The organism is Pseudomonas sp. UBT, assembly GCF_050915955.1.
GTDB lineage: Bacteria > Pseudomonadota > Gammaproteobacteria > Pseudomonadales > Pseudomonadaceae > Aquipseudomonas > Aquipseudomonas antarctica_A.
The window spans coordinates 1,115,018-1,345,703 of the sequence record NZ_CP168079.1; the positions used below are offsets into that span (position 1 = coordinate 1,115,018).

Here is a 230,686-nt window from a genome sequence, read left to right on the forward strand (position 1 = left end):
CCTCTCACCCAAAAGTGCCTATATCTCCGGCCAGGTGATTCGCCTGCAAGCCTGCGCCACGCCGGTCGAGGATTGGACTCGCCCGCTGGCCGGGCGCAAGGCGCTGGTCACTGGCGCCGCGCGTGGCATTGGCGCCGCCATTGCCGAAACCCTGGCCCGCGACGGTGCCGAAGTGATCGTGCTGGACGTGCCCCAGGCCAAGGCTGATCTCGACGCCCTTGCCGCGCGCCTGGGTGCGCGCACTATCGTGCTGGATATCTGCGCCGATGACGCCGCTGCGCAATTAGTCGAACACCTGCCGGACGGCATCGACATCGTGGTGCACAACGCCGGCATCACCCGCGATAAAACCCTGGCCAATATGACCCCGGAATACTGGGACGCCGTGCTGGCGGTGAATCTCAACGCGCCGCAAGTGCTGACCAAAGCCCTGCTGGACAGCGGCACGCTGCACGATAATGGTCGTGTGGTGCTGCTGGCTTCCATCAGCGGCATTGCCGGCAACCGTGGGCAAACCAATTATGCCGCCAGCAAGGCCGGCTTGATCGGCCTGGCACAGGCGTGGGCACCCTTGCTCAAAGAACGCGGCATCAGCATCAACGCGGTCGCCCCTGGTTTTATCGAAACCCAGATGACCGCGCACATTCCCTTCGCCCTGCGCGAGGCCGGGCGCCGCATGAGCTCACTGGGCCAGGGTGGCTTGCCGCAAGACGTGGCCGAAGCCGTGGCCTGGCTCGGCCAGCCGGGTTCTGGAGCCGTCAGCGGCCAAGCGTTGCGGGTGTGCGGGCAAAGCCTGCTGGGAGCGTAAGCATGGAGTGGCAGACATTAGACAGCACCCCGTTTCTGCCGCCGCTGTACTGGCGGGCCGCGCTCAAGCGCAAGATCACCGGCAGTACGTTGCCTGATGCAGGGCTGCGCTGCCACCTGCGCGTGAACCCCGAGGACGTGGCCGCTTATCGCAAGGTCTGCGGGTTTGCGGACAGCCCGGTTCTGCCGGGCACGTACCCACATGTCCTGGCGTTCGGTTTGCAAATGCAATTACTCACCGACAATCAGTTTCCGTTCCCGCTGCTGGGGCTGATTCACCTGAGCAACCGCATCCGCATCCATCGCCCGTTGGGGGGAGTGAGCAACCTGATGGTGGGGGTGTACGCGAACAACCTCCAACCCCATGCCAAGGGAGCGACCTTTGATATCGTGACCACGGTGGAGGATTCGCTGGGTCTGTTGTGGGAAGCCGAGAGCCGAATGCTCTGTCGCGGGGTGAAACTGGAAGGCACAACGCACGATGATCACATGTCGGCCTCCGCTGACGTCAGCGAGTTGGCCCGCTGGAAAGCACCCGCCGATATCGGTCGCCGATATGCCCGGGTATCCGGCGACTACAATCCGATCCACCTGAGTGCGTTGACGGCCAAGCTCTTCGGCTTCCCGCAAGCAATTGCCCACGGGCTGTGGAGCCTGGCACGAACGCTGGCCGCGCTGAATGAGTATTTGCCTGCTGCCAATGTTGAAATAGAGGTCGAATTCAACAAGCCCGTCCGCCTGCCCAGTGAAGTCATCTTACTGACCCGTGCCGCAGGTGCCAGCGGCGAGTTGCTGTTAAAGGGAACGGGTGACCTTCAGCATATGGCGGGCAAGTGGCGCCCGATTGCGTGAAACGCGCCATTTAATTGTATATATACACCCTAAGTTATAGCGGACGCCCTGGCGTCCGCTTTTTTATTCAACCCACTGATATGTAAAGCATCGCTAACTTTAGACGCCCCTCTATTACACCCTTCGTATTAGCTATTAAGCCGATTAAGACCTTGTGTATATAAATCGTTAATACCAAGTTGAGCGTTGCGAGAAAGAGTCCCCGGGTCTGTGATAACCACACGGACAAACGTATCGCTATCCCAAGAAATAACGAGCGTTTGAAACAACCAAGGTTGTACAGGTGCAAGGGAACTCAATCATGAAAACTCAAACTCAAGTAGTGTTATGGAAAACAAGTACCGCGCTGGCCCTGATCATGGCGATGAGCCTCGGTGGCTGCAGCAGCGGCGGTGGCGGGCATCACAGCAGCGTGGCGGCATCCTCTCCTGACGCAGGTGCGGGAACAGGCGCGGGCACAGGTGGCGGCTCGGGCGGAACGGGTGGCGGAACCGGCGGTGGTACTGACGGCGGCACGGGCAGCGGTACTGGTGGCGGTACGGGCGGTGGAACCGGTGGCGGTACTGACGGAGGCACGGGCGGCGGAACCGGTGGTGGCACTGGCGGCGGCACGGGCGGCGGAACCGGTGGCACTGGCGGCGGTACTGGCGGTGGCACGGGCGGTGGCACGGGCGGTGGCACGGGCGGCGGAACCGGTGGCACTGGTGGCGGAACCGGTGGTGGCACTGGCGGTGGCACAGGCGGCGGAACTGGTGGTGGCACAGGCGGCGGAACTGGTGGTGGCACAGGCGGCGGAACCGGTGGCGGCACGGGCGGCGGAACCGGTGGCGGCACGGGCGGCGGAACCGGTGGCGGAACTGGCGGTGGCACAGGCGGCGGCACTGGCTCGATAACTACACCTCTGGTAACAGGCCAGATTGTCGGCGCTCTGGGCACCACTGTCGGTAACGTAGGTACAGCGGTGGGCAACATTGGTTCGAGCTTGAATGGAGTTCCAATTGTCGGCGTTACCGCTGGCGGCCTGGTCACGTCCACTGGCAATGCCGTCACCAGTATCGGCACCGGTGTGACGACAGGCCTGGGCTCCCTGGGTACCGACAGCAATTCCCTGGGCAAAACGGTTGCTGGCGTAGGCAACGGCGTCGCCAACCTGGGCACCGGTGTTTCCACTGCGGGCCAATCCTTGGGCACCACGCTGAGTGGCGTGCCGGTGGTGGGCGGCTTGACTGGTGGCGTAGGCACAGCAGCGGGCGGCCTGGTTAGCACTGCCGGTCAGGCAGTCACCATGCTCGGCGATACCCTCAGCACCGCCAGTACCACTGGCCCATTGGGCTCGTTGACGAATACGGTTGGCAGCAAAGTGCTGGTGCCTGTGGTTTCCCTGGTGGAAAACACCACCGGCAACCTCGGCACTGCCACCGGCCTGGGCACTCCGGTCAATGGCCTGCTGAATAAAGTCGGCAGTACCGTCACAGGCGTGGGTGGTCAAGTGGCCAGTGCCGGCGGTGCGGGCAACCCTGTCACGACTGTCGTGGGCGGTGCGTTGACCGGCGTTGGCAGCGTGCTCGACAAGTCCGGCGGTTATGTCGCTCCCGCCAGCACTGCGCCAGCCTCAGGCTTGCCAGAATTGGTGGGTGGCCTGGTGGCCAACGTGGGTAACGGTCTGAATGCCGGTAACACCAATGGCACTGTCAGCGCAGCAGGTGTAACCGGCGGCGCACTGGGCGGCACCGTCGCCTCGCTCGGCACCGTGATCGGTGGTAATGGCGTCGCCAATACGGCCGCCACGGCGCCGGTTGCAAGCGTGGCCACTACCGTCGGCGCAGCCCTGAACCCTGTGACAACAGGTGTTTCCAGCCTGACGCAAAATGTCGGCACTACCACAGGCGTCGGCGCGCCGGTCAACGGTCTGGTAACGCAAGTCGGCGGTGCAGTCAGCGGTGTCGGCACAACGTTGACCGCAGCCAACGCCAACCCGGTGACTAACGCCGTAGGCACCACCGTCACCGCAGTCGGCAACACCGTGGGCGCGGTAGGTGGGTTGGTCACCGGCGGTACCGGCAGCGGTGGTGGCCTGCTCGGCGGTCTGACCGTCGGCGCCGGCACCAGCGCCCCGGCCAGTGGCAGCGCAAGCACCGGCACAAGTGGTGGTCTGGGAGGTTTGTTAAACGGTCTGACCGGTAAAAAATAGAATTGCACCTGGCCGATTAGACGGCCTCCCCTACAGCGCCTACGCTTGGTTGAGACGAGAGACCCTATAAGTCTCTCGTCTTTTTTATGGGCTTGATGCCATGCCCTCCCGAACCGCGTCCCAGAACCCGGCGGGCCCGAGACGCTGCTGCAGTCTGACCATGGAGTGTCCTATGCGCGTGTTGACTCCGTTGTTATTACTTACCCTCAGTGCTTACGTTCAGGCCGAGACCCTTCCCAGCTTCCTCAACAGCAACGACACCATTCGCAATCTGCCGGTGCCTAACCTACCTGCCGACGCCTATCGACCCGTCACGCCACAAACCCAGGTGCCGCAAGCGCCCGCCACCCAGAACCAGCCGTTGCAGATGGACACCAAAGTCACCATCCGCAAGCTGCAGATCGAGGGCGGCACGATCTACCCACTGACCGAAACGGCCAAGGCTTACGCTGCGTTGCTCGGCCATGAAACCAACCTCGCGCAATTGATCGAAGCCACCCGCAGCATCACGCGTCGCTATCAACAGGACGGCTACCTGTTGTCCTACGCGTTCTTGCCGCAACAGACCTTCGAAAATGGCCTGGTGCGCGTGGTATTGGTGGAGGGGTACATCAAGGATTACCAGCAAAGCGGTGACATCGGCGCGGTGTCGGCCTACATCGACAAACTGGCCAACAAGCTCATGGCCGAACGCCCTCTCACGCGCAAGACGTTCGAGCGCTATACCACCCTGATGGGGCGTATCCCCGGTGTAACCCTGCAAGCGCAAGTGCCGCCGCCGGGCACCACCGATGGGGCCGCGCACATGAAGATCGAAGCCACGCGCAAACCCTTCACCACCAGCATGAGCCTGGTCGACGACAACCGTAACGGCACGCAAGCGTTGCTCACCGCCACCAGCAACTCCCAGACGTCGATGGGCGAGCAACTCTACGTCAGTGGTTTGTTCCCACCGGGTGACGACAAAGAGCATTACTACCGCGTGGGCTACAGCCAGTTCATCAATGCCGAGGGCAGCCAAGTGGTGGTGGGCGCCGAGCGCTATCGCGCCGACCCCAAAAGCAACATCCAGCTGGACGGTGGCTTCGAACTCAAACCGCATCAATCGATTGATCGCTACACCATCGGCCTCAGCCATCCGCTGATTGCCTCACCGAATGAATCACTGACCGTGGCTACACGCCTGTACGCGGTGGACCAAACCACGCGCTATCAACTGGTGGGCTACCCGCAGCGTTTCGACATCGAAACCAACCTGCGCGCCCTGGCTTTCGAGGGCGACTGGCGCAAGTCCGACACGCGGCAACTGCGTATCCTCAGCGCCGGGCTTTACCAAGGCATCAACGGCCTGGGCGCCACCACGCGCAGTGACCTGGCGGTGACCAAACCGGACCTGGACTTCTTCCGCCTGCGCCTCTCCGGCGTGCAGAGCGACAAGTTCTTCGATAACTGGCAAGGCGTGCTGTCGGGGGCGTTCTACTGGAGCGACAGCACCTTGCCCGACAGCGAGCGCGCCACATTCGGCGGGCAGAACTTCGGCCGTGGATACCCCGATGATCAAGCGTCGGGCGACAAGGGCTGGGGCGCGGCGTATGAGGTCAACTACAGTTTCAACCGCGCCGGCGATTGGCTGAAGGTCGTGCAACCCTATGTGGTGCTCGACCGTGCCAAGACCTGGTTCAACGAGCTGCCGGCCAAAAGCAATGACCTGTCATCGGCTGCCGTGGGCGTGCGCTTTGGCGATAACAAGTACTACAACATTGCGCTGGAAGCGGCCAAACCGATGTCGGACATCGCGCTGGACAGCTTCAATCGGCGGCCGCGTTATACGCTGAGCTTCAGCTATCAACTCTGAATGAGGAGACTGTGCAGAGGGCTTTAAAGCCCTCTCACAGGGAGGACTTTCTCAGGGGGAAAAGGCTGTCGAGGGTATCGAACAAGCGCTTCAGGTAAATAGGCTTGCGAAACAGATCCAGCACTTGCAGGCGCAGCATATCGCTGACGTCATCCATTTCGGCATGGCCCGACATCACAATCACCGGCAGGTGTTGACGAGCCGTGTGTTCGCGCAAACGCTTGATCAGCGAGATACCACTTTCCTCGGGCATCCGCAGGTCGGTAATGACCAGCGCGATATCGGGGTGCAGGGTCAATTCCTGCAAGGCAAAGGTGACGGAGGTTGCCGTAAAACAAACGAAGCCCTCGTTCTCCAGCGACTCCGCCAGTTCAACGAGGGCATCTTCTTCGTCGTCCACCAACAGGATCTGTTGGCGGCAAGGTATAGCTGCAGCATTCATAGGCACTACCTGATGTTTCCATTCAACAACGCGTGTACTCAACAGGAGGCCGTCTAAAACTCATGTAGTAGTAATGGCGGTCTGAATTTTACCAAAGAAGGTCGTAATCTGAGGTCCCAGCGTAGTCCCGGCCGCCAGTACCACCAGCGCTACAATTGCAACGAGAATAAGGTATTCAATCGCCGTTGCGCCGTCCTTGCGCTGAAAAAACACCTGGAGTTGAACATACAGTCTCATCAACAGATTAAAGACCATCTTACTTCTCCTCTGGCGACATGACGCCATATCAAGGTTTTGCTCACGCTACTCGCAGTTATGATTACGTTGTCGTAATGGCCGTCTGGATTTTCCCGAAGAATGTAGTGATCTTCGGCCCCAGCGTCGTCCCAGCTGCCAGTATTACCAATGCTACAATCGCCACGAGAATGAGGTATTCAATCGCCGTCGCGCCATCCTTGCGATGAAAAAGTAACTGAAGTTGAACATGAAGTTTAATCAACAGATCAAGAATCATCGGAATGCTCCTTGGGCGACCAGACGCCCTGCCTCGGTGCTGCACAGTAATTGCTATGTGCCATCTGAGCATTGTCAACAAACCTCACCCTCACAACTGTAAGAAGGGATTAATCACAAAGTAGTGGTTGCTTTGCTGCCCCCTTAAACCCTCGATTTCAAAGGCCGCTTCCTGCGCCGCAAAGAAATGTTTCTGTCAGTAATGGCATTTTGTCCTAGCTGAACTACCTTCAAATAGCTAAATAGTTAGTTACCGTTCACAGCAGCCAGGTGGCGGATTTAGCCTGTTTGGATAGGCGGTTTTTGGTGCAACAGGAAAGGGAGAGCCGTCATGAACACGCGTTTCAGCATGATACTGGCCGGTGTGCTTTTGGTCGGTGCGCTGTTTGCCGGTTATTGGGGGCTGGTGCTCAGTCGTCAACCTGCCCCTGCCCCACCCCCGCCGCCACAGGCCGCACCTGTCGAAAAAGCGGTTGCCGTGGTGGAAGATCAAACCCGCCAACCGGTGGTGGTACTGGCCCACGATGTGCCGCCGTTTGTTGCGCTGAATGCCACCGATTTAACCGTGGAGAAACTGCGCACCGTACCGGCCGGCAGCTTGACCAGTGTTGACCAGGCCATCGGCCGCACACCCTGGCGAGCCCTGCGCGCCGGCACCTGGCTGAACGACGACAGTTTCACCCCCGGCGGCCCGCTGGCCCGCATGATCCGCCCGGACGAACGCGCCCTGGCCGTCGCCGTCGATGAAGTGATTGGTGCCGCTGGCCAACTGAGTCCCGGCGACTACGTGGATGTGCTGCTGTACCTGCGCCAGGACGCTGCCAACCTCGAACAATCGGCACAAGTGGTGGTCCCGGCCATGCGCCTGCTCAGCGTCGGCGATCAAATGGGCCTGACCAACGACGGTGCCCCTGCCACACCACCGGCGCTCACCGCAGAAGAAAAAGCCCAACGCCACGCGCCCTCTCGCACCGTGGTGCTGGCGGTGCCCGAGCAACTGCTGAGCCGACTGATGCTGGCGACCCAGGCTGGCACCTTGCGCCTGGCCGTGCGCAGCGCCGATGAACGCTTGCTGAGCCACTACTGGGCCGGCGAAAGCAATGCGCCGGGCAACCTGCAAAGCGCCAACCGCGACCTCTACCAATTCACTCAACTGGCCTTCGCCCAAGCCCCGAAAAAACTCGCCCAGGGCAGCCCACGCCGCACCGGTGTCGAAGTGATACGCGGCAATCAAGCAACCCAACAAACACCCGACTGAACAAGGATGCTGTGCATGAGCCGACGTTTCGCACCGGTGTTCACGCTGAAAATCGCCTGTGCCCTGATGCTGTCGAACTTGTCTGTAGGAGTGGCCGTGGCCGCCCCAGGCAACTGTGGCAGTTTGGGCCAACTGCCCGCAGCACTCTCGGTTGGCGAGGGCCTGCAACAGGAGCTGCAATCACCGGTCGCGATCACGCGCCTGGCGATAGGCGACCCGAAAATTGCCGATGTCCACCTCAACGGGGATCGCGGTTTCCTGCTCACCGGTGTGGCCTCCGGCACCACGAGCCTGATGGTCTGGACAGCCTGCTCGAACACGCCGCGCCAGAGCATGGTGTTCGTCAAGGGCAAGGCCACATCAGCCCTCACCAGCCTCGCACTGTCGCCTTCCGATGACCCACTGCTGCCCAGCCAGGTGCAGACCGACATTCGTTTTGTCGAGGTCAGCCGCACCAAGCTCAAGGAAGCCAGTACGTCGATCTTCGGGCGCGGCGGCAACTTCCTGTTCGGCAGCCCCAGCAACGTGGCCAACCCGGTGAGTACGGCGTTTCGCGGCAACCTCCCGGTCAACGGCGATACCTTTAATATCGGCTTCGGTGGCGGGCGTGTGTCGGCCATGATCAACGCCCTGGAAAGCAGCGGTTTTGCCTACACCCTGGCGCGTCCGAGCTTGGTGGCCATGAGTGGCCAGAGCGCAACGTTCCTCGCGGGCGGCGAAGTGCCGATTCCGGTGCCCAGCAGCGGCAGCAACAGCATCTCGATCGAGTACAAGGAGTTCGGGATTCGCCTGACCCTGACCCCGACAGTGATCGACCACAACCGGATCTCCCTCAAAGTGGCACCGGAAGTCAGCGAACTGGACTACACCAACGCGGTGGTCATCCAGAACATCTCGGTACCGGCCCTGACCATCCGCCGCACCGACACCAGCGTGTCGCTGGCAGACGGCGAAAGCTTCGTGATCAGCGGCCTGATCAGCAGCAACAACACCACCAATATCAGCAAATTTCCTGGCCTCGGTGACATCCCGATCCTGGGTGCGTTCTTTCGCGACTCCTCGGTTAACCGCCAGGACAAAGAGCTGCTGATGATTGTCACGCCACACCTGGTGCAGCCATTGGCAGCCAATGCCCAGTTGCCATCCTTGCCGGGCGAGAAGCTGCGCAACTACGACCCGAACTGGTACCGCCTGTACTTTCTGGAAAACGGTAATTTCGACCGACTCAATGGTTTGTCCCAATGAGCGATAGCCTGAGCCAGACGTTTCTGGCAATCACGCGCAATACCACCGACCTGGAATGGCTGCAGGGCGCGCTGGCGCCGCTTGGCCAAGTGGTCAGTGCCGGTAGCGGCACCCTGGACGAGTTGCTGGCGCTGGTGGATGTAACCTTCGCCAACCTGGTGTTTATCGGTCTCGACCGTGAACACGTGGTCGCCCAAAGCGCGCTGATCGAAGGTGCACTGGAAGCCAAGCCGATGCTGGCCATCGTCGCCCTCGGTGACGGCATGGACAACCAGTTGGTGCTCAATGCAATGCGCGCCGGCGCCCGGGATTTTGTCGCCTACGGTTCACGCTCCAGCGAAGTCGCCGGGCTGGTGCGCCGCCTGAGCAAGCGCCTGCCACCGGTCACCACCAATACCCAACTGGGCGGCCTTACCGTGATGTACGGCACCCAAAGCAATGCCGACGGCGCCCTGCTGGCCAGCCATTTGGCGTTGGTCGTGCAAAAGAGCGGCCAGCAAACCCTGCTGCTGGACCTGGGCCTGCCCCGCGGCGACAGCCTGGCGCTGCTGGGGCTGGAAAGCTCATTCAATTTCGGCGATGCCCTGCGCCACCTCAGGCGGTTGGACACCACCCTGATCAACAGCGCGTTTACCTCAGCCGAAGACGGTCTGCGCATCCTTGCCTATGCCCCCAACGACGAGCCCCTGGAGCTGACCAGCGCCGCCGAGCTCTACATGCTGCTCAGTGCCTTGCGCCAGCACTTCCAGCACATTGTGGTGAACCTCGCCGGCCAGCCGGACAGCGAAGCGCTGCGCACGTTTGTCAGCCACTGCGACAAGCTGTTGTGGTGCACCGACCAGAGCGTACTGGACTGCCGTCGCAACCTCGGCGTGCTAAAGCAGTGGCGCGAAAAGGGCATGAAACTGGAGCACGCCAAGCTCTTGGTCGACCGCTATATCAAAGGCTGCGCGCCCGACTCCGAGGCCTTGGGCAAAAGCTTCGGGCTGGAAGTGATCGCCGTGTTGCCGTTGAGCCCGGAGGTGCGCCTTAACGCCAAGAACCAGGGGCAGACCCTGTTCACACTGGCCCCTCGAGAAAGCCTGACCCTCGCGCTGAAAACCCTTGGGGAGCGGCTGGCAAAGCGTTCGGAAGGCATGAAGAAACCGTCCAACACCTGGCTTGAACGCTTACTGAGAACAGGCAAATGAACGGCGAAAAACTCTTTGGCACACCGGCTCGCGGGCTCGCTGGCAACACCGACCACGACGGGCTGAAGCTGGTGCTGCATCGTTACATCATCGATGCCATCGAAGAGTCGGGAAAAAACCTGCTGGAGGGCTCACGCCAGCTGTTGGCGCAGTTTGTCATCGACAAAGTCGCTGAATACATCAACCGCATGCACCTGGCGATTTCCCGTTATGAGATGGAGCGCCTGGCCGAAGAAATCGTCGACGAGTTGACCGGTTTCGGCCCGCTGGAAGTGCTGCTGCGCGACCCGTCCGTGACAGAAATCCTGGTCAATGGCCCACACCGCGTGTTTATCGAACGTGACGGTTTGCTGCACCTGAGCGACCTGCGCTTTATCGATTCGCACCACGTTGAGCGGGTGATGCAACGCATCCTCGCACCGCTGGGCCGGCGCCTGGATGAGTCATCGCCGATGGTCGACGCCCGCCTGCCCGATGGCAGCCGGGTCAACGCGATCATCCCGCCGATCGCCCTCGATGGGCCCTGCCTGTCGATTCGTAAATTTCGCAAGGACATGCTCAAGAGCAGCGACCTGGTCGCGATGCAGACCATCGACCAGAACATCTTCGACTTCCTCCAGGAAGCAGTCGGCAAGCGCTGCAACATCCTGATCAGCGGCGGCACCGGCACCGGTAAAACCACACTGCTGAATATCCTCAGCCAATTGATCAACCCCCATGAACGCCTGGTGACCATCGAGGACGTGGCCGAGTTGCAACTGGGCCACCCGCACGTCGTGCGCCTGGAAACCCGCCCGCCGAACGCGGAGGGCCACGGCGAGGTCAAGGCCAGCGACCTGATCCGCAACGCCCTGCGGATGCGCCCCGACCGCATTATTCTCGGCGAGATCCGAGGGGTGGAAGTGCTCGATGTACTGACCGCCATGAACACCGGCCACGACGGTTCCATGAGCACCGTGCATGCCAACAACGCCGGCGATGCGCTGCTGCGCCTGGAAACCCTGGTGGGGTTGACCGGCCGCGTGGTGGCGGAGAAAACCCTGCGGCAAATGATCTGCGCGGCCCTGGACGTGGTGATCCAACTGACCCGCCTGCCGGACGGGCGTCGTTGCGTCAGTGAAGTGGTCGAGGTGGTGGGCATCCGCGAAGACGTCTACGTGACCAACACCCTGTTCCGGCATGACCGGCGTACCGGCTTCGGTTTTCTGCGCGAGGCGGTCAACCCTGCCGGCGAAAAACTGCGCCGCGAACCGACACTGCCTTGAAGGAGGCACAACCATGACCGGGGCCATCCTGCTGCTCATCTGCCTGATCCTGATCGGCCTGTCGATTCGATCCTTTCAAAACGGCCTGCGCCGCGCCCAGACCGAGCGCGTGCTGGGACGGCTCGCCGAAGGCCAACCGCAGCTGACCGAAGAAGCCGGCCAGTGGAGTGGCGTGGAAAAAATGTTCCTGCGTGCGGGCCTGGGCAAACCCACCGACAGTTTGGGCCTGTGGCTGACGATGTGGGGCCTGGGCGTAGTGCTGGGGGGGTTGGTCGCCGGCTGGGTCGGCCTGCTGGTGATGCTGGTATTGCCGCTGTTGTTGTTGCGCCTGTACATCGCCTGGCGCTACCAACGACGCATCAAGCGCATGATCGAACAGCTGCCGCAATTGCTCGACCATACGGTACGCAGCCTCAAGGCCGGGCGAACCTTGGCCGATGCGGTGCTGGGCGGTATCGAGATCACTGAGGACCCGCTGCAAGAGGCCATGGGCCGTATCCGGCGCAATGTGCAGCTGGGTGTCAGCCTGCCGGAGTCCGCCCACGACTTTGCCGAGTTCTACGAGCGTGATGAGTTTCGGCTGTTCGCGTTGGGCTTGAAGGTCAACCACCGCTATGGCGGCAACGCCAGTGAATTGTTGGAAAACCTGATCAAGATGATCCGCGAGCGCGAGCAGGCCGCTCGCCAGCTACGCGCCCTGACCGGCGAAACCCGGGTGACCGCCTATGTGCTCACCGCCCTGCCGATCTCGATGATCGGCTACTTCCTGGCGGTGAACCCCGCCTACCTGATGACCATGTGGAACGACGGCACCGGGCGCATGCTGTTGTTCGTGGCGCTGATCATGCAGCTGTTGGGCTGCTTCACCTTGTGGCGCATGTTGCGGAGCGTATGAGATGGCTATTTCGCTGCTGATCAGCGCCGTACTGTTCCTGGCCGCCCTGGCGCTGGTGCTGGCCAACTTGATAAAACATCGGCGCAGCCAACACCTGGTCGCCCAGCGTTTACAGGGCCAGATGGGCCGTGAGCACCGGTTTGGCACGCTGATGCGTCAATTGGGCAACAGCCCCATCGCGCAACGCTCGGTCAGCCTGGACAACGAAACCCAAACCCTGCTCAACCGGGTCGGCTGGCGCCAGGCCACCCAGCGCTCCATGTTTGCGGCCATACAAGTGGGCACCCCGTTACTGCTGTTGGGCGTCGTACTGGTGGGCCAGCAACTGCTGTTTCCCCACACTGCTTCGCCGTGGCTGGCGCCCTTGATTGGCCTGGGCATCGGCTATCTGCTGCCCAAGCGCATTCTGGCCAGGGCCGCCAAGGCGCGGCAGCAACGCATTGCGCGCGAGGTATCCACTTTCATTCCGCTGCTGCGCATTCTGTTCGAGTCCGGCATGGCGGTCGAACAAGCGCTACGCGTGCTGAGCATTGAAGCGCAGCGCCTGCTGCCGGCGCTGACCTCTGAACTGCGCCTGATCCTGACCCGCGTCGATTCCGGCCTGGAACTCAGCGAAGAGTTGGGTAAAACCGCCAGGATGCTGGCCGTGGATGAATTCACCGACACCTGCACCATCCTCCAGCAACTGGTTCAGCAGGGCGGCGGCGCGATGAAATCGTTGCTGGCGCTCAAGCAATTGCTCGACGACCGACGTCTGACGCGCATCCAGGAATTCGTGTCGAAGATGTCCGCGAAAATGTCGGTCGTGATGATGGTGTTTTTGTTTCCCGCCCTGCTGATCGTGCTCGGGGGGCCGGCGTTCATCGGCATCTCTCGGGCCTTGAGTAACTTATGAGGAGCGCCCGATGAAAGCCTTGATAGCCGGAATGAGCCTGTTATTGCTCGGCGGTTGCGCCACCAATGGCCAGACCCCGTGGGCTGCCCTGACGGCAACCGGCACCTGCCCCAAACCCGGCGCCGACCAGGAACTGTCGCTGAACCTGGCCGATGAAATGGCCAACGACGGCAAGCTGCACGCCAGCCTGGCCAACCTGCAGAGCTTGCCGGCCAATCTGCCCCAGGTGCGCCTGCGCCAGGCCAAGGCCTATCGGTTGCTGGGACGCAGCGAGGCAGAGCCACTTTATCGCAGCCTGCTCGGCACCTGCATGGCCGCAGAAGGCGAACACGGTTTGGGGCAACTGGCCTCGGCCAAGGGTGACAACGGGCAAGCCATGTCGCACTTGCAACGCGCGGCGCGACTGGCCCCGACTGACGAAAAGATCCGCAATGACCTGGGCGTGGTGTACCTCAACCAACTGCGTCTTGAGGATGCGCGATTCGAATTCATGACCGCCATGGAGCTCAAGCAGAGCGACACGCTGGCGGCGATCAACCTGGTGACCCTGCTGATCTATCAGGACAACTGGACGCAGGCCGCACAACTGGTCACGCAAATGGGCCTGAGCCCCGAACAAGTCACCGACGCCCAGGCCAGGGCCGAAAAACTCAAGGGCTCAAGCGCCCCCATCGCCAAGGCCAAGGACCAGATCGCCACGGTCGTCGATGCAGCCAGCAACCCGAGGAATTAATGATGAAAGTGCCTTATCTCACCAGCCTGGCAGTGCTGGTAATGCCCCTGAGCGTCATGGCCATAGAACCCGGCCCCTCCTCGCCGCAGCAGGCGGCCACCGAGAACTGGCTGACGTTGCAGTCCAGTGGACGTGTCGCATCAACGACGCCACAAAAAGCCACGGCCGTGGAACGCGAACAAGCCGCCCAACGTTTACTGGAGAGCTACAAACATCCGATTCCGGAGTATTTCGAACAGAAAGTCGGTGGGCAGACCCAAGGCAGTAATTGAGCCAATCCGGCACCCGCGTCGTGCCAAATGGAGGAGCGGGCTTGCTCGCGAATGCGTGGTAGCAGCCGAGACATCCTCAGCCGATTCACCGCTTTCGCGAGCAAGCCCGCTCCCACATTTTGGCCGAGTGTGAAAGGACAGGTCAGTGGGCAGTGACACGCTGGCGCATTGCCGAATTGTTCGGCGATAGCGCCAACGCCAACTGCGTGCGGTTATGCATGTGGGTCAGGCGCAAAACCTGAGACACATACAGCTTCACCGTGTTCTCGGTGATGCCCAGCTCGCAGGCGATTTGATAGTTGGTCTGCCCCTTGCCCACCAGCCGCGCGACGTCCAACTGACGCGGCGACAACTGGTTGAAGATCGCCGGAGTTTCCACCGAGCCGACCTCCTCGGCCGACACGTCTTCGCCCTCGAGCGCTTGCGGGCTGCGGCGCACTTTATCGAGGTCCTGGTACAGATCGTTGATGGACTCGGAAAGAAATTGCAGCTTCTGGTTCAGGTGCCCCAGTTGCAGCTCCTTTTTGCGTTCTTCCAGCGCGGCTTCCTGGCGCTGCAAGCCCTCGAGCAGCTCGTGCAGATCGATCGGTTTCTGGTAGTAGTCCGCGATCCCGGCGCGTAGGGCCTTGATCACATCTTGCTTGTCGGCGCGGCCGGTCAACATGATCGCCTCAAAGGCACGTTGCTTGCCGGCAACCTTTTGCAGGGCCTGGACCAACTCAATGCCGTCCATGTCCGGCATATGCAGGTCGCACAGCACCAGGCCGATCTCGTCATCTTCGCTGAAGCGTTTCAGGGCCTGTTGGCTGGACCCACATGGGACGCAACGGAAACCGCTGCTTTCAAGAAACTCACAGAGCTCTTCCACGATCAGCGGCTGATCATCGACCACGAGCACTTTTACTGCAGAGGTAAGCTTGTTCACGCGCTACTCCATGCCTAGCAAGCCAATAGTTTGACTAATCCTTCACCACGAAATATTCCTTACACCTACGTATTAAACGTAGACGTACTTTCTGACTATGTACATAGCGTTAATACCCTCTGACGACTAATGGATCCAAAACCAGGCTGCAGCAAAACCCACCAGTAAAAACGGCGCGAACGGCAGCTTTTTTGACGAGTCCGGTGCCAGGTGAACCAAATGAGTTTTAAGCCCTTGACGCATAAGCGGCCAAAGCTTTGGCGCCAGTAACAGCCAGAGCAAATTGACGGCCGCAGCCCCTACAAATGCCACCAGCAAATACTCGGCATTCGATGCCAGCGCCAGGGCCGCAAGCAGCTTGACGTCCCCCGCCCCCAGACGGCCAAGGGCGTAACCGGGCAAGGTCAACAGCAGTGCCAGGATAAAGGCCCACAGCCCCTGCCCGACGGATGCTCCGAGCCAGGTGTTGCCCGTCCACACCAGATAAATCAACGCCAACAGGGCAGCGCCCAGCGTCAGGCGATTGGCAAGCAATCGTTGCCGGACGTCCTGCACCGCACACAGCGCCAACCACAACAGCACCACCGCACCCTGGATCACTAAAAAACATCCCTTTTTGCTGATTGATTCTATGCTGATATCAAGTAGTAGCCGTCAGGGTAGACGCGGTGATGAAAACAAGCCTCCCAAGAAAGCAAAAAGGCACGGCAGCGATTGAATTCGTGGCCGTGTTCGTGATTTTTTTCGCCGTGTTCTACGGCATGGTCAGCTATAGCCTGCCGCTGCTGTTATTGCAGTCGTTCAACCAGGCAACCGCCGAAGCCGTGCGGCTGAGCGTGGCCCTGGACCCGACGATGCCGGGCTACCAGGCCGCAGTGCAGAGCACCGCCAAAAACGCTATCACCACGCGTTTGTATTGGATTCCGCCAGCGTTCAACTTCAACATCAACCAAATCAACACCACCTTCAACAACGGCCTGCTGTCGGTGCAGATCAACTACCCCTCGGCCAATCTCCAGGCGGTAATGCCCTTTATTGTCCTGCCCGGCATTGGCACCGTGCCGCAATTGCCGGTGACATTGCAGGCCCAGTCGAGCCTGCAGTTTTGAGTTCGGGCGACAAACTCTTCGGGCGCCTGCTCGGCCGCGGTGGCGCGCTGGCTATCGACACGCCGGCGCCTCCTGCTGCCGGGCTGCACATGCAGTTGGATGCTCAAGGCCACGTGCTGGAGATCAGCGGCACGCTGCGCCCACAGTTAGGGCAGCACGTGAACTCGCCACGCTTGCACGACCTGCTGTGCGCCCACAGTGCCCTGGCGGTGGAAGGTGTTCCGGCCGATTGGCAACGCCACAGCCTGGACCTGGATTTCCAGAGCCCGGCCGGGCACATCCTGCACACCCGGGCGATGATAGAAGCCCATGAGCACGGCTGGCTGTTGCATGCCGTGGATATCGGCGATTTGCTCGGCGGCCGAGACCGGGCCGAGCAGCGCGAACAGAACCAGCAACTGATCAGCCTGGTGAGTGAGCAATTGCGCGTGTGCAGCCTCAGCCGCTTGCCCGAGGTGTTCAACGAACAGCTATGCAATATCGCGCAACGCTGGCGCATCCCCTGTGTCGCCTTCGCGTTGCTCGATCAGGAAGATCAGGGCTGGATGATCTACAGCCAGTACGCCAACCATGATGCACCGCTGTTCTGGCACACCGGCCAGCGCCTCGGCACCTGCCTGGACAGTCTCAACGGCACGACGCCGCTGAGCCTGCAAGCACCTTATGGGCGTGGTGAGCACCCGCGCTTGCACAGCGTGTTTGGCAATGCCGATGGTTTTCTTGTGCCCTATCGCGATGGCCAAGGCATCGCCGCATGGCTGCTGTGCGGCGCCTACAGCGGCCAACCGCACACCAACGACCGAGACTGGCTGAACCTCGCCGCCGCCCTGGCCGCGCCGTTGCTCAGCCGCCTGCGCGAACACCGTCACCATCAACAACTGGAACGCCTGGAAGCCCTGCAGGGCTTGCTGGGCACTGGCTGGTTTGAGTTGTTGCCCGTGAGCGGCGAAATCCAGCTTGCCCCCCAATTGATGCGCAACCTCGACCCGGAAGAAGGTCCGACCCGGCAACCCCTGGACGCGTGGCTGACCCTCATCCACCCCGCCGACCGCCAGGAGCTGCACAGTCGCCTGCGGGACCTGCAAACCCTCGGTAAGCCCTTGCTCGCCAGCGTACGCCTCAACCGCAGCGACACCGACCGGCCGCCGACCTGGTATCGCGTGCAGGGCCAAGTGTTGGGCGCCGGCGAGCGGCGTCGTTGGGTCGGCTTCATGCTCGATATCAGCGACATCAAGAACCAGCAATTGCAGGCCGACGCCGCCCACGCCCGACTGGACAACCTGATCGCCAGCTCACCGGCAGTGATCTATGTGCAGCGCTATGTGAACGGGGCCCTGCAACCGGTGTTTTTCAGTGACAGCCTGCTCCCCTTGCTCGGCCGCACGCTCGCCGAATGCAACCACGACAGCCTGGTGCAATGGGTGCACCCCGACGACCGCGACCTGTACTTCCAGCGCACCCGCCAACTGCTGCGTGAAGGCAGCGTGCGCAGTCGTTATCGTGTGCAGAATAAGCAGGGCGACTACCACTGGCTGCTCGATGAAGCCAAGTTGCTGCGCGACGACCTTGGCGTGCCGGTGGAAGCGGTCGGCCTGTGGCTTGATGTCACCGAGGCGACCCTGGCGGCGCAACAGGTCAAGGACAGCGAGGAGCGCTACCGAATTCTCGTGGAAGACTCCCCGGCGATGATTTGCCGCTACCGCCCGGACCTGACCCTGACCTTTGGCAACACGCCACTGGCCAACTATCTGGAATGCCTGCCCGCGCAGTTGCACGGGGTGAACCTGGGGGACTGGCTGTCGGCCGAACAGCGCGGGGCATTTGTGCACCGCATCGGGCAACTGACGCCGGAATTTCCTGTCAGCACCGCAGAAATCAGCCTGCAATTACCGGGGCGCGAACATGCCTGGTGGGTGTGGTCGGACCGCGGGGTATTTGATGAGCACGGCGCTTTGGTGGAAGTGCAGGCCGTGGGCCGCGATAACACCGAAGTGCGCCGCTCCCAACAACAACTGACGCAAAGCGCGAAAATGGCCACCCTCGGCGAAATGGCCACAGGTCTGGCCCATGAGATCAACCAGCCGCTGAACGTGATGCGCATGGCCATCGTCAACGTGCTCAAGCGCCTGAGCAATGGCGACGCGCAGGTCGATTACCTGACCGAAAAACTGCAGCGCATTGACGCACAGGTGCAGCGTGCGGCCCGTGTGGTGGACCATATGCGCGTGTTCGGCCGCCGCTCGGAGGTCGAGCAGCAACCCTTCGACCCGGCGCAGGCGCTGGAGGGCACGCTGTCGTTGCTCAGCGAAGGCTTGCGCGGCAAAGGCGTGGACGTGCGCCTGACCCAGGCGGAGGTTCCGGTGCAGGTCAAAGGCTACATCGACCAACTTGAGCAAGTATTGATCAACTTGATGGTCAACGCCCGCGACGCGCTATTGAGCCAACGCGAGAAAAACCCCGACCTGCGTCCCTGGATCGCCGTGCACACCGAACACGACAGCCGCCACGTGCGCATCTGGGTCGAAGACAACGGCGGCGGCATCGACCCACGGTTACTGGAGCGAATCTTCGAGCCGTTTTTCACCACCAAACCGATTGGCGTGGGCACCGGGTTGGGGTTGTCGGTGAGCTACGGCATCGTGGAAAACATGGGCGGGCGGCTGAGCGTCAGCAACGGTGAACACGGCGCGCGCTTTTGTATTGAACTGCCCAGAGCCACCGACGCTTAAATCACCAGGTAGGCTTCGCCGGTCTGGCCGCAGGTCAGGTTGGCGCCGACGTTTACATTCGCCAGGCTGATCCCCAGGCTGTTCAGCAAGTTGTTCAGAATCGGGTTGAGCAGCGGGCCCAACAGGTTATCCACGACCGGCGTGACGATGGCGCTGACACCGCTTAACAGCGAGACCGTATTCGCTATCAGGCTGCCCAGCGGGTTATTGCCCACCGGCTGATAGGCCGTGATGCCCACGCCACTGAGGGTGGTTGAAAGGCTGCTCACCACATTGGTGGCTGGCGTGGCGGCCAAATAGGTAGGCGTGAGGCCTACGTTGGGTGGCGTGGCAAAGGGCGTGGTGCTGGAAAACACCTGGGTTTGGTTGCTCCCAACGATCGGGCTTTGCACCTTGATCCCGATCCCACCGCCGGCAAACGGCACCCGGGTGCCGCAACTGCCGATAAAGGCAATCATATGGCAGGTCTTGGTGCCAATATCGATCAGCGCCATGGGCGCCACCGTCATCGGCTGCGTGGTGGAAAACGCATTCGTGATACTGCCCACATTCAGCGACGCCACAGAGGTCGTGGTCGTGGCCGTCAGACTCTTGGTACCCGCGTTGCCGGTCGGGCAGCTGTACGCGGTGACGTAACTGCTGGCGCCCCCGGCATCCAGGACGATATTGAGCGGCAGGTTGCCCGGCAACGGCAGCAAATCCAACTGTTGGCACCCGGCCCCCAGCAAACACAACGCCGAGTTGATGGTGGTCACCAGGTTCAAGCTCAGCAGGCCATTGACCACCGGCGTCAGCGGACCCACCAGGTTATTCACCGCCGTGGTCAGCCCCGACAAACTGCTCAACACCGGCAAGCTGACCGTCACCTCCGTACGCACCTGAGCGGTACGCACATAAATCGCGTTCGGCCCCAGCGGGTTGGCGGCGGCAAGTGCCGGGTTGCCAATGGCCGACAACTGCGGCGGCTCTATCACTTTGACTTGGGTGGTGATATTGGCCAGCCCCAGCAGGCTCACGGGCAAGGTCGCCGCCACCGCGCTCTGGCTGTTGGACAGTTGCACCACGCCCTGGATCAGTTGAAACACTTGCAGGTTGGCATTCAGCGCCGCAGCGGTGGTGCCGGTTTGCAATTGCAGGATTTGCCCAAGGGTTAATGGCGCCTGATTGATCGCGGCGACTTGTAGGTTGCCCAGCGCGGTCAACACGTCTGCCGTCGCACCGTTGGCGGTCAGCACAGTGATTGCGGCCTGGATCAACTGCGACGCGGTGACCGTGGTATTGAGCAATTGGGTGTAGTTACCGGCGGCCACGTTCAGGTTGACCGCCAACTGGTTGAGGTAACTGAGCAGATTGATGTTGGTGTTGAGCAAGCCATTCCAGCCAGCGAGGGTCAGGTTGACGTTGCCGCCGAGCAAGCCGCTGAACAGCGGGTTCAACAGGCTCGCGCTGGCCGTGTTGACGCTGGCCAGGGTGCTGTTGATGGTGAGCTGGGCCAACGATGGCGCAGGCATCGCCGCGACTGCCGTCGCCGTCAATACAGTGTTGACGCTGACCGGGCCGCCGGAAAAGAGTGTCCAGATTCCGCCGGCCACGCTGGTGGTGACGGTTTTGCTGACCACCACTTGAATCGCCGATGACACCGCAGGGTTTGCACTGAAGGTGCGCAGCCCCGACGCGGCGGTCGTTACCGTGCCGCAAAGGGTCGCCAGGGTATTGCCGTTACCCACCACAAAATTGTTCCGAGCCACACTCTGCGCCGCGTAAGCCGCTGCGCTCAGGCCCGCCACACAGGTCCCGCCGCGACTCACGGCCTCCAGCGCCGCCGTATCCGCCACGCCCTGCAGCTTGCGCTTTTCCAGGTACAAACGGCCGCTGTCGACCACCAGCAAGGTACAGACCAATACCAACGCCAACACGCCGACCGCCATCAAGCCAATGGCACCGCGCTGCTTGTAAGCCAATCGGGGAGACATCGAGCACTCCTGTGCCGGCGAGTTGCCGAGCGCTTACTCTCCTGGGGTGTCAATGAGTGTAGACAAGGGCTGGGGAGGATGACGGGCAAATGTGGGAGGTGCCTTGCTCCCACACAGCTCAGATGGCGGGGTTCAGTGCGGTGGGTAATTGGAAAGGATCTTGGTCACCGTGGTGCGGATGGCATTGCTGCGGTCCTGCGGGTTCGGCGTGCTGCTCATCATCTGCTCGTCGCTGCCACGCCACACCAGCTTGCCATCCTTGCCGTCCAACAGGTCGACCTGCAGGGTTGCGACCTTGTAGGTGATGTTGCGCGTTTCGTTGTACATCGGCGCGCCCCAGTAACCGTTCCACGGGCCGCCCCATGCTCCACCGTAATTGGTGGTGACTTGTTGCTGGCGGTCTTCGACGATCAGGTAAACCTGCACCTTCAGGTCGGCCTTGGTGCCTGCCGCAGCGGGACGCAGGCCGCGTTGGTCGAGTTGTTCGCCCACAGCCTGGCGGATGCGTTGCTCAGTGAGGTCACTCTTGATGCGCGGGTCATCCGGTCGATATTGCAGGGCCGGGTCTTTCCAGGCCCAGTTGCGATAGGCGCCGAAGTCGCGGCTGGCGTCATAGTCGTTGTTGACCTGACTGGTCTGGCAGCCCCCCAGCAGTACAACAACAGCAAGTGCAGCGAAGCGACGAAGCATGGTTGTTCTCCAAAAAACGGCATAGGCCTGAGATGAGAATAGCTGCTAACTGGGTGGGTAGGCAGTCATTGCCTTCTGCATTGCCTCGCGCAGTGCATCCGCGCGTTCGCTCAAGCTGCCCTGGCTGGTCGTTTCGGCGCTGGTGCTCCAGACCGGCTGGCGGGTGCGGGCATCGAACAGGCTGATACGCGCCACCGCCACCGTCACTTCATAGGTGCGCACCACCGGCACCGAGTTGTACATGCCGTAACCGTTGCCATAGCGGTTATAGCCACCGTAACCATAGCCATAGTCGTCCTGGACCTGGCGCAGGCGCTTTTCCAGGCGCACATCGGCGCTTACCAGCAGGTCGGGCGCACGGTTGTCATGCAAGGGGCGCAAGCCGCGCTGGTCAAGGGCGCCGCTGACCGCCTCGGCAATTTGCGCCGAGTCGGCCCACGCCGAACCCGCCGGCAGTTGGCCGTTAAGCCAGGCCCAACTGCGATAGGCGCCATAGTCGCGCACCGGCGCCGGGTAGGCGCTGGCATCAAAGGTGTTGGCCGCCTGTGCCGGAGCCGGCGGCATCGGGGCCGAGGCGGCCACGTAAGGATTCGGGCTGGAACATGCTCCCAAACCCAGGGACAACAGGATCAAACAGAGACGACGCATTTCGACCTCCGCAGACTGGGCCGCTTAAACCGGACGGCATATCCAGTGTAAATAACGCCCAAGCCCGGCAAAGCTTGGGTGACGACGGTGAGCGAGTTCCATCTCCAACAAATCCTGTAAATCGGCGCGGGCCTGGAATTCCACCGGCATATAGTCGTGGAACACCCGCACGCCACTTTGGCTTTCGACCTGCCATAGCCCTTCGAGTTGCGCCGCCAATTCCCGTGGGTCGAGGGGTTGTTGCGGCGTAAGGCTCTGCTTTTCGCCGGCCATGTCGTTCTTGCGCATTTTGCGGAAGTGGCCTTTGAGCAGGTTGCGGTAAATCAGCGCATCACGGTTGTAGAACGCCAGCGACAACCAGCCGCCGGGCACCGTGAGTTGGTGCAGCACCGGCAGTATCGCATGGGGTTCGGCCAACCATTCCAGCACCGCATGGCACAGCACCAGGTCGTAAGGTTCGGTGAGTTGGCCGAGCAGGTCCTGCCAGGGCGCGTGAATAAACGTCGCCGTCTGCCCCGCATCCGCAAAACGCTGGCGCGCGCCTTCGAGCATCGGCTCGGCGGGCTCGGCCAGTGTGACCTGATGGCCGCGTTCGGCCAGCCACAACGACATATGCCCCAGGCCGGCGCCGATATCCAGCACGCGTAACGGGCGGTCCGGCAACGCTTCGGTCAGGTCGGCCTGGAGCACCGCCAGGCGAATCGCCCCTTTGGCGCCCCCGTAGATTTTCTCGGCGAAGCGCGTGGCCAACTGGTCGAAATGACGATCACTCATGGGCAAACCGCCGTTCGCTGTCGGCCAGTTTGGCGCGTACCACTTCATTCATATCCAGGCCCAGCTCACTGCACAGCAACAGCAGGTACAGCACGATATCGCCGACTTCCTGCCCGGCATGGGCGAGCTTGTCTGCGGGCAATTGGCGCGATTGGTCTTCGGTCAGCCACTGGAAGATTTCCACCAGCTCGGACATTTCCACGCTGGCGGCCATGGCCAGGTTTTTCGGGCTGTGGAACGGCTTCCACTGATTGTCATCGCGGATACGGTGCAGGCGTTCGGTGAGGTGTTCGAGGTTCATGCGGGGGCTCCTGAAGGTGTATAGCTTCGGGCGGATGATTGGCGAAGGCAAGTGAATCCCTGCACGCCGTAAACCTCTATGCTAGAAGGGAACTCGCGTGCGCCGATAACGACCAAAGGCTCAGGTCCGGCAGCTACGCCCACCTATTCATCAGGACACACACATGCAAACAGACTTTTTCGGCTGGCTGGGTCTCAAAATCGGCCAGATCATCCACTTTATCGTCGAGCTGTTCAGCGGGCTGTTCAACACGCTGTCCCATGCCGGCGGCGATTTTGTCGACGGGCTATCCAAATCCCTGGGCATGGACACGTCGATCATCAGCATCATCACCCTGATCATCGGGCTGTTACTGCTGTACTCGGCAGTGCGCGCGTTTATGCGGGCATCGATCATTGCGGGCATTATCTGGTTGATGCTGGGCCTTTGGCTGCTCAGTTGGGTTGTGCACTGATACTTGAAAACACTCACGTTACTCACCGACTGGCGCGACCGCCCCACCCATCGCCGTGTCTGGGCCCTGGCCGCGCCGATGATTTTGTCGAACATCTCGGTGCCACTGGTAGCGCTGGTCGACAGCATGGTCATCGGCCACTTGCCACACGCCCACCAACTGGGGGCCGTGGCCGTTGGGGCCAGCCTCTATACCTTCCTCGCCTGGGCCATGGGTTTTCTGCGCATGGGCTCCACCGGGTTTGCCGCGCAAGCCGCCGGGCGTGGCGATGGTGCAGCGTTGCGGCAGGTCCTGCTGCAAGGTCTGTTGCTGGCGCTGGGCCTGGCGATGCTCTTGGGCACGGTGGGCATCCCGCTGAGCCAGTTGGCGCTGGAATGGATGCAGCCCTCCCCCGAGCTGAATCAACTGACCCGCGATTTTTTCCACACTCGCTTGTTCGGCCTGCCTGCCGCGCTGGCCAGCTATGCCTTGGTCGGCTGGTTCCTCGGCACCCAGAACGCCCGTGCACCGCTGGCGATTCTGCTGACCACCAACCTGGTCAATATCGCCCTGAACCTGTGGTTCGTTCTTGGCCTGGATTGGGGTGTGGTCGGTTCCGCGCGCGCCTCCGTCATTGCCGAATGGACCGGCGCCCTGCTTGGCCTGGCGCTCACGCAAAAAGCCCTGCGCGCCTACCCCGGGCATATCGCCTGGGCCGCACTCAAGCGGTGGCAAAGCTGGCGCCCGCTGCTGGCGGTGAACCGCGACATCTTCATCCGCAGCCTGGCCCTGCAATCGGTATTCTTCATGATCACGGTGCAAGGCGCCCGCCTGGGCGATGCCACCGTGGCGGCCAATGCGCTGCTGCTCAATGGCCTGTTGCTGACCGCCCATGCCCTGGACGGTTTGGCCCACGCAGTCGAGGCCCTGTGCGGGCACGCCATCGGCGCCCACGACCGGCAGGCGTTACGCCGTTCATTGGTGGTCGCCTGCGGTTGGTCATTGATCGCCAGTGTGGGCTTCGCGCTGCTGTTCACCTTTGGCGGCCACCTGTTTATCGCCATGCAAACCAACATCCCCAGCGTGCGCGAAACCGCCGATATCTACTTGCCTTATCTGGCGGTGCTGCCGCTGATTGCCGTGTGGAGTTACTTGCTGGACGGCCTGTTTATCGGCGCCACCCGCGCACGGGAAATGCGCAACGGTATGCTGCTGACAGTGGTGATTTTGCTACCGTTCGCGTGGGTATTGCAGGGCTACGGCAACCACGGCTTGTGGATAAGCTTTCTGCTGTTCATGGCCTTGCGCAGCCTCACGCTGTGGGCGATCGCTTGGCGATTGAACAAAAGAAACGCGTGGCTCGGCGAGCCGACCTGTTAGTTCTCACAGGTTACAAAACCCCGCTACCGACGTTGAATGAAGGTTGGGCCTGCAAAGCGATACGTTTCTGGCCTCAACCTTCTTTCAACTCAGGGACGGACAAACATGGGCAGCAATATCGTATTTATCCTCGGCGCGTTGCTAGTGGTCGGTTTAATCGTGGCCGCCACAATGCGTGCGGCCAAGGCGAAAAAATCGCCGCCACCCAGCGACGTCGTCGCTGAACCTGCCATTCAAACCCCACCGATCACCCCGGGCACCGGCGAGTGGGCAATCAAACCGGGAAGCGACACACCTGCAACTCTGCCGGAGCTGCCTGTCTCAACCGCAGTGGAGGTCTGGAACCAGACGGGTTTCCAGGTATTCGTGACGCAGCAGGGCATTAGAGCGACCCTGTCGCCCCAGGGTCGCACGCTAATGAATAATGGCGTTGCGCTGACAATCACGCCCGCATCACCGGATGACACGCTGCGCTCCGTCGCGCTGGAGGAAGCCAGTACCGAGACCTCAACCGTGTACAGCCTCATCGTCCGGTAGCGCCAGCCTCACTGGCCCGGAGTGGACTGGATAAACGCCGTGACCCGATCAAGCACCGGCGCCAGCCAGCGCAAGGGCTTGGCAATGGACGCCACCAGCGTCGCATGGTTGGTCTTGGTGAAGTAAAACTCCTCGACCGGCACCCCCGCGTCGCGCAACTTTTTCGCCAGCCCGCCCGTGTTGCGCGTGGGGTTGACCAGCGTGTCGCTCGCAGAGGCAATCAACAGGCTCGGCGGCGCGCCATGGCTGACGTGGTTGATCGGCTGGGAATCAGGTGGGGAATTCGGGAAGAAGAACACCGGGCGCACATCGCGGTTATCAATCGGCAGGAAGTCATAGGGCCCGGCCAGGCCGATCCAACCCTTGAGCATCGAGGGCGACAATCCCACGGCTTTCAACCAGCGCCCATCCAGTGCCAGCATCGAGGCGTTGTAGGCACCGGAGCTGTGGCCCATCAGGTAGAACTGCGTGGGGTCGGCGCCGTATTCGGCGATGTGTTGACGTGTCCAGGCCACCGCTTGGGCGCCGTCTTGAAGAAAGGTGGGGTAACGCACTTGGGGGTAGAGCCGATAGTCGGCGATCACGACAACGATGCCGCGTGAGGCCAGTGCCTCGCCGACGAAACCGTAATCGTCCTTGGAGCCGCTGTTCCAGCTGCCGCCGTAAAAAAACACCACGACGGGCGCATTGGGTGCGGCCGCGACAGGACGGTAGATATCGAGTTTTTGGCGCGGATCAGTGCCGTAGGCGATGGATGCGGTTTTGGTGAAGGTGTTGGAGGGCGTCAGTGCGTTGAGCACTTTGATCGGGGAGCATGCCGCGAGGAATGCGGCGACTGCCAGGGTGAACGCTTGCAAGAGTTTGCTCGACATCGTTCAGACCTCACAAAGAAGGTACAACCAAACGAAGATACAAATGTGGGAGTGGGTTTGCTCGCGAAAGCGGTGAATCAGTTAACACATGTGTGACTGATGTACCGCTTTCGCGAGCAAGCCCGCTCCCACATTTTAGATCTCTGCCAGCCGATATTACGAGGACAGGTACGAAGAGCGGGTCAAACCGAGACGCAACGCATCCAGGAACTGCGTGCGCTCACTGGCACTGATCTTCGCGCTCGCGCACTTGTCGCGGTAATGCGTCATCAACTCCTCCGGCGACAAGTGCACATAGCGCAGCATGTCTTCGATGGTGTCGTGGGTCTCGATACCGGCGCTGTACACCGAACCGTCTTCGCGCTGGTAGATGTTCACCGAATCGGTATCACCGAACAGGTTGTGCATGTCACCGAGGATTTCCTGGTAAGCGCCCACCAGGAAGATGCCCAGCAAGTAGTCTTCACCTTCATTCAAGGCGTGCACCGGCAGGCTGGTCTCGATGCTCTGCTCGTCGACGTATTGCTTGATCTTGCCGTCGGAGTCGCAGGTCAGGTCTTGCAGCACGGCGCGGCGCAGCGGCTCCTCGTCGAGGCGGTGCAGCGGCAGAATCGGCAGGACCTGGCCGATGGCCCAGGTGTCCGGCAAGCTCTGGAATACCGAGAAGTTGCAGATGTACTTGTCGGCCAGCTTGTCATTGAGTTCGTCCAGCACTTGGCGGTGCGAGCGCTGACGGGCTTTCAACGAGTTGTGCAGGCGACGGCACACGGCAAAGTAGCACTGCTCGGCGAGGGCTTTTTCCGCGAGGGTCAGTTTGCCGTCGGCGTACTGGGTGGCCACGTCGCTCATGTAGTGAGTGGCGCGCCAGTAGGTTTCGGTGACCATCTCGATGTCGGTCGGGCCCAGCAGGTCCACCAGCCATTGCACGGTTTCCGGCAGGCTTTCCTTGTTTTCGATTTCCGGCACGTCGTCGTTGTGTTTTTCGACGTCAGTGACTTGCACCACCAGCATGGCGTGGTGGGCGGTCAGGGAGCGACCGCTTTCGGAGAAAATGTTCGGGTGCGGCAGGCTCTGCGCGTCGCAGAATTCCTTGAGCATGCCCACGACCACACCGGCGTAGTCGTCCATGTCGTAGTTGATCGAGCTGGCGTTACGCGAGTGGGTACCGTCGTAGTCCACGCCCAGGCCGCCGCCGACGTCGATGTGGTCCACCGGCAGGCCGAGGTTACGCAGTTCGCCGTAATAACGAATGGCTTCCTTGAACCCGTGCTGGTAGTCGGCCAGGTTGGCAATCTGCGAGCCCATGTGGAAGTGCAGCAGGCGAATGCCTTGATCGAGGCCAGCCGCGCGGAAGCGCTCGACCACCGACAGCAACTGCGCCGCCGACAAACCAAACTTGGACTTCTCGCCACCCGTGTCCGCCCATTTGCTCGACGCCAGCGACGACAAACGCACGCGCAAGCCAACCTGCGGCTTGACCTTGAGGTTGGCGGCTTCTTCGATCACCAGGCCAACTTCGGATTCTTTCTCGATCACGATGAAGACGTTATGGCCCAGCTTCTGGCCCATCAGCGCCAGGCGGATGAACTCACGGTCTTTGTAACCGTTGCAGACGATGGTGCCGCCCTTGGGTGCCAGGGCCAGCACGGCCAGCAGCTCAGGCTTGGAACCAGCTTCCAGGCCGATGGAAACGTCCTGGGTGGCGATGATGTTCTCGATCACCGCTTCCTGCTGGTTCACTTTGATCGGGTACAGCGCGGTGTACTTGCTCTGGTATTCCAGGCGTTCGATGTTGGAATCGAAAGCGCCGGTCAGTTGGCGTACACGGTCTTGCAGGATATCGGGAAAACGCACCAGCAGCGGCAAGGACAAACCGCTTTTGCGCAGCTCGTCGACTTGCTCGTACAGATCGACGGGCGTGCTGTTCGGGCCGTTCGGACGGACTTCAACGCGACCGGCATCATTGATCGCGAAATACCCGGCCCCCCAATGGCGAATCCCGTAAACACTGCGGCTGTCCGCAACTGTCCATTGGCTGCCATCGTCTTTGCGTGTGCGTCGTACGGACATCGAAGTCCCCTATATAAAGTCGAAGATCACCGCGCCCTTCTGTAAGGCTGGCGAAGTCTAAAGAATGAAAATGACGATTTGCCTGTAAGCAAGGTAGACCCCACTCGCAGGGCAGAGTTTAGACACCGGTCAGGAACAGGCTCTGTGAAAACCATGGAGACGACAGTTCGCGTTCAGCAAACCGGCGATCGGGGTGGGTTTCACAGAGGCTGCTAGCCGCCGGATTTCTTCGCCTTGTAACCGAGCTTGATCAGCTCGGCCAACAGCAACTCGACGTGATCGCCCTGAATCTCGATGACGCCGTCTTTCAGGGCGCCACCCGTGCCACAGCGCTTTTTCAGCGTGGTGGCAAGTTCCTTCAGGGCCTCTTCGGCCAGGGGCACACCGGTGATGGTGGTCACCGTCTTGCCGCCACGGCCTTTGTTCTCGCGTCTAACGCGGGCAATGCCGTCGCCTTCAGGGATCAGGGTCTGTTTGCAGGTACACGAATCCACGGGCTGGCGACAGTCCGGGCAGTGTCGACCTGCGTCGGTGGAAAATACCAAGCCACCAAGGGCGGCGAAGGATGCGGCTTTTTTGGCCACCGGCAATCCTCTTGGGAGGACAAAGACAGATCGCTGCTCGATTCTCGTAAAAAGAACAGGGCATCGACCGCGAAGCCCCACTCAGGCAGGGGCAGCGCTACCGAACCGCAAAGGCGGTTTGGGTGAAAAGTCGCGCAGTGTAACGGCAAAAAGCCGACTTGCTAAGAGCCAAATAGCGCCAATTTATGCAACTTTAGCGACGCGAGGCCAGATAGCGCCGCAAGCCCTCTTGAGCGTCCGGGCAGTAAGGCTTTTGTTCAGCTTCCTGCAGAACCATTTCAAGGGGTAAAAACCGTGCTTCCATGACTTCTTCGGGCTGCAGGCGTAAAGGGCCATCCCAGACCGCCGAATAGGATTTGCACCAGAGCCGGCTGGCGCCATCCTCGAAGTAGAAATGGTCATGTTCGACCAATTCCACGCCGCCAACCCCGAGCTCTTCTTCCAACTCACGGGCCGCCGAATCGGCGTAACACTCGCCTGCCGCGACCATTCCGCCCGCGGCCGTGTCCCAAAAACCGGGGTACAGGGCTTTGCTCAAGGTACGGCGATGCACACACAGTTCGCCGGCCGAATTGAACAGGAAGATAAAAGTGCAACGGCCGATCAGGCCGCGCTCACGAAGGTCAGACCTGACGAGATGGCCGAGCAGGTTGTCCTGTTCGTCGACCCAACAAATCAGTTCAGCATCAGAGGCCGCGCGGTGCGCGGCCTCATTTTGAGTAGCGTCCATCATCACCCTTGGTTGAGGAGCTGACGCAAGTCGATCACTGCAGCGTTTGCCCGGGAAATATAGTTGGCCATGACCAGCGAGTGGTTGGCGAGAATGCCAAAGCCACTGCCGTTGAGAATCATAGGGCTCCAAACCGGCTCCTGCGAGGCCTCCAGCTCACGAATGATCTGACGCACGCTGACGGTGGCATTTTTCTTGGCCAGCACGTCGGCAAAATCGACTTCAATGGCGCGCAGCAAGTGAGACAAAGCCCACGCCTGGCCACGGGCCTCGTAGAACACGTTGTCGATTTGCATCCATGGGGTTTCCACCACTTCTTCATCGACCTGTGGCACTTCACCCGGCGCCAGGGCTTCGGTTTTCAGTGCCGTGTTCAGCTTGACCCGACCGACACTGGCCGACAGGCGTTGCGACAACGAACCCAAACGAGTGGCGACATCGCCCAGCCAGTTGTTCAGGTTGTCGGCACGCGCATAGAACAGCGCGCCCCTCTGGTTAGGGTCGGACAGACGCGCTTCGTAGCGGCTCAGGGAATTGATGCCTTCCTGGTACTCCGACTCGCTCGATGGCAACACCCAGCTCTTATTGTCAAAGTTAAAGCGTGGCTCGGCCTTGGCCAAATCGGCGTCTTCAGCCGATTGCGACTGGGAACGGGCGAAGTCTTTACGCAGGGCACGGGTCAAGTCACGCACCTGTACCAGCACGCCGTATTCCCAGCTGGGCATGTTGTCCATCCACAGGCCGGGCGGGAAACGGTCGTTGGAAATATAGCCACCGGGCTTGTTCAGCAACGTGCCGACCACAGTCTTGAGGGTTTCGACGGTGGTGTAGCCAATTACCATCTGCTTGCCTTCCTTCTCGGCGGCAAGCTGGGCGTTTTGCTGGACCGGAAACAGCGCCGGCTCTTCGCTCCAGTACCAACCCAGGCCACCGGTGACCAACAGGTACAAGGCCAGCACGCTGAGCAACGCTTTGCTCATCAGCAGGTTGCGAAAGTAGCCGCGGTGGGTCGGCTTTGGCTCAGGGGCGGGGCCTTTGGCACTGCCTGCACGGTTTTTCCAGTCCAGCATGGCGATATCCTTTCAATCACTTGAGTTCATGCACGTCAATTGTCCGGGTGCGGTCAAACACTCCGACCACAACCCTACCCCATCGTGCCCATCGGTGCGGGCCTTTTAACCAAAGTGGCGCACGGGGCAGGTTCGACTATAAAGATCTTCAACCATAACGCATGCAGGCTTTTTACGCAGCGCGACCATAAGGTCAAAAACTGAATCGCACAGACTTGTACTTAATTGACGTATGACACTCAAATAGAAGAAAAGAGGTGATAGCATAGAGCCATCAGTCGACCTCAGCATGCACCCTAACTAGTAGTCAGGATATGACCGAGTCAGAAGACCCCAGCCGTGAGCGTCTCAAGCAGCACTTTGCCCAGCGGGTAATTCATCAGGCACGTCAAATTCTTGAGATCTGGCAACGCCTGCAGCGAAGTGAATGGTCAAACGCAGATTTGTCCGAACTCAGCGAAGCGAACCTGCGCCTGCTGCGTTTTGCCGAACGCTTCGAACAGCCGGAACACGGCCAGCTCGCGCGGCACATTGGCGAGTCCCTCAAGGTCGTGGACGAGAATCGCGGCCGCCTCAGCAGCCAGGTGATCACCGAACTCAACCGCCTGATGCAGCGCCTGTCCCGCACCGGCCTGCGTCAGGGCGACCAGCTGGAGCAAACGTTCCTGCCGCCGATGCGCAAGCCGATCTACGTCATGCTGGCTGATCACGACCGCGCCGAGCGCCTGGCCAAGCAACTGGAATTCTTCGGCATGAGCGCCCAGTCCCTGGACAGCGTGGCGGCATTCCGTGCGTCCCTGGCCGAGCGCCTGCCTTCGGCGATTGTGATGGATGTGGATTTCTGCGGTGCCGGCCTGGGCCTCAAGCTCGCGGCCGAAGCCCAGGAAGGTCTGGAGCAAAAGCTGCCGCTGTTGTTCTTCAGCCTGCACGAAACCGACACCCCGACGCGCCTGGCCGCCGTGCGCGCGGGCGGCCAGGAATTCCTCACCGGCACGCTGGAAGCCTCCAGCCTGCTGGAAAAGATCGAAGTGCTGACCTGCGTCGCGCAGTACGAGCCTTATAAAGTGCTGATCATCGACGACTCACGCGCCCAGGCGTTGCACACCGAGCGCCTGCTCAACAGCGCCGGCATCGTTACGCGCACCCTGATCGAGCCGATCCAGGCCATGGCCGAGCTGGCGGACTTCCAACCGGACCTGATCATCCTCGACATGTACATGCCCGCTTGTACCGGTACCGAACTGGCCAAGGTGATTCGCCACAACGACCGTTATGTCAGCGTGCCAATCATCTACCTGTCGGCCGAAGACGACCTGGACAAGCAGTTGGACGCCATGAGCGAAGGCGGCGATGACTTCCTCACCAAGCCGATCAAGCCGCGCCACCTGATCACCACCGTACGCAACCGCGCCGCCCGCGCGCGCAACCTCAAGGCGCGGATGGTGCGTGACAGCCTGACCGGGCTGTACAACCATACCCACATCCTGCAATTGCTCGAAGACTGCAGCTTTCGCGCACGCCGCGAGAACAAGCCGCTGAGCTTTGCCATGCTCGATATTGACCATTTCAAACGGGTCAATGACAGCCACGGCCACCCCATGGGCGACCGCGTCATCAAAAGCCTGGCGCTGTTTCTCAAGCAACGCCTGCGCAAGACCGACTACATCGGCCGCTACGGCGGTGAAGAATTCGCCATCGTGATGCCCGACACCGACCTGGAATCGGCCTGCAAGGTGCTGGATGAAATCCGTGGGCGCTTTGCCGAAATTCACTACCCCGCCCAACCCCAGGACTTGTGGTGTACCTTCAGCGCCGGGCTGGTGGAGCTGTGCGACGACTCCGACAGCCTGATGATGGCCGCTCAGGCAGACGAGGCGCTGTACCGCGCCAAGGGCGCGGGACGTAACCGTGTACAAGCCGCACGCACGTCAAAGCAAAGTGCCACCTTTTCACCGGAATTCACTGAATCCGTCATAACCCTGTAATGAAAACGCAATAACTTCAGGCACTTATCTTTTGCTGTCGGTTGAAACCACGCATGCGCCTGAAGCTGCTGACCAATCTGAATACCCTTCTTCTAGTGGCCGTGTGCCTGGCACTTGGGGCGACGCTGTGGTGGTCGCAACGCGCACTGGAACGACCTTACTGGCTGATGGAGCGCTACCTGGGCTTGTCGCAAACCTTCCAGAACCAGGCAGCACGCAATATCGACGACTACCTGGCCAGTGGCGACGCCTTGCGTTTGAGTGGCGCCAGCCAGAGCCTGGAAAACCTCTTGCAGCACCTGGATGAATTGCCCGCCGAGCTGGCGCAAACCCTGCGTCCCAGCCTCGCGGATCTGGATGCCTTCAGCAAAACTGACCTGCTCGCCGCCGGCAAACTGGCCGGCGACCCGCAAGCATTGCTGCTGCAAGCCGAGCGAGAATTGAGCGCGAACCTGGAGCAACTCAGCCAGTACGCCATGGGCGTCAACTCGCCCGAGGCAGCCCGTTACTTGCCGCCACTGCTGGCCGCTTCCCAGCACTTGGGCAAGCTGTCCCTGGCACGCGACAAGCTGGTGAGCAGCGGGCGCGCGGAATTGGCCGATGACGTAGAACGCGAAGTCGCCAGTATCCGCACCCAGGCCGACCTGTTGGCGCAGCTACCGTTGCTAGGCGTAAAGGCCAGCGCGGAATCCAGTTCCGATGACTTTTCAGCCATGATGGGCCTTGAAAACAGCGAAAAAGCCGACGTTCAGGACACGGGGGTCGACCTCAAGCGCGAGCTCAACAGCCTGCTGACCCGCTACCCCGCCGAACTCAAGCGCACCCGTGACCAAATCCAGCAGCGCACCGCACTGGCTGCCGGCACCCACCTGAAAATCGCCGCGGTACAACAATCCATCGCCGGCCTGGAACCCGTGGTGCGCGCGCAACACGCCAGGATCCAGGGTGAGGTACGCCTGATGCAAGGGGTGATGATCGGCCTGATCCTGCTGATCGCGCTGCTGATCGACACCCTGCAACGGCGCCTGGCGCGGGTGCTGACCAACCTGGCACCGGCCCTGTCCACCTGGGCCGAAGGCGACTTCAGCCAGCCGATTGCCCTGGGCAAGACCAACCGCGAATTGCACGACATCGAAGCCTCCCTTAACCGCCTGCGCGCCTACCTGGTGGACCTGGTGGGCACTATTCGCGGCAATGCCGAGGAAGTGGCCGGCAGCAGCCGCGCCCTCGCCGAGCTGAGCAGTGGCCTGCATGACGGTGCCGAGCGCCAGGCCGGTGATACCGCGCAGATCCGTGATTCCCTGGGCGAACTGGAAGCCACCATCCAGCAAGTGGCCGGGGATGCCAGCCAGGCAGCCGGCGCCAGTCGCAGCGCGGGTCAAGCCGTGGAACAGGGCCAGCGCGTGATCGGCCTGAGCCTGACCGGTTTGCATGCGCTGGTCGGTGAAGTGCAGCAAAACGCGCAGATGATCGAAAAACTCGCCGAAGAATCCGCCACCATCGGCGGCGTACTGACCGTGATTCGCTCGATTGCCGACCAGACCAACCTGCTCGCGCTCAACGCGGCCATCGAGGCAGCGCGGGCCGGTGAAGCCGGGCGCGGGTTTGCCGTGGTCGCTGATGAAGTGCGCTCACTGGCCCAACGCACCGCCGGCGCCACCGCCGAGATCCAGGTCCTGATTGCTGGCCTGCAATCTGCAGCCCACCAATCGGTGCAAGGTATGCGCGCCCAGGTCGAACACGCCGAAGCCACTGCGCAGCAAGCCCAGGCAGCCGACGGCGCCTTGGATGAAATCGTCGGGGCAATCCAGACGATTTCCGACACGGCAGTGCGCATCGCCGATGTGACCGCTCAGCAGAGTGGTGCCGTCAGTGAAATTCGCGATAACAGCGAACGAATCCATCAGTTGGGTGAGGATAATCTGCTGCGTATTGGCCAGGGCCGTCGCCAGGGCGACCACCTGCTGGTGCTGGGTGGGCAGCTCAATACGGCTGTGCAGGCTTTCCGCGTTTAATCCGATCTATTGCCATGCAGAGATCACAATGTGGGAGCGGGCTTGCTCGCGAATGCGGTGGGTCAGTCAATTCATTTCTTACTGATCCACCGCTTTCGCGAGCAAGCCCGCTCCCACATTGGATCTCCTGAGACTTCAGGACCGTGCTACCAATGACCGGAATCCGGGCCACAGTCACAAATTTCGCGCAATCCTCGCTAATCGTGCTGCCTACTGCATAGAACTGGACAGTCACAAACGCTTTGCGGCATAGTCGCCGAGTTCTGCCGTACCCACATCAATAACAAGGAACAGCCGATGGCGACCTTACTGGTTCTTCACGGACCCAATCTGAACCTGCTCGGCACCCGCGAACCGGGCGTCTACGGGGCAGTCACCCTCGATCAGATCAACCTTGATCTGGAGCGACGGGCACGTGAAGCCGGCCACCATTTGCTGTACCTGCAAAGCAATGCCGAGTACGAATTGATTGATCGCATCCATGCCGCGCGCGGCGAAGGCGTGGACTTTATCCTGATCAATCCCGCCGCTTTTACGCATACAAGCGTTGCATTACGTGACGCGCTGCTGGCGGTGAGCATCCCATTTATCGAAGTGCACTTGTCGAACGTGCACAAACGCGAAGCTTTCCGCCATCACTCTTACTTCTCCGACGTAGCGGTAGGAGTGATCTGCGGCCTTGGCGCCAGCGGTTATCGACTGGCCCTGGAGGCCGCCCTGGAACACATTGAACAACCGGCCAAGCGCCCCTGACCGACCCTTGGGAGTTGATGATTCATGGATATCCGTAAAGTTAAGAAACTGATCGAACTGCTGGAAGAGTCCGGTATCGACGAGCTGGAAATCAAGGAAGGCGAAGAATCCGTACGGATCAGCCGTCACAGCAAGACCCCGGCCCAACAGTTCTACGCGCCACAGATGCAAGCTCCAGCGCCTGCTGCCGCTCCGGCCGCCGCACCTGCTGCCGCTGCTCCAGCCGCACCTGCTGCGCCTGTGTTGAACGGCTTCGTGGTCAAGTCGCCAATGGTCGGTACGTTCTACCGCACCCCGGCACCGACCTCGCCAGCCTTCGTTGAAGTCGGCGCAACGGTGAAAGTGGGCGACACCATCTGCATCGTTGAAGCGATGAAGATGATGAACCACATCACCGCTGAGAAAGCCGGCGTCATCGAATCCATTCTGGTAGAAAACGGTCAGCCGGTTGAGTACGACCAGCCGCTGTTCACCATCGTTTGAACCGCGGAGCGCCTTCGATGTTGAAACCTGCGAAGAAACTGCAAAAAGTCCTGATCGCCAACCGCGGCGAGATCGCGCTGCGTATCCTGCGCGCCTGTAAGGAAGAGGGCATCAAGACCGTCGCTGTTTACTCGACGGCCGATACTGAATTGATGCACGTGAAACTGGCGGACGAAAGCATTTGCATCGGCCCGCCACTGGCCACGAACTCGTACCTGAAAGTCTCGAACATCATCGCGGCCGCTGAAGTGACCGGCGCTGATGGCATCCACCCAGGCTACGGCTTCCTCGCGGAAAACGCCGACTTCGCCGAGCAGGTGGAGAAATCCGGGTTTGCCTTCATCGGTCCGAAAGCCGAAACCATTCGCCTGATGGGCGACAAGGTATCGGCCAAAGACGCCATGATCGCTGCCGGCGTGCCAACCGTTCCAGGTTCCGACGGCCCGCTGCCTGAAGACGAGGCAACCGCCCTGCGCATTGGTCGCGAAGTCGGTTACCCGGTGATCATCAAGGCCGCCGGTGGCGGTGGTGGTCGCGGCATGCGCGTCGTGCACAAGGAAGAAGACCTGATCGAAGCCGCCAAGCAGACCCGCTCCGAAGCGGCTGCGTGGTTCGGCAACCCGATGGTCTACCTGGAAAAGTACCTGACCAACCCACGTCACGTGGAAGTGCAGGTGCTGTCCGACGGCCAGGGCCACGCCATCCACCTGGGCGACCGCGATTGCTCGCTGCAACGCCGTCACCAGAAGGTACTGGAAGAAGCGCCGGCACCGGGCCTGGACGAAACGGCTCGCCAGGAAGTCCTGGCTCGCTGCGTCAAGGCGTGCATCGACATCAACTACCGTGGCGCCGGTACCTTTGAGTTCCTCTACGAAAACGGTCGTTTCTACTTCATCGAGATGAACACTCGTGTGCAGGTAGAGCACCCGGTTTCGGAGATGGTCACCGGTATCGACATCGTCAAGGAGATGCTGAGCATCGCCGCCGGTAACGTGCTGTCCTTCACCCAGGACGACGTGAAGATCCACGGCCACTCCCTGGAGTGCCGGATCAACGCCGAAGACCCGAAAACCTTTATCCCAAGCCCTGGCCTGGTCAAGCATTTCCATGCGCCCGGCGGCAACGGCGTACGTGTGGATTCGCACCTGTACAGTGGCTACAAGGTTCCGTCCAACTACGACTCGCTGATCGGCAAGCTGATCACCTGGGGCGCGACTCGCGACGAGGCCATGGCCCGTATGCGTAATGCCCTGGACGAAATCGTGGTTGACGGCATCAAAACCAACATCCCGCTGCATCGGGATCTGGTTCGTGATGAAGGCTTCTGCGAAGGTGGTGTGAACATTCACTACCTGGAACACAAGCTGGCTAACCAGTAAGTGCTCCACCCAACAAAGCCGCCTTCGGGCGGCTTTGTTGTTTGTGGAACACCGTTTTTTTCTGGATAGACACATTACCCCTGTGGGAGCGGGCTTGCTCGCGAAGGCGGTGGGTCAGCGGGAACATAAGGCGACTGACCCGACGCCTTCGCGAGCAAGCCCGCTCCCACATTTGGACCGAGTGCGGTCAGTGGTGTCGTCTTCTGCCCGCCGCTCGCGTAAACTTGCGCGCTTTCGCGACCCAGCCGTCGCACACTCATTTTTTTCAAAGGTGCCCGCCATGCCTTGGCTGCAAGTCCGTCTCGCCATCAGCCCAGAACAAGCCGAAACCTACGAAGACGCTTTCCTCGAAGTGGGCGCTGTCTCGGTCACCTTTATGGACGCCGAAGACCAACCGATCTTCGAACCCGAACTCAACACCACGCCACTCTGGTCCCACACCCATTTGCTGGCCCTGTTCGAAGACGGCACCGATGCCGCCGCCGTGCTGGCCCATATGGAACTGCTCACCGGCGGCCCGCTGCCAGAGCATCACAGTGAAGTCATTGAAGACCAGGACTGGGAACGCAGTTGGATGGACAACTTCCAGCCCATGCGTTTCGGCCAGCGCCTGTGGATCGTACCCAGCTGGCACGCTGCCCCTGAACCGGAGGCAGTCAACCTGCTGTTGGACCCGGGCCTGGCGTTCGGCACCGGCACTCACCCCACCACCGCGCTGTGCCTGGAATGGCTCGACGGCCAGGACCTGACTGACTGCAACGTGCTGGATTTCGGCTGTGGCTCGGGGATCCTGGCGATTGCCGCGCTGCTGCTGGGCGCCAAGGAAGCTGTCGGCACCGACATCGACGTGCAAGCCCTGGAAGCCTCCCGCGACAACGCCGGGCGCAACCATATTCCTGAAGGCAAATTCCCACTGTACCTGCCGGAGCAATTGCCCCAGGTACAGGCCGATGTGCTGGTGGCGAATATCCTCGCCGGGCCGCTGGTGTCCCTGGCGCCGCAGTTGTCGAGCCTGGTCAAGCCAGGTGGGCGTTTGGCGCTGTCGGGCATTCTCGCCGAGCAAGGCGAAGACGTGGCGGCAGCCTATGCTCAGGACTTTGAGCTGGACCCGATCGCTAACCGTGACGGCTGGGTACGCATCAGTGGTCGTCGGCGCTAGAATGGGCGCCTGCCTGAATCGGATGGCCGCATGACTGACAGTTTCGTCACCCAGTGCCCGCATTGCCAAGCCCGCTTTCGCGTCAGCCACGCTCAATTAAGCGTGGCCCGTGGCGTGGTTCGCTGCGGCTCGTGCCTGCAAGTGTTCAACGCCGCTCGCCAGTTGCTGGAGCAGCGTGCCGGTGCACCTGCGCCGCAAGTTACACAGCCAGCTCCCGCCGAGCCAGTCGCAGGACAGGCTCCCGAGGCAGCCCCCCAGACACCGCGAGCCATCAGCCAGAAGCAGTGGACCGCCGAAGAGCTGGACCTGGACAACCTTGACCTGGACGAAGAACTGGCCAAGCTGGAGCGCCGCGAGATTCAGCACACCCTGCCGCCAGGCGCGGAGCGTCGCCAAGCAGGTGCCGACCGTCGGCAAAAGGAAGATGCCCTCAGCGCCAGCCGTGACACCGTCAAGGCCGAGGAAGAAAAGTGGGCCGCCAGCCTATTCAGCGAACCGCCCGAGGAACGCGTCCAAGCCCCCGAAGACGAACCCGAACCGGTCAAGGCACCTGCGACCAAGCAGCGCACCGAGCCATCCATGTCGTTTCATAGTGACGACATTGACGATGAACCCTCGCGGCACTCAACGATTGACGATGACGATATCGACCCGCCGTTCACGCCGCTGACCGCTGCCGCGGACGAGCCTGAACCCGAAGAACGCCCACAACCGCGTCGCCAACGCCCACGCCCGGAAGCCAGCGTTCACGACGATGTACTCCAGGACCTGGAAGACGACCCGCTGCATCTTTATGCGCAGAAACGTCCGTCAGGCTGGGGCCGTCGTCTCATCTGGACACTCCTGGTATTGCTGGCTGCCGCTGGCCTGGCGGGCCAGTACGTCGCCTACCAATTCGGCGACCTTGCCCGCCAGGACGCTTACCGCCCCTGGTTCCAGCAACTTTGCCCAACACTGGGCTGCACCGTGCCATCACGGGTCGATATCGCGCACATCAAGAGCAGTAACCTGGTGGTGCGCAGCAACCCGGAGTTTGCCGGGGCGCTGGTGGTGGACGCCATCATCTATAACCGTGCGACGTTCTCCCAGCCTTTCCCGCTGCTGGAGCTGCGTTTTGCCGACTTGAACGGCAGCCTGATTGCCAGTCGTCGCTTCAAACCCGGCGAATACCTGAGTGGTGAACTGGCCGGTGTGAGCGAGATGCCTTCACAGACCCCGATCCATATCTCCCTGGACATCCTCGACCCGGGCAATAAAGCCGTGAATTACAGCCTGAGTTTCCACTCGCCCGAGTGAGCCGGTTCACGCTCCGAGGTTTGACGGCAAATTATTGACTGCCCCGCCACCTACCAAACCGGTGGCGATAAAGAAATAACTGTTCAGATTTTATCCAATTCAGCCTTTATCCAGTCATCGAGAGCGGGTATCATGCCAACCCTTTTTCGAACTCTAATGATCCGGCCCCACAACAGGGAAGTCCTATGTCGGCGGTACGCATCGGCCCATACACATTGCCAAACGGTTTGATTCTCGCCCCGATGGCGGGCGTCACCGACCAGCCCTTTCGTCAGCTGTGCAAGCGTTTGGGCGCGGGTCTAGTAGTCTCTGAAATGGTCACCAGCGACATGAGCCTGTGGAACACCCGCAAATCGCGGATGCGCATGATCCACGAAGGTGATCCCGAGCCCCGCTCGGTACAGATCGCCGGTGGTGATGCACAAATGCTGGCGGATGCAGCACGGGCCAACGTTGAGTTGGGCGCACAGATCATCGATATCAACATGGGCTGCCCGGCCAAGAAGGTCTGCAACAAGGCCGCCGGTTCCGCGCTGTTGAAAGATGAGCAATTGGTCGCCGAGATCCTGCAGGCCGTTGTCGCCGCAGTGGATGTGCCGGTCACCCTGAAGATTCGTACCGGTTGGGACCGGGACAACAAGAACGGCCTGACGGTGGCGAAGATTGCCGAACAGGCAGGCATTACAGCGTTGGCGGTGCACGGCCGCACCCGCGCCGACCTTTACACCGGTGAAGCCGAGTACGACACCATTGCCGCGATCAAGCAGGCGGTGTCGATGCCGGTGTTTGCCAATGGCGATATCGACTCAGCCGAGAAAGCCCGGCGCGTGCTGCACGCAACCGGTGCCGATGGCTTGTTGATTGGCCGGGCCGCCCAGGGGCGGCCATGGATTTTTCGTGAGATCGAGCATTTTCTGCGTACCGGCGAAGTGTTGCCGGCACCGGAGCTGATCGAGGTGGAACGTATTCTGCTAGAGCATCTGGCCGCCCTGCACGCCTTCTATGGAGACGTGATGGGAGTACGCATTGCTCGCAAGCATGTCGGCTGGTATCTCGCAACCTTGCCGGGCGCCAGGGAGTTTCGCGCCCACTTCAATCGTTTGGATGATACGGAAGCACAGTGCGCCAACGTTCGTGAGTTTTTCAGCGAACGTTACAAGAGCCTGGGGACAGGGGACGGAGAGGGGGTGGCCGCATGACGATGATGACCGAGACTTTAGTGAGTGGAACAACACCCGTGAGCGACAACGTCAATTTGAAACAGCACCTGAACACGCCGAGCGAAGAAGGCCAGACCCTTCGCGGGAGTGTCGAGAAGGCGTTGCACAATTATTTCGCCCACCTTGAGGGCGCTTCCGTCACGGACGTGTACAACCTGGTGCTCTCCGAAGTCGAAGCGCCCTTGCTTGAAAGCGTGATGAACTACGTCAAGGGCAACCAGACCAAAGCCAGTGAGCTGCTGGGCCTCAATCGTGGCACCTTGCGCAAAAAGCTCAAGCAGTACGATTTGCTGTAAGCATTCAATCAAACCAGAAAGGCGCCCGCGTAAAAACGGACGCCTTTTTTGCTGACTCCTTTGCTTTTGATGGAAATTGAAATGACCGACCAGACTACCCGCCTGCCGATCCGCCGTGCCTTGATCAGCGTCTCCGACAAGACCGGGATCCTCGAATTTGCCCGGGAGCTGGAAGCCCTGGGCGTGGAAATCCTCTCCACGGGCGGGACCTTCAAACTGCTGCAGGACAACGGCGTGGCCGCAGTAGAAGTCGCGGACTACACCGGTTTCGCAGAAATGATGGACGGTCGAGTCAAGACCCTGCACCCGAAAATCCACGGCGGGATCCTCGGTCGTCGCGGTATCGACGACGCCATCATGACCGAACACGGCATCAAGCCGATCGACCTGGTGGCCGTTAACCTTTACCCGTTCGAAGCCACCATCAACAAGCCAGGCTGCGACCTGCCGACCGCCATCGAAAACATCGATATCGGCGGCCCGACCATGGTTCGCTCCGCGGCCAAGAACCACAAAGACGTGGCCATCGTGGTTAACGCCAGCGACTACGCCAACGTGCTCGAAAGCCTGAAAGCCGGCGGCCTGACCTACGCCCAGCGTTTCGACCTGATGCTCAAGGCGTTCGAACACACTGCCGCCTACGATGGCATGATCGCCAACTACATGGGCACCGTGAACCAGGCCGCCGAGACCCTCAGCACAGAAGGCCGCAGCCAGTTCCCGCGCACCTTCAACAGCCAGTTCATCAAGGCCCAGGAAATGCGCTACGGCGAGAACCCGCACCAGAGCGCGGCGTTCTACGTGGAAGCCAAACCGGCCGAAGTCGGCATCGCCACCGCGACCCAACTGCAAGGCAAAGAGCTGTCCTACAACAACGTGGCCGACACCGACGCCGCGCTGGAATGTGTGAAGAGCTTCGTCAAGCCGGCCTGCGTGATCGTCAAGCACGCCAACCCGTGTGGCGTGGCCGTGAGCCCGGACGCTGAAGGCGGTATCCGCCAGGCGTACGAACTGGCCTACGCCACCGACACCGAATCCGCCTTCGGCGGCATCATCGCCTTCAACCGCGAGCTGGATGCAGAAACCGCCAAAGCCATCGTCGAGCGTCAGTTCGTCGAAGTGATCATCGCCCCTTCCGTAAGTGAAGAAGCCCGCGCCATTGTGGCCGCCAAAGCCAACGTGCGCCTGCTGGCCTGTGGCGAGTGGTCGGCTGACCGCGCTGCTGCCTGGGACTACAAGCGCGTCAACGGCGGCTTGCTGGTACAGAGCCGCGACATCGGCATGATCGGCAGCGAAGACCTCAAAGTCGTCACCCAACGCGCCCCGACCGAGCAAGAGATCCACGACCTGATCTTCGCCTGGAAAGTCGCCAAGTACGTTAAGTCCAACGCCATCGTCTACGCCAAGAACCGCCAGACCATCGGTGTCGGCGCCGGCCAGATGAGCCGTGTGAACTCGGCACGTATCGCCGCGATCAAGGCTGAGCACGCGGGTTTGCAAGTCGCCGGTTCGGTGATGGCTTCCGACGCGTTCTTCCCGTTCCGCGACGGCCTGGACAATGCTGCGAAAGCCGGTGTTACCGCCGTGATCCAACCGGGCGGTTCGATGCGTGATGCAGAAGTGATTGCCGCAGCCGACGAAGCCGGTATCGCCATGGTGTTCACCGGTATGCGCCACTTCCGTCACTGATCCACTGGCGTGGAGCGGCAAAATTCAAGCTGCAAGCAACAAGTAAAAGCAGGTCTTTGCAACTTTTGATATTGCTTGCAGTTTCTAAAATTCATAGCCGCATGCTGCACTTTAGAGCAACACAGAATGCTCTAACTTGCAGCTTACAGCTCGTAACTTCCTCCGAAGGAGTCTGACTTGAACGTCCTCATCATTGGCAGCGGTGGCCGTGAACACGCCCTGGCCTGGAAAGTTGCCCAGGACCCGCGGGTCCAGAAAGTTTTCGTCGCACCCGGCAACGCCGGCACCGCCATTGAAGCCAAGTGTGAAAACGTCGCCATCGACGTGCTGGCCCTTGAGCAGCTTGCTGATTTTGCCGAGAAAAACGTTTCCCTGACCATCGTCGGTCCGGAAGTGCCGTTGGTTGCCGGCGTCGTGGACCTGTTCCGCAGCCGTGGCCTGGATTGCTTCGGCCCTACCGCCGGCGCTGCACAGCTGGAAGGTTCCAAGGCGTTCACCAAGGATTTCCTGGCACGCCACAAGATCCCGACTGCCGACTACCAGAACTTCACCGAGGTCGAGCCGGCCCTGGCTTACCTGCGTGAAAAAGGCGCACCGATCGTGATCAAGGCCGACGGCCTGGCCGCCGGTAAAGGCGTGATCGTTGCGATGACCCTGCAGGAAGCCGAAGACGCCGTGCGCGACATGCTCGCCGGTAACGCTTTCGGTGAAGCCGGTTCCCGCGTCGTCATCGAAGAGTTCCTCGACGGCGAAGAGGCCAGCTTTATCGTAATGGTCGACGGCAAAAACGTTCTGCCGATGGCCACCAGCCAGGACCACAAACGCGTCGGCGACGGCGACACTGGCCCGAACACCGGCGGCATGGGTGCTTACTCCCCTGCCCCAGTGGTCACCGCCGAAGTACACAAGCGTGTGATGGACCTGGTGATCTGGCCGACCGTGCGCGGCATGGCCGACGAAGGCAACGTGTACACCGGCTTCCTGTACGCCGGCCTGATGATCGACAAAGCCGGTAACCCGAAAGTCATCGAGTTCAACTGCCGCTTCGGCGACCCGGAAACCCAACCGGTGATGCTGCGCTTGCAGTCGAGCCTGGTGCTGCTGGTGGAAGCGGCCCTGGCCCAGGCGCTGGACAAGGTTGAAGCACAGTGGGACCCACGTCCGAGCGTCGGCATTGTGCTGGCGGCCGGTGGTTACCCTGCCGACTACGCCAAAGGCGATGTGATTGAAGGCCTGGACGCAGCTGCTACGCTGGAAGGCAAGGTGTTCCATGCCGGCACCGCGCTCAAGGATGGCAACGTTGTAACCGCAGGTGGCCGTGTGTTGTGCGCCACCGCAATGGGTGCCAGTGTCGACGCCGCGCAACAACAGGCGTACAAACTGGCCGCGAAAATCGACTGGAAAGGTTGCTTCTACCGCACAGACATCGGCTATCGCGCCATTGCCCGTGAACGTGGCGAGAACAGCTGAACAGCTACACTTGAGTAGCTATCCGTTCGGTTAGGCAAGGGCCTCTGGCCCTTGCCCTACACATGTCGCCCCGCGCATAGTTAACCCGTGCATCAACCTACGAAGGGATTTCGCCGTGCGCTGGCTCAGGATCGCCATAGGTTTCACAGTCAGTTTGCTGACCCTGCTCTGCTTGTTCCCGGCCCAGGCCGCCGCGCAAGGCAGTGGTTGGGCAGTATTGCTTGATGAACAGGCCGACCTGCAGTTGAGCGACATTCGCTCCGCCCGCTACACCAATCAATTCAGCCCCATCGAACTGGACCGGATTACCGCCGCGGAGCCGGACGGTGCGTTGTGGGTACGCTTCAAGCTGCAACCCGGCAAACACGAGCAAGTGCTGCGGGTATTCGCCCCGGACCTGTCCCACCTGAGCCTCTATGTACTGGACGGCGACACCCTGGTGGAACAGCAAAGCACCGGCACTCGCCAACCCCAGGCGGAACGCCCGCTGCCCAGCAGCGATTTCATGCTGCCGATGCCCCAGAGCCAGAAGCCTCTGGAGGTGTATCTGCGCCTGGTCTCGGAACACGAGCTGCGCCCCTATATCACCCTGGAACCGGCCGTACTCGCAGCCGCCGATCAGACCCAGACACTGATCTACGGCCTGCTGTTCGGCTGCCTGCTGATGCTGATCCTGCACAACCTCACACGCTTCGCTTACCACCGCTCACGCAGCAGCCTATGGCTGGCGGCCTGCGAGCTGCTGTTGATGCTGAGCCTGGCATTGTTGCTCAACCTGGTGGGGCCGTGGCTGCCGAACTGGCACGCGATCCAGACCCCGGGCGCCTACCTGGCCCTGCTGCTGACCGCCCCCTGCGGGTTGATGTTTGCCTACCGATTCTTCATGCCTTTGGGCCCGCACCCGCTGAACAAGCTGTTGATGGCCGACATCCTGCTGATCGTGCTGTGCGGCCTGCTGCTGTTGTTCGTCAACACCTTGCCGCTGAACATCATCACCTACGCCCTGGTGGCCCTGGCCGGGCTGAGCATGTTGTTTGTCTCGGCCTGTCACTGGCAGAAAGGCTACCGGCCGGCACGCTTGTTCGTGGTAGCGATGGTGGTGTTCAACATCGGTACGCTGATCATCCTCCCTGCCCTGCTCGGCCTGACGCTGGTGGCGCCGCAAGGTTTAATCGTCACGTTGCTCGGGTTTATCTGCCTCAGCGGCCTGCTGATGAGCCTGGCCCTGGGCGAACGCCAGCGCGCGATTGTCGAGGCCCGCTTCAGCCTCAGCCGTGATCTGGCGGCCAGCAATGCCGAAATCGCCGCCAAGGCCGAGTTCCTGGCGAAGATCAGCCACGAAATCCGCACGCCCATGAACGGTGTGCTGGGCATGACCGAGTTGCTGCTGGGCACGCCGCTGTCGGTGAAACAGCGTGACTACGTGCAAACCATCCACAGCGCCGGTAATGAACTGCTGACGCTGATCAACGAGATCCTCGACATCTCCAAGCTGGAGTCCGGGCAGATCGAGCTGGACGACGTGCAATTCGACCTCAACGCCCTGATCGATGACTGCTTGAGTATCTTCCGCGCCAAGGCCGAGCAGCAGAACGTCGAACTGATCAGCTTCATCCAGCCCCAAGTGCCACGAGTGATCAGCGGCGACCCGACGCGCCTGCGCCAGGCACTGTTAAGCCTGCTGGAAAACGCTCTGCAAAAAACCGATGAAGGTGAAGTGCTGATCGTCGTCGCCCTCGACGAACGCAGCACCAAGCCGCGCCTGCGCATTGCCGTGCAGGACAGCGGCCTGCCGATGGAGGCCGCCGAGCGCGACGCGTTGCTGCACAGCGAACTGCACAGCAAGAACTTCCTCTCGGCCACGCGCTTGAGCGGCCACCTGGGCCTGGTGATCGCGCGTCAACTGATCCTGTTGATGAACGGCGAGTTCGGCATCAAGAGTGGCAGCCACCAAGGCAGCACCCTGTGGCTGACCCTGCCATTGGACCCGGAACGCCTGGAGCATCCGACGTCCGACCTCGACGGCCCGCTCAAAGGCGCGCGGGTGTTGGTGGTGGACGACAACGACACCTGCCGCAAGGTGCTGGTGCAGCAATGCACGGCCTGGGGCCTGAACGTCAGCGCCGTGCCGTCCGGCAAAGAGGCCCTGGCGCTGCTGCGCACCAAAGCTCACCTGCGCGATTACTTCGACGTGGTGCTGCTGGACCAGAACATGCCCGGCATGACCGGCATGCAACTGGCGGCAAAGATCAAGGAAGACCCGAGCCTTAACCACGACATCCTGCTGATCATGCTCACCGGCATCAGCAACGCACCGAGCAAGATCATCGCGCGCAACTGCGGCATCAAGCGCATCCTCGCCAAACCGGTGGCCGGCTACACGCTCAAGACCACCCTGGCCGACGAACTGACCCAGCGCAGTAAAGGCGCCGTGCAGCCGCGCCCCGCCCTCAGCGCACCGACAGCCGTGACCGTGCCCAGCGACTTTCGCATCCTGGTGGCTGAAGACAACAGCATCTCCACCAAAGTGATTCGCGGCATGCTGGGCAAGCTCAACCTCAACCCGGACACCGCCAGCAACGGCGAAGAAGCGCTGGAGGCGATGAAAGCCCAGCGTTACGACCTGGTGTTGATGGACTGCGAAATGCCGATCCTCGATGGCTTCTCCGCCACTCAGCAACTGCGGGCGTGGGAAGTCAGCCACCAACGCATTCGCACACCGGTGGTGGCACTCACCGCACACATCCTCTCGGAACATAAAGAGCGCGCGCGCCAGGCCGGGATGGATGGGCATATGGCCAAGCCAGTGGAGTTGTCGCAGTTGCGCGAGCTGGTTGAGTTCTGGGTGGCGCAGCGTCAACAGCGCCCTGAGCACGCACCTTCCTGACCTGAAACACAAACCAAATGTGGGAGCGGGCTTGCTCGCGAATGCAGTGTGTCAGTCAATGCATCTTTAACTGATCCAGCGCATTCGCGAGCAAGCCCGCTCCCACCTATGATCTGCGCCGCCTGATAGACTCTCCCCACTTCCCCCGCCTGCGAGCCGCCCCCCATGCTCCATGTGTTATTCAGCGTTTACCTGAAGATGCTGGTGCTCTACAGCCCGTTCTTTGTGCTGTCCTGCTTTATCAGCCTGACCCGTGGTTATTCCAGCAAGGAACGCAGGCGCCTGGCCTGGAAAGTGGCGTTGGCGACGCTGGTGTCGAGCGTATTGCTCTACCTGTTTGGCCGGGTGATTTTCAGTGTGTTCGGCATCACCGTGGACGCCTTTCGCATCGGTGCCGGCAGCGTGCTGTTTATCTCGGCTCTGGGCATGGCCCAGGGCAAATCAGCGGTGCAGACCGACAATGTGCAGCAGGACGTGACCATCGTGCCGCTGACCATCCCCCTCACCGTTGGCCCCGGCACCATCGGTGCGCTGCTGGTGATGGGCGTCAGCCAGCCGCATTGGGATGACAAGATCACCGCCATCCTCAGCATCGCCCTGGCCAGCCTCACGGTGGGCGTGGTGCTGTATTTGTCCAACCGTATCGAACGCATTCTCGGCGACCAGGGCTTGCAGATTGTCAGCCGGTTGATGGGGTTGTTCGTGTGCGCGCTTGCCGCGCAGATCATCTTTACCGGGGTACGCGGCTACCTGGTGCCTTAAATCCGATACTGGGCGATTGCCGACTGCACCTTGTCTCCCGCGCTTTCGCGCATCAACTGGAGGGTCTTTTCGTTGACCACCGAGGTATTCAGCACCAGGCAGGTCTGCCCGCTGAAGGCCTCGAACGAGGCGCTGTCCCACTCCAGAAACGGCAAGCCGACCTGCTTGCTCACCCCGTGACTGCTGTAAGTCACTAACACCATCATCACTTCGCCATCGGTCTCGGCACAGGAGGCCAAGCCGAAATCACCGCCCTGATGCACCGTGCTGTTGCGCTTGAACAGCTCGAATGAAGCGGGCTGCTGCTTCATGGCCTCCAGTGCGTCGGCCGCCAGCTTCGGCAACGCCGCGAGCAGCGGCCCGGCCAGTGATGTCGACGCCAGCATGGCCGCGATGATATTAAGCGCCGCCAGTTGCACCGTCAGGCCCTTTCCCGAGCTTTTGACCCGCTCGAAGCGGCTGCGCACCGGCAGCCAGCCCAAGCTGATCATCACCTTGATAAATTCGTCGTACCACGCCTCCGTGCCGCGGTTTACTTTCAACACATCGCTGACATAACCACTGGCCAGCAAGTAGCTTTTGCGGATGTACTCGCGGTTCAGCGCAGACATACCCTCGATAAACGAGATCACACCATTGTTCACCACTGCCGCATTGCAATCATCCTCAGTGTCCAACGCCAAGGAGGGCGTGATTGCCGGTGCCCCTGGCAGCTTGTAGGCGGCAATCAACTTGCGCCTCTTCGCACTGATGATCCTTTTGTGATATCGCTCCATTTCCCGTTCTCCACAAGCACCCCACATGGGGCTTGCTCCCACACTAGTCGAGTGGCAGGTGGGCTTGCCAGACGACAAACATCGCTTGGCACACCCTCCGAAAAAGCGCCCCCCAGCAATAACGAGGCGCCCGCGCGGGCCTTCCGTATTTCAGCGACAAAAAAAGAAAAAGCCCCGAATAACGGTAGGTTTTCACCCAGCGTTACTCGGAGCTTTCTTGCGTACGACAGACCGCTTTCAGCAGGCAGGTTTCTCGCCATACCAACGCGGCGTGTACACCCACTCCCCGCCACCGGCCCGCGCAAACACGCAGGTGGTGGACGAGCCAATCAGCACCATGGTGCGCATGTCGACCTGCTCAGGCGTCAGTTGCCCAAGCGTGGTGACACGCAGGGTCTGGCCTGGGCGGCCGATGTCACGCCCCAGCACTACCGGCGTCTGCGGCGTGCGATGCAAGGCGACGATTTCCAGGGCGCGCCCCAGTTGCCACGGTCGCGAGCGCGAGATGGGGTTATAGAACGCCAGGGCCAGGTCGGCCTGGGATGCAAGGTCCAAGCGCTTTTCGATGATCGACCAAGGCTTGAGGTTGTCCGACAGCGACATCACGCAGAAGTCATGCCCCAGCGGCGCACCCGCTTGAGCGGCGGTGGCCAGCGAGGCCGAGACGCCCGGCAGAATCTCCAGGTCGACTTGATGCCAGGCCGGGTCGCTCGACTCGTGCAAGGCCTCGATGACAGCAGCTGCCATGGCAAACACGCCGGGGTCGCCGGACGACACCACCACCACTGAGCGCCCTTGCGCGGCCAGCTCAAAGGCATGACGCGCGCGCTGCATTTCTTCGCGGTTATCGGTGCAATGCTGCACCTGGTCATTGCGGAACGGCCCGGCCATGCGCACGTAGGTTTCGTAGCCCAGCACATCGGTGCAGCGTGCCAGTTCAGCCTTGACGGCCGGGACCATCAACTCGGCCGCGCCCGGGCCCAGGCCAATCACCGCGAGACGGCCACGCGGACGGCCGACGAGCGACAGGTCCAGAGGTTGCTCTGCAACGCTGATAACGATGTCCGCGTCTTGCTCCACGTCAGCGAAACGCAACGGCACCCCTAATTCCAATGCAGCGTCGGGCAAGGAAGCGTCGGCCATTTGCGTAGCGCTGGCCAGCAGGCAGGCCAGGGATTGCACAGCAATGCCGGCATGGTGCAACGCGGCACGCACACGCTCGGCCAACTGCGCACCAGGCTTACAAGTTACGCACACCGTCTTCGGGTAAATCAGTAATTCGTTGTCCGCCGCCACACGCGCGGCGCTGCCCACGTGAATCGCCAAGCGTGCGTGCTGATCCTGCGGCAGATTGGCCTGATCCAGCCAGGGCGCCGCGCCTTCAATGCGCACGCTTTCTCCGGCGAGCAGGTCGGAGACGAAGCGTTTGCCCAGCTCCAGGTCGGCCAGTTGGTAACCCGCGGGCGGGTTGAGCAGGCAAGTGCCGAAACGCAGCTCGCCGCTGGTAGTGATTGCAGCGGCTACGCCCAACGCTGCCGCGATGTCTCGCGCCATGACGTTCACACCGCCCAGGCCACCGAGCAACGGCACCACGGCACTGCCATCTTCAGCGACGGCCAGCACTGCAGGTTCTTCACCCTTTTCGAGCAATAGCGGCGCCAGGGTGCGGATGACGATGCCGGCCGCGCACAGGGCGATCAACGGCGTGCCTTGTTGATAAAGCTGGCGCAAGGTTGCGCCGAACTCGCTGTACGTGTGGTCCGCACCTTCAACCCGTCCGGCCAGGCCATGGATCAGCGCGCCCGGGTAAACCTGTTGAATCTTGCGCGCAGTCGCCAGGCTGCCCTGGCCCAGAATGACAATCGCCGGGCACATCAACCTTGCCACCTTTCACCCGGCACGATGATCAGCGAGAAGTACGGCGAAGACGCCGGGTCGACCTGATCCAGCGCCACGATTTTCTGGTTAGCCATGGTCGCGCGCTCCACGTAGAGCGCGCGCTCGGCCAAACCGAGTTCTTCCAGCACCTGGCGCACCTTGGGGAAGTTGCGGCCCAGCTTCATGATCACCGCCGCATCGGCATCCGCCAGGCGCCGCTTGAGGTCGTCAGCGGGCAACACACCGGAAAGCACCGACAGACTCTGATTGCGATACACCAACGGTGCGCCGAGCACCGAGGCGCCGCCGAGCATGGAGCACACGCCAGGGATAACTTGCGCGTCATAACGCTCGGCCAGACGGTCGTGCAGGTACATGTAGGAACCGTAGAAGAACGGGTCGCCTTCGCAAATCACCGCCACATCACGGCCGGCGTCCAAGTGCGCGGCCACGTCCATGCTGGCAGTGTCGTAGAAGTCGCTGATGATTTGTTCATAAGACATCGGTGCCGGCAGCACTTCCGTGGTCACCGGGTACACCAGCGGCATCAGGGTCTGCTGCGCCACCAGGTGGTCTTCGATGATGCCGAAGGCATTGCCCTTCTTGCCCTTGGCCACGAAGTACGCCACCACCGGCGATTCGCGTAGCAGGCGCAGGGCCTTGAGGGTAATCAGCTCCGGGTCGCCGGGGCCCACGCCCAGGCCAATCAACCGTCCACGTGCCTGCATTATTCGACCTCCGTGGCCAAGGCGTTGACCGCAGCGGCGGCCATGGCACTGCCGCCGAGGCGGCCTTGCATGATCACGAACGGTACGCCACGGCTGTCGGCCGCCAGCATCGCCTTGGATTCGGCGGCGCCGACAAACCCCACCGGAAAACCCAGGATCAATGCCGGTTTCGGCGCGCCGGCATCGAGCATTTCCAGCAGGTAGAACAAGGCGGTCGGCGCGTTGCCGATCACCACCACGCTGCCTTCCAGGTGCGGGCGCCACAGTTCCAGCGCGGCGGCGGAACGGGTGTTGCCCAATTCCCGCGCCAAGTCCGGCACGCTGTCGTCGCGCAAGGTGCAGATCACTTCATTGTTGGCTGGCAGGCGCGCGCGGGTCACGCCTTCGGAGACCATTCGCGCATCACACAGAATCGGCGCGCCGGCGGCCAGCGCCTCGCGCCCGGCCTTGCCGGCACCGATGGAGAACTGCAGGCCGTCGATGGCCTCGACCATGCCGCACGCATGAATCACCCGCACCGCGAGTTTTTCCAGGTCGGCCGGGATGCGGTCCAACTTGGCTTCCGCGCGAATAATGGCGAAGGAGTTGCGATAGATCTCCTGACCGTCGCGGATGTAATCAATCATCGGTGTTGCTCCGTGAGCGTGCGCGTAACAGGGCGCCCGCCGCTTCAATGGAAAGAGTGCGCGCGTGCAGCCGGCCGAAACCTTGCTCGGCTGCATCGCGAAAATAGAGGTCGTAGTGGCCGGGACTCACCGCCAGCAAGGTGACCGGCGCGACATGCGCCGCGGCGCAGGAACGCAGGCAGCCGGACAGGTGCACGTCATGACCGGGTTGCAGGGCGGCCAGTTGCACGGCGTCGGCCTTGGTGTCGGCCAGGCCTTTGCCGCAGCCGCTTGAGCCGGTGCAGGCGATCATGCGTGCCAGCGGTTGCTCGACTGAGCAGAGAAAGCCCAGCTGCTGCAGGTGATCGGTGACAGTGGCGGCCTTATCGGCGTGTACGTTGGGCAGCAGCAGACCTTGCCAGGGCGTGAAACGCAGCGTGCCGTCGCCGTAGTCACTGGCCAGTTTGGCGGCGCCCTTGAGCATGCTTGAGTCCAGCCGTCCCAGCGGTGCAACGGCGGCGACGTACACGTAATCTTTTTGCCGCTGTGGATAAGTACCCAGATGCAGCAGAGCCCCGCTGGCCGGGCGCTTGAAACCATCAACCGGCAGCAACGGCAGGTTCAGACGGCTCAAGAAGTTATCCACAGGCAAATGCCGCATCCGGGTTTGCGCAGGCGTCGCCAGGTCGAGAAACCGCTCCAACACCGCCACCACCAACCCATGGCCCTGCGCCAACGGCACGGCGGCCAGCGGCGCATCCAGCCCAGGGCAGCCGGCCAGACCGAACGCAAGCAGTGTCTCGCCCTCGCGCTCAAAGGCCGACAGCCACAGGTCATGGTGGTGTTCAAGCATGGCCAGGGCTTCGCCGCCATCCAATTGCACGGCGAACTTGGCCGACAGCTCATGGAAGCGTGGATGGTTTTGCAGGGTGGCGAGGATCTGATCAGCCAGCGGGCGGGTGTCGAACAGCATGTGCGGGTCGACACCGGCGCTGGGGCTGAGCATCAGGTTGCGCACGTCGTCACCGGCGGCGTTGTTCGGGCCCAGGTCTGCGGCAAGGAGCATTGCAATCAAGGCGTCCTGCTCGGCACCGATCCCGCGAATCTGCACGTTGGCGCGGTTGGTCGCCTCAATCACCCCGCCCGCATAGGCCTGGGCGGCGTCCGCCACCGCATGGGCCTGGGAGGCGCTGATCGAACCGCCGGCCAATTTGATCCGGCAAATGCCGCCATCCAACGCCTGGACGATACGCAGCAACCCCGGACAGGCCGAGGGGCGCAAGGTGTTCAGAGCAGGCGTTGGGTTCACGGGGCTACCGGTTGACGGGTAAAGGCGCGGTATTATGCCTGCTTTGTCCGGCGGCATGAAAAGCCTGCCCGTCGGATGTCGTTCAAGGAATTCATATGTCGCCCTGGCTGACGGTAGTAGGCATCGGTGAAGACGGCTTTAAGGGGCTGGGCAGAAATGCCCGGCATGCCTTGTTGCGCGCCTCCCGAATTATAGGCGGCCAACGTCAGTTGGACCTCTTGCCGGTGTGTATTCGTGGTGAACGCCAGCTGTGGCCGAGCCCGTTTTCCCTGGAGCCGGTGCTGGCGCGGCGCGGCGAACCGGTGTGTGTACTGGCCAGCGGCGACCCGATGTTCTACGGCGTGGGAGCCAGCCTGGCGCGGCAGCTGACGGCTGAGGAGTTGCTGATTTTGCCAGCGCCATCGTCCGTGTCCCTGGCGGCGGCGCGGTTGGGTTGGCCGTTGCAGGAGGTGGTGACCGTGTCTGTGGTCGCCCGGCCGCTGGCGGCGCTGAATGCGCACCTGGCCAGCGGTGTGCGCCTGCTGGTGTTGAGCAATGACGGGCGCAGCCCTGCGGCGATTGCCGCGCTGCTGGTTGAATTCGGGTTCGGGCCAAGCCGTATCAGCGTCTTCGAACACCTCGGCGGTGCGGATGAGCAGCGTATCAATAGCGTGGCTCAGGACTGGCAGCAGGCCTCGGTGGCCGATTTGAATGTGGTCGCCATCGATTGCCTCGCCGACGCCAATACCCCACGCCTGTCGCGCCTCGCCGGTCTGCCGGATGCGGCGTTCAAGCACGACGGCCAACTGACCAAGCGCGATGTGCGGGCCATGACGCTCGCGCGCCTCGCGCCCATGCCCGGCGAACTGCTCTGGGATGTAGGCGCGGGGAGTGGCTCCATCGGTATTGAATGGATGCGCGCGCACCCCAGTTGCCGTGCGCTGGCCATCGAAGCCGACGAAGGCCGCCAAGGCCTGATCGAACACAACCGCGACGCCCTCGGCGTACCCGGTTTGCAATTGATTCGTGGCAAGGCGCCGGACGTTCTGCACGGTTTGGAAGCACCGGACGCGATCTTCATCGGCGGCGGCGTCACCCGCGACGGCGTGCTCGACACCTGCTGGCAACACCTGCGCCCCGGCGGGCGTCTGGTCGCCAATGCCGTGACCCTGCAAAGCGAAATGACCCTGATGGCCTGGCGCGCCCAACATGGCGGCGAGCTGACCCGCATTCATGTGGCGCAGGCCCAGCCGCTGGGTGAGTTCGACACCTGGCGCCAGGCGTTGCCAATCACCCTGCTGGAAGTGATCAAGCCACTATGAAACGCATCCTGCTGCTGGGCGGCGTCACTGAAGCACTGGCCATTGCCCGTACGCTGGGGCCGGAGCATATCTATAGTTTGGCGGGCGTGGGCCGCGTGCCGACGGACCTCACGTGCCAAGTGCGTGTCGGCGGTTACGGTGGTGTTGAGGGCCTCGCGCAGTTTGTTCGTGATGAACACATCAGCCTGACTCTCGACGCAACCCATCCGTATGCCGCTCAGATCAGCCGCAATGCCGCCGAGGCTGCAAGGCTGTGTGGCATTCCTTGCTGGGCGTTGCGCCGACCGGCGTGGCAACCTCAGGCAGGCGATGACTGGCGTGAGGTCAGTGATTGGGCCGAGCTGGTTGACGCGTTGAAGCCCTTCAAACGCCCGTTGTTTACGCTGGGGCGCGAGCCGTTGCAGCATCTTGATGAAATCCCCGCCGCTCAATTCTGGACGCTGCGCGCATTGGATGTATATCCGGGAAATGCGCGCTGTGAAGTCATCGGCGCGCGTGGGCCGTTTCTCATCGAGGACGAGCGCGCATTGTTTGAGCGGCGTGGGATTGATGTGCTGATCAGCAAGAACAGTGGCAGTGCGGCCACTGAGCCGAAGCTGGAAGTGGCGCGGGAGCGTGGGGTGCCGGTACTGGTGTTGAAGCGGCCGGTGCTGGCTGTGGTGGATCGAGAATTCACATCCGTGGCTGCGGTGCTACAGGCCGTCAACCCTCTCTAAACACCACCTGTCCGGTGTGGGACTGCGTTATCAGGCTGCTGTTTTCGTCTGCCCGACGCCCGCATGCACTCGATCAGCCAGCAACTGCGCCAACTCAATCAACTGCGCAACGCCGAGCAATTCCCCATTGCTCGCGCAACCAGCAGGCTTAGTGCCAAGCAATAGCCGAGCACAATCCAAACTGTGGGAGCTGGCTTGCCTGCGATGCAGACGCCTCGGTCTTCCCGTTAGGCCAAGGTGATGCGATCGCAGGCAAGCCAGCTCCCACAGGGTTCAGCGTCAGGCTGGATGTCGCGACCCTCCGGCAAAATTGGCAATCTGTGGTTCCCGACTATCATGAAGGCAACCACTGCGACACCAAACCACACCGCGCTTTTTTACTTATCCTTACCGATCAGGCTAAATACCCACCTGATCGCTTAACCCTACGGATTGTCCGCCATGGCCCGTCAACGCTTTGCAATTGCCTGGATCGCCTGCTTTGCAGTGCTGTTCAACGCCTTTGCCATGCCGATGGCCAGCGCGATGCAGCAGTCCAAAGACCCTATCCAGCAATTGCTGTGGGGCAGCTTTTGTTCGTCCAATGGCGCCAGCCTGAAAACCATTGCCCTGGGCAAACTGGAAATTCCGGCGCCGCAGCAGGACGATCATTCCACCATGCAGCATTGCTGGTGCTGCTCGGGCTCACCGCCATTAGTGGCGCTGCCGGGGCATGTGCCGCAGTTGTATGTCACACGGTTCGACGCGGTGCAGAGCTTGCCGCCGCCGTCACTGCAAGCCCCAACCCCGCGCCAGCAATGGCCGAGCCTCAACCCGCGCGCCTCTCCAACGGTCTGATTTCTTCGCAAGTGAACTGCGTTTAGAACCGTTCTGGAGAACTGCCATGCTCAAATCTTCCCTGCTTCTGGCTGCGTTGTTGCTGCCGGTGTGTGTTGCTGCCAATGCCGATGACTACAAGGCCGGCGACCTGCTCGTCAGCGACCCCTGGTCCCAGGAGTTGCCGCCCAATGCGCCCACGGTTGCGGCGTATTTCGTGATTCATAACACCGGTGTTACCCCGGACCGCCTGCTCAGTGTCGAAACGCCAGTAGCGGATAAGGCCGAGCTGCATGAGCATGTGATGCAGGGCGACTTGATGAAGATGCAACAAGTGCCCAGCGTTGCCGTACCGGCCAAGGGTGACTTGACCTTCGCACCGATGGCCTATCACGTGATGTTACTGGGCCTTAAGGACCGCAGCCTGTTGGCCGATGGCAAGCAATTCCCACTGACCCTGACCTTCGAAAAAGCCGGCAAGGTACGCGTGGAAGTCTCGGTACAGAAAGCGCCGCCGATGGCTGGCCACGAGCATATGCACGCTCAATAGGCCAACATCGATGGGCGCCCCACGCGCCAGGTTATCCCCGCAGCGCCGCAGGCCCATGAGCCTGATGCGCGGCAGTTGGATCAGCCTGTTCGCCATGCTGATGATCTTTATCGGTCCGCTGATTTCCCAAGCGATGCCGATGGATCATCACGCCGGTATGTCGATGAGCATGTCCATGTCCATGGAGATGCCCGGCTGCCATGGCGAACCCAAGCCAAGCAAAGCGCCGGACGAACACCACGTCCTCTGGGAAAAGTGCGGCTATTGCAGCCTGCTGTTCAGTTGCCCGGCCCTGCCCGGCAGTGTGTCCTATGTCATCCTCGGCACCCCGCCGTCGGCTACCGCCCTCACTCCCGCCCCGCGCCTGGGCCATGCCCGGCAGAGCATCTTCCCCGGCGCCCGCAGCCGCGCCCCGCCCATCGCCTCGTAAACACCTCATCGCGTTACTTCACCCCGGCCGACTTTAGACAGACAGCCGCAGGCTGCTGGCCGTGTTGTTTACGAATGATTGATGGAATTTTTCATGTCCAGGTTTTCTGCTGACACCCGTTTGGGATGCACCCCTGTTTTCGCTGTTCTGCTTGGCACACTGTTGGTGCCACATGCACAGGCTGAAGATCACGAACTAAGCCCCACCGTCATCACGGCGATCGCTCCCAGCTCGCCGCTGACCGTTATTACTAACCCGAAAGACCCACGCCAACCGGTGCCGGCCAGTGATGGCGGCGACTACCTCAAGACCATCCCGGGCTTCGCCCTGGTGCGCAACGGCGGTACCAACGGCGACCCTGTGCTGCGCGGCATGTTCGGCTCGCGCCTGAATATCCTCACCAACGGCGGCGTGATGCTCGGCGCCTGCCCGGGCCGAATGGATGCGCCCACCTCATATATCTCGCCGGAAACCTACGACAAGCTCACCGTGATCAAAGGCCCGCAAACCGTGCTCTGGGGCCCGGGCGCGTCGGCCGGCACCATCCTGTTCGAGCGCGAGCCGGAGCAGTTCGGCGAGTTGGGCACGCGGGTCAACGCCAGTGTGCTGGCCGGTTCCAACGGGCGCTTCGATAAAGTCATCGATGCCGCCGCCGGTGGCCCATTGGGTTACGTGCGAGTGATCGGTAACCAGGCGCACGCCGACGATTACAAAGACGGCAATAACCACACCGTCGCCTCGCGCTACGACAAGTGGAACGGCGACGTCGCCGTCGGTTTCACCCCTGACGCCGACACCCTGCTGGAACTCACCGCCGGGCGTGGCGATGGCGAAGCACGCTACGCCGCGCGCGGCATGGACGGTTCGCAGTTCCTGCGGGAAAGCCTGGGGCTGCGCTTCGAGAAGTCCAACATCGGTGAGGTGCTGGATAAGGTCGAAGCCCAGGTTTACTACAACTACGCCGACCACGTGATGGACAACTACAGCCTGCGCACACCGTCGGGCACCGGGATGATGGCTGGCCCCATGGCCTCCAACGTCGACCGGCGCACCTTGGGTGCGCGGATCAAGGCAACCTGGCGCTGGGCCGATGTGCAACTGATCGGCGGCCTGGATGCGCAGACAGACGAACACCGCAAACGCATGGGCATGGGCGTCGATACCTATAAGGATGTGCCGCGTAACAAGGACGCCAATTTCCATAACTACGGTGTGTTTGGCGAACTGACCTGGTACGCCGCGGACCGCGACCGCCTGATCACCGGCGCGCGCCTGGACCGCGCCTCGGCCAAGGACTTCCGGCAAACCACCGGCTCGGGAACGATGGCCCGGCCCAACCCGACCGCCGACGACACACGCGCCGACACCTTGCCATCGGGCTTCGTGCGTTATGAACACGACTTGGCCGACACGCCCACCACCGTCTACGCCGGCCTGGGCCACTCGGAACGTTTCCCGGATTACTGGGAGCTGTTTTCCCCCAACACCGGCGCGGTGGGTTCGGTGAATGCCTTCGACGGCGTGAAGCCAGAGAAGACCACCCAGCTCGACTTTGGCGCCCAATACAAAACCGCCGACCTCGAAGCCTGGGCCTCGGGTTATGTCGGCCAGGTGCGCGATTTCATCCTGTTCGACTACAAGCCCGGAATGATGGGCACCACCTCCCAGGCTCGCAATGTCGACGCGCGGATCATGGGCGGCGAACTCGGTACGGCCTACAAGTTGACCCGTCACTGGAAGGCCGACGCCACGCTCGCCTATGCCTGGGGCAAAAACAGCAGTGACGGCAAGGCACTGCCACAGATGCCGCCGTTGGATGCACGTTTCGGCCTGACTTACAGCCAGGATGACTGGAGCGCCGGCGCCTTGTGGCGAGTGGTCGCGGCGCAAAACCGCATCGACCAGAACAAAGGCAACGTGGTCGGCAAGGACTTCGATAAAAGCGCCGGCTTTGGCGTGTTCTCGCTGAACGCCGCGTACCGCATCAATAAAAACTTCAAGGTCAGCACCGGCGTCGACAACCTGTTCGGCAAAGCTTACGCCGAGCACCTTAACCTGGCCGGCAATGCCGGGTTCGGCTACCCGGCCAACGACCCGCAAGCCATCAAGGAGCCGGGACGCACGCTCTGGACCAAAGTCGATATGAGTTTCTAACAGCAACGGGAGCAAGCCCCCTCCCACATTTGAATGTATTCACAAATCAAAATGTGGGAGGGGGCTTGCTCCCGATGGCGGCATAACTGACCCAAAAAAAATAATGCCTTGCGGAGCACCCTGATGACCACTCAAAAGATTTCCTTCTACAACCTCGCCTGGCGCTGGCACTTCTACGCCGGGCTCTTCGTCGCCCCTTTCATGGTGCTGCTGGCCCTGACCGGCATCATCTACCTGTTCAAACCCCAGCTCGACCCATTGATGTATGGCGACCTGCTCAAGGTGCAAAGCGCCGAGCACGCCTTGAGTGCCGACGAACAATTGCAACGGGCACAGGCAGCCTTCCCCCAAGGCAAAATCAGCAAGTACCTGCCGCCGGCCGACGCCACCAGCAGCGCGCAATTTGTGATGCATGAGGGCGGGCGCGAAGTGACGGTGTTTGTTGACCCGTATCGCGGCACCGTACTCGGCGAACAGGACGCAAAAAACAACCTGCAAGCCATCGCCCGGGCACTGCACGGTGAGCTGATGATCGGCACCGTGGGTGATCGCCTGGTGGAGCTCGCCGCCGGTTGGGGCGTGATGCTGGTGGTGTCCGGCGTGTACCTGTGGTGGCCTCGCGGCACGTCGTCGGCCGGTGTGTTGTGGCCACGGTTCAGCCGTCGCGGCCGTGTGTTCTGGCGCGACATGCATGCGGTTGCAGGCTTCTGGGGCGCGGCGTTTTTGCTGGTGATGCTGCTCAGCGGCATGACTTGGACCGGCTTCTGGGGCAAGCAATACGCCGACCTGTGGAACACCTTCCCGGCGGCGATGTGGAACAACGTGCCGCAGTCCGACCAGCAGGCACGCATCCTCAATACCGCCAGCCAACAAACCGTGCCCTGGGCCATGGAAAATACGCCGATGCCGATGTCCGGCGACCACGCCGAACACATGAAGCACGGCGCTATGAGTAACGCGCCGGCCGCCCCTACTTTGCGCCTGCAACAAGTGGTCGACCTGGCCACCGCACGCAAGGTCGAGCCCGGCTACAGCATCACGTTCCCGACCACTGCCGACGGCGTATTCACGGTCGCGGTATTTGCCAACGACCCGCGCAACGACGCCACCCTGCACGTGGACCAGTACACCGGCAAGGTGCTGGCCGATGTGCGTTGGGAACATTACAACACGGTTGCCCGCGCCACCGAGACGGGCGTGATGCTGCACGAAGGCAAGATGTTCGGCTGGGTGAACCAGCTGATCGTGCTGCTGATTTGCCTGATGATTTTGCTCAGTGCGGTCAGTGGCGTAGTGATCTGGTGGAAGCGCCGGCCACAGGGCGGGCTGGGTGTTCCGCCGTTGCGCCATGACCTGCCGAGGTGGAAAACCGCGATGGTGATCATGCTCGCGCTGGCGATTATTTTCCCCTTGGTGGGCGCCTCGTTGATCGTGGTATGGGCTTTGGATCGCCTGGTATTGGCGCGCTTTTTCAACCCACATGAATCCGCCTCAGGTTCGGCATGAAGCAGGCGAGATGCCCAGGACAGAGCCCTTCTGTAGCCTTGCGCGACTTTTGTCCCGCAGCCGATAAGTGTTAACTTATAACACTTTCTGCGTTATCGTTGCTCGCCACGCCCTGCGGCGAGCACCTCTTCAAGAAGCGATTGATCGACCGATGAACAAGTACTTTGCGTGCGGCCTGTGCCTGCTTGCCTTGCATAACAGCGCCCAGGCCCTGACCCTGCCCGCCAGCCCCGTGACTGCGCCGGCCGTGGATGATGAACGCGTCGACTTGAATACCCCGACCACCGCCGGCTCGCGCCTGAACCTCACGGCCTTGCAAACGCCGGGCAGTGTCGAGAGCCAGACCGGCGAAAAAATCCGCGAACGCGGCGACGCCAGCGTGCAGGACGCCATCTCCCGCGCCACCGGTATCAGCCGCACCGGCACGCCGGGCGACGGCGGTACCTCGTTGCAGGCGCGCGGTTTTACCGGGCAAAGTTCGGTACTGCAGTTGTACGACGGCCAGCGCATGTTCGAGGGTGCGGGCACTTCAACCTTCCCGGTGGACACCTGGTCGGTTGAGCGCGTGGACGTTCTGCGCGGCCCGGCTTCGGTAATGTATGGCCAGGGCGCCACGGGCGCGGTGATCAACACCGTTTCGAAGAAGCCGTTTGAAGGCGAAATCGAAAACCACATCCGCCTCGGCTACGGTTCCTATGACCGCCAACAGGAAGCCCTGGACAGCGGTGGCTCGCTGACCGACACGCTGAGCTATCGCCTCAACATCAACCGCCTGCGCAGCCACGGTTTCATCGACCGTGGCGACTCGGCCAGCGACTTCGTCAGCGGCGCCCTGCGCTGGCAGCCGGCCGACAACCTCAGCTTCACCCTGGCCCACGACTATGGCGACCAGAGCCCACAGAACGACTACGGCACCCCGCTGATCAACGGCCAGTTACACAAAAGCCTGCGCGACAAGAACTACAACGTCAGCAACAACACACTGCACTACAACGACCAATGGACGCGCCTGACCAGCGAGTGGCAGATCAACGACAACGTCACCGCCACCAACGAACTGTCGTACCTGAAAAACCAGCGCCGCTGGCAGAACGCCGAAAGCTATAACTTTGTGGCGGGCGGCTTGGTGCGCCAGAACTACCTGGGCATCAAGCACAACCAGGAACAGGTCGGCGACCGCCAGACCTTTACCTTCGCGCACAGCCTGTTCGGCCTCGACAGCCGGACAGTGACAGGTGTCGAGTACAACCGTATTCGCTTCCGCCTGGCCAGCAACGCACCATTCACCGATGCAACGGACCAAGGCCAACCGGTGGATATCAACCACCCGGTGCCGCAGCCGTTTGAAAGCGCCAGCGCGTTTGTCCCGCAGTCCGTCAGCACGACTAAACAGCTCGCCGCCTTCGCTGAAAACCGCCTGCAACTGACCGATAAACTGTCACTGATCACCGGCGTGCGCCGTGATTACCTGCACATCGACAGCGATGATCTGACAGTAGAGAACAACGACGCCAACAAGACCCTGACCGGCAATAACTGGAAAGCCGGCCTGGTCTACGCAATCACCCCGGACACTTCGGTTTACGGCCAGTACGCCACCAGCACCGATGGCGTCGGCAGCCTGATCAGCCTGAGCCCGAGCCAACAGCAGTTCGGCTTGTCTACCGCCAAGCAGGCCGAAATCGGCTTCAAGCAAGCGTTCTGGGATTCGCGTGGCGAGTGGACCCTGGCGGCCTATCACATCGTGAAAAAGAAACTGTTGGTGAGCATTCCCGGCACCGACCTCAAGGAACAAGTCGGCCAACAATCTTCCAACGGCCTGGAAGCCAGCCTGGACCTGCAACTGCCCAACGCCTGGCAGCTGCAAGCCAATGCCGCCCTCGTGCGGGCGCAGTACGACGATTTCTCTGAAGTCGTCAACCAACAGCCGGTGTCCCGCGATGGCAACCGACCGGTAGACGTGCCAAACCGTACCGCCAACCTTTGGTTGAGCAAGGCCGTGAGCGACGACATCCGCGCCGGTGCCGGTGTGCGTTACGTCAGCGCACGGTATGCCAACACCGCTAACACCCGCGAAGTACCGAGCTACACCGTGGTCGACGCCACGGTATCGTGGAAAGCCATGCGCAACACCACGTTGGGCCTGCAACTGAATAACCTGTTCGACCGCACCTACGCCGTCAGCCAATACAACGATGGCCAGCAGTGGATCCTGGGGGAACCGCGTTCGTTCTTCGTCACGGCGGATTACACCTTTTAACAGAACAACACGCGCTCCAGTGTGGGAGCTGGCTTGCCTGCGATAGCGGTGGGTCAGCCACTCAATCAGTGCCCGGCAGACAGCTATCGCAGGCAAGCCAGCTCCCACATTTGAATTGTGCTGAACAAGAGAACACTGATGACTTCACTCACCCTCGCTGGCCTGACCTGGACCCCACCCGGTCACGACCACTGCAATCACCGCTTCCAACTGCATGACGCCAGTTTGCAAGTCGGTGCGGGCGAGTTTGTCGGGCTGATCGGCCCCAATGGCAGCGGCAAGACCAGCCTGTTGCGCTGTGCTTATCGCTTCAGCAAGCCGGAACACGGCGACGTGCTGCTCGAACACCAACAGGTGTGGAAGCAACGTGCAAAGTGGTGCGCGCAACGTATTGCTGTCGTGTTGCAGGAATTCCCCGACGCCTTCGGTCTGCGTGTGGATGAAGTCGTCGCCATGGGTCGCACGCCTCACAAAGGCTTGTTCGACAGCAATACGCTGCACGACCTGGAATTGATCCGGCAGGCGCTGGCCTCGGTCGGCATGCTGAACTTTGAAGAGCATGCTTTCGCCACTCTCTCCGGCGGTGAAAAACAGCGGGTGATCCTGGCCCGTGCATTGGCGCAGCAACCTCAGTTGTTGATCCTCGACGAGCCGACCAACCACCTCGACCCGCGCTATCAACTGGAGCTGCTGAGGCTGGTCAAGCGGCTGAACATCGGCACACTGGCCAGCATCCATGACCTTAACCTGGCCGCCGCCTTCTGTGATCGCCTGTACGTGATCAACCATGGGCGCATCGTCGCCAGTGGTACGCCCCACGAAGTCCTCACCGCCGAGTTGCTGCGCGACGTGTTTGGCGTCGAAGCACTGATCGATACTCACCCCTTGTCCGGCTACCCTCGAATCACCTGGATAACCCAACCATGATCCTGCGCTCCCTGCTGTCTCTCGCTCTATTACTCGGCACTGCTCAAGCGTACGCCGACGCCACCCGCTACCCGGTGACGGTCAAAAGCTGCAACCGCGATGTGACCTTCCAGGAAGCGCCGAAACACGCGGTCAGCCACGACATCAACATGACCCAGATGATGCTCGCCCTGGGCCTCAAATCGCACATGGCCGGCTACAGTGGTGTGACCGGCTGGAAGTCAGTGACACCAGAAATGGCCGAGACCCTCGACGGCCTGCCGGAGCTGGCGAGCAAGTACCCATCGGTGGAAACCCTGCTCAACGCCAACGTGGATTTCTTCTTCGCCGGCTGGGACTACGGCATGCGCGTGGGTGGCGACCTCACGCCGCAAACCCTGCAACCGTTGGGCATCAACGTCTACGAGCTGACCGAATCGTGCGCCTTCGTGATGAAGCGCCCGGCCGCGACCCTGGAAGACACCTATAACGACCTGCGCAACCTGGGCAGGATTTTCGACGTGCAAGATCGCGCCAATGCCCTGATCGCACAGATGCAAGCGCAAATCGCTGAGGTGCAAAAGCACCTGCCCGAAGGCAAACCACGGGTGTTTCTCTATGACAGCGGCGAAGACCGCGCCATGACCTCCGGCCGCCTGGGCATGCCCCAGGCGCTGATCGCCGCTGCGGGTGGGCGCAATATCCTCGATGACATTGACGCCAGCTGGACCCGCGTCAACTGGGAGACCGTAGTAGAGCGCAACCCGCAGGTGATCGTGATTGTCGACTACAGCGAAATCACCGCCGAGCAGAAGGAACAGTTCCTGCTCAACAACCCGGCGCTGCAATCGGTGGACGCTATCAAGAACCAACGTTTCATCGTGATTCCTTACGCGCAGGCCACGCCGGGTATCGACAACGTGCTGGCCGTTGAAACACTGGCCAAGGGGTTTCACGGCGAATGATCAACCGTCGCTACGTCCTGTTGCTAAGTGCCCTTGGCGCTTTGTTGCTGCTCTCTTGCGTGATCTCGCTGGGGTTCGGCTCAGCGCCGGTGCCGGTGGACGTGGTGTGGCGGATTCTGCTGAACAAGGCGTTCGGTGTCGGTGAGGTGAACTGGAGCGCAGGCCAGGAACATATCGTCTGGCTGATTCGCGTACCGCGCATGTTGCTGGGTGCGCTGGTGGGCGCCGGGCTTGCGCTGATCGGCGCAGTATTGCAGGCGGTGACGCGTAACCCGCTGGCCGACCCCCACCTGCTCGGCGTGACTTCCGGCGCCACCCTCGGCGCAGTGATCGTGGTGCTGCATGTGGGCGAAGTCATTGGCCTGTTGACCCTGCCCATCGCCGCATTTATCGGCGCCTTGCTGAGCATGCTGGTGGTGTTGGCGGTAGCCAGCCGCAATGGGCGCCTGGAGAGCGATCGCCTGTTGCTGTGCGGCGTGGCGGTATCGTTCGTGATGATGGCGGTGGCCAACTTGCTGCTGTTCATGGGCGACCACCGCGCAGCCTCGGCGGTGATGTTCTGGATGCTCGGCGGCCTGGGTCTGGCGCGTTGGGAACTGCTGGCGATTCCGGCCGCCACCGTGCTGTTCGGGCTGCTGCTCTTGCTCGGCATGGCGCGCCCTTTGAATGCGCTGATGGCCGGCGAGCAGACTGCCGTGACCCTGGGCCTGAACGCGCGCAACGTGCGGCTCAAAGTGTTCCTGGTCGCCTCGTTGATGACGGGCGTGCTGGTGTCCATCAGCGGTTCCATCGGCTTTGTCGGCCTGATGGTGCCGCACATCGCCCGGCGTCTGGTCGGGGCCGAGCACCGGCGATTGCTGCCGGTGTGCGTGCTGCTGGGCAGTGTGTTCCTGGTGTGGGTAGACGTCGCGGCACGCACCCTGATCGCCCCCGAAGACCTGCCCATTGGCGTGGCGACGGCGGCGATTGGCGGGCTGTTTTTTATCGGCTTGATGCGCAAGCGCTGAGGTCAGAGTTCATCACGGTCATACCAGAACTTGCTGACATCAGGCTCCTCCTGCATATCGCGGACTTTCCACTCGTCACCCAGCACTCCTGGCCGTGACCAGAAGGCATCGATGACCAGCACTGACAACGTGCCCAGAACCTGCAATTGACTAACCAGTACACTGGGGGTTGGCGCCGCCCCTGGGCCCAACAGCCTGGCTTCAGCCGGATCCAACCCCGGCTTGTACTTGAGCAGAGCACCACCCCGGCAAGACAAGTAACAGCTCTCGGCATCGGGAAGATTGCTCCTGACCACCGACACGTAGTCGCTCAAGTCATCCTTGGAGACGAAGTTTTTCAACAGGTTTTTGTCCAGCGGCCCCTGGCTGGAAGTCGTAGGAATAGCCTTATAAAACGCCTGCACAGCGGCGATTTTGTAGGTCTTCAGCACATTGCCGTCAGGCACGTCGAACCCGGCATGATCGATCCAGAACAACAGTTCCAGGGTACTTGCACCTCCCGCGCCCTGATCCTCCACCGGGTCAATCGCGACATACCCCTGCGTTTGCCCTGGCGTCAGTACCGCGCCCAAGTATTGCTTGCCCTTGTAAGGTGCCACCAAGCCTTGGGCATAGCGCGCAGCATCATCGGGATAAGAAAACAGCGGCCCGCAGAACGAATGAAAATAGGGGTCGTCTGCAAACGCGTGGGGTGCTTTTTTGGGCACCCATTGCGCCGTGACCCGCTCTTTCCTGCCCCACACCTCGCTGGTGACCCTGATGTGCAGTTCACCCGCAGCGGCCAGGCGGCGCACATAGTCTTGCACCGCTAGCGAACCTTCGAGCAATTGGGTTCGATCACTGTGTGCCTTGCTCGTCCATTCGTACAGTGGCGCCGTCTTGGGAAACACATACGTAAGTAACGCACCGTCGCTGCACAACAAATACAGCGGCAGCGTCGTGCCATTGCGTGCGCTGGTGATGAAGTTCAGGGCTTTGGCGATGTATTGAGGGGGAAAGAAACTCTGCGCCATTTCATCAGTGGCGGCAGCGATTGAGGCGTTGGAAGCACAGAGGTACAAGCCATCGAGCACATACCCTTGGGGCAATTGGCCGTTGCTGAAGACTTGCTTGAAATCGGCAAAGTTCTCTCTGACCAGCGCCAGGGTCGTCATGTACAGCGGCTTGTTCACCGACTTAAGTACGTAACCGAAGGCCACCTCGGCTTGAGGCTTCCACAGGCGCTGGGCATAGCGCACGGCATCGAGCGCCCGGGTAAAGATCGGGCCGCAGGGCGAGTCGAAAGGTACCTGGCGAATTTCCCGGGCTTGGAGTTCACCTACTCCGGCCAAAAACTCCGTCTTTATCTGCCTGGGCATGCCCCATACAGGGTCGCCCTTCACCACATACAAATGCCCCGCCTTCGCGACTTCAGTCACAAAGGCTTGCGGCGAAAGCGCGCCGCTGCGCAGTTGCTGTTCAATGAGGTTGTCGCCGTAATCACCCTTGATCAGGTTCAGGGGCGCCAGGCGGTCTTTGAGCAACGCCTCCACAGCAGAGTCCGACAGTTGGTAACTGAGGATCGAGCCATTGGCACCGAACGCATATTCACGCTTGATGTGGGCTTCACGGTGCAACAGGTTCGACAATACCGCACTGGGTATCATGGTTTTGTAGATGGCTTTCTGAGTGGCGGACAGCAGCAACGGCACCTCTTGGTTCACCACGGACCGGTATCGCGCAACAATGGTACTGCCCCCCGGATAAAGCCCCATATCGGCAGCCACTTCAGGGTAGATCCAGTGCAATGCAAGCCCCCGAGGCGGCAGCGCCAGCGGCTCAGTCGAGGCAAACAGCCCATTGACCAATCTGAGGATCACCCCACCATAAGCACGACGGTAGCCGTTGCCGACTAAGGCCGCGGCATGGCGGGCCGCGTCATCGGGGTTGGCAAACGCTGGGCTTAAACGCCGCGGCATTAAGGTTGCGTAGCTGGCCCAGTCATCGCCGACCCACCCGGCTTTATCCCAGAACAAGCTGGTACGGAGCACATGGAGATTTCCTCTCATCGCCCACTCTTTAACGAAGTCCCTGGGACTCTTCTGGCCGGAGTCCAGCTCGGCACGTGCTTGAGTCAGCAGCCTGTCGACCAGGCCGCCACTTTTTACGTCCATCAAGCCAGGCACATACTGCAACAGCGCGCCATCAAGGGTTGAGAAATAAATCGGCAGGCCATTCACGCCACTGCGGTTCGCTTCATAGAGGGCGATGTACAACACCTCAGGCATCACAAAATACAAGGTCAGCCAAGCACTCGACGTATTCAGCCCCGCGGGCGACCATTGCTGCGACCGAAACAACCCATGCAACACAAAGCCGTCGGGCAGTTGGTAGCCGCCTCCGGCTTCTCGCTCGAAAAGGCTGCCGAGATTGAAGAGCTTTTGCAGAGCGGTGGCCCCCACTACTTCGCTCGCAACAAACTGCTCCCGATCCCGGTGCCGGAGGATGAATGCAAAGCAGTCCTTATTCTTGAAGTTGCGACCATGCACTCGCCCATGCAGGTTACGGGCAGCCTCATCGGCGCTGGCGAATACCGCGCCGTAGGTGGCGTAGTCGGGAGGACCGGACTTGGGGGCGTAGCTATAGTTGGGCGACCAGTCGTTGTAGACCACCGAGCGCGGGCCCCATAACGGGTTGCCCTGGATGATCTTGAAGTCCCCCGCCTCGGCCACGCGCCGAACCCAATCGGCCGGCCGAATCTGCCCGCTGTCGAGGCGCTTGCCAAGGCTGTTGTCACCGGCCTGTGGGCCAATATTGGCCAGCAGCAGTTTTTCCTCGGGCGAATTGTTTGGGGTGTACTCCAACAAGCAGTCCTGCGCGCCCGACAGGTACGCCACCCGTCCGGCCGGGATGATCGAATACATTTCATCGTCGGAAAACACTTGCAGGTTGATCTGCGCCTCATCCCGCGTCCAGCCACGCCGTGCGACCCAGGCCGGGTCGACCATCGACAGCGCGGTGTGGGAGCCGTAACGCCCGTGCAGCACAAAAGGTTCCGGCGGGATCAACGGCCCTTGGTTATTATTTGGAAAGAACAGCGTGAAGGCAAAAGGATTGGCCGCACTGACAATAGGCTCAGTGATGACAAAACGACCGTCTTCGCCCTTGAGGATATAACCGCCGTAGTAGCGGTCCCGAGTGTTGCCAATTTGCTCATGGGCATACACCGCCGCATCGCGTGCCGAGAGAAACGAACGGCTCAACGTTGCCTTGAAAAACGACATCAGCAGGTTGGAACGGTTTTCCACCCTGCCGACCGTACGCCACAAGCCACCGCCCTGAACCACCGACAGCTCGGTCGCTGCAATCACCCTGCGCACATAATCGCGCGGGCTCAATGTCCCGGCGACCATTGCCGCTTGTGCGCCGTTGTCGTCAAGTTCACCCGCGCTGTTTTGCCTGACCAGTTCGGTCGTGGCGGTGGCCTCGGGCACCTTGAGCGTCAACAAGGCGCCATCCGAGGCGTGCATGTACAGGGACAACCCACGGGCCGGATCCTGGATGCCCAGGGTCACCCGCGCCTGGCGGGTTGCGGCGACCACTTGCGCAGGCGTAAAGAAGGTACTCGCCAGCCATTTTTCCCGCGCCGCAACTTCGTCCTGCTCGTACCAGCTATTGAAATAAATCGCCTCCAGCCGGTATTGGGAAGGCAATCGAAGGTTGCCGTCGGCGCGTTTTGGAAACACGTCGTTGGGCGTAAACAGCGGATCACGCTTGGGCTGGGCCAACGTTGCCACATAGGCATCCTGACGGGTGTGCTTGAGGACAAACCCCATCGCGCCCTCTCCTGCTGCGCCAGCGAGCAACAGCGCACGCAGCACGGCGGTTTCCGGGCTTGGAAACACTGAGGTGAAAAAGGGTTGTTGCAGTATGGCGCTGCTGCTGGTCACGGGTGTGTTGATTCGCCAGCCGGTGTTCACCCGACCGCGTACGCCCCCCCAAACCGTATGTGCAATCAGTACAGATAGCTCCCCCGCCTCGGCCAGCTTCCAGACAAGGTTCTCGAAATCATTGCTGGCTTCAACTGTCCCAGCGCGAAGGTGTTGCTCCCAGGTTTTTTCCACCGCCGAGCCACTGCTGACGTACTTGAGCAGCACATTGTCCGGCCCGGAAAAATAGTGAGCCTTGGCGAACGCTCGGTGCTTGAAGCTGAAGAGCTGATCCGCCACGGAGTAGAAGTTGTTGAACAGCAGTACCTGGTCAGCCGTGAAACTGGGGAACATGCCCTGAATTTGTGCGGCATCCGCCGGATGGGAGTGATAAAACGCCTCGGCGCTGTAATCATCAGGGGCGATGAAGTTGCCTTCGCTGTCCTTGGCCAGCACCAACCCATGATCAAAACTATTGCGTTGGTCCGCCACCGGGTGAGTGGCGTAGTAGCGGCTGCCGCGTTTGAGAATCACACCACCGTACTCGACATCGCGACGCTGTCCGATAAGCAGGTGCGCCCAGCGGGCTGCGTCGTCGGCTGTTATAAAGGCCGGGCTGAACTGGGGTTCGGGAATCTTCGAGTATGGGCGCCAGTCATCGCCGACCGGGCCGATCTTGTCCCACAAGGTGCTCGTCCTGAGCACCTCCAATCGACCTGCTGCCGCCAGACGCAGAACAAAATCACGAGGGCGAAGGCTGCCTGCGATCAAGGCCGTATCGATGCCGTTATCCACAACGGCCCCATCGGGCTCAACCCGATAAAGCGCCGCCTCGGCAACCGAGAAGGTGCAGGTGTATTTCAACAACGCGCCATCCGGGGTGGCATGGAAGATAGCCGGGGCTTCTTGCTTGAGTAACTCAGGCGCCAACCGTGCCTGGGAAAGATGCCAGGCCAGTTCTGGCGGCGAAAAAAAGCTGCGGTATAACCAAGGCTGCTTGGTTTGCGCAAGTGCCACATAGGCACCCTGACCCGAGTAGATGCCGATCAAATGAAAATGGGCAGGCAGGCGATGCTTGCCATCTTTATCGACAGGAAATACGTGTTGCGCGTAGATCTGTTGGCCGCTTATGCCTGACGGCTCGGTCACTGCGTACAGGTTCTTGTCGTCATGCTTGAGCACAAAGGCTTGCTGAATCGCCCGGGCCGTAGCCGTCAACCGCGCCTGGGCATAACTGAGCGCGTCGCCAAGGCTTGCCTGCACCGGACCGCAGGCAGGCAGGTCCTGGTTTGGAGAGGTAAAGGCTTGATAGGGCTTCCAGTTATCGGGCACCTCTCCGGTAGACCCACCCCACACAGCATTGGACACCACAATCGACAGTTGGCTGACACTGGCCACTTTCTTGAATAAATTCTCCACCACACCGTCATAGCCGTCAGGCCGGCCGAACGGCTCCTTTTGCTCCAGCCAAACACCAAAACGGCGCTCAGCCTCCGACCGGGTAGGGACATGTTTTAACAGCGAACCATCAGGACCGGATAAATAGGACGCGGTAAAAAAAGGCGGCTCCAGAATATTGGCCGCCAGGTCTGCTTCTGAGTAAAAGCTGTTCAACGCCTTGATCCGGCGATCTGAAAAGTCGGGGTGGTTTTCCTTGTACTCAGTGAAAAAATCCGGGTGCGAGTGAAAATCCGCTACACACCGATAACCGTCGGGGTGCAGGTACTGCTTATTGCTGTCCCGATTCAACACCGAGGTCACGTCAAAAAAATTGCCGCCCCCTTCGATAGGGTCTGTCGCATAAAAAAGCTCATCGGCCAAGCTCTGCAAAATCACCCCGCCATATTCCTGATCCCGCTTGTCGCCCACCTGCTCATGGGCGTAGCGAGCCGCATCGTCCATGCTGATAAACCCCGGCCCTACCGGTGGCAGCTGCACCGGTTTCACCGGGTCTGCCCCAAACCAACCACGCTTGACTCGCTTCATATCATCTGTTCCCGCTCAAGTCCCCAGGCGCCAGAGATTGGCGACCGCAGCGCCCATGTTCGGTAGCAATGGATGACGCGGGGGGCTAAATAGGCACCCCATGCGCCGAGCGCTCTTTTTAAGGGCCGGCCGTGCACTCGACAGCCTTTGCGGCGCCAATTTGGTGCGCAACTCCACCTGTGTTGCCGGCCAACGCCCTTGGATGCGCACGTTGTGTGCAGCAGGCACAGCCTTTGCAAAGTCCTGTGTATCTGCCCCATAAAAACTATCGGTTTACGGAGATCGCACCATGCAGCGTCGTAGCTTGATCAAGGCTTTAACTTTGTCGGCATCCATTGTCGCCATGGGGTTGACCTGGACCGTACAGGCCGCCGAGACCATCAAGGTCGGCATCCTGCACTCGCTGTCGGGGACCATGGCCATCTCCGAAACCTCGCTTAAAGACATGGCGCTGATGACCATTGACGAGATCAACGCCAAAGGCGGTGTGAACGGTAAAATGCTCGAGCCGGTGGTGGTGGACCCTGCCTCGAACTGGCCGCTGTTTGCCGAGAAAGGCCGCCAGTTGCTGACCCAGGACAAGGTTGCCGTGGTGTTCGGCTGCTGGACGTCGGTGTCGCGTAAATCGGTGTTGCCGGTGTTCGAAGAACTCAACGGCTTGCTGTTCTACCCGGTGCAGTACGAAGGCGAAGAAATGTCGCCAAACGTGTTCTATACCGGTGCGGCGCCGAACCAGCAGGCGATCCCGGCGGTGGAATACTTGATGAGCGAAGAAGGCGGCGGCGCCAAGCGTTTCTTCCTGCTCGGCACCGACTACGTGTACCCGCGCACCACCAACAAAATCCTGCGTTCATTCCTGCACTCAAAAGGCGTCGCGGATAAAGACATCGAAGAGGTCTACACCCCGTTCGGCCACGCCGATTACCAGACCATTGTTGCCAACATCAAAAAATTCTCCGCCGGCGGCAAGACCGCCGTGATCTCAACCGTGAACGGCGACTCCAACGTGCCGTTCTACAAAGAGCTGGCCAACCAGGGCTTGAAGGCCACCGACGTGCCGGTGGTAGCGTTCTCGGTGGGTGAAGAAGAGCTGCGCGGCATCGACACCAAGCCGCTGGTGGGCAACCTTGCGGCCTGGAACTACTTCCAGTCGGTGGAGAACCCGGTAAACAAGAAATTCGTCGCCGACTGGAAGGCTTACGCCAAGGCGCACAACCTGCCAGGCGCGGATAAAGCCGTGACCAACGACCCGATGGAAGCCACCTATGTAGGCATCCACATGTGGGCGCAAGCGGTTGAGAAAGCCAAGTCCACCGACGTCGACAAGGTGCGCGAAGCCATGGCCGGCCAGACCTTCGCCGCGCCGTCGGGCTTCACCCTGACCATGGATAAAACCAACCACCACCTGCACAAGCCGGTGATGATCGGTGAGATCCAGGCTGACGGGCAGTTCTCGGTGGTGTGGCAGACCGAAAAACCGATCCGCGCTCAGCCGTGGAGCCCGTACATTCCAGGCAATGACAAGAAGCCGGATTACGCCGTGAAGAGCAACTGATCCGAGGGGTGTCGACACCTGAGTGTCGACACAAACCCTGTGGGAGCTGGCTTGCCTGCGATGCAGACGACTCGGTGTATCTGAAACACCGCTATCGCAGGCAAGCCAGGTCCCACATTTGTCCGCGTAAGGCCGACCAATATGCCCACTGCCCTTTACCGTTTCATCTTCGCTGCCTTGCTGTTGCTGCCTTTCGCAGCAAAGGCAGGCGATGCCGAAGACTTCCTCGCTGCCAACCCGACGCAACAAGCCAAGCTGCTCCAGGATTGGGCCGCCCAGCCCGACCCCGCGCGCATCGAACTGGTGGACGCCCTGCAACAAGGCCAGCTCACGCTCAACGGTGAAACCAAAACCGTACGCCTGAACAACCGCCTGCGCGGGCTGATCGACAACGTCCAAGCCAGCCAGCAACTGCTCGCCGCCGACCCCAAGGTGCGCCTGGCAGCGGCAAAAACCCTGCAAAAAAGCGCGCAACCTGCGCAACTCAAATTCCTCGACCAGCAAGTTGCCGCCGAAACCAACGAGGACGTGCACACCGCCCTCAGCCTGGCCCTGGCCAACCTGCAACTGGTCGACACCGACCCCGTCGTGCGCCTCGCCGCCGTGCGTTTGCTGGGCGGCACCGGCGACCCGCTGGCCCGCACGCGTCTTGAGGCGTTGCTCGCGCCGGGTGTCGAAACCGACGCTGCCGTGCACACCGCCGCCGAGACCAGCCTGGCTCAGGTCAAACGCAAACTGATGTTCGGCGAAATCCTCGGCCAGGCCTTCAGCGGCATGTCCCTGGGCTCGATCCTGTTGCTTGCCGCCTTGGGCCTGGCGATTACGTTCGGCCTGCTTGGCGTGATCAACATGGCCCACGGAGAGATGCTGATGCTCGGCGCGTATTCGACTTACGTGGTGCAACTGATGATGCAGCGCTACGTGCCTGCGGCCATCGAGTTCTACCCGTTGATCGCGCTGCCAGTGGCGTTTTTTGTCACCGCCGCCATCGGCATGGCCCTGGAGCGTACGGTGATTCGCCACCTCTATGGCCGGCCATTGGAAACCCTGCTCGCCACCTGGGGCATCAGCCTGATGCTGATCCAATTGGTGCGTCTGGTGTTCGGTGCGCAGAACGTCGAAGTGTCCAATCCCGAATGGCTGTCCGGTGGCATTCAAGTGCTGCCCAACCTGGTGCTGCCATACAACCGCATTGTGATCATCGCCTTCGCGCTGTGCGTGGTGGTGCTGACCTGGCTGCTGCTGAACAAGACCCGCCTGGGTCTCAACGTGCGCGCCGTCACCCAGAACCGCAACATGGCCGCCTGCTGCGGCGTACCCACCGGGCGCGTGGACATGCTCGCGTTTGGCCTGGGCTCCGGTATCGCAGGTTTGGGCGGCGTTGCGTTGAGCCAGATCGGCAACGTCGGTCCGGACCTGGGCCAGAGCTACATCATCGACTCATTCCTGGTGGTGGTGCTCGGCGGTGTCGGCCAGTTGGCCGGCAGCGTCATGGCCGCCTTTGGCCTGGGCATCGCCAACAAGATTCTGGAGCCACAGATCGGCGCCGTACTCGGCAAGATCCTGATCCTCGCGCTGATCATTCTGTTTATCCAGAAACGCCCGCAAGGACTCTTCGCACTGAAAGGACGGGTGATCGACTGATGAACCAGCCATTGATGCTTACGGCCACGCAAAAGGCCGGCCCCAAAGTGACGATAGCGGTGGGCGCGGTGATCCTGATCCTGCTGCTGGCCCTGCCCGTATGCTCGCTGCTGTCGCCTGAACATCCGCTGCATGTGTCGGCCTACACCCTGACACTGATGGGCAAGATCCTCTGCTACGCCATCGTCGCCCTGGCCCTGGACCTGGTGTGGGGTTACGCAGGGATGTTGTCCCTCGGCCACGGCTTGTTCTTTGCCCTGGGCGGTTACGCGATGGGCATGTACCTGATGCGTCAGGCGTCCGGGGACGAGCTACCGGCGTTCATGACCTTCTTGTCGTGGACTGAGTTGCCTTGGTATTGGATGGGCACCGAACACTTCCTCTGGGCCATGTGCCTGGTGGTGCTGGCGCCGGGTTTACTGGCGCTGGTGTTCGGGTTCTTCGCCTTTCGCTCGCGAATCAAGGGCGTGTATTTCTCGATCATGACCCAGGCCCTGACCTTTGCCGGGATGCTGCTTTTTTTCCGCAACGAGACCGGGTTTGGCGGCAACAACGGCTTCACCAATTTTCGCAGCATCCTGGGCTTTGGCATTACCGAGCCAGGCACGCGAGCGGTGTTGTTTTTTGCCACGGTGGTGTTGCTGGTCGCCAGCTTGTACACCGGCTGGCGCCTGGCGCAGAGCAAGTTCGGCCGGGTACTGACGGCATTGCGCGACGCCGAAAATCGCCTGATGTTTTGCGGTTACGACCCGCGCGGTTTCAAGTTGTTTGTGTGGGTGTTGAGCGCCGTCTTGTGTGGCCTGGCCGGGGCGCTGTATGTGCCGCAGGTGGGGATCATCAACCCCAGCGAAATGTCGCCGACCAACTCCATCGAAGCCGCTGTGTGGGTGGCCTTGGGTGGGCGCGGCACACTGATCGGCCCGCTGCTGGGCGCCGGCGTGGTGAACGGCATGAAGAGCTGGTTCACCGTGGCGTTTCCGGAATACTGGCTGTTCTTTCTCGGGGCGCTGTTCATCATCGTCACCCTGTATTTGCCCAAGGGTGTCATCGGCCTGTTGAAGAAACGGGGTGAGCAATGAGAGTCACTGCGACGGCGGAATTTATGCTCGAACCCATTCTCGAACCGAACAAAGACGCGGGCAGCAGCCGCGATGCGATCGGCATCGGCCAGGCCGCAGGCAAGGGTCTCAACACCCGCCACGGCACCATCCTGACCCTGGAAGACATCAGTGTCAGCTTCGACGGTTTCAAGGCGCTCAATGACCTGAACCTGTACATCGGCGTCGGCGAACTGCGCTGCATCATCGGCCCCAACGGCGCGGGCAAAACCACGCTGATGGACGTGATCACCGGCAAGACCCGCCCCAGCCACGGCAAGGCCTGGTTTGGCGAAACCCTCGACCTGACCAGCATGAGCGAAGTGCAGATCGCCCAGGCCGGCATCGGCCGCAAGTTCCAGAAACCCACGGTATTCGAAGCCCTGAGCGTGTTCGAAAACCTGGAACTGGCGCAGAAAACCGACAAGTCCGTGTGGGCCAGCCTGCGCGCACGCTTGAGCGGCGAGCAGAAAGACCGTATCGATGAAGTGCTCGAGACTATCCGCCTGACCGCTTCGGTACAGCGCCCGGCCGGGCTGCTGTCCCACGGCCAGAAGCAGTTCCTGGAAATCGGCATGTTGTTGATGCAAGACCCGCAGCTGTTGCTGCTGGACGAACCGGTAGCGGGCATGACCGACGCCGAAACCGAATTCACCGCCGAACTGTTCAAGCGCCTCGCGGGCAAGCACTCGCTGATGGTGGTGGAGCACGACATGGGCTTCGTCGGCTCGATTGCCGACCACGTGACGGTGTTGCACCAGGGCAGCGTGCTGGCCGAAGGGTCGCTGGAACAGGTGCAGGAAAATGAGCGGGTGATCGAGGTTTATCTCGGTCGCTGATGCTGACGTGAACTGCTTTATGTGGGCGCTGGCTTGCCTGCGATACAGGCGATTCGGTCTACCCGTGGGACCACGGTGATGCCATCGCAGGCAAGCCAGCTCCCACATTGATCCGGTTCCCACAAGGGAATTGAGGAGAACTCCAGAATGCTGCAAGTCGACAAGCTGCATCAGTACTACGGCGGTAGCCACATCCTGCGCGGGCTGTCATTTGACGTAAAAATCGGCGAAGTCACCTGCCTGCTCGGCCGTAACGGCGTGGGCAAGACCACCCTGCTCAAATGCCTGATGGGTTTGCTGCCGGCCAAAGAAGGCGCGGTGAACTGGGAAGGCAAGGCCATTACCGGGTTCAAGCCGCACCAGCGCGTGCACGCCGGCATTGCCTACGTGCCTCAGGGCCGGGAGATTTTTGGGCGCCTGACCGTGGAAGAAAACCTGTTGATGGGCCTCTCACGTTTTCCCGGTTCCGAGGCCAAAGAGGTCCCGGCGTTTATCTACGAACTGTTCCCGGTATTGCTGCAGATGAAGCACCGGCGTGGCGGTGATTTGTCCGGCGGCCAGCAGCAACAGTTGGCAATCGGCCGTGCGCTGGCCAGCCGCCCGCGCCTGTTGATTCTCGACGAGCCCACCGAAGGCATCCAGCCGTCGGTGATCAAGGAAATTGGCATGGTGATCAAGAAGCTCGCGGCACGCGGCGACATGGCAATCCTGTTGGTGGAGCAGTTCTACGACTTCGCCGCCGAGCTGGCCGACCAGTACCTGGTGATGTCACGCGGTGAAATCGTCCAGCAAGGCCGAGGTGAAAATATGGAAAGTGAGGGTGTACGCGGGCTGGTTTCTATATAAGTAAGAATCTAATCTTTAGCGTCCGAAGATAAGCAAACAGCCATGAACCTGCCCGTTACTCCCGCCCTGTTCACCCCCAGCTGGCACGCCGAGCTGGAGCTCGGCTACGCGCGTTTCGGCGACACCACGCGCCCGGTGATGCGCCGCCACCTCGGCCCGCTGCGCGTGCAAAAGCACCTGTACGCCGAAGGCCCCGAGGTGTGCCAGCACATCATCGTGCATCCGCCCGGCGGGATTGCCGGCGGTGATCGCCTGGACATCAGCGCCCATGTCGGCGCCAATGCCTGGGCGCAATTGACCAGCCCCGGCGCGGCCAAGTGGTACCGCGCCAGCGGCCCGGCCTTTCAAAAGCTCGAACTGACGGTAGAAGCTGGCGCCACGCTGGAATGGCTGCCTCAGGAAACCATCGTGTTCAGCGCCGCCCAGGCCGAACTCACCACGCGTATTGATCTGCAAGGCGATGCCCGGCTGTTCTACTGGGACGTGGTCGCCCTCGGCCGCCCGGCCAGTGGCGAGCGTTTCGACCTCGGCCACTTCCAATCGCACCTGGACATTCGCCGCGACGGCCAGTTGCTCTGGCATGAGCGCCAGCGCATTGTAGGCGCCGACGGTTTGCTCGACTCACCCATCGGGCTGGACGGCCAGCCGGTGTTTGCCACGCTGTTGCTCACTGGCGATATCGACCCCGAATTACTGGAACACTGCCGCGCCATGCCGCATGCGGTGCGCGGCGACCTGACCCAATTGCCAGGCCTGCTGGTGGCCCGCTGTTTGGCCAGTGAAGCCTTGCTGGCACGGGGCTGGTTGATTGATTTATGGCGGTTGTTACGCCCTGCGGTGCTGGGGCGGGAAGCAGTCGCCCCGAGAATCTGGAGCACATGAAGATCAAAATGTGGAAATCAGTTTGTGTGGGAGCTGGCTTGCCTGCGATGGCATCACCTCGGTACATCAGATACACCGAGTTGCCTGCATCGCAGGCAAGCCAGCTCCCACACAAGCCCGCTCCCACTCTTGGGTCTCTGTTGTATTTAAGAATGCTATCTGTGAAGGACCTTGAACCATGGATTTGACCCCACGGGAAAAAGACAAACTGCTGATCTTCACCGCCGGCCTGGTGGCCGAACGCCGCCTGTCACGGGGTGTGAAGCTCAACTACCCGGAAACCATCGCCTACATATCCGCAGCGCTGATGGAAGGCGCGCGCGATGGCCGCACCGTCGCCGACCTGATGCACTACGGCACCACCCTGCTCAGCCGCGAGCAAGTGATGGAAGGCATCCCGGAAATGATCCCGGATATCCAGGTGGAGGCCACCTTCCCCGACGGCACCAAGCTGGTCACCGTCCACCAGCCCATCGCGTGAGGCCCGGCCATGATTCGTGATGCAACCGCGCAAGACCTGCCGGCCATTCGAGAGATCTACAACGACGCCGTATTGAACACCACGGCGATCTGGAACGAACAACCGGTCGACCTGGCTAACCGTCAGGCCTGGTTCAGTGCGCGCCAGGCGCAGGCCTATCCGATTCTGGTGGCGGTCGAAAACGATGAGGTTACCGGCTACGCCTCGTTCGGCGACTGGCGGCCTTTCGAAGGCTTTCGCTACAGCGTCGAGCACTCGGTGTACGTGCGCAACGACCAGCGCGGCAAAGGCCTCGGCCCACGCCTGATGCAAGCCCTGATAGAACGTGCCTGCGCCTGTGGCAAACACGTGATGGTCGCAGCCATCGAAAGCGGCAACCAAGCGTCTATCCGCTTGCATGAACGCCTGGGATTCGTCACGACCGGGCAAATGCCACAAGTGGGCATCAAGTTCGGTCGCTGGCTGGACCTGACCTTTATGCAATTGACATTGAATCCGGGCGCCGAACCGCCCAAGGAGTGAGATCGATGAACACCGCTCAACTGCGTCGAGTGAATGCTGAAAGTTTTGCCCATTACCGCCTGGGCTTGATCGAGCTGTTGCTGGACGCGGTGAAGCACGGTGCTTCGGTCGGTTTTATGGCCGACTTCGATGAAGCCCAGGCCCGTGCCTATTTGAGTGGCGTGCAGGCGAGTATCGAAGACGCCAGCCTGCTGTTGTGGGTAGTGGTGCGAGACGAGCAGGTGATCGCCAGCGTACAACTGGCGCTGTGCCAGAAAGCCAATGGCCTGAACCGTGCTGAAGTGCAAAAGCTGCTGGTACACAGCAGCGCCCGGCGCCATGGCCTGGGCCAGCAATTGATGAGCGCCCTGGAACTCGCCGCGCGCCAGCACAAGCGCGGCCTGTTGTACCTGGACACCGAAGCTGGCTCCGGCGCCGAAGCGTTTTACCAGTCGCTGCGCTACACCAAAATCGGTGAATTACCCGATTACTGCCAAAGCCCGGACGGGCGCTACAGCCCGACCGCCATCTACTTCAAGACCCTGGGGCAACCTGCATGATTCCTGGTGAATATCAGATCCAGCCTGGCGACATCGAACTCAATGTAGGCCGGCGCACCATCACCCTCAGCGTGGCCAACAGCGGCGACCGGCCGATCCAGGTGGGCTCGCATTATCATTTTTTCGAAACCAATGACGCGCTGACCTTTGATCGCGCCGCGAGCCGTGGCATGCGCCTGAATATTCCGGCGGGCACGGCGGTGCGGTTTGAGCCGGGGCAGGCGAGGACTGTCGAGCTCGTCGACCTGAGCGGGGAACGCCGAGTGTTTGGGTTTACAGGAAAGGTCATGGGCGACTTGTAGGTCGACTTCAAGCTCCAAGCCTCAAGCTGCAAGAAAGAGCAGTTTGCGGCGCACATATTGGCTTTTACTTGAGGCTTGCAGCTTGAAGCTTGCAACTCATATGCGAGGAATTAGGCTATGAAAATCAGTCGTCAGGCATATGCCGACATGTACGGCCCCACCGTCGGTGACAAGGTCCGCCTGGCCGACACCGAGCTGTTCGTCGAAGTGGAGCAGGACTTCACCGTCTACGGCGAAGAAGTGAAATTCGGCGGCGGCAAGGTGATTCGCGACGGTCAGGGCCAAAGCCAGTTGCTCGCCCATGAAGTGGTGGACACGCTGATCACCAACGCGCTGATCATCGACCACTGGGGCATCGTCAAAGCCGACGTCGGCCTGAAGAACGGCCGCATTCACGCGATCGGCAAGGCCGGCAACCCGGATATACAGCCGGGCGTGACCATGGCCATCGGCGCCAGCACCGAAGTGATTGCCGGTGAAGGCATGATCCTCACCGCCGGCGGCATCGACTCCCACGTGCATTTCATCTGCCCGCAGCAGATCGAAGAGGCGCTGACCAGCGGCGTCACCACCATGATCGGCGGCGGCACCGGCCCGGCTACCGGCACCACTGCCACTACCTGCACCTCGGGCCCGTGGCACTTGGCGCGCATGCTCCAGGCCAGCGATTCGTTCCCGATGAACATCGGTTTCACCGGCAAGGGCAACGCCAGTTTGCCGGAGCCGTTGGTCGAGCAGGTCAAGGCCGGCGCCATCGGCTTGAAGCTGCATGAAGACTGGGGCACCACACCGGCCAGCATCGATAACTGCCTGAGCGTTGCCGATGAGTACGACGTGCAAGTGGCGATTCACAGCGACACGCTCAACGAGTCCGGCTTCGTCGAAACCACCCTCGCCGCCCTCAAGGGCCGCACCATTCACACCTACCACACGGAAGGTGCCGGTGGCGGCCACGCGCCGGACATTATCAAGGCCTGCGGTTTCCCTAACGTACTGCCCAGCTCCACCAACCCGACCCGGCCGTTCACCCGCAATACCATCGACGAGCACCTGGACATGTTGATGGTCTGCCATCACCTGGACCCGAGCATTGCCGAAGACGTGGCCTTCGCCGAAAGCCGCATCCGCCGCGAAACCATCGCCGCCGAAGACATCCTGCACGACCTGGGCGCGTTTTCGATGATCAGCTCCGACAGCCAGGCCATGGGCCGCGTCGGCGAAGTGATCACGCGCACCTGGCAGACTGCCGACAAGATGAAAAAACAGCGCGGCGCCCTGCCCGGCGACGGCCCAGGCAATGATAATTTCCGCGCCAAACGCTACATCGCCAAGTACACCATCAACCCGGCGATCACCCACGGCATCAGCCATATCGTCGGCTCGATTGAAGTGGGCAAGTGGGCCGACCTGGTGCTGTGGCGCCCGGCGTTCTTCGGCATCAAGCCGACCCTGATTCTCAAGGGCGGCGCAATTGCCTCAAGCCTCATGGGCGACGCCAACGCGTCGATTCCCACGCCGCAGCCGGTGCATTACCGCCCCATGTTTGCCAGCTTCGGCAGCGCGTTGCATGCCACCAGCCTGACCTTTATCAGCCAGGCGGCGCAGGCAGCCGGCTTGCCCGAAGCCCTGGGTTTGAAAAAGCAGATTGAGGTGGTCAAGGGCTGTCGCAACGTGCAGAAAACCGACCTGATCCACAACGATTACCTGCCGGATATCGAAGTGGACCCACAGACCTATCAGGTCAAGGCCGATGGGGTGTTGCTGTGGTGTGAGCCCGCAGAGGTGTTGCCAATGGCCCAGCGCTACTTTTTGTTCTAGCGAAAACAATTCAGCCCCGAAGGCGAACCTGACGGTTCGTCTGCGGGGCTGAGTCGCGGTGACTGATCAAATTGCCGCAGGCCTCGGGTTCAAGCGGCCAGCAGTCACGACAGCCTTACGAGAACATATTTTTTATTATCGAGTCGCTGTACCCATAATCCATTCGCAGCTCGGCGCCCGCCGGAATATCTTCGGTCGCAAATACCGCACTCAGCATAAAGCTCTTTGTTTTTGTTGTTGCCGCAGGCCCCATTCCCAGCCACATATCCGCCTCAACGGGGAAGGCCACGGACTCTACGTTGTATCCCCCTGCAGCCTGACGGATTGGTTTGTCATTCGCGTCATACTCAAAGTGGGTGTTTATTCTGGAGATGATGTTGTCCCCCGACAGGTGAACCGGCTCCGTGACGAGTCGACCGCCCTCCAAGGTCGATTGAGTGCCGACGAGCATGGTGTAGGTTTGACCTCCAGAGCCGAAAAATCCATAGGGTAGGACGGTGCCGCCGTAAACGCCGACGATCTCCCCTTTGGCGATACGCTTGTTGGCGACCACCATCGACTGTCCTATCAGCGATTGTTCCTGGGGCACCTTCATATCCTGCGCAGTGAACGTACGCCGCTGCAGTTTCTCTTCATAACGAGCGCCCACCTCCTCATACCCTTCAAACTTGATGTAAGGTTTGACTTGATCGGAGGTGTATTGAGTACCGGACTCCACCAATTCAACGCGTCTTTGCAGCTTTCGAATACGTATCGGTCTGCCCTGATAATCCCTGAGTGGGTACTTACCGTTATTCGCTCGGTTATAACTCCCGACTGGATTAGGGGCGGCCGTGAAATGAACTTCACGCCTCATGGTACTGAGCTCGTCCGCCGTGTAGGGAACCACAGGCATAGACTCTGGAGCCTCTTCAAACTCATCCTCAGAACCACCCGGCGTAGACTCTGATGCGTCTTCAAACTTGTCCTCGGAACCACCCGGCCTCATCCCTCCTGGCGTACGTGGACGTTTCCACACCCCGGCGATATCCGGTTTGGCGATGATCCCGCTACTGACCAGGGCAAACGGGTTATCCGGCGCCTGCACCCACAATAGGTAGTGCTCGCCCTCCGCATCGGGCAGGCTCGCGACAAAATACTGTTTCCCATTGAAGTCGATGGCGCGTGCCTGTGAAAGCTGTAACTCACGCGATGTGCTTTTGCTGGGCTCAACCAGTACTTCAAGGGTTTCCTGTGGCAACAGAATATCCGCAATTTCCTGTCGGCTCAGTGTCTCGATCAATGCGCTTTCCTTAATCGCCAGCTGTGCCTGCAAGTCATCGGCTTTGGCCTTATAGACCGTCTCGGACAACGCCTCGGCAACGCGGCTCTCATGCAGCGCGGCCAACTGCTGCTGATAGGGCTCGCTCTGCGCATCGAATTGCGCGCGGTACTTTTGAGTCACATAGTCCTGCCAGAAATCGCGGGACAACAGGGCCTGAAACGCTGTTGGGGAGTTATTCAGCGCCACGACTTTTGCGTAGGCCGCATCAAGCATTTGTGAAGTGACATTCCCCATTTGGGCGAACCGGACTTGCTGAGGCTGCCCAGGTAAGTCGAGTCGGTCCTTAAGGCCGTAGCGATAGGCGAGTCTTACCTCGACCTCTTCCAGCCGCGCCAACTGCTGGGCTTTCTGGTCAGCCGTTAAGTTATCGTTGCTGTTAATGGTCCTCCGGCGTTGATCAATATCCCTCAAGGCGATGACCTCAAGTTCGTCCAGGCAATACAAGCCTCTGGCGAACTTCAGCAACGCAGCCCCTGGTTTCAGGTCCATGGCCTGCGTGCGGGCCCGGTAGACCATCGCCATGATTTCCACATTGCTGAAAGACAACCCCGCACGGTCGCAACACGTCGGTCTGCCCGCCCACTCAAACATTTGTTCGCGCAACTGTTCGGACTCGGGCGTGTGTTCGCTGATGCTGTCGATCACCTCCCACACCCGCCGCTGAAGGTCTTCATGGCCGGCGCCGGCATCATCCAGCCCCTCCAGCATTGCGAAAAAACCATCCCCGTTCGGCTGCTCACGCAGCGTATGCCATTGGCGCCCCTTCACGGCAACCTGCTCTTCGGACAGCCCCGTAGCCCATCGCTGAAACCGCGTTTGGGCCCTGGCGCCGATCACCGCACGACCGCGGATATTCAGGGCAGAGGCGACGAAAATATTGGGGTTGGCAGCGGACGACAGCCCCGCTTGCTCAAGCCGTACACCGTAATCGCGAATCTGGTCCTGAGTGGTCGCAGTTAAAGGGTTGAAGGATATATCCGTCACGCCATTGACCCGCGCGGAGTTGGCCAATTGCGCATCCGAGGGTGCGATGACGAACTCTGGAAGGCTGGTGAAATCGTTGTAGCTCAACAGTATCTGGTCCAACGCCGGCTGGTTGATCAAGCCGGTGGGAAACGTAGTGATGCCGCAGTTCGCCATGCCCAGGGACCGCATATCCGTTATCTGACTGAAGTCCGGCGTGATGCCCAGCTGATTGTGATTCAACCTCAAGCCTCTGAGAGAGGTTCGCCCGGACAGGATCGCGGCCGTTTGCTGCGTCAGGCGGATCTGGTTGTTGTTCAAAAACAAACGGGTCAGGTTGTGCATTTCACCCAGGGCCGGTGGCAGCACCCTGAGTTGGTTATTTGACAGGTCCAGCCAGCGCAGATGCCGGTAGCGTGTCAGGAATCCTTCCGGCGAAGCACTGAGGCCCATGTTGCTCAATTTCAGTGAGCCGACATGGCTGAAATCAATGTCCAGGTCCGGCAGGCTTGGCAGCGTCAGGCCACTCAAGTCCAGCTCCAAACCTATCTGCGTTCCGTCATTGGCAAGCATTTGCGGGGTTTCCCGACGCCAGCACGCAAGAATACGTTTCTGAGCCTGATGACGATCCTCAAGGCCCGCCGCGTTGGCTTGTCGTTGGCCCGCGCGAACGTAGCGTTGCTGTTCGCCGCCGCCCGAAAACGCCCAGGCGTTCAACTGCTGTTGCAGGGTGTTGAACTCTTGTTCGAGTCTGGCCAGTTCAGCGTCGGCACCGCCGCCCAAACGCCAGACCCACTCCCTGGCGTCTTGCATGCGTTTGTTCGGGTACAGGCGTCGTAGCTTTTCGAGCCTGGGGTTGCCACTGTCAAACGCGCCATCACGGGCGCTTTTCACCAGGTCCGGTCGGACCTGATTCAAGCGTTGCCAGTAACCATCAAATTTTTGCCAGTAATCAGGCTGAAATCGGTTGCCCTCAAGCAGGGTGACGCCATTGAGCCGGGCGCTCGCGGCGAGCTGTTCAGTTGCCGGATTGAGGTGTTCCTCGGGCACTTCTCGTAAAAGATTATGGCTCAGGTCAACAAAATCCATCCCCGCACGGGCCTGCAATCCCGTTGGCCACCGATCCAGCTGCGTATTCCTCAGGTTCAGGCTTCTCAACCGGGGCATAGCGCTGAAGTCAGGCGCAATCCTCAACGGGTTATTGGTGAGGTAGAGCGCTTCAAGGTTGCCGAGGCCACTCAGCACTCTGGCGCTGTGTGGGGTCAACCGAATGTTGTTGGACGTTAGGTTCAACGAGGTCAGGTTGTTCATTTCACCAATGGCGCCAGGTAACTCGGTCAGCCTGCAACGGCTGACGACCAACTCTTTGAGGCGAACGAACTTCCCAAGGAAAACATCCGCGTTACCCGACCACTTGACTCCGACGAGCTCAAGTTTCTCGATATGGCTGAAGTCGGCGCTCAGTGCCGGTAACTCCATCACACCATCCATCAGCAACCGCAGAGGGCCTTTACCCGTACGCTGCCAGTGGCTCAAGATCTGCCTGGCGATGCCAGACGCTCGGGCGTCCACCGGTCCCGCAGCGGACTGCGGGGAATTCGCCTGAACCCAAACCTGCAATTCCCTCTCCAGCGTTTTGAACTCAGCTTCCCGAAGCGTCAGCCCACCCCGCACATTCGTACCCAATGATTGGATAAAGGCAGTGACCTCACCCTCCTCCATTGAAGGGTACAGCTTGAGGACTCGGGCTTTTACCGAAGCCTCTGAAGGACCAAAAACACTGGCCACCATCCGTCGAAACCCACGGCCACCGCCCAGCAAGCGCAGTGCAGGATCAATGGTCGGCTTGCGCAGCGGGTGCTCCAGCAACACCGTGCGCAGTCGCGCACGTGGCAGAGGCGCTTGCGCAATCGCGGCTTTCATTTGCAGCGCGTCGGTGAACCCCAGGGCCTGGCGCTCAGTGGCGGACAACAGGTCCCAGGTTGCGGCAAAAAAATCCCTGGGCATGGTCGCCTGGAACAACCCGTTATCCATCTGTACCAGAACCCTGGCCGTTGCGTCTGGAGAACCAATGGCATCCAGTATCGCGCCCTGCGCCGAATACTGACGCAGCTCCACCCGAGTACCCCGGCGCCATCCGGGCAAGGTTTCCAGGGTGCGCAAAGCCAGGCGCTGGCTGTCGAGGTTCGCCAGGGTGTCCAACTGCAGCCCCTCGTAAGCGCGGGCTACCCGTGTTTCCTGTTCACACCATTTCGCGTGTTCGGTCTGTGCTTCGGGCAGCAGCCCGGTGCTGCGCCAGGTTTGCAGTTGCTCGGAACTCAGGCTCTTGAGCAGGTGCGCCGCCATCGAGGTCGGTAACTCGGGATAGTCCGCCAGCAGCCGCTGCACATCGGGGTCAACCGATGCGGTCAACGCTCGGTAGCGTTCCTCCACCAGCGGGCCTTTGTACATATCCACCATGTCGCCCAGGTGCTGACGCAGCTTGCCGGCCCGCACATCCAGTGAGTCTTCGGTATTTCCGGGGATGTCGGTGAGCGCCGGGTCAACGCCTTGCAACGTGTTCAACACCTCTTTGAGCAACTCGCCACGCGCCAGTTGGCCTTCGTTGAGGACCACCACCCGCGTGGCGGACGACGAAGGCTCCGTTTCCCAGATGACTCTGGCACCACTGCCCAGCACCCGAAGACCGAGGTTTTGCGGCAACATCCCACGACGACGCATCATGTTCAGTTGCAGCGCCGGATCAGCCTTGGCGTAGACCGCCGGGTCGCTGCTATGCATTTGCTCGACAAAGGTCGTCAGCGCCTGATGGGCCTTGAAGTGCTGGATCGAATCCTCCAGCAGCAAAGGCACCGGCTCATGCTCGACAAAGGTCTGGCGCAAGGTGTCCTCCTCGACACCGCTGGCGGCGCGGGCCTGCTCCAGCTTTTCGCTGTCGAGCCCCCGCTGTTCCAGCCCCAGACGCCTCATCAACGTCGGCTTGTCCCAGGTCAGTGGTTCCTCGACTTCATGGCTCCAGGCGCCGGCATGGTTATGCGCCAATTGCGGTTCATACGCGCCGGGACGGCTGGGGTGCTGGATGCGGTACTGGCCAGTGTCGGGCTCCTGCCTGACCTGATAGTGGTCACCTTCATGGGGCAACACTTTTTGCCCGTTGTGCAAGTAGAGACCCAAGGCGTCTGGCTCGGCGTCTAGAGGCAATTTAACCGGCACCTTATAGGGCGTCATATCCGGGCTCCATAACACCTGTTTGCCGGTGGGCAGCGTGACCGGTTTGAGGTTGTCGACCATGCTCGCCAGCTTGATGGCGGGCAACACCTTGGCCCCGGTGCCCAACATCGCCGCATTGAGGGCCACGCTGGAAAAGTGCGCCCACATCGTCTTCAGATCGCTTTGCTCGTAGGCTTCAATGCCTTCATACACTTCAGTGCACATCTGCGCCGCACCCACCGCCAGCATGATCGGCCCCAGCCCCGGCACCACGAAAGCACCGAGATTGAACACGCTGATCACCGCGTCCAGGTAGCTCGACAGCCGCTCCATGCGCGCCTTACGGTCTTCGTCACCGGTGGGCACGGCCACGGCGCGGGCATCCGACAAAATCTTGCGCACCTGTGCCTTGCGCAGTTGCGCCCATAAGTTGGCTCCGATTGCCAACTCATCCAGAGGCAGCCTCGGCGGCCTGGATACCAGCGGGTAATCGCCGGCCGCGCCATTGCCGTTGGCGGGTTTGTACAACCCATTAAATTGCTGAAAAAAGAGGCCCTGCTCGCGCTGGGGCACAAATCGGCTGAAAAAGCGCCGGTACGAGGCGCTGTGCAAGCGGGTCCTGAGGTCGGCCATGAACTCGGCGCTGGAGGCATACTCCCTGAGCGGCTGCTGGGGGTCATTGGGGATGAACACCACCAGGCGCTCGACACTGTCACTGTCTTTACGGGCAGGACCGATTAGCAACGGCCCCACCAACACACTGCCAAACACCTTCAGCGCGGCGAACGTCACCGGCTTGCCGTCGAGGGTGGCACTGCCCGGGTCAGTGATGACCTGTTTGACCATCCGGTAGGCATCGGCCCCAATGCCCCACTCGGTCTGGTGAGCCGCCACCTCGGCGCTCAGCGCCAGCAATTGGCGCTGGTGCTCTTGCAGCTGCGTTTCCAGTGCGGCGCGTTGGGTCGCCTCGTCCGGTTGGACGATGGACTTGATGTGCTGCTGATACAAATTGCCCACGTCCAGGCTGCGGCACACTTGGGCAAATTCATGGGGCGCGATGGGCAGGGCCTGGGAATTGACCGCGCTGAAGGTCGGGATAACGTCGCCGTCATACGAACTCCAGGCGGTTATGATCTGGCAATCGTTGCAGGTACTGGCTCGTTCTTCATCGCGCTCGAAATTGGCCAGGGCGGCCTCAAGTAGGGAAACACCGCGGTATACATAGTTCAGCTCCGAGTCGCGTTGTTGGTCGAAGACAAACGCACCGAACAGGTCGTCGCGACTTTTGAACCCATACTTGCGCGCGAAATAGACGTTCTTGACGTCCACATCCAGGTTGAAGCGTTGCTTGAGTGCGTCTTTAAGCGGCTGCTCGGCAAAGGCGAGCACATCCTTGATATCACCGAGGGTGTTCTCTACCTGGTTCAAGGTTTCGCGATAACGGGTATGGCTGTCGGCCAGGTCAGCCTTTTGCTGAACCGTGACGGTCAGGTACCAGCTGGGCAGTTCCATGTCGTGATTGGCGAGTTCTTCCTGGCGTTGAGGGGAGCCCTGGTTGAACCAGGCAGGCACGCGGTCTTTGAGGAAATCGTAATGCACGCCCCGAAGGTCCACGTTGAAGGTGCCTTCGGGGGTAAGGGTAACGGGTTGTTCTGACATATCGGGCCATCCATGACGGGTTTAAAAAACCAGCCTATCGAATGGCCCTCGCTGTGGAGCCTTAGGTATTTATCGCGTTCAAGAAAGTTTCACGCGGGTGGACACTGTGGACAGGTTGCCAATGCTCCTGTTCTAGCTCGCGGGTAAAAGGCTGTTGATTGTCTGATCGGTTAAGGTACTGAGCAGGCGTTGGTACTCCGCTTCGATACTGGCAAACGACATGTTGTACTCCTGTTGGATCATCACATACCCCGGTTGGCTCGCGAGGCCAGTACGCCCCAGTAGCGCCGATGTATCGCTGATGGTTGCGCGCAGCCCCTCGCGCTCCTGCATGGACAACGAAGCGCTATCGAGCCACTTCGCCAATGCCGTTTCCAGGTCAATCAACGCATCGTATTTGTTGCGCACCGACGAAAATGCCTGCTGGTGAGCGCGATGCAGATAGTCGACCCACATGGGTTGTTCCAGCAGATTACCCCGCAGCACTTCACCCTGATCCAAGGCCGTCACGTGCGTGAAAGCATCTTCGACCATCTGGGCTGTTACATAATCCTCGCGATACAACATGCTCTCGGCTTGCCATGGCAAGTTCAGTCGACTGGCCAAAGGCGCGGTGTAGGACAGATAAATTTCAACCTCATCAATCGGCAGAATTTCGACACCATCGGCGTCGTAATGAACAATCGGAGCACCTTCGGCATCGTACTGCGGGTACTGCACGCCTTGCGCCTGGAGCTGCCCGACCCGGCGATGGGCAATCCTGCCCAGCTCATCCAATCGCCATTTGCCTCTGGCGAGGTTGAACACACTCCTTTGCACGACGCTGGCATCTTCACTGGCGTACGCAGCGCGCAGCAGCACTTCAACGCCCATGGCATTAAACAGCTGGGCTCCGGCATCCTCACAGACCGAGGAATTTCTTGCCATAAGGAACAACTCGTCACGCAAGCCGGCGTCTTCGCCCATGGCCTCCAGCATTCGCCAGACCTTCGCGGTCAACTTCGGCAGTAACCGGCCGCTGTCGACCTGTGCATCCCCCGAACGCCTGAGGAGGCGCAGCTCATTGAAGAAACCCTCGGAGCCGAATGACTGTTCAAGGTGGTCCCATAGCCGTTGTTTGGAGCTCCACTCGTCCTGCGGCACTCCGGTGTTCCACAACCGGCGGTCATATTCACCCCGGGCAGGAAACTGGCGCTCCGGGTCGTAACCCGCCGCTTCGATGTACTGTTTGAATTGCGTCAGCAATTCGGGGGTAGCCAACTTCTCGCGACTGAGCAAGGTACGCGCGACAATCAGGGCATTGTCTGAACCAGGAGCAAAAACGGGAACACGGTTGATGGGGTTATCCATCAGATCCAGGCGAAAATCACGCGGGCGCGGCACTCGAAAGACCCCGGCTGGCCATTCCTGAAGGTTGGTGTTGCTCAACCACAGCGTGCGCAAGCGCTTCATACCGCTGACATCCGGCGCCCGCTCCAGCCGGTTGTTTCTCAAGGACAGTGCCTCCAGCCGAGTGGCCCTACTCAACAACGTTACCTCCACGGGCGTCAGGGCGATCCGATTGCTTCCCAGGTTCAGGCTGCGCAAATGCGGCATATCGCCAATGGCCTGGGGCAACTCAGTCAACTCACCGTTCTCCAGGCTAAGATCACGCAGCCCACGAAAGTTGACGAGCAAACGGCGGACATCAGCATCGGTCGCGTTGCTGGAGTCCAGTGTCAGTTGAGTAACCCGGTCGAAATTGGCCCCCAGGGCCGGCAGCGTACGCAGTTGCTCTTGCAAGTCGGCTCCGACCCACTCTATTTTCTGCCCCACGTATTGACCGTGAGTGTCGTAATGACGCGGGCCGATTTCTTTCAATGCGCCGTGCAGGGTGCCATAAATGGCGCGCTTGGCTTTCAAGGCGTTGCGATCCGCCTCGCTGAACCGCTCGACCCCTTCCGTGTGCGTGGACAGCCACCGGTTCATCGTCGACTCAAAGACCTTGCGTTCTTGCTCCAGGCGCTTGAGCCACTGATCATCGGACCAACCTCTCTTCTCCCGCAGGGCAATCACTTCGGCCGTAGTCAAATCGGGGTAAAGCGACAGAATGCGCTCTCGAACGACCTGGTCCCAGACGCTCCCCCCACGCCCAGATAATGAATAGCCTCGCCGACCATCGGCCAACACGGTCGGAGGTCGAAAGAACTGCTTTGGCGGTTGCATGCCTAACACACTGCGCAATTGCGCACGCGACAGGGCTTTTTCGGCTATCAACGCTTTGAGTTGCTCGCCCTGCCCCACGTCAGGCAAACCGATTGCGTTGCGATGAGCGTCGGGCAGCGCATGCTGCAGGGAACCATACAGCCCGTTGATGCCATGCAGATCCTGCCCCCGTGCATCCATGGCTTGATACCGCCCATCGTCCACCCGCACCAGCACCTTGCGCTCGGCGGCATCGACCGGACCGAAACTGGCGCGCAACTCACCTTCCAGTCGGCCTTCGCGCACTTCCAAACGCAGGCCGTCACTCCAACCAGGCACGTTGGCCAGGCTATTGAGCACCAGGGCCTCGGTGTCCTTGTTGGCCAAGTCGTCGAGGTAGAGCCCTTCATAAGCGTGGGTCAGGCGCATCTGCTGTTGCGCCAGCCGGGCCTTCTCCAAAAGGCGAAACGGTATGGTTCCGGTGCCGGTCATGATCTCCCGTTCGGACGGTGTAACGTCTGCCAGCAGTTCTCGCACCAGGTGCGCAGGTAGAGTGCTGAACTTGCGCTGCACCAGCGTGATCGCGGTGTCCGACGGCGGCTGCTGCGCAAGATAGATACTGTTCATCAGCCGCGACCTGACACGGATGGCGTGCTGTTCAAGCTGTGTTTGCAAGGCCGCAGTGCGTGCCTCGGGTGTGCCGCTGGAGCGCCCCACCAAGTCTATGAGCTGGGCCTCACTCAACGACTCGATGACTCGCTTGGGCAACTGGCCGTTCATCAACTCGCCACGGTGAATGCGCAGGGTGTCCGACGCTGCGGCCAGGCTATTGCCATACTTGATCGACGCTCCACCCACCTCTTCACTCGAAAAAGCCTCTATTGCCACGCTCGCCGGCCACCTCGGCAACTCCACCATCAAGGACGCGGCATAGCTGCACAGGTCATTGCTGAGCGACCCCTGGCGTATGCCCTCGGCCACCTTCACCGCATCGCGATAGGCCCGGAACTGGCGCAGGGTATCGAGCAAAATCGCCGGCGCCGGCTCGCCCTCTACATGCACCCGGCGCAGCACATCTTCACTCACATCCGCGACGCGTCGCACCTGTTCCAATTCGGCATCGCTGAAACCGTCTGCTACCGGGCCCAACCGCCGCATCAGCGGCGCGCCTTCCCAGCTCTGCGGGCGTTCCAGTTCATGGTTCCAGAGACCACTGCCATTTCCCGTGAGTGTCGGTTGATAGGCGTCGGGCCGCGTGGGATGGACGATGCGGTAATCTTCTGTCACCGGGTCCTGCCGCACAACGTACCGCCTACCCTCCAGCGGCAAGAGGGTTGTGCCGTTGACCCGGTGCAGGCCTCGCTCGTCGACCGCAGCGCCGGAAGGTATCGGCTGAAGGTGTTCATAGGACGACAGGTCGGGCTTCCACAATCGCTGCTTGCCACTTGGCAGGGTAACGCGCTTGAGGTTGTCAACCACACTGGCCAGCTTGATGGCGGGCAGCACCTTGGCCCCAGTGCCCAGCATCGCTGCATTGAGGGCCACGCTGGAAAAGTGCGCCCACATCGTCTTCAGATCGCTTTGCTCGTAGGCTTCGATGCCGTCATACACCTCAGTGCACATCTGCGCCGCGCCCACCGCCAGCATGATCGGCCCCAGCCCCGGCACCACAAAAGCGCCCAGGTTGAACACGCTGATAACCGCGTCCGCGTAACTGGCCAGCCGGGCCATGCGTGCCTCGCGGTCTTCATCGCCAGTGGGCACGGCCACGGCGCGCGCATCCGACAAAATCTTGCGCACCTGTGCTTCGCGCAGTTGCGTCCACAGGTTGCCTTTGATACTCATCTCCTCCAGGGGCAATCTCACCGGCTTTGATGCCATTGGGTAATCGCCTTCCGCGCCATTGCCATTGGCGGGTTTATAGAGCCCATTGAAACGCTGGAAAAAAATCCCCTGCTCGCGCTGGGGCACAAATCGGCTGAAAAAGCGCCGGTACGAGGCGCTGTGCAAGCGGGTCCTGAGGTCGGCCATGAACTCGGCGCTGGAGGCATACTCCTTCAGCGGCTGCTGGGGGTCATTGGGGATGAACACCACCAGGCGCTCGACACTGTCACTGTCTTTACGGGCTGGACCGATCAGCAACGGCCCCACCAACACACTGCCAAACACCTTCAGCGCGGCGAACGTCACCGGCTTGCCATCGAGTGTGGCGCTGCCCGGGTCGGTGATGACCTGTTTGATCATGCGGTAGGCATCAGCACCAATGCCCCACTCGGTCTGGTGAGCCGCCATCTCGGCGCTCAGCGCCAGCAATTGGCGCTGGTGCTCTTGCAGCTGCGTTTCCAGTGCGGTGCGCTGGGTCGCCTCGTCCGGCTGGACGATGGCCTTGATGTGCTGCTGATACAAATTGCCCACGTCCAGGCTGCGGCACACTTGGGCAAATTCATGCGGCGCGATGGCCAAGGCCTGGGAATTGACCGCGCTAAAGGTCGGGATAACGTCGCCGTCATACGAACTCCAGGCGGTTATGATCTGGCAATCGTTGCAGGCACTGGCTCGTTCTTCATCGGGCTCGAAATTGGCCAGGGCGGCCTCAAGTAGGGAAACAGCGCGGTATACATAGTTCAGCTCCGAGTCGCGTTGTTGGTCGAAGACCAAAAAGCCGAACAGGTCGTCGCGACTTTTAAACCCATACTTGCGCGCGAAATAGACGTTCTTGACGTCCACATCCAGGTTGAAGCGTTGCTTGAGTGCGTCTTTAAGCGGCTGCTCGGCAAAGGCGAGTACATCCTTGATATCACCGAGGGTGTTCTCCACCTGGTTCAAGGTCTCGCGATAACGGGTATGGCTGTCGGCCAGGTCAGCCTTTTGCTGAGCCGTGGCGGTCAGGTACCAGCGAGGCAGTTGCAGTTCGTGGTGGGCGAGTTCTTCCTGGCGCGCAGTAGAGCCTTGGTTGAACCAGCCGGGCACACGGTCTTTGAGGAAGTCAAAGTGAACGCCCCGAAGATCAGCGTTGAAGGTGCCTTCGGCGGTAGGGGCAGGTTGTTCTGACATAGTAGGGCTATCCATGACGGGCGGGAAAAAACCAACCTATCGAATAGCCCTACCTGAAAAGCCCTAGATAGTTATGCGGCTCAAAAATGCTCGCGCGGATTGAACGCCGCTTTCTGCGCCAGTTCCTGCCACAACGCCTTGACCTCCTCGTCGCTGCTTTTGGGCATCACGGCCTTGAGCTGCACAAACAGATAGCCGCGCTGCCCGGCTTTGTTGAGTAAGCCATGGCCCTTGGCGCGCATACGCTGGCCGTTCTGGCTGCCGGCCGGCACCTTGAGGTTGATCTTGCCGGTGAGGGTTGGCACCGCCACTTCCGCGCCCAATGCCAATTCCCACGGCGCCAGGGGCAAGTCGATGATCAGGTTTTCACCGTCCACCTCGAACTTGGGGTGCGACGCAAACTTGATGATCAGGTACAGATCGCCATTGGCGCCACCGCCAATACCCGGCGCGCCCTGGCCCTTGAGGCGGATGCGCTCACCGTCGGCCACACCGGCGGGGATCTTCACGTTCAGGCTCTTGGTGGTGTTGCTGACGTGGCGACCCGAAGCGTCGTATTGCGGCACCTGGAAGCTGATCTGCTTGGACTCGGTGGACAGTGTCTCTTCGAGGAGCACCGTCAGTTGCATCTCCACATCCTGGCCCTTGCGACCGGTTGGACGGCGCTGGCCGCCACCGAAAGCATCGCTGCGGTTACCGAAGATCGAGCTGAAAAAGTCCGAAAAGTCCTCGGTGTTCTGGCCACCGCCAAAACCGCCACGGCTCTGCCAGCCCGGCGGGCCCTGGAACGGCTGGCCATGCTGGCCGTATTTGCGCAGTTCGTCGTATTCGGCGCGCTTATCCGCGCTTTTAAGCGCTTCATAGGCTTCGGACGCGTCCTTGAATTTTTCTTCGGCGTCTTTTTCCTTGCTCACGTCCGGGTGATATTTGCGTGCGAGCTTGCGATAGGCGGCCTTGATTTCCTTGTCATCGGCCGTCGGCTCGACACCCAGTATCTTGTAGTAGTCTTTGAAATCCATCGGCGGTTCACCATCCTTAATCGAGATCGCACAACCTGAGGCACAACGTGCGCTGCTTTGCACCTGTTGAGTCTTGTGGCCCGGGGGTGCGTCAAAGTGTTATCGGCACTAGCCGTATGCATCAGATGTGGGGGCGAATCCCTTACTTTCAAGCACGATTTAACGGATGGTTGGCCTACGCATCCGCCTTCGACTGGCATACACTGCGCGGCCGTTTTGCAACCGGAACCCGATAGACATGAAAAACCCATCCCCAGCCCGTGCCTGCGGCATCGACTTTGGCACGTCCAACTCCACCGTCGGCTGGATCCGCCCCGGCGAGGAGACGCTTATCGCGCTGGAGGACGACAAGATCACGTTGCCGTCGGTGGTGTTCTTCAACTTCGAGGAGCGCCGCCCGGTGTACGGTCGACTGGCGCTGCACGAATACCTGGAAAACTACGAAGGCCGGCTGATGCGCTCGCTCAAGAGCCTGCTCGGTTCCAAGTTGATCAAGCACGACACCAGCGTGCTCGGCACGGCCATGCCCTTCACCGACCTGCTGGCGCTGTTTATCGGCCAGCTCAAAAGCCGCGCTGAAACCACCGCCGGCCGCGAGTTCGAAGAAGTGGTGCTGGGCCGCCCGGTGTTCTTCGTCGATGACGACCCGATGGCCGACCAGGAAGCTGAAAATACCCTGGTGGATGTAGCGCGCAAGATCGGCTTCAAGGACATCTCGTTCCAGTATGAGCCAATCGCTGCGGCCTTCGACTACGAGTCCACCATCGAAAAAGAAGAGCTGGTACTGATCGTCGACATCGGCGGTGGTACGTCCGACTTCTCGCTGGTGCGCCTGTCCCCGGACCGCCGCCACAACGACAACCGCCACGACGACATCCTCGCCACCGGCGGCGTGCACATCGGCGGTACCGACTTCGACAAACAACTCTCGCTGGCCGGCATGATGCCGCTGTTCGGCTACGGCAGCCGCATGAAAAGCGGTGCCTATATGCCGACCAGCCACCACATGAACCTGGCCACCTGGCACACCATCAACTCGGTGTACTCGCAAAAATCCCAGCTGGCCCTGGGCAGCATGCGCTACGACATCGAAGACACCGGCGGCATCGACCGCCTGTTCAAGCTGATCGAACAGCGCGCCGGGCACTGGCTGGCAATGGAAGTGGAAGAAACCAAGATCCAGCTGACCCACGAAGACAGCCGCCACGTGCTGCTGGACCGGGTTGAACCCGGGTTGAGCGTGGACCTGAGCCGCACACTCTTCGAGTCCGCGATTGATGGCTTGCTGGAGCGCGTGCGCAACAGCGTCACCAAGTTGCTGACCGATGCGTCGGTAGAAGTGGCGCAGGTGGACACGGTGTTCTTCACCGGGGGCTCCAGCGGTATTCCGGCACTGCGCCACAGTATTTCGGCGATGTTGCCAAATGCGCGGCACGTGGAAGGGAATATCTTCGGCAGCATCGGCAGTGGTTTGGCGATTGAAGCGAGCAAGCGCTACGGCTCCTGACCTGCCCCAATCTCACCAACACTGAAAATCAAATGTGGGAGCGGGCTTGCTCGCGATAGCGGAGTGTCAGTCGAAGTAAGTATCGACTGAACCACCGCCTTCGCGAGCAAGCCCGCTCCCACTTTTTTGAACGGTGAATACCTGAACACAGCCTAGCGGTGATAGATCGCCCACAAGCCAAGCAACGTCAGGCACCACATGACCGCGCCCAGCACGATCACCAGGTAGTTCCACAAGTTGAAGCGAGCGTTGCTCTGCCCCTCTGGGTCACCTGCCGCAAAATTGATCAGGCCTTGGCCTTGTTGAAGGATGTAGGCACACAGAGGCACCGCCAGGATCGCCAGGGGTTTATAGGCTAACCAGGTATCGATCCGGCCAGCCGCCATTTCGAAAAGCCGGGCACCTACTGTTACCACGACGAACACCGTCGCCCATTGCTCGAAGTCAAAATCGAATTTTCGACCGCTGCGGGCAATGCGATCATCGGCCCGGCGATACAACTGATGAATAAAGAAGATAAAGAAAATGGCCCGCGCCAACGGCCAGATATCCAGCTGATTGGCCTTCTTGTACAAGCTCCAGTTTTTATACGACCAAATGTAGGTGTACAGCCCGAAACTGAGCAGGCTCAGCACCAGCAGCTTGGTTTTGGAAATGACATAAAACTCGGCAGACGCCTTAACCGTCTCGGTCAACTCCGCCGTTGGCGGAGCATAGATATTTTCGCTCAATGCGGACCTCCCCTAATTCCCTTTAAGTTATTGCGTCAAACCATCCCGCCGAGCTTCAGCTCACTCTTCAAATACGCATAATAAATCGGCCCTGCCACCACGCCCGGCAGACCGAATGCGGCTTCAAACACCAGCATCGCCAGCAACAATTCCCACGATTTGGCACTGATCTGCCCGCCCACGATGCGCGCGTTGAGGAAGTACTCGACCTTGTGAATCACGATCAAATACCCCAACGCCGCCACTGCCACCCAGATCGACAGCGACAACGCGACGATGGTGATCAGTGTATTGGACATCAGGTTGCCGATTACCGGCAGCAGGCCGAGCAGGAAGGTCAGCACGATCAAGGTTTTGGTCAGCGGCAGGTGAATCCCGCACAACGGCAGCACCACCGCGAGGAAAATCGCCGTGAACATGGTGTTGAGCGCGGCAATCTTGATCTGGGCGAAGACGATGTTGCGAAACGCCTGGACCAGCAGGTGCAGGCGGTCGAACAAGGCGGCGGCCAGGGGCTTGCGCTTGGTCAGGTCGGGCACGCGCTGCAGCGCGATGATGGCGCCGAGCACCATGCCGATCAGCAGTGTGACGAACATGTGGGCGGCGTCTTTGCCGACCAGTTGCAGCTCGCTCAGGTGCTTGCTCAGCCAGTCGCCGATGGCCACGCGAAACTCGGCGGCGCTGGCAGGCAGGTAGGCGTCGAGGAACGGCGGCAACTGGCCGCGCGCGCGGTCGACCACGCCCATGAATTTATCGAGGGAAGCCCCAGGGTTTTCCGCTTCGTGGAGCAAGAAGCTGATGGCGCCGGCAAAGATCAGGGCCAGCACGCTGACGATCAAGGTGCCGAGCAATGCCACCGCCAGCCAACGCGCGCGCCGGCCTTCGATCAGCCGTTGCAACTGCGGGGTGAGCATATTGACCAGCTCATACACCAGCAAGCCGGCCAGCAGGCTGGGCAGCAGCTTGAGCGGCAGAACCAGCAACAACCCACCGAAAATGATGACGCAACTGACCAGCAATAACACGTGACGCTGAGAAAACGTTGGCATACAGCCTCAAAACGAACGGCGTTAAAGGATGGGCAGTCTGCCAGCCTTGAGGGAATCAAGCGAGAGGCCAGGTTGTGAATGCGATCAAGTGTGGGAGCCGGGCTTGCCCGCGATGCAGGCGCCTGGGTTTACCTGGCCTACCGAGGTGATGCTATCGCAGGCAAGCCAGCTCCCACATTTGAGCTCCAGTGTTGGCGAAATCGTGGTCAGCCTTTGAGGCAAGTGCTCATAAAGGTCTTACGCGCATCGCCGGTCAACGCCTTGGTTTTCGCCGTGGCATTGCAGTCTTTCATTTTCTGCTGCTGTGGGGTCAGGGTCTTGGCGTCGTTGGCGGCAGGCGCCGACAGGCAGGTCTTCATGAACGCCTTGCGGTCATCGCCTTTGAGCGTCTTGGTGGTGGCTTCAGCATTGCAGGTGGTCATTTTATTTTGCTGGGCGGTAGCGGCGAAGCCTTGGGAACACAGCAGCAGGCCCATCATCAACAACGGAATACGCAGCATCTTCATGGAGTTTTCTCCCTGTTACCGTGCCGAAAGGGCACGGCCTACGCAGCAGTGTAGTCAAAACCTGTTACATGTCAGCGGACGCGAATGTTCGACCGGCGGTACTGCTCCGGGGTACAGCCCGCGTGGCGTTGGAACATGGCGATGAAGGCCGAGGCGGTGCTGTAACCCAAGTCAAAGGCCACATGCTGCACACTGTGCTCGCTGTCGAGGGCCTCGATGGCGGCGAGGTAACGCAGGCGCTGGCGCCATTCGCCGAAGCTTATGCCCAGCTCCCGCACAAATTGCCGGGCCAGGGTGCGTTCGCTCACATGCACTTGCTCCGCCCATTGCGCCAGTGGGCGATTGTCGCCGGGCTCGGCCTGCATGCCTTCGAGCACACTGAGCAGCCCGGGGTGGCGCGCGTAAGGCAGAAAACAATCGTGGATCGGCGCTTGCTTGAGTTGGTCCACCAGCACTTGGGCCAGGCGGATATCCGCCTCGGTTTGCGGGATGTTGACATCGCGCAGGGCAAAGTCGCCGAGGATCGCCTTGAGAATCTCGCTGATTGCCAAGGTGCACGGCGCCTGTGGCAGTTGCTCGCAGAGTTGCGGGGCAAGGCCCACCGAGCGATAGACAATGGCCTGGGCGTTGTAGGAGCTGTGCTCGGTGTTCGGCGGGATCCACACTGCGTACTGCGGCGGCGACATAAAGCGGCTGCCGGCCACTTCCATGCGCATCACGCCGTTGGCCGAGTAGTCCAGCGAACCCCAGAAGTGCCGGTGCGGCGTGCACTCGGTATCAGGCGCGAAATCGGAGTAACGGAAGTAGACCGGGCTCGGCAGGCGCGGGAAATCCGCGAGGCGTACGGTGTGTCTGGGCATATTGTCTGGATACAAAGGTCGTTTGTCTGGATCGCAGTATAGGCTTCGATCCAGACAGGGGATAATCCTGCCTCATCAACACACTTGGTTTCTTTCGATGCAATTTGCGTATCCCCTGCTGGCCATCTTCATCTGGGCCGGCAATACCGTGGTCAACAAATTGGCCGTGGGCACGATCTTCCCCGCTGAAATCGGCTTTTACCGCTGGTTGCTGGCAGCGCTGCTGTTTACCCCGTTCATGCTCAAGCCGGTGATTGCCCATTGGCCGCTGATTCGCCCGAACCTGGGCAAGATCTTCATCCTCGGCGTGCTCGGCATGGCCGTGTATCAAAGCCTGGCCTACTACGCCGCGACCCTGACCTCGGCCACCAACATGGGCATCATCCTCTCGCTGATGCCATTGATGGCACTGACCGCCGCCATCATCAGCCTCGGCCAGCGCCTGACCTTTGGCGCACTGACCGGCGCGGTGCTGTCGTTCGCCGGCGTGGTGGTGGTGGTGTCGGCCGGCAGCCTGGGCGCGTTGCTGCAACACGGGGTCAACCTGGGCGACGGCATGATGCTGATCGCCACCCTGGCCTACGCGGTCTACAGCACTTTGTTGAAGAAATGGCAGCTGCGCCTGCCGCCGCTGGTATTGCTGTATTTGCAGGTGCTGGTGGCCGTGGTGGTGCTGTTTCCGCTGTTTCTGTTCTCGACCAAAGCAGGCCTGGGCTGGGCGAATATTCCGCTGGTGTTGTACGCCTGCTTGCTGGCGTCGATGCTCGCGCCGCTGGCGTGGATGCACTCGGTGAAGACCCTGGGGCCAAGCCGCACCACGCTGTTTTTCAACCTGCTGCCGCTGATTACCGCGTTGATTGCGGCGGTGGTGTTGAAGGAAGAGCTGGCGATGTATCACTTGGTGGGTGGCTTGCTGACGTTAGGCGGGGTGATTTTGTCGGAGCGCTGGACTACGCCGGTTCGCCGTCAGGTCAGTGTTGCCTGACAAATCGCTATCGCAGGCAAGCCAGCTCCCACAGTTGACCGAGTTCCAGCGTTGGAATGGGGCCCACTGTGGGAGCGGGCTTGCTCGCGAAGAACGATAACGCGGTGAACCTGCTAAACCCCCGCAGCCTTCAGCCTTTTCGCATGCTCTACAAACAACCGAATCGGCTCCGCGCCCTTGCCCACCAGCCCGAAGGACTGGTTGACGATATCGAAGTGGTCCAAGGGGTAGTCATCACCAATCACCCATCCCAGATGCGAGCTATAGCGCCCGACCATACCGTCGCATTGGCCCTTTTCGCGCACAAAACTGCGGGCGAACAGCCGGCAACTGCGGTTCGTGCCGTCCAGCAGGTTGCGCCCGCGATCAGTCTTGCCCGGCTGCAAGGTGCCGGACCATGAGTAATAGCGCACACCGTTGGCCACTTCGGCGCCCTGCCCGCCCCACGTATCGGGCAGGCCCTGAGGGTATTGGCGGTTGAACAGGGCCACGCCTTCGCTGGTCAGGGAATGATGGGATGCCTTTAGATCGGCCTTGAAGCGCGGCCCGCGATAGCCGGTTTCCAGCAGGCTCATCATCCCTGCGACTAAATGAAACACCGCGCTCACGACTCGGCCTTTCCAACTGTCTGCGGGGTAATGGAGCTGGAAGTAATCCGCCAATTCCGAGCCATGATTGGGCCCTGCCACTGACGTCACCGAAGCCACCCACTCAGGGCGCTTGGCCGCCGCGTAACGCGCCGTCAGCGAGCCCTGGCTATGGCCGAGCAAGTTGACCTTGTCGGCGCCTGTTTCCCGGCGAATCCGCTCAATCTGTGCCAGCAACTGCTCACCGCGCACCTCGCTGGAATCCAGCGGCGCCACCTGCACGGGAAACACCTGCGCCCCACCCGCCCGCAACGCCGGGACAATCCCGTACCAATACGGGAACAACCCCAAGCGTACGAAGCCCAGCATGCCGGGCACCAGCACCAGAGGGTAACGCGTGGCTAACAACTGCGACATGAGGCGAACGTCCTTGATCAAGTCAGGATGAAGGCAGGCTAACTCAATCCGGCGACGAGCAGATGACACGTTCGGGCAAATCCAATAAAACTTTTTGCCCCGCCCAAGACTCACAACTTGGAGCGATCACGCCGGCAGAGCGTGGCGCAAAACCGGATTAGCACCAGGAGATTGAGATGACTGAAGCACATTTGACTGACGTTGCGACCCTGCGCTCACGCGCCCGCCAGAACGTCGAAAACGGCGCCGTGACGGAAGGCTATGACGCCGACCGCGAGGAAATCATCCGCCTGCTCAACGCATCGCTGGCCACTGAGCTGGTCTGCGTGTTGCGTTACAAGCGCCACTACTTCATGGCCAACGGCCTAAAAGCCAGCGTCGCCGCCGATGAATTCCTCGAGCACGCGACCCAGGAAGCCGAGCATGCCGACAAACTGGCCGAGCGCATCGTGCAACTGGGCGGCGAGCCGGAGTTCAACCCCGACCTGCTGTCGAAGAACTCCCACGCGCAATACGTGGCGGGCAAGAACTTGAAGGAAATGGTCTACGAAGACCTGGTGGCCGAGCGGATCGCGGTGGACAGCTATCGCGAAATCATCCAATACATCGGCGACAAAGACCCGACCACGCGTCGCATCTTCGAAGAAATCCTGGCCCAGGAAGAAGAACACGCCGACGACATGGCGGATATTCTGCAGGATCTGTAAGCCGTAACACCGCAAGCCCCATGTGGGAGCGGGCTTGCCCGCGATAGCTATCGAACAGTCAGTGTATTTGTCGACTGTTACTCCGCTATCGCAGGCAAGCCCGCTCCCACATTTTTTGTTTGCGGTTTCGTCAGTTACTTTTCACGGTCTTCGGCGCCTTGCCTTCCCTCATCTGCTGCAACAGCGGTGCACACTGGTTCGGCTCATCGCCACTCGGTGCCACCAGCGCCAGCAACCCGGCTGCCGGGCCGGCGATCACACCCAGTGCGACCATGCCTGCCCCACGCAGCATCAGCGGCACCGCTTTCACACCCGCATTGGGCTTGATAAACGGGCCGTTGACGTACAGCGGCGAACGCAGGGAAAACAGGCGAAAGCCCTTGGACTCGGGCGTGATGGTCAGGTCGAGCTGTTCGGTCGCCATGTTTGCGGTGCCATCGATGTAGATGATCGCGTTCTCGGTATCGAACACAAACAGGCGAGTGGTCGCAAGGCCGGTCTTGATGCCGAAGTCCGCGGCCGCGCAGTTGATCTTCACTTCTTTGTCGCCGAACAGGCGGCCCACCACATAGTTGCCCACGTTGAGCCCGGCGATTTCCATCAGGCCACGGCTGATCGCGCCGTCGTTGATGAGCATTTTCAGGTCACCGTTGGAGGAGCCCAATAAGGCCGCCACGGAGTTGCCGCGCCCGGAAACATCGGCATCGCCGTTGAGTTCACCAAAGCTGGTTTTCATCGGTTCAAACGTTGGGAACAGCTGCTTGAGCTTGAAGTTACGCGCGGTGAGTTTTGCGCGCCCTTCCATCGGTGTGATGCGGCCGTTCAGGCGAATCTGTGCATCCAGCTTGCCCCCAGCCACCCCAAAGCGCAGGGGTTCCAGGCTCAGCTCGCCGTCAGTGAGGACCAAGTGGGTATAGAGGTCTGTGAACGGCAATTCGGCACTGTGCACGATGCGTTTGCCGGTGAATTCCACATCGGCATCCATGTCGCGCCAGCGCTCGGTGCGGAACTCTTCCACCGGCAGCACCTTGGTCGCCGGTTGTTTGCTTTCGCCGCCACGGGCTTTCTGCTTGGCATTGGAGTCGGCACCGATCAACGGGGCAAGGTCGGTCATCAGCAATTGGTTGGACACCAGTTTGCCGCTGAGCTTGGGCCGGGGCTGACTGGCGACATAGCTCAGGTCGCCGTGGATATCACTGTTGCCGATCTTGCCGTTGAAGTTTTCATAGGTGAATGACGCGCCACTGGCTTCATGCAGCTTGGCGATCAGGTGACCGTCGGTGGAATAGGCCGGCGAGTCGGGCAGCGTCACGCCGGTCAGCGGGTAGAGGTTACCCAGGCTGGAGCCGGCGAGTTTCAGCCGCAGATCCAGGGCGCCAAGGTTCAGCGGGTCGGTCAGAGTGCCGGCGAGGGCAACGCTGGTGTCGGCGATTTTCACCTGGGCTTGCAGCGGGAACGGCTTGGCCGCGTCCTGCAAGGCGAGCAGGCCGCCGATTTTGCCGGTGCCGTCGAGCTTCTGACCGTGATATTGGCCTTTGACCTTGAGGCCGAACGCATAGTCCTGAGGCGCCGAACCTTTCTCGAGGGCCTTCTTGGCGTCGGCGTCGCCGACGATCTCGCCGAACGGAATAGGCTTGCCCAGCAGGTCAATGATCACATCCAGTTGGGTGTTGAGCGTTTGGTCGTCGAGCGTCACATGGCCTTTGTCGAAACCAATAGCGCCGATGTCCACCACCCAACTGGACGGTTCAGCGTTGGGGTCTTTGGGGTCGAACTTGAAAGTCCAGTTGGCGCGACCATCGGCCAGGCGCTGCAAGTCGGCACTCGGCTCAGTGAGGTCAATACGCGGGATGACCACACGCTGCGCCAGCAGCGCCAACGGAGAAATGCGCAGTTCTACGCGCTTGAGCGTGACCATCTGTGGTTTTTTCGACCAATCCGGGTTGCCCAGGGTCAGGTCCTCGGCAATCACGTGCGGCCAGGGCACCCAGGCCCGCCAGCCACCTTCATCCGCCTCACGTGCCCACACCACCGCCAGGTTGCCATTGATGGCAAAGGGGCGATGCAACTCTTCGGAGACCTTGGCATTGAGCGGCGGCTTGATGCGGTTCCAGTCGAAAAACACCAACACCAACACCACGACGGCGATTAACAGAACGAAGCTGGCGCAGCTCCAAGCGACAATTTTACGAGTGCGCGTCATTGCACAGGACTCCTGATTACGACTGAGGGTGCGCGCTGCCGCGCACCTTTTGACTACAGCTTATATGGCTACGACTGACAAATGATCTGGGGGTTTAGCCCGAGTACGAATTCATCGCAAAAAAAGCGACTCGTCCTACAGCCTGAAGCGACTGAACCATCAACAATGCACCGGTGTTACCCATGAACGGGTCGAAAATACCCACCATGGTGCAAAACCGCAGGCTTGAGAGGTGCGTTCTAGAGCCTCCGCAGGGAACAATCAATTCTGTTGATTATTACCATTGTGTTTATGAACTTTTATATCGACTTATCGAGAGTAGCATTAACCCTGTACCCACTTTATCGCCCTCCTAAGGAGCAACCCTCATGAAACGCCAATTACTCGCTACTGTTCTGCTGTCTGTCCTGGCTTCCAGCGCTTTTGCCCTGCCAGCCGCTGAACAAGCCACCCCACAGAACAAAGCCCAAGCCGTGCAGTCCAGCCAAACCCTCGCGCGCAGCGGTTCGCAAGAAGACGAAAACCGTGACTACGCCAAAGGCGCTGTTGCAGAAAATGGCTCGGATCACGCCAACAAACGTGCTTACGCCGAAGGCGTTGTCGAAGGTGGCCGTGATCGCCTGGAACAGAAAGGCCTGGTAGAAGGCGGTGCTGAACAAGCCAACGACCGCGCTTACACCCAAGGTGTTGCCGAAGGCGGTGCTGACCGTCTGCAAGAACTGCATCAAGCACAGAGCTAAGCCCGTGCTGGCCCAGAAAAAAGCCCGATCGGCCGATCGGGCTTTTGCTTTTATATAGACCCCGTCACGCTCAGCCCCCGCCAAGTTCGACGCCGATGAAGCTGTTTTGCTAGAGTGCGTCGCTGTACTTGCCGACAAAGCCCGCCCGCCGATGCTGCCCCGCGCCGAACAGAAGCAACAGACCCGCCTCGCCTTGATGGACGCAGCCCGCCATCTGATGGAGTGTGGCCGTGGGTTTGGCAGCCTGAGCCTGCGCGAAGTGGCCAAGACCGCCGGGATCGTGCCGACCGGGTTCTATCGTCATTTTGACGACATGGACCAGCTTGGGCTCGTCTTGGTGAGCGAAGTCGGCCAGACCTTCCGCGCCACCATCCGCCTGGTGCGCCACAATGAGTTCGTCATGGGCGGCATCATCGATGCGTCCGTGCGGATCTTCCTCGATGTGGTCTCGGCCAATCGCTCACAATTCCTGTTCCTGGCCCGCGAGCAATACGGCGGTTGCCTGGCCGTGCGGCAAGCCATCGGCGCGCTGCGCGAAGACATCACCAGCGACTTGGCGGCGGACCTCACGCGGATGCCCAAGCTCCAGCACCTGGATGCCGAAGGGCTGCACGTGATGGCCGACCTGATCGTCAAGAGCGTGTTCGCCACCCTGCCCGATATCATCGACCCTCCCGCCCATGCGCTGCCTGCTCACCTCACGCCGCAGGCGAAAATCACCCAACAATTGCGCTTTATCTTTATCGGCCTCAAACATTGGCAAGGGCTGGGCAGTACCGAGTAAGCCCATCAGCCTGGCGTGCGGAAGTCCGAATTCTGCCTCCCATAGGCCAAGCCCCTGAAAACGCCAGCACGAAAGAGATGAAAGAAATTTCATACAGAAGGTGGCGGATCTCGACGCAAAACGCCCACATCCAGTGCTATAAATCCCATTACGCACCAAATTGAAACACGACCGGAATGAGCGAATGCCCTATTCGGTGGCATGACGGTGCCTGCTTACAGGGTTTTCCTACTCACAGGTGTGATTGGCAAGCCCCTTGCTCTACCTCTCTCATCGCTCATAGCTGGAAGCCTTCTGATGCTGGTGATCCACCGCCGAATCGCCCCCCAAGCCCTCTGGGCTGCCGAACTGCTGCTGAACTTCGAAGCGCGCAGTAAAAGTCGCCTGCGCTGTTTCAGTGCCGATGGCGAAGATGTCGGCCTGTTTTTGGAGCGCGGCCAGCCGCCGCTGCACGATGGGGAATTCCTACACGCTGAAGACGGACGTGTCGTACGCGTCTGTGCTCGCCCTGAACAACTGCTGCACGTCACCTGCAGCAACGCGTTTGAACTGACCCGCGCGGCTTATCACCTCGGTAACCGCCATGTGGCCCTGCAAGTTGGCGACGGCTGGCTTCGCCTGCTCGATGACTACGTGCTCAAGGCCATGCTCGAACAATTGGGCGCCCACACCGAAACCATTGAAGCACCGTTCCAACCGGAACACGGCGCCTATGGCGGTGGCCATCATCATTCACGTCACGGTGATGAAGACTTCAATTACCCGCCCAAGCTGCACCAGTTCGGCGTACGTCTATGAACCCAGCCTGGGCGCTGTTGCGTCTGGCCAGTCCGCAACTGCCGATTGGCGGCTATAGCTATTCACAGGGCCTGGAAATGGCCGTGGAAAATGCGCGCGTCAATGACGCCGCCAGTGCGCGACGCTGGATCAGCGACCAACTGCTGCTCAACCTTGCGCGCTTCGAAGCACCGCTGTTGCTCGCCCATTGCCGCGCCGCCGCCGAACAGGATTGGCCGCGCCTGGCGCAATTGTGCCAAGAGCATCGCGCCAGCCGCGAGACCCGCGAGCTGTATCAGGAGAGCCGCCAGATGGGTTACTCCCTGCAACAACTGCTCAATGGCTTGCCTGAGCTGGACGACGCCGCGCGTGCATTTCTGGAGCCATGCGCCGAACCGCACCTGGCTCTGGGCTGGGCCCTGGCAGCACGCGCCTGGCACATCAGCCCCGACGACGCCCTCGCCGCCTGGCTATGGAGCTGGCTGGAAAACCAACTCGCCGTATTGATGAAGACGCTGCCCCTGGGCCAGCAAGCCGCCCAGCGCCTGACCAGCGAACTGCTGCCGCTGCTGCAACAAGCCCAGCAGGACGCCGGCCGACTCGACCCCAACCATTTCGGCAGCGCCGCGTTCGGCCTGTCCCTGGCGTGCATGGCCCACGAGCGCCAGTACAGCCGACTGTTCCGTTCCTAAGCCCTTTATCTGGAGAAGCACATGAATACACAACCCTTGCGTGTCGGCATCGGCGGCCCGGTGGGTTCCGGCAAGACCGCCCTGACGCTGGCGCTGTGCCTGGCCCTGCGCGATCGCTATAACCTGGCCGTGGTGACCAACGACATCTACACCCGTGAAGACGCCGACTTCCTGGTGCGCAACCAGGCCCTGGCGCCGGAACGCATCATTGGTGTGGAAACCGGGGGCTGCCCGCACACGGCAATTCGTGAAGACGCCTCGATCAACCTGGAAGCAGTGGATCAACTCAACCGCCGGTTTCCGGGCCTTGACCTGATTTTGGTGGAGTCCGGCGGTGACAACCTGTCGGCGACGTTCAGCCCGGAGCTGTCGGACCTGACGATCTATGTGATCGATGTGTCTGCCGGCGACAAGCTGCCGCGCAAGGGTGGGCCCGGTATTTGCAAATCCGACCTGCTGGTCATCAACAAGATCGACCTGGCGCCGCTGGTGGGCGCCTCGCTGGAATTGATGAACAGCGACACCCAACGCATGCGCAACGGTAAGCCCTTTGTGTTCAGTAACCAGAAAACCGGCGTCGGCCTGGATGAAATCGTCGCCTTTATTGAACGTCAGGGCCTGCTGACCGCCGCCTGATCTCACCCTAAAAAAGGAGCCTGTCCATGGGCCTCAACAAACTTCTCGCAACCGCCGCCCTGCTGCTCGCCCCCGCCCTCGCCTTCGCTCACCCCGGGCACGGGGACAATGGGCTGGTGGCAGGCATCAGCCACCCATTGGGCGGCATCGATCACTTACTGGCCATGGTCGCGGTCGGCCTCTGGGCGGCGCAGCAAAAAGGTAACGCGCGCTGGGCACTGCCTTGCACCTTTGTCGGCGTCATGTTGATAGGCGGCCTTTTGGGCTTTGAAGGCCTGCAATTGCCGGCGCTTGAGAGCGGGATTGCCGCGTCGGTGCTGGCGCTGGGCCTGGCAGTGGCACTGGCGGTGCGGCCGCCGTTGTTCGTGGCAGTCGGTGCCACGGCATTGTTCGCGCTGTTTCACGGCGTGGCGCATGGATTGGAGCTGCCGGACATGTCCAGCCCGTGGGCGTATGCGGCCGGTTTCGTGGGCGCAACGGCAATATTGCATGCGGCCGGGTATGCGGTGGTGCGTTTCCTGCCGGCGGCGGCTGCACCGTTGGTGCGGGTAGCAGGTGCGGCTTCGGCGGCGACTGGGGTTTGGTTGCTGGCGGGCTGATTTTCAGCGCCTGCAAGGGCTTCATCGCAGGCAAGCCAGCTCCCACATTTGATTGGGTTCACACATCAAAATGTGGGAGCGGGCTTGCCCGCGATAGCGGTAGCACAGACACCGCCTATCCCAAGCCTGCTACCATGCGCGCCTACACCCCTGCCGTGACGACGCCAGCCGATGCCCATCGCTCCAAACTCCGCTTCCCAGCCTTCATTGAATGCCGTGCTCACGCACTTCCATGACCTGATCGTGCCGCTGTGGCAGGGCCCGGGCTGGAATGCCGAGTTGGCGTTGCCGTATGAGGCTCTGGACGCCAATCACACGCCATTGCCCCCGCAGCGCTACCGCGCCATGGCCTGTGCCCGGCAGCTGTACCTGTTTGCCAGCCTGATCGGCAAGCCCGGTTCGGCCTTCGCCGAAGAGCGCGCGGCGGCGCTGTTTCGTTCCCTGCAACGGCACTTCCATGACGCCGAGCACGGTGGCTGGTTCTACAGCATCGACGCCCACGGCAAGCCGCTGGACAAGCGCAAAGACCTCTACACCCACGCCTTCATCATCTTCGCCTGCGCCCACTACTGGGCCAAAGTGCGTGAGCCGCTGGTGGAGTCGGTGCTCGATGCTGCCCTGGAAGTGGTCGCCGAACGCTTCGCCACCGGCGACGGCCTGTACGAAGCGGTATTGGAACGCAACTGGTCGTCCCTCAAGTCCGGCCCCCTGCAAAACCCGCTGATGCACCTCGCCGAAGGCTTCCTCGCCACGCTGGCCGTGCGTGAGGACGCCATTACGCAAGATGCGCTGCTGGACCTCGCTAGCGCGATGCAGAAGCGCTTCATCGACCGCCAGCACGGCGTGATGATGGAGAAACCGCTGGGCGCTGTGGATAACTGGTTTGAGCCAGGCCACCAGTTCGAATGGTTCTTTTTGCTGGAATCGTCAGACGTACTGCGCAGCACACCGTTGCATGCGTCGCTGACCCGGGCGTTTGCCTACGCCGAGCTCAAGGGTGTGGATAAACTCAGCGGTGCGGTCAGCGGCATGCTCGCCCTGGATGGCAGCGTGCGCGACGGCACTCAGCGAATCTGGGCCCAGGCTGAATACCTGCGCGCACTGACCTTGCGACCGGACAGTGAAGCGGTGCTGCAACGCCAATTGCTGGCGCTGCAACAGCACTTCCTGCATGACAAAGGCTGGCACGAATGCCTGGACGCCAAGGGCGCCGTGAGCCGACGGGATATGCCGTCGACCACGCCGTATCATTTGGCGACCTGCTATCAAGGCCTGATCCAGCATCTCGGCTGATTTTCAGGGCCTCATCGCAGGCAAGCCAGCTCCCACATTCGACCGCATTCCAACGGTAGGACGCGGTTAAATGTGGGAGCGGGCTTGCTCGCGAAAGCCTCCCCTCGGTCTAACTGACTGTCACGCAATCCACTTGCGATCCCCGGTAAAACTGATCGTCAGCCAGCGCGCCGCATCCGGCGTGCCGAGCCCTGTGGATATTTCTTCACGCAGCCCATCGAGGGTCGCGACGTTATCCACCGGGTAGTTGGCCGGCAATACCACATGAATCTCGATAAACCGCGCCCGCCCGTGTTTTTGCACGTAGGACACATAGTCGTCGAAACCATGCTTGGCCTGGGCCGCGTCCATGACCTCGCGCACCTTGTCGTCCAAGTGGTCCGGCGCAATCCCCAGCACTTCGCGCAACGCCGGGCGCAGGATCTTGAACGCCGGCGCCAGCATGCTCAGGGCCAGCAGGATCAGAATCAGCGGGTCGACATACACCGCCCACTCGCCATAGCCCTGAGACTTGAGCAACAGCGCGGCGAGAAAGCTGATCAGCAAGCCCACCGAGAGCATCGCGTCCACCATCCAACTGATGTTGTCGAACTGGATCAGCGAGGATTTGAGTGTGCGATTTCGATAGCGCACGTAAAAGAAGTAGGCAAATTCGACGACGGTAAACACCGCCGCATAAATGATCACCAGTCCCAACTCGATTTCGCGCCCGCCATTGATAATCCCGAACACACCGTTGAGAAACGCGTAGATGGCGATCAACAACAGAAAGCTGCCTTCGATCAGCAACACCATGGGTTCCAGGTGCCAATAGCCGAACTGGAAGCGCTCGTTGCTTTTCTTGGCGATCAGCTTGGCCGTGATCAGCATCAACACCTTGATGGCGGTGGCGATCAGCGAGAAAAAGCCGTCGAATAGAATGGATTGGGCGCCAGAAATAACACCCGTGACAATCCCGGCGATCGCTACGGCGAACATCAGGATGGTCGATTGTTTGAGCAGTGCCTGCTCACCTCGGTTACTCACATTTCCTCCTGTCAAAACCTTTAAACCGCACAGTGCGGAGGGGTTTTCAGGGGTGGAGTGTACCTTATGTCGTGTTTTGGCCGATTTGACGCCATCGCAGGCAAGCCAGCGCCCACATTTTGACCGTGTGAACCCGATCAAATGTGGGAGCTGGCTTGCCTGCGATGGACGCGACGCGGTCTTAAGCCTTACTTGGCCCCACGCTCAATCGCAAACCCAGCCCAGGTCTGGCTCACCGGCATCAACTCAAGACGGTTGATGTTGACGTGCGCCGGGGTGTTGAGCACCCAGAAGATGGTGTCGGCGATGTCCTGCGGCTGGATCGGCTCTGCACCGGCATAGGTGGCGTCGTAGCGCGCCTGGTCACCGCCGAAGCGCACCAGCGAGAACTCGCTCTCGCACAGGCCTGGCTCGATGTTGGTCACACGCACGCCAGTGCCTTGCAGGTCGCAACGCAGGTTCAGCGAAAACTGCTTCACGAACGCTTTGGAGCCGCCATACACGTGGCTGCCCGGGTACGGATAGCTGCCGGCGATGGAGCCCAGGTTGATGATCCCGGCGCCACGGCCGTGGGCGATCAGGCGCGGCAACAGCAGGCTGGTGGTGGTCAGCAGGCCTTTGATGTTGGTGTCGACCATGGTTTCCCAATCGTCGAGGCTGCATTTGGGCGCAGGGTCGGTGCCCACCGCCAGGCCGGCGTTGTTGATCAGGCCGCGCAGTTTGGCGAATGAGGGCGGCAAGTTGGCGATGGCGTCTTCCATGCCCTTGCGGTCACGCACGTCCACGACCAGGCCGTGCACTTCGGTCTGCTTGGAAAGCTCTTCAACCAATGCATTCAAACGGTCGGCACGACGGCCGGTGAGCACCAGTTTCCAGCCGGCGTCGGCAAAACGACGGGCGCAGGCTTCGCCGAAGCCTGAGGTTGCGCCAGTAATAAACAGCGTGTCGGACATGGTGTTCTCCTTGCGAGCATCGGAAAAAAGTTGCCAGCAGAATGCCCTTACGCCGTCGTCGCGGCAACCGCTAAGCGCACAACTTCATCTACAGCTGATCAATTTTTAACCACTCACAGCTAACCCATATAAACCGGGCCCTGCAGCCACATGCGCGCAGGTTATCCACAACTGCGCCCACAGTCTTTGGGGGCAAGTGCAAAACGGCTCAAGCCGCTGTGTGCAAGGCTTACAGGCAGTTTTAGAAAGTTTTTTGCTTGACCTTGGACGGGGCGTATGTAGGCCCATGCACAGAGGGAAAATTCGAACGATGGCTCCAGGCCAGTCATTCCGGCCTCTGCGGCCGTCTTTCCAGAGTTTAGTCACAGACTTATCCACAGGCTGGAGGGACATTTTTCGGTCATATACCTGTGTCTTTAAACAGGTTGACAAAACCCTTGGCCGGTCACGAAAAACCTGTTGATCAGAAAACAACCACCACGCTGCAGGCCACGCAGTTAAAGGCTTTCAGCCAGCTACTCCCACGTTACCCACAGCCGGTTCCACAGCGAATGGGGACAAGTCAAAACTGTGACAAAACAGGGATTTGCGGCGGCTATATGTCGCGCTTTAGAGGGTGGCTGGATTTGTTTTCCACAATTTGGCGGACGGCCTGGGAACACTACAAAAACAAATGTGGGAACCGGGCTTTATGTGGGAGCTGGCTTGCCTGCGATGCAGACACCTCGTCCGTTCGGGCAAACGCAAAACAACTGTGGGAGCGGGCTTGCTCGCGAATGCGGAGGGTCAGTCAAACCATCTGAAACTGACACACCGCATTCGCGAGCAAGCCCGCTCCCACAGGGGGACTTGCGCCAAAATTTAAATCAGTGCCCGCCCAGGTAGGCGTTACGCACTTCCTCATTCACCAGCAACTCCTTGCCGGTGCCGGTCAGGCGAATCTCGCCGTTAACCATCACATACGCACGGTCCGACAAGCGCAATGCATGGTTGGCGTTCTGTTCCACCAGGAAGATGGTCATCCCGGTGGCCGCCAGCTCGCGCAGGGTGGCGAAGATCTGCTTCACCACAATCGGTGCCAGGCCCAGGCTTGGCTCATCCAGCAGCAACAGCTTGGGCCGGCTCATCAGCGCACGGGCAATGGCGAGCATTTGCTGCTCACCACCAGACATGGTCATCGCCCGCTGGGTACGCCGCTCCTTGAGCCGGGGGAACAGCTCAAACATGCGCTGCATGTCTTCCTGGGCGAATTTATCGCCAATCGGGATGGTGCCCATCAGCAGGTTTTCCTCGACGGTCATGTCGGGGAACACCCGCCGCCCTTCCGGCGACTGCGCAATGCCGTTGGAGGCGATGTAATGGGACGACTTGTGGGTAATGTCGACACCGTTGTAGATGATCTGCCCCGACTCGGCCCGTGGCTGGCCGAAGATCGACATCAGCAGCGTGGATTTACCCGCGCCGTTGGAGCCGATCAGGCTGACGGTTTCGCCTTCGTTAATGTGCAGCGAGACTTTTTTCAGGGCCTGGATCGGGCCGTAAAACACGTCCAGGTCCTTCATTTCGAGGATAGGCCCGTTCATACAAGCTCCTCTTCGTCTGCGCCCAGGTAGGCGGCAATCACTTTTGGATCATTACGGATCGCTTCCGGGCCGCCCTCGGCGATGACGTTGCCGTGGTCGAGCACCACGATGTGGTCGGAAATACTCATTACCATGCCCATGTCGTGTTCGATCAGCACCACCGTGAGGTCGTGTTCGTCGCGCAGCAGGCGAATCATCGCGCTGAGCGCTTCGGTTTCCTGCGGGTTGAGGCCCGCTGCCGGTTCGTCCAGGCAAATGATCTGCGGCCGGGTGCACATGGCCCGGGCGATTTCCAGGCGGCGCTGCTGGCCGTAGGAAAGCTCACCGGCCAGGCGGTTGGCGCAGTCCACCAGGTCGACCACTTCCAGCCAGTAGAACGCGTGGTCGAGGGCGTCGCTTTCGGCCTTGCGATAGCCTTTGGTGTTGAGGATGCCCGCGAGCATGTTGCGGTTGACCCACATGTGCTGGGCCACCAGCAGGTTTTCCAGCACCGACATTTCCTTGAACAGGCGAATGTTCTGGAAGGTCCGCGCCAAGCCGGCGCGGTTCACCAGGTGGGTGCCGCCGAACATCTTGTAGTACACGCGGCTGAGGAAGCTTTTCGGCGACACGAAGTCCACCGCTTTAAACCGCTCACCGAGCAGCTGGATCACGTTGGTCTGCTTGCCCCGCACGTTGAGTTCGATCTTGCCGCCACTGGCTTTGTAGAAGCCGGTGAGGCAGTTGAACACGGTGGTCTTGCCGGCGCCGTTGGGGCCGATCAGGGCGAAGATCGAGTTGCGTTCGACCTTGAGGCTCACATCGCTCAAGGCCTTGATGCCACCGAAGTGCATCATCAGATGTTCCACGGACAGAACGACTTCCTTGCTCATGGCGCCACTCCTTTACGTGGGGTCACACCGGTTCGGCTGATTCGAATCAGGCCGCGCGGTCGCCAGATCATCATCACCACCATCAACACGCCAAACAGCAGCACGCGGTACTCCGAGAAGCTGCGCAGCAGTTCCGGCGCCACCGTCAACACGAACGCCGCGATCACCACGCCGACGGTCGAACCCATGCCGCCCAACACCACGATGGCCAGGATCAGCGCCGACTCGAAGAAGGTAAACGACGATGGGTTGACGAAGCCCTGGTAGCTGGCGAAGAACACCCCGGCCAGACCGGCCGTGGACGCACCGATGGTGAACGCCGACAGCTTGACCAGTACGTGGTTCAGGCCCATGGAGCGGCAGGCGATTTCATCTTCGCGCAAGGCTTCCCAGGCGCGGCCGACCGGCATGCGGGTCAGGCGATGCTTGATATACAGCACGGCCAGCACCACCAGGAACAGCACAATGTAGATGAACATGAACTTGATGTTGGGGTTGTAATCGATGCCGAAGAACTCATGGAACGGAATCCCGCCATCCTTCGCTTTACGCCCGAATTCCAGGCCGAGGAAGGTCGGCGAAGGCACCGGCATGCCGTTCGGCCCACCGGTAAACGACAGCCAGTTGTTGAGCACCAGTCGAATGATTTCACCGAAGCCCAAGGTCACGATGGCCAGGTAGTCACCGTGCATTCGCAGCACCGGGAACCCGAGTATGCACCCCGCCAGCGCCGCACAGATTGCGGCCAAGGGCAGCACCGTCCAAAAGCCCAGGCCGAGGTATTGATAACCCAATGCCAGGCCGTAGGCACCGATGGCGTAGAACGCCACATAACCCAGGTCCAGAAGACCGGCCAGGCCCACCACGATGTTCAGGCCCAGGCCGAGCAACACGTAGATCAGCCCGAGGATAACCACGGTCAGCAGGTACTTGTTGGCGAAGATCGGGAACACGATGGCGATCACGATCAGTGCCGGGATGATCCAGCGCAGCCGCGACTTGTAGTCCGGCGGCAGCACATGCACGCCGGAGCCACTGCTCTCGAAGCCCTGCAAAATCTTCAGGCCCTTGGGGGTTTGCAGGAACAGGCTCATGGCAAAGCGGCCGACCATCACGATGGCGACCAGGACCGCCACACGGGCCGGTTGCAGGTTGAAGCTGTAGCCGTCGAGGACCACGCCGACGATCGGACCGAACACGATCAACGAAATCAGCCCGGCAAGGACCGTATCGACGACACTTTTCTTGATATCGATAGATTTGGCAGCAGACATGTTTACACCTTCGCCACGAGCGGACGACCAAGCAGGCCCTGAGGACGGAAAATCAGAATCACCACCAGCAGGGAGAAACTGAACACGTCTTTGTAGTCAGAGTTGATCAACCCCGAGAACAGCGACTCGGAGATACCCAGGATGATCCCGCCGAGCATGGCCCCAGGCAGGGAACCGATGCCGCCGAGGACCGCTGCGGTAAACGCCTTGATGCCGATGATGAAGCCGGCGTAGAAGTCGAACGTGCCGTAATTCAGGGTAATCAACACGCCGGCCAGGGCCGCCATGGCTGCACCGATCACGAATACGTAGGAGATCACCCGGTCGGTGTTGATACCGAGGATCGACGCCATCTTGCGGTCTTGCTGGGTGGCACGGCACATGCGGCCGAGCTTGGTGTATTTGATGATGTAGGTCAGCAGCCCCATGCCGAGAAACGCGGCCACCAGGATGAACACCTTGGTGTAGGTCAACTGCACGAACCCGCTGCCGATATCGACACGCCAGGCGCCGGCCAGCAGGGTGGGAATACCTTGTTGTTTCGCGCCCTGAGCAATCTGGGCGTAGTTCTGCAGGATCAGCGAGATACCGATGGCGCTGATCAGCGGTGCCAGTCGGGTGGAGTTGCGCAGCGGTTTGTAGGCGACACGCTCGATGACCCACCCGTAAACGCCGGTGACGACGACGGTGAAGACCAGGGTGCCAAGAATGAGCAGCGGGAAGGATTCGATGCCGAAGTAAGCCAGCAGTGCCAGACTGATCGCCGCGAGGTAAGCGGAAATCATATAAACCTCGCCGTGGGCGAAGTTGATCATGCCAATGATGCCATAGACCATTGTGTAGCCGATGGCGATCAGGCCATAGACCGACCCGAGGGTCAGGCCGTTGACCAGTTGCTGCAGGAAGATACCATCCATAACGCAATCTCACGCGGTGAGAACCTGCACACCGGTGGGTGTGCGGCCCTTCTGGAGGAAAAGACAGACTTGATGCCTGACACGATGGGACGGGCAACCACGCCCCCTGCGGGAACCTGGCTTGCCGGCGATGACGGACTGACAACCAACACCTGTGTTGAATGTGCAACCGCTATCGCAGGCAAACCAGCTCCCACAGGGGATCGAGGCGCTTAAACGATCGTGTTTATTCTTACTTCTGCTTTTCCAGCTGGTGGTATTTGCCGTCTTTGTCCCACTGGTAAACCACGTAGTCGGAGATTTTCAGGTCGCCCTTGGCGTCCCAGGTCTTCTCGCCCATAACGGTTTTAACCGGGTGAGCTTTCAGCCACTTGGCTGCATCTTCGCCCTTGTCGGACTTGGCACCGTTGAAGCCGGCTGCCAGGGCCTGGATCGAAGCGTAGGCGTACAGGGTGTAGCCTTCAGGCTCGGTGCCGTTTTTGCGGAACTCTTCCACCACGGTCTTGCTGTCCGGCAGCAGGCGCGGGTCAGCGCCGAAGGTCATGTACACGCCATCGACGTACTGCTTGCCGCCAGCGGTCGCGACCAGTTCGTCGGTCACGATGCCGTCATCGGACATGAACTTGACGTCTTTGAGGCCGGCTTCACGAATCTGGCGAACCAGTGGACCGGCTTCCGGGTGCAGGCCGCCGAAATAAACCACGTCAGCACCGGTGGAGCGGATTTTGGTGACCAGGGCGCTGAAGTCTTTCTCGCCACGGGTCAGGCCTTCTTCCAGCACCGGCTTCACGCCGCGCTTGGTCAACTGGGCAGCGGTAGCGTCAGCCAGGCCTTTGCCGTAGGTGTCTTTGTCGTTGATAACAGCGACCTTCTTGCCCTTGAGCACGTCGACGATGTAGTCGCCGGCGACGATGCCTTGCTGGTCATCACGGCCGCACATGCGGAACACTGCCGACAGGCCGCGCTCGGTGACGGTCGGGTTGGTCGAGCCTGGGGTGATCATGATGATGCCAGCATCGGCATACACCTCGGAGGCAGGAATGGTGTTGGAGGAGCAGAAGTGCCCGACCACGCCGATCACTTTGTCCTGGTCTGCCAGGCGGTTAGCCACCGCTACAGCCTGCTTTGGCTCACAGGCGTCGTCGCCGGCCACCAGTTTGATCTGCTCGCCGTTGATCCCGCCGGCCTTGTTGATCACATCGGCTGCCGCTTGGGCACCCTTCATGTACTGCTCACCGAAAGCTGCGTTGGCGCCCGTCATCGGGCCCGCCACGCCAATCTTCACATCAGCTTGAACAAACGTAGAAACACCCAGCGCCGTTGCAATGGCGAGGGCCAGAAAGCCTTTCTTGTAAAACGTCTGGGACATGAGTGGTGCTCCGAGGTTTTTGTTTATTGGCACTACGAATTCAATGCAAACCTTCAACTGAAACTTTCAGAGAAAGCCAAGAGCAAGGCGCGTGCCATTACGTTTTTATTCTTCAAAAAGACACGGTGTCATTGTTATTACAGGCGTTTCGACTCCTTTTGCCAGGACGTGCAACCGTCTAGCATCGGAAGGTGCAACCAATGGACCCAAAAAGTACAACCCTGGCAGGTCGCACCTGCAACCAGGCGGATAAACGGTCGTTCCTGCACCTGTAACAATGTGCGTAACGGAACTGCACATTTACAGTGCGTGATTGCTACGACTTGCACCAATACAGATTAGTAGGCTGCTAAGAAAATGCAGGCTTCTGAGCGGTATTTCGCTGATCAGATCACGATCCGCAGGCATTGCCCGGCGTGATACAGCGAAAATCCTGCTTCATAGAGGCAACTGCGCAGGCCCACCCCGGCCAACGGCTGCATCGGCGCGAAGGGGATCGGTAACGCCTGGGGGTTCTGGTGACATAAGTAGTCGGCAAATGCTTTGCCCACGACGCTGCCGGTGGTCACACCACGCCCGTTATAACCCGTTACGGCAACCAGGCCCGGCGCCGGCTCGAACAGGCGCATCAAGTGGTCCGGGGTGAAGGCGATACAACCGGTCCAGGTGTATTCCCACTGCACCGATTTGAGGTACGGGAAGTAGTGCTGCTGCACCCGATCGGCCCATGCCTTGAGGAACCACGCCGGTTTCTGGTTACCGTTGCCCAGGCTGCCGAGCAACAGGCGGCCATCGGCATCGCGGCGGATGCTGCTGAGTACCTGACGCGTGTCCCACGAGCCCTGCCCGCCGGGAAGGATCTGCTGGGCGGCGTCATCGGTCAGGGGGGCTGACGCAACCTGGTAGTAGTAGCCGGGGAAGAAATTGCGACGAAGCTCGGTCCACTCACCTTCGGTGTAGGCATTCGAGGCGATCACCACTTGTGCCGCCTGCACTGAGCCCTCGGCGGTCTGCACTGACCAGTGCGCGCCTTGGCGTTCAAGCTGGGTGACCGGGGAATGATCAAACAGTTGGCCGCCAAGGCCGGCGGCGGCATTGGCCAAGCCAGTGGTATACGCCATCGGGTTCAACGTGCCGGCGCGTCGGTCGAGCAACGCAGCGGCAATTTTTTTAGTGCCCGTGGCCTCTTCGCAGGCCTGGCCGGTGAGCAACTCCACCGGCGCGCCACGGCGTTTCCATTGTGCTTCACGGCTGCGCAAATCCGCCTCGCCACGGGCATTGTGCGCCATGTGCAAGGTGCCCTCGCGGCGCAATTGGCAATCGATGTTGTATTTGTCGATGAGGCTGAACACCAGCGATGGCGCCGCGCCCAACATGCGGTTGAGCTGGCTGCCCACCGCTTCGCCGAATCCGGCTTCGATCTCATCAGGGGGAATCCACAGGCCGGCGTTGACCAGCCCGACGTTACGCCCCGAACCGCCATGGCCGGTGCGATGGGCCTCCAGCACGGCGACGCTTTTGCCCTGTTCCAGCAAGTGAATGGCCGCCGACAAACCGGTAATCCCGGCGCCGATCACGCACACATCCACCTTGACCTCGCCCTTGAGCGCGGCGCGATCCGGCCGGCCAGGGGTAAGGTGTTCCCACAAACATGCTTCGCGTAATGGCATTGCCAGACTCCGGAGAGGACCTAACAAACAACAATTATTTTGAATTGCAAACACCATCAAATGTGGGAGCTGGCTTGCCTGCGATAGCATCACCTCGGTGTTCCCGGCACACCGAGGTGTCTGCATCGCAGGCAAGCCAGCTCCCACATTGACTGCACTGCGACGTGAGGGGTCAGTCGAACGTAATACCCTGCGCCAGCGGCAGTTCCAGCGAGTAGTTCACGGTGTTGGTCTGGCGACGCATATACCCGCGCCACGCATCCGAACCCGACTCACGCCCGCCACCGGTCTCTTTCTCACCGCCAAACGCGCCGCCGATTTCCGCGCCGCTCGGGCCGATATTGACGTTGGCGATGCCGCAGTCACTGCCCACCGCCGACATGAACTGCTCGGCTTCACGCACATCGGTGGTAAAGATGCACGAAGACAGGCCTTGCGGCACAGCATTGTTCAGGCGCAGTGCCTCGGCGAAGTCGTTGTAGCCAATGACATACAGAATCGGCGCGAAGGTTTCGGTGCACACCACGTCGCTTTGCTCAGGCATTTCCACAATCGCCGGCGATACGTAGTAGGCATTCGGGAATTTATCTTCCAACTGACGCTTGCCGCCGAACACCCTGCCGCCTTCGCTCAAGGCTTGTTCCAGGGCGTCCTGCATGTTTTCGAAGCCGTGCTTGTCGATCAGCGGACCGATCAGGTTGCCTTCCAGCGGGTGGCCGATGCGCACCTTGGAATAAGCGGCCTTGAGGCGAGTGACGATTTCTTCCTTGACCGACTCATGGGCGATCAGCCGGCGCAGGGTGGTGCAGCGTTGACCGGCAGTGCCGACGGCACTGAACAGGATCGCGCGTACGGCCATGTCCAGGTCGGCGCTTGGGCCGAGGATCATCGCGTTGTTGCCGCCCAGCTCGAGAATGCTGCGGGCGAAACGCGCGGCGATTTTCGGCGCCACTTCGCGGCCCATGCGGGTGCTGCCGGTGGCGCTGATCAGGGCGACACGCGGGTCGTCAACCAGTGCAGCGCCGGCGTCGCGGCCGCCGATGATCACTTGGCTGAGGTACTCGGGGGCATCGGTGAATTTCTTCAGCACGCGCTCGAACAACGCCTGGCACGCCAATGCGGTGAGTGGTGTCTTTTCCGACGGTTTCCAGATCACCGCGTTGCCGCACACCAGCGCCAGCGTGGTGTTCCACGCCCATACGGCGACCGGGAAGTTGAAGGCGCTGATCACGCCGACCACGCCCAGCGGGTGCCAGGTTTCACGCATGTGGTGGCCCGGGCGCTCGGAAGCGATGGTCAAGCCGTACAACTGGCGGGACAGACCGACGGCAAAGTCGCAGATGTCGATCATTTCCTGCACTTCACCCAACCCTTCCTGGGTGATTTTGCCGGCTTCCCAGGACACCAGCTCGCCCAGGTCGGCCTTATATTCGCGCAGCACATCACCAAACTGACGCACCAGCTCGCCGCGACGCGGCGCCGGTACTTTGCGCCAGGCGTCGAATGCATGCTCGGCGCGACTGACCTGCTGCTCCACCTCGGCGGCACCTTCCCAGTGCACACTGCCAATACGGCTGCCATCAATCGGCGAATGCACGGGTTGTTTACCCGACTGGTACAGCGCCGGGTTTACCCCGAGACGGTCAAGCAATGCGGCAACCATGGGTCACTCCTTCAATCTACAAACAAAAAAATTGCGCCGCGGCCCACACGGCGATCCAGACCTTATTTGTAGCTGGCCCAAGACTTGCCAACAAACGACGATTAGGCGAGATATCATTCCGTTTATTCATGCAAAGAATAAAAAGAGGCGTGCCGTGCTGAACAAAAGACATTTGCCCTCGATCACCGCCCTGCAGTGTTTCGAAGCCGCCACCCGCCACCTGAGCTTCACCCGCGCCGCCGAGGAACTGAACCTCACGCAAAGCGCGGTGAGCAAACAGGTCGCCCAGTTGGAAGAATTGCTGCAGCACCTGCTGTTTCGCCGGGTGCGCCGCCGCTTGCAGATGACCCCGGCGGGCGATTTGTACCTCGTGGAAGTGCGAAAAATCCTCACACAGGTGGAGATGTCCACCCATTACCTGCGCTCCTACGGCGGCGAGACCGAAGTACTTCGCGTGTCCACGCCCTACACCTTCGGCGCGCGCTGGCTGGTGCCGCGCCTGAAGGGCTGGCGTTTGCGCCACCCGCAAATCCACCTGGACCTGTGCAATGAACAGGAACCGGACGAGTTGCTGCAAGGCAAGGCGGACATGGCGTTCTATTTCGGCCAGGGCTCACGTCCCGGCACGGAAAGCCTGAAACTGTTCAGCGAAGAATTGGTGCCTGTGTGCGCGCCGGAAAGCCTGCCCGCACAGGCATTCACCGACCCCACGCAATTGAGTGACCTGGTGCTGCTGCAAAACGCCTCGCGGCCGCAAGGCTGGCATGACTGGTTCGCCAGCCAGGGCTTTCACACCGAACACAGCTATCACGGGCCGCGTTTCGACACCTTCTATATGTGCATCCGCGCGGCGCAGGTCGGCTGTGGCGTGGCCCTGCTGCCACGTTTCCTGGTGGAAGAAGAACTGGCCGACGGCAAGTTGGTGATTCCTTGGCAGCATGCGTTGCCGAGCCAGGATGCGTATTACCTGGCGTACCCGGAGCATTCGGCGGAAGTGCCCAAGGTGCGCGACTTTGTGAAGTGGATGATGGAGCAGGTTGAACCTGTTTGAGCCGCGTCGCCTGACATGCCGCCTTCGCGAGCAAGCCCGCTCCCACATTGGAATGCATTTCAAGTGTGGGAGCGGGCTTGCTCGCGAAGGCGCCAGTGGCCACAACAAAGGTCCCAATATGAAAAAACGCTGGCAAAACAACACAGGTCTATGCGCCACTAGCGCCATTCCTTAATTGTGCGTAAAGGTCGGCGCCCATCGCCGATCCGTCTGGAGATTCCCGTTATGAGCGAGAGTGTGTTTGCCGATCGCATCGTGCAGAACCTGCTCGACACCGACTTCTACAAGCTGACCATGATGCAGGCGGTGCTGCACAACTACCCGAATGTGGACGTTGAATGGGAGTTTCGTTGCCGCAACAGTGAAGACCTGCGCCCGTACCTGGCGGAAATCCGCTACCAGATCGAGCGCCTGGCCGAGCTGAGCCTGAGCCCAGACCAGTTGGGTTTCCTGGAGCGCATCAGCTTCATGAAGCCGGACTTCCTGCGCTTCCTCGGGCTGTTCCGCTTCAACCTTCGTTATGTGCAAACCGGCATCGAGAATGGCGAACTGTTTATCCGCCTGCGCGGGCCGTGGCTGCATGTGATCCTGTTTGAAGTGCCGATGCTGGCCATCGTCAGCGAAGTGCGTAACCGCTACCGCTACCAGACCGTGATCCTTGAACAGGCCCGCGAGCAGCTGTACCGCAAGTTCGATTGGCTGACGGCGAACGCCAGCAGCGACGAGCTATCGGAGCTGCAAGTGGCCGACTTCGGCACGCGCCGGCGCTTCTCGTACCGGGTGCAGGAAGAAGTGGTGAGCGTGCTCAAGCATGACTTCCCCGGGCGATTTGTCGGCACCAGCAACGTGCACCTGGCCCGTGAGTTCGATATGAAGCCGCTCGGCACCATGGCCCACGAGTGGATCATGGCCCACCAGCAACTCGGCCCGCGCCTGATCGACAGCCAGATCGCCGCACTCGACTGCTGGGTCCGCGAATACCGTGGCCTGCTGGGGATCGCCCTGACCGACTGCATCACCACCGACGCCTTCCTCAGCGACTTCGACTTGTACTTCGCCAAGCTGTTCGATGGCCTGCGCCATGACTCCGGTGACCCGGTGCAATGGGCCGAAAAAGCCATCGCCCACTACCACAAGCTCGGTATCGAGCCGATGAGCAAGACCTTGGTGTTCTCCGACAGCCTGTCGCTGCCCAAGGCGCTGGAGATATTCCGCGCGTTGCGGGGTCGCATTAATGTGAGCTTTGGTATCGGCACCAACCTCACCTGCGACATTCCAGGTGTTGAGCCAATGAGCATCGTGCTTAAAATGACCGCCTGCAATGGCCAGCCCGTCGCGAAAATCTCTGATGAAGCGGGCAAGACCCACTGCACCGACCCGAATTTCGTCGCCTATTTGCGTCACGTTTTTAAAGTACCTGCCCTTTCCAGCAAGGAGTGAATCATGCAAGCCGTACAGCGTGAGATTGCGCAGCAGCTCAAGGTCCAAGCACCGTTCAAGGACCAGGCCGCCCTGGAGGCTGAAGTTGCCCGCCGCGTAACCTTTATCCAGGACTGCCTGCGCAATTCCGGGCTCAAGACATTGGTGCTGGGCATCAGCGGCGGCGTCGATTCCCTGACTGCCGGCCTTTTGGCTCAACGCGCGATGCAGGAACTGCGCGCCAGCACCGGAGATGACGCCTACCGTTTCATCGCCGTGCGCCTGCCCTACGAAACCCAGTTCGATGAAATCGACGCCCAGGCCTCGGTGGACTTCATCGAGCCGGACGAGCGCCACACTGTGAACATCGGCCCGGCGGTAAAATCCCTGGCCAGTGAAGTGGCGGCGTTTGAAGGCAAGGCCGCGGTGTCCCGCGATTTCGTGCTGGGCAACACCAAGGCGCGCATGCGCATGGTGGCGCAGTACACCATCGCCGGTGCGGCCAGTGGCCTGGTGATCGGCACCGACCACGCGGCGGAAGCGGTGATGGGCTTTTTCACCAAGTTCGGTGATGGCGCCTGCGATCTGGCACCGTTGAGCGGGCTGGTGAAAAACCAGGTACGGGCGATTGCTCGGCACTTTGGTGCGCCGGAATCATTGGTAGAGAAAATCCCGACGGCGGACCTTGAAGATTTGTCGCCAGGTAAGCCGGACGAAGCCTCCCACGGCGTGACTTACGCCGAGATAGACGCCTTCCTGCACGGAGAGCCGGTGCGTGAGGAAGCGTTCCGGATCATTTGCGACACCTACCGCAAGACCGAGCACAAGCGGGTCATGCCATTCGCGCCGTGAGGTAGATCGCCATCGCAGGCAAGCCAGCTCCCACCGCTGACCGCATCCTCATGCTGGAACTCGGTCAACGGTGGGAGCGGGCTTGCTCGCGAAGAACGATAACGCGGTACTACAGACCGCCCACAAAAAAGCGCCCCGCAAGGCGCTTTTTTTTCGACCGCAATCGGCTTACTTGACGGTCACAGTGCCTTTCATCATCGAGATGTGGCCCGGGAACGAGCAGAAGAACGCGTAGTCGGTACCGGCAGCCAGCTTCGACACATCGAAGGTCACCGAATCTTTCTCACCGGCACCAATGATTTTGGTGTGGGCGATGATGCGGGTGTCGCCTTCTTTCAGGTAGTTCTTGTCGATACCGGCAGCCATGCCGTCGCTGGCAATGCCAGGCATGTCGGCGGCGGAGCTCAGCACCCAGTTATGGCCCATCACGTTCTTCGGCAAGCTGCCGGAGTGAGTCAGCTCAACGGTGAACGTCTTGCAGCTCTTGTCGATTTCAATGGCCTTTTTGTCGAAGGACATTTGGTCGGTGGAGTCGACGGTGACCTTGCACTCTGCAGCAAGCAACTGGCCGCTCGCCAGAGTCAGCAGGGAAACAGCAACGAGTTTGGCAAACATGTGAATCTCCAAGGCAGGGTTTAAATAACGCGGATTGGGACAAGGGTGCCTCAAGCAGGCTTGAATTCTTATGATCTGCATCAACAGATTGTATACAACTTTAGGCTATCAGACTGATCAACACAATCTACCAGCCAAAGATCTGCCACCCGCTTATGATCGGCCCATACCCCATTGGAGCCCGCGCCATGCACCTCAACCAACTGTTCAACGGCCTGCTGGCCGCGTACGCCTGCGGTAAGTGAAGGCCAAGCGAGGTGCTAAGCTGCTACCATAGCGACCCAAGGCAGCTGCGCGCCGCCCCACCCTCACCTTCGACCCTAGAGGATCGCCCATGGCCAAACCTAATTACTCCTTCGCCAAACGTCAGAGAGACTTGGCCAAGGAGCAGAAGAAAGAGGAAAAGCTGCAACGCAAGAAAGCCACTGCAGATGAAGAAGCAGGTGCACTGAACCCGGATGCTGAAGGTGAAGTGGCGACAGACGAAACCGAAACACCGAAAGACCCGGCTGAATAAATTCTGTTGGGGTGAGCAGGCCCTCCCTGCTCACCCCAACCCACCCTCACTCCAGCGGCATCACCGTCACCCGCACCTCCGGGTCATGGCTCCCTCCCCCCAGAATCACCCCCCGCAACGGCGACACATCTGAGAAATCACGGCCCCAGGCCAAGGTGATGTGCTCCAGTGCCGGCTGCACATTGTTGGTCGGATCGAAATCTACCCAGCCTGACACCGGGCAATACACCGAGACCCACGCGTGGGACGCATCGGCGCCGATCAGCCGTGGCTGGCCGGGCGGTGGCTGAGTGAGCAGGTAACCGCTGATGTATCGCGCCGCCAGGCCCCGCGAGCGCAGGCAGGCGAGCATCAGATGGGCGAAGTCCTGGCACACGCCGCGACGGCGCTCCAGCACTTCCACCAGCGGCGTGGCGACTTGGGTGGCTTCGGCATCGAACGTGAACTCGCTGAAAATCTTCTCCATCAGCGCCTGCACACCCAGCAGCAATGGCTCGCCGGGCGGAAAACAGCTTTCGGAAAACTCGACGAAGGTTTTTTTCAGGTGCACGTAGGGTGATTCGAAGCGATAGCGGCAGGCTTCGACCAGTTCCACAGACACCGGCCGGCTGCTATAGGTCAGGCTGTCGCGGGTCTGGTCCCAGGCGGGCGACTGCTGGAAATCCAACACCGGCCGCGCCAGCACTTCCACGGTCAGCCCGGCATTCACCAGCAACTCATCGTGGGGCCGCTCAAAGGCCAGCCGGGTAATGGGGTTACCAAACACGTCCAGCTCATCGCGGCGCGAAGACGGCTCCGGGCTGATATCCAGTTGCTGCGAGGTGCAACGCTGCCAGGCACAAGGCCGTGGCCACAGATGCGCCAGTTGCTGGGCCAGGGAGACCGGGCTGTCGTAGTGGTAGTGGGTATCGTGGAAAATCTGGTAGCGCGCACTCATCACACCGACACCGTTTGCTGGCTGACATCATCCACATGGGCAAAATGGCGCAAGGCCAGGCGATCCGACACTTGCCCGCTCTCATCGGCGACTGCTTGCAGCAAGTCAGCCAGGCCATCCAGCGCGGCACGCACGCTGGACTCGCCAAACAACGGATTCTCCAGGCAACCCAGGTCGAAACACGCCAGGCGCTCCACCAACGGCGCCAGCCCGGTTTCACGAGGCACAGCAAAGTCATCGTTGAGGCGACGCAAGGTACGGCTGACCAGTTTCAGCTGGAACAGCACCGCGTGCGGGTTCTGCTCGTCCAGCAGCAGCAGGTCGAGCACCGGAATCAGCTGCGGCACCGCCAGGTAGCGCGAACGATAGGTGATGCTGCTGTTGCCCAACTCCAGCAGCCACTCAAGCCCCGCCTGATCGAACACCGCCACGCCACGCAGGAACGCCGCAAGGCTGCTGCTCAGAAATTGCAGGCGCTCAATGCGCCGGCCCATCATCAAAAAGCGCCAGCCTTCGTCGCGGGTCATGTCGTCGAGGGCAAAGCCGGACAGCGCCGCCAGGGACATCACCAGGCGGTTGAGGAAATCCAGCAACTCGCCAAAATCCGGGGTTTCGCTTTCCAGCTCCAGGGCTTCGCGTTGCAGTTCGACCAGGGCCTGCCAGTTTTCCCGGGACAGCTTGCCGCGCACCTGGGACGCCGCCCACTGCAGGCGCTGCAGGTTGGCGCGCAGGCTCGACGGCCAGTCATCACCCAGCAAGGCGGCGAGCAGGCGCTCAGGCAACTCGCCCTCCTCCGGCAACAAGCGCAAGCTCTCGCCCAGCTCGACCGCCGCCTGCAAGGCCAGCGGATCGTCGCCGTCGACATAACGCGCGAGCACGATACGCAGCCAACGCGCGCTGTCGTCACAGCGCTCGCAATAGCGGCCAAACCAGAACAGGTTTTCCACCACGCGAGAGGGCAGATAAGGGTCGCGGCGCACCAGGTCATGGGCACCAATCGCCCGTTGTGCACGCCAATGCTCGCCACCGGCAACGCGTTCGCTTAGCACCCAGGTGTCTTTGCTCGCGCCACCGCGTTGCATCGACACCACTTCGGCATCCGCCTCGGCCGCCACGCGGGTCAGGCCGCCGGGCAGTACACGGTAGCCGTCATCACTGGCCACGGCGTACACGCGCATGCCGATGGCACGGTGTTGCAAATGGTCGTCGACGGTGTGCCACACCGGTGCCTGGGACAGTTGCGCCAGCTCCTGGGCGACGTAGGCGTAAGGCCTTGCGCGCATGCGTTCGGCCAGGGCCTGGCGTTGTTCCTCATTCAAATCGCGGCCAAATACCGGGCTGAAGCTTTGCGACGGAAACGCGGGTTTGATCAGCAAATCCGGCAGCTTCTCCAAAGCCTCGGCCAACACCGGCGCTTCACCGCACCACCAAGTGGCGATCGACGGCAGGATCAATTCTTCGCCGAACAGGAACTGGTTGATCTTCGGCAAAAAGCCGAGCAACCCCGGCGACTCCAGTACGCCACTGCCGAGGGCATTGGCCACCAGCACATTGCCCTGGCGCACGGCATCGAGCAGGCCGGGCACGCCGAGGGCCGAATCGGTGCGCAGCTCCAGCGGGTCGCAGAAGTCGTCGTCCAGGCGGCGCATGATCGCGTGCACCCGGCGCAGGCCGCTGAGGGTTTTCAGGAACACAGTGCTGTCGCGCACGGTGAGGTCGCCACCCTCCACCAACGGGTAGCCGAGCTGGCGCGCGAGGTAGAGGTGTTCGAAATAGCTTTCGTTGAATCGCCCCGGGGTCAGCAGCACGATCAGCGGCGACTGGTCGTCACTGGGCGCCTGGCGGGCTAGGGTTTCCTGGAGCGTGCGGAAGAAACCGGTGAGGTGCTGCACCTGCAGATCGCGGTACAAGTCCGGGAACGCACGGGACACGATGGTACGGTTTTCCAACGCATAACCGGCACCCGACGGTGCCTGGGTGCGGTCGGCGGTGACCCACCAGCGGCCATCCGGCGTGCGCGCCAAGTCCACGGCGTACAGGTGCAAAAACGCGCCGTCCGGCGGCTGAATGCCCTGGCAGGGCCACAGGAAATTGTTATGCCCAAACACCAGCTCAGCCGGCAGCAGGCCCTCTTTGATCAATCGCTGCGGGCCATACAGATCGGCCAGCACGGCATTGAGCAGGCGCGCCCGCTGGGCGATACCGGCCGACAGGTGCTGCCACTCATCGGCGGCCAGCACATGGGGCAGTAAATCCAGCTCCCACGGGCGATCCGCGCCCTTGGGGTCGGCGTAGACGTTATAGGTCACGCCGTTTTCCTGGATCTGCCGGGTCAGCAGTGCCTGGCGTTGGGCCAGTTGCGCAGGCGTGCTGCGTTGCAGGTGATCAAGCAAGCGCTGCCAATGGGCACGCACCGCGCCACTGTCGTCCAGCAGTTCGTGATAAGTGCCCGCGGTCAGCGGGTAACGGTCGAGCAAGTCGGGCATGGAACGCTCGGCAGAAGGCAAGGGAAGTCAGATTAACTCAAATTCACTGCAATCTATTGTGGGAGCTGGCTTGCCTGCGATTGCGATTTTCCAGTCACCTTATTGGCTGGCTGATATATCGCTATCGCCGGCAAGCCAGCTCCCACATTTAAATCGCATTCAGTCATTTTTATTGGGAAAACGCCGCAGATCCAGGGTCATCGGTAGTTCATCATTAACCATTAAGGAAGGCACGGGGAGCTTGCCAGGGGTATGCCCCAAGCGGAAAAACCGCGCCATCCGCCGGCTTTCGGCTTCATTGGCATTCACCGGCAAGCTGTCGTAATTGCGCCCTCCCGGGTGGGCGACGTGGTACTGGCAGCCGCCCAGCGAGCGCTGCATCCAGGTGTCGAGCACGTCGAACACCAACGGCGCGTGCACCGGGATAGTCGGTTGCAGGCAGTTGGCCGGTTGCCAGGCGCGATAACGCACGCCGGCCACGAACTCACCGACACGCCCGGTCGGTTGCAGCGGCACCGGTATGCCGTTGCAGGTCAGCAGATAACGCTGCGGCGCCAGCCCGCTCAACTTCACCTGCAAGCGCTCCAGGGACGAATCCACATAGCGCACCGTGCCGCCCACCGCGCCCTCCTCGCCCAGTACGTGCCAGGGTTCCAGCGCCTGGCGCAGTTCCAGCTCGATGCCGCTGACGGCATAGTCGCCAACCTTGGGGAAACGGAACTCCAGGTGCGCGGCAAACCATTCGGCCCGCAGCGGGTAACCCGCAGCATTCAGCTCGACTATCACGTCGGCAAAATCCTGCTCGATAAAATGCGGCAGCAAGAAGCGATCGTGCAGTTCCGTACCCCAGCGCGCCAGTTTCGGCGGCGCATACGGCTCACGCCAGAAGCGTGCGACCAAGGCCCGCAGCAGCAATTGCTGGGTCAGGCTCATGCGCGCATGGGGCGGCATTTCAAAGGCGCGCAGTTCCAGCAGGCCCAGGCGCCCCGTGGCGCCGTCGGGCGAGTAGAGTTTGTCGATGCAGAACTCGGCGCGGTGGGTGTTGCCCGTCACGTCGATCAGCAGGTTGCGCAGCAGGCGGTCCACCAACCATGGCGGGCATTCTTCGCCAGGGGCGGGCATTTGGGCGAACGCGATTTCCAGCTCGTACAATGCGTCGTTACGCGCTTCATCCACCCGTGGCGCCTGGGATGTCGGGCCGATAAACAACCCGGAAAACAGGTACGACAGCGATGGATGGTTATGCCAGTAGCTGATCAAACTGCGCAGCAAATCGGGGCGACGCAAGAACGGTGAGTCCTTGGGCGTCGCGCCGCCCAGCACAAAATGGTTGCCGCCGCCGGTGCCCGTGTGACGACCGTCGATCATGAATTTTTCAGTGGTCAGGCGGGTTTGCCGTGCCTCTTCGTAGAGGAATTCCGTGCGCTCCACCAACTCGTCCCAGGTGGCGGACGGCTGCACGTTGACCTCAATCACACCCGGGTCCGGCGTGACCCGGAAGTTGCTCAAACGCGTGTCGAACGGCGGCTCGTAGCCTTCCAGCAATACCGGGCAGTGCAGCTCCTCGGCGGTGGCTTCGATAACGGCCACCAATTCCAGATAGTCCTCGACGCGCTCCAGCGGCGGCATAAACAGGTACAGGCGCCCTTCCCGCGCTTCGGCGCACAAGGCGGTGCGGGTCAGCCAGTCGGCGGACTCGTCGACTTCAGGCACGCGTTCATCGGCTGGCGCGGGTTCGCCATGGCTTTGCAGTTGCGCGGTGGTCGGCAACTCCGGCTGATCCTGGTTAGGGTCAGTCGGATGCACGAACGGGTACTCCGCCGCCGTCACCCAAGGTTGCGAGGCCAGCGGCAGGCGATAGCCCAGCGCTGAGTCGCCCGGCACCAGTCGGCAGTGATTGTCGCGCAGGTACCAGCGCCCACTCTGCCAGCGGTCATTGGCCGCCGTGCGCGCCAGCGGCAGCACTTGGCCGATAACTTTGTCCAGGCCCTGGCTGAATACTTTGCGCAGGCGCTCGCGCTCCAGGTCGTCGCTCAAGCGCGGGTCTTGGGCGGTGACGTTTTGCGGCAGTGCACCTTCGCGCCACAGGTAGTAGAAATTGTCTTCGAAGGCCGGGAATACAAAGTGCGCCGGCAGTTTGAGGCGTTCGGCGACACTGGCCAGGAAACGCCCGGCCATGAGCCCATCGGCAGCATAATCTTCTTGCTCATCGGCTATCAGCGCGCTGTTGTGCCAGATCGGCACGCCGTCGCGCCGCCAATAGCAGTTGAGCGACCAGCGCGGCAACTGCTCGCCGGGGTACCACTTGCCCTGACCGAAGTGCACCAGGCCCTTGGGCGCGTAGTGCTTACGCATGCGTTGGAACAGCTCGGCGGACAGCCGACGTTTGTCCGGCCCGAGGGCGGCGGTGTTCCACTCGGCGCCGTCAGGGTCGTCGATGGAGACGAAGGTCGGTTCGCCGCCCATGGTCAGGCGTACGTCGTCCTTGAGCAGGTCGCCATCGATCTGCCGGCCCAGTGCCTGGATCGCCAGCCATTGTTCTTCGGTGTAGGGCTTGGTAACCCGAGGTGCTTCCCAAATGCGCTCCACCGACATCTCGTGGGTAAATTCGCACTCGCACGGTTCCACCAGCCCACTGATCGGTGCAGCGGACGATGGATCAGGACTACAGGCCAACGGGATATGACCCTCACCGGCGAATAACCCTGAGGTAGCGTCCAGGCCGATCCAGCCGGCGCCGGGCAAATACACTTCGCACCAGGCGTGCAGGTCGGTGAAGTCCACTTCGGTGCCGGACGGGCCGTCGAGGGCTTTGACGTCGGCGGTGAGCTGAATCAGATAGCCGGAGACAAACCGCGCCGCCAACCCCAGGTTGCGCAGCAATTGCACCAGCAGCCAGGCCGAATCGCGGCAGGAGCCGGAGGCATTTTCCAGGGTGAATTCCGGGGTTTGCACGCCTGGTTCCATGCGGATCAAGTAGCCAATATCGGCCGCCAGACGCTGGTTCAGCCCCACCAGGAAATCCACGGCCGGCAGGGGCGTGCGGTCGATGCCCGCCAGGTAAGCGGCAAACTTCGGCGTCAGCGGCAGGGTTTCCAGGTACGGCGCCAGCTCTCGCTGCTCGTCAGCGGCGTAGCTGAAGGGGATTTTTTCGGCGTAGGGTTCAAGGAAAAAGTCGAACGGGTTGAACACCGCCATCTCGGCGACCAAGTCGACTTCGATACGCAGTTCGTCCGTCTTTTCCGGGAACACCAGACGCGCCAGGTAGTTACCCTGGGGGTCTTGTTGCCAATTGATGAAATGCTGCTCGGGCAGCACTTTCAGTGCGTAGGACAAAATCCGCGTGCGACTGTGGGCCGCCGGGCGTAAACGCACGATCTGTGGGCCGAGTTCGACAGCGCGGTCATAGCGGTAATGCGTAACGTGGTGCAACGCGACATGAATCGACACGGCGGCCTCCTGCGAGCCAGGGCATGGACACAACGTGCGCAAGACTTATGCCAGAGCAGCCGTCATTGCGCTTTCTCGTTAGACCCGGTGCAGTAGAGCACCAAAACGGCGCCATCACCGGTGCCCTGGTGCAAGTGCTGCACATATTTGTGGCGCAGGGTGGTGAATCTACCCAGCTAGCGTGCTTTGTGCGTTGCGATGATGGCTTGGCGCAGCCGCCTCACTTCAACGAGTTTCTGGCGCATCTCGCGGTGACGCTTGCTGTTGAGCAGCAGCAATCCCAGCAGCGGGAACAGCAGGCTCAAACTATAGGACAGCGGATGCGGAGCGAAGGCGATGGTGGGCAGCACTGCCAGAACACAGAGCGCAAGCAGCATCACCAGCGGCCATACCCACTGCGGCCGCCCGCGCGCGATCATGAAGTTGCACTGCACGATGCCCCACGTCAGCGCGAGGCCACCCAGGAAGGAATACTTGAGGTTGTCGTCCATCGACAAGCGTGGGAAATAACTGTCGAAAATCAGCGGCACCGCAAACACCAGGCTGAACACCGCCGCGAAAATTGCGCCCATAAAGACCGGAAAGTATTGCGCCAGAAAACTGCGAATGCCGGGTAGCTCATTCATCGCTCATTTCCTCATACAGCCCCACGGCAATGGTGCGTACGTTCCCCGAGATTGCACTGCCGGTAAAACCGATCGCCGCGCCCAGGGCATCCTGTATCTGAGTCACCGTCGCATGCTTGACCTGGGCGGGGGCGAAACGCTTGGTCGCCTCGCCAGACAGTTGTTTCAACTTGAGCATCTTGGCGCTCATTCGCGGGTCCTGAATGCTGAGCAGCTCCTTCGTCAGCTTGGCGCGCTCTTGCCGGGTTAATCCTCGTAGCACCTCCCGCACGCTTTTGCCGGTGGCGGCCTGATTCAGCCGCACCAGCTTTATCGTGGTCAGCGTCGATGCACCGACCCCGATCAACGACGCAGCATCCAGCGCGATCATCGTGTACTGATACCACTCCGAGCTGTCGAGCTTGTCATTTTTGGAGGGGTCACTGATCTCATTGCTGACGCGATAGCCACTGGCAAAACACTGGAGCGTGCTGGCCGTGGCAGCGGTATAACCGATGGCCGTAATCACGCTGCTGGCACCCGCCGTGAACGGTACAGCGACGGTGCCGCTGAGCACCACGATCCAACCGATGATCGCGCCCGCGCAGGACAGAGACGTATTGACCGCCTCTCCCACCAGGCGCGATTCGCGGGGATTGTCCTGGACCTGTTGCGCAAACTGCGCCGGGGCGATGTACTTCTGCGCTTCACGCAAGATCAAACGTTTAGGAGCGATGCTGCAGATGGGCTGAAATTCGCGCAGCGTGAGGACGTTGAAGTCGGCGTCAATGTACACAACGCCCGCGCCGACAATGCCGGGGTCAGCGTCGATGGCGGCAAACAGGCGTGGCAGGTTGATCTGGCTTTCGATGCGCTGGCGCGCCATGAACTGCGAGCGGTTGGAGTCCATGCCGATGCTGAGCAGGGGGTTGCCCATGAGAGTTCTTCCTTGAAGGTGATGGTGGCCTGGCAGGCCTCATCGCGGGCAAGCCCGGCTCCCACAAGGGAACGCGTTCCAACTGTGGGAGCTGGCTTGCCTGCGATGGCGATCTAATGAACACCACCTTAACAAACGGTCTACCCACCCGCCAGAAAGCAAAACGCCAGCACAAGGCTGGCGTTTTGCATATTCAGGCTACGATCAACGCGGCACTACCGGCTTGCGCGCAGGCTTACCGCCTTTGCCCTTCGCCGCATCGGCGCGTTCCTTGGCAGCCTGCTTGTTGCGCACCATGGCCGCAGCCTTGGCTTGTTCCCGCTTGTCCCACGGGTTGCTGCCATCACTGCCACGCGGTGGCAAACCGGTGTGCTGGGTGAGGATCCTGGTGGTGGTTTCCTTGGCAACCTTATGGCTGCCGGCCGGCGTCGAGTTCTTGCGACGGGCGCTCTGGTAGCTGTCGGTGGCCGGCTGGTGCAGCGGGATCAATTGGTCCTTGCCCGGCCCGATCAGGTCGGCACGGCCCATGCGGGTCAATGCTTCACGCAGCATCGGCCAGCCTTTCGGGTCGTGGTAGCGCAGGAACGCTTTGTGCAGACGGCGCTGCTCTTCGCTCTTGACGATGGTCACCGCGTCGCTCTTGTAGGTGACCTTGCGCAGCGGGTTCTTGCCCGAGTGGTACATCGCGGTGGCGGTGGCCATCGGCGACGGGTAGAACGCCTGCACCTGGTCGGCGCGGAAGCCGTTGCCCTTGAGCCACAGGGCCAGGTTCATCATGTCTTCATCGGTGGTGCCCGGGTGGGCGGCGATGAAGTAAGGAATCAGGTACTGCTCCTTGCCCGCTTCCTTGGTGTACTTCTCGAACATGCGCTTGAACTTGTCATAGCTGCCAATGCCCGGCTTCATCATCTGGTTGAGCGGACCTTCCTCGGTGTGTTCCGGGGCGATCTTGAGGTAACCACCGACGTGGTGGGTCACCAACTCTTTAACGTATTCCGGCGACTCGACCGCGAGGTCATAGCGCAGGCCGGAAGCAATCAGAATCTTCTTCACACCCGGCAACGCACGGGCGCTGCGGTACAGCTGAATCAGTGACGAGTGGTCGGTGTTCAGGTTCGGGCAGATGCCAGGGAATACGCACGACGGCTTACGGCATGCAGATTCGATTTCCGGGCTCTTGCAAGCGATGCGGTACATGTTCGCGGTCGGGCCGCCGAGGTCGGAGATCACACCGGTGAAGCCTGGAACCTTGTCGCGGATCTCTTCGATTTCGCGAATGATCGACTCTTCGGAACGGTTCTGGATGATCCGGCCTTCGTGCTCGGTGATCGAGCAGAAAGTACAGCCGCCGAAGCAGCCTCGCATGATGTTCACCGAGAAACGGATCATGTCGTAGGCCGGGATCTTTTCCTTGCCGTACGCCGGGTGCGGGACACGGGCGTAAGGCATGCCAAACACGTAGTCCATTTCTTCGGTGGTCATCGGGATGGGCGGCGGGTTGAACCACACATCCACTTCACCGTGCTTCTGCACCAGAGCACGGGCGTTGCCTGGGTTGGTTTCCAGGTGCAGCACGCGGTTGGCGTGAGCGTAGAGCACCGAGTCACCACGGACTTTTTCTACCGATGGCAGGCGAATCACGGTCTTGTCGCGGGTCATGCGCGGGCTGGCCAGGATCTGCACGACCTTGGCTTCTTCCGGGTCTTCAACCGGGCCTTTTTCCTGCTCAATGGCGCAAGCCTGGGTGTCCTGGGTATTCACGTACGGGTTGATGATCTTGTCGATCTTGCCCGGGCGGTCGATACGCGTGGAGTCCACTTCGTACCAGCCTTCAGGCGTGTCACGGCGAATGAACGCGGTGCCGCGCACGTCAGTGATGTCTTCGATCTTGTGGCCCCAGGACAAACGCTGGGCGACTTCGACGATAGCCCGCTCGGCGTTGCCGTACAGCAGGATGTCGGCGCAGGCGTCGATCAGGATCGAATTGCGCACGCGGTCTTGCCAGTAGTCGTAGTGGGCGATGCGGCGCAGGGACGCTTCGATGCCACCGAGTACGATCGGCACGTTCTTGTAGGCTTCTTTACAGCGCTGGCTGTACACCAGGCTCGCGCGGTCCGGGCGTTTGCCGGCCATCCCGCCAGGGGTGTAGGCGTCGTCGGAACGAATCTTCTTGTCGGCGGTGTAGCGGTTGATCATCGAGTCCATGTTGCCGGCCGCGACGCCGAAGAACAGGTTCGGCTCGCCGAGCTTCATGAAGTCGTCTTTGGACTGCCAGTTCGGCTGGGCAATGATCCCGACGCGAAAGCCCTGGGACTCCAGCAGCCGGCCGATGATGGCCATACCGAACGAGGGGTGATCCACGTACGCATCACCGGTGACGATGATGATGTCGCAGGAATCCCAGCCAAGCTGATCCATCTCCTCCCTGCTCATCGGCAGGAATGGCGCAGGACCGAAACATTCGGCCCAGTACTTGGGATAGTCAAATAACGGCTTGGCTGTTTGCATGACGGTGACCGGTGTTGAGATGAAAAATCGCGGGCGCGGAATATAGCACAAATTTTGACCAATTCCGACGGTAATGGTCGGAATTGTGGTGACGCCATCGCAGGCAGGCCAGTTCCCCCATTTGAATGCATTTACACATCAATGTGGGAGCTGGCTTGCCTGCGATGAGGCCCTTACAGGCGCTGGAGAGTTACTCGTCGTCGAAGTTGTAGCTGCCCGGCGCCAGGTTTTCGAAACGGGTGTATTTGCCGATAAAGGCCAGGCGCGTGGTGCCGATTGGCCCGTTACGCTGCTTGCCGATAATGATTTCAGCGATGCCTTTATGCTCGGTCTCCGGGTGATACACCTCGTCCCGGTAAACGAACATGATTACGTCAGCATCCTGCTCGATCGCTCCGGATTCCCGCAAGTCGGAGTTGATCGGGCGTTTGTTCGGCCGTTGCTCCAAGGAACGGTTGAGCTGCGACAGGGCAACCACTGGGCAGTTGAATTCCTTGGCCAGGGCTTTCAACGAGCGGGAAATCTCGGAAATCTCGTTGGTACGGCTGTCGCCACTGGAGCCCGGGATCTGCATCAGTTGCAGGTAGTCGATCATGATCAGGGCGATATCGCCGTGCTCACGCACCAGGCGTCGGGTACGCGCGCGCATTTCCGAGGGGCTGATGCCCGCGGTGTCATCGATAAACAGCTTGCGGTCGTTAAGCAGGTTAACGGCCGAGGTCAAGCGCGGCCAATCGTCATCTTCCAGACGACCGGCACGCACCTTGGTCTGGTCGATACGGCCCAGGGACGACAACATCCGCATAATCAGCGATTCGCCTGGCATCTCCAGCGAGTAGACCAGTACGGCCTTATCGCTGCGCAACACGGCGTTCTCCACCAGGTTCATCGCAAACGTGGTTTTACCCATGGACGGACGGCCGGCGACGATGATCAGGTCAGACGGCTGCAGGCCGCTGGTCATGCCATCGAGGTCGGTGTAGCCGGTGGACAGGCCGGTGATGGCGTTGTCGGTGTTGAACAAGGTATCGATCCGGTCGATGGCCTTGGTCAACAGGTCGTTGACGCTGACCGGGCCGCCGGTTTTCGGACGGGCCTCGGCGATCTGGAAGATCTGCCGTTCGGCCTCGTCGAGAATCTCTTCAGCGGTACGGCCTTCGGGGTTGAAGGCACTGTCGGCAATCTCGGTGGCGATGCCGATCAACTGGCGCAACGTGGCCCGCGCACGGACGATCTGCGCATAGGCCTTGATGTTGGCGACCGATGGCGTGTTTTTCGCCAGCTCGCCCAGGTAACCCAGGCCGCCCACTTGGGACGTCTGGCCTTCCTTGTCCAATTGCTCGGCCAGGGTCACCACGTCGATCGGCGAGTTCTGGTCGGCCAGCTTGGCAATGGCACGGAAGATCAAGCGGTGGTCATGACGGTAGAAATCGCCGTCCGAGACTTGATCCAGCACGCGTTCCCAGGCGTTGTTGTCCAGCATCAAGCCACCGAGCACGGCCTGTTCGGCCTCGATGGAATGCGGTGGCACCTTCAGGGCAGCGGTTTGCAGATCGTATTGCTCAGGAGCTGAAATATCGTTCATGGCCACTTGGAATTAGGGGATTGTAGAAAAACAAAAGGCACGACCTGTAAACAGGATCGTGCCCGATGTTAACTGGCTGACACGCGAGGTGCCAGTCAGTTAGGTGCTGCTTAAGCTGCTACCACGACAACGCGTACGGTGGCTTCAACTTCGGCGTGCAGGTGCACGGCTACGTCGAATTCGCCTACGTTGCGGATGGTGCCGTTCGGCAGACGAACTTCGCTCTTCTGCACTTCAACGCCGGAAGCGGTCAGTGCATCAGCGATGTCGTGGGTGCCGATCGAACCGAACAGCTTGCCTTCGTCACCGGCGGTGGCAGTGATAGTCACTTCCAGCTCAGCCAGTTGGGCAGCGCGAGTTTCGGCCGAAGCTTTTTTGTCTGCTGCTGCTTTTTCCAGCTCAGCACGACGCTCTTCAAACGCAGCCAGGTTGGCAGCGGTTGCAGCGGTGGCTTTGCCGTAAGGCAGCAGGTAGTTACGACCGTAGCCGGCCTTAACGTTCACTTTGTCGCCCAGGTTGCCCAGGTTGGCGACTTTTTCCAGAAGGATCAGTTGCATGTGAAAATCCTCTAACTTTTAACCTTCACCGTTCGCGTTATCGGCGTCTTTCGACGCCAGACGACCGCGAAAATCAATCAGGCCGTCGACAATGGCCAAAACCACGAGTAACGGATAGATCAGCTGCATGAACAGCAACAGCGTTACGTACAACCCCACCAGCCAAAACCTGGCCAGACGCTTTCGCGCAACCAGCCCATGAATCAGGGCCAACCCGGCAAACACCAGCGGTACGCTGCAAATCGGCGCCAGCAAGGCCATCTGTGGACCGAAGTTCGGCCCGACAACCATGCACGCCAGCAGCAACATCGCCGGCCCCGCGGGGATTCTGATACTGCGAAACTCGCGACCAAAACCACCCGGGTTGTACAACAACGCCTGCCAATAACGCCCAAGAATCAGGCTCAGCACGCTGACGACCTGCAACAATGCCGCAATCAGGCCGGTCAGGACCGGGGCAATCAGTGACGCAAACCGCGCTCGCTCATCTACCGACAACTGCTGGTAGAGATCCCCGAGAGCCATCGGCAGGATCTTGACGATTTCCTGCGACAGCGCCTCGATTTGCGGGCGGAAAGCCGCGCCAAGCATCACTGAGTACACCAACCCCAATGCCACGCTGACCAGCAGCGTACGGACCCAGGACTCACTTGCGCGTAAAACCAACGCAAGGCTCGATGACCCCAGCAGTACCAAAAGTACGCGTGGATCACCAAATTGCAGCCACCAGATCAAGGCCGGCAACAATCCCAGGGCAAGGACGCCAAGGGCGTCCTTCAAACCGCGCCGCAGCAGCACTAGGCAACCTGCGGCAGCACCCAACCAATAAAGCAACGGCAATGCCGCACATCCAGCCACTACGAGAGTGGCCTGCACGCGACCGCGCATGATGAACTCAGCTAAGGCGCGCATGCATTCAATCCCTTACTACTTGTCGACTGCCCGGTCTCAGCGGCCGTGGCTGTCGGTGTAGGCCAGCAGGGCCAGGAAGCGGGCGCGCTTGATAGCGGTGGCCAGCTGACGCTGATAACGTGCTTTGGTACCGGTGATACGGCTTGGAACGATTTTGCCGGTCTCGGATACGTAAGCTTTCAGAGTGTTGAGATCTTTGTAATCGATCTCCTTCACGTCTTCAGCGGTGAAGCGGCAGAATTTACGACGACGGAAGAAACGTGCCATTTGATAGGCTCCTTAAAAGGTCCGTGGATTACTCGTCAGCGTTATCGCTGTTGTCGCTGTCATCACTATCAGCGCTTTCGGCGCCTTCGTGCTCAGGACGGTCGCGACGCTCACGGCGCTCACTGCGGTTTTCTTCAGCCTTGAGCATCTCGGATTGGCCGGTAACGGCTTCTTCGCGACGGATGACCAGGTTACGGATCACTGCATCGTTGTAGCGGAAGTTGTCTTCCAGCTCGGCCAGGGCCTTGCCAGTGCACTCAACGTTCAGCATCACGTAGTGAGCCTTGTGAACATTGTTGATTGCGTAGGCCAGTTGACGACGGCCCCAATCTTCCAGACGGTGGATTTTGCCGCCGTCTTCTTCGATCAGCTTGGTGTAACGCTCAACCATGCCGCCGACTTGCTCGCTTTGATCCGGGTGGACCAAAAAGATGATTTCGTAATGACGCATGAATGCTCCTTACGGGTTGTAGCCTGCCGCTCAAAAACGGTCAGACAAGGAGTGAATGACACTTATGGATCTTGCCAAAGGGAGGCACATGCGTGCCTGCCATGAAGGCAAGGGGCGCAATAGTAGAGGAGCAGGGGGGAAGCTGCAAGCTGCAAGCTACAAGTGGTCAACCACCCTGCCTTCAACTTGCAGCTTGGCGCTTACGACTTGCGCGAAGCGGCTGACTTTTTGACGCCACGCTGGCGCCGGGCTTCGAACAGGCACACGCCGGTAGCAACCGACACGTTGAGACTGCTCACACTACCGGCCATCGGCAGGTGCACCAGGTAATCGCAATGCTCACGGGTCAGGCGACGCATGCCTTTGCCTTCGGCGCCCATGATCAGAATGGTCGGGCCGGTGAGGTCCTGGTCATAAATGCTGACCTCAGCCTCGCCTGCCGTGCCCACGACCCACAGGCCGCGCTGCTGGAGTTTTTCCAGGGTGCGCGCCAGGTTGGTCACGGCCACCAGCGGAATCACTTCCGCCGCGCCGCAGGCAACTTTACGCACGACCGGCGTCAGGGTCGCCGACTTGTCTTTCGGCACAATTACCGCCAGCGCGCCGGCAGCGTCCGCCGAACGCAGGCAGGCGCCGAGGTTGTGCGGGTCGGTCACGCCGTCCAGTACCAGCAGCAGCGGCGCGCCTTCGGTACGGTCGAGCAACTCGTCGAGCATCGCCTCGCCCCAGACCTGGCTCGGGCTTACGTCCGCAACCACGCCCTGGTGAACGCCCTCTACCCACACGTCCATTTCACGACGCTCGGCCTGACCGATGGCAACCTTATTTTGGGTAGCCAGCTCGACCAGCGCTTGTACACGCGGTTCGCTGCGGCCTTCTGCCAACCACACTTGCTTGACGCGTTTGGGGTGGTGACGCAGCAGTGCTTCTACGGCGTGTACGCCGTAGATTTTTTCCAGACTCATGACTTGGCCTTAGGTTTGCGCGACCCGCCGCTTTTCGCGGGGGCCGAACCCGCTTTAGGCGGGCCTTTACGGTGTTTACTCGGCTTGCTCGACGGCTTTTCCGCCTCGCGGGACTTTCCCCCAGACGCCGCTTTACCACCGCTTTTGGCTTCGCTGAGCAACTGCTGCTTCAACTCGCGGCTCTTGCGCAGTTCCGCGTTTTTTGCCGCGGCATCGCTTGGGCGGTAGGCTTCGGGGGCCTTGTCCTTGGCAGACGAACGACGAGCAGGTTTGGCTGGCGCAGGCTCGGCGACCGCTGCTTTCGCAGGAGCACCTTTGCCTTTGCTGGCCGGCGCAGTCGTCTCGCCGCCACGCTTCTTACGGCCAGTCGGCTCGGCTGGCTTGTCAGGCATACCGAAGTCGATCTTGCGCTCGTCGAGGTCGACGCGCATGACCTGCACCTCAACGGTATCGCCCAAGCGGAAGCTGCGACCGGTGCGCTCGCCCGCCAGGCGGTGATGCACAGGGTCAAAGTGGTAGTAGTCACCCGGCAAAGCGGTGACGTGCACCAGGCCCTCGACATAGATGTCAGTCAGCTCAACGAACAGACCAAACCCGGTTACGGCCGTGATGACGCCAGGGAACGACTCGCCCACGCGGTCTTTCATGAACTCGCACTTAAGCCAGTTCACTACGTCGCGGGTGGCTTCGTCGGCACGGCGCTCGCTCATGGAGCACTGCTCGCCCAGCTGTTCCAGGGCCGCTTCGTCGTACGGATAAATCCGCGCTTTCGGAATGGTCATGGCACCGGCGCGCTTGACGTGCGGGGTGTTCTGCTTGGAATGGATCACGCTGCGGATCGCGCGGTGCGTGAGCAGGTCCGGGTAACGACGAATCGGCGACGTGAAGTGGGTGTACGCTTCGTAATTCAGGCCGAAGTGGCCCTGGTTATCAGCGCTGTACACCGCCTGGCTCAGGGAGCGCAGCATCACGGTCTGGATCACGTGGTAATCCGGACGGTCCTTGATGCTCGCGAGCAGTGCCTGGTAGTCCTTCGGCGTCGGGCCGTCCTTGCCTTTGTGCAGGGACAGGCCGAGCTCACCGAGGAACGCGCGCAGCTTCTCCAGGCGCTCCGGCGGCGGGCCGTCATGCACCCGGTACAACGCAGGAATCTCGTGCTTTTTCAGGAATTCCGCAGTGGCCACGTTGGCCGCCAGCATGCATTCCTCGATCAGCTTGTGCGCATCGTTACGCGTGGTCGGGGTGATTGCCGCGATCTTGCGCTCGGAACCGAAGACAATTCGGGTTTCCTGCGTTTCAAAATCGATCGCGCCACGCACGTGACGAGCGCCCAACAGCACTTTGTACAACGCGTACAGCTGCTTGAGGTGCGGCACAACATGACCATACTCACCGCGCAGTGCTTTGGCTTCGCTGGTCTTCGGCTGTTCCAGGATGGTACTGACCTTGTTGTAGGTCAGGCGCGCCTGGGAATGAATCACCGCTTCGTAGAACTGGTAGTCCGTCATTTCGCCGGTTTTCGAGATTGTCATCTCGCACACCATGGCCAAACGGTCGACTTTCGGGTTCAGGGAGCACAAGCCGTTGGACAACTGCTCAGGCAGCATCGGAATCACGCGCTCAGGGAAGTACACGGAGTTGCCGCGCACCTGAGCTTCGTTGTCCAGGGCCGAACCAATCTTCACGTAGCTGGACACGTCGGCAATCGCGACGAACAACTTCCAGCCGCCGGAGAACAGGCGCAGCTTGCCAGGCTTGGCTTCGCAGTAGACCGCATCGTCGAAGTCACGCGCATCTTCGCCGTCAATGGTGACGAACGGCAGATGGCGCAGGTCGATGCGTTTTTCTTTGTCTTTGTCTTCAACTTCCGGCTTGAGCTTGGCGGCTTCTTTGAGCACAGCCTCAGGCCAGACGTGAGGAATATCGTAGGTGCGCAGCGCAACGTCGATTTCCATGCCCGGCGCCATGTAGTTGCCGACCACTTCAACGATATCGCCTTGCGGCTGGAAGCGCGCAGTCGGCCAATGGGTGATTTTCACCTCGACGAACTGGCCTACCTTGGCGGCGCCATTGCGACCCGGGGTAATCAGCACTTCCTGCTGAACCTTGGGGTTATCTGGCACAACAAAGCCAATACCGCCCTCTTCGAAGTAACGGCCGACGATAGACTCGTGGGCACGCGACACCACTTCGACGATCACGCCTTCACGACGACCGCGACGGTCCAGGCCGGAAACGCGCGCCAGGGCACGGTCGCCATCGAACACCAGGCGCATTTGCGCCGGGCTCATGAACAAGTCGTCGCTGCCGTCGTCCGGGATCAAAAAGCCGAAGCCATCACGGTGACCGGCAATGCGGCCGAGGATCAGGTCGAGCTTATCCACAGGCGCGTAGGTGCCACGGCGGGTGTAGATCAGTTGAGCGTCGCGCTCCATGGCACGCAAACGGCGGCGCAGGGCTTCGAGCTGGTCTTCGGTGGTCAGACCGAACTCTTCAACCAGCTGCTCGCGGCTAGCAGGCGAACCACGATCGGCGAGATGCGCCAGGATCAGTTCGCGGCTAGGAATAGGGTTTTCATATTTTTCCGCTTCACGAGCGGCCTCGGGATCGAGGGACTGCCAATCGGCCATTAGAGAGTTTTCACCTTGTCTATATGCGGGTTAGTTTGGCATACGCGTATTGAAACGGGAAATTTCAGACGTCAACAAGCCTTTAAAAGCTCTTTGTAGCCCCCGACAGACACCTTGCACGACCATTGGCGAAATTTTCCAGGCTTTTTTCATAGCAGGGCTTTACAGCTTAAAATCCGCTCCGTATAGTGCGCGCCATCGACGACGGCAACGTTGTTGATGCTGCCCAGGTGGTGAAATTGGTAGACACGCCAGCTTCAGGTGCTGGTGATCGCAAGGTCGTGGAAGTTCGAGTCTTCTCCTGGGCACCAATTTCAAACTCAAGGTTACGCTTTGAGTATCCAAAAACCCGCGAAAGCGGGTTTTTGCGTTTCAGGCCTTTGATTTTTAACGAGAATATAGATTTATATTTTTGATATCAGGGGTTTACAGATCAAAAAGCCCTCCGTATAGTTCGCTCCATCAACAGCGCAAGCGTTGTTGATAATGCCCAGGTGGTGAAATTGGTAGACACGCCAGCTTCAGGTGCTGGTGATCGCAAGGTCGTGGAAGTTCGAGTCTTCTCCTGGGCACCAAATTCAGATCAAACCCGCGAAAGCGGGTTTTTTCGTTTCCGGGGTTTAAAAACTTCCCCAGTGATTTCCCCCTCATCCGCACTTGAGAAGTTTTATCGTTTATCCTGCTCATACAAATCGGCAATGATTTGTTGCACTTATACGAGGAAAGCTTCGGATGACCATAAGCAATACCCGTCTCAAAACATCCCTTCTGCGTGGCCTGACCCTCACCCTGCTCAGCCTGACCCTGCTCTCGCCCGCCGCCTATTCCGCCGACAAGGTGTCACTGACCTTGTACAACGGCCAACACAAAGAAGTCGGCGATCAACTCGCCAAGGCCTTCGAAGCCAAGACCGGCATTCACGTCAATGTGCGCAAAGGCAGCAGCAACCAGCTGGCCAGCCAGGTTGTCGAAGAAGGCGACCGCTCCCCCGCTGACGTGATCTACACCGAAGAATCGCCGCCGCTGAACAAACTCGGCGAGCAAGGCCTGCTGGCCAAGATCGACGCCAGCACCCTCGACGTATTACCCAAAGACTATGTAGGCAAAAACGCTGACTGGATGGGCGTGACCGCACGCACCCGCGTCGTCGCGTTCAACCCGAAACTGATTGCCGAAAAAGACCTGCCTAAATCGGTACTGGATTTCGCCGGGCCCGAGTGGCAAGGCAAAGTCGGCTTTGTACCTACCAGCGGCGCCTTCCAGGAACAAGCTGTGGCGATTATCAAGCTGCACGGTCGTGAAGCCGCTGAAGAATGGCTGACCGGCCTGCGCGCTTTCGGCAAGGTGTACAGCAACAACATGGTCGCCCTCAAAGCGGTGGAAAACGGCGAAGTGGCCACCGTGCTGGTGAACAACTACTACTGGTTTGCCCTGAAGAAAGAAAAAACCAATCTGGACTCGCAACTGCATTACTTCACCGATGGTGATGCCGGCGGCCTGATCACCGTGTCTTCCGCTGCCGCACTGAAATCCAGCAAACACCCGAAAGAAGCCCAGCAATTGCTGGCATTCATGACCAGCGAAGAAGGCCAACGCGTAATCACCGATACCTCGGCTGAATACCCGCTGCGCAAGGGCATGGAATCCAACCGTGGCCTCAAGCCTTTCAGCGAGCTGCAACCGCCGAAAGTCACCCCTGCCGACCTGGGCAACGCCGAAGAAGCCCTGGACCTGGAACGTGACGTTGGCTTGAACTGATGAACCCACCGCCACCCGCCCCCACTTTGCGTGGGGGTTTTAGCCCGCGACGCAAACGTCCCTCGATCTGGCTGTTACTCCCCGTTCTGTTTCTGGTGGGGTTGAGCCTGTTGCCGCTGCTGTATGTCGGGACCAAGGCTTGGCAGGCGGGCTGGACGGAGGCGGTGCATCTGCTGTGGCGGCCCTATGTATTTGGGCTGCTGCGTAACACCCTGGCCTTGATGGTCGGGGTGACCCTGGCCTGCGGCGTGATCGGCCTGTCACTGGCTTGGCTGCTCGAACGCAGCAACCTGCCGGGCCGACGCATCTGGGGCGTGATCCTGTGCCTGCCGTTTGCGGTACCGGCGTTTGTCAGCAGCTTTACCTGGGTATCGCTGAGCGCCAACTTCGAAGGGCTGGGCGGTGCGATCCTGGTGATGACCCTGTCCAAATACCCGCTGGTGTTTCTGCCGGTAGCGGCAACCTTGCGCAATCTGGACCCGTCCCTTGAAGAGTCGGCCCGCACCCTTGGGCAGAATCGTTGGGGCGTGTTTTTCCTTATTACGCTGCCCTTGCTCTGGCCTTCGCTGCTCGCGGGTGCGCTGCTGATCGCCCTGCACATGCTGGTGGAGTTCGGCGCGCTGTCGATCATCGGCCTGCAGACGTTCACCACTGCCATCTACCAACAATTCGAACTGGAATTCAGCAATGCCAATGCCGCGATGCTCTCGGCGGTGTTGCTGGTGATGTGCCTGACGCTGCTGTGGCTGGAGCTGCGCGTACGCGGCAAGGGCCGACATGTACGCATCGGGCAGGGCGCGGCGCGGCATGCTGAGCAGGTTCAATTGGGTCAATGGGCGCCACTCGGTCAACTCTATTGCCTGGCGCTGGCGATCATTGGCAGCGGCATTCCTTTGGGGATGCTCGGCTACTGGCTGGCGGTGGGTTCGTCGGCGGCATTTCCCGTGGCCGAAATCGGCGAGGCACTGCTGTCTTCCCTGGCGCTGTCACTGGGTGGCGCCGCGCTTTGCCTGATCCTGGCCGTGCCGGTGGGCCTGCTGGTGGTGCGCTACAAAGGCTCACTGGCGATCTGGGCTGAACGCCTGCCTTATCTGCTGCACGCCCTGCCTGGCTTGGTGATCGCGCTGACGCTGGTGTATTTCGCGCTGCATTATGTGCCGGCGCTGTATCAGACGTCGGCGTTGCTGCTGATCGCTTACGCGCTGCTTTTTTTGCCGCTGGCCCAGGCGCCGATTCGCACAGCACTCAACAAGGCAGCACCGCAGCTGGAGGAAGCCGCACGCACACTGGGCGCGTCCTCTTTCAGCGCGTTTTGCCGAGTGACCCTGCCGATTATTTTCCCGGCACTGGGTGCGGCGTTCGCACTGGTGTTTCTGGATGCCATGAAGGAATTGACGGCGACGTTACTGCTCAGCCCGACCGGGCTGAACACCCTGGCCACCGCCGTGTGGGCGCACACCTCGAATGTGGAGTTTGCAGCGGCGGCGCCTTATGCGGCGTTGTTGATTCTGGTGTCGGGGTTGCCGGTGTATCTGCTGACGACGCGGATGTATCTGAGCCGCTGAAATAGCTTTCGCGAGCAAGCCCGCTCCCACATTTGAAACGCATTCCAATGTGGGAGCGGGCTTGCTCGCGAAAGGGCCCTACCAAGCGACATCAAGCCCTGAACTGCCCCAGGCTCGCCTTCAACTGCGCCGCCAACCCATCCAGCACCTTGCCGCTGGCCGTGGTCTCCACCACCGCCTGCGCGGCACGCTCGGCCTGGGCGTGAATCACTTCGACCCGCCCACGCACCGCATGCGCGCCTTGAGCCTGATGCTCAGCCGCACGCGTCGCCAAGCCAATCGCCGCATGCACCTGCTCCACCGAAGCCTGCACCGTCTGCTGCAGGCGCACGCTGTCGCGCAGCACCAGCAAGCCTTCGCTCGCCTGACGCCCCGCCTTGCCGATGGTGTCCACCGCCTCACGTGCGCCCTGCTGCAACGCCACGATATGCGCCTGGATATCACCCGTGGAACTCTGGGTTTTGCTGGCCAGGGCACGCACCTCGTCGGCCACTACCGCGAAGCCACGCCCGGTCTCACCGGCACGCGCGGCTTCGATCGCGGCGTTAAGCGCCAGCAAGTTGGTCTGCTCGGCAATGTCGTGAATCACTGTCAGCACCACTTCAATTTGTTCGCTTTGCTGCGCCAGGCGCTCAATAACCTGAGACCCCGCCTGCACCTGCCCCGCCAGCGCTTCGATCAAGCTGCCGACCTCCGCTGAAGTGCGCGAGTTTTCATCCGTTGCCTGGCGGATTTCCACCACCTGTTGCAACGCCGCTTGCATCGCATGGCTTTCGGCCTGGGCCTCGTCTGCCATTTGCGACAGCGCGCGCAAGCTCTCGGCCACTTCATCACGCTGCAAACCGGCCGCCTTGTCGGCACCGGCATTGCGCAAGGTCATGGCGCCGATTTCCACGCCGGTACGCTGGGCCACATCCCCCGCCTCACGCACGATCGGCTGCAACTTATCCACAAAGCGATTGACCGCCGAGGCCATGTCGCCGATTTCATCCTTGCTGCTGATCTGCACGCGCTTGGTGAGGTCGCCCTCGCCCGCCGCCAAGTCATCCATGGCCGCAATCAACAGCTTCAGGCGGTTGACCACACGACGCCCCAACACGATAGCGATCAGCAGCAACACGCCGAACCCCACCACGGCGAGCCCCATGCCGATACGCCAGCGCAAGGTGCCGGCGGCGTCCTGTACGGCGCTGGTGGTGTTGGCGGTCATCTGGGTGGCGGTGGCTTGCGCCGATTGCAGGCGCGCGCCCATGGCTGACGCACTGTCCGCGGCAGCCCCTTTGAGGCTGTCACCGACCAACTGATCACTGCTGGCGATGAGTGCGGCAAAACGTTTATCGAGCGCTTGCAGATCAGTCTCCACGGACGCCGTCGAAACCCCCATGCGGACTTTGCCGATCTCGACGCCGTTGGGGCTGATGGATGCCTCAACGTAGTAAACAGCAGGATCAGCCTTCGCAGCGTCCAGCACTTTATCCAGGGCGCGGTCGCCCTGCCCTTTCGCCAGCAATGCCTGGTTGATCGGGTTGTCACGGTTGAGATAACGGGTCAGATGCTCACCGGCAGCGTCGTCGTAGACCACGAACAACACGTTGGGATTGCGCTGGGCGCGCCGAGCAAACTCCGACAAGGTCGGCACGTCGCTGTCCCACATGGCACGCGGCGCCACCGAGGCCAGCAGTTGCGCCATATCATTGGCGGAGTCTTGCAGATCTTTTTCCAGGGTCGCACGCAATTGCTTCTGCTCTTCCTGCAGTCGCGTGGAAAGTCCTGCGGTCAGGCGCTGACGGGTGCTGGAAGACAGGCTGTCCAGACTCGATGTGACTTCCTTGCCGGCTTGCGCCAGTTCACCGGAGAGTTTCTGGCTGTCGATACCCAGGCGATTGCCCAAATCAGCTTCCAATGCAGTGACCGTGCTCCTCGTCAGAGCGACAGCCACCAGCACTTGCACCAAAAGAGCGATACCTAGGGTAACGAACACCGGCCGCAACAGCCGGCTTTGTAACAGTGAGAGAACAGCAGACACTGGGAATCCCTCCACCACGGGTGCCATTAATTTGATAGCACCGCGAAAGAGAGAACCAAAGCAAGGGTCGTGCCGTTTGTCTGGCGCCAATAAAAAAGGGCTCCCGAAGGAGCCCTTTACTTTTTACATCAACAGCTTATTACGCGAACGGGTGACGCAGAACGATGGTCTCGTTGCGGTCCGGACCCGTCGAAATAATGTCAATAGGCGCGCCGATCAGCTCTTCAACGCGTTTGATGTAAGCACGGGCGTTGGCTGGCAGCTCTTCCAGGGTTTTGGCACCCACGGTCGATTCGGTCCAACCCGGCACTTCTTCGTACACAGGCTGCAGGCCTAGGTAGCTGTCAGCGTCAGTCGGAGCAACGTCCTTGCCTTCTGCATCTTTGTAGCCGACGCAGATGTTGATGGCTTCCAGACCGTCGAGTACGTCCAGCTTGGTCAGGCAAATGCCCGAAATGCTGTTCACATCGATTGCGCGACGCAGGATAACGGCGTCAAACCAACCACAACGACGAGCACGGCCAGTGGTCGCGCCAAACTCGTGACCTTGCTTGGCCAGGTGCGCACCGACTTCGTCGAACAGCTCAGTCGGGAACGGACCCGAACCCACGCGCGTGGTGTAAGCCTTGGTGATGCCCAGGATGTAGTCCAGGAACATAGGACCAACGCCCGAACCGGTAGCAACGCCACCGGCGGTGGTGTTGGAGCTGGTCACGTACGGATAGGTGCCGTGGTCGATGTCGAGCAACGAACCTTGGGCGCCTTCGAACATGATGTCTTTGCCAGCACGACGCAAGTCGTGCAGCTCGGCAGTCACGTCCAGCATCAGCGGCTTGAGCAGCTCAGCGTATTCCTTGCACTCGGCCAGGGTGGTTTCGAAGTCGATGGCGGGTTCTTTGTAATAACCGACCAACATGAAGTTGTGGTATTCCACCAGTTCACGCAGCTTGTCTTCAAAACGCGGCATGTTGAGCAGGTCGCCCACACGCAGGCCACGACGAGCCACTTTGTCTTCGTACGCAGGGCCGATGCCGCGACCGGTGGTGCCGATCTTCAGCTCGCCACGGGCCTTTTCACGGGCCTGGTCCAGCGCTACGTGGAAGGACAGGATCAGCGGGCAGGACGGGCTGATACGCAGGCGCTCGCGCACCGGTACGCCTTTCTCTTCCAGCTTGATGATCTCGCGCAGCAGGGCGTCAGGTGCAACCACCACGCCGTTACCGATCAGGCACTGCACGCCTTCGCGCAGTACGCCCGACGGAATCAGGTGCAAGACGGTTTTTTCGCCATCGATGACCAGGGTGTGGCCAGCGTTGTGGCCACCTTGATAGCGCACTACGGCGGCAGCATGTTCGGTCAGCAGATCAACGATCTTGCCTTTGCCCTCATCACCCCATTGGGTGCCCAGGACTACGACATTCTTACCCATAACACTTGTCCTCATTCGCGCAAACTTGGTGCCGGCGATGGCCGGCAGGAATACTCAAGAAGCCAGTGGCGATACTTGCCAAAGCCCGTTCTGCAGAATCAATTGCTGGTCGCAGTCCGCTTCACGGGCGGCGGCCAATGGCTGCCCAGGCAGGGCCTGGACGACACGCTGACCCTCACTGCGCAACTGGCAAACCTGCTGCCAGAGTGCTGCGTCCGTACTGTCGGGCATCCAGATGCCACCAGACGGCAGCTCGACCTCAGCACGCCCCAGGGTCACCAGGGTTTTCAAATCGGTAGAAAAGCCAGTCGCCGGACGTGCGCGACCGAAGTCGGCGCCGATATCGTCATAACGACCGCCTTGGGCGATGGCCTGGCCAACACCCGGCACAAACACTGCGAACACCACACCGGTGTGGTAGTGGTAGCCGCGCAACTCGCCCAGGTCAAAATACAGCGGCAACTGCGGGAACCGCGCCGACAACCGTTCGGCAATCGCCAGCACGTCATCCAGCGCCGCCAGCACTGGCGCCGGCGCATTGGCCAGGCGCTCGCGTGCAGCCACCAACACTTCACGGCCGCCGCACAGGTCAACCAGCGCGCGCAGCATGCCGGCGAGGTCAGCAGGCACACCCTCGGTAAGGGCGATCACTTCATCGATAGCCTTGCGTTGCAGGGCATCGAACAACTGCTGCTCAACTTCCCCCGACAAGCCGGCCGCACGGGCCAGGCCACGGTAGATACCGACGTGCCCCAGGTCCATGTGCACATCCGGCACGTCAGCCAGTTGCAGCATGGCCAACATCAAGCTGATCACTTCAACGTCGCTGCTCGGGCTGGCATCACCGTACAACTCGGCGCCCAGTTGAATCGGGCTACGGGACGACGACAAGGCGCGCGGCTGCGCGTGCAGCACGCTGCCGGCGTAGCACAGACGGCTTGGACCTTCGCGGCGCAGGGTATGCGCATCGATACGCGCCACTTGCGGCGTGATATCAGCGCGGAAGCCCATTTGTCGGCCCGATTGCGGGTCGATGACCTTGAAGGTGCGCAGATCCAGGTCCTGGCCCGCGCCGGTCAGCAGGGATTCCAGGTACTCGATATGGGGAGTTACGACAAACTCGTAACCCCAGCTCTGGAACAGATCCAACACCTGGCGACGCGCTACTTCAATGCGCGCAGCTTCTGGTGGCAGTACTTCTTCGATGCCATCTGGCAGCAGCCAGCGGTCTACCGTTGCCATTACGCCATTCCCCTATGATCCGGGCGGCCAGCCCTCGGCCGAGCCTTGAGTGAAGCAGAAAATACCCGGCTCCTGCATAAACAACGCGCAAGAACGACGTGACGAACGGCCTGCAAACGGCCTCGTCGGGCACTTTCCTCGAAAAACCTGTGGCGCCTGCGCAACCAGCAACAATCAAACATGCAGACGCAAAAAAGCCGGGAATTTCCCGGCTGCCGCATCATACACCCGTTTTCTGAAAGGATCACCCCGCCAGGCGTTTTAGCCGCCCGACGGAGTGCTTCCTACAGAGTCACAGGCTGATTACTTGGACTTTTCCAGGTAGCGGAAGAAGTCGCTGCTTGGGTCCAGCACCATGACGTCGGTTTTGTTCGCGAAACTTTCGCGGTAAGCGCGCAGGCTACGGTAGAACGCGTAGAACTCCTGGTCCTGGCCGTAAGCCTTGGCGTAGATCGACGCCGCTTGAGCATCACCATCACCACGGGCCTCTTCAGACTCGCGATAAGCTTCTGCCAGCAGTACACGGCGCTGACGGTCGGCATCCGCACGGATACCTTCAGCCAGCTCGTTACCCTTGGCGCGGTGCTCACGGGCTTCACGCTCACGCTCGGTGCTCATACGCTCGAACACGCTGCGGTTCACTTCCTTCGGCAGGTCGATCGCCTTGACCCGAACATCGATCACTTCGATGCCCAGCTCTTTCTCAGCCATTGCGTTCAACGAGCGCGTGATGTCAGCCATCAGCGCATCACGCTCACCGGATACCACCTCGTGCAGGGTGCGCTTACCAAACTGGTCACGCAGGCCCGACTCCAGACGGCGCGACAAACGCTCGTCGGCAATCTGCTTGAGGCCGGAAGTCGCGGTGTAGAAACGCTCGGCATCCTTGACGCGCCACTTGGCGTAGGCGTCAACCATCACGGCTTTCTTTTCCAGGGTCAGGAAGCGCTGTGTCGGTGCATCCAGGGTCATCAGGCGGCCGTCGAACTTGCGCACCTGGTTCACGTAGGGGACTTTCACATGCAGGCCCGGCTGGACATCCGCCTGGACCACACGACCGAATTGCAGCAACACCGCGCGCTCGGTCTGAGACACGATGTAGAAGCAGTTCCAGGCAGCGATGACCACGACGACGCCCACAATCAGGGCGGTCAGCGATTTATTGCTCATCAACGACTCTCCCTGGTACGTGTTTGCTGTTGCAGCAAGTCAGCGGCCGCACGGGCGCTCGCTTCGTTAGCAGCAGCGTTCGAACCGGTGGACGGCGCGCTGGTGCTGCTACGACCACCTTCGATCATCTTGTCCAGCGGCAGGTACAGCAGGTTGTTCTGCCCACCTTTGCTGCCGGTCACGAGAACCTTGCTGGTGTTGCTGAAGACTTCCTGCATGGTGTCCAGATACAGACGCTCACGCGTGACTTCCGGCGCCTTGCGGTACTCGGCGACCAGCTTGGTAAAGCGATCCGCTTCACCCTTGGCACGCGAAACCACTTCATCGCGGTAACCGTTTGCATCCTCAAGGATACGCTGGGCCTGACCACGCGCTTCCGGCACGACGCCGTTGGCATAGGTTTCGGCCTGGTTACGCGAACGCTGCTCGTCTTCACGGGCGCGGATCACGTCGTCAAAGGCTTCCTGTACTTCGCGCGGTGCAGCTGCGCTCTGTACGTTCACCTGGGTGACGGTGATACCGGTGCGATAGGTATCGAGGAACCGTTGCAGGCGCTCCTTGATTTCGCTGGCCATCAACTCACGACCTTCGGTCAGCACCTGGTCCATGGCGGTGGAACCCACCACGTGGCGCAGGGCGCTTTCGGTTGCGTGTTGCAGGCTGATTTCAGGCTGATCAACGTTCAGCACGAAGTCCTGCAGGTTGCTGATCTTGTACTGCACGGTCAGCGGCACTTCGACGATGTTCTCGTCTTCGGTCAGCATCTGGCCCTGCTTGGTGTAGGCACGCTCACGCGTGACGTTCTCCATGTACTTCTTGTCGATCGGCGGGAAATAGATGTTCAGGCCTGGCCCGACAGTCTCGTAGTACTTGCCGAAGCGCAGCACCACGGCTTGCTCCTGCTCGTCCACCACGTACACGGCGCTGTACAGCCAGACGGCAGCCAGCACGACAAGACCCAGGCCCAGCAGGCCATAGCCGCCGCCCTTGCTTGTGCGACCGCCTTCGTCACCACCGCGTTTTTTTCCACCACCGAACAACCCATTCAGGCTTTCCTGCAGCTTTCGGAAGGCCTCGTCGAGATCTGGTGGCCCCTTGCGGTCGCCATTATTGCGGCGCTTACCACCCCAAGGATCCTGATTATTCGAGTTGCCACCCGGCTCATTCCAAGCCATAGCGCTCTCCATCTGATAAAGCAAAGACGCACCCACGGCGCGCCGACCAATGCTACAGAATGCCTGCTACTGCGGCACAACCGCTTTAGGAGGCTTTTATTGCAAAGTGTGTTGTTCGATGAACTCGGCCGGTACCACACCTTCACGACTGACCAGCCGATTCAGCTCCGAACGCGGCAATCGAACGGCCAGCAAGCTGACACCTTCTTCGTCGTATTCTTCTTTCTGTACCGCGCCCAACTCAAAAAACTGTGCACGCAGTCGAGCAAAACGCTGAGGCAAGCGCAAGGTGCCGACAAACAAATCGCTGCCCAGCAACTCGGCAATGGCCTGTTCAAGCAAATCCAAGCCAGTACCATCGCGCGCCGACAGCCATACCCGCTGGGGCTTGCCGTTCTCATCGCGCTGGATTTGTGGCTCAACGCCTTCAAGCAAATCGAGTTTGTTATAGACCTCGAGGATCGGCAAGTCTTGTGCACCAATCTCGCCCAGCACCAGCATCACCTGCTCGATCTGCAACATGCGATCCGGTTCGGCCGCATCGATCACGTGCAGCAGCAGGTCGGAGTTGCTCGACTCTTCGAGCGTAGACCGAAACGCCTCGACCAGCTTGTGGGGCAAGTGACGAATGAAACCCACGGTGTCGGCCAGGACAATCGGCCCCAGGTCGTCCAGTTCCAGACGGCGCAAGGTCGGATCAAGCGTGGCGAAGAGTTGGTCGGCCGCGTACACGTCCGATTTCGTCACTTTATTGAACAGTGTGGATTTGCCGGCGTTGGTATAGCCCACCAGGGACACGGTAGGGATATCCGCACGCATCCGGCCGCGTCGCGACTGCTCGCGCTGGCTGCGTACCTTTTCCAGGCGACCCTTGATCTGGCGCAGGCGAACCCGCAGCAGACGGCGGTCGGTTTCCAGTTGGGTTTCACCCGGGCCACGCATGCCGATACCGCCACCTTGACGCTCAAGGTGAGTCCAGCCACGAACCAGGCGGGTGCTCATGTGGTCAAGCTGGGCCAGTTCGACCTGGAGCTTGCCTTCATGAGTACGGGCGCGTTGGGCGAAAATATCGAGAATCAGACCGGTGCGGTCGATCACGCGACACTCGAAAACACGTTCGAGGTTACGTTCCTGACTGGGCGTGAGGGTGTGATTGAAGATCACCAGATCGGCTTCTTCAGCATGCACCAGATCGCGTAATTCCTCGACCTTGCCGCTGCCGATCAGGTATTTGGCGGTTGGCCGATGACGCGGTACGTTAAAAAACGCAACGGTCTCGGCGCCGGCCGAATTTGCCAACTCCTGAAACTCCTGCGGATCTTCGCGCGCCTCAGGGTCCTGTCCATCCAAGTGAACGAGGATTACTCGCTCACCACCACCGTGGCGCTCAAAGAACAAAGGAGACTCCTATCAGGCGTTACCTGGCTCAGCGTCACCCTGTTCGTCACCCGCTGCGCTAGGCAGACGGATAGGACGCACTGGAACGACTGTCGAGATAGCGTGTTTGTAAACCATCTGGCTGACGGTGTTTTTCAGCAGGATCACGAACTGGTCGAACGACTCGATCGTGCCTTGCAACTTGATACCGTTGACCAGGTAGATGGAAACCCCAACTTTCTCTTTACGTAAAGTATTCAAGTAAGGGTCTTGTAGCGAATGCCCTTTTGACATGTGCCGCACTCCTTTAAGGATCAATAATAAAATTCGGAAAATAGATAGCTTATGGCCGTCACACCCCCAAGGATAGACGGCAATTGCAAGGACTCAGCTCAATATGGAGACCGTTCCCAAGTATTTCAAGGCGCGTGACAGATTGTCGCTGTCCAGGCTGTCCAACCAGTGCAAATCGCTCCAGCTGCGCAGCCAGGTGAACTGGCGCTTCGCCAATTGGCGCGTGGCAATGATGCCGCGCTCCTGCATTTCGGCTGACGTCAGCTTGCCATCCAGATGATCCCAGACTTGGCGATAGCCAACAGCACGTATCGAAGGCAACCCAGCATGCAGATCACCTCTTGAACGCAGTGCTACGACCTCGTCCACAAACCCCTGTTCCAACATAATTGTGAATCTTTGTGCAATTCGCTCATGCAGCACCTGGCGATTTGCCGGAGCAATGGCCAGATTCGCCACAGTATAGGGCAATTGTGACTGTCCAGATGCGCCTGCTTGAGCACTTTGCGCAGTTTGTTTCAGCCTATGTTCAGTCATGGTCTGGCCGCTCACGCGCCAGACTTCCAGGGCCCGGGTGAGGCGCTGGGGGTCGTTGGGATGAATGCGCGCGGCGGACACCGGATCAATAGCCGCCAACTGGTCATGCAGGGCTTGCCAGCCAAGGCGTGCAGCTTCTTCCTCAAGCTCGGCACGCACCTGGGCGTCGGCCGGCGGCATATCCGCCAGGCCTTCCTGCAAAGCCTTGTAATAGAGCATCGTACCGCCCACCAGCAGCGGAATATTGCCCCGCGCGGTGATTTCGGCCATGGCGGCCAGGGCATCGGTACGGAAATCCGCTGCGGAATAGCTCTCGGACGGGTCGATGATATCGATCAGCCTATGCGGATGCTCGGCCAACAGCGCTTTGGATGGTTTGGCAGTGCCAATGTCCATGTCCCGGTAAACCAGTGCAGAGTCGACACTGATCAGCTCGCACGGCAACACCTTGGTCAGCTCGATAGCCAGGTCGGTCTTGCCGGCGGCCGTGGGGCCCATCAGGAAGATGGCGGGGGGCAAGGCACTCATCACCGGCCGCGCAAGAACAGTTTGTCCAAATCGTCCAGGCCCATCTGGGTCCAGGTCGGTCGGCCATGGTTGCATTGCCCGCTGCGCTCGGTGTTTTCCATGTCGCGCAGCAGGCCGTTCATTTCCGGCAAGGCCAGGCGGCGGTTGGCGCGGATCGCACCATGACAGGCCATGGTACCGAGCAGTTCGTTGATATGCGCCTGGATGCGGTCGCTGGTGCCATATTCCATCAGATCGGCCAGTACGTCGGCGACCAAACGGTTGGCCTCAGCCTGCTTGAGCAGTGCGGGAATCTGGCGGATAGCCAACGTTTCAGGGCCCAGGCGTTGCAGTTCGAAGCCCAGTTTCTGGAACACGCTGTGGTGTTCTTCGGCGCAGTCGGCCTCGCGCTGGCTGACCGCCAGGGATTCGGGCACCAACAGGGGTTGGCCGCTGAGACCTTCACTGGCCATGGCGATCTTCAGGCGCTCGTACATGATCCGCTCATGGGCGGCGTGCATGTCCACCAGCACCAGGCCGTGGGCGTTTTCCGCCAAAATGTAGATGCCCTTGAGCTGGGCCAGCGCATAGCCGAGCGGCGGAATATCACCACCGCCCTCCGGCAACGCGACAGCGCCCGGCTCGGCACCCGGCAGCGGCGCGAAGAACTCACGATAGGCCGCCTGGGCCTCAGCTACCGGCACCGTCGACTGCGGACGCGGCGTGTATTGATACTGATAACCTGCGCCTGCCCCGGAACCCGGCGCGGTATAAGCCGGTTGTGGCTGTGGCGACTGCAGCAGGTTGGCCGCCAGGCTCATTTCGCCCTGAGGACCGAACTCGCCGGCTTCCGGACCACTCGGGCGCACAACGGCCGTCACGATTGGCGCAGACAGCTGATCATCCGGGCGCACATCGCCCAGGGCGCGGTGCAAGGTGCCATACAGGAAGTCATGCACCATGCGCCCGTCGCGAAAGCGCACTTCGTGTTTGGTCGGGTGCACGTTGACGTCGACCACCGACGGATCGACCTCAAAGAACAGTACAAACGTCGGATGGCGACCGTTGAACAATACGTCGCGATAAGCCTGGCGCACCGCGTGGGCCACCAGTTTGTCGCGCACCGCACGGCCATTCACAAAGAAATACTGCAAGTCCGCCTGGCTACGGGAGAACGTCGGCAAGCCTACCCAGCCCCACAGCCGCAAGCCGTTGCGTTCGATTTCAATCGGCAGCGCCTGCTCCAGGAAGCCCGCGCCGCAGATTGCCGACACACGCCGAGCACGGGCGGCATCGTCATGGGCTTCGTGCAGGCTGAGGATAGTCTTGCCGTTGTGGCGCAAATGGAACGCCACGTCGAAGCGCGCCAGTGCCAGGCGCTTGATGACTTCTTGCAGGTGATCGAATTCGGTTTTTTCGGCCTTGAGGAATTTGCGTCGCGCCGGGGTGTTGAAGAACAGGTCGCGCACCTCAACCGACGTACCCACCGGGTGCGCCGCTGGCTGGACCCGAGGCGCCATGTCGCGGCCTTCGGTTTCCACCTGCCACGCCTGCTCGGCGTCGCGGGTGCGGGAAGTCAGGGTCAGGCGCGCCACAGAGCTGATGGACGCCAATGCTTCACCGCGAAAGCCCAGACTCATGACCCGTTCAAGGTCTTCCAGGTCGCGAATCTTGCTGGTCGCGTGACGGGCCAAGGCCAGCGGCAGGTCATCCGAAGAGATGCCACTGCCGTCGTCGCGCACCCGCAGCAGCTTGACGCCGCCTTGCTCCACGTCGACATCAATGCGTTTGGCACCCGAGTCGATACTGTTTTCCAGCAGTTCCTTGATCACCGATGCCGGGCGCTCAACGACCTCGCCCGCCGCAATCTGGTTGGCAAGGCGCGGGCTGAGCAGTTCGATGCGTGAACCGCTGTTCAGAACTGATTCGCTCATTACTGCGCCGCCAATTCAGTGCCAGGAATGGTCAATACCTGACCGACTTTCAACTCATCGGTTTTCAGGTTATTGGCGCTGCGCAAGGTCGCGGCCGAGACCTGGAAACGCACGGCGAGCATGGCCAGGGTGTCACCGGGCTGCACGCGATGGTCGCGCGGGCCCTGGGCGATTTTCCCGGAGTCACGCAGCCAGGCGATGTAGGTGCCCGGTGGCGGGTTCTGCTGGAAGAACTGACGAATACCCGCACTGATCGAGCGGGCCAGGGCCTGCTGGTGGCCGGCACTGGCCAACTTCGAGGCTTCGTTGGAGTTGGAGATAAACCCGGTTTCCACCAGGATCGATGGAATGTCCGGCGACTTCAACACCATGAAACCCGCCTGTTCCACGCGCTGTTTGTGCAGCGAGGTCACGCGGCCAATGTTGCTCAGAACCTTCTGGCCGACGTTCAAGCTGGACGTCAGCGAAGCGGTCATCGACAGGTCGAGCAGTACGCCGGCGAGCATTTTGTCCTTGTCATCGAGGGACACGTTGCCGGCGCCGCCGATCAAGTCGGAACGGTTTTCACTGTCGGCCAGCCAACGTGCAGTTTCGGATGTAGCACCGCGGTCCGACAGGGCAAACACCGAAGCGCCAAAGGCGGCGGCCGAAGGTGCGGCGTCGGCATGGATCGACACAAACAGGTCAGCGCCCTTCTTGCGGGCGATTTCGGTACGGCCGCGCAACGGAATGAAGTAGTCGCCGGTACGGGTCAGCTCAGCGCGATAGCCTTTCATGCCATTGACCTGACGCTGCAGTTCACGGGCGATGGCCAGTACCACGTCTTTTTCGTGCTGCCCGCGCGAGCCGGAGGCACCCGGGTCTTCACCGCCGTGGCCGGCGTCGATCACCACGATAATGTCGCGCTTGCCCGCAGGCGCTGGCGGCGGCGGTGGCAGCTTGACCTGTGGTTGCGACGGGTTGACGGGCACTGCCGGCACGGTCGCAACACTTGGGGTTGGCGCAGGCGGCGGTGCGGCATCGGCGGCGTTGTCGAACAGGTCGACCACCAGCCGATTGCCGTATTGGGCGTTCGGCGCCAGCACAAAACTTTTCGGGGTCACGGCCTTTTTCAGGTCGATGACCACACGCAGATCGGTCGGCGTGCGCTGAGCCGAGCGCATCGACGTGATCGGCGTATTGGCAGTGGAGACTTTCAGCGGCGCGGCCAGGGTCGCGCCATTGATGTCGATCACCAGGCGATCGGGCGCCGTCAGGGTAAAGACGCTGTGCTGGACCGGGCCAGACAGGTCGAACACCAGTCGCGTGTTATCCGGCGCTCGCCATAGGCGAACACTTTTCACCTGTGAAGCAGCCAGAGCATTGAAAGTCATTGCCGCAAGCAACACCCCTACGACAGCAACCATCGCGCGAAAGCGCATACCTAACCCCACCAATTTTATTTGAATTCCAATGCCAGAGCAGCGCACCACGACTCACCGCGCGCACTCTGGGGCAACAACTTCAGCTGACGTCCGTGATCATGCGGCGTAATGGTAATGGTCAGGTCCGGCTTTGGCAAAAAGCCTGTGCCTTTATCTGGCCACTCGATCAAGCACAACACATCTTCGTCAAAGTAATCACGGATGCCCATGTACTCCAGTTCTTCGGGATCTACCAGGCGATACAGATCGAAGTGGAAAGCGCGAACATCACCGATCTCGTAAGGTTCGACCAAGGTAAATGTAGGGCTTTTTACCGCCCCGGCGTGACCCAACCCACGAATAATCCCGCGGGACAGCGTGGTTTTCCCGGCCCCCAAATCGCCCTCGAGAAAGATCAACCCGGCACCGGCCGTAACCTGAGCAATGCGATTGCCGAACGCGACCATGGCGTCTTCATCCGCCAGGAAAAGGGTTACTTCAGACACGGCGACTGCTCCTCCAGCAATTGACGAATGGCAGGTATCAGGTCGCTGGCAGCCAAGCCGCGCCCAAAGGTGCCCTGACGATCCCCCGCCGTGGCGTGCAGCCACACGGCCAGGCAGCTGGCTTCATAAGCGGGCATGCCTTGGGCAAGTAATGCGCCCACCAAGCCACTCAGGACGTCACCCAAACCGGCGGTGGCCATCGCCGGGTGGCCTTGGTCACATCGCGAAACACGTCCGTCCGGGCTAGCAATCAAACTGCCAGCACCCTTGAGAATAGTCACTGCATTGAATTTCTGGCTCAACGCGCGCGCCACCTTAAGGCGATCGGCCTGAACCTCGACTGTCGTGATGCCCATCAAACGCGCCGCCTCGCCAGGGTGCGGCGTAATCACGCTGTTAGCGGGAAGGCTTACGCCGCCCGTGGCCAACTGATTCAACGCATCTGCGTCCCAGACTTGCGGCTGCGAGGCATTGGCGGCGACGGACAACAGGCTTTTACCCCAGGACGCAGCGCCCAGGCCCGGGCCGATGACAATGACTGAGATCTTTTCGAGCAGCCCCATCAACTGGTTGGCCGAACTCACGCCGACGGTCATGACTTCCGGCAAGCGCGCCAGTGCGGCCGGCACGTGTTCAGGCCGGGTCGCCAGGGACACCATGCCCGCGCCACTGCGCAAGGCGCTTTCGGCACTCAACAGTGCCGCGCCGCCAAAGCCTAGGTCGCCGCCAATGACCAACAGGTGGCCGAATTGGCCTTTATGGGCGTCCGGGGCGCGCGCAGCGAGTTGCGGCAAATGGCCGTGCAACAGGGGCTGTACGTCGGTTATTGCGTGTTTTGTCTGCGGCATGCGTCTTCAAGCTCCGATGTCTGGCAGAATTATACCTATCTAACCTGCGGTTTCCCTTGTCTCATGCCTGCCATCACCACCGATCTGCCCGCCCTCGCCCAATCGATCAAAGACTGGGGCCGTGAACTGGGCTTTCAACAAGTCGGCATCAGCGGCCTGGACCTGGCCGAGCATGAGCAGCACCTGCAACGCTGGCTCGACGCGGGCTACCACGGCGAGATGGAATACATGGGCGCCCATGGCAGCAAACGCTCCCATCCCGATGAACTGGTGCCGGGCACTCTGCGCGTGGTGTCGCTGCGCATGGATTATCTGCCAGGCGACACCCAAATGGCGCAACTGCTGGCAAAGCCAGAGAAAGCCTACATCTCCCGTTACGCCCTGGGCCGGGATTATCACAAGCTGATCCGCAAACGCGTGCAGCAACTGGCTGACCGCATTCAGGCGCAGATCGGCCCGTTCGGCTTTCGCGCCTTTGTCGACAGCGCGCCGGTGCTGGAAAAAGCCATCGCCGAACAGGCAGGCCTGGGCTGGATCGGCAAAAACACCCTGGTACTCAATCGCAAGGCCGGCAGTTATTTCTTCCTGAGCGAACTGTTTGTCGATTTGCCCCTGCCGGTTGACGCCCCTCACACCACCGAACATTGCGGCCGCTGCACGGCCTGCCTGGACATCTGCCCCACCAACGCCTTCGTCGGCCCCTATGTACTGGATGCACGACGCTGCATTTCCTACCTGACCATCGAGCTCAAGAGCGCAATCCCGGAAGACCTGCGCCCCCTGATCGGCAATCGCGTGTTCGGCTGTGATGACTGTCAGATCGTTTGCCCGTGGAATCGTTTCGCCCGCGCTACCGACGAAGGTGATTTCAAGCCACGGCATAATCTGGATAACGCAGAGCTGGCTGAACTGTTTATGTGGGACGAGGATAAATTCCTCAGCAGCACGGAAGGCTCACCGCTACGCCGCGCCGGTTATGAGCGCTGGCTGCGCAACCTGGCTGTGGGCCTGGGTAATGCGCCGTCGAGCATTCCGGTGCTGGAAGCCTTGAAGGCGCGCCGCGATTACCCCTCGGACCTGGTGCGCGAACACGTGGAGTGGGCGCTGAACCAGCACGCTAAGCGCTAATGCACGTCGTCGTTGTAGACGAATTTGGGCATTTCCCAGTGAAAACGGATCGCCAGCAGGCGCAGTAGAAAGCCGCTGAACAAGGTGAGCAAAATTGCCTGCTCGCTGGGCAGTTCCAGGTACAGGCACAGCATGTAGAACCAGGCGGCGAGGAACGACACGCTGGCATACAGCTCACGACGGAAGATCAGTGGGATGTCGTTGCAGAAGATATCCCGCAGGATGCCGCCGAAAACCCCGGTGATGACGCCGCTGACCGAGGCCACCAGCATGCCGTGGCCCATTTCCAGCGCCGTCATGCAGCCAATCAAGGTGAAGGCCACCAGCCCCACCGCATCCAGCGCCAGGAACAGCGAACGCAGGTGACGCATCAGCGGCGCAATAAAGATCGTCACCAGCGCGGCGATCGAGGTCAGCACCAGATATTCCGGGTGCTTGACCCAGGTCAGCGGGTAATGCCCCAACAACACATCACGCACCGAACCGCCGCCCAGCGCCGTGACGCAGGCGATCAGCACCACACCAAACCAGTCCATGCCGCGCCGACCGGCGGACAGGGCACCGGTCATGGCTTCGGCGGTGATGGCGATGAGGTAGAGCATCAACAGCATGATGGCGATCCTTGCAAAGAGGCCGGCAGTCTAATCATTTGCTGGTGGCACCAAAAGAGGGCGCCAGGCGAAAGACCGCGCTGCACCCTATCGCAGCCAAGCCAGCTCCCACACCCAGACATTGCGAATCCATTCAAATGTGGGAGCTGGCTTGCCTGCGATGGCGTCAGTTCTGACGCCCCAATCATCAAGCCTTGATGAAATGCTTGCGATAATGCTGCAGCTCGGCGATCGATTCGCGGATATCGTCCAGTGCCAAGTGAGTGCTGCCTTTATGGAAGCTGTCCTTAACTTCCGGCGCCCAGCGTGCGGCCAGCTCTTTCAAGGTGGACACATCCAGGTTGCGATAGTGGAAGTAGCTTTCCAGCCCCTTCATGTGCGTATAAAGGAAGCGGCGGTCCTGGCAGATGCTGTTGCCGCAGATCGGCGACTTGCCCTTGGGCACCCATTTTTCCAGGAAGGCGATGGTTTCGGCTTCAGCTTCAGCCATGCTGATACGGCTGTCGCGCACGCGCTGGGTCAGCCCGGAGTTGCCGTGGGTGCGGGTGTTCCACTCGTCCATGGTGGCGAGTACGGCGTCGCTGTGGTGGATGGCGATCACCGGACCTTCAGCCAAGGTGTTGAGGTTGCTGTCGGTGACAATGGTCGCCATCTCGATGATGACGTCGGTGTCGGGGTTCAGACCGGTCATTTCCAGATCGATCCAAATCAGGTTCTGTGGGTTTTGCATGGCTTGATTCTCTTGGCACCTTAGCGTAGCTGCGCAGTTTAGCAGGCGGGGCCGTGCTAGACTCGCGACCGTTTTACCCAACCTTTGCATTATCGACACGGAACACCAATGGCCAAACGCCAGCTCAATCGTCGCCAAAACTGGCGCATCGAAAAGATTCAAGGTGAACGCGCCGCCCGCGCCGCCAAACGTGAATCCTCCGCCGTAGAAGCGCTCGAGGGCGGCGACCTGGGCCCCGAACAAACGGGCCTGGTGATCGCACACTTTGGTGTGCAGGTCGAAGTCGAGGCGCTGGAAGGCGAACTCGCGGGTTCTGTTTCCCGTTGCCACTTGCGCGCCAACCTGCCTGCGCTGGTGACCGGCGACAAGGTCGTGTGGCGTGCCGGCAACCAAGGCATCGGCGTAATCGTCGCCCAGTTGCCACGCACCACCGAACTGCGTCGGCCTGACAGCCGCGGGCAGCTCAAGCCGGTGGCCGCCAACGTCGACATGATCGTGATCGTGTTCGCGCCGCTGCCCGAGCCACATGCCAACCTGATCGACCGCTATTTGGTTGCAGCCGAGCATGCCGGCATTCGCCCGTTGTTGCTGCTGAACAAATTCGACCTGATCGACGAGCAGAACGCCCCGGCGCTCAATGCGTTGCTGGCGGTCTATCGCACCCTGGGTTACCCGGTGCTGGAAGTCTCGGCGCATCACGGCAACGGCATGGAACAGCTGCAACAGCAGTTGGACGGGCGCATCAGTGTGTTTGTCGGCCAGTCGGGCGTGGGCAAATCGTCGCTGGTCAACAGCCTGCTGCCGGAAGTCGACACCCGTGTCGGCCCGCTGTCGGAGCTGTCCGGCCAGGGTACCCACACCACCACCACCGCACGATTGTTCCATTTCCCCGGCGGCGGTGAACTGATCGACTCCCCAGGCATTCGTGAATTCGGCCTCGGCCACGTCAGCCGCAGCGATGTGGAAGCGGGCTTCATCGAATTCAACGACCTGATCGGCACCTGCCGCTTCCGCGACTGCAAACACGACCGCGAGCCGGGCTGTGCACTGCTCAAGGCCCTGGAAGATGGCCGCGTACAGCAGCAGCGCATGAACAGCTATCGTTCGATTATTGCGAGCTTGCCCGAGAGCAGTTACTAAACTGCTGAGACAAAAAGGCCGCGATCATCGCGGCCTTTTTGCATGCGGCTTACGAGCCGGGCGCCGGTGCAGGCGCCGTAGGATCTTTCACCCCGCCATCATCAAACAGGTTCAGCTTCTGCCGCAGCTCATGGGCAGGCAACGGCTCCTGACCTGGTGGAATGGCGTTCGGATCAGCCGGCACTTCGCCTGGCGCACCGGCACCTTGGGTCGGTGCCGATGGGGCCGCGCCTTGATCGCCTTCGATCGCACGCTGGGCTTTTTTGGTCAGCACCACGATATCGATCCGACGGTTGATCGGGTTGAACGGGTCCTTGGGATCGAACAGCTGCGAGGAGGCAAAACCCACCACGCGCGCCACTTGCGGGTCCGGATAGCTGCCCGCCACCAGCGCACGCCGGGCAGCGTTGGCACGGTTGGCCGAAAGCTCCCAGTTGCCGAAGTCGCCCTGGCCTGCATACGGCTTGGCGTCGGTGTGGCCACTGATGCTGATCTTGTTCGGCACCGCTTTGATCGTGTCGGCCATGGCCAGCAGGATGTCTTCAAAGTACGGTTTCAAACGCGCACTGCCGGAGTCGAACATCGGCCGGTTGGCGGCGTCGGTGATCTGGATGCGCAAGCCTTCCGGCGTGATCTCGAAGGAAATCTGATCCTTGAATTTCAACAGCTGCGGGTTTTCTTCAACCTTGGTCTGCAGTTCCTGCAGCAACAACTCGAGGCGCTCTTTCTCGACCTGCTCGGCCATGCTCTCGACAGTGTCGCGCTCGATCGGGATGTTTTCCTGCGGCGATTCGGTCTTGACCTCGGGGTTGATGGTGCGCTCAGGCGCCAGCTGCGGCGAGCCGCCCAGGTCAATCACAAAGGGCGTACCACTCTCCGAAAAGCCTATCGGGTCTTTGAAGTAACCGGCGATGGCGATTTTTTGTTCCGGCGTAGCGGTCGACATCAGCCACAGCACCAGAAAGAACGCCATCATCGCCGTCGCGAAGTCGGCGAAGGCGATTTTCCATGCGCCACCATGGTGCCCCGCAGCGAAGCGCTTGACGCGCTTGATGATTATCGGCTGGTTGTTTTCCATGGTTTAGCGACCGCGAACCGCTTGTTCCAGCTCGGAAAAACTTGGGCGATGTTTCGGGTACAGCACCTTGCGCCCGAACTCCACCGCCAGCGATGGCGGCATACCGGACGCCGAAGCCACCAGGCACGCCTTGATCGCTTCGTAGAGGTTGACCTCTTCCTTGGCATCGTGGGCCAGGCAGGTAGCGAGCGGGCCAAAGAAACCATACGCCGCCAGAATACCGAAGAAGGTACCGACGAGGGCCGCACCCACGTGCATGCCAATGGCCTTCTGGTCGCCTTCGCCCAGGGACGCCATGGTCACCACAATACCGAGTACCGCCGCGACAATACCAAACCCGGGCATGGCGTCAGCAACGCCGGTCACGGCGTGCGAAGGGTGTTCCAACTCTTCTTTAAGGCTGAACAGCTCCATGTCGAACAAGCCTTCCAGCTCGTGAGGCGCCATGTTGCCGGAGGACATGATGCGCAGGTAATCACAGATGTAGGCGGTCATGCGCTCATCTTTGAGCACGGCCGGGTACTTGGCGAAAATCGGGCTGGCGGCGGCGTCTTCGATATCGCCTTCGATGGCCATCATGCCTTCGCGGCGGCTCTTGTTGAGGATCTCGAATATCAGACCCAGCACTTCCAGGTAGAAGGTGTGAGAGAAACGCGAGCTGAACATGCCCAGCGACTTCTTGATCACATGCATGGTCATGTAGCCGGGGTTGGCCTGCAAGAATGCACCCAAGGCCGCACCGCCGATAATCATCACTTCGAAGGGCTGGATCAGCGCAGCAATTTTACCGTGGGACAGGACGTACCCACCGAGCACGCTTGCGATGACGACGATGATGCCGATAATTTTAGCCATAGGGGATTGGTACTTGCGCCGTCGGGTTCATGGACATATTGAGTGCAGCCGAAAACTCTTGTTCTACTTATCGGCAAAACTGCGCCAGACTATAGCCCGTTAAGGCGAAAAGCCAATTCGGCCCGTTCCGGGCGTGTTGAACGCAAGTGATGATCGCGCCCCAATCATGGCAAATGAAACGACAGTACCCACTGCAAAACCCACCACACTCGCCGCTTGGATAAAGCGTCTGGACGACGTGCCGCTGCCCGTGCCTCAGGCCAGTCACGAACGCGTGTGCAAAGCCATTCGCGACAGCCGCAGCTCATTGCGAGACATTGCCGAGCTGATGCAAAACAGCCCGGCGCTGGTGCTCAGCGTGATGCGCGAGGCCAACAGCCATACGCACAACAGCCTGGCGGAACCGGCGGAAAACCTCGAAGTGGCGCTTAACCGTCTCGGTTTGAAACGCGCCGAAGAACTGCTGGCGCGACTGCCCTCGGTTCCAGCCAATGAAATCCCCTTGGCCCTGCGCCAACTGCTGCTGGTGAGCCAACACGCGTCCCAGCAAGCCAGCGGTTTGTTCGCCAGCCGCCTGGCGCGTTTGTGGCAAGACATCCACTGGGGCAGCCTGCTGTTTCTGTCCCCGCTGTGGCCATTGGCCGTCGCGTATCCCAAGCTCCTGGAAGAATGGGAACTGCGGGTTATCCATAAAGGCCAGTCGGCTTACAAGGTCGAGCGGGAGCTGTTCGGTGTGCGCCTGCTGGACTTGTGCCTCGGTTTGACCGAAGCCTGGCACCTGCCGATCTGGGTCTCCCAGGGCTATAACCTGCTGCTGACCGAGCAGCGCTTGCTGGTCAAGGCGCTGCACATCGCCCGTGAAGATGACGCGCTGCGCCAGCAGCAATTACTGGATGCCGAACCCAACCTGCGCCGCTGGCTCAACCAGCCGGCGAACACCGTGCTGCTGGCCAACGGCCTGGCGATGTCGGCCCAGGAATCGTGGACCTGCCCGCACACCGAGCGCTGGCAATACCTCACCGCGCTGTACTTGCAGGAGCCGTTGAGTGACGTGCAGCAGCAGGTTCACCAGCAAGCGGTGGCCAGCGCCCGCACCACCCTGATGCCCGATCTTTGGCACCCGGCGCTGTCGCTGATCTGGCCGTGGCATGTACAGAAAATTCATCGCGGCTTGTTGCCTGCACCGCCGCCCACCGCCGAAGCATTGGCCGTGTGGCGCAAGCGCTGTACCGAATTGCTGGTCGAGCCGAGCCGCTTTGCCAACGCCATGCACCTGACTACGTGCGCCAAAGAAGCCCTGGTCGCCAGCGGCATGCAACGGGTGTTGCTGTTTATGGCGGACCGCGCTCTGAGCACCTTGCGCGTGCATCAAGCCGACGGTTTGCCCAGGGACGCCGCGAACTTGAGCCTGGATGTGGTCAACAGCACGCTGCTGCAGCGCCTGCTGGAAAAGCCCGCCCAGGTGCGCCTCACGCCGGACAATCACGCGCAGTTTTCCGCGCTGTTACCGCCGGTCCTGCGTCGCCTGTTTACCGGCGAACACCTGCTGTTGCGCTCCCTGAGCTGTAACGGTCGCGTGGTGATGCTGATGGTCGCCGACCAGGGCGGCGGCCCCTTCTCGGAAACCACCGTGCAGGCATTCGGCAAAACCGCCCAATGCATCGAGAAAGCGCTGCACAGCTTTACCAACCGCAGCGCCTGATGCTTGCGCTACAATCGCCCTCCTTTATCGCCAACATTTGTGCCCAGGAGACCTCACATGCCTGACTTCTCTGGCTTGCCGCTGGTGATCGAATCCAGCGACCTGCTCGGTCAACTGGATGCCGAACACCTGATTCTGGTGGACCTCACCAGTGCCGCCCGCTACGCCGAAGGGCATATCCCCGGCGCGCATTTCGTTGACCCCAAGCGCACCCAACTGGGCCAACCGCCCGCGCCGGGTTTGCTGCCGAACAAGGCCGACCTGGAAAAACTGTTCGGCGAACTGGGGCACACCCCGGATGCCACCTACGTGGTCTACGACGACGAAGGCGGCGGCTGGGCCGGGCGTTTTATCTGGCTGCTCGACGTGATCGGACACCAGAAATACCACTACCTGGACGGCGGCCTGCTGGCGTGGCTGGACGGCCAACACCCGGTATCCACCGAGGTACCGGCCCCTGTCGGTGGCCCGGTCAGCCTGACCTTGCACGACGGCCCCACGGCCACGCGCGAATACCTGCAAAGCCGCCTCGGCGCAGCCGACCTGGGTATCTGGGACGCACGCGGCCCGCTGGAGTATTCCGGTGAAAAGGTCCTCGCCGCCAAAGGGGGTCACATCCCCGGCGCGGTGAACTTCGAATGGACCGCCGGCATGGACAAGGCGCGCAACCTGCGTATCCGCCGCGACATGCCGCAAATCCTCGAAGACCTCGGCCTGACCAAAGACAAAGAAATCATCACCCACTGCCAGACTCACCACCGCTCTGGCTTCACCTACCTGGTGGCCAAGGCGCTCGGTTATCCGCGAGTCAAAGGTTATGCCGGTTCCTGGGGCGAATGGGGCAACCACCCCGACACCCCCGTTGAGATTTAAGGTTTAAGGACACTTAATGAAAAAGCAGTTGTTTATCCTCAGCCAATACTTGCTGCCGCACCACTTGCTGTCGCGCTTGGCCGGCTGCGTTGCCGAGTGCCGCGTGCGCTGGTTCAAGAACGCCTTCACCAGCTGGTTCGCCAAGCGCTACCAAGTGGACATGTCCCAGGCGCTGGTTGAAGACCTGACCGCCTACGAGCATTTCAACGCTTTCTTCACCCGTGCATTGAAAGACGGCGCCCGCCCGCTGGACCAAACCCCAGGTGCGGTACTGAGCCCGGCCGACGGTGCCGTCAGCCAGCTTGGCCCGATTGAACACGGCCGCGTATTCCAGGCCAAGGGCCACAGCTTCAGCGTGCTGGAACTGCTGGGCGGCGACGCGGCACTCGCCGCGCCGTTTATGGGCGGTGATTTCGCCACCATCTACCTGTCGCCGAAGGACTACCACCGCGTGCACATGCCGCTGGCCGGCACCCTGCGCGAGATGGTCTACGTGCCTGGGCGGATTTTCTCGGTAAACCAGACCACCGCCGAAAACGTGCCTGAGCTGTTTGCACGTAACGAGCGTGTTGTCTGCCTGTTCGACACCGAACGCGGCCCAATGGCGGTGGTGTTGGTCGGTGCAATGATCGTTGCATCGATTGAAACGGTATGGGCCGGGTTGGTTACGCCGCCGAAGCGCGAGCTGAAAACCTTCCGCTACGACGAAGCCGCCCGCGCGCCGATTCACTTGGAAAAAGGGGCGGAACTGGGTCGCTTCAAGCTAGGTTCGACCGCGATCGTGCTGTTCGGGCCCGATCAGGTGAAGTGGGCAGAAGAGCTGGTGGCGGGTACGCCTGTGCAGATGGGCCAGGGCATCGCACTGCCGAAGGCCTGATTCAAAGCCGATTGAAGATCAAAATGTGGGAGCGGGCTTGCTCGCGAATGCGGTGTGACAGTCAATAGAGATACCGACTGATCTACCGCATTCGCGAGCAAGCCCGCTCCCACTTTGACCAGGGTGCTTCAGTTATTTCGGCTTACAGCTGACCGTCGCGGTCACGCAGGCCCAGCAGGTACAGCACGCCATCCAGCCCCAAGGTCGAAATCGCCTGCTTGGCCGATTGCTTGACCAGCGGCTTGGCGCGAAACGCCACACCCAAGCCGGCAATCGCCAGCATCGGCAAGTCATTGGCGCCGTCACCGACCGCAATGGTCTGTTCCAGACGCAAACCTTCCTTGTGGGCCAATTCCTTCAGCAGATCCGCCTTACGCTGAGCGTCGACAATCGGCTCGACGGCCACGCCGGTCACCTTGCCATCCACCACTTCCAGCTCGTTGGCGAACACATAGTCGATGCCCAGCTTGGCCTGCAACTGCTTGGCGAAGTAGGTAAAACCGCCCGACAGGATTGCGGTCTTGTAGCCCAGGCGCTTGAGTTCGGCGAACAGGGTTTCGGCGCCTTCGGTCAGGCGCAGCGAAGCACCGATGGAGTCCAGCACGCTGACATCCAGGCCCTTGAGCAATGCCAGGCGCTCCTTGAAGCTCGCGCGAAAGTCCAACTCGCCGGCCATTGCGCGTTCGGTGATGGCGGACACCTGCTCGCCCACGCCGGCAGCCTTGGCCAACTCGTCGATGACTTCGGCTTCGATCAGGGTCGAGTCCATATCGAACACCGCCAGGCGGCGGTTACGGCGGAACAGCGAATCTTCCTGGAACGCGATATCAACATTCAGCTCCTGGGCCACGCTCAGGAACTCGGCGCGCAGGGCTTGGGGATCAGCCGGCTCGCCGCGCACGGAGAACTCGATACAGCCCTTGCCCTTGTCGGCCGGCGTGTCCAATGGCATGCGACCCGACAAACGGTCGATATGGTCGATATTCAGACCGTACTGCGCGGTGATTGAGCTGACACGTTGCAATTGCTCGGCCGTGACCTTGCGAGTCAGCAAGGTCACGATGTGGCGCTTTTTGCCCTGGCCGTCGACCCAGTGTTGGTAATCTGCTTCGGAGACCGGGGTGAAACGCACCTGTTGATCCAGCTTATACGCCGTAAACAGGATGTCCTTGAGTACAGAAGACGCCTGTTCAGTGCTCGGGATTTCCACGAGAATCCCGAACGACAAGGTGTCGTGGATCACCGCCTGGCCGATGTCGAGAATGCTCACACCACCCTGGGCCAGAACACCGGTAATGGCTGCGGTGAGACCCGGGCGGTCTTCACCTGTGATATTTATCAGGACAATTTCGCGCAAAGCGCACCCCCAGGCTGGAAAAAAACCGCATTCTACCCACTTTCAGTGACCATCGGGCACAGGCAGCGCTTTGCCGGTTCTGGGCCTGTCGCTATACTGCGCGTCAACTTCACGGACCAAGAGCCGAGCGCAAGTGAACCGGCCCACGCCAGTAAAAACCGATAACTTCTTCCTGCTGATCTTCCGGGCACTGCGCCACCGCCGTGTACCGATCGCATTACGCATCGCCAGCCATAACGTGATCCTGGTCGCTCTGGCCTTGGTGATCTACGCCTGCGTGATGGGTTTGCAGTTCAAGCAGGCCATGCACGAGCAAGCCGACGCCCTGGGCGAAAGCTTGACCACCCAGACCGCCACCTCGGCGACTGAGTTGCTGGTGTCCAACGACATCCTCAGCCTCAACGTGCTGCTCAATAACCTGACCAAGAACCCGCTGGTGGCTCACGCTGCTATCTATAGTGTGGACAACCGGATCATGGCCGAAGCCGGGCAGCGCCCGAAAAACGGCCTGCTAGGTGAAGCCGAAGGCCTGTATCAGAGCAATATCACGTTTCAGGACGTGAAAGCGGGCCAACTGCGTATCAGCCTCGACATGCAGCAATTCCAGCAGCCGATGACCATCAGCCTGCAAAGCATGGGCATTCTCAGCGCGATCCTGCTGGCATTGGCCCTGGCCTTGAGCCTGCGCCTGGGTCGGCACATCTCCACGCCGCTGATGCAACTGCGCATCTGGCTGCGCGACATCGACGAACACACCCCGGCCACCGACCGCCAGGATGAGATCGGCGACCTCGCCCGCCAGCTTCACGCCAGCTTCGCCCCGGAACCTGTCATCGTGCCAAAGGCTGAACCCGAGCCTGAATACGACGACACCGATTACGACGACGAGCCCGAGTTTGAAGTGCGCGACCTGCGCGATCCAGACTTTGACGAAAGTGCACCGGTGGCCGGTCTCAAGCCTGCCACACGCCAGGTGATCAAGGCCGAAGAGGATGAACTGGATGATGAAGATCCGTTCTCCGACCTGCGCGACACCTCGGCCGCCGCACCCGCTGTCGCCCCAAAGCCTGAGCCGGTGAAAAACACTGAACCGCAGCACAGCGCCGTATTGGCTGTGCAACTCGGTGCCCAGGACCAACTGCGCCGCCTGCCCCGCGCCCGCCTGACGGAATTGCTGGAACGCTACCGCGACTGCCTCGACCAGGCCGCTTCGCTTTATCAGAGCGAACTGCACACCCTGAATGATGGCAGTACGCTGATGCTGTTCCACAGCGAAGACAGCGGCGAAGACTACCTGACCAACGCCATCTGCTGCGGCGAACTGCTGCGCGCCCTGGGCCATGCCCTGCAGATTGAAGTCGCGGACAGTGGCATCACGTTGCAATTGCAATTGGGCCTGACGGTGGGTGACGATCTGTTCGGCATGAGCCAGATCGACCTGCTGCTGACCGAAATTGCCCAGGATGCACTGGCCTTGTCTCAACACAGCCGCAACCTGCTGCTGGTGGAGCGCAAGATCAGCGAAGATGCACTGATCCGCCAGCGCGCACGTATCCGCCCGATTGCCAGTCCTGAAGGCGCAAGCTGTGTGGAGCGGTTGATGGAACCGTACCCGTCGATGCTTGAGCGCCAGTTGGCGCGGATGCATGAGACCCGTACCAAGCCCTAAACAACACCGATGGATCAATGTGGGAGGGGGCTTGCTCCCGATAGCAGAGTGTCAGTCAGCACATGCATTGGCTGACCCACCGCTTTCGGGAGCAAGCCCCCTCCCACATTTGGTCTGTGCCAAGCTTCGAATCGCAGACACAAAAAAGGCCCGCTGAGTCAGCGGGCCTTTTTTGTGGGTCGGTTTCAGGTCAGAACCTGAACACTTCCATATCCGTACGAATCGGCGTTGCCATCGGCATCTTCGGCTTTCCCGGCACTGCCGGTTTGGCCTGAGCCGGGGCCTGCTTACGCGGTGCCTCGGCAACCGGCGGCTGATTAGCCAGCGGCTTGAGCGCCACCGACAACTGCTGCGCCAAATGCTGCAACAGCACGCCCTGGGCCTGAACCTGGGACGCGGTGGTGCCGGTGTGCTCTTCCTGCAGATGCACGATGCGGTTATCGCGCACTTGCCCACGACGGTCGATCAAACGCCACTGCGCATCCAGGATCGCCGGCTGCGAGGCCCCCGAGTCGAGCCGCGTAATCGTCAGCAACACCTGCACATCCGGGGTGAAGCCGGTTGGCGCCGGTGCAAGCACCACGCGCTGGCTGTCAAGATGGCCTGCAACCTGGCGCAGCATCAGTTGGTTGATATCGGACGACAAACTGCCCGCCCAACGACCATCTGTGGAACCTTGCAGGCTGCCGTCGTTCTGACGTTGCAGCAGGGTTTCACGTTGCAGGTAATCGGCAACGACGACCGGGCCAAGCAATACGGCCATACCCGCCGTTTGAGCGGGCTGAGCCGGACTTCCGCTGTCCAGCTGGTACAGCGACACAGGCTGGTGTGTGCTGCAGCCCGCCAGCCCCAAAAGGCCAGCGAGCATCAAAATTAAAGGAAGGCGTGGAGCAGTCATCATCCCATCCAGGTGGCTGCCACAAGGCGAACCACAATGTAATACTAAAAATAACCTAAACACGCTCGGCCACGCCGGCGCTGGAAAGGCCATATCATCCGTGAATATGCGCCCTGACTCCAGCGCCAAAGCGTCGATCTACGCGTTAAATCGTAGATCGAGGGCTCTAATCGGCCTTAAACAGGCGTTTCCACCAGCAAAGCATCCACTCGCTGGAAACCCCGCGGCAGTTTGTTACCGCGTCGGCCACGCTCACCCTTGTAGTGTTCAAGGTCGTCAGGGCGCAACGACAGCGTGCGCTTGCCGGCCTGGAGCACCAGGGTTGAGCCTTCCGGGATCACGGCGATGTCGGTCACGTACTCTTCGCGACTGGCCACACGCTCCCCGGGAATCCCGATTATCTTGTTGCCCTTGCCTTTGCCCAACTGCGGCAAGTCGCTGATTTTGAACACCAGCAAACGCCCCTCGGTGGTCACCGACGCCAGCCAGTTGCTCTCGCGGTCGTCCACGGTGCGCGGCAGGATCACCTTGGCGTTGTTCGGCAAGCTCAACAATGCCTTGCCCGCCTTGTTCTTGGCCTGCAGGTCTTCGCCCTTGACCACAAAACCGTAACCCGCATCGGAGGCGATCACATACAGCGAATCATCATCCGGCAGCAGCACGCACTCAAAATTCGCCCCCGGTGGCGGTGTGAGGCGCCCGGTCAGTGGCTCGCCCTGGCCCCGTGCCGATGGCAAGGTGTGCGCCGGCACCGAATAACTGCGCCCGGTAGAGTCGATAAACACCGCAAACTGGTTGGAACGCCCGGCCGCAGCGGTCTTGAAACCATCACCCGCCTTGTAGGAGAGGCCGGTGGCGTCAATATCATGCCCTTTGGCGGAACGAACCCAACCCTTTTCCGACAGAACGACGGTAATTTTCTCGTTAGGTAGCAGCTCGGTTTCTGTCAGAGCTTTGGCTTCAGCGCGCTCGACGATTGGCGAGCGGCGATCATCGCCATAGGTTTCGGCGTCTTTGATCAGCTCACTGCGCACCAGCTTCTTGAGTTTGGCTTCGCTGCCCAGCAGGGCTTGCAGCTTGGCTTGCTCTTTGAGCAGTGCATCTTGCTCGTCACGCAGCTTCATTTCTTCCAGTCGCGCCAATTGGCGCAAGCGGGTATCGAGGATGTAGTCGGCCTGGATCTCGCTCAGCTCGAAACGCGCGATCAGCTCGGCTTTCGGGTGCTCTGCAGTACGGATGATGTGGATCACTTCATCCAGGTTGAGGTAGGCAATCAGCAAACCGTCCAACAGGTGCAGGCGACGCTCAACCTTGTCGAGACGGAATTGCAGGCGGCGACGCACGGTCTGCACGCGGAACTCCAGCCACTCCACCAGCAGGTTGCGCAGGTTTTTCAGCTGCGGCTTGCCGTCCAGGCCGATGATGTTGACGTTGACCCGGTAGCTGGACTCCAGGTCGGTGCTGGCAAACAGATGCTGCATCAGCACTTCGTGGTCGACGCGACTATTGGTCGGGATGATCACGATGCGGCATGGGTTTTCGTGGTCAGACTCGTCACGCAGGTCAGCAACCTGCGGCAATTTCGACGGTTTGGCCTGCATCAGCGCGGCGATCTGTTCCAGCACCTTGGCACCGGACACCTGATGCGGCAGCGCGGTGACGATAATGTCGCCATCTTCGATGTGATAAACCGCGCGCATGCGCACCGAGCCCTTGCCGGTCTCGTACATCTTCAGCAGGTCGGCGCGCGGTGTGATGATTTCCGCTTCGGTCGGGTAATCCGGGCCCTGGATATGCTCGCAGAGTTGCTCGACCGTGGCTTTGGGCTCGTCCAGCAAGCGCACGCAGGCGGTGGCCACTTCACGCAGGTTGTGCGGCGGCACGTCGGTGGCCATGCCGACCGCAATGCCGGTGGTGCCATTGAGCAGGATATTCGGCAAACGCGCCGGCAACACCAGGGGTTCGTCCAGGGTGCCGTCGAAGTTCGGCCCCCAGTTAGCGGTGCCCTGCCCCAACTCGCTGAGCAGCACTTCCGAATAACGCGACAGGCGCGCCTCGGTATAACGCATGGCAGCGAAAGACTTGGGATCATCCGGCGCACCCCAGTTACCTTGCCCGTCCACCAAGGTGTAGCGGTAGCTGAACGGCTGGGCCATCAGCACCATGGCTTCATAGCACGCAGAGTCGCCGTGGGGGTGGAACTTACCGAGCACGTCACCGACGGTACGCGCCGACTTCTTGTGCTTGGAATCAGCGTCCAGGCCCAACTCACTCATGGCGTAGATGATGCGCCGTTGTACCGGCTTCAGGCCGTCGCCGATATGCGGCAAGGCACGGTCCATGATCACGTACATGGAGTAGTTGAGGTAGGCATTTTCGGTGAAGTCAGCCAGCGATCGGCGTTCTACGCCATCTAAGCTGTCTGCGAGGATGTCACTCATGCGGGCCTCATCATTGTTTGGTCTGGCGCAGCAGCAATGTGCCGCTGCGCTGGGTAAATTCAAGTTGTTTCAATGCACTCATGCCCAACAGCACCTGTTCCCCGCCCAAGCCCGGCGCCACCAGCGCACGGACGTCCTGAAGGACGATATCGCCCAGTTTCAGGCGGTCGAGCTGGGTACGGTAGCCCTGACTCCGCCCATTGGCGGTGCTCAAGGTCACCGGCATGCCACGCTTAAGCCCGAGACGGTCGGCCAATTCGGCCGGAACCGCCACGTCGGTCGCCCCGGTGTCGAGCATAAACTCCACCGGTTGACCGTTGATCTGGCCGCTGGCAACAAAATGGCCTTGGCCGTTGCCGAGCAATTTCACTTCGATGTAACCCTCGTGCTGTTCCGAGGTCACCACGGCATTCGGGTTTTGCTGACGCGCTTCCCACTGCCCAAAAAACCGTGTGGCCAAAAACAGCCCCGCTCCCCACGCCACGAACATCAGCACACGTCCGGCGCGCTTGCCGGGCGGTTGTGCACTCATGGCTGAGCGCCCCAGCCACCGGCCGGCGCGGCAAAACGATAGACCATCGGCCGTTTTTCACCATCGGCACGAGGGCCGAAATTGTTGTCGATCCCCAGCCAGGCTCCGTCGGCATCCACCACCAGTGCTTCGGCCAAACCATAAGGCTGGGCATAACGCCGATTCGGCGTCAGGGTCTCGTCGGCAAACGACCAGCACAACTCGACTTTTGCAGTGACCGCATCGCGCCGGCAAATCTGGAACGCATTGCGTTCCAGCGTAAACAGCTTGCCGTTGAACAGCGCGAGGTCGGCAAAATCCTTGGACACGGCCTTGGCATGGGTGAACTGCACCGGCTGCACTTCCTGCCCGGCCTCGCTCAGCAACACACAAGGCCCCTCACAATCCCACACACTTTGCCCGCGCTTGATCGAGATCAAGCCACGTCGCTCACGCTCGGCGGCCAGCCAGATCTGATTGCCTTGCGGGTTGATCGCCAAGCCTTCGAACAAGGCATTGAAATGCAGCAACATGCCGCTGGCCCGTGCTTCGCGCACCATGCCCGGGGCGATTTTCAACCACTGCGGCGCACCGCTCACCGGCACTTGCAGCACCGCCGCATGGGCTTCGCTGACAATGTAGCGGTTACCGGCGGCATCGCAGGTGATGCCTTCAAAGTCCAGGTCACCACCGCGAATGAACGAAGCAGCCTTGGTGCGCGAGCGCAGCCCCCACGGTAAACCGGACTCCGGCACCGGCGGCACGTCGATCTTCAGCGTTTCGGCCTTCCAGGTCGGCGCGCTGATATCGAGGCGGTAGATCTGGTCGTCATCGCGGTCGGAAACGGTCCACAGCTCTTTGCCACACAGGGCCAGGCCCGACAGGTTACCGCCGCGCATGCCGTCCACCGGGTGTTCGGACACGAGTTTAAGCTCAACCGCGGGCGCGGCGACCACCTCGGTGGCCGCCAACCCGCTCAACATCAGGATCGCCAGGGCGAAACCTGTGCGCATCAGCCCAGAACCTCGGCCAGGTTGCCTTTGGACTCCAGCCAGGCTTTGCGATCCGGTGCACGCTTCTTCGCCAGCAACATGTCCATCATTTCCGACGTGCCGGCGAAGTCTTCCAGGGTCAACTGCACAAGGCGCCGAGTGTTCGGGTCCATGGTGGTTTCGCGCAGCTGCGGCGGGTTCATCTCACCCAGACCTTTGAATCGTGTGACCTGTGGTTTGCCGCGCTTTTTCTCGGCGACCAGACGGTCGAGGATGCCATCGCGCTCGGCTTCGTCGAGGGCGTAGAAAATCTCTTTGCCCAAGTCGATGCGGTACAGCGGCGGCATCGCGACATAGACGTGACCGGCATCCACCAGTGGGCGGAAGTGCTGGACGAACAGCGCGCACAGCAACGTGGCGATGTGCAGGCCGTCAGAGTCGGCGTCGGCGAGGATGCAGATCTTGCCGTAGCGCAGCTGGCTGATGTCTGCCGCGCCCGGGTCGACGCCGATGGCCACGGCAATGTTGTGCACTTCCTGGCTGGCCAGGACTTCGCTGCCGTCGACTTCCCAGGTGTTGAGGATCTTGCCGCGTAACGGCAGGATCGCCTGGAATTCCTTGTCCCGCGCTTGCTTGGCGGAACCGCCGGCGGAGTCACCTTCCACCAGGAACAGCTCGGAACGCATCGGGTCTTGCCCGGCGCAATCGGCCAGTTTGCCCGGCAGTGCCGGGCCAGCCGTAATGCGCTTGCGCTCGACCTTTTTGCTGGCTTTGAGGCGACGGCCGGCGTTGTTGATCGCCAACTCCGCCAGGGCCAGGCCCAGTTCCGGGTGTTCATTGAGCCACAGGCTGAAGGCGTCCTTGACCACACCAGAAACAAACGCCGCCGCCTCACGGGACGACAGCCGTTCTTTGGTCTGGCCGGAGAATTGCGGCTCCTGCATTTTCATCGACAGTACGAACGCGATGCGCTCCCACACGTCTTCCGGCGCCAGCTTCACGCCGCGCGGCAACAGGCTGCGGTATTCGCAGAATTCGCGCATGGCATCGAGCAAACCCTGGCGCAAACCATTGACGTGGGTGCCGCCCTGAGCGGTGGGGATCAGGTTGACGTAGCTTTCCTGCACGCTGTCGCCGCCTTCGGGCAACCACAGCAGCGCCCAGTCGACCGCTTCTTTATTACCGGCCAGGCTGCCGCAGAACGGCTCGTTGGGCAGGCGTTCGAAGTCGCTGACGGAGTCTTCCAGGTAGGAGCGCAGGCCGTCTTCGTAGTGCCACTCGACCTTTTCGCCGGTGCCTTTGTCTTCAAAGCTGACCAGCAGGCCCGGGCACAGAACCGCCTTGGCCTTGAGCACGTGCTTGAGGCGGCTGATGGAGAATTTTGGCGAATCGAAGTATTTAGGGTCCGGCGCGAAGTACACGCTGGTGCCGGTGTTGCGCTTGCCGACGGTGCCGATCACTTCCAGGTCGGTGGCTTTGTAGCCATCGGCGAAGGTCATCTGGTACTCGTTGCCGTCGCGCTTGACCTTGACCCGCACCAGTGTGGACAGGGCGTTGACCACCGAAATACCCACACCGTGCAAGCCACCGGAGAACTGGTAGTTCTTGTTGGAGAACTTGCCGCCGGCGTGCAGCTTGGTGAGGATCAGCTCGACGCCCGACACACCCTCTTCCGGGTGAATGTCCACCGGCATGCCGCGACCATCGTCAGACACTTCCAGGGAATGGTCGGCATGGAGGATGACTTGTACCGACTTGGCGTGCCCGGCCAAGGCTTCGTCGACGCTGTTGTCGATGACTTCCTGGGCAAGGTGGTTCGGCCGACTGGTGTCGGTGTACATGCCGGGGCGTTTGCGCACCGGGTCGAGGCCCGAGAGGACTTCGATGGCGTCGGCGTTATAAGAGCTAGCGCTGGGAGTGGCCATGGGGTCTCGTCGTGAGTCGTTCGATTAAAAAGTAACCCGCGATTCTCACAGTGAAGAAAAATCGAAGGATTGATACTGATCAGGGCCAATGCCGGCAAAGCTCAACATTGCCGGCAATTGCAGGGCGAACCCTTGATAACCATGGTCGCCACCGGCCTGGATGCGCAAGGCACAGGCTCGGTAATACTGTTGGGCGAGGCGATAGTCCAGTGTTTCATCGCCGGTCTGCAACCACACCTGATAACGCGCGGCATCCTGGGGCGCCGGAACTTCCAGCTCGGCCAGTGCCGTGACGTGATCGTGGGTCAATTCCCAGGTTTCATCGGTGTAAAGGTTCTTCTGGGTGCCCAGGTAACCGTCGAACATCCGATGAGGGCTGACCGCCGGGTTGACCAGCAGCGCCTTAAGGCCATGGCGTTCGGCAAGATGGGTTGCATAGTAGCCGCCGAGTGAGCTGCCGACCAGCAGCGGCCGACCCAGCTGTGCAATGGCCTCCTCCAACTGAGGAATCGCCTGGCGGGGGTGGTGATGCAGGGCCGGCACGCGCAATTGGTCGGCCAGGCCGAGGCTGTCCATCACAGTCATCAGTTGGCTGGCCTTGTTGGACGCAGGCGCGCTGTTGAAACCGTGGATATACAAGATCGAAGCGGACATGCCGGGCTCTCCGTGCTTCAGCCAAAGAGGCGCAGTTTACAGGGATCGAGGGGGTGTGTGAGTCCCTCTATCTAAAGGACACAGAAGATCCACTGTGGGAGCTGGCTTGCCTGCGATGGCGGTGTATCAGCCACACATTTGTTAACCGGCATGCCGCTATCGCAGGCAAGCCAGCTCTCACATTTTGATCAGTGTTTACAGCTTTTAGTAGCCGTTGCTGCCGTAATCCACGGTAAAGGCAAAGCCTTTGACTCGCTCAACGCCAGTTTCCAACCGTCCGTCGGCGTGCAGGCGCAGCCATCGGTAGCCTGGCGCTTGTTCGCTAACCTGGAAGTCTTCACTGCCCGGCGTGAACTGGATGCAGGTGGACGGCGAAGCCAGCAGGCGTACACCGTTGCGTTCGCGGTCGATCTCTTGGTGCACATGCCCCCACAGCACCGCCTTGACCTGCGGAAAACGGTCGAGTACGGCAAACAAGGCGTCGGGGTTGCGCAGCCCGATGGGCTCCATCCAGGCACAGCCGATAGGCACCGGATGATGGTGAAAGCACACCAGATGGTGCCGACCCGGCGCCTCACTCAAGGACTGGGCCAACAATTGCAGTTGCTGGTCTTGCAGGTAACCGGGCACCGAACCGGGAACTGCCGAATCCAGCAGGGTGACGCGCCAGTTGCCGATGTCGACCACCGGCTCCAGCAGATCACTATGCACGGCGGCATGCGCCATGATCTGTGGCTCGTCGTGGTTGCCGGGAATCCAGCGCGCCGGCGCATCAATCGGCCGGCTCAGGTCGCGAAACTGTTGATAAGACTCAAGCGTGCCGTCCTGGGACAAATCGCCCGTTGCCAGCACCAAATCGATCTGCGGCTGCTGCTCGCGTACCAACTCGATCACCCGCTGCAGGCTCTCGCAGGTATTCATGCCCAGCAGCGTGCCGTCGGCCTCGGCAAACAGGTGGCTGTCGGACAACTGCACCAGCAACGCCGGCGCATCAGGGTTCAAGGCGGATACGCTTGGCAAGGCGCTCTCCCAAGGCAATCACAGGAAATGGATATTTGGCGCGATTATGCTGGGGCAGGACACAAAGAGGAAAGCGGAGGAAGCAGACGCAGTTCACATCTACCGCACGACTTCAAACTCGTGGCCCAGGGCCAGGCAGTGACTCAACCATTCACCGAGGAACACATTGAGCTGTGCTTTCTCATCGGGCTGGTGCATGAACACATTCGGGTAAGGATAGATGCTGCGAAAGCGGCGTGCATGTTCGGCGCTGATCACTTCGGCCATTCGCGCATCGTGATACACCTGCACTTCCAGCTGCGGCACCGGCAGCCACGGCAGGCTGTGTTCCTGGCGCACACGCAGGGTAGTGGTGTACGGGCAGTTGACGATGACCTCAAGGGTCAGTACGCCGAGCATCTGGTCGCCGTGGGTCACGGCAATGCGCCGCGCTTCGGGGGCGTGGCGCATGTCGGGGAGCAAGCGCATCAACCGCGCATAGTTAGCCTCGCAGGCGGCTTGCAGCCCGATCAGGTCGACTCGATAACGTTCCCGTGCCTTTACTGCCATAACCCCCTCACTTCCGCGCGATTAAGCGCAAGCCATTGCAGGGCGATAATGCTGGCTGCGTTGGAAATTTTGCCGTCACGCACCGCTTGCAAGGCATCTTCGAACGCCCAAGGGGTGACGCGGATATCTTCTGCCTCTTCTTCCAGTCCATGGACGCCACCCGCCCCGGCGCTGTCGCAACGGCCCAGGTACAAGTGGACGAATTCAGTGCTGCCACCGGGCGATGGGAAATACTGGGTGATCGGCCACAGTGCGGAGAATGTAAGCCCAGCTTCCTCCTCGGCTTCGCGGTGTGCAACCTCCTCCGGCTCTTCATCCTTGTCGATCAGGCCGGCGACCATTTCCACCAGCCACGGGTTGTCGGTACGGCCCATGGCGCCGACACGAAACTGCTCGATCAGGACCACTTCATCGCGCTGCGGGTCGTAAGGCAACACGCACACCGCGTCATGCCGAACGAAGACTTCGCGATTGATCACCCGGCTCATGCCGCCATCGAATTTCTCGTGGCGCAACTGCACGCGATCAAGCGTGTAGAAGCCCTGGTAAGCAGTGTCGCGCTGAACAATCTCGATCTTGTGCGGCGTCGACTTGGCAATGTCCGTCATGTCTGTCCTCGTTATGCCCGTGCAATTCGCGCCATCCTAACGCGCTCCTGCCCGTTGGTGCAGCCCCTTTCCAGTTGCCGGGATAGACGGCGGACGTCAAACTCACTCTAATCAGCTTAGTGGCGAACTGACTGCCCTGTTGGCAGTCCAAGCGCTACTCTTTTCGCTTCCCATCGATTTCCGAAGGACACACATGTCGCTTTTAAAAGTCGCCTCCGTGGCCTGTATTGCCTTGACCCTCGGTGCTTGCCAGAGCCTGTTCCAGCCCAGCTACCTAAAGCCGCTGGATACCAAGCCAGACGCCTCGGAGCAGATCAAACCCGGCTGCAACAGCCCTGATTGTCCGCTGGTGAACATCGATACCGTGCACTTCCCCACCGAGCCGCAACTCGACACGCTGGTGGAGCAGCGCCTGCTGCAAATGACCCGCACCACACCCGGCGCCAGCGTGCCGCCGACGCTGAATGCCTACCGCGACAAGTTCCTGCGCGCATCGCCCGACCGCAACAGCATGTACTTGCAGGCCAAGGTACGTGAGCAGCATGACGGACTTGTGATCATCGAGGTGTCCAGCTACCTCGACACCGGCGCCGCCCATGGCGAGCCCGGCCGTGGGTTCATCAACTATTCACGCCTGCTGCACAAGGAACTGAGCCTGACCGACATGCTGTTGCCGGGCCAGGAGCAAGCGTTCTGGAATACCGCGAAAGTCGCCCACAACAGCTGGCTGATCAACTCGCAGATGGACCGTGACCCGGAGTTCGTGAAGAGCTGGCCGTTCCAGAAAACGCCGAACGTGGCCTTGACCAGCAACGGCGTGGTGCTCAAGTACAACGTGGCGACGATTGCGCCTTACGCATTGGGGCTGATCGAAATGACCATCCCCTATGCGCGCCTCACCGGCGTACTCAAGCCCGAACTGGCGCCCGCACGCCACTGAAGGCCCGGCCCAGGATGAACTGCAGCAATCCTGCCAGCACCAGTGCCGGCAGGGTTGCGCCGATATCCGGATAAAGATTGGCGAGCAGATGATAAGTGCCGATGCCGCCCAACCAGGCCACCAGCGCAGGCCAGTGCAGGTTGCCAACCGCGCCTTGGCCACGGCGGCGCAGGATAAAGTGATCCACCAGCACCACGCCGAACAAAGGCGCAAACACCGAGCCGATCAGCAACAGGAAGTTCTGATACTGCGCCAACGGTGCAAAGCAGGCGATAAACGTGCAGATCACACCGATAGCCAGCGCCAGATGCTCGACTTTCCAACGCAACAGAATCCCGCTGGACACCGCCGCCGAGTGAATATCGGCAAAGGCGTTTTCCGACTCGTCCAACAGGATCAGCAACAGCGGAATGCCCAAGCCCGCGCCGGCCAGGGCCAGCAACAGCGCATTCACCTCACCACTCGGCGCAAACGCCAGGGTGTAGGCCACGCCCAGGCTCATCAGCCAGAAATTGCCGATAAAGAAACCCAGCGCCGTACCGCCGAAGACATGTTTGGCGCGCTTGCCGAAACGTGAGTAATCGGCAATCAGCGGCAGCCAAGACAGCGGCATGGCGATGGCGATATCAAAACCCACGGCGAACGGCATCGAGCCGTCACCGGACTTGGCCCAGAGTGCGGCGAGGTCGGCCTTGGCGAACAGGTTCCAGGTCAGCCACAGGCAGGCGGCGAGCAGCAGCCAGATGCCCCATTTGCGCAGGATTTGCCGTACGAACGTCAGCGGGCCGCTGACCGCCAGCAACGTCGCCAAACCGCCAAAAAACAGCGTCCACAGCAAAGGACTCGCCAGCAGGCCGCCCTCGCTGAACGCGCGCGTGCCCAACAGACTGGCGGCATCGCGCATCACGATGATTTCAAACGAGCCCCAGCCGATCAGTTGCAGCAGGTTCAGCAACGCCGGCAGGCTCGCGCCCCGGGCGCCGAGGCTGAGTTTAAGCGCGGCCATGGCCGACAGGCCGGTGTCGCTGCCAATCACGCCGACGGCGGCCAGTAACAGCACGCCGACCAGGGTGCCGAGGAAAATCGCCAGCAACGAGCCGGACAAGCCCAGGCCCGGCGCGAGCAAGGCGCCGGTTTGCAGAACCATCAGGCCGATGCCGAGGGAGAACCACAGGGAGAACAGGTCGCGGGCGCCGAAGACGCGTTTGTCAGCGGGCACCGCGATGTCAGGGGAATAGGTGCTGGGTTGAATGCTCAAGGGTGTTATCTCTGAGGGACATTTGTTGTTTGATAGATTGCCTTCGCGAGCAAGCCCGCTCCCACATTTGGAATGCATTTCAAATGTGGGAGCGGGCTTGCTCGCGAAGAGGCCGGTACAGGCGCCTACAATCCCGGATCAGACCTTCTTGTAAAGCTGGCTCCCTTCCTGCTTGAACCGCTCCGCCTGCTCGGCCAAGCCCTTGGCCACATCCACATCCACCGCTTCAATGCGCTGGTTGGCCGCGTACTCACGCACTTCCTGGGTGATTTTCATCGAGCAGAACTTCGGCCCGCACATCGAGCAAAAATGCGCGACCTTGGCCGAGTCCTTCGGCAGGGTTTCATCGTGGTAGGAACGTGCGGTGTCCGGGTCCAGGCCGAGGTTGAACTGGTCTTCCCAACGGAACTCGAAGCGCGCCTTGCTCAAGGCGTTGTCGCGAATCTGCGCGCCGGGATGCCCCTTGGCCAAGTCCGCAGCGTGGGCGGCGATCTTGTAGGTGATGATCCCGGTCTTCACGTCATCCTTGTTCGGCAAGCCCAGGTGTTCCTTGGGCGTGACGTAGCAGAGCATGGCGCAACCAAACCAGCCGATCATCGCGGCACCAATGCCCGAGGTAATGTGGTCGTAGCCCGGTGCAATGTCGGTAGTCAGCGGGCCGAGGGTGTAGAACGGCGCCTCGTCGCAGCATTCCAACTGCTTGTCCATGTTCTCCTTGATCAACTGCATCGGCACGTGGCCCGGGCCTTCGATCATGGTTTGCACGTCGTGCTTCCAGGCAATTTTGGTCAGCTCGCCGAGGGTTTCCAGCTCGCCGAATTGCGCAGCGTCGTTGGCGTCGGCAATCGACCCCGGGCGCAGGCCGTCGCCAAGGGAGAAGCTGACGTCATAGGCCTTCATGATTTCGCAGATTTCGTCGAAATGCGTGTAGGTGAAGTTCTCTTTGTGGTGCGCCAGGCACCACTTGGCCATGATCGAACCGCCGCGCGACACGATGCCGGTGACGCGTTTGGCGGTCAGCGGTACGTAACGCAGCAATACACCGGCATGGATGGTGAAGTAGTCGACGCCCTGCTCGGCCTGTTCGATCAACGTGTCGCGGAACAGCTCCCAGGTCAGGTCTTCGGCGGCGCCGCCGACTTTTTCCAGGGCCTGGTAGATCGGCACGGTACCGATCGGCACCGGCGAGTTGCGGATGATCCATTCGCGGGTTTCGTGGATGTGCTTGCCGGTGGACAAGTCCATCACGGTGTCCGAGCCCCAGCGGATGCCCCAGGTCAGTTTCGCCACTTCTTCTTCAATGGACGAACCCAGGGCGCTGTTGCCGATGTTGCCGTTGATCTTCACCAGGAAGTTACGGCCGATGATCATCGGTTCCAGTTCGGTGTGGTTGATGTTGGCCGGGATAATCGCGCGGCCACGGGCGATTTCTTCGCGGACGAATTCGGGGGTGATGATTTTTGGCACGCTGGCGCCGAAACTGTGGCCGGCATGTTGCTGGTCGAGCAGGCCACTGGCGCGGGCTTCTTCAAGCTTCATGTTTTCGCGGATGGCGACGTATTCCATCTCGGCGGTGATGATGCCTTTGCGCGCGTAGTGCATCTGCGTGACGTTGGCGCCGGCCTTCGCGCGGCGCGGGTTCTTCACGTGGGCAAAGCGCAGGGCCGTAAGCTCGGCATCGCTGAGGCGCTGCTGGCCGAAGTGCGAGCTCAAGCCGGACAGGCGCTCGGTGTCGCCACGTACTTCGATCCACGGCGAACGTACATCGCCCAGGCCTTTGCGCACGTCGATGATGACGTTGGGGTCGGTATACGGGCCGGAGGTGTCGTACACCACCACGGGCGCGTTGATCTCACCGCCGAAATCGGTGGGGGTCACGTCCAGGCTGATTTCACGCATCGGCACACGAATGTCCGGGCGAGTGCCTTGCACGTAGATTTTTTGCGAGCGGGTAAACGGCTGCACGGAGCCGGAGTCGACCTTGGCCGATTCACTCAGGTGCACGGTGTTTTTTAATTTTGTAGTCATCACGGGCTCTCCAACTATCCAGGCGGTGGATTTTTGTCGGAGCGAACCTGGGACGGATGGACGCACTGAAAGCAGTGCTGTGCAAGGCACGAGGGCTGTTCGATTGTCGAACACCATCCCGGACGAAGCACAAGAGGACTCGCCGGGTGACGAGAAATCTTGTTCCCTACGCAGGCGCTAACCTGATCAGGTTCAACGGGATCCGGTATTTACCGATCTCAGCCTTCCAACAAGGCACCCCGACAAGAACGCGGCCAGTCTAGACCATGGCGTGGGCAAATTGCCAATAGCGGTGCATTCAGCGTGATGAATGGCGTGATTGCGGGATTGTTGCGCCGGGTCAGCCCCACTACACTCGGGGGCTGCCACAATGCTTGACGCCAGGAATGGCAAAACTTAGCCTTGGGCGCTAAATTATCGCCGTAATATTCACACTAGGGATCGCCTCATGCTGCGCAAACTTTCACTGGCTCTTGCCGTGTCTTGTGCGACCAATGGAATGGTCTGGGCAGCTGAAGCGCCCTTGTCCGCGAAAACCGATTTGGTCAGCGTCTACCAGGAAGCGGTGAACAACAACGCCGACCTGGCCGCCGCCCGCGCTCAATATGGCGCGCAAAAAGAAGTGGTGCCCCAGGCTCGCGCTGGCTTGCTGCCCAACCTCTCGGCCGGCGCCGACAGCAATAACGTGCGCACCCAGATCGCCCAACCGGCGGCCACCGCCAATCGTGACGCGCATTCCTGGCGTGCAACCCTGAGCCAGCCGCTGTTCCGCGCCGATCGCTGGTTCCAGTTGCAAGCCGCCGAAGCCGTCAACGAGCAAGCCTCGCTGCAACTCTCTGCCACCGAGCAGAACCTGATCCTGCAAAGCGCCGAAAACTACTTCGCCGTGCTGCGCGCCCAGGACAACCTGGCGTCGACCAAGGCCGAAGAAAACGCCTTCAAGCGTCAGCTCGACCAGTCCAACGAGCGCTTTGATGTGGGCCTGTCGGACAAGACCGACGTGCTGCAATCCCAGGCCAGTTACGACACCGCCCGCGCCAACCGCATCGTCGCCCAGCGCCAGGTGGACGACGCCTTCGAAGCGTTGATCACCCTGACCAACCGCCAGTACAACGCGATCCAGGGCGTCGTGCACACACTGCCGGTGCTGCCACCGGCGCCGAATGACGCCAAGGCCTGGGTTGAAACCGCCGGTCGCCAGAACCTCAACCTGCTGGCCAGCAACTACGCGGTGACCGCCGCCGAAGAAACCCTGAGACAGCGCAAGGCCGGCCACTTGCCGACCCTCGACGCCGTGGCGCAATACGAAAAGGGTGACAACGACGCACTGGGTTTCAGCAACCCTAACCAACTGCCGGTGCCCTATGGTGGCGATGTGTCCCAGCGCACCATCGGCTTGCGCCTGAACATCCCGATCTACAGTGGCGGCCTCACCAGTTCACAAGTGCGCGAATCCTATTCGCGCCTCGATCAAACCGAACAGCAACGCGAAGGCCTGCGTCGCCAGGTGGTGGAAAACACCCGCAATCTGCATCGTGCGGTGAATACCGATGTGGAACAGGTGCAGGCGCGTCGCCAGTCGATTATCTCTAACCAGAGCGCGGTGGAAGCCACGGAAATCGGCTATCAGGTGGGGACGCGCAACATCGTCGATGTGCTGGATTCACAGCGCCAGCTCTACGCGTCGGTGCGCAACTACAACAACAGCCGCTACGACTACATCCTCGACAACCTGCGCTTGAAGCAGGCCGCGGGCACGCTCAGCCCAGGTGACTTGCAGGACCTGACGCGTTACCTCAAGGCTGACTACAACCCGGACAAGGACTTCCTGCCGCCGGACCTGGCCAAAGCCGCCGCCGAGCAGCTCAAGGCCCGCCCAGGCTACTGAGCACAGCACAAAACCAATGTGGGAGCTGGCTTGCCAGCGATAGCATCACCTCGGTCTACCTGATGGACCGAGGCGTTTGCATCGCAGGCAAGCCAGCTCCCACATTTGGATCAGCGTTGAATCAGTCTGTCCAGGCCATCCAGCAAACGCTTGAGCGCGCCCTGGTTGGCCTGCATCACCGCGAGCCCCGCCTGCGCCATCTTGCAGGCGTCCTGCGGCAGTTCGAACAGTTGCCGCACCGCCTCGGCTAATCCCTCAGCATCATCCACCTCACGCAACGCCCCGGCGTCGCGCATCATCGCGCTGATTTCGAGGAAGTTGAACAGGTGCGGCCCCATGATCACAGGCTTGCCCAACGCGGCCGGCTCCAGCGGATTATGCCCACCGGTCGCCACCAGGCTGCCGCCGACAAACGCACTGTCGGCCAGGGCATAGAGAAACAGCAGCTCGCCCATGGTGTCGCCGAGCAGCACCGAGGTGTGCGCGGTAACGGCTTCACCGCTGGAGCGGCGTACCGTGGCAAACCCTTGTTGCCCACACAGCTCGAACATCGGGCCGAAACGTTCCTGATGTCGCGGTACCAATATCAGCAGCGCGTTGGGATAACTTTCGAGCAGTTGGCGATGGGCGGCCAGTACCACGTCGTCCTCGCCTTCATGGGTGCTGGCGGCGATCCACACCGGGCGCTCACTGGCGCCCCACTGCTCGCGCAAGGCCGCAGCACGCACCGGCAGCTCGGGGTCGATGGTCAGGTCGAACTTGATCGAGCCGGTGACTTCGACCGTTTCCGGGCGCGCCCCCAAGCTCAGAAAACGCTGGGCTTCGGTGTGGGTCTGCACCGCGAACAGGCTCATTTCAGACAGCATCGGCGCGGTCAGCTTGGCGAAACGCGCATAGCCCTTGGCCGAACGCGCCGATAGGCGCGCATTGGCCAGCGCCACTGGAATACCGCGTTGTGCGCAGGCGTGGATGTGGTTGGGCCACAACTCGGTTTCCATGATCACCGCCAGCTTGGGCTGCACGCGATCAAGAAAACGCTTGGCCGCGCAAGGCAGGTCATAGGGCAAATAGCAGTGCTGAATGCGCGGCTCATTGGCGAACAGCGCCTGGATGCGCTCGGAGCCGGTAGGCGTCATGCAGGTCACCGTGATCGGCAGCGTGGGATGGCGCGCCATCAGCCCACGGATCATTGGCGCAGCGGCAATGCTTTCGCCCACCGACACCGCATGCACCCAGATCCCGCCCGGCTGCATCACCGGCAAACCATAGGAAAAACGCTCGCCGACACGCTTGGCATAGGCCGGCGCCTTGCGCGCACGCAGCCACAGACGTAAAGCCACCAACGGCAGCGCCAGGTAAAACAGACAGCTGTAGAGAGTTCTATTCATGGCGGCGGAGTTTATCGGCTTTTTCAGTCAATCGCCTGCAAGCACTCGGCAAATCGTTCAGTCAGGAAACGCGCTGCAGGACCGAGGTGCTCGTCACGACGCCAGACCAGCTCCACCACCAGCGCGGGCGGCGTCCATTCGCTGTTCAATTCCACCATTTGTTGGTGGTAGGTCGGGTACTGCACGATATGCCGAGGCAACCAGGCCCAGCCCAGGCCACTCATCAGCCATTCGGCCAACACGTAGAAACTGTCGGCACGCCACACCAGCGGGCTGGCGGCTTCGCTGCCGGGGTAGACACTGGTCTGGGTCGACATCAGCAACTGGCGATACTGCGCCAGGCGCTGGCAGTCCACGTACTCGTCCTTGGCTAACGGGTGGTTCACGCCGCACACCGTGACCATTTCCACACTGCCAACCACCCGACGCTCAAGGGCCTCGGGCATCTGGTCGTGATAGAACAACAGGCCCAGGTCGGCTTTACGCTCCACCAGCTTGCGCGCCACATCGCCTTGCGCGGCGCTGGACAGCTGCACTTCCAGGAGTGGAAATTGCACGGCAAGCGCCTCAAGGCTATCGAGTACCGGCTGGTACAACATGGCTTCATCCTGGGCCAGGCGCAGACAGGCTTCCTCGCCGCGCGTCAGTGACAGCGCCCGGCCATTGAGCCGTTCGCACTGGCGCAGCACCTCGCGTGCCTCCTCCAGCAATACGCTGCCAGCTTCGGTCAGGCGCGGCTGACGGCCGCTGCTACGCTCAAACAGGCTGAGCCCCAGGTCAGCCTCCAACAAGGCAATTGCGTTGCTCACCGCCGATTGCGCCTTGCGCTCGCCGCGCGCTACAGCCGAAAACGAACGCTGCTCGGCGACGCTCACAAACAGGCGCATCTGCTCCAGATTCCACTGCACGCTCATGGCTAGCCCATCTTTAATTCGGATAGGTAATGACTTTATCTCATCTTCTGAAGCGTTAGAATGCCGACCTAAACAAGCCTGCAACACATCGAGGACTACCCCATGAATGCCGCCTACATTTATCTGGCCATTGCCATTTGCTCGGAAGTGGTTGCAACCGTTTCCATGAAAGCCATCAAGGGCTGGAGTACGCCTCTGCCGCTGGCACTGGTCATCATCGGCTACAGCATTGCGTTCTGGATGCTGACCCTGGTGGTGCGCACTGTACCGGTGGGCGTGGCGTATGCGGTCTGGGCCGGCATGGGCATCGTGATGGTCAGCATCGCGGCGCTGTTTATCTACGGGCAAAAGCTTGATGTCCCGGCGATGCTCGGGATGGGCCTGATTGTGCTGGGTGTGGTGGTCATTCAACTGTTCTCGAAAACCGCCGGGCACTGACCGCCACTCAACAGTCTGTATACTGCGCCTCTTGTCTTGAACACTGAGGTCGCCGATGCCATCCGTTATTTCCACCGACGTTCTGATTGTCGGCGCCGGAGTTGCCGGCCTCTGGCTTAACGCGCGCCTGCGCCGCCAGGGGTTTTCCACGGTGCTGGTGGAAAGCGCCACACTGGGTGGAGGGCAAAGCGTGAAGTCCCAGGGGATCATCCACGGCGGTGCGAAGTACGCCCTGCACGGCGCCCTCACCGGCGCATCCGAAGCAATTGCCGACATGCCGCGCCGCTGGCGCGAAGCCTTGGCCGGTAACGGCGAGCTGGACTTGTCCGGCGTACGCTTGCTGTCCGAAGCCCATTACCTGTGGTCCCCCGGCACACTTGCCGGCAACCTCACCAGCTTCTTCGCCAGCAAGGCCGTGCGTGGCCGTGTCGATCAGGTCAAGGGCGACGACTTGCCCCCGGCCCTGCAGGACCGACGCTTCAAGGGCAAGGTCTATCGCCTGGCGGAACTGGTGGTGGACGTGCCAAGCCTGATCGAACGCCTGGCCCAACTGGCCGGTGATGGCTTGCTCGCCGGGCAGCACATCGAACCGCTGCTGGACGGCGACACGCTCGCGGGGTTGAAGGTCGATGGCCGCGAGATCCGCGCCCAGCGCATCGTGCTGAGTGCCGGGGGTGGCACCGCTGATCTGCTGGCCTCTTTGGGCCTCAGCCAACCCGCCATGCAAACGCGCCCACTGCATATGATTATCGCCAAAGGCCCGGGCCTGAAGCCGTTGTATGCGCACTGCCTGGGCGGCGGCACCAAACCGCGCATCACCGTCACCACTCACCCGGCTGCCGACGGCAATTGGGTGTGGTACATGGGCGGCGATATCGCCGAGGCGGACGGCGTCGCACGCACGCCTGAAGAACAGATCGCCACCGCGCAAAAAGAGCTGGCGCAATTACTGCCGTGGATCGACATGAGCCAGACCCAGTGGGCCACGCTGCGGGTTGATCGCGCCGAGCCACTGCAATCGGGCCTGACCCGCCCCGACAACGCCTTCCTCGCCGAACAAGGCCGCCTGCTGGTGGGCTGGCCGACCAAGCTGGCGTTGGCGCCGGACTTCGCTGATCGCGTGCTCAACGCCCTGGAGCGCGACGGCATCCGCCCTAGCGCCAGCGAAACCCTGCCCGACCTGCCAAAACCGGCCCTCGGCCAACCTGCCTGGGAGCACCTGTTGCCATGAGCCTGCCAACCCTGCACGACCTGCATCGCCCACTGGGCAACACCGGCCTGCTGGTGTCGCCACTGGGCCTGGGCACCGTCAAGCTGGGCCGCGACCAGGGGGTGAAATACCCCAACGGCTTCCAGATTCCCAACGACGACGAAGCACGGATGTTATTGCGCCAAGCCCAACAGCTGGGCATCAACCTGATCGACACCGCCCCCGCCTATGGCCGCAGCGAAGAACGCCTGGGGCCGCTGTTACGCGGCCAGCGCAAGGATTGGGTGATTGTCAGCAAGGTCGGCGAAGAATTTGCCGATGGCGTGTCCCGTCATGACTTCAGTGCCGCCCATACGCGCCTGTCGATTGAGCGCAGCTTGAAAAGACTTGAAACGGATTTTATTGACCTGGTGCTGGTGCATTCCGATGGTAACGACCTGCATATCCTCAACGATTGCGAGGTGTACCAGACCCTGGCGGAGCTGAAAAAAGAGGGCAAGATTCGCGGCTTCGGCTTCTCCGGCAAAACTGTCGAAGGCGGTGTGAAGGCTCTGGAACAGGGTGATTGCGCGATGGTCACCTACAATCTGAACGAACAAGCCGAGAAAGCCGTGATTGATTATGCGGCGGCCCATGGCAAAGGCATCCTGGTGAAAAAGGCCCTGGCCAGCGGCCATGTGTGTCTTGCGCCTGGAATGGATCCAATTCGCGCCAGTTTCATGTTGTTGTTTGCGCAAACGGGTGTCGCCAGTGCTATTGTCGGGACCATTAATCCGCTGCACCTGGCCCATAACGTGGCGACCGCTGCCCAAGTCATTCGTCAACTCTGATGCCGCCGACGCGGCCGACCCCGTCGCAAAAAGGAGCCGACATGCCGCGTACGCTCATTAGAAAAAACCCCAGCAACTTTAAAACACTGCCGCTGCACGTCGAAGCCACCCCCGAAGGCCTGAGCTACCAGAGCGTGGGCATGCCGCTCAACTTTGCCCAGACCCTGCAACGGCGCAAGCCGGTGGAGGTGGCTGACCCCGAGCGTTTCGCCCTCGAGCTGGCGAACCTCGGCGTGTCGGTGCGCCTGACCCTGCACTGGCAGAACAAGGATTACTGGGTGCTGGTGCGCCAACGCCGCCAGGACCGTGGCGATGTAGTGCTCAAACTGATCTCCGGCTACGTCCCCGCCCACGAACTGAACCTGCCGCTGCACACTGCCATTCAGGAAATTGCCGAAGAGTGCCTGCTGGAAACCCCCGAGGGCTGGCTGGGCGGGCGCTTCAATGACACCTGGCTGCCGGCACCCTACTCTGCGGCCTTGCATTACCGTGAAGCCTTGCCGTTTCGCTTGAGCCCTTTGTCCGGTGCCGCACGCCCGGTACGCTGCGCGACCACGCAATTGATCGAACGCCCACGGGCTTACGTGCACCTGCCCACAGCGTCGCTGCAATTGATTTATGACCTGCGCCTGGAAGTGCCGAAGGAAGCCAAGTCCCTTAGCCTGTTCCATGTGGATGAACGGCTTGAAGGCGACCAACTAGTGGCGCGCCTGGACCGCCAGCGGCCCGACCTGTACCTGATGCCCCTGAAAGATGGCCAGCCGCTTGCCGAGCTGTACACCGTCAAGAAAGACCAGCTTTACCCGGCCAGTACGCGAGGCTTGTACCTGGCGGAAAGTTTCGCCCAGCAGGAGGGTTGGCTGGTGCGCGACGAGCGAATTCGCTGGAAGGATTGGGTCAGGCAGCAAGGCCTGGCAGAGCCGGAAAAAGAATCGAAGCTCAAGCGCTTGACCGGCAAGGCCCGGCAGATGCTGCGCAAGATCGTGCCGAAGAAAAAGGCCAGCCGCTGAACTCAAAAACGAAGCAGATCAATGTGGGAGCGGGCTTGCTCGCGAACGCGGTGCATCAGTTACACATGTACTGACTGACACGCCGCATTCGCGAGCAAGCCCGCTCCCACAGTTGATTGTGTTCAGCTGTTTAGTAGCCGCTCCAGGCCGACCTTCAACGGGGTTGGCTCAGGCAGCGTGAAACTGGCCAGCAACCGCTGGTTGTTGGCCCGCGAATGCCGAATATCCCCCGAACGCGCTGGCCCGTAGGTGATTACCGGCAACTGCCCCACCACCTCTTCCAGTGCCTGCAATACCTGCTTGAGCGTGGTGGTGCGGTTCCAGCCGACGTTGATCGCACCCAACGGTGCCTCAGGCGCTTCAATGGCCTGTACCAACACATCCACCAGGTCTTCCACGTACATGAAATCGCGGGTTTGCTCGCCATCGCCAAACACGCTGATCGGCACACCCTGTTGCACGCGCTCGCTGAAAATACTGATCACGCCTGAGTACGGCGATGAAGGGTCCTGGCGTGGCCCGAAGATATTGAAGAAGCGAAAAATCACCGGTTCCAGACCATGCTGGCGGCGGTAGAAATCGAAGTAATGCTCACCGGCCAATTTGTCCGACGCGTAAGGCGTCAGCGGAGCCTTGGTGGTCTCTTCGTCAATCGAAGCGCCCTCGCCATTGTTGCCATACACCGCAGCGCTGGAAGCAAACACCACACGCTTCACACCGGCCTTGCGCATGGCTTCGCAGACATTCAAGGTGCCGACAAAATTGCTTTGGTGCGTGCTGACCGGGTCATCCACCGAAGCCTGCACGGAAGCCACTGCCGCCAAGTGCACCACCGCCGTGGCGCCGACGGCGGCTTGCGCCACCAGTTCGGCGTTGGCGACATCACCTTCAATCAGCTGTACGCGCGGGTTGTCCAACGGCACATTGCTGCGCTTGCCGGTGGACAGGTCATCCAGCACCCGCACGGCGTAACCTTTTGCGAGCAATGCATCGACCAGGTGCGAGCCGATGAAGCCGGCACCACCGGTGATAAGGACCCACTTATCTGCGTTACTCATTGTTGCGGATCTTCTCGACAATGGCCGTGGTCGAGCTGTTTTCAACCAGCCCCAGCACTTTGACCGTACCGCCGTAAGCGCTGACGATGTCTGCGCCCACGACTTGATCAACGGAGTAGTCGCCGCCCTTGACCAGCACGTCTGGCTTGACTTGGGCCAACAGGTTTTCCGGGGTGCCTTCAGAGAAGCTGATCACCCAGTCCACAGCACCCAAACCGGCCAATACGGCCATGCGTCGGTCAACACTGTTGATCGGACGGCCCGGGCCTTTCAAGCGGCTGACCGAGGCGTCGTCATTGACGGCGACGATCAGGCGATCGCCTTGAGCGCGCGCCTGTTCCAGGTAAGTCACGTGACCGGCATGCAGGATGTCGAAGCAACCGTTAGTGAACACAATGCTTTCTTTGTGGGCACGGGCATCGTCAATCGCCAGCAGCAATTGTTCGAGACTCAGCACGCCACGCTCCGAGCCTTCGGAACGCTGGATCGCCCGGCGCAACTCAGGTGCGCTGATGGCAGCGGTACCCAGTTTGCCGACCACAATGCCCGCCGCCAGATTGGCCAGGGCCACGGCGTGGGGCAATTCTTCACCGGCCGCAATGGACGCCGCCAGGGTGGAAATCACCGTGTCACCGGCACCGGTGACATCGAACACTTCACGGGCCCGCGCCGGCAGGTGCATCGCCGGGTGGCCCGGGCGCAGCAGGGTCATGCCGTGCTCACCCCGGGTGACCAGCAAGGCACCCAGGTCGAGGTCGGCCATCAGCGCGGCGCCCTTGGTCACCAGTTCGTGTTCATCGGCGCAACCGCCGACGATGGCTTCGAACTCGCTGAGGTTTGGCGTGATCAGGCTGGCGCCCCGATAAATCGAGAAGTCCTTGCCCTTGGGATCGGCCAGCACCGGGATGTTGCGGGCCTTGGCGGCCTGGATAAGCACTTGATGATTCTTCAGGGCGCCTTTGCCGTAGTCGGACAGGACCAGCACCTTGATGCCTTCGAGCAACGCGTCAACCTGACCGCTCAGGGCCAGGGCGTCGGTGGCGAAGGGTTCTTCGAAATCGATACGCAGCAATTGCTGGTGACGGCTCATGACCCGCAGCTTGACGATGGTCGGCTGATGGGCAATGCGCTGGAACAGCGCGCGCACGCCTGCACCGCGCAGGCTGTTAGCCAGGCTGTCGGCGGCTTCGTCGTCGCCGGTTACACCCACCAGGGAGGCCGGTGCGCCGAGGGCGGCAATATTGAGGGCAACGTTGGCAGCGCCACCTGGACGGTCTTCGATTTGCTCGACCTTGACTACCGGTACCGGTGCCTCAGGGGAAATCCGTGAGGTACCGCCATGCCAGTAACGGTCGAGCATGACATCGCCGACCACCAAGACAGGGGCTTGATCGAATCGCGGCATGGACAACTTCATGGAGCAACCCACATACAAAATGAACAGGGGCGCGATATTAGCACAGGGTTACAGGCGGCTTGTGGAGGGCGTGACAGAAGATTGTGTGGCAGGCCTGCCAGGGAATCCACCGATGAACACCGGCGGGAGCGGGCTTGCCCGCGACAGCGTTGAATCAGTCGAAACATTCGGTGACTGACACTGTGCTATCGCGGGCAAGCCCGCGCCCACAGGGTTTTAGGTGATGTCGGCAGACACCGGCGCATCCAGGCCCATGGCATGCAGACGCGCGTAATAGCCGTTCTGCTTGAGCAACTCGGCGTGGGTACCGCGCTCGACAATCCGGCCGTCGTCCATCACCAGGATCAGGTCGGCCTTCTCGATAGTGGACAAGCGGTGCGCAATCACCAGGGTGGTGCGGCCCTGCATGACCTTGTCCAGAGCCGCCTGAATGTGCCGCTCGGATTCGGTGTCGAGGGCCGAGGTGGCCTCGTCGAGAATCAGCAGCGGTGCATTCTTGAGCAAGGCCCGGGCGATTGCCAGGCGCTGGCGTTGGCCGCCGGACAACAGCACGCCGTTTTCGCCCACCTGGGTATCGAAGCCTTTGGGCAACTGGTCGATGAAGTCCTTGGCATAGGCATCCGCCGCCGCCGCTTCAACGTCCGCCCGTGGCGCACCGGCCAGGTCGCCGTAGGCGATGTTGTTGGTCACGGTGTCGCTGAACAGGGTGACATGCTGGTTCACCTGGGCAATGTGCTTGCGCAGGTTGAGCAGTTTGTAATCTTCGATCTCTACACCGTCGAGCAGGATTTCGCCGCTTTCATGGTGGTAGAACCGCGGGATCAGGCTGGCCAGGGTCGACTTGCCGCTGCCGGAGCGGCCCACCAGAGCGATCATCTGCCCAGGTTCGGCCGTAAAGCTGATGTCCTTGAGCACATGGCGTTCGGTGCCGGGGTAGGTGAAGTTCAGGTTACGTACGTCCAGGCGGCCGCTGACCTTGTCGCGTTCGACGGTGCCGCGGTCGACTTCCTTCTCTTCGTCCAACTGTTCGAAAATGCTTTCAGCACCCGCCACGCCTTTCTGGATGGTCGAGCTGACTTCCGAGAGTTGACGGATCGGCTTGGGTAACAGGCCGGCCAAGGTGATGTAGGCAACCATGTCGCCAGCAGACGCATCGCCGCGAAGGTAAAGCACCAGGAACATCAGCACGGCCATGGCGGTGTAGATCACCAGTTGCAGCAACGGCGTGTAGATCGCCCCGGTGCGGGTCATGCGCAACTGCTTGTCGGTGTTGCCCTGGCTGGCCTTGAAGAAGCGCTTCTCTTCGTAGACTTCGCCGCCGAAGCTGCGCACCACGCGGTAACCCTGAATGGTTTCGGAAGCCACGTGGGTCACGTCGCCCATGGCCACCTGGATCTTCTTGCTCTGCTTGCGGAATTTCTTGCTGGCCGTGCTGACCATCACCGCAATCAGCGGCAGGATGGCGATCATCACCAGCGTCAAGCGCCAGTTCATGAACAGCAGTGAGGCAAACAGGAAGATCACCGTCATGCCTTCGCGAATCACCACCTTGATGGCATCGGTCGCCGCACCCGTGACCATGGTCACGTTAAAGGTGATGCGGGAAATCAGATGCCCGGAGTTGTGGTTATCGAAGTAGCGGTTGGGCAGCGTCAGCAGGTTATTGAATAACTGCACGCGCAGGTCGTGGACCAGGCCCAGGGAGACCTTGGCCAGCAGGTAGTTGCCCAGGAACGAACCCAGGCCCTGCCAGGCCGCGATCAGAATGATCAATAAAGGCACGGCTTGCAGCAATTGCAGGTCGCGCAGGAACGGTACGTTGGGGAACAGCACCGCTTCCGGGTTGGATAGGCCGTCGACGAAGTACTTGAGGATGTACCCCAGCATGGGCTGGGTCGACGCGAAAATCAGAAATCCAACGATACTCAGCGCGAACAAGCCGGCATAGGGCTTAACGTACATGAGCAGGCGGAAGTATATTTTCAAGCTCGAAGGGCTTGCGCTCGGACTGGAGTCGGTCATATCACGCGGCGTTTTGAAAAAGGAGGCTGACTTTAGCACAGCTTCTCTGTTGTACTTGCACCCGGTATAACCCACGGCCCGGTTGGATCCAACCGACGACATTACATAGCGACTACTTTAAGATGGTCGGCTTTCTCAATTCTGGAATGGCTTTTCTGTATGCACTCCAAGCGCCTTGCCTACGGCTCAAATCGCGTTTTCGACTTCCTGGTCCTATGGATTTTGCCCATTGGCTTGTTGTTGCTCCTGAGTTCGCTGTTCTACGTCACCAATCGCAATGTCATGCACCGGTTCTACTACGGTTTTTTCAGTGTGCCGACCTTGTTCCTGCTGTGCTTGCGCCCTCGGGAAATCAAGGAGCTGTTGCGTGAACCCCTGATCGTCGCGTTCCTGGCGTTTTGCGCCTGGGCGCTGACCACCGTGTTGTGGAGCCCGGAACCTACCGGCGACTCCAACCTGTTCAAGGTGCCACTGCAAACGTTCATGCTGTTTGCCGGCTGCGGGCTGCTGCTGCATTACCGCAAAGAGCTGTTCAAGCCGATATTCTTCAGTGCCGCCGTGATCGCGCTGGTGGTGTGCCTGTGCAACCTGGTGGCATTCGCCAAAGGCTTCGAGCCCGGCCTGAGCATGCGCATGATCGGGGGCCGTGGTGCCCTCGACAACCCACTGCTCAGCTCCCACCTCTTCGGCTTTTTCTGCGTCTATTGGCTCTATATCTGCATCACCACCCAGCGCCTTCGCGTGCTGTGCTTCAGTGCGCCTGCACTGGCGATCATGACGTTAGCGATCCTGGCCACCGGCTCCCGCACGCCGCTGGTTGCGCTGACGCTGGCCGCCGTATGGATCGCCTTTGTCAGCCGCAATCGCCGCTCGGCACTGATGATTGCAACCCTGGTGCTGGGGGCTGCGGCGCTTCTGCTGTTTTATCCCGAAGCAATTACCGAGCGTGGCAGTTCGTACCGCTTTGAGTTGTGGGGCATGACGCTGCAGCGTATCGCCGAGCACCCCTTCATCGGACACAGCTACGACTCCGAATTGTCCCTGATCGTGGGCGGTGTCGAGCTGATGGAACCCCACAGCTTTGCGCTCGGCGTGCTCTATTACGTCGGCATCATCGGCTTTATCCCGTGGATCTTCATGCTTGGCTGGGGCCTGTACAAAGGCTTTAAAGAGCGGGCACAGCCGCTGTTCCTAATGACTTCCGCCCTGCTGGCCTACGGCATCGGCGCCGGCCTGACCGAAGGCGGTGGCATCCTGTCGCGGCCCAAGGAGCACTGGTTCCTGCTGTGGATCCCCCTGGCCCTGATCGCCGGCCTGAGCATCGCCAAACGTCGTGGCAGCCTGCTGCGCATTCCGGTGCAAACGCCCAAGCAGCAGGCGTTTGAAGCACTGCGCAGCGGCGCTGATGTCATCGAGGAAGATGGTCTTGGGCCGAAAGTCCTGCGCCTGCAGGATGGTAGCTTCCTCAAGCTGTTCCGGGCCCGCCGCTGGTACACCTCCGGCATGTTCAACCCCTATTCGGAACGCTTTGTCAGCAACAGCGAACAACTGCGACGGCTAGGCATTGCATCACCGGCCATCCTTGATCTGTATTACCTGCAGGATGGCAGCAGCGCCGTGCACTATCGGCCGCTGCCCGGCCTGACGCTGCGTCAGGCCCTGCAAAGCCTGGACAGCAGCCTGCGTGAATCGCTGATTGAACGGTTCGGCCGGTTTATGGCTCAGTTGCACGAGCGCGGTGTGTACTTCCGCTCCCTGCATTTGGGCAATGTGCTGCTCTTGGAAGACGGTGAGTTCGGCCTGATTGACGTGGCAGACATGCGCATCTTTCCGTCAGCGCTGCGCAACACGCTGCGCCAGCGCAACTTGAAGCATATGCAACGCTATTCGCAGGACCGCAACTGGTTGTTCGAAACCCACTTCGAACAGCTGGCCAACGGGTATGCGTCGGTCGCATCGCCGCAAGCCACGCTGAAAATCCGCGAGCAGGTCCTCACACTCGCTCGCCCTGCCACCTGAAGGCAAGCCCGGTGCGCCCCTGAAACGGGGCGCACTCACGCGGTATCAGTCTTTTTCCAGCGGGGAAAAGTACAGTCGGCCAAGGCCGCGCCAGGTTTTCTTGTTCCAGGCACGAAACGGGATCTGCGCCAACAGCTCTTGCGCCAATGCACGATTGCGATTGGACGTCTTGAGGAACATGGAGCTTAGGAACTTGTAACGCACCTCGTCATATTGCGGGTGGTCACTGAACAGCGCGTAGGAACGCAGGATGTTGTCGATCATGAATCGATGATTCTTGTACGAGTTGGTAGCGTGCTTGCGGTAGCGCGCCATCACCACGTTCAAACCGTCGATGAAGTACCCGGCGCGGGTAATCTTCAGCTCGATCAACAAGTCTTCCAGGCGAATCTGCGGGTCGAACCCACCGACCTTTTCCAGCGCCTCGCGCCGGATCATCAGCGTGGGCGCTGGCGGGTAGGGTTTGCGCTCCAGAAACATATCGTCGAAGTCCAGGCGCCGAAAAGGCACATCCCGGCGTTGGCGTTTCTCGGGAAGCAGCTCGCCGCTGGAGTCGATCAGCTCGATATTACCGGCACAGATACCCACCTCAGGCTTGCCATCCATATAGGCCACCTGGGTCGCTATGCGCTCCGGCAACATGATGTCGTCGGAGCCGAACGGCACAATCAGCGGGCCTTGAGAGCGTGCAATCGCGCCATTGAGCGTATTGGTCAGCCCTTGATTCTGCTGGACACGAAAGTCGAAGGCATGGTGTTCCTGCAATCGACGAATGCGCTCGACACTGTCGTCTGTCGACCCATCGTCAATCACCAACAGCTCGATGTTGGGATACGTCTGGTTCAGGACGCTGAGGATGCTTTCCTCAATGTAGGGCGCATGGTTGTAAGACGCGATGATCACCGTGACCAAGGGCTGACTCTGGTTCATACATTGTTCCTGCGTGCTTGAGCCAATCCTGAATCAATCAGTTCCAGGTATTCCTGGCGGAACACCTCAATGTCGTGCTGCGCCTGAAGGTACTGATAAGCCTGCTCGCCTTTCTGCGCGAGCGCTTCATCGGACAGCGCCAGGTAGGTGTCCAGCGCCTGGGTCAGCTCGAGCACGTTGGCCGGCTCCACGGCCAGGCCACCCGCGCCTTGAATCAGCGGCAGCATGGCCGGTACGCTTGAGGCGATCACTGGCAGGCGACCGCTCATGCCTTCCAGCAGTGCCAGGCCCAAGCCCTCTGCCAGCGAAGGCATCGCCCAGATATCAAAGGCGCGTACGTATTGCAGGGCATTTTCCTTGAAGCCCAGCAAATGCACACGGCCCGCCAGACCAAGGCTGTTGATTTGCGCGGCCAGGTTGGACTCTTCGCGCCCGGCACCAATGATGGCGAGCTGCGCCGAAGGGTATCGGTCTTTAAGCGCCGCAAATGCCTGCAACAAATAGGTGTGGCCCTTCACCGGCACCAGTCGCCCCAAGGCGCCGATCAACCGCACCGAAGGGTCGATGCCCAGCAACTCGCGCGCGCGTTCACGCGAATGCTGCAAGCCTTCGGCCTGCTCGATGTCGATGGCATTGGTAATGGCGTAGGTATTGCGGTCGGTAAACCCGCACTTGCAGTCCAGCAGGTACTGCTTGACCGCTGGCGACACGCCGACAAAACGCCAGTGCTCGTCGATCCAGCGCTGGGCCTGCTTGCGTCGGTAAAGGCGGTCGTACTCGCCAAAGCCGTGGGAGATGCCGATGCACAACGGGATCTTCAACCAACGGTTCAGCTGCAACATCATGTTGACCGGCTTGAAGCGGTTGCACACCACGACGTCAAACTTTTCCTTGCGGCAAAACTGATACAGCCGCCACATGGCGCGAAGTCTCAAGCCCTTGAGCGACTTGTCGGAAAACTCAAAGTAAACGGACGTGGCGGCGCGACTGACCGGGTCCGCAGGCCCAGGCCGGCCACGCAAAAAGGCGGCGGTGACTTCATAGCGGTCCGCAGGCAATGCCTTGACGATCTGTTCGGCCAGGTCGGCAAAATCATGGGATTTAACATTGTAGTCAGGCTGCAATTGCAGGACCTTGAGACGCCGACTCATAACTCTCCTCGATGGAAACCTGTGGCATCAACAACCCAGGTTTTTTCAGCGGCCAGCGTCTCGATGTACGCGGCGTCTGGCGCCGGCAGCAACGGCCACTGATTACGCTTCCAGCAGACAAAATGGAAATACGGAAATTCCCGACCGCCATCCCTGTCGTTGGTCAGGCGACCATTATTCCAGAACCATTGATGCGGGAAGCGATCACTGCCGTCGTGCCATTTGATCGCACCACCCGGCGTACTGAACGCCTCGGTGAATTCACTGCGCCGACGCCACGGGTTGAGCTTGCCTACCAGCTCGAACAGCGGCTTCGGAAAATTCTTGCGCCACAGGAAAATCCTGCTGAACGCGCCTTCATCCAGGGCATGATGCTCCTGATCAGTGAAGCGCGCTTCCCAATCCTTGATCTGCATGAACACTTGGCGCTTTCTGGCGGTATTGCGCATCAGGCACAAATGGCCGGCCACCCGCCGCTCATGGGTCGAGAACAGGTCATAGCCGGCCAACCGATCAGCAGTGAAGTATTCGCGCAGGTTGCCATAGATCAGGTCGAGGTCGCCAAACGCCCAGAAATCGTAGCCATTGAGGCGGTCAGCATGAATGTGCCCCAGCGCTGGCTTGATATCACACAGCTTGTACGGCGCCTGGGGCGCAAAGTTGATGTACAACCGCTGTGACACCAAAGCGCAGTAATCGGCAAAGCTAATACTTTCAATCCGGACGTTGTCCGGCACGTTGGCCGGTATCGGACAGTCGCTGAACAACAACCAGTCGATGTCCGCGTTGCGTCTGCAGCTTTCGAGAAAAAACGGCATCCAGAATGGCCAGTGACCAAAGTACGGGATAAGAAAAAGGATGCGGGGGCATGGATTAATCACTGGGGACTCACTGTCATTTTTTTACTGGGACGTGCTGCACGCCACTTCGTTGCTTAACGTTACTTGTGCTTGATGAACCAAAAAAGTTCATGCCGCCGGACGGCCTTGCGAAAAAACTCATTTTCACCCCACGGCGAAACGGCTCTTCCCGCCAGCAGGCGTTGTATGACACGCCGCACCCGCCGCTTGAACGGCATCCTCGGTTGCAGGTCATGCATCATGCCCAACGACATCGCCTTGTCACATTGCCGTTCTTGGGATAACGGCAGGCAATAAGGCAACAAAGTGTAAGTGGAATCAAAGGCTGGCGGCAAAGCAACACCGTTGCCCGAATCCCCCATAGGCCAGCGGTCGTTGTCATGCAGATGGTTGGCGTAGCCGAGCAAAGTGGTCGGCTGCCACTCCAGGCCCTGCAAGGCTTCCAATACGGCCTGCTGGGCGCAGATATGGTCAGGGTGCGGGTCAAGCACCGGATGGGGCAACACGATGACTTCAGGGCGCGCCATCAACAGCAAGGCCCGCAGGTCAGCCAACAGATTGTTCCAGGTTGGCTGGCCGTCGGTGTCGGCAGGCAAGGGGAAAGGGTTGAATTGGCGAAATACACGAATATCGCTCAGCTCGGCCTCTCGAGAAGCCACTGCGCGATCCGGCTCGGCCTTCATCGCCGCCAACTGCAGGCAAAAATACCCAAGCTGAACGGAGTGTTCTTGCGGCACCCCAGCCCAACGCGGCACAGCGATGCTGTCCCAGGCGCGCAAACGGCCCTTGAGCCGTGCCGCCTCAGGCTTGCCCAAGCCCATTTGCTGATAGTGCTCGGCTTCAATCTCGCCGGCCGTCAGCGTCACGATCCAGGGTTGCGCCGCCTGACTGTACAGGCCAAAAGCTGCAAGCTCGGCATCATCGGCATGGGGCGCAATCACCATCACCCGCTGCTGGCGCACATCAGGCTGGCGGAATACCGACAACACGGGCGCGCCCTGCACACGACAGAACCGACCACGCAGCTGCAACTGCCCATCGAGCAACGCTTGCGCCTGGCCGGTAAGGTTCAGATAACGCAGGCCATTGACGCCGCGCTCGAATACTTGGCGATCACCGTCGGGCAACGCGATGAACGGGTCGATAAAGCGGCCCAGCACACTGCTCTTGAGCCGCAGCGCGAGGATCAACGTCTCGTCGCCCGACAGCTCAACGGTTTCGCCCAACAGCAGCCGGCCCTCGCTCAGCACCACCTTGGGTTGCTCGGTATCCGCTGCAAACTGATACTGGTAGTCGTCCTTGGGCGAGTAAAACAGATGGTCGGCAAACCAGGCCTCATGGGCGACCCAGGCCAGCACTGCCAACAGCAGCGGCAGCCACCAGGCCACCAGCACACCCACGCCGACCAACACCAGCAAACTGACCAACAGACCCATGCGTTTATTGCGGCGATGGCGCTTGAGCAGCGCCTGCTTGCGGCTCGTAGACTCACTCATACCGTGAACACCGGCACGGGGTTGCACCAACGGTCCTTGTACTCGCGGTCCGCACGGCCAAACGAAAACCGCAATGGCTTACCGGCTTCGCGTGCTTGCTCCCAGGCACTTTGTGTATTGAGGAAGCTCAATACGCTGCCCGGGCTGAATGCGCGGGTTTCGGGGTCCACGCCGCCATTGATGTACTCGACACTGATCCACTGCGGCGCTTCGACGCGGTAGACCAACTGAATGGCGATCGGCGCATCGTTGAGGAAAATCACCGAACCGATCAGCCACTCACGCAGCAGCTCGATCACCTGTGCCATGCGTTCGGCGCCTGTGGCGGGAAAGCCCCAGCGGCGCTGAAACAGGTCGCAGTAGATCGCCGACAGCTCTGCGCTGGAGAACGCCTGCACCGGCCGCACCACACCGCCCGCCTCTTCCAGCAGGCGCAACTCGCGGCGTTGGTTATAACGAAACTTCTTCGACAACTCTTCCGGCGTACGCGCCATGGCCAGTTGCTCGGCCTGCGGCTTGAGGCCCGCAAAACGGCCCTCATTCAGGGCCGACAGGTAACGCGCGCGATGGCGCAGCGCGGCTTGGGCATCCTCGGCAGCGGGCAGGATCAACTCGGCGTTACCCAGGTCGAACAAGCCTTTCTTGCCATGCCGTTTGAGAACATCCTTGGACAACGCCAGGTCGCGTCCCCAGGTCGCAATGCAGGCCTTGAGCTCGCCGCCCTGCTCCCATGCCAGATAGCGCACGGGAATGTCGGCCAAGCCGGCGAGACGCTCGACCACCTGCGGATGCGTGGCGACACTGCCACCAAAACGCTGCCAGGCTTCGCTGTAGGTCGGCGCGTCAACAACGGACCAGCCGCGCTCGCGCCAGCCTTGGAATCGATTGAGCATCAAGCCCTCGCGGTCAATTCAAGTACGGGGGGCAACTGCCAGAAAGTATCGCGCACCGCCTGGTCAGAAAACCGTTGGTGCAGGCGTTCAAGCATCATCTCGGCACACAGTTGGTGCTGTTGACGATCCATCGCCGCCAGGTGCCGAAGGCCCTGGCCCAAGTGCTCGGCATCACCCAACGGAAACAGAATGCCCACGCCCTCGACCACTTCCCGGGCGCCGCCGCAGGATGTTGCGAGCAACGGCACACCGGCGACCATGGCTTCCAGCAACACCATGCCGAACGGCTCATGATCGGAGCTCAGGGCAAAGGCGTCGAACGCGCGAAAATACCGGCGTGCGTCCGGCACCTGGCCGAGGAACAGCACTTGGTCGGCAATGCCCAGCTCCCGCGCCAGGGCCTTGAGGTCTTTCTCCAGGCGCCCGGTGCCGAGGATCGCCAGGCGACTCTGCGCCGGCAAATGTGGCAACGCCAAGGCAAAGCCCTTGAGCAAGGTAGCCTGGTCCTTGTCCGGATGCAGGCGACCGACGTTGCCGACCACCCATTCATCCGGTGACAGCCCCAGGGCATCCCGCGCCTCATCGGCCGGCACCTGCAGCGCTTGCATGGCCTCGACATCGATGCGGTTATACAACGTCTGAATACGCGCCGCAGGCCAGCCCGGCAGGCAGCGACGCATATCATCGCGCACCGCATCGGACACACCGAGCAGGCTCAGGCGCTTGCTGAAAATCGACGCGAGCAGCTTGCGGCTACGGCGCTGATAGTCACCAAACGCATGATGCACGCCGATCACCGGCAGGCGCGTGCCGAGCAAGGCGATATAGATCGGCTTGAACCGGTGGGCGATGCAGAAACTGAAGTTGCGCGACGCGGCGATCTTGCGCAACTCACGGATGGCGCCCAGCTTCAGGCCACGAATGGCCTTGGAGCTGAACTCCATGAACAACACTTCATCGGATGCGCAACCAGCGGCTACCGCAGGGTCGGCGGCCCCGGTAAGAAACACCGTGGTCACCTTGTAGCCGGTGCCTGCGAACAAACTGGCGTACTGCCGCGCGCAGTCCAGAAACGGCCCGTCATAGCCGTGGCAGAACTGCAGGACGTGGCGCTCAGCCGACCGAGTCATAAGGGTCCACGCCGTCTTTGACGACCAGGATGTCTTCCATGATCAGGTATTGCAGGTCGGAGCCGAAGAACATGTTCAGCGCGTCGGTCGGCGAGCAGATCATCGCTTCGCCACGGCGGTTGAGCGAGGTGTTCAGCGACACGCCGTTACCGGTCAGCACTTCCAGCTCTTTCATCATGTCGTAGTAGCGCGGGTTGTATTCGCGCTTGAGCACCTGGGCGCGGGAGGTGCCATCTTCATGGACCACTTCCGGTACGCGGGTTTTCCACTCTTCCGACACTTCAAACGTGAAGGTCATGAACGGCGCCGGGTGATCGACCTTGATCATCTGCGGGGCCACGGTGTCGAGCATCGACGGGCAGAAAGGCCTCCAGCGCTCGCGGAACTTGATCTGGTGGTTGATGCGGTCGGCCACGCCGGTGGCGCTCGGGCAACCGATGATCGAACGACCGCCCAATGCACGCGGGCCAAACTCCATGCGGCCCTGGAACCAGGCCACCGGGTTACCGTCGACCATGATCTTGGCGATGCGCTTGGGCATGTTTTCGATCTTGCGCCACACCGGCTTGCTTTCGTGTTTGGCGCACGCAGCGATCACGTCTTCGTTGCTGTAGGACGGGCCGAGATAGACGTGTTCCATCTTCTCTACCGGTACACCACGGGCGTGGGACACATAGGCCGCCGCGCCAACCGCGGTGCCGGCATCGCCGGACGCCGGCTGCACGAACAGCTCTTTGACGTCGTCACGGGCAATGATTTTCTGGTTCAGCTTGACGTTCAGCGCGCAGCCGCCGGCGAACGCCAGCTTGCCGGTGTCCTTGAGGATGTCGCCCAGGTAGTGGTCGATCATCTGCAGGGCCAGCTTTTCGAACAGCGCTTGCATGCTGGCCGCGTAGTGGATGTAAGGCTCGTCGGCGATGTCGCCTTCGCGCTTGGGACCCAGCCACTCGATCAGTTTTGGCGAGAAGTAGAAACCCTTGCCCTTCTCTTTATAACGGCGCAGACCGATGACGTTGGCGTAGTCGGTGTTGATCACCAGCTCGCCGTTTTCAAACGAGGCCAGGCGCGAGAAATCATACTTGCTGGCATCGCCATATGGCGCCATGCCCATGACCTTGAACTCGCCGTCGAGCATCTCGAAACCGAGGAACTCGGTAATCGCGCCATACAGGCCACCCAGGGAGTCCGGGTCGTAGAATTCCTTGATCTTGTGGATCTTGCCGTTTTCGCCGTAGCCGAAGAACGTGGTGGCGTACTCACCCTTGCCGTCGATGCCCAGGATCGCGGTTTTTTCCTGGAAGCCCGAGCAGTGGTAGGCGCTGGAAGCATGGGCCAGGTGGTGTTCAACCGGCTCGATCTTGATTTTTTTCGGATCGAAGCCCAGTTGCTCCAGGCACCAGACGATCTTGTTGCGATAGCGCTTGTAGCGACGGTTGCCCATCAGGATCGCGTCGAGCGCGCGGTCCGGGGCGTACCAGTAACGCTTGGCATAGTGCCAGCGCGCCTCGCCGAACAGGCTGATCGGCGCGAAGGGAATCGCCACCACGTCAACGTCGGAAGGCTTGATGCCGGCTTGTTCCAGGCAGAACTTCGCCGATTCGTAAGGCATGCGGTTCTTTGCATGTTTGTCGCGTACGAAGCGCTCTTCTTCGGCGGCCGCGATCAGCTTGCCGTCGATATACAACGCTGCGGAAGGATCATGGCTAAGGGCGCCGGACAGGCCAAGAATCGTCAATGCCACAGGGGTCTAGCCTCTTTTAGTCTGCATACAGGCGGGTTGCGCCTGAAAAAAGTGTGCCTCCCGCCTGGGCGAGAAACAGCTAAAGGGCGGGATTATAACTTAAAAGCAGTAGGAAGCTGTTAGCGGCAACCGGCAAGCGGGCTACTGGTAGATCTCGATGCTGCCGTCTTTGCTCTGGCGGTAGATCGTGTAGGGCAACACCAGCGTGTCCGCCACGCCGGAGGCGAGCGCCTCGATGGCAATGATCGGGAAGGCATTGCCCGAACGGTCCGAGAAGCTTTGGTCGTTCAGGCTTTTGTCAGGCTTGGGCTCGCCGTTGAGTGTGCAAAAGCCGTAGATAACTCCGCTGTAGATACGCGGCACGTTTTCGCAGTGACTGCGTGATTCCTTGAGGTTCTGGCTGGCAACCGCGTCCGGGCGGAAGACGGTATTAATCGTTCCGCAGCCAGTGAGCAGTACGAGCGTTAGCGCCAATAGAATATTAGAAACACGGTTCACGGATGACTCCTTGTGTCTTGAACGGGCGAATGCGGACAACGCCGACGTGCTTATACCTGCCCCGCTCAAGAGCCGCCGGGGCGCCAATAGATACTGATATTGCCGTCACTCGCCTGTCGATAAATCGTATAGGGCAACACAACGGTGTCGGCAACGCCGGACACGGCAATGTCCAGCAACACGAAGGGTATCAATATACCGGTCGGGTCAGGTGCCGCATGCAGCGAGCAAAAATCAAAGGCCACCCCACTGTAAACACGGGGTATGGATTGGCAATAGGTTTTTATGAGCCTGAGTTCACGCGCGGTGTCACCGTCTTTGCGAATAACGCTGTTCACGGTTCCACAACCGCTCAACAGCAATGCAGCAACGCCCAGTGCAACCGTAATGTTTACTGTCAAAGTGCGGCCCTCACAAACGGTCAGCCACACTATCACCGGGGTATCGGCCCACCCAACCCGGCGCGCCGACAACTTACGTGAGAAAAATCCGAAATGGTAAAAATTGACCAAGTCACTAAACTCGCGCCCTTTTGCGCGTTTATGTCCTATGCGCCACAGATCCCGGCTGACCATGAAAACCTTTGCCCGCCTCACCTCGTTGCTGCCCTGCCTGCTTGCCCTGAGCGATACCACCCTGGCCGATGATGCACCACTGATCCTCGACCCCAGCGTCGTCACCGGCTCGCGCAGCGCCAACCCGACCTTTGACCTGCCCTACTCGGTCGACAGCATCAGCCGCGAACAGATCAGCGACGGTCAACTCGGCATCAACGCCTCCGAAGTCCTGTCCCGCGTGCCCGGGCTGGTGGTACAGAACCGTCAGAACTATGCGCAGGACCTGCAGATCTCCTCACGCGGCTTCGGCGCGCGCTCGGCGTTTGGCGTACGCGGCATCAAGCTGATTGCCGACGGCATCCCCGCCAGCACCCCGGACGGCCAGGGCCAGGCGGCCACGTTCAACCTCGATACCGCCGAGCGCATCGAAGTCCTGCGCGGTCCGGCAGCCACCTTGTATGGCAGCAATGCCGGCGGGGTCATCCAGATGTTTTCCCGCGACGGCGAAGGCCCGCCACGCATCGGCGCTGAAACCCTGGTGGGCAGCGACGGCCTGAACAAAAACCACCTGACCGCCGAAGGCGCGGCGAACGGCGCCGGTTTCGTGCTCGATGCCTCGCGCATGGACACCGACGGCTACCGCGACCACAGCAGCGCCCGCCGTGACCAGACGTTTGCCAAGCTTAACTTCCAGCCGGATGACGACAGCAAGCTGGCGCTGATCTACAGCAGCCTGGAGCAGAACGGCACGCAGGACCCGCTGGGGCAAACCTGGGCGGCGTACAAGGCCGACCCGCGTTCGGTAGCGCCGGCCGCGTTGCAATACAACACGCGAAAAAGCATCGACCATCAGCAATTAGGCATGAATTACGAGCGCTACATCGGTGATGCGACGCTGCAGGTGAATGCCTATACCGGGCAGCGCAGTGTGATTCAGTACTTGTCGATTCCGGACAAATTCGCCAGTGGCGCACTCAACCCGGCAAACGCTCGCGGCGGCGTAGTGGCTTTCGACCGCAAATTCTACGGCGGCTCGGTCCACTGGCTGCAACCCATCACCAGCGCCCCCGGCGACCTGACCCTGATCGCCGGCCTTGATTACGACCGCAGCCAGGATGATCGCCAAGGCTATTCCAACACCCTCAACGGTGTGCACGGCGTCAAAGGCGCGTTGGGCCGCGATGAAATCGACACCGCCACCAGCCTTGACCCGTTTGTGCAAGCCAACTGGCTGCTGGGCGACTGGACCCTGCAGGCAGGTCTGCGTCACAGCACCATGAAGATGGATGTGGACGACCGCTTCCTGAGTGACGGCAATGACAGCGGCAGCAAGACTTATCAGAAGAACACGCCATCGGTCAGCGTGATGTATGCCTTCACGCCCGACCTGCACGGTTACGTAAGCGCGGGCAAAGGTTTCGAAACTCCAACCCAGGCGGAGTCCGCGTATTCCAGCACTTCAAACGGCTTCAACTTCGCGCTCAAGCCGTCGGTCAGCAAGCAAATTGAAGTCGGCCTGAAGGCACGCATTGGCCAGGACACACGCCTGAATGCCGCCGTATTCCAGATCACGACTGAAGACGAGCTGGTCGTGCAACAATCCAGCGGCGGTCGTACCACCTATCAAAACGCTGGCCGCACCCTGCGCCGCGGTTTCGAACTGGGCATCGAAAGCCAGCTGTCGGATCAGTGGAGCACGCACCTCGCCTACACCCGCCTGCAAGCCACTTACGACAGCGACTTCGTCAGCGGCGGCAACACGGCCATCAACAAAGGCAACTACCTCCCCGGCGTGCCGCAAACCACGCTGTTTGCCGAGCTGAACTGGAAACCCCGCGACTGGGTCAGCAGCGCCCTTGAAGGCATGTACCGCAGCAAGGTCTACGTCGAAGACACCAACCAACAACACGCCGCGCCGGGCTACAGCGTGTTCAATTGGCGCGCACGCTTCGAGCAGAAGGTGGAGCACTGGACCTTCCACCAGACGCTGCGCCTGGATAACTTGCTGGATCGCCAGTACGTCGGCTCGGTGATTGTCGGTGACGGCAACTTCCGTTATTACGAAGCGGCGCCGGGGCGGTCGTGGTATGCGGGTGCGGGGGCTGAATACCAGTTTTGATCAGGTCATGTAGCGCCTGAGCGGCCGCCTTCGCGGGCAAGCCCGCTCCCACACTTGACCGCGTTTACACATCAAAATGTGGGGGGCGGGCCGGCTTTAACCGGCGACGCCGATCTCTCGGGGCAAACGCTGGTCGATCATCTGGTACAGGGCGCTGCTCTCAGGCCAGTTGCGCATAAACCGCGCGCGGTCCTTGGCAAATGCCGGGGCGAAGCTAGCGTTGCTGCGGTGCTGGCACATGGCATCGAGGTCAATCAGCGCCCAGCGATCCTCGGCCCAGAACAGGTTATGGCCTTTGAAATCGCCATGGCTGATGCGCTCACGAATCAGCTCGGCAAACAGATGATCCAGGGCCAGCAGTTCGTTTTCGGGCGCATCACCGTTCTCAACATACGGGGCGAAGCGCTCGATGATGTCCGGCCCCGGCAAGTATTCGGTGACCAGATAAGCCCGGCTGCGCAGCCAGAAAAAGCGCTTTTCCAGCACGGCCAGCGGCTTGGGTGTGGCGATCCCCAGAAAGGCCAGGCGGTTGCCTTCTCGCCAGGAGTGCCAGGCACGACTGGGGCGCCAGAAACGCTTGAGCCAATGGGCGAATCCCTTGATGTTGTAGCGCTTGATCACCAGCGGCCGACCGGCCACTTCGACCTTGGCGACAGTGGCCGCACCACCGGTTTTGTACAGGTGGCCCTGGTCAAGCAAGGCATCGGCCTGTTCCAGCACCGGCAGCATCGCAGGCTCTTCCTCGCGCCGAATCGCACGCAAGGCAAAGGCGCCACGCACCACGCTGAACAGCGTGCATTCACGGCCGACCTTGTTCAGAAAGTCCTTCAAGCGCCAGGCACTGACCTTGCGCACCTGTTTCTCCAGGGCTTGCAGCGGCAACGCGTGCTCGCCGTTGCTCAGCAGGTAGTACACCAGCAACTCTTCGGTGAACGGCTCAAGGTTTTTCGGCAACTGGGCGAAAAACACCCCGAGGTTTTCCAGCACCCGAGTGCGCGACAGCGGCTTGCCCGCCTCTTCGACGCGAATCCCGGCACCGTCAATCAGGTACAGCTTGCCGTCCTGGCGCAGCAGGTTGTCCAGGTGCAGGTCTTCCTGCCACAAGCCTTTGCTGTGCATCTGCGCGATCGCCGCCAACGCCTCGGCGAGCACGGCGGTCTGTGCGTCCGCCAACGGCGGCAAACCTTCGACCGCCTGCCAAGCATCGGCGAGGCTTTCGGCGCCTTCAATAAAGTCGAACAGCAGCCAGCCGCCCTCACCTTCCTGCAAACCATCGGCCAGCAGCTGCGGCGTGGTCAGGCCTTGCTCAGCCAGCAGGCGTACGCCGCCGAGTTCGCGCTGAAAATGCCGTGCCGCCTTGTTGCCCACCAATAATTTGGCCAGCACCGTGCGACCGCGCCACACGCCTGCGCCCACATAGCGCTCGCCTGGCAATACGCGCAGCAGGCTGAGCAGTTGCAGTTGCCCGGGGCCGGCAGCATCCGCCAGCTCGATGGTCAGCGGAAGGTCAGGCGTGCGACCGGCTTTTTTCAGCTCGGACAAACGCATCAGCGCTTCTCCTTGTGACTGCGACGAGCCGTCAGGCGCTCGAACCAGGCGGTGGTCAGCGAGCTGTCTTCAGGTTGATCAAGATAGGCCGCCAGCAATTGCCGCACGTGGGCATCCGACCACTGCGGCGCGCGCCGCAACAGCGGCTCCAGGTCCTTGACCCGGTCGCGCCTGCCGAACAGCAACGGGCGGGTTTTCTCCAGGTCGATCAACTGCGCGGCATACCCTGTGCCTGTGGCCTGCAGGAAAATGTGCTTGGGGTAAAAACAGCCATGCACCTGACCCACGCTGTGCAGGTGTCGCGCCAGCTGACCGCACGCCAGCAAGATCGCACGGTGCTGGGCGTCCGTCAGTTGCGGCCACTGCTCCAGCAATGAATCCAGGTCGTTCCAACCGTCCAGGGCACGGGTCAGCAACATCGCGCGGTGCTCGCCATTGACCTTGCGCTCACCGAAAAACGCTGCCTGCAACGCCGGAATACCGCGCTCGCGATAACGGCTGATGTTACGGAATTCGCGGGCAAACGTCGGCTCGCCCAACGGTTTGCTGAGGGTGCGTGTCAGGTAATTGCTCTGGCGCTTGAGGTAGTAGCCCTGACCTTCAAGCTCCAGGCGAAACACGCTGCTCCACCCCCCATCGCTGGTATTGGGCTCATCCACCGCGTCCAGTTGCCTGGCCCACAGGGCATCGAAGTCAGCCAGGCCGTTGCGCTCAAGCAGAGCGCGATCTTCGGCCGCCAGGAAATCACTCATTCGCGCCCCTCGAAAAACTTCACCACGTGGCGAATCCGCTGTTTGTCCGACGCCGTCAGGTGCGGGCGTTGGCGGTATTGCAGGTAGAAGCGCAGGCGCTGGGTAGCCGACAAGTGATACTTGGCGACTTTGTCCAGGCAGGCCAGGTCTTTGGTAATACGGTACTTGAGCCAGAACCCGCGCCAGAAATCACCGTTGGGGCAATCGATCAGGTACAGGGTCTGATGATCGTCGACCAACAGGTTGCGCCACTTCAAATCGTTATGGGTGAAGCGATGCTCGTGCATGGTGCGGGTGTATTCGGCAAGCTGGCGACTGACCACGCTGACCCACTTGGGGTCTTTCAAACAGGCATCGTTGCGATCAGCCAGCACCGACAAGTCGGCGGTTCTCGGCAGCTCGCGGGTGATCATCGCACCCCGGGCATAGGCCAGGCCCTTGCGCTCCAGGCCCCAGGCCACCACGTCGGCGGTAGGAATTCCCCACCTGGCGAAGCGCTTGAGGTTCTGCCATTCGGACTTCACTCGCGGCTTGCCCAGGTAGCGGCGCAGGCCTTTACCGGCACCGACGTAACGCTTGACGTAGAAATTCACCCCGCCGCGCTCTACGCGGATCACTTCCGACAACGGGTCGCGTGTCAGCTGCTCGCCCTGCAGCGCAAACACCGCCTCAAGGCTGCCGAAATCATCCGCAAGTGCGGCGTAAGCAGGTTCCAGGTTCCAACCCGCCATCAGAGCGCGTCCCCGTAGCGTTGTTTTCGTGCATAAAGCTTGTCGGCCTTGGCTTGCAGCCACTGCAGCAAGGGGCTTTCTTCGGCCAGGATCTGGCGCAGCGGCTGCTGGAAGTAGCCCTTGAGAAAGCGCAACTTGTCGCGACGCGTGAGGCCGATGTCCAGCGCCGAAAAATACAGCGCGGCCAAGTCTTTGTCGCGCCAGCGATGGCTGATTTTGTCGCGGGTCTGGGCGCGGTGCAGGTCGATCACTGACAGCTTGAAGTGATCGAAGGTGACCGGCGTATCCGTGTGCAGCAGGAAGTGGCAGATGTAGCAGTCGCGATGGTTGACCCCACCGCGATGCATCATGCCGGTCATGCGCGCCACTTCAGCGATCAGCGCGCGCTTGAGGCGCGGCTCGGGGGGCTGTTTGGCCCAGTTGATGCTGAAATCTTCGAGGCTGACAGTAGGCGCCAACTCTTCGGTGATGATGAACGAGTGCTGGTCGGCCGGGTTGCTGCCGCGCTCGCCGTAGGCCACGGCGGTCATGGTGGGCACGCCGATTTCCTGCAGGCGCTCGATGGCCTGCCACTCCTGGCCCGCGCCCAGCACCGGCAGCTTGGCGGTGACCAGGTTCTTGACGATCTCGCCCCAGCCGATGCCACGGTGGATCTTCACAAAATAACCACGGCCATCTACTTCGGTACGCAAGGTGCGACGCGCTTCGAGCTCACGGTACACCTCGCCTTGCAGCCGCTCGACTTCGGCGAAGGCATCGCGCCCGGCCCAGAGGGTCTTGAACGGCTCGGCAAGCATCAACTTCATCGTTTTGGCTCCGCCAGAATCACATCCGCCGCGTGCTGCGGCATGCTGTAGAGGTCGGCCGTCTCGGCGAAGGCCAACCCATTGCGGCCCCAGGCCGCGCGCTGTGCAGTGTCGGTGAGCATTCGCGCCAGATACTGGTTGAGCTGCGCCTGTTCAAAAGGTTCATCCAGCACCAGGCCGCTGTCGGCTTCGGCGATGTAATGGGCATACCCACACACGGCCGAGACCAGCACCGGCAACCCGGCCACCAGGGCTTCGAGCAACACAGTGCCGGTGTTTTCGTTGTACGCCGGGTGGATCAACAGGTCGGCACCCAGCAGGAAACGCGGAATATCGCTGCGGCCCTTGAGGAACTGCACGTTATCGCCCAGCCCCAATGTGGCGCTCTGCAGTTGGAATACTTTGGGGTCGTCCTGGCCAATTACAAACAGGCGCGTGCGTTTTTTTAGTTCTGCCGGCAAGGCGGCCACGGCCTTGAGGCTGCGATCGACGCCCTTGGTCTTGAAGCCGGAGCCGATTTGCACCAACAGCAGGTCGTCCTCGCGCAGGTTGAATTCCTTGCGGAAACCTTCGCGAATCTCGGCGGCGTTCGGCGGTGCCCGGCGATCCTGGGCAATGCCCGGTGGCAACAGGTGGAAGCGCTCCAGCGGGGTGTCGTAATGCTTGATGAACAGCGGCTGCTGCACTTCGGAGATCATCAAGACTTCGGTCTTGGCATCCTTGGCGAACACCGCACGCTCGTACTCGGCAAAGTGCTTATAGCGGCCAAAGCTGCGGTACAGCGAGTGGCGCAGGTTTTGCGCCTTGTCTTCAAAACAGCCATCGGCGGCGTAGTAAACGTCCAGGCCAGGCATTTTGTTGAAACCGATCAGGCGATCCACCGGGCGCTTGGCCAGGTCGGCTTCCATCCAGGCGCTGAGTTTCTCATTGCGCCGATGATTGAAGATCGCCTTGACCGGCGCCACCAGCACTTCGAAACCCGGCGGAATGTCGCCTTCCCAGATCAACGTGTAGACACGAATCTGGTGGCCGCGCTGCTGGCACTCCAGGGCGATACGCATGAAGTCGCGCTGCAGGCCACCGAAGGGGAAATATTTGTACAGAACAAAAGCCAGTTGCATCAGTGCAGCTCCTCAGCCAGTAACAACGTGCTCAGTCGGCTTGCCACACGCTCAGGGTTCAAGCGCGTGAAGCACAGGGGCGACTCACGTTTGATGTCGAACCGACGCAAATCGTCGGCCGTTGGTTGATAGGTACAGTGCTTTTGCAGGCATGGCGCACAGGGGAAGTCGCTGGCCAGATGAATCTGGCCCTTGCCGTAAGCGCCGGTCAGGCCGGGGTTGGTGGGGCCGAACAGGGAGATGGTCGGCACGTCCAATGCGGCGGCCAAATGGCCGAGGCCGGTGTCCACCGCCACACAGGCGCGGGCGCCGGCTAGCACACGGGCGACGCCGGCCAGGTTCAGCTTGGGCAACACTTCGGCGTTTTGCAGGCCTTGCGCCAGGCGCTCGGCACGGGCTTTTTCGTCGGCATTGCCCCACGGCAACTTCACGTCCACACTCAGGCGACCCATGCGTTCGGCCAGCTCGCGCCAATAGGCTTCGGGCCAGTGCTTGGTGTCCCAAGTGGTGCCGTGCAGCAGCAGCACAAACGGTTTTTTCGGCGGCAGGCCGAGCAGCTTGTCGACGCTCAAGCCGTAATCGCCCAGACCTTTGGGCAAGTCATAGCCCAGCGCCACGGCAAACAACTGGCGCAAACGCTCCACCGCATGTTGCCCACGGGCCACGGCCAGGCGCCGCGAGTAGAAACGCGCGGCGATTGGCTCGCGGGCGGAGTGTTTATCGAAGCCCGCCACCGGGGCACGCACGTAGCGTGTCAGCCAGGCGCTTTTGAACAGGCCCTGGGCGTCGATCACCAAGTCGTATTTAGTCGACTGGACGCTCTGTTTGAAGCGTCGCCACTCGCCGCTCTTGAAGGTTTGCCAGATGTTTTTGCGCCAGCGGCGAATCGCCACCGGGATCACCTTGTCCACCGCCGGGTGCCAGGTAGGGATCTCGGCAAAGCCTTCTTCCACCACCCAATCAAAGCGAATGCCAGGGATTGCCCGCGCCGCGTCGGTCAGTGCCGGCAAGGCGTGGATCACGTCGCCCAGGGATGAGGTCTTGATTACCAGTACGCGCAAACTAACGGACCTCGACCACAGAGCCCTGCAACCGCTGCAAGGCATCGCTGACCGGTTGCGGCAGCAACTGGCGCAGGCAATTGTAGTGGCCGAAACGGCAGGTGCGCTCGAAACACGGGCTGCACTCCAGGCCCAGCCGCACCACTTCGACCTTATCGGCCAATGGTGGGGTGAAGCCTGGAGAGGTCGAGCCGTAAACGGCCACCAACGGGCGGTTCAACGCCGCCGCCACATGCATCAGGCCCGAGTCGTTGGACACCACCGCGTCGGCGCAGGACAACAGGTCGATGGCCTCGGCCAACGAGGTGTCGCCACTGAGATTCACGGCTTCTTCGCGCAGACCGGGAATCAGGCGTTGACGGATGTCTTCACCCACCGAATGATCGTTTTTCGAACCGAACAACCACACCTGCCAGCCTTCACGAATCTTCATTTCGGCGACTTTGGCGTAATGCTCCGACGGCCAGCGCTTGGACTCGCCAAACTCGGCGCCAGGGCAAAGCGCCAGCACCGGACGGTCGAGCATCAAGCCGAACTTGGCCAGTGCCGCGTCGCGTGTAACCGGGTCGATCTGCAGGCTCGGGCGCGGGTAAGGTGTCGGCAACTCGGCACCGGGCTCGTAGGCCAGGGCCATGAAACGCTCGATCATCAGCGGGTAACGCGCCTTGTCGAGGGTGCGCACGTCATTGAGCAGCACGTAGCGAAACTCGCCGCGCCAGCCGGTACGTTTAGGGATGCCGGCAAAGTACGGCACCAGCGCCGATTTCAGCGAGTTGGGCAGCAGGATCGCTTGGTCGTACTGGCCGAGCATGGATTTGCCGATGCGCCGGCGCGTCGCCAGTTCGAGTGCGCCGTGACCGAGCGGGAAGCTCAAGGCCTTGCGCACCTCGGGCATGCGCTCGAGGATCGGCCGGCTCCACTCAGGGGCGAGCACGTCGATTTGGCAGTCGGGATGACGCTGTTTCAGGCACTGGAACAGTGTCTGCGCCATCACCATGTCACCGACCCAACTGGGCCCAACGATCAGAATATTCATGTAGTTTCCACAAACGATGCGGGGAGGCTTATGCCTCCCCGCCTCAATAATTACTGCCAGTCGCGGTGGGCCTGGGAACCGCTTTGTGCGGGAGCTGGCTTGCCTGCGATGGCATCGCCTCGGTAGGCCTGCTACACCGAGTCGCTTGCATCGCAGGCAAGCCAGCTCCCACATATCAGTCGAGTATCAGCTTAACCCCAGCGCTTGCCAGATTCGCATCACCTGGCGCCGTTCGTCGGCGAACTGATCCCCGGCCACTGTGCCCGCCTCGTTTTGCAAGGCCTGGCGGTGCGCGGCGGAACGGTAGGCCTTATACACCTCGCGCAGCAGATGGGCATCGGCGGCGGGCATCAGCCCAACCTGCTCCAGGCCTTCCAGAATGCGGATATTGTCGGTGTAGCGCAGCAACGATGGATGTTGCGCAGACCACGCCAAAGCGGCGTATTGCACCATAAATTCAATATCGACGATACCTCCGGCGTCCTGCTTGAGGTCGAACGCCGCCGTGGGCTCGAAGGCATTGGCGCCGGTACCGGCCGCCGTGGTCCGGGTGCCCAGGTTATCGCGCATCTTGGCGCGCATCTCGCTGACCTCCTGGCGCAGTTTCGCCAAGTCCCGTTCACGCCCCAGCACCTTGGCGCGTACTTGTTCGAACGCATGGCCCACATCCTGGCTGCCCACCAGCACCCGAGCGCGGATCAGGGCCTGATGCTCCCAGGTCCAGGCTTCATTTTCCTGATAGCGCTCAAACGCCCCCAGCGAACTCACCAGCAAACCGGACGCGCCCGAAGGCCGCAGGCGCATGTCCACTTCATACAACTGGCCCGAGTTGGTCTGGGTCGTCAGCAGGTGAATGATGCGCTGGCCTAAACGCGTAAAAAACTGCGCGCCGTCAATCGGCTTGGCACCGTCGGTTTCCGCCTGCGGGTCACCGTCGTGGATAAACACCAGGTCCAGGTCCGAACCATGCCCCAATTCGATCCCGCCGACTTTGCCGTAACCGACAATGATAAACCCAGGATCGCATAGGCTGCCGTCCACCCGCTGCGGCGAGCCGTGGCGCGCCACGGTCTGGCGCCAGGCCAGGGCCAGCACTTGTTCGAGGATGGCCTCGGCGAGCCAGGTCAGGTAATCGCTGACTTTCATCAGCGGCAGGCTGCCGGCGATTTCCGAAGCCGCGACACGCAGGCGGTGGGCCAGTTTGAAGTGGCGCAGGGCTTCCATTTGCTGCTCAAGGTCATCCTCGGGAATGCGCGTGAGGCGCTCGCGCAGCTCTGCGGCGAGTTCCGGCGCCAACGGCGGCTTGAACAGGCGGCCTTCGTTGAGCAGTTCGTCGAGCAGGAGCGGGAAGCGGGTGATTTGTTCGGCGATCCACGGGCTGGCGGCGCACAGGGTCAACAGCCGGCGCAGGGCGTCGGGGTTTTCGGTCAGCAGCACGAGGTAGGCCGAACGGCGGGCGACGGCCTCCACCAGCGGCAATACGCGTTCCAGTACCAAGTCCGGGTTGGCGTGCTCGACCGCCTGGGCCAGCAGGCGCGGAATGAAAGCATCCAGCCGTTCGCGGCCCAGGCGCTGCATGGCGCGCAATTGCGGGCTGCCACGCAGGCTGGCCAAGGCCTTGAGCGCTTTGGTCGCATCCGTAAAGCCACCTTCGGCTAATTGCCGGCACGCGGCCTCTTCGTCCTGGGACTCTTCCCACAGCGGCAACCACTCACCGCCCACAACCAATTCGCTTTCTTCGCCGTCTTCCTCGTCGGGATCAGCGATCACCTGGCGGAAATGCCAGTCCACACGGCTACGCCAATACATCAGGCGCTCATGGAATGCCGCCCAGTCGGCAAAGCCCAGCATAAAGGCAATACGCGCCTGGTCTTCCGGGCCGTCCGGGAGCATTTGCGTCTGCCGGTCGGCAATCGCCTGAATGGCGTGTTCGGTGTAACGCAAAAACTCGTAGCCATTGCGCAACTCGGCGATCACGGCTTGTGGCAGGTAGCCCTGGCCTTCCAGGGTCCCCAACACGTTGAGCAACGGCCTCTGTTGCAGGCTCAGGTCGCGGCCACCATGGATCAGTTGGAACGCCTGCGCGATAAACTCCACCTCGCGGATGCCGCCCGAGCCCAGCTTGATGTTGTCGGCCATGCCTTTGCGCCGCACTTCCTGCTGGATCAACTGCTTCATGGTGCGCAGCGCTTCAATGGCGGAAAAATCCAGGTAACGCCGATAGACGAAGGGGCGCAGCATGTCGAGCAACTGCGCACCGGCAACCTGGTCACCGGCCACTACCCGCGCCTTGATCATGGCGTAGCGCTCCCAGTCGCGGCCCTGATCCTGATAGTACTGTTCCAGCGCATTGAAACTGAGCACCAACGCGCCGGCCGAGCCGTATGGCCGCAGGCGCATGTCGACACGGAATACAAAACCGTCGACGGTCATCGGGTCGAGGGCCTTGATCAATTTTTGACCAAGGCGAATGAAAAACTCCTGGTTATCCAGCGCGCGCTTCACGCCCACCGTCTCGCCGCCTTCGGGGTAGGCGAAGATCAGGTCGATATCGGAAGACAGGTTCAGCTCCACCGCACCGAGCTTGCCCATGCCGAGGATGACCATGTGCTGAGCTTCGCCGCTGCGCCGGCCGGTAGGTGTGCCGAACTGTACGCAGTGGCGCTGATACAGCCACTGGTAGGCCTGGTCGATGCAAGCGTCAGCCATGTCGGAGAGGTCGCGACAGGTTTGCACCAAGTCCGCTTGTCGGGTCAGGTCGCGCCAGATGATGCGCACTTGTTGGCGCGTGCGCTGGCGGCGCAATACACGGCCCAGTTCATCTTCTGTTTCGGCCTGTTGCGCAGCGCCAGCGATCTGGCCGCACAGTTCGCCGGGCGCGAAACCCCGGTCCAACTCGCCCCAGGCCACCAGCTCGAGCAACATCAAAGGGTCACGAACGCTCTGTTCAATGACGAAATCACTGGCGGCGCACACCCGGGCAAAGTCGGCCCACCGTTGCGGCGTCCACGCAGAAAGGCCATGATCGTCGTCCAGCGCGGCCACTGCGTCACGAAATGACTGCTCGGCCCGGCTGGCGTAAGGCAACAGAATGGCCGGTAATTCGGCGAGTGTTGGAAGGCTCATGGTCTATCCTTGATCGGCGCGTAAATGGCTTGTTGCTGTGAACGCAAGAACCACGCTCGGTGAAGGACTGTCGAACAAAGGTTATAAATAGCTGAAATTAAATTAATCTTGGCAGGCAACATCAAACTTTCACCTTTTCTTGTTCGCAAAAGATCAACAATAACGATTATGCTCACCAGCCAGACCGAGCAATCCGCTCAGTCTTGTGTAGTTTTACTACTCGTATATACATTCGAAAGGCTGAAATGGCCGACGATTTGTAGTAAAACTACAGGACGCCGAAGCAACCTTCGGCCATCCAAGAATTTATGTCGTCTGCCCACAAGGCCAGTCGCAAACTTCAGGCAACCGATTCTGGTAGCCTTTCCGCCCTGGAGCAAGCCATGCAAGACCTCGATCCCGTCGAAACCCAGGAATGGCTGGACGCCCTGGAATCGGTTCTCGACAAAGAAGGCGAAGACCGTGCTCACTATTTGATGACCCGTATGGGCGAACTCGCGACCCGCAGCGGCTCGCAACTGCCTTACGCCATCACTACGCCATACCGCAACACCATCCCCGTTACCCACGAAGCACGCATGCCTGGCGACCTGTTCATGGAACGCCGCATTCGCTCGCTGGTACGTTGGAACGCCATGGCGATGGTAATGCGCACGAACTTGAAAGATTCTGACCTGGGCGGTCACATCTCCAGCTTCGCTTCCAGCGCAACCCTGTATGACATTGGCTTCAACTACTTCTTCCAGGCCCCGACCGACGAACACGGCGGCGACCTGATCTACTTCCAGGGCCACACCTCGCCAGGCGTTTACGCCCGTGCGTTCATGGAAGGCCGCATCACCGAAGAACACATGAACAACTTCCGCCAGGAAGTGGACGGTAACGGCCTGTCGTCGTACCCGCACCCTTGGCTGATGCCTGATTTCTGGCAGTTCCCGACCGTTTCCATGGGCCTTGGCCCGATCCAGGCGATCTACCAGGCACGCTTCATGAAGTACCTGGAAGCCCGTGGCTTCATCCCTGAAGGCAAGCAGAAAGTCTGGTGCTTCCTGGGCGACGGCGAGTGTGACGAGCCGGAATCCCTGGGCGCCATCTCCCTGGCCGGCCGCGAGAAGCTGGACAACCTGATCTTCGTCATCAACTGCAACCTGCAGCGCCTCGACGGCCCGGTTCGCGGCAACGGCAAGATCATCCAGGAACTCGAAGGCGTGTTCCGCGGTGCTCAGTGGAACGTGACCAAAGTCATCTGGGGCCGTTTCTGGGACCCACTGCTGGCCAAAGACGTCGACGGTATCCTGCAACGTCGCATGGACGAAGTCATCGACGGCGAGTACCAGAACTACAAAGCCAAAGACGGCGCGTTCGTGCGTGAACACTTCTTCAACACGCCTGAACTCAAGGCGATGGTTGCAGACCTGTCCGACGACGAGATCTGGAAACTCAACCGTGGCGGCCACGACCCGTACAAGGTCTACGCGGCGTACCACGAAGCGGTCAACCACAAAGAACAACCGACCGTCATCCTGGCCAAGACCATCAAGGGTTATGGCACCGGTGCCGGCGAAGCGAAAAACACTGCGCACAACACCAAGAAAGTTGATGTTGAAAGCCTGAAGCTGTTCCGCGACCGCTTCGACATCCCGGTCAAGGACGAAGAGCTGGAGAACCTGCCGTTCTTCAAGCCGGAGCCAAACAGCGCCGAAGCCCGCTACCTCAGCGAGCGTCGCACTGCACTGGGCGGTTTCGTGCCACAGCGCCGCGCCAAGAGCTTCGACATTCCTACACCGCCGCTGGATACCCTCAAGGCTATCCTGGACGGCTCGGGCGACCGTGAAATCTCCACCACCATGGCCTTCGTGCGAATCCTCGCGCAACTGGTCAAGGACAAGGAAATCGGCTCGCGTATCGTCCCGATCATCCCGGACGAAGCCCGTACCTTCGGTATGGAAGGCATGTTCCGTCAGTTGGGCATCTACTCCTCCGTCGGCCAGCTCTACGAGCCAGTCGATAAAGACCAGGTGATGTTCTACAAGGAAGACAAGAAGGGCCAGATCCTCGAAGAAGGCATCAACGAAGCGGGCGCCATGAGCTCCTTCATCGCTGCCGGTACTTCTTACTCCAGCCACAACCAGCCGATGCTGCCGTTCTACATCTTCTACTCGATGTTCGGTTTCCAGCGTATCGGCGACCTGGCATGGGCAGCAGGCGACAGCCGTACCCGTGGCTTCCTGATCGGCGGTACTGCCGGGCGGACCACGCTGAACGGCGAAGGCCTGCAACACGAAGACGGTCACAGCCACATCCTGGCTGCCACCATCCCGAACTGCCGCACCTTTGATCCAACCTACGGCTATGAGCTGGCGGTGATCATCCAGGACGGCATGAAGAAGATGACCGAACAGCAGCAGGACGTTTTCTACTACATCACCGTGATGAACGAGTCCTACCAGCAGCCAGCCATGCCGGCCGGTGTCGAGGAAGGCATCATCAAGGGCATGTACCTGCTCGAAGAAGACACCAAGGAAGCGGCGCACCACGTGCAGCTGATGGGCTCCGGCACCATCCTGCGTGAAGTCCGTGAAGCGGCGAAGATCCTGCGTGAAGAGTTCAACGTCGGCGCTGACGTGTGGAGCGTTACCAGCTTCAACGAACTGCGTCGCGATGGCCTGGCGGTCGAGCGTAACAACCGCCTGCACCCAGGTCAGAAGCCTGCGAAGAGCTATGTCGAAGAGTGCCTGACTGGCCGTAAAGGTCCGGTGATCGCCTCTACCGACTACATGAAACTGTTTGCTGAACAAATTCGCCAATGGGTCCCGTCCAAGGAATTCAAAGTCCTGGGCACCGACGGTTTCGGCCGCAGTGACAGCCGCAAGAAGCTGCGTCACTTCTTCGAAGTCGACCGTCATTTCGTGGTGTTGGCAGCCCTGGAAGCCTTGGCTGACCGTGGTGAGATCGAACCCAAGGTGGTGGCTGACGCTATCGTCAAGTTCGGGATCAACCCGGAAAAACGCAACCCACTGGACTGCTGAGGAGATTTTTTGTGAGCGAACTCATTCGCGTACCTGACATCGGCAGCGGTGAAGGTGAAGTAATCGAGCTGTTTGTGAAGGTCGGCGACACCGTCGAAGCCGACCAGAGCATCCTGACCCTCGAATCGGACAAGGCGAGCATGGAAATCCCTGCTCCCAAGGCCGGCATGGTCAAGAGCCTGAAAGTGAAGCTGGGCGATCGCCTGAAAGAAGGCGACGAACTGCTGGAGCTGGAAATCGAAGGTGCCGCTGATGCGGCCCCTGCGGCAGCGCCTGCTGCCGCTGCTGCACCTGCACCGGCTGCTGAAAAGCCTGCCGCCGCCGAGGCTCCAGCCGCACCGGCTGCTGCACCGGCCGCTGCCACTGTTCAGGACATTCACGTGCCGGACATCGGTTCGTCGGGCAAGGCCAAGATCATCGAGCTGCTGGTCAAGGTCGGCGACACCGTCGAAGCCGACCAGTCGCTGATCACCCTGGAGTCCGACAAGGCCTCCATGGAAATCCCTTCGCCGGCTGCCGGCGTGGTGGAAAGCATTGCGGTCAAGCTGGAAGACGAAGTCGGCACTGGCGACTTCATCCTCAAGCTGAAAGTACAAGGCGCTGCTGCCCCGGCTGCTCCGGCACCGGCTGCCGCACCTGCGGCCAAAGCTGAAGCGGCTCCGGCCGCTGCCGCCCCTGCACCTGCTGCAAAAGCCGAGGCCGCACCGGCCCCTGCGGCTGCCGCACCTGCGCCAAGCGGTGCCAAAGTTCACGCCGGCCCTGCCGTGCGTCAACTGGCCCGTGAATTCGGCGTTGAGCTGAATGCCGTATCGGCCACTGGCCCTCACGGTCGTGTGCTGAAGGAAGACGTGCAGGTTTACGTCAAAGCCATGATGCAGAAGGCCAAGGAAGCTCCGGCTGCCGGCGGCGCTACTGGCGGTGCTGGCATTCCACCGATCCCGGTCGTGGACTTCAGCCGCTTCGGCGAAACCGAAGAAGTGCCGATGACCCGCCTGATGCAAATCGGCGCGTCGAGCCTGCACCGCAGCTGGCTGAACATTCCGCACGTGACCCAGTTCGACCAGGCCGACATCACCGACCTGGAAGCTTTCCGCGTTGCGCAGAAAGCCGTGGCCGAAAAAGCCGGCGTGAAACTGACCGTGCTGCCACTGCTGCTCAAGGCCTGTGCGCACCTGCTCAAGGAGCTGCCGGACTTCAACAGTTCGCTGGCGCCAAGCGGCAAGGCGATCATTCGCAAGAAATACGTGAACATTGGCTTTGCCGTCGACACCCCGGATGGCCTGCTGGTACCGGTCATCAAGAACGTCGACCAGAAGAGCCTGCTGCAACTCGCTGCCGAAGCAGCTGCGCTGGCTGCCAAGGCCCGCGACAAGAAGCTCACCGCAGACGACATGCAGGGCGCGTGCTTCACCATCTCCAGCCTCGGTCACATTGGCGGCACTGGCTTCACGCCAATCGTCAACGCGCCGGAAGTGGCGATCCTGGGTGTTTCCAAGGCCACTATCCAGCCTGTATGGGACGGTAAAGCGTTCCAGCCGAAGCTGATGTTGCCGCTGTCGTTGTCCTACGATCACCGTGTGATCAACGGCGCTGCCGCTGCACGTTTCACGCAGCGTTTGAGCCAACTGCTGAACGACATCCGCACCATCCTGCTGTAAGCATCAACGGGCCTCCCTTTCACCGGGGAGGCCTGCTGCACCGATTTCCGAGCGCCACGCTCGTACCTCAACCCCGCCAATTGGCGGGGCTTTTTTTCGCCTGCTTTTTTGTCGGCGCGAGAGGTGTCGCGCCTGCGTCAATACGCCACCCATCACCCCGATTGCAGAAACCGCTCTCGCGGCCGATAACAGCCTTATAGCACTTAGCCTTCATCCTCTCTTGTCAGTGCGTGCTGCATGATGCAACCTTGCCGCAGGCGACAGTAAAGAGGGCGTGAGCCCGGCGCAGTGCGCATTTTTCCAAGCGAGTTCCCCCATGAAAAGCCAACCCGATGTCGCCCGTATGGCGGCCGAGGTAGTGACGCAGTTACCGGTGCCTTCGCGCCTCGGTATGCTGCGTTTCGAGCGGCTTAATGAGGCAAGCTGGGCCTTGCTGTACCTCGACCCCAATTGCGAGCGCCAATTCGGCCTGCCGGCGGTCGAACTGTGCGCGTTGGTCGGCACCCCCTACGCCAGCCTGATGGAACCTCAGGCGCGCTATCAACTGCACGACGCGATCCAGCAGCAACTGACCCAGAGTCCGCATTACCTGGTGCGCTACACCCTGCACACCAGCGACGGCCCCCTGAGCCTGTTGGAAATGGGCGAGGCTTACAAACAACACAATCGTCACCTGGTGCGCGGCTACCTGATGGTGGTCGACGGGCTGTTCAGCGAAATCCCCGCCCCCGCGCCAACCGCCGACCTGGAAAACCAGAACAGCCGCCTGCAGATCGCACTGGAGCTCAATCAGCGCGCCCAACAGGAACAGTTGCAGCACCTGGAACGGGTGCGCGCTCAACAGGAGCTGATCCTGCTGCTGGCACGCCAGCGCTACACCACACCCAACTCGCTGCAAGAAGCCGCCGAGCTGATCACCCGCAGTGCGTGCGACATCTACCAGATCGACTGCGCGAGTATCTGGAACCTTGAGGGCCAGCGCCTGGTGCCGATCTCGGCCTACCACCGCGCCGACCAACAGCATCATCTGCCCGAAGCGATCGACGCCAGTGGTTTCCCGGACTATCTGGAAGCCCTGCATTCGAGCCGCGCGATCGACGCCACCCATGCGATGCGTGA

At 60.8% G+C, this 230,686-nt stretch carries 188 protein-coding genes, 2 tRNA genes, 1 pseudogene and 1 riboswitch (2 of these 192 cut by a window edge); of the genes and pseudogenes, 87 read left to right on the forward strand and 104 right to left on the reverse strand.

All coding sequences use genetic code 11. The features are described from left to right. From ACDZ94_RS05255 to ACDZ94_RS05270, 4 genes are all read left to right on the forward strand, one after another. Window positions 1-808, forward strand: the 3' portion of a protein-coding gene (locus tag ACDZ94_RS05255; protein WP_221293818.1) for a 3-oxoacyl-ACP reductase. Its footprint begins 545 nt before the window's first position; the window shows 808 of its 1,353 coding nt (coding positions 546-1,353); its start codon lies beyond the left edge, outside the window; it ends in the stop codon at window positions 806-808. A gap of 2 nt (window positions 809-810) precedes the next feature. Next, the gene (locus ACDZ94_RS05260) at window positions 811-1,659 is read left to right on the forward strand and encodes a MaoC family dehydratase (RefSeq protein ID WP_432751166.1); all 849 of its coding nucleotides are present in this window, start codon (window positions 811-813) and stop codon (window positions 1,657-1,659) included. A gap of 301 nt (window positions 1,660-1,960) precedes the next feature. Continuing rightward, window positions 1,961-3,850: a collagen-like triple helix repeat-containing protein gene (locus ACDZ94_RS05265; RefSeq protein ID WP_432751167.1), complete on the forward strand. Its 1,890-nt coding sequence runs from the start codon at window positions 1,961-1,963 to the stop codon at window positions 3,848-3,850. Between the two features lie 172 nt (window positions 3,851-4,022). After that, window positions 4,023-5,705, forward strand: a complete 1,683-nt coding sequence (locus ACDZ94_RS05270; RefSeq protein WP_064450512.1) for a ShlB/FhaC/HecB family hemolysin secretion/activation protein — start codon at window positions 4,023-4,025, stop codon at window positions 5,703-5,705. A 34-nt stretch (window positions 5,706-5,739) separates the two neighbouring features. Here ACDZ94_RS05270 and ACDZ94_RS05275 read toward each other — a convergent pair whose 3' ends face one another. The 3 genes from ACDZ94_RS05275 to ACDZ94_RS05285 all read right to left on the reverse strand — a co-directional run bounded on the left by ACDZ94_RS05275 (window position 5,740) and on the right by ACDZ94_RS05285 (window position 6,661). Then, window positions 5,740-6,147 carry a response regulator gene (locus tag ACDZ94_RS05275; protein WP_053254161.1) on the reverse strand — a complete coding sequence of 136 codons (408 nt, stop codon included), beginning with the start codon at window positions 6,145-6,147 and terminating at the stop codon, window positions 5,740-5,742. A 60-nt stretch (window positions 6,148-6,207) separates the two neighbouring features. Beyond that, a complete protein-coding gene (locus tag ACDZ94_RS05280; RefSeq protein ID WP_064450511.1) occupies window positions 6,208-6,402 on the reverse strand; it encodes a Flp family type IVb pilin in 195 nt (64 codons plus the stop codon). Window positions 6,403-6,466: 64 nt separating this feature from the next. Beyond that, window positions 6,467-6,661 carry a Flp family type IVb pilin gene (locus ACDZ94_RS05285; RefSeq protein WP_053254159.1) on the reverse strand — a complete coding sequence of 65 codons (195 nt, stop codon included), beginning with the start codon at window positions 6,659-6,661 and terminating at the stop codon, window positions 6,467-6,469. A 330-nt stretch (window positions 6,662-6,991) separates the two neighbouring features. On the opposite strand from ACDZ94_RS05285, the gene cpaB reads away from it, so the two are divergent. Genes cpaB through ACDZ94_RS05325 form a run of 8 tightly spaced genes read left to right on the forward strand, consistent with a single transcriptional unit; the run spans window position 6,992 to window position 14,413 of the window. Beyond that, window positions 6,992-7,918, forward strand: a complete 927-nt coding sequence (cpaB, locus tag ACDZ94_RS05290) for a Flp pilus assembly protein CpaB (RefSeq protein ID WP_432751168.1) — start codon at window positions 6,992-6,994, stop codon at window positions 7,916-7,918. A 15-nt stretch (window positions 7,919-7,933) separates the two neighbouring features. Continuing rightward, the gene (locus ACDZ94_RS05295) at window positions 7,934-9,163 is read left to right on the forward strand and encodes a type II and III secretion system protein family protein (RefSeq protein ID WP_064450509.1); all 1,230 of its coding nucleotides are present in this window, start codon (window positions 7,934-7,936) and stop codon (window positions 9,161-9,163) included. Continuing rightward, the gene (locus tag ACDZ94_RS05300; protein ID WP_064450508.1) at window positions 9,160-10,353 is read left to right on the forward strand and encodes an AAA family ATPase; all 1,194 of its coding nucleotides are present in this window, start codon (window positions 9,160-9,162) and stop codon (window positions 10,351-10,353) included. Before ACDZ94_RS05295 ends, ACDZ94_RS05300 begins: the two co-directional genes overlap by 4 nt. After that, on the forward strand, window positions 10,350-11,618 hold the full coding sequence (locus tag ACDZ94_RS05305) for a CpaF family protein (RefSeq protein ID WP_432751169.1): 1,269 nt from the start codon (window positions 10,350-10,352) through the stop codon (window positions 11,616-11,618). The genes ACDZ94_RS05300 and ACDZ94_RS05305 overlap by 4 nt, the downstream gene beginning before the upstream one ends. A 13-nt stretch (window positions 11,619-11,631) precedes the next feature. Continuing rightward, window positions 11,632-12,513: a type II secretion system F family protein gene (locus ACDZ94_RS05310; protein ID WP_064450506.1), complete on the forward strand. Its 882-nt coding sequence runs from the start codon at window positions 11,632-11,634 to the stop codon at window positions 12,511-12,513. A gap of 1 nt (window position 12,514) precedes the next feature. After that, entirely contained in the window at window positions 12,515-13,408 is an 894-nt protein-coding gene (locus ACDZ94_RS05315) for a type II secretion system F family protein (RefSeq protein ID WP_064450505.1), read from the forward strand. A 10-nt stretch (window positions 13,409-13,418) separates the two neighbouring features. After that, window positions 13,419-14,141, forward strand: coding sequence for a tetratricopeptide repeat protein (locus tag ACDZ94_RS05320; RefSeq protein WP_064450504.1), 723 nt, complete (start codon window positions 13,419-13,421; stop codon window positions 14,139-14,141). Between the two features lie 2 nt (window positions 14,142-14,143). Continuing rightward, window positions 14,144-14,413 carry a DUF3613 domain-containing protein gene (locus ACDZ94_RS05325; RefSeq protein ID WP_064450503.1) on the forward strand — a complete coding sequence of 90 codons (270 nt, stop codon included), beginning with the start codon at window positions 14,144-14,146 and terminating at the stop codon, window positions 14,411-14,413. Between the two features lie 142 nt (window positions 14,414-14,555). On the opposite strand, the gene ACDZ94_RS05330 is transcribed toward ACDZ94_RS05325, so the two are convergent. Beyond that, window positions 14,556-15,338 carry a response regulator transcription factor gene (locus ACDZ94_RS05330; protein ID WP_221293811.1) on the reverse strand — a complete coding sequence of 261 codons (783 nt, stop codon included), beginning with the start codon at window positions 15,336-15,338 and terminating at the stop codon, window positions 14,556-14,558. Window positions 15,339-15,464: 126 nt separating this feature from the next. Further along, complete coding sequence (locus ACDZ94_RS05335) at window positions 15,465-15,938, reverse strand: prepilin peptidase (RefSeq protein ID WP_064450501.1); 474 nt, start codon at window positions 15,936-15,938, stop codon at window positions 15,465-15,467. Between the two features lie 71 nt (window positions 15,939-16,009). Between ACDZ94_RS05335 and ACDZ94_RS05340 the strand changes: the two genes are divergently transcribed. Then, the gene (locus ACDZ94_RS05340) at window positions 16,010-16,447 is read left to right on the forward strand and encodes a TadE/TadG family type IV pilus assembly protein (protein ID WP_064450500.1); all 438 of its coding nucleotides are present in this window, start codon (window positions 16,010-16,012) and stop codon (window positions 16,445-16,447) included. Next, window positions 16,444-19,176 (forward strand): PAS domain-containing sensor histidine kinase, encoded by a 2,733-nt coding sequence (locus ACDZ94_RS05345; protein WP_432751170.1) that lies wholly within the window; start codon window positions 16,444-16,446, stop codon window positions 19,174-19,176. Before ACDZ94_RS05340 ends, ACDZ94_RS05345 begins: the two co-directional genes overlap by 4 nt. Here ACDZ94_RS05345 and ACDZ94_RS05350 read toward each other — a convergent pair. From ACDZ94_RS05350 to ACDZ94_RS05370, 5 genes are all read right to left on the reverse strand, one after another. Next, on the reverse strand, window positions 19,173-21,149 hold the full coding sequence (locus tag ACDZ94_RS05350) for a pilus assembly protein TadG-related protein (RefSeq protein ID WP_432751171.1): 1,977 nt from the start codon (window positions 21,147-21,149) through the stop codon (window positions 19,173-19,175). The two genes, ACDZ94_RS05345 and ACDZ94_RS05350, sit on opposite strands and share 4 nt — an antisense overlap. 132 nt (window positions 21,150-21,281) lie before the next feature. Then, window positions 21,282-21,839, reverse strand: coding sequence for a DUF4136 domain-containing protein (locus tag ACDZ94_RS05355; protein WP_262666920.1), 558 nt, complete (start codon window positions 21,837-21,839; stop codon window positions 21,282-21,284). A 45-nt stretch (window positions 21,840-21,884) separates the two neighbouring features. After that, entirely contained in the window at window positions 21,885-22,487 is a 603-nt protein-coding gene (locus tag ACDZ94_RS05360; RefSeq protein ID WP_053254146.1) for a DUF4136 domain-containing protein, read from the reverse strand. A gap of 24 nt (window positions 22,488-22,511) precedes the next feature. Then, window positions 22,512-23,261: a methyltransferase gene (locus ACDZ94_RS05365; protein WP_221293808.1), complete on the reverse strand. Its 750-nt coding sequence runs from the start codon at window positions 23,259-23,261 to the stop codon at window positions 22,512-22,514. Then, the gene (locus ACDZ94_RS05370) at window positions 23,254-23,562 is read right to left on the reverse strand and encodes a MazG-like family protein (protein ID WP_064450495.1); all 309 of its coding nucleotides are present in this window, start codon (window positions 23,560-23,562) and stop codon (window positions 23,254-23,256) included. Before ACDZ94_RS05370 ends, ACDZ94_RS05365 begins: the two co-directional genes overlap by 8 nt. 163 nt (window positions 23,563-23,725) lie before the next feature. Here ACDZ94_RS05370 and ACDZ94_RS05375 point away from each other — a divergent pair, with 163 nt between their 5' ends. The 3 genes from ACDZ94_RS05375 to ACDZ94_RS05385 all read left to right on the forward strand — a co-directional run bounded on the left by ACDZ94_RS05375 (window position 23,726) and on the right by ACDZ94_RS05385 (window position 25,912). Next, on the forward strand, window positions 23,726-24,016 hold the full coding sequence (locus ACDZ94_RS05375; protein ID WP_053254143.1) for a hypothetical protein: 291 nt from the start codon (window positions 23,726-23,728) through the stop codon (window positions 24,014-24,016). A gap of 3 nt (window positions 24,017-24,019) precedes the next feature. Next, on the forward strand, window positions 24,020-25,375 hold the full coding sequence (locus tag ACDZ94_RS05380; protein WP_064450494.1) for an MATE family efflux transporter: 1,356 nt from the start codon (window positions 24,020-24,022) through the stop codon (window positions 25,373-25,375). Window positions 25,376-25,480: 105 nt separating this feature from the next. Beyond that, a complete protein-coding gene (locus ACDZ94_RS05385) occupies window positions 25,481-25,912 on the forward strand; it encodes a hypothetical protein (RefSeq protein WP_432751172.1) in 432 nt (143 codons plus the stop codon). Between the two features lie 8 nt (window positions 25,913-25,920). Here ACDZ94_RS05385 and ACDZ94_RS05390 read toward each other — a convergent pair whose 3' ends face one another. From ACDZ94_RS05390 to ACDZ94_RS05410, 5 genes are all read right to left on the reverse strand, one after another. After that, entirely contained in the window at window positions 25,921-26,784 is an 864-nt protein-coding gene (locus ACDZ94_RS05390; RefSeq protein WP_064450492.1) for an alpha/beta hydrolase, read from the reverse strand. 156 nt (window positions 26,785-26,940) lie between these two features. Further along, window positions 26,941-28,854: an arginine decarboxylase gene (gene speA, locus ACDZ94_RS05395; protein ID WP_064450491.1), complete on the reverse strand. Its 1,914-nt coding sequence runs from the start codon at window positions 28,852-28,854 to the stop codon at window positions 26,941-26,943. A 212-nt stretch (window positions 28,855-29,066) separates the two neighbouring features. After that, window positions 29,067-29,438 carry a translation initiation factor Sui1 gene (locus ACDZ94_RS05400; protein WP_064450490.1) on the reverse strand — a complete coding sequence of 124 codons (372 nt, stop codon included), beginning with the start codon at window positions 29,436-29,438 and terminating at the stop codon, window positions 29,067-29,069. A 193-nt stretch (window positions 29,439-29,631) separates the two neighbouring features. Then, window positions 29,632-30,168 (reverse strand): NUDIX hydrolase, encoded by a 537-nt coding sequence (locus tag ACDZ94_RS05405; protein WP_064450489.1) that lies wholly within the window; start codon window positions 30,166-30,168, stop codon window positions 29,632-29,634. Between the two features lie 2 nt (window positions 30,169-30,170). Next, window positions 30,171-31,148, reverse strand: coding sequence for a DUF2333 family protein (locus tag ACDZ94_RS05410; RefSeq protein ID WP_407015981.1), 978 nt, complete (start codon window positions 31,146-31,148; stop codon window positions 30,171-30,173). Between the two features lie 404 nt (window positions 31,149-31,552). Here ACDZ94_RS05410 and ACDZ94_RS05415 point away from each other — a divergent pair, with 404 nt between their 5' ends. The 13 genes from ACDZ94_RS05415 (at window position 31,553) to ACDZ94_RS05475 (ending at window position 48,632) form a co-directional block, all read left to right on the forward strand. After that, entirely contained in the window at window positions 31,553-33,223 is a 1,671-nt protein-coding gene (locus tag ACDZ94_RS05415; RefSeq protein WP_064450487.1) for a response regulator, read from the forward strand. A gap of 53 nt (window positions 33,224-33,276) precedes the next feature. Further along, window positions 33,277-35,238, forward strand: a complete 1,962-nt coding sequence (locus ACDZ94_RS05420) for a methyl-accepting chemotaxis protein (RefSeq protein WP_262666913.1) — start codon at window positions 33,277-33,279, stop codon at window positions 35,236-35,238. A gap of 297 nt (window positions 35,239-35,535) precedes the next feature. Then, entirely contained in the window at window positions 35,536-35,991 is a 456-nt protein-coding gene (aroQ, locus tag ACDZ94_RS05425; protein ID WP_016972516.1) for a type II 3-dehydroquinate dehydratase, read from the forward strand. A 24-nt stretch (window positions 35,992-36,015) separates the two neighbouring features. Beyond that, window positions 36,016-36,474, forward strand: a complete 459-nt coding sequence (accB, locus tag ACDZ94_RS05430; protein ID WP_064450485.1) for an acetyl-CoA carboxylase biotin carboxyl carrier protein — start codon at window positions 36,016-36,018, stop codon at window positions 36,472-36,474. 17 nt (window positions 36,475-36,491) lie between these two features. Continuing rightward, on the forward strand, window positions 36,492-37,853 hold the full coding sequence (gene accC / locus ACDZ94_RS05435; protein WP_017136745.1) for an acetyl-CoA carboxylase biotin carboxylase subunit: 1,362 nt from the start codon (window positions 36,492-36,494) through the stop codon (window positions 37,851-37,853). Between the two features lie 280 nt (window positions 37,854-38,133). Then, window positions 38,134-39,012 carry a 50S ribosomal protein L11 methyltransferase gene (gene prmA, locus ACDZ94_RS05440; RefSeq protein WP_221293804.1) on the forward strand — a complete coding sequence of 293 codons (879 nt, stop codon included), beginning with the start codon at window positions 38,134-38,136 and terminating at the stop codon, window positions 39,010-39,012. A gap of 30 nt (window positions 39,013-39,042) precedes the next feature. Then, on the forward strand, window positions 39,043-40,308 hold the full coding sequence (locus ACDZ94_RS05445; protein WP_432751173.1) for a DUF3426 domain-containing protein: 1,266 nt from the start codon (window positions 39,043-39,045) through the stop codon (window positions 40,306-40,308). A 185-nt stretch (window positions 40,309-40,493) separates the two neighbouring features. Beyond that, on the forward strand, window positions 40,494-41,507 hold the full coding sequence (gene dusB, locus ACDZ94_RS05450) for a tRNA dihydrouridine synthase DusB (RefSeq protein ID WP_064450482.1): 1,014 nt from the start codon (window positions 40,494-40,496) through the stop codon (window positions 41,505-41,507). Further along, window positions 41,504-41,824, forward strand: a complete 321-nt coding sequence (fis, locus tag ACDZ94_RS05455) for a DNA-binding transcriptional regulator Fis (protein ID WP_002555375.1) — start codon at window positions 41,504-41,506, stop codon at window positions 41,822-41,824. Before dusB ends, fis begins: the two co-directional genes overlap by 4 nt. 81 nt (window positions 41,825-41,905) lie before the next feature. After that, window positions 41,906-43,513, forward strand: a complete 1,608-nt coding sequence (purH, locus tag ACDZ94_RS05460) for a bifunctional phosphoribosylaminoimidazolecarboxamide formyltransferase/IMP cyclohydrolase (protein WP_128591460.1) — start codon at window positions 41,906-41,908, stop codon at window positions 43,511-43,513. Between the two features lie 177 nt (window positions 43,514-43,690). After that, entirely contained in the window at window positions 43,691-44,983 is a 1,293-nt protein-coding gene (purD, locus tag ACDZ94_RS05465; protein ID WP_432751174.1) for a phosphoribosylamine--glycine ligase, read from the forward strand. Window positions 44,984-45,098: 115 nt separating this feature from the next. Beyond that, complete coding sequence (locus ACDZ94_RS05470; RefSeq protein WP_262666910.1) at window positions 45,099-47,870, forward strand: hybrid sensor histidine kinase/response regulator; 2,772 nt, start codon at window positions 45,099-45,101, stop codon at window positions 47,868-47,870. A 165-nt stretch (window positions 47,871-48,035) separates the two neighbouring features. Further along, on the forward strand, window positions 48,036-48,632 hold the full coding sequence (locus tag ACDZ94_RS05475) for a MarC family protein (RefSeq protein WP_003217330.1): 597 nt from the start codon (window positions 48,036-48,038) through the stop codon (window positions 48,630-48,632). Here the strand turns inward: ACDZ94_RS05475 and ACDZ94_RS05480 are convergent. The 5 genes from ACDZ94_RS05480 to cobG form a co-directional block, all read right to left on the reverse strand. Beyond that, window positions 48,629-49,408 (reverse strand): hypothetical protein, encoded by a 780-nt coding sequence (locus tag ACDZ94_RS05480; RefSeq protein ID WP_064450478.1) that lies wholly within the window; start codon window positions 49,406-49,408, stop codon window positions 48,629-48,631. The two genes, ACDZ94_RS05475 and ACDZ94_RS05480, sit on opposite strands and share 4 nt — an antisense overlap. A 237-nt stretch (window positions 49,409-49,645) precedes the next feature. Continuing rightward, window positions 49,646-51,283, reverse strand: coding sequence for a precorrin-3B C(17)-methyltransferase (gene cobJ / locus ACDZ94_RS05485; RefSeq protein WP_432751175.1), 1,638 nt, complete (start codon window positions 51,281-51,283; stop codon window positions 49,646-49,648). Then, on the reverse strand, window positions 51,283-52,014 hold the full coding sequence (locus ACDZ94_RS05490; RefSeq protein ID WP_128591455.1) for a precorrin-2 C(20)-methyltransferase: 732 nt from the start codon (window positions 52,012-52,014) through the stop codon (window positions 51,283-51,285). The genes cobJ and ACDZ94_RS05490 overlap by 1 nt, the downstream gene beginning before the upstream one ends. Further along, window positions 52,014-52,640, reverse strand: coding sequence for a precorrin-8X methylmutase (locus ACDZ94_RS05495; RefSeq protein ID WP_064450475.1), 627 nt, complete (start codon window positions 52,638-52,640; stop codon window positions 52,014-52,016). Before ACDZ94_RS05495 ends, ACDZ94_RS05490 begins: the two co-directional genes overlap by 1 nt. Further along, a complete protein-coding gene (cobG, locus tag ACDZ94_RS05500; RefSeq protein WP_064450474.1) occupies window positions 52,633-53,985 on the reverse strand; it encodes a precorrin-3B synthase in 1,353 nt (450 codons plus the stop codon). The genes ACDZ94_RS05495 and cobG overlap by 8 nt, the downstream gene beginning before the upstream one ends. Before the next feature lie 38 nt (window positions 53,986-54,023). Here cobG and ACDZ94_RS05505 point away from each other — a divergent pair, with 38 nt between their 5' ends. The 11 genes from ACDZ94_RS05505 to ACDZ94_RS05555 all read left to right on the forward strand — a co-directional run bounded on the left by ACDZ94_RS05505 (window position 54,024) and on the right by ACDZ94_RS05555 (window position 66,539). Further along, on the forward strand, window positions 54,024-55,229 hold the full coding sequence (locus ACDZ94_RS05505) for a bifunctional cobalt-precorrin-7 (C(5))-methyltransferase/cobalt-precorrin-6B (C(15))-methyltransferase (RefSeq protein ID WP_064450473.1): 1,206 nt from the start codon (window positions 54,024-54,026) through the stop codon (window positions 55,227-55,229). After that, on the forward strand, window positions 55,226-55,945 hold the full coding sequence (locus ACDZ94_RS05510) for a cobalt-precorrin-6A reductase (RefSeq protein WP_432751176.1): 720 nt from the start codon (window positions 55,226-55,228) through the stop codon (window positions 55,943-55,945). Before ACDZ94_RS05505 ends, ACDZ94_RS05510 begins: the two co-directional genes overlap by 4 nt. A 441-nt stretch (window positions 55,946-56,386) precedes the next feature. Further along, window positions 56,387-56,782 carry a DUF2946 domain-containing protein gene (locus tag ACDZ94_RS05515; protein WP_064450471.1) on the forward strand — a complete coding sequence of 132 codons (396 nt, stop codon included), beginning with the start codon at window positions 56,387-56,389 and terminating at the stop codon, window positions 56,780-56,782. 46 nt (window positions 56,783-56,828) lie between these two features. Beyond that, a complete protein-coding gene (locus tag ACDZ94_RS05520) occupies window positions 56,829-57,311 on the forward strand; it encodes a copper chaperone PCu(A)C (RefSeq protein ID WP_064450470.1) in 483 nt (160 codons plus the stop codon). A gap of 64 nt (window positions 57,312-57,375) precedes the next feature. Next, window positions 57,376-57,741, forward strand: a complete 366-nt coding sequence (locus ACDZ94_RS05525; RefSeq protein ID WP_221296026.1) for a DUF2946 domain-containing protein — start codon at window positions 57,376-57,378, stop codon at window positions 57,739-57,741. Window positions 57,742-57,834: 93 nt separating this feature from the next. Continuing rightward, window positions 57,835-59,895, forward strand: a complete 2,061-nt coding sequence (locus ACDZ94_RS05530) for a TonB-dependent copper receptor (protein ID WP_432751177.1) — start codon at window positions 57,835-57,837, stop codon at window positions 59,893-59,895. 123 nt (window positions 59,896-60,018) lie between these two features. Continuing rightward, a complete protein-coding gene (locus ACDZ94_RS05535; protein WP_432751178.1) occupies window positions 60,019-61,401 on the forward strand; it encodes a PepSY-associated TM helix domain-containing protein in 1,383 nt (460 codons plus the stop codon). Between the two features lie 151 nt (window positions 61,402-61,552). Next, window positions 61,553-63,661: a TonB-dependent receptor gene (locus ACDZ94_RS05540; RefSeq protein ID WP_432751179.1), complete on the forward strand. Its 2,109-nt coding sequence runs from the start codon at window positions 61,553-61,555 to the stop codon at window positions 63,659-63,661. A 138-nt stretch (window positions 63,662-63,799) separates the two neighbouring features. Further along, window positions 63,800-64,588, forward strand: a complete 789-nt coding sequence (locus ACDZ94_RS05545) for an ABC transporter ATP-binding protein (protein ID WP_221293798.1) — start codon at window positions 63,800-63,802, stop codon at window positions 64,586-64,588. Next, window positions 64,585-65,532 carry an ABC transporter substrate-binding protein gene (locus ACDZ94_RS05550; RefSeq protein WP_262666901.1) on the forward strand — a complete coding sequence of 316 codons (948 nt, stop codon included), beginning with the start codon at window positions 64,585-64,587 and terminating at the stop codon, window positions 65,530-65,532. Before ACDZ94_RS05545 ends, ACDZ94_RS05550 begins: the two co-directional genes overlap by 4 nt. Further along, the gene (locus ACDZ94_RS05555) at window positions 65,529-66,539 is read left to right on the forward strand and encodes a FecCD family ABC transporter permease (RefSeq protein WP_221293796.1); all 1,011 of its coding nucleotides are present in this window, start codon (window positions 65,529-65,531) and stop codon (window positions 66,537-66,539) included. Before ACDZ94_RS05550 ends, ACDZ94_RS05555 begins: the two co-directional genes overlap by 4 nt. 2 nt (window positions 66,540-66,541) lie before the next feature. Here the strand turns inward: ACDZ94_RS05555 and ACDZ94_RS05560 are convergent, their stop codons facing one another. Beyond that, window positions 66,542-72,433 (reverse strand): DUF4329 domain-containing protein, encoded by a 5,892-nt coding sequence (locus tag ACDZ94_RS05560; protein WP_432751180.1) that lies wholly within the window; start codon window positions 72,431-72,433, stop codon window positions 66,542-66,544. Window positions 72,434-72,722: 289 nt separating this feature from the next. Here ACDZ94_RS05560 and urtA point away from each other — a divergent pair, with 289 nt between their 5' ends. The 11 genes from urtA (at window position 72,723) to ureC (ending at window position 82,958) form a co-directional block, all read left to right on the forward strand. After that, entirely contained in the window at window positions 72,723-73,988 is a 1,266-nt protein-coding gene (gene urtA / locus ACDZ94_RS05565; protein ID WP_064450462.1) for an urea ABC transporter substrate-binding protein, read from the forward strand. Window positions 73,989-74,129: 141 nt separating this feature from the next. Then, entirely contained in the window at window positions 74,130-75,632 is a 1,503-nt protein-coding gene (urtB, locus tag ACDZ94_RS05570) for an urea ABC transporter permease subunit UrtB (RefSeq protein WP_432751181.1), read from the forward strand. After that, complete coding sequence (gene urtC, locus ACDZ94_RS05575; RefSeq protein WP_064450460.1) at window positions 75,632-76,711, forward strand: urea ABC transporter permease subunit UrtC; 1,080 nt, start codon at window positions 75,632-75,634, stop codon at window positions 76,709-76,711. The genes urtB and urtC overlap by 1 nt, the downstream gene beginning before the upstream one ends. Continuing rightward, window positions 76,708-77,568, forward strand: a complete 861-nt coding sequence (gene urtD / locus ACDZ94_RS05580) for an urea ABC transporter ATP-binding protein UrtD (RefSeq protein ID WP_064450459.1) — start codon at window positions 76,708-76,710, stop codon at window positions 77,566-77,568. Before urtC ends, urtD begins: the two co-directional genes overlap by 4 nt. A gap of 147 nt (window positions 77,569-77,715) precedes the next feature. Beyond that, window positions 77,716-78,414, forward strand: a complete 699-nt coding sequence (gene urtE / locus ACDZ94_RS05585) for an urea ABC transporter ATP-binding subunit UrtE (RefSeq protein WP_064450458.1) — start codon at window positions 77,716-77,718, stop codon at window positions 78,412-78,414. Window positions 78,415-78,456: 42 nt separating this feature from the next. After that, window positions 78,457-79,296, forward strand: a complete 840-nt coding sequence (locus ACDZ94_RS05590) for an urease accessory protein UreD (RefSeq protein ID WP_064450457.1) — start codon at window positions 78,457-78,459, stop codon at window positions 79,294-79,296. Between the two features lie 178 nt (window positions 79,297-79,474). After that, window positions 79,475-79,777 carry an urease subunit gamma gene (gene ureA, locus ACDZ94_RS05595; RefSeq protein WP_064450456.1) on the forward strand — a complete coding sequence of 101 codons (303 nt, stop codon included), beginning with the start codon at window positions 79,475-79,477 and terminating at the stop codon, window positions 79,775-79,777. A 9-nt stretch (window positions 79,778-79,786) separates the two neighbouring features. Then, entirely contained in the window at window positions 79,787-80,299 is a 513-nt protein-coding gene (locus ACDZ94_RS05600; RefSeq protein ID WP_064450455.1) for a GNAT family N-acetyltransferase, read from the forward strand. A 5-nt stretch (window positions 80,300-80,304) separates the two neighbouring features. Beyond that, window positions 80,305-80,838 (forward strand): GNAT family N-acetyltransferase, encoded by a 534-nt coding sequence (locus ACDZ94_RS05605; RefSeq protein WP_128591433.1) that lies wholly within the window; start codon window positions 80,305-80,307, stop codon window positions 80,836-80,838. Continuing rightward, complete coding sequence (locus tag ACDZ94_RS05610) at window positions 80,835-81,140, forward strand: urease subunit beta (RefSeq protein ID WP_064450453.1); 306 nt, start codon at window positions 80,835-80,837, stop codon at window positions 81,138-81,140. Before ACDZ94_RS05605 ends, ACDZ94_RS05610 begins: the two co-directional genes overlap by 4 nt. Window positions 81,141-81,257: 117 nt before the next feature. Next, a complete protein-coding gene (ureC, locus tag ACDZ94_RS05615) occupies window positions 81,258-82,958 on the forward strand; it encodes an urease subunit alpha (RefSeq protein WP_432751182.1) in 1,701 nt (566 codons plus the stop codon). 115 nt (window positions 82,959-83,073) lie between these two features. Here ureC and ACDZ94_RS05620 read toward each other — a convergent pair whose 3' ends face one another. From ACDZ94_RS05620 to ACDZ94_RS05630, 3 genes are all read right to left on the reverse strand, one after another. Further along, window positions 83,074-90,114 (reverse strand): NEL-type E3 ubiquitin ligase domain-containing protein, encoded by a 7,041-nt coding sequence (locus ACDZ94_RS05620; protein WP_432751183.1) that lies wholly within the window; start codon window positions 90,112-90,114, stop codon window positions 83,074-83,076. A gap of 132 nt (window positions 90,115-90,246) precedes the next feature. Next, window positions 90,247-95,352 (reverse strand): dermonecrotic toxin domain-containing protein, encoded by a 5,106-nt coding sequence (locus ACDZ94_RS05625; RefSeq protein ID WP_432751184.1) that lies wholly within the window; start codon window positions 95,350-95,352, stop codon window positions 90,247-90,249. Window positions 95,353-95,432: 80 nt separating this feature from the next. Further along, window positions 95,433-96,371: a DnaJ C-terminal domain-containing protein gene (locus tag ACDZ94_RS05630; protein ID WP_064450450.1), complete on the reverse strand. Its 939-nt coding sequence runs from the start codon at window positions 96,369-96,371 to the stop codon at window positions 95,433-95,435. A gap of 238 nt (window positions 96,372-96,609) precedes the next feature. Here ACDZ94_RS05630 and ACDZ94_RS05635 point away from each other — a divergent pair, with 238 nt between their 5' ends. Beyond that, window positions 96,610-97,878 carry an Hsp70 family protein gene (locus ACDZ94_RS05635; protein ID WP_064450449.1) on the forward strand — a complete coding sequence of 423 codons (1,269 nt, stop codon included), beginning with the start codon at window positions 96,610-96,612 and terminating at the stop codon, window positions 97,876-97,878. A gap of 152 nt (window positions 97,879-98,030) precedes the next feature. Here the strand turns inward: ACDZ94_RS05635 and ACDZ94_RS05640 are convergent, their stop codons facing one another. From ACDZ94_RS05640 to ACDZ94_RS05655, 4 genes are all read right to left on the reverse strand, one after another. Continuing rightward, complete coding sequence (locus ACDZ94_RS05640; protein WP_064450448.1) at window positions 98,031-98,609, reverse strand: hypothetical protein; 579 nt, start codon at window positions 98,607-98,609, stop codon at window positions 98,031-98,033. A 35-nt stretch (window positions 98,610-98,644) separates the two neighbouring features. Continuing rightward, the gene (locus tag ACDZ94_RS05645) at window positions 98,645-99,658 is read right to left on the reverse strand and encodes an AI-2E family transporter (RefSeq protein WP_064450447.1); all 1,014 of its coding nucleotides are present in this window, start codon (window positions 99,656-99,658) and stop codon (window positions 98,645-98,647) included. 206 nt (window positions 99,659-99,864) lie between these two features. After that, entirely contained in the window at window positions 99,865-100,164 is a 300-nt protein-coding gene (locus tag ACDZ94_RS05650) for a PsiF family protein (protein ID WP_053254093.1), read from the reverse strand. 71 nt (window positions 100,165-100,235) lie between these two features. After that, window positions 100,236-101,024 (reverse strand): AraC family transcriptional regulator, encoded by a 789-nt coding sequence (locus tag ACDZ94_RS05655; RefSeq protein ID WP_064450446.1) that lies wholly within the window; start codon window positions 101,022-101,024, stop codon window positions 100,236-100,238. Between the two features lie 97 nt (window positions 101,025-101,121). On the opposite strand from ACDZ94_RS05655, the gene ACDZ94_RS05660 reads away from it, so the two are divergent. Beyond that, the gene (locus ACDZ94_RS05660; RefSeq protein ID WP_128591419.1) at window positions 101,122-102,009 is read left to right on the forward strand and encodes a DMT family transporter; all 888 of its coding nucleotides are present in this window, start codon (window positions 101,122-101,124) and stop codon (window positions 102,007-102,009) included. 113 nt (window positions 102,010-102,122) lie between these two features. Here ACDZ94_RS05660 and ACDZ94_RS05665 read toward each other — a convergent pair whose 3' ends face one another. Beyond that, window positions 102,123-103,013, reverse strand: coding sequence for an esterase/lipase family protein (locus tag ACDZ94_RS05665; protein WP_432751185.1), 891 nt, complete (start codon window positions 103,011-103,013; stop codon window positions 102,123-102,125). A 176-nt stretch (window positions 103,014-103,189) separates the two neighbouring features. Here ACDZ94_RS05665 and ACDZ94_RS05670 point away from each other — a divergent pair, with 176 nt between their 5' ends. Then, a complete protein-coding gene (locus ACDZ94_RS05670; RefSeq protein WP_064450443.1) occupies window positions 103,190-103,720 on the forward strand; it encodes a ferritin-like domain-containing protein in 531 nt (176 codons plus the stop codon). A gap of 130 nt (window positions 103,721-103,850) precedes the next feature. Here ACDZ94_RS05670 and ACDZ94_RS05675 read toward each other — a convergent pair whose 3' ends face one another. Next, the gene (locus tag ACDZ94_RS05675; RefSeq protein ID WP_221293790.1) at window positions 103,851-105,923 is read right to left on the reverse strand and encodes an AsmA family protein; all 2,073 of its coding nucleotides are present in this window, start codon (window positions 105,921-105,923) and stop codon (window positions 103,851-103,853) included. 368 nt (window positions 105,924-106,291) lie between these two features. On the opposite strand from ACDZ94_RS05675, the gene ACDZ94_RS05680 reads away from it, so the two are divergent. The 7 genes from ACDZ94_RS05680 to ACDZ94_RS05710 all read left to right on the forward strand — a co-directional run bounded on the left by ACDZ94_RS05680 (window position 106,292) and on the right by ACDZ94_RS05710 (window position 111,444). Continuing rightward, window positions 106,292-106,663 carry a hypothetical protein gene (locus ACDZ94_RS05680; protein ID WP_064450441.1) on the forward strand — a complete coding sequence of 124 codons (372 nt, stop codon included), beginning with the start codon at window positions 106,292-106,294 and terminating at the stop codon, window positions 106,661-106,663. A 151-nt stretch (window positions 106,664-106,814) separates the two neighbouring features. After that, window positions 106,815-107,447, forward strand: a complete 633-nt coding sequence (locus ACDZ94_RS05685) for a TetR family transcriptional regulator (protein ID WP_064450440.1) — start codon at window positions 106,815-106,817, stop codon at window positions 107,445-107,447. 297 nt (window positions 107,448-107,744) lie between these two features. Then, window positions 107,745-108,245, forward strand: a complete 501-nt coding sequence (gene ureE, locus ACDZ94_RS05690; RefSeq protein ID WP_064450439.1) for an urease accessory protein UreE — start codon at window positions 107,745-107,747, stop codon at window positions 108,243-108,245. Further along, a complete protein-coding gene (locus ACDZ94_RS05695) occupies window positions 108,242-108,916 on the forward strand; it encodes an urease accessory protein UreF (RefSeq protein ID WP_432751186.1) in 675 nt (224 codons plus the stop codon). The genes ureE and ACDZ94_RS05695 overlap by 4 nt, the downstream gene beginning before the upstream one ends. Before the next feature lie 21 nt (window positions 108,917-108,937). Beyond that, the gene (gene ureG, locus ACDZ94_RS05700) at window positions 108,938-109,552 is read left to right on the forward strand and encodes an urease accessory protein UreG (RefSeq protein WP_017849719.1); all 615 of its coding nucleotides are present in this window, start codon (window positions 108,938-108,940) and stop codon (window positions 109,550-109,552) included. A gap of 26 nt (window positions 109,553-109,578) precedes the next feature. Further along, window positions 109,579-110,151 carry a HupE/UreJ family protein gene (locus tag ACDZ94_RS05705; RefSeq protein WP_432751187.1) on the forward strand — a complete coding sequence of 191 codons (573 nt, stop codon included), beginning with the start codon at window positions 109,579-109,581 and terminating at the stop codon, window positions 110,149-110,151. Window positions 110,152-110,322: 171 nt separating this feature from the next. Next, window positions 110,323-111,444, forward strand: coding sequence for an AGE family epimerase/isomerase (locus tag ACDZ94_RS05710; protein WP_432751188.1), 1,122 nt, complete (start codon window positions 110,323-110,325; stop codon window positions 111,442-111,444). 120 nt (window positions 111,445-111,564) lie between these two features. Here the strand turns inward: ACDZ94_RS05710 and ACDZ94_RS05715 are convergent, their stop codons facing one another. The 9 genes from ACDZ94_RS05715 to amaB all read right to left on the reverse strand — a co-directional run bounded on the left by ACDZ94_RS05715 (window position 111,565) and on the right by amaB (window position 122,771). Continuing rightward, the gene (locus tag ACDZ94_RS05715; protein WP_064450435.1) at window positions 111,565-112,470 is read right to left on the reverse strand and encodes a cation diffusion facilitator family transporter; all 906 of its coding nucleotides are present in this window, start codon (window positions 112,468-112,470) and stop codon (window positions 111,565-111,567) included. Between the two features lie 188 nt (window positions 112,471-112,658). Next, complete coding sequence (locus ACDZ94_RS05720) at window positions 112,659-113,423, reverse strand: SDR family oxidoreductase (RefSeq protein ID WP_064450434.1); 765 nt, start codon at window positions 113,421-113,423, stop codon at window positions 112,659-112,661. 866 nt (window positions 113,424-114,289) lie between these two features. Further along, window positions 114,290-115,006, reverse strand: coding sequence for an ABC transporter ATP-binding protein (locus tag ACDZ94_RS05725; RefSeq protein ID WP_064450433.1), 717 nt, complete (start codon window positions 115,004-115,006; stop codon window positions 114,290-114,292). Next, complete coding sequence (locus ACDZ94_RS05730) at window positions 115,003-115,878, reverse strand: ABC transporter ATP-binding protein (RefSeq protein ID WP_064450432.1); 876 nt, start codon at window positions 115,876-115,878, stop codon at window positions 115,003-115,005. The genes ACDZ94_RS05725 and ACDZ94_RS05730 overlap by 4 nt, the downstream gene beginning before the upstream one ends. Then, window positions 115,875-117,152, reverse strand: coding sequence for a high-affinity branched-chain amino acid ABC transporter permease LivM (livM, locus tag ACDZ94_RS05735; RefSeq protein WP_064450431.1), 1,278 nt, complete (start codon window positions 117,150-117,152; stop codon window positions 115,875-115,877). Before livM ends, ACDZ94_RS05730 begins: the two co-directional genes overlap by 4 nt. Before the next feature lie 2 nt (window positions 117,153-117,154). Next, window positions 117,155-118,069 carry an ABC transporter permease subunit gene (locus tag ACDZ94_RS05740; RefSeq protein WP_064450430.1) on the reverse strand — a complete coding sequence of 305 codons (915 nt, stop codon included), beginning with the start codon at window positions 118,067-118,069 and terminating at the stop codon, window positions 117,155-117,157. 232 nt (window positions 118,070-118,301) lie between these two features. Further along, window positions 118,302-119,438, reverse strand: a complete 1,137-nt coding sequence (locus ACDZ94_RS05745; RefSeq protein ID WP_064450429.1) for a branched-chain amino acid ABC transporter substrate-binding protein — start codon at window positions 119,436-119,438, stop codon at window positions 118,302-118,304. 386 nt (window positions 119,439-119,824) lie between these two features. Further along, entirely contained in the window at window positions 119,825-121,108 is a 1,284-nt protein-coding gene (gene amaA, locus ACDZ94_RS05750; RefSeq protein WP_432751189.1) for an L-pipecolate oxidase, read from the reverse strand. Between the two features lie 172 nt (window positions 121,109-121,280). Next, complete coding sequence (gene amaB, locus ACDZ94_RS05755; RefSeq protein WP_064450427.1) at window positions 121,281-122,771, reverse strand: L-piperidine-6-carboxylate dehydrogenase; 1,491 nt, start codon at window positions 122,769-122,771, stop codon at window positions 121,281-121,283. 154 nt (window positions 122,772-122,925) lie between these two features. Between amaB and ACDZ94_RS05760 the strand changes: the two genes are divergently transcribed. From ACDZ94_RS05760 to nadE, 3 genes are all read left to right on the forward strand, one after another. Further along, window positions 122,926-123,822, forward strand: coding sequence for a LysR family transcriptional regulator (locus tag ACDZ94_RS05760; RefSeq protein ID WP_262666884.1), 897 nt, complete (start codon window positions 122,926-122,928; stop codon window positions 123,820-123,822). 225 nt (window positions 123,823-124,047) lie between these two features. Continuing rightward, on the forward strand, window positions 124,048-125,262 hold the full coding sequence (gene pncB, locus ACDZ94_RS05765; protein WP_064450425.1) for a nicotinate phosphoribosyltransferase: 1,215 nt from the start codon (window positions 124,048-124,050) through the stop codon (window positions 125,260-125,262). Between the two features lie 3 nt (window positions 125,263-125,265). After that, on the forward strand, window positions 125,266-126,093 hold the full coding sequence (gene nadE / locus ACDZ94_RS05770) for an ammonia-dependent NAD(+) synthetase (RefSeq protein ID WP_064450424.1): 828 nt from the start codon (window positions 125,266-125,268) through the stop codon (window positions 126,091-126,093). 168 nt (window positions 126,094-126,261) lie between these two features. Here the strand turns inward: nadE and azu are convergent, their stop codons facing one another. Beyond that, on the reverse strand, window positions 126,262-126,708 hold the full coding sequence (azu, locus tag ACDZ94_RS05775; protein WP_064450423.1) for an azurin: 447 nt from the start codon (window positions 126,706-126,708) through the stop codon (window positions 126,262-126,264). Window positions 126,709-127,042: 334 nt separating this feature from the next. Here azu and ACDZ94_RS05780 point away from each other — a divergent pair, with 334 nt between their 5' ends. Beyond that, window positions 127,043-127,225 (forward strand): hypothetical protein, encoded by a 183-nt coding sequence (locus ACDZ94_RS05780; RefSeq protein ID WP_064450422.1) that lies wholly within the window; start codon window positions 127,043-127,045, stop codon window positions 127,223-127,225. A 46-nt stretch (window positions 127,226-127,271) separates the two neighbouring features. Here the strand turns inward: ACDZ94_RS05780 and ACDZ94_RS05785 are convergent, their stop codons facing one another. From ACDZ94_RS05785 to rnr, 13 genes are all read right to left on the reverse strand, one after another. Continuing rightward, window positions 127,272-128,162: a transglutaminase family protein gene (locus ACDZ94_RS05785; protein WP_262666883.1), complete on the reverse strand. Its 891-nt coding sequence runs from the start codon at window positions 128,160-128,162 to the stop codon at window positions 127,272-127,274. Continuing rightward, the gene (locus ACDZ94_RS05790; protein WP_064450420.1) at window positions 128,162-130,648 is read right to left on the reverse strand and encodes a circularly permuted type 2 ATP-grasp protein; all 2,487 of its coding nucleotides are present in this window, start codon (window positions 130,646-130,648) and stop codon (window positions 128,162-128,164) included. Before ACDZ94_RS05790 ends, ACDZ94_RS05785 begins: the two co-directional genes overlap by 1 nt. A 159-nt stretch (window positions 130,649-130,807) precedes the next feature. Further along, the gene (locus ACDZ94_RS05795) at window positions 130,808-134,098 is read right to left on the reverse strand and encodes a DUF2126 domain-containing protein (protein WP_432751190.1); all 3,291 of its coding nucleotides are present in this window, start codon (window positions 134,096-134,098) and stop codon (window positions 130,808-130,810) included. A gap of 176 nt (window positions 134,099-134,274) precedes the next feature. Then, a complete protein-coding gene (locus ACDZ94_RS05800; protein ID WP_221293787.1) occupies window positions 134,275-134,724 on the reverse strand; it encodes a hypothetical protein in 450 nt (149 codons plus the stop codon). Continuing rightward, complete coding sequence (locus ACDZ94_RS05805; protein ID WP_221293786.1) at window positions 134,717-135,640, reverse strand: NAD synthetase; 924 nt, start codon at window positions 135,638-135,640, stop codon at window positions 134,717-134,719. Before ACDZ94_RS05805 ends, ACDZ94_RS05800 begins: the two co-directional genes overlap by 8 nt. A 204-nt stretch (window positions 135,641-135,844) precedes the next feature. Then, window positions 135,845-138,148 (reverse strand): YgiQ family radical SAM protein, encoded by a 2,304-nt coding sequence (locus ACDZ94_RS05810; RefSeq protein WP_064450416.1) that lies wholly within the window; start codon window positions 138,146-138,148, stop codon window positions 135,845-135,847. A 190-nt stretch (window positions 138,149-138,338) separates the two neighbouring features. After that, window positions 138,339-139,733 (reverse strand): replicative DNA helicase, encoded by a 1,395-nt coding sequence (dnaB, locus tag ACDZ94_RS05815; protein WP_064450415.1) that lies wholly within the window; start codon window positions 139,731-139,733, stop codon window positions 138,339-138,341. A 110-nt stretch (window positions 139,734-139,843) separates the two neighbouring features. Then, window positions 139,844-140,290, reverse strand: coding sequence for a 50S ribosomal protein L9 (gene rplI / locus ACDZ94_RS05820; RefSeq protein WP_003171376.1), 447 nt, complete (start codon window positions 140,288-140,290; stop codon window positions 139,844-139,846). An 18-nt stretch (window positions 140,291-140,308) separates the two neighbouring features. Next, window positions 140,309-141,202, reverse strand: a complete 894-nt coding sequence (locus ACDZ94_RS05825) for a hypothetical protein (RefSeq protein WP_110623877.1) — start codon at window positions 141,200-141,202, stop codon at window positions 140,309-140,311. A 36-nt stretch (window positions 141,203-141,238) separates the two neighbouring features. Continuing rightward, on the reverse strand, window positions 141,239-141,469 hold the full coding sequence (gene rpsR / locus ACDZ94_RS05830; RefSeq protein ID WP_002551829.1) for a 30S ribosomal protein S18: 231 nt from the start codon (window positions 141,467-141,469) through the stop codon (window positions 141,239-141,241). Window positions 141,470-141,497: 28 nt separating this feature from the next. Then, complete coding sequence (gene rpsF / locus ACDZ94_RS05835; protein ID WP_003217491.1) at window positions 141,498-141,920, reverse strand: 30S ribosomal protein S6; 423 nt, start codon at window positions 141,918-141,920, stop codon at window positions 141,498-141,500. A 200-nt stretch (window positions 141,921-142,120) separates the two neighbouring features. Then, window positions 142,121-142,885, reverse strand: a complete 765-nt coding sequence (gene rlmB, locus ACDZ94_RS05840; RefSeq protein ID WP_128588782.1) for a 23S rRNA (guanosine(2251)-2'-O)-methyltransferase RlmB — start codon at window positions 142,883-142,885, stop codon at window positions 142,121-142,123. Continuing rightward, on the reverse strand, window positions 142,882-145,515 hold the full coding sequence (gene rnr / locus ACDZ94_RS05845; protein WP_064450412.1) for a ribonuclease R: 2,634 nt from the start codon (window positions 145,513-145,515) through the stop codon (window positions 142,882-142,884). The genes rlmB and rnr overlap by 4 nt, the downstream gene beginning before the upstream one ends. Window positions 145,516-145,739: 224 nt before the next feature. On the opposite strand from rnr, the gene ACDZ94_RS05850 reads away from it, so the two are divergent. The 4 genes from ACDZ94_RS05850 (at window position 145,740) to ACDZ94_RS05865 (ending at window position 148,838) form a co-directional block, all read left to right on the forward strand. Continuing rightward, window positions 145,740-145,826, forward strand: a tRNA-Leu gene (locus ACDZ94_RS05850). A gap of 177 nt (window positions 145,827-146,003) precedes the next feature. Beyond that, a tRNA-Leu gene (locus ACDZ94_RS05855) sits at window positions 146,004-146,090 on the forward strand. A 157-nt stretch (window positions 146,091-146,247) separates the two neighbouring features. After that, a complete protein-coding gene (locus ACDZ94_RS05860) occupies window positions 146,248-147,273 on the forward strand; it encodes an extracellular solute-binding protein (protein ID WP_064450411.1) in 1,026 nt (341 codons plus the stop codon). Next, a complete protein-coding gene (locus ACDZ94_RS05865; RefSeq protein WP_432751191.1) occupies window positions 147,273-148,838 on the forward strand; it encodes an ABC transporter permease in 1,566 nt (521 codons plus the stop codon). Before ACDZ94_RS05860 ends, ACDZ94_RS05865 begins: the two co-directional genes overlap by 1 nt. Window positions 148,839-148,929: 91 nt before the next feature. Here the strand turns inward: ACDZ94_RS05865 and ACDZ94_RS05870 are convergent, their stop codons facing one another. The 13 genes and pseudogenes from ACDZ94_RS05870 to ACDZ94_RS05930 form a co-directional block, all read right to left on the reverse strand. After that, window positions 148,930-149,814, reverse strand: coding sequence for a methyl-accepting chemotaxis protein (locus ACDZ94_RS05870; protein ID WP_432751484.1), 885 nt, complete (start codon window positions 149,812-149,814; stop codon window positions 148,930-148,932). 21 nt (window positions 149,815-149,835) lie between these two features. Continuing rightward, a pseudogene (locus ACDZ94_RS05875) lies at window positions 149,836-150,891 on the reverse strand (methyl-accepting chemotaxis protein); the annotation flags it as partial. A 112-nt stretch (window positions 150,892-151,003) separates the two neighbouring features. Further along, complete coding sequence (locus ACDZ94_RS05880) at window positions 151,004-152,293, reverse strand: adenylosuccinate synthase (protein WP_432751192.1); 1,290 nt, start codon at window positions 152,291-152,293, stop codon at window positions 151,004-151,006. Between the two features lie 54 nt (window positions 152,294-152,347). Then, window positions 152,348-153,535: an ATP phosphoribosyltransferase regulatory subunit gene (locus tag ACDZ94_RS05885; RefSeq protein ID WP_064450407.1), complete on the reverse strand. Its 1,188-nt coding sequence runs from the start codon at window positions 153,533-153,535 to the stop codon at window positions 152,348-152,350. A 303-nt stretch (window positions 153,536-153,838) separates the two neighbouring features. Further along, window positions 153,839-154,705, reverse strand: a complete 867-nt coding sequence (gene hflC, locus ACDZ94_RS05890; RefSeq protein ID WP_003217510.1) for a protease modulator HflC — start codon at window positions 154,703-154,705, stop codon at window positions 153,839-153,841. Continuing rightward, the gene (gene hflK / locus ACDZ94_RS05895; RefSeq protein WP_012721916.1) at window positions 154,705-155,880 is read right to left on the reverse strand and encodes an FtsH protease activity modulator HflK; all 1,176 of its coding nucleotides are present in this window, start codon (window positions 155,878-155,880) and stop codon (window positions 154,705-154,707) included. Before hflK ends, hflC begins: the two co-directional genes overlap by 1 nt. Before the next feature lie 96 nt (window positions 155,881-155,976). Then, window positions 155,977-157,278 (reverse strand): ribosome rescue GTPase HflX, encoded by a 1,302-nt coding sequence (gene hflX, locus ACDZ94_RS05900; RefSeq protein WP_432751193.1) that lies wholly within the window; start codon window positions 157,276-157,278, stop codon window positions 155,977-155,979. A gap of 12 nt (window positions 157,279-157,290) precedes the next feature. Further along, window positions 157,291-157,551: an RNA chaperone Hfq gene (hfq, locus tag ACDZ94_RS05905; protein WP_003188059.1), complete on the reverse strand. Its 261-nt coding sequence runs from the start codon at window positions 157,549-157,551 to the stop codon at window positions 157,291-157,293. Window positions 157,552-157,644: 93 nt separating this feature from the next. After that, window positions 157,645-158,616, reverse strand: a complete 972-nt coding sequence (miaA, locus tag ACDZ94_RS05910) for a tRNA (adenosine(37)-N6)-dimethylallyltransferase MiaA (protein WP_064450405.1) — start codon at window positions 158,614-158,616, stop codon at window positions 157,645-157,647. Further along, entirely contained in the window at window positions 158,616-160,529 is a 1,914-nt protein-coding gene (mutL, locus tag ACDZ94_RS05915) for a DNA mismatch repair endonuclease MutL (RefSeq protein ID WP_410524778.1), read from the reverse strand. The genes miaA and mutL overlap by 1 nt, the downstream gene beginning before the upstream one ends. After that, entirely contained in the window at window positions 160,529-161,950 is a 1,422-nt protein-coding gene (locus tag ACDZ94_RS05920) for an N-acetylmuramoyl-L-alanine amidase (RefSeq protein ID WP_064450403.1), read from the reverse strand. The genes mutL and ACDZ94_RS05920 overlap by 1 nt, the downstream gene beginning before the upstream one ends. A gap of 17 nt (window positions 161,951-161,967) precedes the next feature. Next, complete coding sequence (gene tsaE, locus ACDZ94_RS05925; RefSeq protein WP_432751194.1) at window positions 161,968-162,438, reverse strand: tRNA (adenosine(37)-N6)-threonylcarbamoyltransferase complex ATPase subunit type 1 TsaE; 471 nt, start codon at window positions 162,436-162,438, stop codon at window positions 161,968-161,970. Then, window positions 162,426-163,286 (reverse strand): NAD(P)H-hydrate dehydratase, encoded by an 861-nt coding sequence (locus tag ACDZ94_RS05930; protein WP_221293779.1) that lies wholly within the window; start codon window positions 163,284-163,286, stop codon window positions 162,426-162,428. Before ACDZ94_RS05930 ends, tsaE begins: the two co-directional genes overlap by 13 nt. Before the next feature lie 63 nt (window positions 163,287-163,349). On the opposite strand from ACDZ94_RS05930, the gene queG reads away from it, so the two are divergent. Further along, a complete protein-coding gene (queG, locus tag ACDZ94_RS05935; RefSeq protein WP_432751195.1) occupies window positions 163,350-164,414 on the forward strand; it encodes a tRNA epoxyqueuosine(34) reductase QueG in 1,065 nt (354 codons plus the stop codon). Here the strand turns inward: queG and ACDZ94_RS05940 are convergent. After that, complete coding sequence (locus ACDZ94_RS05940) at window positions 164,411-165,028, reverse strand: trimeric intracellular cation channel family protein (RefSeq protein WP_169875734.1); 618 nt, start codon at window positions 165,026-165,028, stop codon at window positions 164,411-164,413. The two genes, queG and ACDZ94_RS05940, sit on opposite strands and share 4 nt — an antisense overlap. A 184-nt stretch (window positions 165,029-165,212) precedes the next feature. Further along, the gene (gene orn, locus ACDZ94_RS05945; protein WP_003171343.1) at window positions 165,213-165,755 is read right to left on the reverse strand and encodes an oligoribonuclease; all 543 of its coding nucleotides are present in this window, start codon (window positions 165,753-165,755) and stop codon (window positions 165,213-165,215) included. Window positions 165,756-165,863: 108 nt separating this feature from the next. Here orn and rsgA point away from each other — a divergent pair, with 108 nt between their 5' ends. After that, window positions 165,864-166,895, forward strand: a complete 1,032-nt coding sequence (rsgA, locus tag ACDZ94_RS05950) for a small ribosomal subunit biogenesis GTPase RsgA (protein WP_003171340.1) — start codon at window positions 165,864-165,866, stop codon at window positions 166,893-166,895. A gap of 49 nt (window positions 166,896-166,944) precedes the next feature. On the opposite strand, the gene motB is transcribed toward rsgA, so the two are convergent. Both motB and motA read right to left on the reverse strand, forming a co-directional pair. After that, window positions 166,945-167,973, reverse strand: a complete 1,029-nt coding sequence (motB, locus tag ACDZ94_RS05955; RefSeq protein WP_064450399.1) for a flagellar motor protein MotB — start codon at window positions 167,971-167,973, stop codon at window positions 166,945-166,947. A 3-nt stretch (window positions 167,974-167,976) separates the two neighbouring features. After that, on the reverse strand, window positions 167,977-168,828 hold the full coding sequence (motA, locus tag ACDZ94_RS05960) for a flagellar motor stator protein MotA (protein WP_064450398.1): 852 nt from the start codon (window positions 168,826-168,828) through the stop codon (window positions 167,977-167,979). A 166-nt stretch (window positions 168,829-168,994) separates the two neighbouring features. Between motA and ACDZ94_RS05965 the strand changes: the two genes are divergently transcribed. The 3 genes from ACDZ94_RS05965 to asd are packed head-to-tail and all read left to right on the forward strand — an operon-like array spanning window position 168,995 to window position 172,280. After that, window positions 168,995-170,530 carry an HDOD domain-containing protein gene (locus ACDZ94_RS05965; protein WP_432751196.1) on the forward strand — a complete coding sequence of 512 codons (1,536 nt, stop codon included), beginning with the start codon at window positions 168,995-168,997 and terminating at the stop codon, window positions 170,528-170,530. Window positions 170,531-170,587: 57 nt separating this feature from the next. Beyond that, the gene (gene rhdA / locus ACDZ94_RS05970) at window positions 170,588-171,403 is read left to right on the forward strand and encodes a thiosulfate sulfurtransferase (protein ID WP_262666873.1); all 816 of its coding nucleotides are present in this window, start codon (window positions 170,588-170,590) and stop codon (window positions 171,401-171,403) included. A 16-nt stretch (window positions 171,404-171,419) separates the two neighbouring features. Beyond that, the gene (gene asd, locus ACDZ94_RS05975) at window positions 171,420-172,280 is read left to right on the forward strand and encodes an archaetidylserine decarboxylase (RefSeq protein ID WP_064450395.1); all 861 of its coding nucleotides are present in this window, start codon (window positions 171,420-171,422) and stop codon (window positions 172,278-172,280) included. Between the two features lie 142 nt (window positions 172,281-172,422). Here the strand turns inward: asd and serB are convergent, their stop codons facing one another. After that, window positions 172,423-173,637, reverse strand: coding sequence for a phosphoserine phosphatase SerB (gene serB, locus ACDZ94_RS05980; RefSeq protein ID WP_064450394.1), 1,215 nt, complete (start codon window positions 173,635-173,637; stop codon window positions 172,423-172,425). 133 nt (window positions 173,638-173,770) lie between these two features. On the opposite strand from serB, the gene ACDZ94_RS05985 reads away from it, so the two are divergent. Next, window positions 173,771-175,306, forward strand: a complete 1,536-nt coding sequence (locus ACDZ94_RS05985) for an AhpA/YtjB family protein (protein WP_432751197.1) — start codon at window positions 173,771-173,773, stop codon at window positions 175,304-175,306. 190 nt (window positions 175,307-175,496) lie between these two features. On the opposite strand, the gene ACDZ94_RS05990 is transcribed toward ACDZ94_RS05985, so the two are convergent. From ACDZ94_RS05990 to ACDZ94_RS06030, 9 genes are all read right to left on the reverse strand, one after another. After that, window positions 175,497-176,207 (reverse strand): PqiC family protein, encoded by a 711-nt coding sequence (locus ACDZ94_RS05990; protein WP_064450392.1) that lies wholly within the window; start codon window positions 176,205-176,207, stop codon window positions 175,497-175,499. 173 nt (window positions 176,208-176,380) lie between these two features. Further along, entirely contained in the window at window positions 176,381-178,645 is a 2,265-nt protein-coding gene (gene parC, locus ACDZ94_RS05995; protein ID WP_053254034.1) for a DNA topoisomerase IV subunit A, read from the reverse strand. A gap of 10 nt (window positions 178,646-178,655) precedes the next feature. Further along, window positions 178,656-179,177, reverse strand: a complete 522-nt coding sequence (locus ACDZ94_RS06000; protein ID WP_064450391.1) for a retropepsin-like aspartic protease family protein — start codon at window positions 179,175-179,177, stop codon at window positions 178,656-178,658. Continuing rightward, window positions 179,174-180,169, reverse strand: a complete 996-nt coding sequence (locus tag ACDZ94_RS06005; protein ID WP_262666872.1) for an esterase-like activity of phytase family protein — start codon at window positions 180,167-180,169, stop codon at window positions 179,174-179,176. The genes ACDZ94_RS06000 and ACDZ94_RS06005 overlap by 4 nt, the downstream gene beginning before the upstream one ends. Beyond that, window positions 180,169-182,073 (reverse strand): DNA topoisomerase IV subunit B, encoded by a 1,905-nt coding sequence (gene parE / locus ACDZ94_RS06010; protein ID WP_128588807.1) that lies wholly within the window; start codon window positions 182,071-182,073, stop codon window positions 180,169-180,171. Before parE ends, ACDZ94_RS06005 begins: the two co-directional genes overlap by 1 nt. A 45-nt stretch (window positions 182,074-182,118) precedes the next feature. Further along, complete coding sequence (locus tag ACDZ94_RS06015; RefSeq protein ID WP_064450388.1) at window positions 182,119-182,727, reverse strand: YqiA/YcfP family alpha/beta fold hydrolase; 609 nt, start codon at window positions 182,725-182,727, stop codon at window positions 182,119-182,121. A 204-nt stretch (window positions 182,728-182,931) separates the two neighbouring features. Next, window positions 182,932-183,747 carry a 3',5'-cyclic-AMP phosphodiesterase gene (gene cpdA / locus ACDZ94_RS06020; protein WP_221293775.1) on the reverse strand — a complete coding sequence of 272 codons (816 nt, stop codon included), beginning with the start codon at window positions 183,745-183,747 and terminating at the stop codon, window positions 182,932-182,934. Between the two features lie 99 nt (window positions 183,748-183,846). Continuing rightward, window positions 183,847-184,296 (reverse strand): DUF1249 domain-containing protein, encoded by a 450-nt coding sequence (locus tag ACDZ94_RS06025; RefSeq protein ID WP_017138485.1) that lies wholly within the window; start codon window positions 184,294-184,296, stop codon window positions 183,847-183,849. Further along, the gene (locus tag ACDZ94_RS06030; protein ID WP_064450386.1) at window positions 184,287-184,904 is read right to left on the reverse strand and encodes an NUDIX domain-containing protein; all 618 of its coding nucleotides are present in this window, start codon (window positions 184,902-184,904) and stop codon (window positions 184,287-184,289) included. The genes ACDZ94_RS06025 and ACDZ94_RS06030 overlap by 10 nt, the downstream gene beginning before the upstream one ends. 193 nt (window positions 184,905-185,097) lie before the next feature. Between ACDZ94_RS06030 and ACDZ94_RS06035 the strand changes: the two genes are divergently transcribed. Continuing rightward, complete coding sequence (locus tag ACDZ94_RS06035; protein WP_432751198.1) at window positions 185,098-185,844, forward strand: RsiV family protein; 747 nt, start codon at window positions 185,098-185,100, stop codon at window positions 185,842-185,844. Here ACDZ94_RS06035 and cytX read toward each other — a convergent pair. Continuing rightward, the gene (gene cytX / locus ACDZ94_RS06040) at window positions 185,813-187,102 is read right to left on the reverse strand and encodes a putative hydroxymethylpyrimidine transporter CytX (protein ID WP_432751199.1); all 1,290 of its coding nucleotides are present in this window, start codon (window positions 187,100-187,102) and stop codon (window positions 185,813-185,815) included. The two genes, ACDZ94_RS06035 and cytX, sit on opposite strands and share 32 nt — an antisense overlap. Window positions 187,103-187,240: 138 nt before the next feature. Then, a complete protein-coding gene (gene thiC, locus ACDZ94_RS06045) occupies window positions 187,241-189,130 on the reverse strand; it encodes a phosphomethylpyrimidine synthase ThiC (protein WP_432751200.1) in 1,890 nt (629 codons plus the stop codon). A 146-nt stretch (window positions 189,131-189,276) separates the two neighbouring features. Beyond that, window positions 189,277-189,382, reverse strand: a riboswitch (TPP riboswitch). Window positions 189,383-189,578: 196 nt separating this feature from the next. Between thiC and ACDZ94_RS06050 the strand changes: the two genes are divergently transcribed. Then, window positions 189,579-191,018: a TolC family outer membrane protein gene (locus ACDZ94_RS06050; RefSeq protein ID WP_064450382.1), complete on the forward strand. Its 1,440-nt coding sequence runs from the start codon at window positions 189,579-189,581 to the stop codon at window positions 191,016-191,018. A gap of 110 nt (window positions 191,019-191,128) precedes the next feature. Here the strand turns inward: ACDZ94_RS06050 and waaA are convergent, their stop codons facing one another. Together waaA and ACDZ94_RS06060 are read right to left on the reverse strand one after the other, a co-directional pair. Continuing rightward, a complete protein-coding gene (gene waaA / locus ACDZ94_RS06055; protein ID WP_262666868.1) occupies window positions 191,129-192,406 on the reverse strand; it encodes a lipid IV(A) 3-deoxy-D-manno-octulosonic acid transferase in 1,278 nt (425 codons plus the stop codon). A gap of 23 nt (window positions 192,407-192,429) precedes the next feature. Further along, window positions 192,430-193,320, reverse strand: a complete 891-nt coding sequence (locus ACDZ94_RS06060) for a LysR family transcriptional regulator (RefSeq protein ID WP_064450380.1) — start codon at window positions 193,318-193,320, stop codon at window positions 192,430-192,432. A gap of 102 nt (window positions 193,321-193,422) precedes the next feature. Here ACDZ94_RS06060 and ACDZ94_RS06065 point away from each other — a divergent pair, with 102 nt between their 5' ends. The 4 genes from ACDZ94_RS06065 to ACDZ94_RS06080 are packed head-to-tail and all read left to right on the forward strand — an operon-like array spanning window position 193,423 to window position 196,808. Next, a complete protein-coding gene (locus ACDZ94_RS06065) occupies window positions 193,423-193,758 on the forward strand; it encodes a DMT family transporter (protein ID WP_064450379.1) in 336 nt (111 codons plus the stop codon). 55 nt (window positions 193,759-193,813) lie between these two features. Beyond that, complete coding sequence (locus tag ACDZ94_RS06070; protein ID WP_064450378.1) at window positions 193,814-194,989, forward strand: NAD(P)/FAD-dependent oxidoreductase; 1,176 nt, start codon at window positions 193,814-193,816, stop codon at window positions 194,987-194,989. Beyond that, window positions 194,986-195,798, forward strand: coding sequence for an aldo/keto reductase (locus tag ACDZ94_RS06075; RefSeq protein WP_064450377.1), 813 nt, complete (start codon window positions 194,986-194,988; stop codon window positions 195,796-195,798). Before ACDZ94_RS06070 ends, ACDZ94_RS06075 begins: the two co-directional genes overlap by 4 nt. Before the next feature lie 41 nt (window positions 195,799-195,839). Continuing rightward, window positions 195,840-196,808: a hypothetical protein gene (locus ACDZ94_RS06080; protein ID WP_064450376.1), complete on the forward strand. Its 969-nt coding sequence runs from the start codon at window positions 195,840-195,842 to the stop codon at window positions 196,806-196,808. 122 nt (window positions 196,809-196,930) lie between these two features. Here the strand turns inward: ACDZ94_RS06080 and ACDZ94_RS06085 are convergent, their stop codons facing one another. The 3 genes from ACDZ94_RS06085 to msbA all read right to left on the reverse strand — a co-directional run bounded on the left by ACDZ94_RS06085 (window position 196,931) and on the right by msbA (window position 201,305). Then, window positions 196,931-197,866, reverse strand: a complete 936-nt coding sequence (locus tag ACDZ94_RS06085) for an NAD-dependent epimerase/dehydratase family protein (RefSeq protein ID WP_407015886.1) — start codon at window positions 197,864-197,866, stop codon at window positions 196,931-196,933. Then, complete coding sequence (gene hldE, locus ACDZ94_RS06090; RefSeq protein WP_064450374.1) at window positions 197,859-199,283, reverse strand: bifunctional D-glycero-beta-D-manno-heptose-7-phosphate kinase/D-glycero-beta-D-manno-heptose 1-phosphate adenylyltransferase HldE; 1,425 nt, start codon at window positions 199,281-199,283, stop codon at window positions 197,859-197,861. Before hldE ends, ACDZ94_RS06085 begins: the two co-directional genes overlap by 8 nt. A gap of 216 nt (window positions 199,284-199,499) precedes the next feature. Continuing rightward, window positions 199,500-201,305 carry a lipid A export permease/ATP-binding protein MsbA gene (gene msbA, locus ACDZ94_RS06095; RefSeq protein WP_432751201.1) on the reverse strand — a complete coding sequence of 602 codons (1,806 nt, stop codon included), beginning with the start codon at window positions 201,303-201,305 and terminating at the stop codon, window positions 199,500-199,502. A gap of 159 nt (window positions 201,306-201,464) precedes the next feature. On the opposite strand from msbA, the gene ACDZ94_RS06100 reads away from it, so the two are divergent. Further along, window positions 201,465-203,324, forward strand: coding sequence for a bifunctional O-antigen ligase/aminoglycoside phosphotransferase family protein (locus tag ACDZ94_RS06100; RefSeq protein ID WP_064450372.1), 1,860 nt, complete (start codon window positions 201,465-201,467; stop codon window positions 203,322-203,324). Between the two features lie 45 nt (window positions 203,325-203,369). Here the strand turns inward: ACDZ94_RS06100 and ACDZ94_RS06105 are convergent, their stop codons facing one another. The 9 genes from ACDZ94_RS06105 to ACDZ94_RS06145 form a co-directional block, all read right to left on the reverse strand. Then, window positions 203,370-204,254: a glycosyltransferase gene (locus ACDZ94_RS06105; protein WP_432751202.1), complete on the reverse strand. Its 885-nt coding sequence runs from the start codon at window positions 204,252-204,254 to the stop codon at window positions 203,370-203,372. Further along, complete coding sequence (locus ACDZ94_RS06110; RefSeq protein ID WP_432751203.1) at window positions 204,251-205,405, reverse strand: glycosyltransferase family 4 protein; 1,155 nt, start codon at window positions 205,403-205,405, stop codon at window positions 204,251-204,253. The genes ACDZ94_RS06105 and ACDZ94_RS06110 overlap by 4 nt, the downstream gene beginning before the upstream one ends. Then, complete coding sequence (locus ACDZ94_RS06115; protein ID WP_064450369.1) at window positions 205,402-206,286, reverse strand: DUF6625 family protein; 885 nt, start codon at window positions 206,284-206,286, stop codon at window positions 205,402-205,404. Before ACDZ94_RS06115 ends, ACDZ94_RS06110 begins: the two co-directional genes overlap by 4 nt. Before the next feature lie 59 nt (window positions 206,287-206,345). Next, window positions 206,346-207,761 (reverse strand): PIG-L deacetylase family protein, encoded by a 1,416-nt coding sequence (locus tag ACDZ94_RS06120; RefSeq protein ID WP_432751204.1) that lies wholly within the window; start codon window positions 207,759-207,761, stop codon window positions 206,346-206,348. Further along, window positions 207,758-208,654: an antimicrobial resistance protein Mig-14 gene (locus tag ACDZ94_RS06125; RefSeq protein WP_262666855.1), complete on the reverse strand. Its 897-nt coding sequence runs from the start codon at window positions 208,652-208,654 to the stop codon at window positions 207,758-207,760. Before ACDZ94_RS06125 ends, ACDZ94_RS06120 begins: the two co-directional genes overlap by 4 nt. Next, window positions 208,654-209,784, reverse strand: a complete 1,131-nt coding sequence (locus ACDZ94_RS06130) for a glycosyltransferase (protein WP_407015889.1) — start codon at window positions 209,782-209,784, stop codon at window positions 208,654-208,656. Before ACDZ94_RS06130 ends, ACDZ94_RS06125 begins: the two co-directional genes overlap by 1 nt. Next, window positions 209,768-211,525 (reverse strand): carbamoyltransferase family protein, encoded by a 1,758-nt coding sequence (locus ACDZ94_RS06135; RefSeq protein ID WP_017138507.1) that lies wholly within the window; start codon window positions 211,523-211,525, stop codon window positions 209,768-209,770. The genes ACDZ94_RS06130 and ACDZ94_RS06135 overlap by 17 nt, the downstream gene beginning before the upstream one ends. A gap of 141 nt (window positions 211,526-211,666) precedes the next feature. Further along, window positions 211,667-212,023, reverse strand: coding sequence for a YceK/YidQ family lipoprotein (locus tag ACDZ94_RS06140; protein ID WP_064450365.1), 357 nt, complete (start codon window positions 212,021-212,023; stop codon window positions 211,667-211,669). Between the two features lie 65 nt (window positions 212,024-212,088). Then, complete coding sequence (locus ACDZ94_RS06145; RefSeq protein ID WP_064454844.1) at window positions 212,089-212,424, reverse strand: YceK/YidQ family lipoprotein; 336 nt, start codon at window positions 212,422-212,424, stop codon at window positions 212,089-212,091. 172 nt (window positions 212,425-212,596) lie between these two features. Between ACDZ94_RS06145 and ACDZ94_RS06150 the strand changes: the two genes are divergently transcribed. Beyond that, window positions 212,597-214,699 (forward strand): TonB-dependent receptor family protein, encoded by a 2,103-nt coding sequence (locus tag ACDZ94_RS06150; protein ID WP_432751205.1) that lies wholly within the window; start codon window positions 212,597-212,599, stop codon window positions 214,697-214,699. A gap of 96 nt (window positions 214,700-214,795) precedes the next feature. On the opposite strand, the gene ACDZ94_RS06155 is transcribed toward ACDZ94_RS06150, so the two are convergent. From ACDZ94_RS06155 to glnE, 8 genes are all read right to left on the reverse strand, one after another. Beyond that, the gene (locus ACDZ94_RS06155; RefSeq protein WP_064450363.1) at window positions 214,796-216,247 is read right to left on the reverse strand and encodes a lipopolysaccharide kinase InaA family protein; all 1,452 of its coding nucleotides are present in this window, start codon (window positions 216,245-216,247) and stop codon (window positions 214,796-214,798) included. Then, complete coding sequence (locus ACDZ94_RS06160) at window positions 216,247-216,999, reverse strand: lipopolysaccharide kinase InaA family protein (RefSeq protein ID WP_064450362.1); 753 nt, start codon at window positions 216,997-216,999, stop codon at window positions 216,247-216,249. Before ACDZ94_RS06160 ends, ACDZ94_RS06155 begins: the two co-directional genes overlap by 1 nt. Further along, window positions 216,996-217,730 (reverse strand): lipopolysaccharide kinase InaA family protein, encoded by a 735-nt coding sequence (locus ACDZ94_RS06165; RefSeq protein WP_064450361.1) that lies wholly within the window; start codon window positions 217,728-217,730, stop codon window positions 216,996-216,998. The genes ACDZ94_RS06160 and ACDZ94_RS06165 overlap by 4 nt, the downstream gene beginning before the upstream one ends. After that, complete coding sequence (rfaP, locus tag ACDZ94_RS06170; RefSeq protein ID WP_064450360.1) at window positions 217,730-218,536, reverse strand: lipopolysaccharide core heptose(I) kinase RfaP; 807 nt, start codon at window positions 218,534-218,536, stop codon at window positions 217,730-217,732. The genes ACDZ94_RS06165 and rfaP overlap by 1 nt, the downstream gene beginning before the upstream one ends. Continuing rightward, complete coding sequence (locus ACDZ94_RS06175) at window positions 218,533-219,657, reverse strand: glycosyltransferase family 4 protein (RefSeq protein ID WP_221293760.1); 1,125 nt, start codon at window positions 219,655-219,657, stop codon at window positions 218,533-218,535. The genes rfaP and ACDZ94_RS06175 overlap by 4 nt, the downstream gene beginning before the upstream one ends. Continuing rightward, window positions 219,657-220,718 (reverse strand): lipopolysaccharide heptosyltransferase I, encoded by a 1,062-nt coding sequence (waaC, locus tag ACDZ94_RS06180; RefSeq protein ID WP_432751206.1) that lies wholly within the window; start codon window positions 220,716-220,718, stop codon window positions 219,657-219,659. The genes ACDZ94_RS06175 and waaC overlap by 1 nt, the downstream gene beginning before the upstream one ends. A gap of 1 nt (window position 220,719) precedes the next feature. Further along, a complete protein-coding gene (waaF, locus tag ACDZ94_RS06185) occupies window positions 220,720-221,754 on the reverse strand; it encodes a lipopolysaccharide heptosyltransferase II (protein ID WP_064450357.1) in 1,035 nt (344 codons plus the stop codon). Window positions 221,755-221,940: 186 nt separating this feature from the next. Next, window positions 221,941-224,880: a bifunctional [glutamate--ammonia ligase]-adenylyl-L-tyrosine phosphorylase/[glutamate--ammonia-ligase] adenylyltransferase gene (glnE, locus tag ACDZ94_RS06190; protein ID WP_064450356.1), complete on the reverse strand. Its 2,940-nt coding sequence runs from the start codon at window positions 224,878-224,880 to the stop codon at window positions 221,941-221,943. A 383-nt stretch (window positions 224,881-225,263) separates the two neighbouring features. Between glnE and aceE the strand changes: the two genes are divergently transcribed. From aceE to ACDZ94_RS06205, 3 genes are all read left to right on the forward strand, one after another. Then, on the forward strand, window positions 225,264-227,909 hold the full coding sequence (aceE, locus tag ACDZ94_RS06195) for a pyruvate dehydrogenase (acetyl-transferring), homodimeric type (protein WP_064450355.1): 2,646 nt from the start codon (window positions 225,264-225,266) through the stop codon (window positions 227,907-227,909). Window positions 227,910-227,920: 11 nt separating this feature from the next. Then, complete coding sequence (gene aceF / locus ACDZ94_RS06200) at window positions 227,921-229,567, forward strand: dihydrolipoyllysine-residue acetyltransferase (RefSeq protein ID WP_432751207.1); 1,647 nt, start codon at window positions 227,921-227,923, stop codon at window positions 229,565-229,567. Window positions 229,568-229,883: 316 nt separating this feature from the next. After that, a protein-coding gene (locus ACDZ94_RS06205) for a putative bifunctional diguanylate cyclase/phosphodiesterase (protein WP_064450353.1) crosses the window boundary here: on the forward strand, window positions 229,884-230,686 show its 5' end (the start). 1,891 nt of this gene lie beyond the right edge of the window; 803 of the gene's 2,694 nt are visible here — the first part of the coding sequence; the start codon lies at window positions 229,884-229,886; its stop codon lies off the right edge, out of view.

Bases quoted from the DNA above. Each gene is read 5' to 3' on its own strand.
- ACDZ94_RS05260 (WP_432751166.1), top strand. From the start codon at position 811: ATGGAGTGGCAGACATTAGACAGCACCCCGTTTCTGCCGCCGCTGTAC.
- ACDZ94_RS05265 (WP_432751167.1), top strand. From the start codon at position 1,961: ATGAAAACTCAAACTCAAGTAGTGTTATGGAAAACAAGTACCGCGCTG.
- ACDZ94_RS05270 (WP_064450512.1), top strand. From the start codon at position 4,023: ATGCGCGTGTTGACTCCGTTGTTATTACTTACCCTCAGTGCTTACGTT.
- ACDZ94_RS05275 (WP_053254161.1), bottom strand. From the start codon at position 6,147: ATGAATGCTGCAGCTATACCTTGCCGCCAACAGATCCTGTTGGTGGAC.
- ACDZ94_RS05280 (WP_064450511.1), bottom strand. From the start codon at position 6,402: ATGGTCTTTAATCTGTTGATGAGACTGTATGTTCAACTCCAGGTGTTT.
- ACDZ94_RS05285 (WP_053254159.1), bottom strand. From the start codon at position 6,661: ATGATTCTTGATCTGTTGATTAAACTTCATGTTCAACTTCAGTTACTT.
- cpaB (WP_432751168.1), top strand. From the start codon at position 6,992: ATGAACACGCGTTTCAGCATGATACTGGCCGGTGTGCTTTTGGTCGGT.
- ACDZ94_RS05295 (WP_064450509.1), top strand. From the start codon at position 7,934: ATGAGCCGACGTTTCGCACCGGTGTTCACGCTGAAAATCGCCTGTGCC.
- ACDZ94_RS05300 (WP_064450508.1), top strand. From the start codon at position 9,160: ATGAGCGATAGCCTGAGCCAGACGTTTCTGGCAATCACGCGCAATACC.
- ACDZ94_RS05305 (WP_432751169.1), top strand. From the start codon at position 10,350: ATGAACGGCGAAAAACTCTTTGGCACACCGGCTCGCGGGCTCGCTGGC.
- ACDZ94_RS05310 (WP_064450506.1), top strand. From the start codon at position 11,632: ATGACCGGGGCCATCCTGCTGCTCATCTGCCTGATCCTGATCGGCCTG.
- ACDZ94_RS05315 (WP_064450505.1), top strand. From the start codon at position 12,515: ATGGCTATTTCGCTGCTGATCAGCGCCGTACTGTTCCTGGCCGCCCTG.
- ACDZ94_RS05320 (WP_064450504.1), top strand. From the start codon at position 13,419: ATGAAAGCCTTGATAGCCGGAATGAGCCTGTTATTGCTCGGCGGTTGC.
- ACDZ94_RS05325 (WP_064450503.1), top strand. From the start codon at position 14,144: ATGAAAGTGCCTTATCTCACCAGCCTGGCAGTGCTGGTAATGCCCCTG.
- ACDZ94_RS05340 (WP_064450500.1), top strand. From the start codon at position 16,010: ATGAAAACAAGCCTCCCAAGAAAGCAAAAAGGCACGGCAGCGATTGAA.
- ACDZ94_RS05350 (WP_432751171.1), bottom strand. From the start codon at position 21,149: ATGTCTCCCCGATTGGCTTACAAGCAGCGCGGTGCCATTGGCTTGATG.
- ACDZ94_RS05355 (WP_262666920.1), bottom strand. From the start codon at position 21,839: ATGCTTCGTCGCTTCGCTGCACTTGCTGTTGTTGTACTGCTGGGGGGC.
- ACDZ94_RS05360 (WP_053254146.1), bottom strand. From the start codon at position 22,487: ATGCGTCGTCTCTGTTTGATCCTGTTGTCCCTGGGTTTGGGAGCATGT.
- ACDZ94_RS05365 (WP_221293808.1), bottom strand. From the start codon at position 23,261: ATGAGTGATCGTCATTTCGACCAGTTGGCCACGCGCTTCGCCGAGAAA.
- ACDZ94_RS05370 (WP_064450495.1), bottom strand. From the start codon at position 23,562: ATGAACCTCGAACACCTCACCGAACGCCTGCACCGTATCCGCGATGAC.
- ACDZ94_RS05375 (WP_053254143.1), top strand. From the start codon at position 23,726: ATGCAAACAGACTTTTTCGGCTGGCTGGGTCTCAAAATCGGCCAGATC.
- ACDZ94_RS05385 (WP_432751172.1), top strand. From the start codon at position 25,481: ATGGGCAGCAATATCGTATTTATCCTCGGCGCGTTGCTAGTGGTCGGT.
- ACDZ94_RS05390 (WP_064450492.1), bottom strand. From the start codon at position 26,784: ATGTCGAGCAAACTCTTGCAAGCGTTCACCCTGGCAGTCGCCGCATTC.
- speA (WP_064450491.1), bottom strand. From the start codon at position 28,854: ATGTCCGTACGACGCACACGCAAAGACGATGGCAGCCAATGGACAGTT.
- ACDZ94_RS05405 (WP_064450489.1), bottom strand. From the start codon at position 30,168: ATGGACGCTACTCAAAATGAGGCCGCGCACCGCGCGGCCTCTGATGCT.
- ACDZ94_RS05410 (WP_407015981.1), bottom strand. From the start codon at position 31,148: ATGAGCAAAGCGTTGCTCAGCGTGCTGGCCTTGTACCTGTTGGTCACC.
- ACDZ94_RS05415 (WP_064450487.1), top strand. From the start codon at position 31,553: ATGACCGAGTCAGAAGACCCCAGCCGTGAGCGTCTCAAGCAGCACTTT.
- ACDZ94_RS05420 (WP_262666913.1), top strand. From the start codon at position 33,277: ATGCGCCTGAAGCTGCTGACCAATCTGAATACCCTTCTTCTAGTGGCC.
- aroQ (WP_016972516.1), top strand. From the start codon at position 35,536: ATGGCGACCTTACTGGTTCTTCACGGACCCAATCTGAACCTGCTCGGC.
- accB (WP_064450485.1), top strand. From the start codon at position 36,016: ATGGATATCCGTAAAGTTAAGAAACTGATCGAACTGCTGGAAGAGTCC.
- accC (WP_017136745.1), top strand. From the start codon at position 36,492: ATGTTGAAACCTGCGAAGAAACTGCAAAAAGTCCTGATCGCCAACCGC.
- prmA (WP_221293804.1), top strand. From the start codon at position 38,134: ATGCCTTGGCTGCAAGTCCGTCTCGCCATCAGCCCAGAACAAGCCGAA.
- ACDZ94_RS05445 (WP_432751173.1), top strand. From the start codon at position 39,043: ATGACTGACAGTTTCGTCACCCAGTGCCCGCATTGCCAAGCCCGCTTT.
- dusB (WP_064450482.1), top strand. From the start codon at position 40,494: ATGTCGGCGGTACGCATCGGCCCATACACATTGCCAAACGGTTTGATT.
- fis (WP_002555375.1), top strand. From the start codon at position 41,504: ATGACGATGATGACCGAGACTTTAGTGAGTGGAACAACACCCGTGAGC.
- purH (WP_128591460.1), top strand. From the start codon at position 41,906: ATGACCGACCAGACTACCCGCCTGCCGATCCGCCGTGCCTTGATCAGC.
- ACDZ94_RS05475 (WP_003217330.1), top strand. From the start codon at position 48,036: ATGCTCCATGTGTTATTCAGCGTTTACCTGAAGATGCTGGTGCTCTAC.
- ACDZ94_RS05480 (WP_064450478.1), bottom strand. From the start codon at position 49,408: ATGGAGCGATATCACAAAAGGATCATCAGTGCGAAGAGGCGCAAGTTG.
- cobJ (WP_432751175.1), bottom strand. From the start codon at position 51,283: ATGTGCCCGGCGATTGTCATTCTGGGCCAGGGCAGCCTGGCGACTGCG.
- ACDZ94_RS05490 (WP_128591455.1), bottom strand. From the start codon at position 52,014: ATGCAGGCACGTGGACGGTTGATTGGCCTGGGCGTGGGCCCCGGCGAC.
- ACDZ94_RS05495 (WP_064450475.1), bottom strand. From the start codon at position 52,640: ATGATTGATTACATCCGCGACGGTCAGGAGATCTATCGCAACTCCTTC.
- cobG (WP_064450474.1), bottom strand. From the start codon at position 53,985: ATGCCGCCGGACAAAGCAGGCATAATACCGCGCCTTTACCCGTCAACC.
- ACDZ94_RS05505 (WP_064450473.1), top strand. From the start codon at position 54,024: ATGTCGCCCTGGCTGACGGTAGTAGGCATCGGTGAAGACGGCTTTAAG.
- ACDZ94_RS05510 (WP_432751176.1), top strand. From the start codon at position 55,226: ATGAAACGCATCCTGCTGCTGGGCGGCGTCACTGAAGCACTGGCCATT.
- ACDZ94_RS05515 (WP_064450471.1), top strand. From the start codon at position 56,387: ATGGCCCGTCAACGCTTTGCAATTGCCTGGATCGCCTGCTTTGCAGTG.
- ACDZ94_RS05520 (WP_064450470.1), top strand. From the start codon at position 56,829: ATGCTCAAATCTTCCCTGCTTCTGGCTGCGTTGTTGCTGCCGGTGTGT.
- ACDZ94_RS05525 (WP_221296026.1), top strand. From the start codon at position 57,376: ATGCGCGGCAGTTGGATCAGCCTGTTCGCCATGCTGATGATCTTTATC.
- ACDZ94_RS05530 (WP_432751177.1), top strand. From the start codon at position 57,835: ATGTCCAGGTTTTCTGCTGACACCCGTTTGGGATGCACCCCTGTTTTC.
- ACDZ94_RS05535 (WP_432751178.1), top strand. From the start codon at position 60,019: ATGACCACTCAAAAGATTTCCTTCTACAACCTCGCCTGGCGCTGGCAC.
- ACDZ94_RS05540 (WP_432751179.1), top strand. From the start codon at position 61,553: ATGAACAAGTACTTTGCGTGCGGCCTGTGCCTGCTTGCCTTGCATAAC.
- ACDZ94_RS05545 (WP_221293798.1), top strand. From the start codon at position 63,800: ATGACTTCACTCACCCTCGCTGGCCTGACCTGGACCCCACCCGGTCAC.
- ACDZ94_RS05550 (WP_262666901.1), top strand. From the start codon at position 64,585: ATGATCCTGCGCTCCCTGCTGTCTCTCGCTCTATTACTCGGCACTGCT.
- ACDZ94_RS05555 (WP_221293796.1), top strand. From the start codon at position 65,529: ATGATCAACCGTCGCTACGTCCTGTTGCTAAGTGCCCTTGGCGCTTTG.
- ACDZ94_RS05560 (WP_432751180.1), bottom strand. From the start codon at position 72,433: ATGAAGCGAGTCAAGCGTGGTTGGTTTGGGGCAGACCCGGTGAAACCG.
- urtA (WP_064450462.1), top strand. From the start codon at position 72,723: ATGCAGCGTCGTAGCTTGATCAAGGCTTTAACTTTGTCGGCATCCATT.
- urtB (WP_432751181.1), top strand. From the start codon at position 74,130: ATGCCCACTGCCCTTTACCGTTTCATCTTCGCTGCCTTGCTGTTGCTG.
- urtC (WP_064450460.1), top strand. From the start codon at position 75,632: ATGAACCAGCCATTGATGCTTACGGCCACGCAAAAGGCCGGCCCCAAA.
- urtD (WP_064450459.1), top strand. From the start codon at position 76,708: ATGAGAGTCACTGCGACGGCGGAATTTATGCTCGAACCCATTCTCGAA.
- urtE (WP_064450458.1), top strand. From the start codon at position 77,716: ATGCTGCAAGTCGACAAGCTGCATCAGTACTACGGCGGTAGCCACATC.
- ACDZ94_RS05590 (WP_064450457.1), top strand. From the start codon at position 78,457: ATGAACCTGCCCGTTACTCCCGCCCTGTTCACCCCCAGCTGGCACGCC.
- ureA (WP_064450456.1), top strand. From the start codon at position 79,475: ATGGATTTGACCCCACGGGAAAAAGACAAACTGCTGATCTTCACCGCC.
- ACDZ94_RS05600 (WP_064450455.1), top strand. From the start codon at position 79,787: ATGATTCGTGATGCAACCGCGCAAGACCTGCCGGCCATTCGAGAGATC.
- ACDZ94_RS05605 (WP_128591433.1), top strand. From the start codon at position 80,305: ATGAACACCGCTCAACTGCGTCGAGTGAATGCTGAAAGTTTTGCCCAT.
- ACDZ94_RS05610 (WP_064450453.1), top strand. From the start codon at position 80,835: ATGATTCCTGGTGAATATCAGATCCAGCCTGGCGACATCGAACTCAAT.
- ureC (WP_432751182.1), top strand. From the start codon at position 81,258: ATGAAAATCAGTCGTCAGGCATATGCCGACATGTACGGCCCCACCGTC.
- ACDZ94_RS05620 (WP_432751183.1), bottom strand. From the start codon at position 90,114: ATGTCAGAACAACCCGTTACCCTTACCCCCGAAGGCACCTTCAACGTG.
- ACDZ94_RS05625 (WP_432751184.1), bottom strand. From the start codon at position 95,352: ATGTCAGAACAACCTGCCCCTACCGCCGAAGGCACCTTCAACGCTGAT.
- ACDZ94_RS05630 (WP_064450450.1), bottom strand. From the start codon at position 96,371: ATGGATTTCAAAGACTACTACAAGATACTGGGTGTCGAGCCGACGGCC.
- ACDZ94_RS05635 (WP_064450449.1), top strand. From the start codon at position 96,610: ATGAAAAACCCATCCCCAGCCCGTGCCTGCGGCATCGACTTTGGCACG.
- ACDZ94_RS05645 (WP_064450447.1), bottom strand. From the start codon at position 99,658: ATGCCAACGTTTTCTCAGCGTCACGTGTTATTGCTGGTCAGTTGCGTC.
- ACDZ94_RS05650 (WP_053254093.1), bottom strand. From the start codon at position 100,164: ATGAAGATGCTGCGTATTCCGTTGTTGATGATGGGCCTGCTGCTGTGT.
- ACDZ94_RS05655 (WP_064450446.1), bottom strand. From the start codon at position 101,024: ATGCCCAGACACACCGTACGCCTCGCGGATTTCCCGCGCCTGCCGAGC.
- ACDZ94_RS05660 (WP_128591419.1), top strand. From the start codon at position 101,122: ATGCAATTTGCGTATCCCCTGCTGGCCATCTTCATCTGGGCCGGCAAT.
- ACDZ94_RS05665 (WP_432751185.1), bottom strand. From the start codon at position 103,013: ATGTCGCAGTTGTTAGCCACGCGTTACCCTCTGGTGCTGGTGCCCGGC.
- ACDZ94_RS05670 (WP_064450443.1), top strand. From the start codon at position 103,190: ATGACTGAAGCACATTTGACTGACGTTGCGACCCTGCGCTCACGCGCC.
- ACDZ94_RS05675 (WP_221293790.1), bottom strand. From the start codon at position 105,923: ATGACGCGCACTCGTAAAATTGTCGCTTGGAGCTGCGCCAGCTTCGTT.
- ACDZ94_RS05680 (WP_064450441.1), top strand. From the start codon at position 106,292: ATGAAACGCCAATTACTCGCTACTGTTCTGCTGTCTGTCCTGGCTTCC.
- ACDZ94_RS05685 (WP_064450440.1), top strand. From the start codon at position 106,815: ATGCTGCCCCGCGCCGAACAGAAGCAACAGACCCGCCTCGCCTTGATG.
- ureE (WP_064450439.1), top strand. From the start codon at position 107,745: ATGCTGGTGATCCACCGCCGAATCGCCCCCCAAGCCCTCTGGGCTGCC.
- ACDZ94_RS05695 (WP_432751186.1), top strand. From the start codon at position 108,242: ATGAACCCAGCCTGGGCGCTGTTGCGTCTGGCCAGTCCGCAACTGCCG.
- ureG (WP_017849719.1), top strand. From the start codon at position 108,938: ATGAATACACAACCCTTGCGTGTCGGCATCGGCGGCCCGGTGGGTTCC.
- ACDZ94_RS05705 (WP_432751187.1), top strand. From the start codon at position 109,579: ATGGGCCTCAACAAACTTCTCGCAACCGCCGCCCTGCTGCTCGCCCCC.
- ACDZ94_RS05710 (WP_432751188.1), top strand. From the start codon at position 110,323: ATGCCCATCGCTCCAAACTCCGCTTCCCAGCCTTCATTGAATGCCGTG.
- ACDZ94_RS05720 (WP_064450434.1), bottom strand. From the start codon at position 113,423: ATGTCCGACACGCTGTTTATTACTGGCGCAACCTCAGGCTTCGGCGAA.
- ACDZ94_RS05725 (WP_064450433.1), bottom strand. From the start codon at position 115,006: ATGAACGGGCCTATCCTCGAAATGAAGGACCTGGACGTGTTTTACGGC.
- ACDZ94_RS05730 (WP_064450432.1), bottom strand. From the start codon at position 115,878: ATGAGCAAGGAAGTCGTTCTGTCCGTGGAACATCTGATGATGCACTTC.
- livM (WP_064450431.1), bottom strand. From the start codon at position 117,152: ATGTCTGCTGCCAAATCTATCGATATCAAGAAAAGTGTCGTCGATACG.
- ACDZ94_RS05740 (WP_064450430.1), bottom strand. From the start codon at position 118,069: ATGGATGGTATCTTCCTGCAGCAACTGGTCAACGGCCTGACCCTCGGG.
- ACDZ94_RS05745 (WP_064450429.1), bottom strand. From the start codon at position 119,438: ATGTCCCAGACGTTTTACAAGAAAGGCTTTCTGGCCCTCGCCATTGCA.
- amaA (WP_432751189.1), bottom strand. From the start codon at position 121,108: ATGCCATTACGCGAAGCATGTTTGTGGGAACACCTTACCCCTGGCCGG.
- amaB (WP_064450427.1), bottom strand. From the start codon at position 122,771: ATGGTTGCCGCATTGCTTGACCGTCTCGGGGTAAACCCGGCGCTGTAC.
- pncB (WP_064450425.1), top strand. From the start codon at position 124,048: ATGAGCGAGAGTGTGTTTGCCGATCGCATCGTGCAGAACCTGCTCGAC.
- nadE (WP_064450424.1), top strand. From the start codon at position 125,266: ATGCAAGCCGTACAGCGTGAGATTGCGCAGCAGCTCAAGGTCCAAGCA.
- azu (WP_064450423.1), bottom strand. From the start codon at position 126,708: ATGTTTGCCAAACTCGTTGCTGTTTCCCTGCTGACTCTGGCGAGCGGC.
- ACDZ94_RS05780 (WP_064450422.1), top strand. From the start codon at position 127,043: ATGGCCAAACCTAATTACTCCTTCGCCAAACGTCAGAGAGACTTGGCC.
- ACDZ94_RS05785 (WP_262666883.1), bottom strand. From the start codon at position 128,162: ATGAGTGCGCGCTACCAGATTTTCCACGATACCCACTACCACTACGAC.
- ACDZ94_RS05790 (WP_064450420.1), bottom strand. From the start codon at position 130,648: ATGCCCGACTTGCTCGACCGTTACCCGCTGACCGCGGGCACTTATCAC.
- ACDZ94_RS05800 (WP_221293787.1), bottom strand. From the start codon at position 134,724: ATGAATGAGCTACCCGGCATTCGCAGTTTTCTGGCGCAATACTTTCCG.
- ACDZ94_RS05805 (WP_221293786.1), bottom strand. From the start codon at position 135,640: ATGGGCAACCCCCTGCTCAGCATCGGCATGGACTCCAACCGCTCGCAG.
- ACDZ94_RS05810 (WP_064450416.1), bottom strand. From the start codon at position 138,148: ATGCAAACAGCCAAGCCGTTATTTGACTATCCCAAGTACTGGGCCGAA.
- dnaB (WP_064450415.1), bottom strand. From the start codon at position 139,733: ATGAACGATATTTCAGCTCCTGAGCAATACGATCTGCAAACCGCTGCC.
- rplI (WP_003171376.1), bottom strand. From the start codon at position 140,290: ATGCAACTGATCCTTCTGGAAAAAGTCGCCAACCTGGGCAACCTGGGC.
- ACDZ94_RS05825 (WP_110623877.1), bottom strand. From the start codon at position 141,202: ATGCGCGCCTTAGCTGAGTTCATCATGCGCGGTCGCGTGCAGGCCACT.
- rpsR (WP_002551829.1), bottom strand. From the start codon at position 141,469: ATGGCACGTTTCTTCCGTCGTCGTAAATTCTGCCGCTTCACCGCTGAA.
- rpsF (WP_003217491.1), bottom strand. From the start codon at position 141,920: ATGCGTCATTACGAAATCATCTTTTTGGTCCACCCGGATCAAAGCGAG.
- rlmB (WP_128588782.1), bottom strand. From the start codon at position 142,885: ATGAGTCTGGAAAAAATCTACGGCGTACACGCCGTAGAAGCACTGCTG.
- rnr (WP_064450412.1), bottom strand. From the start codon at position 145,515: ATGGCCGATTGGCAGTCCCTCGATCCCGAGGCCGCTCGTGAAGCGGAA.
- ACDZ94_RS05860 (WP_064450411.1), top strand. From the start codon at position 146,248: ATGACCATAAGCAATACCCGTCTCAAAACATCCCTTCTGCGTGGCCTG.
- ACDZ94_RS05865 (WP_432751191.1), top strand. From the start codon at position 147,273: ATGAACCCACCGCCACCCGCCCCCACTTTGCGTGGGGGTTTTAGCCCG.
- ACDZ94_RS05870 (WP_432751484.1), bottom strand. From the start codon at position 149,814: ATGGCCTCGGCGGTCAATCGCTTTGTGGATAAGTTGCAGCCGATCGTG.
- ACDZ94_RS05880 (WP_432751192.1), bottom strand. From the start codon at position 152,293: ATGGGTAAGAATGTCGTAGTCCTGGGCACCCAATGGGGTGATGAGGGC.
- ACDZ94_RS05885 (WP_064450407.1), bottom strand. From the start codon at position 153,535: ATGGCAACGGTAGACCGCTGGCTGCTGCCAGATGGCATCGAAGAAGTA.
- hflC (WP_003217510.1), bottom strand. From the start codon at position 154,705: ATGAGCAATAAATCGCTGACCGCCCTGATTGTGGGCGTCGTCGTGGTC.
- hflK (WP_012721916.1), bottom strand. From the start codon at position 155,880: ATGGCTTGGAATGAGCCGGGTGGCAACTCGAATAATCAGGATCCTTGG.
- hfq (WP_003188059.1), bottom strand. From the start codon at position 157,551: ATGTCAAAAGGGCATTCGCTACAAGACCCTTACTTGAATACTTTACGT.
- miaA (WP_064450405.1), bottom strand. From the start codon at position 158,616: ATGAGTGCCTTGCCCCCCGCCATCTTCCTGATGGGCCCCACGGCCGCC.
- mutL (WP_410524778.1), bottom strand. From the start codon at position 160,529: ATGAGCGAATCAGTTCTGAACAGCGGTTCACGCATCGAACTGCTCAGC.
- ACDZ94_RS05920 (WP_064450403.1), bottom strand. From the start codon at position 161,950: ATGCGCTTTCGCGCGATGGTTGCTGTCGTAGGGGTGTTGCTTGCGGCA.
- ACDZ94_RS05930 (WP_221293779.1), bottom strand. From the start codon at position 163,286: ATGCCGCAGACAAAACACGCAATAACCGACGTACAGCCCCTGTTGCAC.
- queG (WP_432751195.1), top strand. From the start codon at position 163,350: ATGCCTGCCATCACCACCGATCTGCCCGCCCTCGCCCAATCGATCAAA.
- orn (WP_003171343.1), bottom strand. From the start codon at position 165,755: ATGCAAAACCCACAGAACCTGATTTGGATCGATCTGGAAATGACCGGT.
- rsgA (WP_003171340.1), top strand. From the start codon at position 165,864: ATGGCCAAACGCCAGCTCAATCGTCGCCAAAACTGGCGCATCGAAAAG.
- motB (WP_064450399.1), bottom strand. From the start codon at position 167,973: ATGGAAAACAACCAGCCGATAATCATCAAGCGCGTCAAGCGCTTCGCT.
- motA (WP_064450398.1), bottom strand. From the start codon at position 168,828: ATGGCTAAAATTATCGGCATCATCGTCGTCATCGCAAGCGTGCTCGGT.
- ACDZ94_RS05965 (WP_432751196.1), top strand. From the start codon at position 168,995: ATGGCAAATGAAACGACAGTACCCACTGCAAAACCCACCACACTCGCC.
- rhdA (WP_262666873.1), top strand. From the start codon at position 170,588: ATGCCTGACTTCTCTGGCTTGCCGCTGGTGATCGAATCCAGCGACCTG.
- asd (WP_064450395.1), top strand. From the start codon at position 171,420: ATGAAAAAGCAGTTGTTTATCCTCAGCCAATACTTGCTGCCGCACCAC.
- ACDZ94_RS05990 (WP_064450392.1), bottom strand. From the start codon at position 176,207: ATGATGACTGCTCCACGCCTTCCTTTAATTTTGATGCTCGCTGGCCTT.
- parC (WP_053254034.1), bottom strand. From the start codon at position 178,645: ATGAGTGACATCCTCGCAGACAGCTTAGATGGCGTAGAACGCCGATCG.
- ACDZ94_RS06000 (WP_064450391.1), bottom strand. From the start codon at position 179,177: ATGAGTGCACAACCGCCCGGCAAGCGCGCCGGACGTGTGCTGATGTTC.
- ACDZ94_RS06005 (WP_262666872.1), bottom strand. From the start codon at position 180,169: ATGCGCACAGGTTTCGCCCTGGCGATCCTGATGTTGAGCGGGTTGGCG.
- parE (WP_128588807.1), bottom strand. From the start codon at position 182,073: ATGGCCACTCCCAGCGCTAGCTCTTATAACGCCGACGCCATCGAAGTC.
- ACDZ94_RS06015 (WP_064450388.1), bottom strand. From the start codon at position 182,727: ATGTCCGCTTCGATCTTGTATATCCACGGTTTCAACAGCGCGCCTGCG.
- ACDZ94_RS06025 (WP_017138485.1), bottom strand. From the start codon at position 184,296: ATGGCAGTAAAGGCACGGGAACGTTATCGAGTCGACCTGATCGGGCTG.
- ACDZ94_RS06030 (WP_064450386.1), bottom strand. From the start codon at position 184,904: ATGACGGACATTGCCAAGTCGACGCCGCACAAGATCGAGATTGTTCAG.
- ACDZ94_RS06035 (WP_432751198.1), top strand. From the start codon at position 185,098: ATGTCGCTTTTAAAAGTCGCCTCCGTGGCCTGTATTGCCTTGACCCTC.
- thiC (WP_432751200.1), bottom strand. From the start codon at position 189,130: ATGACTACAAAATTAAAAAACACCGTGCACCTGAGTGAATCGGCCAAG.
- ACDZ94_RS06050 (WP_064450382.1), top strand. From the start codon at position 189,579: ATGCTGCGCAAACTTTCACTGGCTCTTGCCGTGTCTTGTGCGACCAAT.
- waaA (WP_262666868.1), bottom strand. From the start codon at position 192,406: ATGAATAGAACTCTCTACAGCTGTCTGTTTTACCTGGCGCTGCCGTTG.
- ACDZ94_RS06060 (WP_064450380.1), bottom strand. From the start codon at position 193,320: ATGAGCGTGCAGTGGAATCTGGAGCAGATGCGCCTGTTTGTGAGCGTC.
- ACDZ94_RS06065 (WP_064450379.1), top strand. From the start codon at position 193,423: ATGAATGCCGCCTACATTTATCTGGCCATTGCCATTTGCTCGGAAGTG.
- ACDZ94_RS06070 (WP_064450378.1), top strand. From the start codon at position 193,814: ATGCCATCCGTTATTTCCACCGACGTTCTGATTGTCGGCGCCGGAGTT.
- ACDZ94_RS06075 (WP_064450377.1), top strand. From the start codon at position 194,986: ATGAGCCTGCCAACCCTGCACGACCTGCATCGCCCACTGGGCAACACC.
- ACDZ94_RS06080 (WP_064450376.1), top strand. From the start codon at position 195,840: ATGCCGCGTACGCTCATTAGAAAAAACCCCAGCAACTTTAAAACACTG.
- ACDZ94_RS06085 (WP_407015886.1), bottom strand. From the start codon at position 197,866: ATGAGTAACGCAGATAAGTGGGTCCTTATCACCGGTGGTGCCGGCTTC.
- hldE (WP_064450374.1), bottom strand. From the start codon at position 199,283: ATGAAGTTGTCCATGCCGCGATTCGATCAAGCCCCTGTCTTGGTGGTC.
- msbA (WP_432751201.1), bottom strand. From the start codon at position 201,305: ATGACCGACTCCAGTCCGAGCGCAAGCCCTTCGAGCTTGAAAATATAC.
- ACDZ94_RS06100 (WP_064450372.1), top strand. From the start codon at position 201,465: ATGCACTCCAAGCGCCTTGCCTACGGCTCAAATCGCGTTTTCGACTTC.
- ACDZ94_RS06105 (WP_432751202.1), bottom strand. From the start codon at position 204,254: ATGAACCAGAGTCAGCCCTTGGTCACGGTGATCATCGCGTCTTACAAC.
- ACDZ94_RS06110 (WP_432751203.1), bottom strand. From the start codon at position 205,405: ATGAGTCGGCGTCTCAAGGTCCTGCAATTGCAGCCTGACTACAATGTT.
- ACDZ94_RS06120 (WP_432751204.1), bottom strand. From the start codon at position 207,761: ATGAGTGAGTCTACGAGCCGCAAGCAGGCGCTGCTCAAGCGCCATCGC.
- ACDZ94_RS06125 (WP_262666855.1), bottom strand. From the start codon at position 208,654: ATGCTCAATCGATTCCAAGGCTGGCGCGAGCGCGGCTGGTCCGTTGTT.
- ACDZ94_RS06130 (WP_407015889.1), bottom strand. From the start codon at position 209,784: ATGACTCGGTCGGCTGAGCGCCACGTCCTGCAGTTCTGCCACGGCTAT.
- ACDZ94_RS06150 (WP_432751205.1), top strand. From the start codon at position 212,597: ATGAAAACCTTTGCCCGCCTCACCTCGTTGCTGCCCTGCCTGCTTGCC.
- ACDZ94_RS06155 (WP_064450363.1), bottom strand. From the start codon at position 216,247: ATGCGTTTGTCCGAGCTGAAAAAAGCCGGTCGCACGCCTGACCTTCCG.
- ACDZ94_RS06160 (WP_064450362.1), bottom strand. From the start codon at position 216,999: ATGAGTGATTTCCTGGCGGCCGAAGATCGCGCTCTGCTTGAGCGCAAC.
- ACDZ94_RS06165 (WP_064450361.1), bottom strand. From the start codon at position 217,730: ATGGCGGGTTGGAACCTGGAACCTGCTTACGCCGCACTTGCGGATGAT.
- rfaP (WP_064450360.1), bottom strand. From the start codon at position 218,536: ATGAAGTTGATGCTTGCCGAGCCGTTCAAGACCCTCTGGGCCGGGCGC.
- ACDZ94_RS06175 (WP_221293760.1), bottom strand. From the start codon at position 219,657: ATGCAACTGGCTTTTGTTCTGTACAAATATTTCCCCTTCGGTGGCCTG.
- waaF (WP_064450357.1), bottom strand. From the start codon at position 221,754: ATGAATATTCTGATCGTTGGGCCCAGTTGGGTCGGTGACATGGTGATG.
- glnE (WP_064450356.1), bottom strand. From the start codon at position 224,880: ATGAGCCTTCCAACACTCGCCGAATTACCGGCCATTCTGTTGCCTTAC.
- aceE (WP_064450355.1), top strand. From the start codon at position 225,264: ATGCAAGACCTCGATCCCGTCGAAACCCAGGAATGGCTGGACGCCCTG.